The sequence below is a fragment of the Nonomuraea gerenzanensis genome, assembly GCF_020215645.1.
In the GTDB taxonomy this organism is placed as follows: Bacteria; Actinomycetota; Actinomycetes; order Streptosporangiales; family Streptosporangiaceae; genus Nonomuraea; species Nonomuraea gerenzanensis.
Window position 1 is genome coordinate 9000493 of sequence record NZ_CP084058.1, and the last position, 227845, is coordinate 9228337.

Here is a 227845-nt window from a genome sequence, read left to right on the forward strand (position 1 = left end):
TTGCGCTGCACGCCTTTGGGGAAGCCGGTGGTGCCGGAGGTGTACCACATGACGGCCCCGGAGGTCCGGTCGGCGGGCGCGTCCGTCGGCTGCCCCTCGGCCAGCCCGGCCGTGCCGGTCTCCGCGCCGGGCACGGCCTGGCCGGGCTCGGTGACGACGACCTTGGCGTCGCAGTCGCCCAGGATGTACGCGATCTCCGACTCGGTGAGATGCCAGTTGATCGGGACGTAGTACAGGCCGATCTGCCCGGTCGCCATGACCATGATCAGCGCGTCCACGCCGTTGGGCAGCACGCCCGCCACCACGTCGCCGGTGCCGAGCCCGCGGGCGCGCAGCCCGTGGGACACCTGGTTGACGCGGGCGAGCAGGTCGCCGTAGGTGACACGGGTGTCGTCGGTGTCGATCACCGCGAGGCGGCCGGGGTCGGCGGCGGCGATGGCGTAGAAACCCGGTAGCCGGCTGACGTCCATTACAGCTCCAGCAGTTGTCCGAGACGGGCGCGGTGGATCCGGGGCGGGCCCAGCAGCACCTCGTCCGCCTTGGCCCGCTTGTAGAACAGATGAGCGTCGTGCTCCCAGGTGTAGCCGATGCCGCCGTGCAGCAGCAGGTGGTCGCGGGCGACCTCGAAGCAGGCGCGGCCGACGTAGGCCTGGGCCAGCGCGGCGGCTCCCGGCAGCTCGTCGGGCGACTCGTCGGCGGCCCAGGCGGCGTACCTGACGATGGACTCGGCCTGCTCCAGCTTGCAGTGCATGTCGGCCAGCTTGTGCTTGACGCCCTGGTAGGAGCCGATGTAGCGGCCGAACGCCACCCGGATCTTGGCGTAGGCCACGATGGCGTCGAGCGCCGCCCGCATCACGCCGAGCTGCTCGGCCGCCAGCGCCACGCACAGCCGGTCGAAGACTCCGGTCTCCGGCGCCGGGCCGAGCACGCGGGCGGGCGCGCCGTCCAGCACGATCCTGGCCTGGCCGCGGGTGAGGTCGAGCGGCTCCAGCGCGGTACGGGTGACGCCGGGCCCGGCCAGCTCGACGACCACCATGACGAGGTCGCCGCCGTCGCGGGCGGGCGCCACCAGCACGTCGGCGTCGCCGCCGGAGAGCACCTGCGCGAGCGTGCCGCTCGCCTTGCCGCCGTCGTACGCCAGCTCGGTGTGGTCGAGCGTGGCCGCGATCCGGCCTTCGGCGATGCCGCTCTGCAGCTCCTTGTCGGGCACCTGGGTCAGCCCCAGCGCCGCGAACGCGGTGGCCAGGAACGGTCCCGGCAGCAGCGCCGCGCCCGTCTCCTCCAGCGCGACGGCCAGCTCCGCCATGCCGGCGCCCGCGCCGCCGTACTCCTCGGGCACGACCAGCCCCGACAGGCCCAGCTCGCCGTTGAGGCGGGCGTACACCTGCGGGTCGTAGCCGTCGCGGACCTTGGGCAGCGGCGAGGCGGTGCGCAGGAAGTCGCGCACGGCCGAGCGCAGCTCCTGCTGTTCCTGACTGAGTACGAGCTTCACGCCTGCGTCCCCACCTTCAGGTCCTTGAACGGCACATTCTTGTCCACTCGCGGCTCCGGCGGGAGACCCAGCACGCGGTCGCCGACGATGTTGCGCATGATCTCGTTCGTGCCGCCGCCCAGCGCCATGCCCGGGGCCATCGAGATCGCGCGGGCGAGCGGGTGGTCGGCCAGCGCGGCCTCGGGCCCGACCAGCCGCGTGGCCAGGTCGGCCTGGAACAGGGTCAGCTCGGCCAGCAGCAGTTTGGCGGCGCTGCCGCGTGCGCCGGGGAAGACGCCGGCCTTGGTCTCCTGGGCCAGCCGCTGGTTGAACAGCGCCAGCGCGCGGCTGCGGATGTGCAGCTCGACCAGCTCGTCGCGGACCAGCGGGTCGCTGGTGTCGAGGGCCTGGCGCAGCGCCGACAGCGAGGCCGGGTTGTCCTTCTGCCCGCCCATGCCGACGCCCGCCGAGATCGACAACCGCTCGTGCAGCAGCGTCGTGACGGCCACGCTCCAGCCGTCGTCGACCTCGCCGACGCGGTGCTCGTCCGGGATGGGGACGTTGTCGAAGAAGATCTCGTTGAAGTTGGCCCTGCCGGACATGTCCTTCAGCGGCCTGACGGTCACGCCGGGGTGGTGCATGTCGATGACGAACATGGTCAGGCCCTTGTGCTTGGGCACGTTCACGTCCGTACGGGCGAGCAGCAGCCCCCAGTCGGCGTAGTGGGCGACCGAGGTCCACACCTTCTGGCCGTTGACGATCCAGTGGTCGCCGTCGCGTTCGGCCTTGGTCTGCAGGCTGGCCACGTCGCTGCCGGCGCCCGGCTCGGAGAAGAGCTGGCACCAGACCTCCTCGCCGCGCAGCAGCGGGCGCACGAAGCGCTCGCGCTGGGCGTCGGTGCCCCGGTCGACGAGGGTGGGCCCGGTCATGCCCAGGCCGATCGAGAAGATGTAGGTGGGCAGGGTGTAGTCGCGGGCCTCCTCGGCGAACACGCGGTCCTCCGCCTGGGTCAGGCCCTGGCCGCCCCACTGTTTCGGCCAGGTGATGCCGGAATATCCGGCGTCGTAGAGCTTGGCCATGAACTCCTTGGCCCGGGTGATCCCGTCGGCCTCCGGGTAGTCGTCGGTCGGAGCGTTCTCCCGCAGCCACTCGCCGGCCGCACGCCGATACTCAGCAAGGTTCACATCGACTCCTCGGCATCAGTGCTCACTTACTCTAGTCAGCCCGTCCGGGGACGTACAGAGCATTGCTCTGGGACAACCGCGTCCGTTTCGCCCGGCAGATGCCGGTAAGGGGTCACTGAGGCGGGTTTGTAGGACCCCGGCCGAAGCACGTTCTGGAATACGTGGTTACCATGATCAACGTGACTGTCGGTGAACGGGAAACCCGGACGGTACCCGGGTTCCTCATACCAGAACAGATCACGCCCGGTTTGTCCTATAAATACTAATGATCAGAAGTTAGAGTTACTCGCTGTGACAACAGGTTTCAGCCGATTACGGCGCGAGGATTTGCTGAAAACGGCCTGCGAGGTGATCGCGGAGCAGGGATTCGGGCACACCAGGACCCTGGACATCGCCAGGGCCGCGGGAGTCAGTCAGGCGCTGCTCTTCTACCACTTCGAGACCAAGGAGCGGCTGTTCGCCCAGGCCTTCAGCTACGCCGCCCGGCAGCATCTGAACGCGCTGACCGACGTCGAGGAGTCGGCCGGCACGCCGATCGACCGCCTGCGCTCCCTGCTGCGGCTCTGCTCCCCCGCGATCCCGACCGAGGGCTGGCGCCTGTGGATCGACGCCTGGTCCGAGGCCATGCGCAGCGCGGAGCTGGAGGAGACCTCGCGGCGGATCGACGCCAGGGGCCGCACGCTGATGCGCGGCATCATCGAGGCCGGCGTGGCCTGCGGCGAGTTCGAGTGCGCCGATCCCGACGCGACGACGTGGCGGCTGTTCGCGCTCATCGACGGGCTGGCGGTGCAGACGCACGCGCATCCCAAGGTGTTGTCACGGCGCCGGGTCAACGTGCTGATCCGCTCGGCGGCGGCGAGCGAGCTGGGGGTGCCCGCGGACAAGCTCTGAAAGCTGTGGTCCTCACCCTTCCCAGGCTTATTGGATTCTCCGTACAATTACTGGGCGAGGAGAGGAGTGCACGCGATGACATCCGCACCGAGCTCTACCGCCGCCAGGGAACGCGACGAGCGGGTCGCGAGCCGCGACGCGTACCGCGCGGTCATCGAACGCCTCTCGAAGGCGTCGGTGGACAAGCACTGGGAGCCGTACCGCGACATCCCGTGGGACGACCCCGAGTTCCAGGTGGACCAGACCGATCCGCGCTGGGAGCTGCCAGGGGTGGACCGGCTGGGCGGGCACCCCTGGTACCTCAGCCGCTCCCCCGAGGTGCGCGCCCGGATCGGCCTGTGGCGGGTCGCCACCGCCATGAAGGTCGGGCTGCAGTTCGAGAACCTGCTCAAGCGCGGGCTGCTCAACTACGCCTACCGGCTGCCGAACGGATCCCCCGAGTTCCGGTACGTCTACCACGAGACCACCGAAGAGGCGCATCACGGGATGATGTTCCAGGAGTTCGTGAACCGGACCGGGCTCCCCATCCGCGGCATGCCGGGGCCGCTGTCGGTGGTCGCCCAGGTGGCGCCCTGGATCCCGCTGATCTCGACCGAGCTGTTCTTCGTGTTCGTGCTGGGCGGCGAGGACCCGATCGACCACGTGCAGCGCAGGCTCCTCCGGGACGGCCGGGTGCACCACCCGCTGGAGGAGACGATCATGCGCATCCACATCGCGGAGGAGGCCAGGCACATCTCCTTCGCCCGGCACTACCTGCGCAACCGGGTGCCGCGCATGCCCGCCTACCGCAGGCTGCTGCTGGGCATCGCCTCGCCGATCATCCTCGGCGTCATGGCCCGCATCATGCTGGCGCCGCCCGGGCCGATGATCCGGCGCTTCAGGATCCCCGCGAGCGTGGTGGCCGAGGTCTACCTGCGCAACCCCGCCGCCAAGCAGGAGATCCGCGACTCGGTGAGCAAGACCCGCGAGCTGTGCGCGGAGCTCGGCCTGATCAACCCGCTCACCCGGCGCATCTGGCAGGTCATGGGGATCTGGGAGGACGCCGCGCCGTCAGCACCTCGGTGACCGTCTCCAGCTCCCACCTGCCCGACGGGTTCGCCGCGAGCAGCTGCCGCCTGGCCTCCCGTTCGAAGGCCGCCAGCCGGTCGCCGAGGCGGGCCGGGGCCGAGTAGGAGTACGACAGCTGCAGGCCGATCACCGACTGCAGGTCGTACACCCGGAGCTGCTCGTAGTGCGCCCGGTCGAGCACGTTGAACGGGGAGGCGGCCAGCACGTCGTCGTGGTGCTCGCCGGTGGCCTGGAAGGAGCTGGACGCGCTGAAGGTGTTCACGCCGAACTGGTCGCGCACCCGGCGGGTGACCGCCTCCCAGGGCTCCTCGCGTGGCTCGCGGGGCGGGCCGACGAGGGCCACGACACCGTGCGGTGGCAGCAGCTCGTCCAGCTCCGTCAGCACCGCGCGGCGGTCCATCCAGTGGAACGACCTGCCCATGACGACGTGGTCGAACGCGGGCAGCTCGCGCAACTTCGTCGAGTCGCCCCTGATCCACCGGATGTTCGCGGCGCGCGGGGCCAGGCGCCTGCCCTCGGCGAGCATCTCCTCGTCGGGATCGACCGCGAGCACCTCACGGACCCGCCTGCTCAGCGGGATCGCGATCGTGCCGGGGCCGCAGCCCAGATCCAGGACGGTGCTGCCGTCGCCGAACGTCATGGCCAGGTGCTCGATGGCCGGCTCGCCCGGTGTGGTGCGGTACTTGGCGTAATAGGGTGCCGCGCCGCCGAACAGGTCTTCCATGGGTGGGACCATATACGGGTCCGCAACGTGTTTTATGGAAGGTTCTGATCTGTGAGGCGGCTACTCACGGTCCTGCTGCTCGCGTTCGTCACCGTGGGAGTCACGTACTCCCCGGCCCAGGCGCACAACGTGCTGATCAGCAGCGACCCGGAGGACGGGGCCACGCTTACGGCCTCGCCCTCGCAGGTGACGCTGGTGTTCGACCAGGTGGTGCGACAGGGGTACGCGCAGGTGGGCGTGACGGGGGCCGACGGGTCGTCGTGGGCCGACGGGAGTGCCGTGGTGGCGGCCGAGCGGGTGTCCGTGAAGGTCAAGCCGCTGCCTGCCGGGGGGGCGTACGTGGTGGGGTACCGCATCCTGTCGGCCGATGGGCATCCGGTCACCGGGAAGGTGAGCTTCACGCTGGCGGCGGATGCTTCGGGGGTGGCGGCCGGGGGCACGGCGGGTGGTTCCAGTGCCGACGCGGCCGAGGCCGCGGCCAACGGTGGGGCCGGGATGGCCGTGGTGTGGATCGTGGGGGCGCTGCTGGTGCTGGCCGCGGGCACGGCGGTCGCCCTGCGCCGCGCCGCCCCCGCCGGCCGCGCCGACTCCGGCTCTGACGCCGCGTCCGGTGCGAACGCCGTGTCGGACGCGAACGCCGCATCCAGCCCGCACGGCGCGTCCGGCCCGCACGGCGCGTCCGGCCCGCACGGCGCGTCCGGCCCACACGGCGCGTCCGGCCCACACGGCGCGTCCGGCTCTCGGGTCGCGTCTGGCGATGGTGCGGCGACGGGTCGTGGTGAGGGGGCGGGGGCGTGACCGCCGTCGCTCCTCCCCTGGCCCGCGAGCGCGTCGGCGGCCGGTTGGTGGCCGGTGCGTTCGGCGTGTGCGCGGTCGTCGCCGCCGTGGCGGCCAGTTCGTTGACCGCGCAGGAGTCCGTGCCGGGCATCCCCATGCCGGGCCCGGTGGTGTCGGTCGGGCTGCCGATCGTGCGGGTGCTGCTCGACGTGGCCGCCGTGGCCGTGGTCGGGCTGAGCCTGCTGCCCAAGCTGCTCGGGTTCAAGGCGCCGGAGCGTACGGAGCCCGTCCTGCTCAGGGTGCGCCCGCTGGCCGTGACGGCCGCCTGGGCGTGGGCGATCTGCGCGCTGGTCACCATCGTCTTCCAGACCGCCGAGCTGAACCCCGGCGCCGTCCCGACGTTCGGCATGATCGCCGGATATATCGGGAGTGTCGGCACGGGCCAGGGGCTGCTGTTCAGCGCGGCGTGCGCGCTGGCGGCGGCCGGCATCGGGTTGATGGCGGTGCGGTTCGGCGAGAAGGTGCCGGCCGAGCTGCGGATCATCGTGGCGCTGTTCGGGCTGCTGCCCATCCCCGTCACCGGGCATGCGGTGAACTCGATCTGGCACGACCCGATCATGATCTCGATGGAGATCCACGTCATGGGCGCGGCGGCGTGGACGGGCGGCCTGGTGGCCACGGCCGTGTTCGTGGCGCCGCACCGCGACCTGCTGGCCGTGGTGCTGCCGAAGTTCTCCCGGATGGCCACCGTGTGCCTGCTGCTGGTGGCGCTGTCCGGGCTGGTCACGGGGCTGGGCACGATGGCGCTCACGCCCGGCGTGACGCTGCCTGACGCCATCGTGACCAGCCACTACGGGGTGCTGGTGGTGGTCAAGACGGCGCTGGTCGCGCTGCTGGTGCCGCTCGCCGCGCACATCCGCTTCCGGCTGCTGCCGGTCATCCGCCGTGGCGGGGCCACCGCCCTGGTGGGGTGGGCGGCGGCCGAGGTGGGGGTGATGGGGCTGGCGTACGGGGTGGCGGTGGCGATCACCCGCGCCTCCATCGCCTGAGCACCACGGCTCCCTCACCTGACCTCCGGTGCGCCTGCGCCGCCCGACACGCCCCGCCCCGCACGACCAGCACCGCCGCGCATGCGGTTGGCCGGCCGTCTTGTACATACGTGGTTGACGCGGGCCAGGCGGCCGGGCACCGGCGGTTGACGCGGGCCGGGCGGCCGGGCACCGGCCCGTTACGGTGTGACGGGCGCGACCACCGGGCGCGGCGTGGCCTCGATCGGCTGGAGCCTGCGCTTGCCGGCGATCCACTCGATGGCCAGCCAGGCGACGAGCAGGCCCAGCCCCGCCCACACCGCGGACGGCGTGGCCAGCGGGGGCGCTCCCAGCAGCCCCTCCTGTCCCGTGATCGCGCTGTACACGGGCCCCATGACCGCGCTCTGCACCACCAGCGCGCCGTACGCGACCGCCGTCACCCCGGCCGCCCCGAGCACCGCCCGCACGACCGGCATCCGCACCAGGAACGCCACGTCCACCAGCACCCCGGCGACGACCATGAAGAACGGCACCGCCGACGGCGGGAAGCCGGTGAAGGTGAGCAGCGGCCAGATCAGCGTCCTGAACAGCACGTAGCTGCCCGCGACGAGCGTGGCGGCGCCGAACCTGCCGACCATCGCCCGGGCCACCACCAGCACCGTCAGCACCCCCACCACGGCGTACACCGGGTAGAGGAAGTCGGGCACGGGCAGCGTGAACCCGGCCATCATGGTGCGATCGATCGGCCGCCCCATCTGGTCGGCCGCGAACTGCAGCAGGATCGGCTCGGCGTAGGTGGCGTTGTTGTCCCACGCGCCGAGCGACAGGATGCCGTACTCCTGGTGCTGCTCGGGGAAGTGCATATTCTCCAGGAAGAACGCGAAGAAGGCGCCGAGCACGACCACCCGCTCCCGCCCCTGCCGCGCCCCCATGAACCAGCCGCGGATCACGCCCGCGATCATGAAGAACGTTCCAACGTAGAGCAGGATGTGCGACGGGCTCCACGAGGTGATGTCGAGGCCGTTGACGCGGTGGTTGATCAGGTCGAGCGGCACCGCGACGAGGAAGACGCCGGTGCCCCACTGGATGAGCCTGAGCGCGAGCTTGTCGACGCCGTACCCCGTGTAGCCGTGGATGATGGTCAGGGCGACGACGATGGCCGTGCCGGCGGAGTTGAGCAGGTGCGGCGGGGCCAGGTCGTCACGCAGCCACTTGAAGTGCCACGAGACGTCCCAGGCCGAGCCGAGCACCTTGAGCGTGAACGCCGCCAGCCAGCCGAAATAGAGCACCCTGAACAGGTCTTGCGGGGTCTCGCGGCCCGCCTCGCCGCGAGTCCAGTAGGGCAGGGCCCAGGCGGCGGCCCTCTTGAACGATGCTGGAGACTTCACGGCAGAGAATCTTACGGTCATCTGCCCCGTACGGTCCGATCGCGGTGCCCTACTCGGCCGAGGCACGCAGGGAGGTGCATGGGCGGGATCCTCACGGCGCCCTCCGGCAGGCGGTGGGCGCCGTCCTTCTCGACCAGGCCGGTGACGCGGCGGAAGAGCGTGTGGTCGTGCTCGTGCAGGAAGTCACGCGCAAGCCGGCGGCGGCGATCGCGCTGACGACGTCGCCGAGGTCGTGGTCGGACCGCACGGAGGTCTGCCGGGGTGATCGTAGGACACGCCCTCCGGCTTCAGCTCCGGCGGCGCAGGCGTACCGGCAGGTGCTTGAGCCCGTTCTGGAAGTTGGAGGTGAGCCGGCGGGGGCTGCCGGACAGCTCGACGTCCCAGGCGAGCAGTTCCCTGAAGAGGGAGCGGAACTGGGCGCGGGCCAGGTGGGCGCCGAGGCAGAAGTGCGGGCCGAAGCCGAAGCTGACGTGGTCGTTGGGGGTGCGGGCGAGGTCGAAGCGGTCGGGGTCGGCGAAGACGGACGGGTCGCGGTTGGCGGAGGCGTGGTAGACCACGACCTTGTCGCCCGCGCGGACGGGCCGGCCGGCGAGGGTCAGGTCGCGCGTGGCCGTCCGCCTGAAGTGCATGACCGGGGGCCAGTAACGCAGCATCTCCTCGATCGCGGAGTCCAGCAGGGCCGGGTCGGCCCGCAGGCGGGCCAGCTCGGCGGGGTGCTGCAGGAGAGTGAGCAGGCCGCCGGGGATGCCGTTGCGCAGGGTCTCGTTGCCGGCGACGGCGAAGAGGAAGAACATGTTCTCGAACTCGGCCTCGGTCAGGCCGCCCTCGCGCATCGCCGCCATGACGGACTCGCCGTCCACGGGCGTCCGCGCCAGGGCGTGGGCGTAGGCGAACATGTCGGACAGCGCGGCCCGCGAGCGCGGGTTGACGCCCGGTCCCAGCTCGGGTCTGGCGGCCAGCGCCAGGCGGCCGATGGGGGTGAGGGACTCGACGTCCGCCGTGGACAGGTGCGCGTAGTCGTCGTCCTGGTAGCCGATCACGCGTGACGCCCAGTCGTACAGCAGCCGCTTGTCCTGCGCGGGGACGCCCATGACGTGGGCCAGCGTCCACACGGGCAGATCGGCGGCCACCTCCACGAAGTCGCACTCGCCCTGCTCGAACAGCGCCGCCGCCCGCTCCGCGATCGTGCGCTCCAGCGCCCGTACGGCGCGCGGGGTGAACGCCGCCGCCACGATCCTGCGCAGCCTGGAGTGGGCCGGTGGGTCCATGTTGAGCATCTGGGATTGGACGAAGCGCAGGTCGGCGGGGGTGTCGGGGTCGCGGATCTGGGTGGCGCCGAGGTGGGAGGAGAAGTCCTCGGGGGTACGGAGGACGTGCTTGACGTCGGCGTGCCGGAACACCGCCCAGAAGCCTGGGCCCTCGCGCCAGGGGCCGATGGGGGGCTCGGGGATCCAGCAGACGGGGGATTCCCGCCTGAGGTGGGCGAACAGGTCGTAGGGGACGGCGGTGTCGTAGGTGGAGGGGGTGAAGATCTCGACCGCGGACCGTGCCGCGAGGTGATCAGCGCCCGTCGCCTGGGCCGAGGTGTGACCACCGTCTGACGCCGACATGCCGTTCTCCCGTCTCCCGCATCCGTGGCCCGCATCCCGTCTCCGGGGCGGTTCTCCACAACCGGATCCGGGGCCGTGGCAGCTTGTCCACAGGCTCCATGCTGGGCCTCTCCACCACCTCGTCCAGCGTGCATGATGAGCGCGTGACTCCAGAAGACGCAGAGGCGATTCTCCAGGAATACTTCGCCCCCTGGATCAAGCAGCTCGGCCTCCGGGTGGAGGAGGTGGGCGATCGTCACGCGATCGTCCGCCTCCCCTGGTCCGACGACCTGGCCAGGGAGGGCGGCGGGCTGTGCGGGCAGGCCATGATGGCGGCGGCCGACACCGCCACGGTGCTCGCCGTGTCGTCGGCGCGGGGCGGGTTCGTGCCGATGACCACGGTGCAGCAGTCCACGACGTTCCAGCGGCCGGTGATGGGCAAGGACGTCCTGCTCGACGTACGCATCACGAAGCTGGGGCGCACGCTGGCGTTCACCGAGATCACGCTCACGGCCGAGGGCGACTCGGCCACGGCCGCCCACGCCACCACGGTCTACGCAATCCTGGGCTGATCGCGTAGGCGCCCGCCTTACCCGTCAGGTAATCGCCAAGCCGCACCGACTCGAGGAGACTACAAGTGCACCAACCACGAAGACGGACTTTAAGGGTGAATCATGGCGACTTTGGACACCGTTCAGGAACTGCTGCGCCGCCTCGGTGAGGGTGACGCCGAGCGGGCCGCCGAGTTGTTCGCCGAGAAGTGCGACTGGCGCTACAACTGGCCCGCCGAGGGTCACCCGTCGGTGCCGTGGATCCGTCCCCGTTCGAGCCGCAGCGACGCGGCGGACCTCTTCCGCGCCCTGCGGACGTATCACGTGCCGGAGCTGAACAGCACGTCCATCGAGCGGATCCTGGTCGACGGCGACGACGCGGTCGTGCTCGGCAGCTTCGCCCAGACCGTGGCGGCCACGGGCCGGTCCTACACCTCGGCGTTCGCCCTGCACCTCACGGTCACCGACGGCCAGATCGCCCGCTACCACATCTACGAGGACAGCCTCGCCGTGGCCAGGGCGCTGTCCGACACCACCGCGACGGACCAGCAGGCCCCATGACCGGCGCCCCCAGCCGGCACCGGCGCTGCCACGATCCGCCGCTCCACCTCGACGAGCACCTTTCAGCAGGTGCCGGGACGAACACCGTCTCAGCGATCTCTCAGGTGCGGAAAGTAGGCTCGCCGCATGAAGCGTGTGGCCGCCCTGGTTGCGGCACTCGCCCTCATCGGGGTGACGACGTGGCTCGTGTGGCCGTCGGCTCCGGAGGTGCGGGGCCAGGACCAGCGAATAACCGTCGTCGACGGACCAGCCGACGACCAACGGGTCGAGCTCGATACGACGTTCTTCCCGCCTCCTGACGGCGGGAAGGCTCCTGTCGTGCTGCTCGCCCACGGGTTCGGCGGCAGCAAGCAGAGCATGCGCGACCAGGCCGTCCGCCTCGCCCAGCAGGGCTACGCCGTACTGACCTGGTCGGCGCGCGGCTTCGGCCGCTCGACCGGGCAGATCGCGCTCAACTCGCCCGACTACGAGGTCAAGGACGTCAAGCAGCTCATCGACTGGCTGGCCAAGCGGCCCGAGGTCCAGCTCGACGCCGCCGGCGACCCGCGCGTGGGCATCGCGGGCGGCTCGTACGGCGGCGCCATCGCGCTCATGACGGCGGCCCACGACCAGCGGGTCGACGCGATCGTCCCGCAGATCACCTGGTCCGACCTGGCCGACGCGCTCTTCCCGAACGCCGCCGCGCAGCCCGCCGATGCGGGCGCCGGGCCCGGCGAGGGCGGTTCCGCCCTGGCCGGCGAGGGCGGTTCCGCGCCGGCCGGCGACGCCGAGGCCGCCGAGGGCGGCGTCTTCAAGCGCATGTGGGCCGGGATCTTCTTCGGCCAGGGCGTCTCGCTGGACGCCACGTCGCTGCTGGGCCGCAGGGAGGCGGCGGCCGGGCCGCTGACGGAGGAGCAGGCGCGGTGCGGCAGGTTCCTGCCCGAGATCTGCGCCGTCTACCAGCAGGTCGCCGAGACCGGCCGAGCCACGCCCGAGGCCGTCGAGCTGCTGCGCCGGTCCAGCCCGATCACCGTGGCTGGGCGGATCAAGGCCCCCACCCTGCTCATCCAGGGCCAGCGCGACTCGCTCTTCCCGCTCGGCCACGCCGACGCCAACGCCAAGGCCATCGCCGCCGGGGGCACCCCGGTGAGCCTGGCCTGGTTCGACGGCGGGCACGACGGCGGCAACGGCGAGGTGGACTGGCTCTTCGACCAGTCGGCCGCGTGGTTCGCGCGCTACCTCAAGGGCGAGGGCTCCGGAGAGGCCGCGCCGCCGGTGAGCGCGTTCACGGTGACGCGTGACGGCGGGCGCGACCCCGGCACCCGCCAGCGCATCCGCCTGCACCCGGAGGCCGCCTCCTACCCCGGCCTCGCGGGCACCGGCACCACCGCCGTCGCACTGAACGGCCCCGAGCAGAACATCGTCAACCCGCCCGGCGGCTCCCCCGCCTCGATCTCGACCGTGCCGGGCATCGGCGGCCTGCTGGGCGGCCAGAGCTCCGGCGCCGGCGTCTCGATCGACATGCCGGGCCAGAGCGCCACCTTCGAATCGGCGCCGCTGAGCGCCCCGCTGCAGCTCACCGGCAGCCCCACCGTCAGGATCAGGGTGACGGGCGAGGGCGAGGCGACGCTGTTCGCCAAGCTGTACGACGTGGCCGACGACACCCAGCTGCCCACGCTGCCCGCCGGGCTGGTGGCGCCCATCCGGGTGACGATCCCCGAGGAGGCTGGCAGCGCGGAGGCCACGGTCAGCCTGCCCGCCGTCGATCACCGCTTCGCCGCGGGGCACCGGCTCCGGCTCGTCGTGACCACCACCGACATGGGGTTCGCCACGCCCGCCCAGCCCGCCGCGTACCAGGTCACGCTGGCCTCTCCCGCCGTCAACCTGCCCACCGTGGGCACGCTGGCCGCCGCTCCCACGGGGGTGGCCTGGTGGGTGTGGGCGATGCCGCTGGCCGCCGTGGTGATCGCCGGCGTGCTGCTGGCGACGGGGCGCACCACGACGCGCTCCCGCCTCCGGACCGCCACCGTCAGTGGCTCGGCGTCCGACACCACTGACGCCACCGTCGCTACGGCGAACGGCACGGCACCTGACTCCGCCGCCGCTGAGGTGAACGGCTCGGCGCCCGCCGTCGCTGACACCACCGTCGCTGCGGTGAACGGCGCGGCGCCCGACGCCGCCGCCACGGCCGCCATGGGCAACGGCACCGATGACGGCGGTGAGGGCGGCAGCACCGGTGTGGCGGCCGGCAGTGAGGGCGCCGATGCCGCAGCCGGGAGCGGTGGAGACGGCGCCGGCAGCGGGGCGGAGGTGCCGCTGGAGATCAGCGGGCTGACGAAGGCGTACCGGAACGGTGAGCTGGCCGTCAACGACCTGTCGTTCCGGGTCGAGCGCGGCCAGGTCCTGGGCCTGCTCGGTCCCAACGGCGCGGGCAAGACCACGACGATGCGGATGATGATGGGCCTCATCCAGCCGGACGCCGGCGAGATCCGCATCTTCGGCGAGCGCGTCACCCCGGGCGCCCCCGTCCTGTCCAGGCTCGGCTCGTTCGTCGAGGGGCCGGGCTTCCTGCCGCACCTGTCCGGACGCGACAACATCGAGCTGTACTGGGCCGCCACAGGCCGCCCCAGGGCTGACGCGCACTTCGACGAGGCGCTGGAGATCGCGAACCTGGGCAAGGCGCTCGAACGAGCGGTGCGTACGTACTCGCAGGGCATGCGCCAGCGGCTGGCCATCGCGCAGGCCATGCTCGGGCTCCCGGACCTGCTCGTCCTGGACGAGCCCACGAACGGGCTCGACCCACCCCAGATCAGGGAGATGCGGGAGGTGCTCAAGCGGTACGCGCGCCACGGCCGTACCGTGATCGTGTCCAGCCACATGCTGGCCGAGGTGGAGCAGACCTGCAGCCATGTCGTGGTCATGCAGCGCGGGCGGCTGGTCTCGGCCGGTCCCGTGTCGCGGCTGCTCGGCTCGGCTGTCACCGTCGCCAACGGGCACGGGCCGCGCCTGGAAGACGTGTTCCTCGACCTCATCGGAGACAAGTCATGACCACCGCGACCGGCTACGCGCCGAACCGCACGCTGCCGTTGCGGGTGGAGATCGTCAGGCAGTTCAAGCGGCGGCGCACGCTGGGCATGTTCGCCCTGCTGCTGGCCCTGCCGTGGGTGCTGGTGATCGCGTTCGAGATCGGGCCGCAGTCCAGCTCGCAGGGGCAGTCGGCGCTGCGCATGTCGGATCTGGCGACGCAGAGCGGGCTGAACTTCGCCGCCTTCGTCCTGTCGGTGTCGGCCAGTTTCCTGCTCGTGGTGGCGGTAGCGCTGTTCTGCGGCGACACGGTGGCCAGCGAGGCGAACTGGTCGTCACTGCGCTACCTGCTGGCGGCGCCGGTCCCGCGTGACAGGCTGCTGCGGCAGAAGCTCATCGTGGCGCTCGGCTACTCGGCGGCGGCGGTGATCTGCCTGCCGTTGATGGGGCTGCTGGCGGGCACGCTGGCGTTCGGCTGGGACGACATCACGGTGCCCGGCACGGGCGAGACCATCCCGGCGTTCGACGTGCTGCCGCGCTTCGGGATCGTGATCGGGTACGCGCTGGTCAGCCAGCTCGTGGTGGCCGCGCTGGCGTTCCTCCTGTCCACCATGACCGACTCCCCGCTCGGCGCCGTGGGCGGGGCGGTCGGGTTGTGGATCGTGTGCACGATTCTGCAGGCGGTGGAGGCGCTCGGGGTGCTGCGCGAGTTCCTGCCGACGTTCTGGAACAACGCCTGGACCGATGCGCTGGTGCCGGAGCTGGACTGGAGCGGGATGGTGCGGGGGGCGTCCGTGTCGATCACGTATGCGGCGATCCTGATCGCGGTGGCGTTCCGGCGGTTCCGGCGCAAGGACGTCGTGAGCTAGCGGCGCGAAGGCCGGCGCGAAGGCCGGCGGGAAGGCCGGCGCGAACCACAAGCCTCGCACGCGGCGCCGAGCCGGCCGCAGCCTCGCGCGAAGGCCGCAGCGGGCCGTCACCTCGCGAGGGTCAGTCGTCCGTCCAGTCGAGGGCCTTGGTGACGGCCTTCTTCCAGCCCGCGTACGCCTTCTCGCGCCGCTCCTCGTCCCACGTCGGGTTCCACCGGTGCGACTCCGCCCAGTGGGCACGCAGCTCGGCGGTGTCCTTCCAGTAGCCGACGGCCAGCCCGGCGGCGTAGGCGGCGCCGAGCGCGGTGGTCTCGGCGACGGTGGGGCGGCTGACGGGCACGCCGAGGATGTCGGACTGGAGCTGCATGCACAGGTCGTTGGCGGTGACGCCGCCGTCGACCCGGAGCACGTCGAGCACGACCCCGGAGTCGCGCTGCATGGCCTCGACCACGTCGCGGCTCTGGAAGCAGATGGCCTCCAGGGTGGCGCGGGCGAGGTGGGCGTCGTTGTTGAAGCGGGACAGGCCGACGATGGCGCCGCGGGCGTCGGCGCGCCAGTACGGGGCGAACAGGCCGGAGAAGGCGGGCACGAAGTACACGCCGCCGGAGTCGGCCACCTGCCGGGCCAGTGTCTCGCTCTGGCTCGCGGAGGTGATGAGGTGGAGCTGGTCGCGCAGCCACTGCACGGCGGAGCCGGTGACCGCGATCGAGCCTTCCAGCGCGAAGACGGCGGGCTGGTCGCCGAACTTGTAGGCCACGGTGGTGAGCAGCCCGCTCCGGGAGCGTACGCGGTCGGTGCCGGTGTTGAGCAGCAGGAAGTTGCCGGTGCCGTAGGTGTTCTTGGCCTCGCCGGGCGAGAAGCAGACCTGGCCGACGGTGGCGGCCTGCTGGTCGCCGAGGGTGGCGGTGATCGGCACCTCGCCGCCGAAGGGCCCGTACCGGAAGGTGACGCCGTAGCCGGAGGGGTCGGCGGAGGGGCGGATCTCGGGGAGCATGGCGCGGGGGATGCCGAAGTACGACAGCAGCTCCTCGTCCCAGTCGAGCGTGTCGAGGTCCATCAGCATGGTGCGGCTGGCGTTGGTGACGTCGGTGATGTGCACGCCGCCGTTGACGCCGCCGGTGAGGTTCCACAGGGTCCAGGTGTCGGTGGTGCCGAAGACGGCCTCGCCGCGGTCCGCGGCCTCGCGGACGCCCGGCACGTTCTCGAGGATCCACTGGATCTTGCCGCCGGAGAAGTAGGCGTCGGGCCGCAGGCCGGTCCTGTCGCGGATGACCTGGCCGCGCTCGTCCTGGTCGAGCGCGGCGGCGATGCGGTCGGTGCGGGTGTCCTGCCAGACGATGGCGTTGCCGTACGGGCGGCCGGTGCGCGGGTTCCACACCACCGTGGTCTCGCGCTGGTTGGTGACGCCGACGGCGGCCAGGTCGGTGTCGTGCAGGCCGGTGCGTTGCAGCGTGGTCTGGATGACGGCGGCGGTCCTGGTCCAGATCTCGATCGGGTTGTGCTCGACCCAGCCGGCCCTGGGCAGGATCTGCTCGTGTTCGAGCTGGTACTTGGCGACCTCGGCACCGTCGTGGTCGAAGATCATGAAGCGGGTGCTGGTGGTGCCCTGGTCGACGGCGCCGACGAAGTCCGGCATGGTGCTCTGCTCCTTCAGGTGCTCAGTCGGACGGCTTCACGGTGTCGCGGTCCTCGCCCTGCGGGAGGAAGCGGGCGATGCACGCCTGGTACAGGCCGGCGCCGAGCGCGCCGCCGACCAGCGGGCCGACGATCGGGACCCAGAAGTACAGGTCCCCGTACTGGTCGCGCCACGCGCCGCCGTAGCCGGTGAGGAAGCTGGCCAGGCGCGGCCCGAAGTCGCGCGCCGGATTGATGGCGTAGCCGGCGTCGGTACCGAAGGACATGCCGATGCCGACGACGAGCAGGCCGATGACGAACGGCCCCAGGTTCGCGCTCGGCGCCATGTTGGCCGTGTCGGACAGGGCGAAGACGACGAAGAGCAGGATCGCGGTGCCGAGGATCTGGTCGCGCAGCGCGCCCCACATGTCCACCGGCAGGGTGCCGTTGCCGGGCAGGGTGGAGAAGACGATCTGCGTCTTGAGGGTGTGGCCGGGGTCGGCCATGGCCAGCACCTCGGAGTAGTTCCAGCGCACGAGGAGGGCGGCGACGAAGGCTCCGGCGGTCTGGGCGAGGACGTACGGGACGACCTTGGGCCAGGGGAAGCCCCTGAAGACGGCGAAGCCCAGCGTGACGGCGGGGTTGAGGTGCGCGCCCGTGGTGCGGCCGGCGACGTAGATGCCGAGCGTCACGCCGATGCCCCACGCCCAGGCGATGCTGTCGTGATCGCCGAGCTGGGCCGCCACCACCTGGGCGACCACGCCGGCGCCGAACAGGATGAGCACCATCGTGCCCGCGAACTCGGCGACGAGCTCCCCTGTCAGCCCCCGGCGGGCGAGACCTCCGGCCACGGTCACCTCCTTGTAGCGGCGTTGTGTGCCATTCCCCGATCCGGAGAATGGACACGCAACGTGCTGCAAGGGTTGCGGAAAGTGACCGAGCGACCCTACAAGGGACGGCTGAACGTCACCAGGCTCGTGCCGGGCCCGTTGTAGCCGGGTATCGGCTCGCTCGTCTCGAACCCCATCCGGCGATGGAAGGCGAGGGAAGCGGCGTTGACCGGCGCCGTGATGGCCTTGACGACGCGCCGCCCGTCGGCACGGGCCAGCTCGAAGAACCGCTCGTACAGCAGGCGCCCCAGCCCGCCCTGCCGCGCCCCTGGCGCGACCCCGACGAAGTGGATGTACGCCTCATCCGGCAGCGAAGGAGACAGGATCCCGATCAGGAAACCCGCCGGCTCGCCGGAGGCCCCCTCGGCGATCAGGCTCGTCCGGTGGAAGTGGTCGAGGAAGAGCCTCGGCAGGGCGCCCTGGATCGGGCGGCCCCACCAGTCGTCGATCACGGCGGCGATGGCGTCGTAGTCGGCGGGCACGGCCGGGCGCAGCGCGTACACGAAAGAGCTGCTAGTCCCAGTGAGGGGGACGGTTGTCGAGGTAGAAGGCGTCGCCGTCGGGCTCGCGCCACTCGCCCCAGCCGAGATCGGTGTCGTCGGCGGTCTGCTCAGGTAGAAAATCCTTCACGAGGACATGCTACCCAGGCGTACAAACCGGCACCGAGCGTGTCCGCTGGACCAAGGACAGGCTGCGACCACGGCGGTACGATGCGAAGGCAGGTGTCGCCTACCCCCCGTGAGGCTGCTCATGGCCACCCCGACAGGCTGGCGGCGTGAAGGCAATCTGCCGGCGGAGCTGACCAGCTTCATCGGCCGGACCCGCCTCCTCGCCAACCTCAAACGACACCTCGGCGAGTCGCGGCTGGTGACCGTCACCGGCATCGGCGGCGTGGGCAAGTCGCGCACGGTGCTGCGGCTGGCGCACCAGGTGCGTTCCCACTATCCCGACGGCGTCTGGTTCGCCGACCTGGCCAGGCTGCAGGACGCGGGCATGGTCAGGCACACCATCGCCTCGGCCCTCGGCATCGCCGACCAGTCGTCGCGGGCGGAGTCGGAGTCGCTGTCGGAGTGGGTGGGCGAGCGCGACATGCTGCTCATCATCGACACCTGCGAGCACCTCGTGCAGGGCTGCGCCGAGCTGGTGCACGAGCTGCTGGAAGCGGCCCCCAACCTGAAGGTGCTGGCCACCAGCCGCCAGTCGCTGCACCTGCCCTACGAGCACGTCGTGCCGGTGCCGCCGCTGCAGGTGCCCGGCGACGACCCGGCAGAGAGCCTGTTCACCAACGAGTCGGTGCAGCTCTTCGCGGCCAGGGCGGGCGCGAGCGTGCCCGACTTCGTGCTGGACGAGGACAACATCGCCCCGGTGGCCGAGCTGTGCCGCAGGCTCGACGGCATCCCCCTGGCCATCGAGCTGGCCGCGGTGCGGCTGCGGGCGCTGTCGGTGGAGCAGATCCTGGGGCTGCTGGCCGACCGGTTCAGCCTGCTGGCCGGCGCGAGCCGCACGGCCCTGCCGCGCCACCAGACGCTGCGCGCGGCCATCGGCTGGAGTCACGAGCTGTGCGAGCCGGCCGAGCGGCTGCTGTGGGCGCGGCTGTCGGTGTTCGCGGGCGACTTCGAGCTCGACGCGGCCCGGTTCGTCTGCTCCGACGGGCGCCTGCCGTCCGAGGACATCACCGACCTGGTCACCGGGCTGGTGGAGAAGTCGATCCTGCTGATCAGGAGCAACCACGCCGGCGTACGGTACAAACTGATCGACACCCTGGCCGAGTACGGCGAGGAGTGGCTCGACAAGCTCGGCCAGAAGGAGCAGATGGCCCAGCGGCACCTGGAGTACTACCTGAGCCTGGCCCAGCGCAGCGAGGACGCCTGGTCGGGGCCGCGGCAGATCTACTGGTTCGTCCGCATGCGCCAGGAGCACGACAACGTCCGCGTCGCGCTGGAGCACGCGCTCAAGTCGCCCGGCAAGTCGGTCCTCGCGCTGACCCTGCTGTCGTCGTTGTGGTTCATGTGGGTGTGCTGCGGTTTCGCCCGCGAGGGCCGCCTGTATCTGGAGCGGGCGCTGGAGGCCAACCCGACGTTCAGCAAGGAGCGCTGCAAGGCGCTGTGGGTGCTGTCCTATGTCAAGAGCGCGCAGGGCGACAGCGCGGGCGCGCTGGCGGCGGCCGAGACGTGCAGCACCGAGGCGGTCCGGGTGGGCGACTCGCGGGCGGTCATCCTGGCCTCCAAGATGCAGGGCACGGCGGCGCTGCTGCAGGGCGACCTGCAGAAGGCCAGCGCGCTGCTCGGCGTGGCGATCGAGTTCAACACCGAGAACAGGGAGCTCAACCCCGGCCTGCTGCCCGCCATCGTCGAGCTGTCGATCGTCCTGACGACGCAGGGCGAGCTGTACGAGGCCGAGTCGCTGCTGCAGGACTGCCTTCAGGTGTGCAAGGAGCGCGGCGAGCTGTGGGTCAGCTCGCACGCGCAGTGGGCGCTGGCCAGCACCCGCATCGCGACCGGCAGGATCGACGACGCGCTGCAGAATGCCAGGGAGGCGCTGCGGATCAAGCGGCACTTCCACGACACGCTGGGCACGCTGATGGCGCTGGAGACGGCGGCGCGGATCTTCGTGCTGTCCGACCGGCTCTCGCTGGCCGCCCAGTTGCTGGGGGCGCTGCAGCAGAACTGGAAGACGGCCGGGCTGCCGCAGCTCGGCGCGCCCTGGATGACCGAGGAGCACAACGCGTGCATGCGGAGCTGCCGGCAGCGGATGGGCGAGCTGGCCTACAAGGACGCCTTCGAGGAGGGCGCCCGGCTCGATCTCGATGAGGCGTCCGCGCTCGCGCTGGACGACCCGGACGCCCCCGACGAGAGCTGAGGTTGCGGGACCGTTAGACGGCCTGCGGCCACTGGGTGCCGTCAGGCCAGGCGTGCACGTAACGCGCACTGCCGAGGGAGAACTCTATGTGGCCTCGCACCCAGTGCTCGAGACCTCGTACGTACTTGCGGACCGGGAGAGGGGCCCACTGTTCGAGTGCCGCGCGCCTGTCGATGAAGGCGGCGATGGCGTCGTTGTGCATCTGCGCGACCTCGCGCAGCGCGTCCTGGAGGTTGAGGCACTTGTGCGTGGCCAGCACCGTGACCAGGTTGTGCCTGGCCTTGTCGTTGCCGCGTTCCTTGGCGTACGACAGCAGGTCGTTGTCCCAGCCGATGAGGTCGCACGCCAGGTCGGAGAGTGTGCGGACGTCGGGGTGGTGCCATTCCTCGGCCTCCAGCCGGTAGCCGCCGCCCGCGTCGATGAGGGCGAAGCAGGTGTAGGTGGCTCCGGTGATGCGGCGCATGAGGACGTAGTCCTCGGGTGTCGGGATGAGATCGACTTCGCGATTGGCTGCCTCCCAGATCTGGGCGAACAGGTATTCCTTCACCGTGATGCGCCACCGGTCCACCTGGGCGGGGGTGGCGTACTCCGAGATGCGGCGCAGCAGCTCGTTGAGTGCGAGGCCGAAGGGGTCGTCGGCGTCGGGGTGCCGGCGTCCGTCGAGGATCTCGAGGAGCGGCGGGAGGGCGCGGGCGAGTGCGGAGGCCCGGTGCCCCATGAGCTCGCCCTCGCAGAACGCGTCGTCGAAGGCGAACAGCCAGTTGTACCAGTCGTTGATCAGCCGGAGGCTGTCACGTGACACGGTGGGGTTGGTCCGTGCCGCGAGCAGGCCGATCTTGGAGCGCCGGAAGTGCTCGATGGTGTCGGCGCCTTTGAGCATGTTGGAGGCGGCCAGCCATGCGTGGCTCTCCGCGTCGACCTCCGAGGCATGATCGTTGACCTCACTCGGGAACGGACATGGCAACGGAGGGATGTGGAGCGGTCGCCTACTGAAGGAGTGCGCAGAAGTAGCCACGCCCCCAGCATGACTATCGAGTGTTCGAAAGGCCACACTCGGCAACTTCGAGCCCTTTAATGCTTATTTCATACTATGAATCTCTTTGCTCGAACCATTGGATAAACTGGTCATTCGCGAACATTCGCGCGGTCTCCACCGCGGAAGGCCGACCTCCGTCCGGATCGGCTCCGGCGTCCAGCAGCGCTCTGACCACGGCAGACTCCTTCTTGAAGACCGCGCCGTCGAGCGGCGTATGCCCACGGTCGTTGGCACGATCCGGATCAGCGCCGCTTGTTACAAGCATGCGTACGGTCTCGGCGTGACCGTAATAAGCCGCCGGCATCAGCAAAGTGTCACCTTTGCCGTTGGTCAGACCGACCGGCACCGCGGCTCCCACGTGGGCCGGCAGCGCCTCCGTCCCTCCCGCTCCGGCCAGGCCGAACAGCTTCGTGGCGGACTCCTCGAACTCCGCCTCCCCGTCCATGTTGCCCATTGTGCCCTCGATAGGGTGCCGTGCACGGAATCGATCCGACCCGCCGTAGGTTCTGGTGAAGAGTACCTAGGGAAAGGCTGTTCAACCGTGTTCGACCCGAAGGATCTCTACGAGCTCGCAGACGACGCGCCCGAGCTTGCCGATCCGGTGTTGCTGTACCACTTCGACGGCTTCGTCGACGCGGGCTCGGCCGGACGGCTCGCGGTGGGCCACCTGCTGGCCGAGCTGGAGCACCGGGTCGTGGCGACGTTCGACGTGGACCGGCTGCTGGACTACCGGTCGCGGCGACCCATCATGACGTTCGACACCGACCGGTGGGTGGAGTGCGAGAGCCCCGAGCTGGCCGTCCATGTCGCCAAGGACGCCACGGGGACGCAGTTCCTGGTGATGAGCGGGCCCGAGCCCGACCGTGAGTGGGAGTTGTTCACCAAGGCGGTGGCCGCGCTGGTGACGGAGCTGAAGGTGAGCAAGCTGGTGACACTGCACGGCATCCCGATGGCGGTGCCGCACACCCGCCCGCTCGGCATCACGATGCACGCCAGCAGGCCGGAGCTGATGAACGCGCAGACCAGCGCGTTCGGGCGGGTCCAGGTCCCCGGCAGCGTCGCCGCGCTGCTGGAGCTGCGCCTCGGCGCGCAGGGCCACGACGCGCTGGGCTACGCGGTGCACGTGCCGCACTACCTGTCGCAGGCGGAGTACCCGACCGCCGCGGTGAGCGGGCTGGAGGCCGTGACGCGGGGCACGGGGCTGGTGTTCCCGATGGACGCGCTGCGTGAGGCTGCCCGGCGGACGACGACGGAGATCGAGGAGCAGATCCGCGCCTCCAGCGAGCTGTCCACCGCGATCAGCGGGCTGGAGCAGCAGTACGACGCGTTCGCCGGGGGCGCGGAGCGCGAGAACCTGATGGCCGAGACCACCCCCATGCCCACAGGCGACGAGCTCGCCGCCCAGTTCGAGCGCTTCCTGGCCGAGCGCGACGACGAGTAGCCCGGCACCCCCCGATACGCTGGGCCGATGAGTGAGATCCGCGTCGGCCTCGTCGGTTACGGCACCGCTGGGGCGTACTTCCACGCCCCGCTGATCCACGCCACGCCCGGCCTGTCCCTGGTGGCCGTCGTCACCGGGAATCCCGATCGCCAGGCCGAGGTGGCCGGCCGCTACGGCGCGGCGGCGGTGACCGACGTGCGGGAGCTGTTCGAGCGGTGCGACCTCGTCGTGGTCGCCTCGCCCAACAGGACGCACGTGGCCACGGCCACCGCCGCCCTGACCGCCGGCCTGCCCGTCGTCGTCGACAAGCCGCTGGCCAGGACCGCCGAGGAGGGCCGCGAGCTGGTCCGGCTGGCCAAGGAGCGCGGGGTCCTGCTCACCGTGTTCCAGAACCGGCGCTGGGACGGCGACTTCCGCACCGTGCGGCGGCTGGCCGGCGAGGGCCGGCTGGGCGAGGTGCTGCGCCTGGAGTCGAGGTTCGAGCGGTGGCGCCCGGTGCCGAAGGGCGGCTGGCGGGAGAGCGGCGGCCCCGAGGAGGTCGGCGGCCTGCTCTACGACCTGGGCAGTCACCTCGTCGACCAGGCGATGCAGCTGCTCGGGCCGGTGCGCGAGGTCTACTGCGAGAGCGACGTCAGGCGGGCGGGCGTCTCGGCCGACGACGACACCTTCATCGCGCTCACCCACGCGGGCGGCGCCCGGTCGCACCTGTGGGCCAGCTCGATGGCCGCGCGGCTCGGCCCCCGCTTCCGGGTGCTGGGCTCGGCCGCCGCGTTCGTGAAGTACGGGATGGACGTGCAGGAGGAGCGGCTCAGGGCGGGGATGACGCCCGACTCGCCCGGGTTCGGCGACGACGAGGAGGAGCGCTGGGGCGTGCTCGGCACGGAGGACGACCGGGAGATCGTCCGCACCGAGCCGGGGGCCTACCTCGACTTCTACCGGGGCGTGGCGGCGGCGCTGCGCGAGGGCGCGGCGCCGCCGGTGGCCCCGGAGAGCGCGGTGGACGCGCTGGCGGTCATCGAGGCGGCCCGCCTGTCCGCGACCGAGCGGATCGTCGTCCGCCTGGACGCGTAGCGATCCCGGGGCGGTCAGCCGCGCAGGCGGGCGCGCATCGCGGCCGTGTCCTCCTCCGTCCAGCCGTTCTGGCGCAGCCAGCCCAGCGGCCCGCCGAAGCGGTCGTCGAGCACACCGAGGAACTGCTCGATGTAACGCGCCCTGGGCAAGTGGTCGTCGGCCGGGCGCGAGTCGAGGTCGCCCCGGTAGGTCTCGCTGGAGCGCAGCCGCTTGAGAATCAGCTCCAGCCGCTCCCCCGTGGCCACGTAGTCCTCGACGATCGCCTCCCGGGTCACCCCGGCCAGCTCCAGCGCCATCGCCGACAGCACCCCGGTGCGGTCCTTGCCCGCCGCGCAGTGCACCAGCGAGGCGCCGTCGCTCAGCGCCATCGCCCGCAGCGCCGCCACCACGGAGTCGGGCCGGTCACGCAGGTAGCCGAAGTAGAAGCCGGTCACCCGCAGCTCCTCGTCCACCACCCGCTCGGCCCAGGGCAGCACCCGGTCGCCGTCGATGGTGTCGGCCTCCACGTCGGTGTGCCGGCCGCCCTCCGCGAACAGCGTCAGGTGGTGGTGGCGCACCTCGGGCACCCGGGTCAGCGGCCCCGGCCCCTCCAGCGACACCTCCGCGGTGGAGCGCAGGTCCACCACGTGCCGCAGCCTCAGCTCGCCCACCAGCAGCTCCACGTCGGCGGGCGTGAGCCCCTGCAGGTTGTCGGCGCGGAAGATCTGCCCATGACGGGTGCGGCCACCGTCACGAGTAGGCAGTCCGCCCAGGTCACGCGCGTTGACCGCGCCTTCCAGATCGATCCACCTCGTCATCTCGCTCATTATTACGACCCTATATGTCCCTCAAATATGAGCGGATCCGTGGTTCATAACGCAGCATGAACGTATGGATCCACGAGCTCTGCCTCCACGGCTGGTGATCGATCCATCGCTGCACCCGGAGATCTCGGTCGAGCTGCGGTCGAGTCCGCACATTCTCCGCATGGCTCGGTCGGGCGCGCGAATGGACACGACACGCAACCCCGCCCTGCTCTTCGTCCTGCCGGCCTTCCTGATGCTCATCATGTTCATGGGTGGCCCGGAGTACGTCTTCGTCGCGAGCATGGGAGTCGGCCTCATCGTCCTGATCAGGTGGATGGCGATGGACAGCACCTATCGATCCACCAAGCGAAGACTCCGCCTGGCCAAGGAGCACGCCAACCAGTACATCCTCCCTGAGGACCTCGACTACCCCTGCCAGCAGCTCCTGCGCCGCGCGCAGAACGCGGTCGAGGCGATCATGGGCTCGGCGGTGCACAAGGCGGGCCTGATCGACAGCATCGAGAACCAGGTGTCGCTGCCGGAGGAGATCTGGCAGATCGCCACCCGGCTGCGCAAACTGTCGTCGATGCACGCCGAGCACGGGAAGATCATCCCCCGGGAGCTGCCGCCGGGCATGGAGGACGCGTTCAAGCCGTACACCAGCGCGCTCGACGCCGCCTGGACGTCGCTGTCCCAGCGCGTACGTTACCTGGAGAAGTACGCCAAACAGGTGCTCAAGGCGGACAAGGTCTACCACGCCCACACCCGGCTGGAGAAGCTGGCCGCCAAGACGCCGGAGTACCAGCAGCTCATCGCCGAGACCGTGCGCGACGAGCTGGCCCACGAGCGCATCAGGGAGCTGTCCGACCAGGCCGCGCACGTGCGCAAGCTGTTCGAGGAGAGCATTCTCCAGGCCAGGCAGGCGGCCGGGGAGCTGTTGCGCTCGCCGCTCACGTAGAGGGGGCCGCGCGCCGCAGGAGCTCCAGCGTCCTGCGCATGCCGGCCTCGTTCCCGAGGCTGCGGTAGATGTCCCTGGCCTGCTCCAGCGGCTCCACCGCCGCCCCGCGCCCGCCCGCGTCCAGGTGCGCCTCGCCGAGGTAGCGCAGGCTCCTGGCCATCCACCACCGGTCCTCCAGCTCCGCGAACTCGTGCACCGCCCGCCGCAGCTCCTGCTCGGACTCCTCGATCCGGCCGAGCCTGGCCAGCGCCCGCCCTGCGGACACCGCGGTCCTGGCCACCCCCCACGAGTCGCCCAGCGCGAGGAGGATCTCCTCGCAGCGCCGCACGTGATCCAGCTCGCGCAGCCCGTTGTCGGGGTCGCCCACCTCGCCGGCGGCCCGCAGGCAGCGCGCCTCCTCCCACAGCTCCCCGCGCTGCTTGAACATCTCGCCGGCCCGGTCGAGGCTGAAGCCGGCCCTGGTGAACAGGTTCGCGGCCAGCCGGCGGTCGCCGTCGCGGTACTCGCCGCGGGCCTGGGCCGCCAGCACCTCGCCGTAGACGCGCAGGGTCTGCGCCTCGGAGTAGCGGTTGCCCTCCCGCTTGAAGATCTCCAGGGCGTCCTCCAGCAGCTCCCTGGCCTCCTCAGGCCGCCGCTCCGCCATCCGCATCTCGGCCAGGTTGCGCTGGGTGCGGGCCATCCACCACAGGTCGTCCTCGCCCTTGAACGCGGTGATGGCCCCGATCAGGTAGTCCTGCGCCCGGTCCAGGTTGCCGTCGCTGAACAGCGTCATGCCGATCGTGCGCATGGCCCTGGCCGCCCACCAGGACTCGCCCAGCTCTTCGAAGATCGCTAACGCTTGTTCCGACTCGGCCAGCCCGCGCTCGCGCAGGCCCAGCCCGCCGTGCACGGCCGCGGCGTCGAGCAGCGCGATGGCCAGCGAGCGGCGGTCGCCGCTCTGCTCCGCGGCCTGGCAGCCCAGCTCCGCCACGGCCACCCAGTCGGCCCAGTACGCGCGCAGCGAGTGGCACAGCGAGCAGAACGCCCTGGCCAGCCCCCACGTCAGCTCCCAGAGCCGGAGCTGGTGGGCCAGGTGGACCATGGCGATGAGCGAGAGCCGCTCGGCGTTGAGCCAGTCGCCCGCCCCGTGCTGCCCCTCGGCGCTGGCCCGCCGGCCGCCCCTGCTCCAGTCCTGCGGCCAGCGGTTCTGGGCGGCCTCCTCGGCGCGGCGGCGGTAGCCGTAGAGCACCCGCTCGATGGCGGCCCTGCGCCGCTCCTCCTCGTCCTGGCCGGCCAGCTCGGCGGCGAACACCCGGACCAGGTCGTGCAGGCGGTAGCGCATCGTGCCGGTCTGGTCGGTGCCCGAGCACTCGGCGAGCTGGGCGTCCATCAGCGCCTCCAGCTGGTCGGCGCCGTCGAGGCCGGAGCTGTCGAGCAGCTCGCCGGCCACCCAGCCGGGCACGTCGGGCGAGGTCAGCGCGCTGAGCAGGCGCAGCAGGCGGCGCTGCATGCCGGTGCAGTCGTCGTAGCTGAGCTGTACGGAGGCGCGCACGCTCTTGTCCACCGTGGGCGCCACTTCCAGCAGGTCGAGGATGCGCCGCGTGTCCGCGAGGCGGTTGGCCATCTCGCGCATCGTCCACTGCTCGCGGGTGGCCAGCCGGCCGCCGCAGATGTTGATCGCCAGCGGCAGGTAGTCGCACAGCCGCACGACCTCCTTGGCGGCCTCCAGGTCGTCCACGACCCTGGCCCCGCCGGCCAGCCTGGCCAGCAGCTCCACCCCGTGCGCCTCGCTGAACTCGCCGAGCCGCGTGTCGTGCGTGCCGTTCAGGAAGAGCGGGGCGCGGGAGGTGACCAGCACCGCGCAGCCGGGCTCGGCCGGGATCAGCGGCTTGACCTGCTCGGCGGCGTGCGCGTTGTCCAGGCCGATGAGGATCCTGCGGCCCTTGGTCCAGGTCAGCCAGAGCTTGCGCAGCTCCTCCAGCCCGCCGGGATCGGTGGTCAGGCGCACGTCCAGCGCCCGCAGGAACCCGATCAGCACCTCGTCGGGCCGCACCGGGGCGTCCACGCCGCCGCGCAGGTCGGCGTAGAGCCGGCCGTCGGGGAACCAGCCGGCCACCTCCTGCCCGAACCTGGTCATCAGCGCCGACTTGCCGACGCCGCCGCGCCCGTACACGGAGACGACCAGGGGCGGCGAGAGGTCGGCGGACCCGCGCCGGGCGGAGAACACCTCGCGCAGCTCCGCCAGCGCCTCGGTGCGGCCGGTGAAGTGCTCGGGCACGGGCGGCCACTGGTCGGGGGCCGGCGGGCCGGGCTCCGACCGGGGCCGGGCCCTGCCGGCGCCGCCGCGCGACTCGGTGGTGGCCCAGGTGGTCAGGCCGACGAGCAGGGCCGCGGCCACGGTGACGCCGATCTTGGCGGCGGGCGGGATCTCCCACTCCACGGACGCGGCCAGCACACTCGCGGCGGCGGCGGCCAGACCGGCGGAGACGGGAGCCGCCCAGGGCATCCTTCTGCGTCGTGGTTCATCCGGAAGGTTGTCCCCTGTCAACGAACACCCCCTTTGGGGGTGATTCAAGCCGATGGGGTACGGCTCGCGCCAGCCGTACCCCACCGTTCACTCAGATTCCGATCACATGGCAGGTGGCCGTCATGGTCTTGCTCGGGTCGCTCTCCGAGGTGGCGGTGAGCTTGACCTTGGCCAGCCGGTCGCCGCCCGACTCGCGCACGGCGTTGACGGTCACGAGCGACTGCTTGCCGAAGGCGACGGAGGCCAGCGCGTTGGGCACCTGGGTGGTCCAGCCCTTGCCCTGGACCTCGGCCTTGAGGCGGTAGAGGTCGGACTTCAGGTACGTGCTGACGTCCTCCGGGTGCTGCCCCGGCGCCGGGGCCGCCTTGCCGGTGTTGAACAGCGGGAATTTGCAGGTGGAGACGTTCCTGGCGGTGGGGATGCCCGCGGCGGGCAGCAGCTTGAGCCCGCGCCGCTGCGGTCCGGCGCCGTCGAGCGAGCGGATCGCGACGGTGTAGGAGAGCTCACCCTCGCGGTTGCGGTGCACGTCGGTGATGTAGAAGTGCAGGCGGTTGGCCTCGTCGACGTACTCGTACTCGCTGCCGGAGTCGGTGCCCGCGTGGAAGAGGGCGTCGGAGAGCTGCCGGTAGTCGCCGATCGTGATCGGCACCTTGGTCCCGTCGGGCAGCACGTAGTCGGTCATGCCGATGTCCTGCGGGTTGGCGTCGATCACCCACTCGAACGCCGGGAGCTTCCAGCCGGGCCCGCGGTCCTCGTTCTTGGTCTTGGCCAGCAGCACGCCAGAGTCGGGGGTGAAGGAGTCGCTGCCCATGCGGTCCACGACCTCGACGGTGTAGTTCTCCCAGCCGCCGCCGTCGCACAGCGGGTCGGTGGTGACGTCGCAGGCGGGGCTCTTGTCACCGGTGTCGAAGGAGATGTTGACACCCGACAGCCCGTTCTCGCCCGGCTGCACGGACCGGGCCGTGACCCGCGCCGTGACCAGCCCCGACTCGTCGAGGGCCTCGCGCGAGAGCCGCAGCACGTTCTGCTCGTCCACCATGCCGAGCTTGATCTTGTTACGCAGCATGTGGTGGGCGCCCATGGACGCGCCGCCGGTGGGCGGGATCAGCCAGCGGGAGTGCGGGCCGCCTGGGCCGTTGAAGCTGCCGCGGCTGAGCATCTCCCAGATGCCGGTGTAGGCCCTGTTCACCGGGACGGCGTAGGGATTGTTGTAGTTGTCGGCGATGCCCATGATGTGGCTCAGCTCGTGGGCGTAGACCGCCATGCCCGAGCTCTCGGCCTGCACCGAGTCGATGCCGAAGCGGGCGTTGGGCCAGAAGCTGGAGCCGGCCTGCCAGGACGTCCACTCCACGTAGCGGGTCGGCGACCAGTTGGGCAGCGCGGGATCGGGCGGACCCCACTCGTCGGTGACGTCCTCCTTGGTGGGGAACTTCATCATGCCGAACTCCTGCCAGGTGGACGATTCGTCCTGGCCGGCGCTCAGGTAGAAGACGAAGTCGAACTGGGCGGCCACCTCGGGGCCGACGGCGGCGAGCCAGGCGGCGTTCCCGTCGGTACGCAGGTTCTTGGTGCAGGAGTCGCCCGCCGGACACGCCGACCGCTGGTACTCCATCGCGTACTCGTGGTCCTTGCCGGGCATCGTGTACGGGCCGAACCCGGTCAGCTCCACGCCGATCCGCCCGCCGGAGTCCTCCATCCAGTACTCGTGGATGGTGTGCCCCTTGTTGAGGTCGTTCGGGGTGTTGAGGAAGTCCTGGTAGAACGTGGCGACCTGCTCGCGCGGGATGTCGTGGGCCTCGGCGCTCGGGTTGCCGAAGACCGTCGAGCCCTTGGGCTGGGTCACCACGAACTGCTGGTTGGGGTAGTCGAGCAGGACGAGCGCGCCCTTGAAGGTGCGCTGCGAGCCCTTGACCGAGGGGTCGCTCCAGTTGGTGCCGGGCGGCTTCTTGTAGTCCGCCCACGTCATGTTGTCGGGGTTCTCCCAGTTCTGCGGGTCGATGGGCTTGAGGTTGCCCGGTAAGGGGCGGGTACGCAGGGCCTGGGCGTCGTCGAGGGGTGTGTCCGACTGCCAGGGCTGCGTCTGCGGCCAGTGGTCCAGCCGCCACGGGTGCTCAGGATCTTCGGGGGGTGCTGCGGAAGCAGGGGTCGCCATCAGGCTCACCGGGATCAGCACGATGGCCGCCAGCAAACCCTTCAGCAGCTTCTTCGGGGCGTTCACGGATTGACGGTATAGACGTTATTGACGGAGATCACCGAGCAGTTGTAGGGAAGACACGTAGTGGCGTTTCCGTCATTTGATGAAAAATCCACGTAGAGGCGGGACTGTGGCGGATCTTCAGCGGACCGTTGACGAGCTCGCCGCCCGGCTCGACCGCCCCGCCCTGCTGGAGGACCGCGTCCAGCGCGTGGTGGCGTACAGCGAGCAGAGCGGCGCCATGGACGACGTGCGCCGCGACTCGATCCTGCGCCGGCACACCGTGCCCGAGGTGCGGCAGTGGTTACGGGACGCGGGCATCCACGAGGCCACCGGGCCGCTGCGCACGCCCGGCGCCCCGCACCTGGGGCTGCTGCCGCGCGTCTGCGTGCCGATCAGGCACGCGGACGGGCTGCTCGGGTTCCTGTGGCTGATCGACGCGGAGCCGCCCATGTCGGACGCCGGCGTCGCCGAGGCGGCCGCCGCGGCACCCGGGCTGGCGCTGGCCCTGTTCCATGAGAGCCTGGCCAGCGGGCTGGCCTCGCACCGGGAGCTGGAGGCGGTCACCGGGCTGTTGCTCGGCGGGCGGGAGGCGGCCAAGGACGCCGCCGAGCAGCTCATCGAGGCCGGCGCGTTCCCGCAGGCGCAGCCGGTGAGCGTGCAGGTGGCCAGGCCGCGCGCGGCCGAGCCGGACGACGCGCTGCGGCTGGCGCTGGAGCAGGGGCTGCTCGCGCTGCGGCGGCGGCTGAGCGGGCACCACCCGCTGCATCTGGTGCGCTACGACCACGCCGTGCTGCTCACCGCCGGTCCGCCGGTCCCGGCCGACGACCTGCACGCGGCCATGCCGGTGCCGGTGGTCGTGGGGGTCGGCCGGCCGAGGCCGGCGCTGGTGCAGGCGGCCGGGTCGTACCGGGAGGCCAGGCACGCGGCCGAGGTGGGCGCGCGGGTGCCCGGTCTGGGGCGGACGGCGGAGTGGGCGCGGCTGGGCGTGTACCGGATGCTCACCCAGGTGCCGGACCAGGAGCTGCATCCGGGGCTCGAAGGGCTGCTCGCCGACGCGCAGTACCTGCCGCTGCTGGAGACGCTGGAGACGTACCTGGACCTGGCGGGCAGCGCGGTGGCGACCTCGCGCGCGCTGCGGCTGCACCGCACCTCGCTGTACTACCGGCTACAGCGGGTGGAGGAGCTGGCGCGGACGGATCTGAAGGACGGCGGCGAGCGGCTGGCGCTGCACCTCAGCCTCAAGCTCGCGCGACTGTCGGGGCGCTACCTACCTAGGGATTCACATAGTTCGCCCTGATTGCGGTGATGTCTCGGATTCACGTTTAATGCTCTGAGGGCCAATTCTGACGGGGAGTAGGAATGCCGTCCGCGAAGCGTGCCAGGCAGCCGTTGGGCCGGCGCGCGCCCGCGCCGGTCGTGATCCACTCCGCGCCGCTCGTGCTGCCCATGAGCGCCGAGCCCGTGCGCGGCGGCGCGGTGGCCACCAGGGGCGGGCGGGTGCTCGCCGTGGGCCCGCGCGTGGAGCTGCGGACGTCCTACCCGGCCGCCGAGGAGGTGCGCTGGCGCGGCATGATCGTGGCGGGACTGGTGGACGCGTGCTCCCCCGTGCCCTGCACCGCCCCCGGAGTGACGGCGCGCGCCCGGGTGGTGTCGGACCTGGCCGATCCCGGCGGCTTCCCCGGCATCTCCTACGTCAGGGTGACGAGCCGGAGCGAGGAGGAGTGGGAGGGCAGCGAGCGCGACGCCGTCATCACCGCCATCCGCGAGATCGACCGGCCGTGCGCGGTCGGGATCGCCGTGCACACCCGCGACTTCCAGGTGCTGGAGGACGTCGCCGTGCTGGCCAGGACCTTCGGGCTGCGGCTGCTGGTCGATCTGGCCCGGCACTCCCCCGCGACGCTGGACGAGGCCGGGGTGCTGGGGCCGCTGTGCCACGTGGTGTGCGCCAGGCCGCTGGACCCGGGCGAGCGCAAGCTGCTGCGGCTGCGCAGGACCGTGGTGGCCCTGTGCCCGGCGGCGGAGGACGCGCTGGCCCTGCTGGAGGAGGGCAACGTCGTCGCCTTCTGCGACACCGGCGACGTCGGGCCGCTCGGGTCGGCCGCGGCCGTGCGGCGGCGCGTGCGCGCGCTCGGCCTGCGGCCCCGCGGGCTGGACCGCCGGCTGGTGGAGGCCGCCACCCTGGGCGGGGCCAGGGCGCTGGGCATGGACCGGGGCAAGGACCGGATCGGGGCGCTGGCTCCCGGCGCCCGCGCCGACTTCGCCGTCTACGACGCCCGGGGGCGGTATCCGTACTCGGCGCTGCTGGCCGAGCCGCCGTGCCTGGGCACCGTCGTCGGCGGCACCCTGGCCAGAACGGCCTGACCCCGGGCCGCTTCACCGGAACTGGGCGTCCACCAGCACCAGCAGCTCGCGCAGCTGCTCACGCTGCTCCTCCGACAGCACGGCGAACAGGTCCTCCCCCGCCTGCCTGCGCGCGTCGCGGGCCCGCTCCGCCAGCTCCCGCCCCTCAGGGGTGATCACGAGCAGCGTCGAGCGGCGGTTGGCCGGATCGACCTCCCGGCGCACCAGCCCGGCCTCCTCCAGCGCGTCCACGACGGGGGTCAGCGAGCGCGGCACGATGCGCAGCTCGTCGGCGAGCGCGACCATGCGCAGGGGCCGCCCGGCGTCGGCGAGCGCCCGCAGCGCCCGCGCCTGGCCGGGGTTGAGCCCCAGCGGCACGAGCTGATGACTGTAACCGTGCCGCAACCGCTTGCCGACCAGGAACAAGAGCTCGGCGAGCTCCTTCTCTGCCATGCCGATCAGTTTAGCGGAACAATTATGAGTTAACCTCTGTTTGAGTGGACATCTGAAAGGAGGCCCCACTTGGCGGAGGAACCCCGTGCGCCGCTCGGGCGCATCGTCAAGCTGTTCGGCGCCTACCGCGGCCGCCTGAGTGTGGTGGCCTCGCTCATCGTGCTGTCGTCGCTGGTCTCGCTGGCCTCGCCGTTCCTGCTGCGCGAGGTGCTGGACGTGGCGATCCCGGCCAGGGACGCCGGGCTGCTCACGCTGCTGGCGCTGGGCATGGTCGCCGTGGCGGTCACGACGAGCGTGTTCGACACACTGCAGACGCTCGTCTCCACCACCGTCGGCCAGCGGGTGATGCACGACCTGCGGATCGCGGTCTACACCCACCTCCAGCGGATGTCCCTGGCCTTCTTCACCAGGACCAGGACGGGCGAGGTGCAGTCGCGCATCGCCAACGACATCGGCGGCATGCAGTCGGTCGTCACCTCGACGGCCGCCTCCTTCGTCTCCAACCTGACCGGCGTGATCGCCACGATCGTCGCCATGGCCGCGCTCGACTGGCGGCTGACCCTGGTCTCGCTCGTGCTGCTGCCGCTGTTCGTGTGGATCAGCCGCAGGGTCGGCGCCGAGCGCAGGCGCATCACCGCCGAGCGCCAGCGCAAGCTGGCCGGCCTGGCCACCATGGTGCAGGAGTCGCTGTCGATCAGCGGCATCCTGCTGGGCCGCACGATGGGCCGCTCCACCGAGCTGACCGAGCGCTTCGGCAAGGCGTCGGACGAGCTGGCCGAGCTGGGGGTGCGGACCAGCATGGCGGGGCGGTGGCGGCAGTCGCTCATCCAGATCGTGATGGCGGCGATGCCCGCCACGATCTACTGGGCGGCCGGCCACACCAGCGCGATCTCGGTGGGCACGCTGGTGGCCTTCACCACGCTGCAGACCGGCCTGTTCAGGCCGGCCGTGTCGCTGCTGCGGCTCGGGGTCGAGGTGCAGACCTCGCTGGCGCTGTTCGGGCGCATCTTCGAGTATCTGGACCTGCCCGTGGACATCCGTCCCGGCACGCGCCGGCTCGACGGCGTACGCGGCGAGGTGCGTTTCGAGCACGTCGGCTTCTCCTACGGCGAGGAGCCCACGCTGACGGACGTGGACATCACCGTCCCCGCCGGCACGAGCGTGGCGATCGTCGGCGAGACCGGGTCGGGCAAGACCACGCTGAGCTACCTGCTCCCCCGGCTCTACGACGTCACCGGCGGCCGCGTCACGATCGACGGGGTGGACGTGCGGGAGCTGACGTTCGAGACGCTGAGCGACGCCGTGGGCGTGGTGTCGCAGGAGACGTACCTCTTCCACGCCTCGATCGCCGACAACCTACGCTTCGCCCGCCCCTCGGCCACCGACGAGGAGCTGGAGGCGGCGGCGCGGGCGGCGCGCATCCACGACCACCTCGCCGCGCTGCCCGACGGCTACGACACGCTGGTGGGCGAGCGCGGCTACCGGTTCTCCGGCGGGGAGAAGCAGCGCCTGGCCATCGCCCGCACGCTGCTGCGCGACCCGCCGGTGCTGATCCTCGACGAGGCCACCAGCTCGCTCGACACGCAGACGGAGCTGGCCGTGCAGCAGGCGCTCGACGCGCTGGCGCGGGGCCGTACGACGATCACGATCGCCCACCGCCTGTCCACGATCCGCGACGCGGACCAGATCGTGGTGCTCGACCAGGGGCGCGTCGTGGAACGCGGCACCCACGACGAGCTGATGGCCCGCCGGGGCCACTACGCGGCGCTGGTGAGCCGCGATCAGCCCCTAGAACTCGTCTAATTCCATTTTAAACGTGTCATGCCTCACATTCCGGCTAGACCGGAATCCGCCCGTTGGAACGGTGCGTTTGTTCCCCCGGTGCATCCCCAAGGCAAGGACCCGTTTTGTCTCCCACATCCTCCACGTTCAGAGCCCTGCGTCATCACAATTACCGGCTCTGGGCGGGAGCTGATCTCGTCTCCGTCACCGGCACCTGGATGCAGGTGCTGGGCGTCAACTGGCTCATCCTCACCCTGACCGGCTCGGCGACCAGCGTCGGCCTGAGCCTGGTCATGCAGGCGCTGCCGACGCTGCTGCTGGGCATGTGGGGCGGCGCGCTGGCCGACCGGCTGCCCAGCCGGCCGGTGGTGGTCGCCGCCCAGCTCGCGCAGGCCGCGCTCGCCGCGGTGCTGGCGGTGCTGGCGTTCGCGGACGTGCGCTCCGTGCTGCCCCTCTACGGCGTCGCGCTGGCCGGAGGGCTGGTCTCCGCGCTGGGCGGCCCCGCGCTCGGCCGGTTCGGCGCCGAGGTGGTGCCGCCCGTCGACCTGCCGAACGCGATGGCGCTCGGCTCGATACTCAACTCCGCCGGCCGCATCCTGGGCATGAGCCTGGCCGGCGTGCTGCTGCCGCTCACCGGCATGGGCGGGCTCTTCGTCATCAACGCCGCCAGCTTCTTCGTGGTGATCGCGGCCGTGGCGGCCATGCGGCGCGCGGAGTTCCACGTGCTGGCCGCCGCCGAGCGGCAGCCGGGCGCCGTGGCGGACGGGCTGCGGTACGTGCTGCGCACGCCGTGGCTGCTGGCCGTCCTGGCACTCTGGTTCGTCTCGGGCAGCGTCGGGCGCAACTACCAGGTCACCATGGCGGCCATGAGCGCCGGCCCCCTCGACTCGGGCGCCGGTGGGTACGGCCTGCTGTCCACGGTCTTCGCCGTCGGCACCGTGCTGGGCGGTTTCCTGGCCGCCACCAGGGCGCACCTGACGTTCAGGCTGCTGCTGATCACCACGTTCGTCACGGGCGTGGCGCAGTCGCTGAGCGGGCTGATGCCCTCGTTGTGGACGTTCGCGCTCATGATGGTGCCGATCGCGGCCGGCGCGGTGGCGCTCGACACCACCGTCTCCGCCAGGGCGCAGCTCGACAGCCCCGAGGAGATGCGCGGCCGGGTCATCGCGGCCCTGTCCATCGTCAGCGCGGGGGCGGGCGCGGCCGGCGGGCCGCTGCTCGGCTGGCTCAGCGACACGCTCGGCCCGCGGGTCGCACTGGAGATCGGCGGCGTGTCCTGCGTGGCGGCGGCCCTGCTCACGGCCGTGGCGCTGGCCCGGCTGTCCGGGCGCACCTTCAGGCAGGCCGTCACGGTACGGCCGAGCCTCGAGAACGCCTGACCCCCCGGGAATTTTTGCCTTACCCCTCTTGGCTGGATCTCTGTGAGCAGGTAACCTACAACTGAAGTTAGAGGTTAACTGCAACCGAGATCCCAGCGAGGAGGGTGGACCATGTTGTTGACCTCGATCGACCCGTTCTTCCAGGAGTTCGAGCGGCAGTTCAACCGGCTGGCCCGGCAGACCTTCGACAACAGCGGCGGCGCCGTGATGCCGATGGACGGGCTGCGCCGCGCGGACGACGTGCTCCTGCGCTTCGACCTGCCCGGCATCGACCCCGACTCCATCGAGGTGACGGTGGACCGCGGCGTCCTCAGCGTCAGCGCCCGCCGCGAGGAGGAGGTCGCCGAGGACGAGCGGCTGTTCGTCAGGGAGCGCACCATGGGCACGTTCACCCGGCGGGTCTACCTGTCGGAGCACCTCGACAGCGACAAGATCGACGCCGGGTACGCCAACGGCGTGCTCACCGTCCGCATCCCGGTCCTGGAGCGGGCCAAGCCGCGTAAGGTGGCGATCCAGCGCGGCGAGGCCAAGGCCATCAAGGCCTGATGCGCGCGGTCCGGGGGCGGGGGTTCGACCCGCCCCCGCGCCACGAGGAGAATGGGAGCATGCCGGACCTGCCCTTCGACGACGAACACGCGCCGCTCTACTCCCTCGGGCAGGTCGCGGAGATGCTCCAGGTCCAGCAGGCGTTCCTGCGGCGGCTCGACCAGCACGACGTCATCAGGCCGAGCCGGTCGAGCGGCGGGCAGCGGCGTTACTCGCGCCGCGACATCATCGTCGTGCAACACGTGACGCGCATGACCCAGGAGGGCATGACGCTCATCGCCATCCGCCGCATCCTGGAGCTGGAGCGCGAGGTCGCGGTGCTGCGCCGCGAGCTCAAGGAGGCCCGCGCCCGGCTGCGCGAGCAGGCTGGGCCCGACGCGCGGTGAGCGCGAAGGACGGGCGCGAGAGGTGGTGAGCGCCCGGCCGGGTGTGCCGGGCGCGTACCCTCGTGACGTGCACAACACCCGATACGCGCCCTCCGGCATGGTGTGCAGCGTCGACCACCTGGCCTCGGCGGCCGGGCTGACGATGCTGGAGCGCGGCGGATCCGCCGCGGACGCGGCCATCGCCGTCAACGCCGTGCTCGCCGTCGTCGCCCCGCACCTGTGCGGTCTCGGCGGCGACCTGTTCGCCCTGGTGCACGAGCCGGGCCGCAGGGGCGAGGTGAGCGCGCTCAACGCCTCCGGACGGGCGGGGTCCGGTGCGGATCCCGCCCGGCTGCGTGCCGAGGGCCACACGCGCATGCCGCACCTGCACGACATCAGGTCCGTTCCGGTGCCCGGCTGCGTGGACGGCTGGGCGGCGCTGCACGAGCGGCACGGCCGCCTGCCGCTGGCGGAGCTGCTCGCGCCCGCGATCCGGCTGGCCGATCACGGGTTCCCCGCCTCGCCGCTGATGGTGGCCGGCGCCCCGGGCGCGGCCCGGCGGCCCGGGGGCGCCGACTTCGCCGCCGTACGCGCCGCGGGCGACCGCATGACCAGGCCGGGCGTGGCCCGCGCGCTGCGTGCCGTGGCCGAGCGCGGCAGGGACGGCTTCTACCTGGGCGAGTTCGGCCAGGGGCTGATCGGGCTGGGCGCCGGCGAGTACACCGAGGCGGATCTGGCCGCGCCGGGCGCCGACTGGGTGGAGCCGCTGAAGGTGCGCGTGTACGGCCACGACGTCTGGTCGATGCCGCCCAACTCGCAGGGCTACCTGCTGCTGCGCTCGCTGGCCATCGCCGAGGGCCTCGACCTGCCCGCCTCGCCCCGTCATCCCGGCTGGGCCCACCTGCTGGCCGAGTCCGCCAGGGTGGCCGGGTACGACCGGCTCGACGTGCTGCACGAGGCCGCCAAGGACCTGCTCGACCCGGCCGAGACGGCCAGGCGGCGGGCCCTGGTCGATCCGCGCTCCCGGCTGCGGCTGCGGGCCCCGGCCGAGGCGGGCGACACGACGTACCTGTGCGTGGTCGACTCCGACGGCATGGGCGTGTCGCTGATCCAGTCGAACGCCTCCGGGTTCGGCAGCATGCTCTTCGAACCCCGTACCGGCATCAACCTGCACAACCGCGGCATCGGCTTCTCCCTCAAGCCCGGCCACCCCGCCGAGTACGGGCCAGGCAGGCGCCCGCCGCACACCCTGACGCCCGCGCTGATCACCCGCCGCGACGGCACGCTGCGCTCGGTCGTCGGCACGATGGGCGGCGACGCGCAACCGCAGATCCTGCTGCAGGTCATCACCCGCCTGCTGCTGCACGGCGAGGAGCCGGGGCAGGCGATCGCGGCCCCGCGCTGGCGGCTGGGCACCGGCGGCACCGGCTTCGACACCTGGGACGCGCCCGACGACGCCGTGCTCGACCTGGAGGAGGGCGCGAGCTGGGGCGACGGGCTGGCCGCGATCGGGCACCGGGTGGCGGCGCTGCCGTACGGGAGCTCGTTCGGCCACGCCCACCTGATCGACGTGCGCGCCGACGGCATGCTGGCAGGCGCCGCGGACCCCCGTTCACTGGTCGGTTCCGCGATTGGACGGTGACCGTCCGGGTAGCGAGCCACACCATGGCTACGGACGTCATCACTCTCATCACGCAGGACCACAGGGTCGTGGAAGGCATCTTCGACAAGCTCAAGAAGGGGCAGGGTGACCAGAAGGCCCTCGTCTCCGAGCTGCACGCCCTCCTGATCGCGCACGCGCGCGCCGAGGAGGACCGCGTCTATCCCGGCATCGACGCCCACCACAGCGTCGAGGAGCACAAGGAGGCGGAGGTCCTGCTCGACTCGCTCGTCCGCGCGCAGCCGGGCACGGCCGAGTTCGCCAAGGCTCTCGACGAGCTCGTCGAATCCATCAACCACCACGTCGAGGAGGAGGAGACCAAGCTCCTGCCCTCACTGAAGAAGTCGGCCGACGCCAAGGAGCTGGAGCGGCTCGGCAAGGCGTTCCAGCAGCGCAGGGCCGAGGAGCTGGCGGCACTGGGCTCCCCCTCCGCCTCCGCCTCGCCGGACGAGCCCACCAAGGCCGAGCTGTACGAGCAGGCGAAGCAGGCCGACATCCCCGGCCGCTCCCAGATGGACAAGGAAGAGTTGGCGCAGGCCATACAGCAGGGCAAGTCCTAGGATTTCGGTCCGCACTGTGGGTAGGAGGCGCGTATGACCGAAACACCTCCGAACCGGCACGGCATGGCGGACGAGCAGGAGATCGAAGTCACCGAGTGGACTGACGATCTCGGCCTCCACCACGAGGTCGTCGAGGATGACCCGCAGCGCCGGGACACCCTGGACGAACGCCTGCGCCGGGAGGCGCCCGAGCGCCTGCGCGAGCCCCGGCCCAAGCACCGGCTCACCCAGCCGGACGAAGGGCTGGAGCCGGACCGGGACGACGAGGAGATCGGCGTGGACTACCTCGACGACAACGACGACATGTCCGCCGAGGAACGCGCGGTCCGCATCGATCCCGACGAGAACCTCACGTGAGGCGTTCCAGCGCGGGCACCAGCGCATGCAGGTCGTCGACGATCACGTCGGCGGCCTGCGCCGCTGGGCGGTCGGCGTGCAGGTAGCCCCACGGGCCTCGGCGCAGCAGCGCCGTGCGCATGCCCGCCGCGGCCGCCGGGAGCACGTCGTTGTCGAGCCGGTCGCCCACGTAGAGGATCTCGGCCGGCTCCCGGCCCGCGACCGCGGCCACCTTGGCGAAGAAGCCCGCCTCCGGCTTGGACACCCCCCACCCCTCCGAGGTGTGCACCGAGTCGGCCGGCAGGTCCATCGCGACGAGCGCGTCATAGGCCCGGCGAGGCTGGTTGCCGGCGATGATCACCTGGTAGCCGGCCGCTCCGATGGCGGACAGGGCCTCGCGCACGTCCGGATAGAGGTCGTCGGCGTCGAAGTGGTTGCGCAGGCCGTCAGGCTCGTCCCGCTCCCAGGCGGCCTCCTCGCTGTCCAGGTCGAACCCCGGGCGGATGAGCCGGAAGGCGTCACCGTGCGGGCGGTCGAGCGCGGCCATCCCGCCGAGCAGGCCCATCAGCAGGAAGTGGCTGACGCCCAGCCGCTCGGCCCACCGCGACCAGATGCGCGTCTCGCTGATCAGCGTCTCGCCGACGTCGAACACCACTGCCTTGATCATCGATCCCCCTGCACGCACGTTTCACCTCAGTTGTCCGGCCACTAGGCGACACCGGACGAAGTATCTGCAAGGGGGATTTTTCCATGCATTCATCGCGTGACGCGAAGGACCGCCAGCTCGACGAGCACCGCGTCCCTCTCGACGACCTCAACATGACCACCGACCAGGGCATCCGGGTCGACGACACGGACAACTCGCTCAAGGCCGGCACTCGCGGGCCGACCCTCATGGAGGACTTCCACTTCCGCGAGAAGATCACCCGCTTCGACCACGAGCGCATCCCCGAGCGGGTGGTGCACGCCAGGGGCTCGGGCGCGTACGGGATCTTCGAGCTGTACGAGCCGCTCGGCGACCTCACCTCCGCCGAGTTCCTCAACGACACCTCGGTCAAGACCCCCACCTTCGTGCGCTTCTCGACCGTGGCCGGCTTCCGCGGCTCCGCCGACACCGTACGCGACGTGCGCGGCTTCGCCACGAAGTTCTACACCACCCAGGGCAACTTCGACCTGGTCGGCAACAACATCCCCGTCTTCTTCATCCAGGACGGCATCAAGTTCCCCGACTTCGTGCACGCCGTCAAGCCCGAGCCGCACAACGAGATCCCGCAGGCGCAGTCGGCGCACGACACGTTCTGGGACTTCATCCAGCTCCAGCCCGAGTCGCTGCACATGATCATGTGGGTGATGTCCGACCGGGCCATCCCGCGCAGCTACCGGATGATGCAGGGGTTCGGGGTGCACACGTTCCGGCTGGTGAACGCCTCGGGGAAGGGCACGTTCGTCAAGTGGCACTGGCGGCCGAAGCTGGGGACGTACTCGCTGGTGTGGGACGAGGTGCTGCGCATCCAGGGCAACGACCCCGACTTCAACCGCCGCGACCTGTGGGAGGCGATCGAGCGCGGTGTGTACCCGGAGTTCGAGCTGTGCGTGCAGCTCGTGCCCGAGGAGCGCGAGCACGACTTCGACTTCGACCTGCTCGACCCCACGAAGATCATCCCTGAGGAGCAGGTGCCGTTGCGGGCCATCGGCAAGATGACCCTCAACCGCAACCCGCAGAACTTCCACGCCGAGACCGAGCAGGTCGCCTTCCACACGGCCAACGTCGTGCCCGGCATCGACTTCACCAACGACCCGCTGCTCCAGGCCAGGAACTTCTCCTACCTCGACACCCAGCTCCTGCGCCTCGGCGGGCCCAACTTCCCGCAGATCCCGATCAACCGCCCGATCGCCCCCGTCCGCAACGACCAGCGCGACGGCTTCCACCAGCACCTCATCCACGAGTCGCGCACCAGCTACGCCCCCAACTCCATCAGCGGCGGCTGCCCCGCGGCCGTGGACGGCTACCGGCACTACCAGGAGAAGGTGGAAGGCTCCAAGATCCGTAAGCGCAGCCCCAGCTTCGAGGACCACTACAGCCAGGCCACGCTGTTCTGGAACAGCATGGCCGACTGGGAGAAGCGGCACATCGTCTCGGCGTTCCTGTTCGAGCTGGGGCACGTGGAGCGCAAGCACATCAAGGAGGCCATGGTCGTGCACTGCGGCAAGATCCACCCGGACCTCGGCGCCGCGGTCGCCCAGGGCCTCGGCCTGCCCACGCCGGGCGGCGGCCAGGTGCACTCCCACACCTCCCCCGCGCTCAGCATGACCGACCAGCCCCGCGGCGTCGCCACCCGTAAGATCGCCATCCTGATGGCCAACGGGACGGACGCCGCCGCCGTCACCGCCTTCCGCCAGGCCCTGGAGGGCCAGGGGGCCATCTGCGAGATCGTGGCGCCGCGCGAGGGAGAGATCGGCGGCCTGCCGGTGGACCGGCAGCTCACCGCGGCCAGCTCGGTCCTCTACGACGCCGTGGTGGCGGCGGACGGCGCCGCGCTGGCCTCCTCCGCCCGGGCCGTCTTCTTCGTGCTGGAGGCCTTCCGGCACGGCAAGGCCGTCGGGGGCGTGGGGTCCGGGCGGCAGCTCGTGGAGGCGGCGCGGCTGCCGAACGACGTGGGGGTGATCGTGGGCGACGACATCGCGACCGCCTTCGCGGAGGCGGTGGCGGGGCATCGCTTCTACGACCGGGACGTGTCGGGGGTGCCCGCCTGAGGCTCGCGCCGGGCCGCTTCCGCTGCTAGCGGAGGCGGCCCCTGGATCGGCTCCGGGCTCGACACCTCCATGATCAGGGCGTGAGCTTCTCCAGCGCCTTGGCGATCCGCTTCTCCGACACAGGCGTGGGAGTGCCGAGCGTCTGGGCGAAGAAGCTCACCCGCAGCTCCTCGATCATCCACCGGATCTCCACCACGTCCGGATCCCCGCGCCGCGCCGGATGCAGCCGCTCCAGCACGTCGTGATAGTCGTCCTCGACCTTGTGCACCCGGTCCATCCACTCCTGATCCCGCCACGGCTCCTCGGGCAGCTTGGTGAGCCGGCGGTCGATCGCCCGGATGTATCGCAGGATGTCCGACAGCCGCCGATAGCCGGTGGCCGTCACGAAGCCCGCGTACACGAGCTTGCCGAGCTGGTCCCGTACGTCCCGCGTGGCCGCACCGGCCCGCAGGGTGTCCAGGCGCACGTTCGACTCGTGCCAGACGCTGAGGATCTGCTCCACCTTCGCCAGCACGTCCTGCGCCGTGTCGTACAGGTGGGCCCGCACGTGCTGGTAGAGGCGGTCGAAGCCGACCGGGTCCCAGGCCGGGCCGCCGGCGTCGAGCATGAGCTTGTCGACGGCGGCGTTGACCACGTCGTCGAACAGGGCCACCGCGCCGCCGTGGGGGCTGCGTGACAGGGCCAGCTTGGCCTGGTTGGACAGGCCGCCGAGCAGCGACTTGGCCGGGTTGGTGACGTTGAGCAGGAGCAGGCGGCGCACGCCGGGCCAGTGGGAGCGGCGCTGCTCGGCCTGGGTCTCGAAGATCTTGATGGAGACGGAGTCGCCCGCGTCCACCAGGGCCGGGTAGCCCTTCATGCGGCCCTGCTCGAAGACCTTGGGCAGGGTGCCGAAGCTCCAGGTGTGCAGGCCGGTCTGCTCCAGGTCGTCGCCCGCCTGGGAGAGGGTCTGGCGCAGGCGGGGCGCCAGGCGGCGCTTGAGCGCGTCGAGGTCCTTGTCCTCGGCCACCGTGCGCCTGCGCTCGTCGATCACCCGGTAGGTGATACGCAGGTGGTCGGGCACCTGGTCGAGCTGCCAGGCGTCGCGCGGCACCCGGATGCCCGTCAGGCGCAGCAGCTCGCGTTCGACGGCCTCCAGCAGCGGCTCGGCACCCTGCTTGACGCCGGCGAGCACCTGCTTGGCGTAGTTGGGGGCGGGCACGAAGTTGCGGCGCAGGTTCTTCGGCAGGGAGCGGATCAGCGCGGTGATCAGCTCCTCGCGCAGGCCGGGGATCTGCCAGTCGAAGCCGTCGGAGCTGACCTGGTTGAGCACCTGGAGCGGCACGTGCACGGTGACGCCGTCGGCGTCGGCGCCCGGCTCGAACTGGTAGGTCAGCTTCATCCGCTGGCCGAGCTGTTTCCAGGTGTCGGGGTAGTCGCGGGCGCTGATGTCGGCACCCTCGTTGACCAGCATCTCCGGCGAGAACGTGAGCAGGTCCGGCTGCTCCTGCCTGGCCTGCTTCCACCAGGAGTCGAAGTGGCGGGCCGAGACCACCTCGGCCGGCACCCGCTGGTCGTAGAAGTCGAACAGGGCCTCGTCGTCGACCATGATGTCGCGGCGGCGGGCGCGGTTCTCCAGCTCCTCGACCTCGCCGAGCAGCCGGCGGTTGTCCTTGAGGAACTTGTGGTGGGTGTCCCAGTCGCCCTCGACCAGCGCGTGCCTGATGAACAGCTCGCGCGACAGGTCGGGGTCGATGCGGCCGTAGTTGACCTTGCGGCCGGTCACCAGCGGCACGCCGTACAGCGTGACCTTCTCCAGGGCGATCACGGCGCCCTGGTTCTTCTCCCAGTGCGGCTCGGAGTAGGTGCGCTTGACGAGGTGCTGGGCGAGCGGCTCGACCCAGTCGGGCTCGATCTTGGCGTTGACCCTGGCCCACAGGCGGGAGGTCTCGACGAGCTCGGCCGACATGATCCACTGCGGCTGCTTCTTGGCCAGCGCCGAGCCGGGGAAGATGGCGAAGCGGGCGTTGCGGGCGCCGAGGTACTCCTGGATCGGCCTGCGCCCGTCGGCGCCACGCTTCTCGATCACGTCCTTGACGCCGATGTGCGACAGCAGGCCGACCAGCAGCGAGGTGTGCACGTGGTGCGGGTCGGCCGGGCTGCTGTTGGGGTGGGCGCCGAGCGACTGGCGGATCTGGCTGTAGATGTCCTGCCACTCGCGTACGCGCAGGTAGTTGAGGAACTCGGCCTTGCACAGCCGGCGGAACGCGCTGGAGGACAGCTCCTGCTGCTTCTCGCGCAGGTAGTTCCACAGGTTGAGGTAGGCCAGGAAGTCGGACTCGGGGTCGGCGAAGCGGCGGTGCTTCTCGTCGGCCTGCTGCTGCTTGTCGGAGGGGCGCTCGCGCGGGTCCTGGATGGACAGGGCGGCGGCGATCACCATGACCTCGCGCAGGCAGCCGTTCTTCTCGGCCTCCAGGACCATGCGGCCCAGGCGCGGGTCCACCGGGAGCTGCGCGAGCTTGCGGCCGACGCCGGTCAGCTTGTTCTGGGCGTCGAACGCGCCCAGCTCGTGCAGCAGGCTGACGCCGTCCTTGACCTGGCGGCGGTCGGGCGGCTCGACGAACGGGAACGCCTCGATGTCGCCGAGCCCGATCGAGGTCATCTGGAGGATGACGGAGGCCAGGTTGGTCCGCAGGATCTCGGGGTCGGTGAACTCCGGCCGGCTGAGGAAGTCCTCCTCCTCGTACAGGCGGATGCAGATGCCGTCGGACGTCCGCCCGGAGCGGCCCTTGCGCTGGTTGGCGCTGGCCTGCGAGATGGGCTCGATCGGCAGGCGCTGGACCTTGGTGCGGTGGCTGTAGCGGGAGATGCGGGCGAAGCCGGGGTCCACGACGTACTTGATGCCGGGGACGGTGAGCGAGGTCTCGGCGACGTTGGTGGCCAGCACGACGCGGCGGCCGGTGTGGCGCTGGAAGACGCGGTGCTGCTCGGCGGCGCTGAGCCGGGCGTAGAGCGGCAGGATCTCGGTGTTGCGGAACTCCGCCTTGGCCAGGGCGTCGGCGGCGTCGCGGATCTCCCGCTCGCCCGACAGGAACACCAGGATGTCGCCGGGGCCCTCGCCGATCAGCTCCCTGCAGGCGTCGACGATGCCCTGCGTCTGGTCGTCGTCCTCCTCCAGCGGCCGGTAGCGCACCTCGACGGGGTAGGTGCGGCCGGAGACCTCGATGATCGGCGCGTCGTCGAAGTGGCGGGAGAACCGCTCGGGGTCGATGGTGGCGCTGGTGATGACGACCTTGAGGTCGGGGCGCTTGGGCAGGAGCTGTTTCAGGTAGCCGAGGATGAAGTCGATGTTGAGGCTGCGCTCGTGGGCCTCGTCGATGATCAGCGTGTCGTACTGGTCGAGCAGGCGGTCGTTCTGCAGCTCGGCCAGCAGGATGCCGTCGGTCATGAGCTTGACCAGGGTGCGGTCGCTGGCCTGGTCGGTGAAGCGGACCTTGTAGCCGACCACCTCGCCGAGGCCGGTGCCGAGCTCCTCGGCGATGCGCTCGGCGACCGTGCGGGCGGCGATGCGGCGGGGCTGGGTGTGGCCGATCAGCCCGCGTACGCCCCGGCCCAGCTCCAGGCAGATCTTGGGGATCTGGGTGGTCTTGCCGGAGCCGGTCTCGCCCGCGACGATGACGACCTGGTGGTCACGGATGGCCTCCAGGATGTCGTCCTTGCGCTGCGATACAGGCAGATTTTCCGGATATTTCACTACTGGTACGGCTTCGCGGCGCCGGACCAGCCGCTGCTCGGCGCGTTCCAGGTCGGCGAGGATCTCCGCGACGATCTTGTCGCGCGTGTCGCGGGAGCGCACGCGGCGCATGCCGTCGAGCCTGCGCCGCAACCGCCGCTGGTCGCGCGGCATGAGGTCGGGCAGGCGGGACTGGAGCTCGGCGAGTGGAGAGGACAACGAAGGCGTTCCCATACTGCTTTCAGGATATTTGAGCCCCGCGTCCCCGGAGCCAACCGCCCATGGTGCCTGACGCGCCCGCCTCGCGCATCCCAATATCGCCCGTGTCTAGCGATCGTGGATCGTGACCACGTACCCGTCGGGGTCGGCGAAGCTGAACGTCCGCCCGAAGGGGCCGTCCACCGGCGGGGTCACGATCGGCACGCCCGCCGCCTGGAGCTCGTCGTGCAGCCGCTGGGCGTCGCCTGCCTTGAGCCAGAGCGCGACGCCGGTCCCGGGGCGCTCGGGCAGCTCCACGCCGGGCAGCGGCTCGCGTACGGCGAAGGCGATGGGCTCGGTGGCGAACACGATCGCGTGCGGCGGGCTCACCGGGCTGCGTTCGAGCCCGAGGCGGGTCTCGTAGAAGGCGGCAGCCTGGTCGAGGTCGCGGACCTGCAGGGCGACGAAGTCGATTCCGGTGACGGTCATGGCACTCTCTTTCCATGTCAGAGTTTTGACATTAGCGAGCATATGTCAGAATTCTGACATGACGCAAGACGATGCCACCCGGACCGTCGGCTACCAGCTCAAGCGCGTGCAGGCCGCCCTCAGGGCCGTCATGGACGCCGCCCTGCGCGCCCACGGGCTCACCACACCGCAGTACGTGTGCCTGGAGCTGCTCGGACGGCAGCCCCAGCTGTCGAACGCGGAGCTGGCGCGCGGGGCGTTCGTGACGCGGCAGTCGATGAACGTGGTGCTGCGCAACCTGGAGGAGGCGGGGCTGGTCACGCGGCCCGCCACGGCTCCCTCGGGGCGCGCGCTGCCCACGCGGCTGACGGAGGCGGGGGAACGGGTGCTGGAGGCGGCCAGGGCCGACGTGCTGGCGATCGAGCGGCGGATGACGTCGGGGCTGGGCCGGGCTGAGACGGAGGTGCTGCTGCGGCAGCTCGACGGCATGGCCGAGGCGCTGTCCGGCCCGGAGTGACCGCCTGGGTGCGCCACGCCACACCCAGGCGCGCCGGAGATCGGGTGCCGTCAGGCGTCAGTGGACGCGTTGCATGCGGCCCGCCGCCGCGCGGGCGGCCCCGATGATCCCCGCCTGGTTCTGCAGCGCGGCGGGCACCACCGGGGTGTCCAGCCGGACGTGCGGCAGGAACTTGTCCGCCTTCTTGCTGACACCCCCGCCGATGACGATCAGCGACGGGGAGAACAACATCTCGACGTGGCGCAGGTAGTCCTCCACCCGCTCGGCCCACTTCTCCCAGCTCAGGTCGTGCTTCTCCCTGGCCCGGTCGGAGGCGTGGTGCTCGGCCTCCTTGCCGTTCAGCTCCAGGTGCCCCAGCTCGGTGTTGGGCACCAGCGTGCCGTCCACGAACAGGGCGCTGCCGATCCCGGTGCCGAAGGTCAGCATCAGGATCGTCCCCCGCCGCTCCCGCCCCACGCCGAAGCGCATCTCGGCCAGCCCGGCGGCGTCGGCGTCGTTGAGCACGGTGGCCCCGCCGAACAGCTGCGCCGCGTCCACCCCCACCCAGGAGCGGTCCACGTTGGCGGCCGTCTTGATCACCCCGTTCACCACGACCCCGGGGAAGGTCACCCCGACCGGACCGGTCCATCCGAAATGGCGGGAGATCGTCTCGACCACCGCGGCCACCTCGTCGGGAGCCGACGGCTGCGGTGTGGGAATGCGGAGCCGCTCTTCGAGCAGCTCACCGGCCTCTGTGTCGACGGGCGCGCCCTTGATCCCGGAGCCGCCGATGTCGATGCCCAGCACGTTCATGACTGTCTATCTTCCCCGCAGACGCAAATAACTCTATTTCTGGACCGGCTGAACCCCGACTCTTCCCTCCGCGTATCTCGCGTCACAAGCGCTAACTAGGAGGCAACGGATGCGGCCACGCATCATCACACTCTGCGCTGTTGCGGTCGTCTTGGGAGCGACTCTCACCTCTCCCGCACACGCCACCACCAGGACGCGATTCGACGTCATCAACCTTGTGTCGGACGTTCAGGGCAAAGCCCCGGTCACCGACCCCAAGGTCGTCAACCCGTGGGGCCTGGCCATGGGCAAGACACTGTGGGTCTCGAACACCGGCACCGGTAGTGCCACCGTCTACTCCGGCACGGGCAAGAAGGAGCAGACGGAGGTGGCCATCCCGGGCGGAGCCCCGACCGGCCAGGTGTTCAACCCCGGTGAGGGCTTCACCGTCAAGGGCAAGCCCGCCACGTTCATCTTCTCCAGCCCGAGCGGCGCTATCAGCGGCTGGAACGCCGAGGCCGACCCGGCCAACGCGATCATCGCGGCCTTCACCCGCGGCGCCGACTACAAGGGGCTGGAGCTCGTCCAGACCGAGGACGAGGCGTTCCTGCTGGCCGCGGACTTCGCCAGCGGGCGCATCCACGCCTTCGACGAGGACTTCCGGCGCATCCCGCTGGGCCGGTCGCAGTTCAGGGACCGGGCACTGCCGAAGGGCTACCACGCCTACAACGTGGCGGTGGCCAACGGCAACATCTGGGTCGCCTACGCCCTGCGTGACCCGAGCACCGGCAAGCCGGTCTTCGGCAACGGCAAGGGCTTCGTCAGCCGCTTCAACGCCAGCGGGCGCCTGACGGGCCGCATCTCCCGCGTCGGGCTGAACGCCCCCTGGGGCATCACCGCCGCGCCCAAGGGCTGGAGCCAGTACAGGAACGCGCTGCTGGTCGGCAACTTCGGCGACGGCACCGTCCACGCCTACCGCAGCGGCCGGCACCTGGGCGCGCTGCGCACCTCCGACGGCAAGCCGGTCGTGCTGCCCGGCCTCTGGGACCTCGAGCCCGGCACCGCCGCCACCGGCGGCGAGAGCGCGCTGTGGTTCTCCGCCGGCATCGACGGCACCAAGCACGGCCTGATCGGGGTCATCGCCCCGCAGGGCACGAAGGTGAGCTCCAACGGGGCGGCGAGCACGCCGTCGAGCAGCCCGTCGCACCCCGCGGGCCACCAGTCGAGCGCTCCCAATACCCAGCCGTCCTCCCAGAATCCGTACGGCGGGTACTGACCGGCGCTCAGTCGCCGCCGCCCCCTGGCCTGGCGAGAAGCGCAGCTCGCCCAGCACGGCGAGGGGGCGGCGGTCCGTCCAGCCCGGTGGCCTCTACGTTGGAGGCCATGGATGAGCAGACGTTCAGCGAGTGGCTGAGGCAGCAGTGCGAGCCGGAGTGGACGGCGGTGGTGACCCACCCGTTCGCGATGGCGATCAACGAGGGAACGGCGGCCGGCGATGCGATGCGGCGCTACCTGGAGCAGGACTTCCAGTTCGTGGACTCCTTCACGGCACTGCTCGGCGCGGCCGTGGCCGCCGCCGACACCTTCGAGGCGCGGGTGCCGTACGGCACGTTCCTCGGGCAGGTGGCGACCACCGAGGAGAAGACGTACTTCCACCGGGCGCTGGCCGAGCTGGGCGGCCGGACCGAGGTGCCGCTGGAGCCGGTGACGGCGGCGTTCAGGGGGCTCATGGACGAGGTGCGCCGCTCGCAGGACTACCTGCTGATCGCCGCCGTGCTGTGCGTGGCCGAGTGGTGTTACCTCGGCTGGGCCTCGCGGGCCGGCGAGCCGCTGCCGGAGAGCTTCGTCCACCGGGAGTGGATCGAGCTGCACGAGGGCGAGGAGTTCCGCGCCTGGGTGGCCTTCCTGCGCGGCGAGCTGGACCGCCTGGGCGCCGGGCTGGGCGAGGAGCGGCGCCAGGAGGTGCTGGGCGTGTTCCGGCGGGCCGTGGAGCTGGAGCGGGCCTTCTTCGACATGGCCGCCGGCTAGCTCAGGACGTCGGCCAGGTCCTGGATCGTCCGGTAGTGGACGCCGGTCATGCCCAGCGCCCTGGCGGCCTCGACGTTCGGCAGCCGGTCGTCCACGAACAGGCAGCGCCCGGGCGCGACGCCGGCCCGCTCGGCCGCGATCTCGTAGATGCGCGGGTCGGGCTTGGCCACGCCGACCCGGGCGCTGCTCACCACGTCGTCGGCGAAGTACGTCAGCCCGAGCCGGTCGATGTGCTCCTCCAGCGTGTCCATGGCGTTGGTCACGATGATCACCGGCACCCGCTCCTGCGCCCTGGCGAGCAGCGCCTTGACCTCCTCGTCCACCCAGAACTCGATGGCGATGAACTCGGCCACGGCCTGCCGCGCGCGCTCGTCGCCGCCGAGCGCCGTCACGATCGACTCGGCCCACTGCGCCTCGGTCAGGTGGCCGAGCGTCGGAGGCAGGATCAGCCCCGGGTCGAAGGCCGTCTTGCGCAGGGGCAGGCCGTAACGGGCCTCGATGTCGGCCTGGGCGGCGTGGTCGAAGTGGCGCAGCACGCCGTCGAAGTCGGTGAGAACCGCGTCAAAGGGGAGCACGGAACAGCATTCTGCCCCACCCCGGCACGACAGGGGTCCCCCGCCACAGGCTGCGACCCGACCGGCGGCACTACCATCTCCGAGACAGGATTCGGTATCGGAACGGTAGGGCATGAGCGATCATCGGCTGCCACGCGAGCTGGGCGCCCTGTTCGCCGACGGCGGCAGGGGGCGCAGGCTGCCCGTGGCGCTGCCTCCCGGTGACGTGGTCTGGCCGGATCCCGGCTACACCGGGCAGGGGGACGCGCCGCGGCCGGCGTTCTGGATGAGCGAGGAGCCGGTGTCCGGGGCGGCCTGGACACTGCTGCGCGAATGGCACCCCCACAGCGGCCTGTGGCCGCTGCTGCTGGACGAGTCGGCACAGCCCTGGGGCGTCGGGCAGGTCGTGCCGGACGATCCGCGCCTGATCGACCACTTCACCGCCGAGGGGTTCATGGCGGAGGTATGGCAGGAGTGGGTGGTGCAGATGCCGACGGACGCGCTGGACGAGCTGGAGCCGTACGGCGCGATCTGCCCGGGCCCGGCCGCGCCGGGCGTGCTCAAGGCCGTCCCCGGGGCAGTCGCCGACTGGCTGGCGGGCGAGCTCGCCGTCAAGGGCATGCCGCTCGGCCTGGTCGCCGCCGACCGGGGCTCCGACGCGCTGGCGGTGATGGGCTGGCAGGGCGCGCTGCACCACAACGAGTGGATGGTGCCGATGGCGGCGGTGGTGCGCAGCTGGGAGGACCGGTTCGGGGTGCGGGTGGTGAGCGTCGGGTTCAACACGCTGGAGCTGAGCGTGGCCGCGCCGCCGGTCGACTTCGAGCACGCCTTACACGTGGCGGCCGAGCACTGGACGTTCTGCCCGGACAACGTCGTGCAGGGGCCGGGGGACCTCCAGGGGTACGCCGCCCAGATCATGGGCGGACACGCTTGGTCATTCTGGTGGGATTGAAAGACCCCTTTTACGCTACCTTTAACTTTCGTGCCTTGGGGTGATCTGACGCCGGAGTTGCTGCACTCCTCCGTCTGGGCCGACGGGCTGGTGGAGTCGGCCGGCATTCCCGTCTTCGACATGCCGCTGGTCTCGGTGGGCGGCGGTATCGGCTCGTTCACGCTGCTCGACGTGCTGCGCATCCGCGGGGTGCCCACCACCGCCATGCGGGTGCTGTCGACCAGCGACTCGCCCTGGCAGACCTGGGAGTACCTGACGCGGGTCTCGCAGCTGCCCGCGCACGAGCGCATCCGCTCCGACTCGGGCGCGCGGCCCGACAACATCTGGGGCTTCCCGTCGTACGCGTTGCAGGAGGCGTGGCAGGAACGTTCCGCCGAGCCGCTGCTCCAGGTGCTCACCGAGCCGATCGGCACCGACTTCTACAGCCCGCGGGCCGCGCTCGTCATGCGCGGCGTGCAGCGCGAGGCCGACCGCATCGGCTACTGGGAGATGCTGGCCAAGGGGCAGGTCCGCATGGTCAGGAAGCGGATGGGCGGCGGCTACTTCACGGTCTTGACGCCGCCGGCGGGCAGCGGGCCGACCAAGCGGGTGGCGCTGCGCTCGCGGTACGTGCACCTGGCCGTCGGGTATCCGGGGCTGAAGTTCCTGGACGACCTTCAGGAGTTCCGGCAGCGGCAGGGTGAGCGTTACCGGGTGGTGAACGCGTACGAGCCGCACGAGCACGTCTACGACCAGCTCCGCAAGCGCCCCGGCGTGGTGGTGGTGCGCGGCGCGGGCATCGTGGCCTCGCGGGTGCTGCAGCGCCTGATGGACGACAGGGAGCGGTACGGCCTGCAGACGACGATCGTGCACCTGTTCCGCACGTACGTGACGGGCTCGCACGGGCCGCACGCGTTCATGCGGCGCAAGGGCGGCGACGGGTGGGCCTACCAGGCGTTCACGATGCCCAAGTCGGCGTTCGGCGGCCAGCTCAAGGCGCAGTTCCGCAGGGCGACGCCGGAGCGGCGGGCACAACTGGCGAAGCTGGTGGCCGGCACCACCACGCCGAAGCTGGCCCGCTGGCAGGAGCAGCTCCGCCGCGCCAGGCAGGGCAGCTGGTACCACGCGGTGCACGCGGAGGTGGAGCTCATCGACCGCACGCCCGACGGCCGGCTGGTCACCCACACCCGCAGCACCAGCGCGGCGCCCATGCAGTACGTCTCCGACTTCATCATCGACTGCACCGGCCTGGAGGCCGACATGCCGGAGCACCGGGTGCTGGCGGACCTGCTGCGGCACGGCGGCGCCCGCACCAACCGGGCGGGCAGGCTGCAGGTCGGCCGGAGCTTCGAGGTGCTCGGCACGGAGAACGGCGACGGCAGGCTGTACGCCTCGGGCGCGGCGACCGCGGGCAATCACTTCCTGGCGGTGGACAGCTTCCTCGGCATGCAGACGGCGGCTCTCGACATCGCCGACGACCTGGCCGGGCGCGGGTTCTGCAAGGGGCTGGGGCCGATCAGGTCGGTGTCCCAGTGGGTGAAGTGGGCGGCGAACAGGAGACCGGCTTGATCCCGACACTGGCCGGGCGGGTGCAGACCCGGCTGTTCGTGCTGGCCACGGTGGGCGTGGTGCTGACGGCGCTGCTCGCGCTCGTGCTGCCGATGTCCTTCGGCGAGGCGTTCCTGGTGCTGCTGGCCGTCGCCGTGGTCGGCGTCGGCTGGGAGCTGGTGTACCACCTGCTGATGCAGTTCCGCTGGGACAAGGACTGGCCGACGCTGTTCGGGCTGCTCACGGCCGTGCCCGAAGGGCTGCTCATGTGGCTGCTCCTCGATGCCGGGCTGGTGCCGGGGGTCGAGGGGCCGGTGCCGTTCTGGGCGTTCGCCGTCATGTTCGGGGTCGTCTGGATCGGCCAGTGGCTGTTCGCGAACGGGCCCATGCGGGTGCTGTTCGTGCAGTGGCGGCTGCGGGGCGGCCGCCTGCTGTGAGCAGGAGCCGCTCCTGCCGGCCCGTCGGGCCGGGCGCGGGGCCCGGCCGGCGTGACGGCGCGGCAGGCGTCAGGGGATCCGGGCCACGGCGCCGTAGTTCCCGGATGCGCTGGGCTGGTCCACGCAGGCGGTGTCTCGGTCGTCGGGCCGCCATTCCGGAACCCACACCAGCCCCGGCTCGACCAGCACCAGACCTTCGAGCAACGCCTCGACCTCCTCCCTCGTGCGGATCGCGTGGCCCGGCAGGGTCATCGCCAGCAGGTCGTGAATGGCCGGCAACAGCTCCGCCGGAATGGCGTCGAACGTGGTCTGCATCACCGACAGGTAGCTCCGCTCGGGGACGACCTGGCGGATCCGCTTGATCACGTAATGGAAGTACTCGTCGTCGTTCAGGCTGTGGGTGGACAGCAGCAACACGGCCATCGGCCGGTCCCAGTCGAGGAAGGTCTGCAGCACCCGGTCGTCGAGGATGTCGTCGATCTCGCGCACGTCGCCCTCTACGACGCGGACGAGGTCGGTGACAGGCTCGATGGTCGCCCGTGCCGAGGCCAGCACCATGGGATCGCTCTCCACGTAGACCACGCGCGGCACCGAGGCGCACAGGGCGGCCGCGGCCACGTCGTGCAACTGCCTGCCGGGTGGCAGGCCACTCGGGACACCACTCCCGACGATCACGAACTGGTCCACGCCTTCGCTCGCCAGATGACGGACCACACGGCGTAAATATTCAAGCACGGCCCTGGCGGCCGTCGTCGTGATGGGTGCGGCCTGGTCATAACGGCGGATGACATCGCGGTCCGCCACGAAGTTGTTCTTCCCACCCGCGGCGGCGTCGAGAATGCGAGTGATCCGAGCGTGGGTCATCTCCAGCTTCGCCAGGTTTCGGATGGCACGCTGACGCATTGAGTGTTACCCCTTTCCCCTCGCCCACTACCTCGGGAAAAAGCTGATCCTTTCGGACCCCACTCGATGACCCAGACCATATGATCCTCGCCCCACGGCGAAAGACAACCGCAAAAGCCATTGATTATGGATATACCTACGTTACCAATGGTTGGTACAAACCAGCGCTGTGATCAAATACCCAGAGATCGCGAAAGCCTTTCGCGATGGTAATTGAGCATCTCGACCGTCTCGTCGCGGGTGGTCGTCGTCACCGACAGCTTCGTGAACGCCTGGTGAAAGGCCTCCACGGCGGCCGAGTCGGTGATCAGCGCGTCGGAGTCGATGCCGTGGGCGCAGGCGATGTCGGGCTCGAAGGCCTCGGTGAAGCGCCAGAGCGTGAAGGGGCCGGTGCGCGGCACGTACGCCGGGTCCTCCATCGGCACCACGTGCAGTGAGACGTTGGGCCGCTTGGCGTGCTCGACCAGCACGTCGAGCTGGCGGAGCTGGACGTGCTGGCCGACGATCGAGCGCGTCAGCACACTCTCGTCGATCACGGCCCACAACACCACGCCGTTGTCGCGCGGCACCGCCTCCTGGCGGGCCAGGACCAGCGCGAGCGCCTCCTCCACCGTCTGCTGGCCGAGGGTCGCGGGCCCGGCCACGGTGATGGCGGCCCTGGCGTACTCCTCGGTCTGCAGCAGCGGCGGCACGAACTGGTTGTGGTACGTGCGGATCACCGTGGCCCGCCCCTCCAGGGCGTAGCCGGTGGCCAGCCAGACGGGCACCGACTGCGCGTCGTACCAGGCGGCCTCGCGCTCGCCCCTGGCCAGGGAGAGCACGTACTCGCGGATGGGGGCCACGGAGACACCGTAGACGGTCAGCAGGCGCTCGACGGTGATGGGGGCCGGCGCGATGCGGCCCTCCTCGATGGCGGGGATGGCCGCGGCGCCCTTGCCGATCGCGGTCTCGACCTGCTCGACGGACAGCTGCGCGGCCAGGCGCAGGCCGTGCAGCCGCTTGCCCAGCGCGCGGCGCTGCGGGCCGCTCAGCGGCGCGACCGCTTCGGGGATGTCGGACGTCGGCTCAGGCTCCTCGGGCAGCCCTTCGGCCTTGCGGGCCAGCTCGACCACGCCGCGCAGCACGGCCAGCGAGCTCTCCGACAGGCCGGAGGCTGACAGGCCGATGGTGGCCGCGCGCAGCTGCAGGTCCTCCACCGAGCCGGACTCGAGGTAGTCGTCGCCGACCAGCCAGCCGACGCTCACCTGCAGGCAGGTCGCCAGCGCCCTGAGCACCTGGAGCGTGGGGTTGGTCTGCTTGCCGGTGCGCAGCTGGCTGACGTAGGCACGGGTGATGGGGATGCCGGCCTCCGTCAGGGCGGAGGCGACCTGCGCGCCGGTGAAGCCGCGCTTGGTCAGCGCGAGATCGAGCCGCTCGGCGAAGTTCGCCACGGCACACCTCCTAGCCGCCCGTGAACATGGTCCAGCGTAAGGGACGCGGGCCCCACTGTCCCCTGCCATGCGGGCAAGCTCTGCCCCGCAGGGTGGTATCAACTTAATCGCAAACTGTCAGTTGACATAGCCCCCTGGAGAAGCGGAGTATCGGAGCACGTGGTAACTGGGGCTTAACAGCCTCAGGGTTCTGGAGAGATCCCCCTGCGAGGAGGTGGCCGGACGTGACCATGGATTCGACCTTCCTGGACGGCCCGGCCGTCCCTGGTCAGGAGCTGGTGGTCCAGCGGATCTGCGCCCGTGTGGCGGGGCCGGTGGCGGGGGCGGGCGTGCATGTCGCCGGCCTGCCGCTCGGCGGCGTACAGGTCTGGCTGGACAGCCCCGGTCACCGCTGGCGCTTCTACCACCGGATGGCCCGCGAGCTGCGGCTGGCGGGCTGGCACACCGAGACGGGCCCCGACCGGCTGCTGTTGCTCGGGTGGAGTGCGGTCTGCCTGAGCCACCGCGTCAGGATGCTCGGCGCGGCCCTCACGGGCCGGCTGGCGGACTTCGACAAGACGGCGTTCACCGCCGTCATGGTCGCCACCCGGCTGTGTCACGAGGGGTTCCCCGCCGCGGAGGTGCCCGCCGAGGTCGAGGCCCACTGCGCCGACGAGCTGCGCTGGCCGGCCAGGCTGGCCGACCTCGACGGTCTCGAACGGCGCTCGTCGCTGGAGCCCATGAGGCTGCGGCTGGCCCAGGTGGCCGGCCTGGAGGCCAAGGTGGGCCGGCGGTGCGGCGAGCATCTCGCGCTCGCCTCCAAGGTCGCGCGCATGGTGGCCGGCGGTGCGGGACCGGCCCACAGGCGCGCGGCGGGACCGAGAGCCGGGCTGACGGAGCGCATGGTCTGCGTCAGCGTGCCGAACGTGGCCGAGAGCGACGTCACCGGAAGCGCGGTGACGGCTCGATGAACCTCCCGGCCCCCACCTGCCAGGACGCGACGGCGGTCATCCCGTCCGCGTCCCGGCGACCGCTGCCACCCCGCGGCGCACGGCCGCCTGCCGCTCGCGGCGGGCGCGTACCGTACGCGGCCCGCGTGGCAGCCCTCCTGGCGCTGGCCCCGGCGCTTCCCCACCCCCCCGGCACCGTGCGGCACGTGCCCGACCTAGTCGGCGCGGTGCTGTCGGCCAGCGCGGTAGCGGCTGGCGTGCTGGCCGTCTCGAGGGGTGGCGCGCGGGGCTGGCTTGCTTACCGCCTGCCGGGTCGCGTGGGCACGCCCGCCGCCCTGCCGCTGAACACGTGGCGGCGGCGTACCCGCGACCCGCGGCGGTATCGCGGCTCCTCAGCAGCCGCCACGATGGCGGCGGCGCCGGCCGTACCGGTCGTCCGCCGCGTCGGGCTCGGCAGGGTCGTCTACGGCGGTGACTCCGGCCCGGACGGCACCATCGGTACCAGAGCGATGCCCGGTGAGGCGATCGCCGTGACGGGCGCCACCGTGCCGATCGGCCGGTCACCCCTGCGGGGGCCGGCACCCGGGCACGTCTGTGTGCTCATGGCCGTTCTGCCGGCCACCGTTCTGCTCGCCGCCACGGCGCTGGTGCGGGTCGCCGGGGCGTCGGAACGTCAGACCGGACCTCGATCCCGACGCGCGGCACAGGAGGGGCCGGCGGCGACGCGCCGCCGGCTCCTCGCCGAGCCGCGCGCCAGTCTCGACCAGGTACGCGGCGCGGCCGGGGAACGACCGGCCCGCCTTGGAGAGCCACCCCGTGTCACCCACCCGCTGTAAATAGGAGCGATCATGCTCACCGACGAGTTGCACAGGCCGCAACCACACGAGGTTCACGCGCGGGGCGTACGGCCCGGCGCGCCGCCCCCCTCCTGGGGCGGGGAGACCCGAGGCAAGGAACAGGGATCGGCGCGCACCGTGCACCGGCTGCGCCGCATCCGGCAGGTGTCCGTCGAGGCGATCACCGAGATCGACCAGGCCCTTCAGCACGGCACTTCCTGACCCGCTTCCGCCTTCCCGCACAGGAGGAACCAGACCATGCGCACCGTCCGGGGCCCCCGATGAGCCGCCGCAGGGTCGGCGTGCTCGTGGCGCCCGCGAACCCGTCGGCGGAGCCCGAGCTGACCCGGCTGCTCGGCTCGCGGGCCGACATGCACGTCGCCCGGCTCCCTGCCTGTCCGGGGCCGTCTCTGCTCGACCGGCTGGAGAGCTACAACGCCGCCGTGCCCGCCATGATCGGCTCGTTCGACGGCCTGCGCCTGGACGCGATGGTCATGGCCTGCAGCGAGCCCCGTTACCTGCTCGGCCCCGAGGAGGACCGCGAGCAGTGCGCCGAGCTGACGGCCGCGACGGGGATCCCGTTCGCCACGGCCACGCTGGCCACGCGCGAGGCGCTGGAGCACGTGATGGTCAGCGACATCGTGCTGGTCTCGCCGTACCAGCCGTGGGTGACGGACCTGGCCGAGCGGTTCTGGAAGACGGCCGGGCTGAACGTCACCCAGGTCGTCCAGGTGCGCGCGCCGGACGGCTACGCGCCCTACGGGCACACGCCCGCCTCGCTGATCGACCAGGTCGAGCTGGCGGAGCTGCCGGGTGACGCCGTGCTGGTCTTCACCGGCACCGGGCTGCCCACGCTGCCCGTCCTCAGGCCGCTGACCAGCGGAAACGACCGTACCCTGCTCACCTCGAACCTCTGCGTCGCCTGGTGGGCCCTGTCCAAGGCCGTCGGCCGGCACGTGACGCTCAGCCGCGTGCCGTACCGCAGGCACATGGCGGCCGCGGCGCGGGCGGGGAGCAGGCCATGAGCGGCGTCGTGGTCGTCGGAGCCGGGCCCGCCGGGCTGACCGCCGCGCTCTGCCTGGCCAGGGCCGGGATCCCGGTCACCGTGCTGGAGCGGGAGAGCGAGCTGCCCCGGCAGGCGCGCGCCTGCACCTTCCACCCCGCCACGCTGGACCTGCTGGCCGACCTCGGCGTGGCGGCCAGGCTGGTGAGCGCGGGCCGGGTGGTGGACCGGGTGCAGTGGCGCGACCGGTCGGGGATCGTGCTGGCCGAGATGGGCATGAACCGGCTCGACGGCCTGACCAAGCACCCGTTCAGGATCCACGCCGACCAGGCCTCTCTGACCCCGCTGCTGCTCGCCGCGCTCAGCGTCTACCCGGACGTGGACGTGCGGTTCGGCACCCACGTGGACGGTGTGGCGGAGGGCGGCACAGGGATCCGGGTCCGCGTCGGCCACACCTGGACGCGGGCCCGGTACATGATCGCCGCCGACGGCGCGCACAGCACCGTACGCGGCTCGCTCGGGCTGCCCTTCCCCAGGTCCGCCTGCCCGGCGCAGGCGCTGCGGGTGTTCACCGACTCGCCGCTCGACCGGCTGCTGCCGAGCCTGGCGCCGCTGACGTACGTGCGGGACGTGCAGCAGTCGTGCACCCTGCTCGCGCTGCCCGACCACTGGCGGATCATCTTCAAGATCCCCTGCGACACGCACGAGCCGCTGTCCCCGTCGAACCTGTCCCTGCTGGTCCGCAAGGCCCTGCCCGGGGCGGCCGAGCCGATCCGGATCACCGGCGCCGACCGGTTCGGGCTGTCGAGGGGGGTGCTGACCTCCTACCGGTGCGGGCGGGTGCTGTTCGTCGGCGACGCCGCGCACCTGACCTCCACGGTCGGCGGGCTCAACATGAACGCCGGCATCCACGACGCCGCCGAGGCGGGCCAGGTCATCGCGGCCGTGCTCGGCGGCCACGCCCGGCCCGCCGCGTTGGAGGCGTGGGCCTGGCGGCGCCGCTCCGTGCTGCTGCACCGCGTGATCCCGCGCGGCGAGACCCGGCTGGCCGGTGTGCGCGAGCGCGACAGCGCCCGGCTCGCGGCGGCCATGGCGGGGCTGCGGGCCATCGCCGGCGATCCCGACGCCACGCGTGCCTACCTGGCGCAGGCGTCGCTGCTCGACACGCCCGGAGGGACCTGAACGACGAACCCGCGTCCGCGTACCGATGAGGAGGAGGTGACACCGGATGTGGCGAACCCTGTCCGACGACGCGCGCCAGGCCATCCGTGACCTGTGCGACAAGCACGGAGCCCGCCTCTACGACTACTGCCGCACCGAGCTCGCCGCGGGCGACGCCGAGCAGGCGGTCGCCGGCGCCGCGATGACGGTGCACCTGTACGCGGACCGCGTGGTCGATCCTGCCCTGCGGCGGCCCTGGCTGTACGCGGTGGCCAGAGCGCATCGGGCGGTCGTGGCCAAGCCCGCGAGCATCGGCTCGTGGTCACGGCCCGGCCGCATGTCGGAGCTGCTGCCCGAGGCGCTGCTGTCGCTGGAGCGCCCGCAGCGGGAGCTGCTCGACCTGTCCGTACGCCACGGGCTGGCGGACCGGGAGATCTCCGCGATCTTCGAGCTGCCCGAGCCCGAGGTGCGGGCCGTCGTCTCCCGGGCCGCGGCGGCCCTGGAGGAATGGTTCGCCGCGATCATCGCCGCCCGCACCCGCGACGGCTGCCCCGACCTGACGGCGCGCATGGCCGAGTGGGTCGCGGCCCCCGGCCGGCGGGCCAGGGCCAGGATCGGCCGGCACATCCAGTCCTGCGCGACCTGCCGGGCCGCGCCCAGGACCATGACGGCGGCGGCACTGCTGCGCCGCCTGCCGATCGCGGCACCGCCCGGCACACTTCCCAACCGGCTGGCGTCGGCGCAGCCGTTGCCCGGCGAGGGGCCACTCTGGCGGGCGGACGGCTTTCCTGTGCAGTCACGCACACTGGTCGAGACCGGCTCCTCGTCGCCGGCTCCACCGGCCGCCGATGCCACGCCGCCCGCCCCGGTCGCCGGCCCCACGACGGCGACTCCGGGAAAGCCCTGGTCGGCGGCGGGCGCGGCTGCCGCCGACCAGGAGCACCCGGGCGGGGAGCCACAACGTCCCGGCGCCGGCCCGGAGCGCCCCGGTAACGGTCCCGTGCGTCCCGGCGCCGACCTGGAGCGTCCGGGTGGCGGTCTGGTGCATCCTGGTGCGCCGGCCGCACGTGGCAGGCATCCGTTCACGCCGCCGAGCCGTACGCGGCCCTTCCGCGGCGGCGCGTACGGCGACAAGCTGGTCTTCACCGCCGCCACCAAGGGCGAGAGCAACGGCACCCACCACAACGGCGCCGTCATCCGCTACGGCGGCATCACCCTGTCCGCCCTGGAGCAGCAGCCGAACGGGGCCGGCGCCCAGTGGCAGGAATACTGGCGGCTCCCGGCCGACGATGACGACGACCCCGAGCCGGGCACCCCGATCAGGGCCGTGGCCAGGCTCGCCCTCATCCTGGGCGTGGGCCTGCTGGCGGCCGGCCTCATCTGGGCCGTGCTGAACGCCCAGGCGCACCCGGCCACGCTCACCAAGGCGGCCGCGCAGACGAGCGTGCTGCTGGAGGAGCCCTCGCGCTGGGTCGCCGAGGTCACCACCCACAGCGCGGCCGGGTCGGGGCTGCAGGCCCTGCCCAGGAAGGCCGCGCTGCCGCGCCCCGAGCCGCCCGTGGCCCGCCTGTCGCCGTCGTCGATGTGGCTGGGGCGGGAGCGGAGCGGGACGTTCTCCCTGGCGTGCACGGGCCGGTGCGCGATCACCTCGGCCTCCGGGACCGGCGGCATCGCCGTCACCGGGAACCGGTTCCGCGTCCGGTCGCCCCAGGACGCGTGCGGCGTGGAGCCGGGCGTGCGCCGAGGGAAGATCACCGTCCGGTGGAGCGGCAGCACCACCGGCGACGGCCGCACCACCGGCGGCGTCACGACCGGCGGCGGGACGCTGACCATGAACGTGGCGTGGACGGCCGGGCACTCCTCCGACGACCGCGTGCTGACGGTGGACGCCGGCGAGCTGCTGCGCCGCTGCGACTGACCTTCTCGGAAGGACCTCTCACGTCGGACGACCCCCGCCGCACGCACGGCGGGGGTCGTCAGGCCGGCCGATCCTAGAAGAACTGGAACTCGGGCTCGGGCTGCGGCAGCTCCACCCGCTCAGGCCCGCGGAACGTGGCCGCGTCCTTGGGCACCTCGGCCAGCGGCGTCCCCAGCACGAACGGCACGCTCACACTGCTGCGCACCAGGTCGAGGGTGACGTTGGCCCCCGTCCCCGCCTCATCGGTGTAGGTGGCGTCGGTCCCCGCGACCACCAGGCCGATCCGGTGGCCCTTCTTGAACGTGTAGTCCTGCGGCAGCGTCAGCCACCGCACCGTCCCGTACGTGCCCACGGGCAACGGCGCGGGCCGGCTCAGCGACTGCCGGTTCTGCACGTCGATCCAGCCGCGCGCGACGATCTCCAGCGGCCGGTTCGCGACGTTCGTGACGACCTTGCGGTAGCAGGCGTCGTCGGCCGCCGTGCTCTCCCCGTGGCAGTCCTCCTCGGCGAGCGTGGTGATGCCCTGCCCGCGACGCCAGTCCACGCGGGTCTCGTCGCCGAAGTCCACCAGCAGCGCCGTCAGGTTGGCGGTGGGCTGGTCGAGCTTGACCCGCAGGTCGGCGGTGGGCGTGCCGGACAGGCGCAGGTCGAGTGGGAGCGCCCCGGTGGTGAACGCCACCCGTCCCGGGTTCGGGGTGCCGACGTCGGCCACCATGTCGTTCTCGCTCATGGCGACGTCGGTGAAGGAGGCGGTGCTGTTCCTGGCGGCGGGCCTGAGGCCGAGCGAGCCGTCGGCCGCCGGGCGCAGCGACGCCTTGATCGCGAACGGGGCCGGCCAGTCGCGCTGCGTGATCCACCGCACCGGGCCGATCTCGACGTCCGCGCGCGGCTCGTTCATGATCCCGTTGCGTACGCCGAGCAGCCAGTGGTCGAACCACCGGTGCAGCGTGTCCACCCACAGCCCCCGGCGGCCCTCGAAGTCGAACGGGTCCACGTGCTGGGTCTGGCCCACCCAGATCTTGCGCGGCACGTGCCGGTCGGCCAGCGCCTTCCACCACACGGAGAAGTTGTCGGGCTTGACGTTGAGGTCGTTGACCGTGTGCACGACGAAGACGCTCGCCCGGACCTTGGAGACGTCCGCGAGCAGGCCCTCGATGTAGTCGCGCTCGGCCCAGAACGCGTTGTAGTCGCCCGTGGCGTCGCCGTCCTCGGCGTCCATCCTGGCGCGCACGGCCTGGCACTTGGCCTCGGGGTCGGTGTCGACGTAATTGGCCAGCCAGGAGGCGTAGTCGTAGTTGTAGATCACGCCGTTCGAGCGCTGGTACTTGTACCAGGAGCTGATCGCCGAGATGGGCACGATGGTCTTCAGGCCCTCGACGCCGGTCGCGGCGACGGCGTTGGCCAGGGTGCCGTCGTAGGACTTGCCGATCATCGCCGACTTCCCGGTCGTCCAGTCGGCCACGGCCGGGGTGCCGTCCGCTCTGAAGGCCTTGGCGCGGCCGTTCAGCCAGTCGATGACGGCCTTGCCGCCCAGCACGTCCGCCTTGCCGCCGACGTCGGGGCAGCCGTCGGACCTGGTGGTGCCGAGCATGTCGACGTTCAGGACGGCGTAGCCGCGCGGGACGAAGTAGTTGTCATAGAAGAGCGGAAATTTCGTGACATTGCCGGCAGCGTCATAGACCTTGCGCTCCGACTCGTTGCCACGGCCCGAGTTGTCGTAGTACGGGCTCTCGTCAATGATCACCGGCACTCTGAGCGAGGGGCCGGACTCCTTGGGCCGGATGATGTCCACCCTGACCTTGTCGAGCGCCCCGTCGAGGTCACTGTCGACGGTGGACTCGACGTACACGTGCTCGCGGATCGCGTCCGCGTACGAGAAGGCGGGCTGCGTGCGGCCGTTCTGGACGGTGATCTCAGGAGCGGCGGCGGCCTGGGCAGGGGTCGCGATCGCAAGGGTGAGGGCGACTGCGAAGAGGGCTGGGCGTAATTGTGACACGCGTGACCTCCGGGACGGTTGGCCGAAACAAGCGCAATCTTTCAGACGGCCGGAGAGGTGGCAATATCCAGGGCATGGAAGTGTTGGATCGGATACGGGGCTGCCTCCTGGGCGGCGCGATCGGTGACGCGCTGGGCGCGCCGATCGAGTTCCAGTCGCTGCGGGAGATCCGCAAGCATCACGGTACGGGTGGCGTCACGGGATATGTCACGACCTGGCGCGGCAGGACCGGCCTGGTCACCGACGACACCCAGATGACCCTCTTCACCGTCGAGGGCCTGCTGGACGCCCGCGTCACCGCAGCTCACGCTAGCGGAGCGGGGGGCGAGAAGGGTGGCGGCGCGCGGGAGCACCTCGTCGCCGCCGTCCGCCGGGCCTACCTGCGCTGGCTCGACACCCAGCAGCACACCTCTCCCCCACCGCCCGGCCTCCCCCACCAGACGGGCGGGCTGCGCGAGGAGTCCTGGCTGTACTCGCGGCGCGCCCCGGGCAACGCCTGCCTGTCGGGCCTGCAGCGCCCGTTCCCCGGCCCGTCCCCGTGGGGCCTGCCCGGCCCGGTGAACCCCGATTCCAAGGGCTGCGGCACGGTGATGCGCTCAGCCCCGTTCGGCCTGGTCAACCGCCTGCCACGGGAGGCGTTCGAGCTGGCGGCGGCCTGCGCGCAGATCACCCACGGCCACCCGACCGGCTACCTCGCCGCCGGCGCGTTCGCCGCCATCATCACGCACCTCATGGCCGGCCGGGCACTGGAGCCCGCCGTCCACCAGGCGATGGAGCTGCTGGCCGAATACCCGGGCCACGAGGAGACCACCGGCGCCCTGCGCGCCGCCGTGCACCTGGCGGGCAGCGGCGGGTACTCACCCGAGGCCGTCGAGTCGCTGGGCGGCGCCTGGGTGGCGGAGGAGGCGCTGGCCATCGGCGTCTACTGCGCCCTGGTGGAGCCCGCCGTGGACAAGGCGCTGCTGCTGTCGGTCAACCATTCGGGCGACAGCGACTCGACCGGCTCGGTGTGCGGCAACCTCCTGGGCGCCCTGCACGGCACCGCCCCGCTGCCCGCCGCCTGGCTGGCCCCGCTGGAGGGCAGGGACACGATCGAGCGGCTGGCCGCCGGCCTCATCTAAGGTGGATGTCCTTCAGCCGTTGAGGAGTGGGTGCATGCGTAACGTCGCCAGGACGTCGCTCGTGGACGCCGCCATCGCCGAGCTCCGCCGGGAGATCGCCGCGGGGGTGTGGCCGGTCGGCACCAAGATCCCGTCAGAGAGCCGGCTCGCCGAGAGCCTGGGCATGAGCAGGCTCTCGGTGCGGGAGGCGGTGCGGGTCCTGGCGCACGCGGGGCTGCTGCACACCCGGCAGGGCGACGGCACGTACGTGACCGCGACCGACGAGTCCAAGGTCGCGCTGCGGCGGCGGCTCGACACGGCCGCCGCGATGGACATCATCGACGTACGCCGCGGCCTCGACCTCGTCGCCGCCAGGCTGGCCGCGGGCCGCCGCACCGAGGAGGACCTGGCCGCCATGCGCGAGAGCCTGGCCAGGCGCGACGCGGCGGGCCGGGCCGGCGACCTCGACGGCTTCGCCGACGCGGACGTGGACTTCCACCTGCTGGTGGCCGACGCCGCGCACAACGCGCTGCTGGGCGATCTGTACCGGAGCATGAGCGACGCGCTGCGCGACAGCGTCAGGGACCAGGAGGAGGCGGCGCTGGTCCCGGACAGCTCGCACGAGGAGCTGCTGCGCGCGATCGAGGAACGCGACCCTGCCCAGGCCGTCGCCGTCTCGGTCGCCATCCTCGACCAGCAGGAACGCGAGCTCTGACCCGCCCGGGGCGGGCGCCGGCGGTCATCGCATCCTGACGATCAGCCGCCGGATCCTGCGCAGGTCACGCAGCCGGTGCTCGTACGTGGCGCCGGTGAACAGCAACGACGCCCCCGCCACCGCGATCGGCAGCCAGCGCGGCCCCTGCCCCACCAGCTCGGCCAGCGCGGGCGCGAACTCGTGCGCCGCCGTCACCACCAGCACCGCCCCACCGAGGATCAGCGGTGCCTGAAGCCGCGCCCAGGCGCCCGTCAGCGTGGCGGCCAGCGCGGCCACCCCCAGGAGCAGCGGTCTCACCAGGCCCGGGTCGTGCCAGGCGGCGTACGCGCTGGGCAGGAACGTCAGCGCCAGCGCCACCCCGTACCCGGTCCAGGAGGAGATCGCGGGATCGCGCCGCCCAGCCAGCCACGCCGCGATCAGCCCGGCCACCGACAGGGGGACGGTGTACGCCTCGGGAGCGGCGACACCCAGCAACGCGAGCCGCAGCCACAGCGCCACCTGCAGCAGCCCCAGCCCGGGCCAGACGGCGGGGCGCCGATCGGGCCGCAGCGCCACGACGAGCGCCAGCCCACCGGCACAGCCCAGCGCCGCATCCAGCAGCCCACGATCGTTGCCCGCCATCATCACCCCGACCACGGCCAGCCCCCACCCAGCCACCTCAGCCCCCATCCCCGCCCACCCGGCCCGCCCCTCACCCACCGACACTCGAACCACCGCTTGCCCATCCCCGCCCCGCTGACGTGACGCAAGCCCCGACGCGGCAAGCACAGCCAGCGCGGCAACCCCGAGCACCGCGAACCCCGCCGCCTCCACCCGCACCCCCACCGCCAACGCCCAGGCCACGGCCAGCCCACCGGCCGCGAGGGTGCCACAAGCCGCCGACCACGCCTGCGCGACCTCACTGCGCGCGACCCCCGAGACCACCACCCCCAGCACCGCCACCCCACCCAGCACCACCAGCGTGTACACCTGCACATCCATCGCCCATGCCACCAGATGAGCCCCGCCCGCCAGCGCCATCACCCCGGCCGCCCCGGCCCGCACCCCCAAGGCCGCCTGCACGGTCAGCGCCACCAGCACCACCCCGTGGAACACCAGCACCCACGCATGACTCAGCCCAGCCACAGCCGGCACGACCCCCAGGCACAACGGCACCACCACGGTCGCCACGGACCGCGCGACCACGGCCCCGCCCAGCCTCCGCGCCATGATCACCACAGTGGCCACCACGAACACCCCGACCCCGAGCGCGGTCACCGCCTCCCCCCGCTCGAACCCGAAGCTCGCGGTCAACCCCTGCCCGGAGTCCCACACCTCCGGATGCGGCGCCCACCCCGCGAACCGTTCCGCCCAGGGACGCCCGATCCCCTCGAACGGGAACCCCAGCACCTCCACCCACACCACCACATGCGGCAGTACCGCCACCCCGGAGGCCACCCCGGCCAGCGCGTACGCGGCCGGCCTGACCCCACCCTGCAACCGCCAGGCGGACGCGGCCAGCGCCAGCGCACCCACGGCCAGCACCAGCGACAGCCGCGCCACATCCTCCGCCAGCCCGATGGCCACCGGCCACAACACCACCGCCGCCACCCCGAGCGCCCCGGCCACAGTCCGGGGCAGCACCGGCAACACGGCGGCCCGCGACATCAGCACGATCACCAGCAGCAGAACCAGGGCCGCGTCCGACTCGCCGAGCCCGCCGCCGAGCGCGGCGGCCACGGTCTCCGCCCCGACGGCCAGCCCGGTCACCGTGGCGGCCACGCTCGTCACCGGCGAGCCCTTGCCCCGCACCGCGCACAGCAGCCCGGTCACCACGATCGCCGCCAGCACCGCGAGCGTCGCCGTACGATCGGCCAGCGACCAGGACACGGCCAGCGTCGCCGTCCACAGACTCGCGCCACCGGCCGCCGACCGGCTCACCGCCGACCAGAGCGCCAGCCCGGCGGTGAGCGCGACGAGGAAGGCCAGCGCCGCCCAGTACGGCAGATCGGCCACCACCGGCAACGTCGCCGCCGCCATCGGGAACACGATCCCGGCCACCCCCATGGCGGCCTGCTTCCCCCAGCGCGCCCGGACCGCGAGCGCGGCGGCCACCCCGGCCAGCACCAGCACGGGCATCGACATCGGCCGCACCTGCCAAGGCCCCGCCGGGCTGAGCGCCTCCCGCGCCCCCTCCGCCGCACCGGCCCAGGCATGCGTCAGCCATCCGTACGGGCCGACCAGCGCCGGCACGACGGCCCCGCTCAGCGGCAACGGCGCCAGCCCGGCCAGCACACACGCCTCGACCGCCGCCACCGTCCGCCACGCACCCCGGGGCCGCCGCCACGCCGAGGCCGCCGCCAGCACCGCCCCGACCGCCAGCAGCAGCGCCAGCCCTTCCTGCCCCCCACCGGAACCCGCCACGACCTCGATCGGCCCCAGCACCACGCCCGGCACCTCCTGCGGCCCCAGCCCCGCACCCGGCACCTCCTGCGGCACCAGCCCCGCACCCGAGCTCACCACGTACTGCAGCAGGGCCAGCAGTCCCACCACCATGGCCGCCGCCTCGACCGCCGTAGTGCCACCCGGCCGCACCAGCCCGGTCAGCCGATCCAGCAACCCGAGCGCGAGGGTGGCACTCGTCCCCCTGGCACGCACGACCGCGGCGGCCAGCTTGCGCGACGGCCTGGTCACGAGGAGCGTGCCGGCCCGCACGCCGAGCATCCCCAGCGCCGCCATCCCGCCCCCGGACGACACCCACGCCATCGCCCCACTTCCAGAGGACGGCCACGCCATCGCCCCGCTCCCGAACCACGCCCACACCAGCACCCCCGCCACCAGCGTGGCCCCGGCACCACCCACCGCCTGCACAGCCCTCGACGCACCACCCACGGCACATCCGCCCAGCACAGCCAGCAGCCCAGCCGCCACCGCAACACTCGCGTCACGATCGGCCAGCGCCCAGCACATCACCAGCCCGGCCAGATACGCCCCGAGCCACAACGGCACCGCGTGCCCGACAACCCGCCCACCCACCGCCACCCACAGAAGCGCCCCGGCCGAAGCCACCACCACCCCCAGAGCCACCTCATACGGCAGCCCCGCCGCCACCGGCACCGTGACCACGGCCAGACAACCCGTGACCAGGCAGAACACCCGCCGCAACGCGGACGTCCACAGCTCACCCCGTGGCGGCACGAGCGCCATCCCCACCGCCACGGCCCCCATCACCACGGGCACCGCCCCACTGTCGTCCCACCGAATCCCGGGGCCGATCAGATCAGCCGCCCGGCCGCCCCGCTCCCCCCACGCGTCCGTGACCCAGCCAAGCGGTCCGACAGCGACCGCGATCACCGCGTACACCTTCCAGCAGGCGGCCACCACCAGCACAAGCCCGGCCCCGACACGCACACCGTCCCGCAGCCGCACGGGCACCCGCAGCGCGGCGACCAGCACCAGCACCGCAGCACCGGCGAGCACACCGGCCTGCCAGGAGAAGGGCACCACCCAGGCGGGCACGGCAGAGCAAGCCCCGACGGCGGCGAGGGCCGCACAGGCGGCGACCCACAAGCGCCCGGCCCTACCCCGAATCGCAGCCGCCCACAGAATCGCCACCCCCGCCGCACTCCCCAGCACGGCAGTCATCGCCGGCATCAGGCTCACGGCCACCAGGACAGGCTGGGGGTCGGTGACGGGGACGGCGATGGGCGGCAACCCGCCAGTCACCATCACCGTCACGAACGCCGCCAGCCCCACCCCACCAACCCACGCCACCGACCCGGCCACGGCAGTGGTCACATACTCGGCGGCGGCCCGAACCCTTCGCGCCACCCGCCACAGAACCAGATCGAACGCAGCAGTGACCACCAGCGCCCCGCTGACCCACCCCACCCGGGACAGCCCGCCCGCCGTCGCCGGCTCCACGGCCGATGCGGCCAGCGGCAACGGAATCTGGGCCAGAACGATCGCGACCGGGGTGGGCAACCGCAGCGGGGCCTGCCAGGCATACAGGGCCCACACCACGCTCAACGCGGCGGCGCCCACCGCGTAACCCCACAGCGGATCCACCCCCGGGCCGCCGCCTGCGCCACCGTCACCGAGAACCTGCATGACGGCAACCCCGTCCAGGGGGATCAGCACGAGCCCGAGCAGCGCCACGGTCTCCGCAGTCGCCACCAGCCGCCGACGCACCAGCAGCCACGGCGCGGCCAGCACCGCCAGCGTGAACACGATCAGAAGGAGCGCCCGCAGCGTCGGCACCTGCCAGCTCACCAGCGTGAACACCACGGCGGCGATGGACAGCAGGGTGCCACCGAGCAGAAGCAGCAGGTTCTGCACGGCCCGATGCGACAGATCCCGCCGCGGCCCCCGCCCACCCTCCAGCCCCATGACCCCTCCGGACGGCACCCCGTCCGAGGGCTCACCAGCAGCGGGCACCCCACCGGTCGGCACAGCCTCAGCGCAAGCAGCCCCAGCCGGAACAACCGCACCGGACGCAGCCTCAGCCGACGCAACGGGCGCCGGCACAGCACCCGGGACCGGCGCGTCCACAGCCGAAACGGCGACGACCATCACGGGCTGCGCGGCCGTGGCCGCCCGCATGCCCGCAAGCGCCTCCTCCCTCCGCCGCAACAACTCAGCACGACGCCGCTCAAGCGCGCCGAGCGCGTCCGAGACCTCCCGATAGTCATCGGCAGCGGCACCGCGCAACAGCAGCCGACACCCGGGACAGACCTCCACCGGGGCGGACAGGACGGCACCACAACCAGGACAGTGCGGCCAATCCATACGTGAACCTCATGAAAGATCGACGATGCCCACGACCCTGCCGCACAATCCACGGATTTGTCTGGAAAACACGCAATCCGCATCCCACCGCCCCCGGAGGGAGCCGGGGTGAACTCCGACGCGCGCCGCTCGGGAAAGAGGGCGTCGGAAGCACACCCCGGCAGTCCGCCCCCGCCTCTACCCAGAAATCACGATGGTGTCCGCCGAAGCCTGATCCGGCTCCTCCTCCATCCGCCGCCGCCTCACCGCCGGCAGCCCCAGCACAACCCAGACCAGCACCGCACCACCACCAGCAGCCAGAAGCAGCGTGTACGCGGGCACCCCACCCCCGCCACCCTCCCGAGCCGCCGGAGAGACCGCGACCGAGGACGACCCTGCAGCGGACACGCCGGACGACGCCGGCACGGACGGACCGGGCGAGGCCGGCAAGGCAGGCGCGAGCGAGCCAGGCGCGAGCGACGCGGGCGCGGACGCAGCGGACGCGGACGCAGCGGACGCGGACGAGCCCGGAGAGGCGCCCGCCACCGGAACGTCACCGGCAGCGAACCCGGGCGGCCGCACCTGGCCCCAGTATTCGTGACCACCCTGCGCGATCGCCTCCTCCAGCTCGGGCGCCAGGGGTTCGAGCCGCAAGCCTCCGGGCACGGTGAGCGTCCCGATCTCGTACGGCTGGAACGGCCCCTGAACGCCCTCCACCTTCCACACGCCCTTGGGCACCACCACGGACGCCAGATAATGCGCCGCCTCCGGCAACGCCGTCCCCGAGAACTGCAGGCTCCGGCCGTCCTCCCCGGTGAGCCGGAGCCCGACGGGCCACATCTTCCCCTCGAAGGGATGCGTGCCGTGCTGCAGCACCCAGAACCCCAGCGCGTACGACTCCCCCGCCTCGAACCGGGACGGCACGGGATCCAGGTACGTCACCGCCCACCCGCCGGCCGCCCCGGCCGGGCCTCCCCCCGCCACCAGCGCCATCGCCGCGACGAGCACGGCCAGCACCTTCTTCATGGGACCACCTCCGGAGTGGATACACCGGAGGCCGGCCCGAGGTTCCGGCACCGGACCGACGATCGGGTATGAGCCCGAGGTTCCGGCACCGGACCGACGATCGAGTGCGAGGCCGAGGTTCCCGCACCGGAGGAGCCGGCGTGAGGGCCCAGCTCGGGCTGAGGGGCGGTGTGAGGATCGCTTTTCGACAAAGGTGTGCGACATTTCCCGAAGCGGCGCGCACAATGGAGGGCAAGGGCGAGAATTCGGCGAGGAGCGAGGAGGCTTGCGCCGTTGTCCGCCGCCGGTCGCGAATATCTGACCGCCATGCTCGACGTGCTCGTCTACGAGAACGTATTGGTCGCGTGGCGGCGAATGCCGCTGGGCGGGTACATGGTCGTCTCGCATGAGGGCGAGGAGATCAGGATGACCGCGCAACAGGCGGAGATGTGGGCACGGGGGGCCTTCGCCGTCTACCTCGCCCTGGTGGATCAGCGCCGCATCAACCCCCGGATCCCCGGCGACCCGGCCCCGAATTAGGCGACATATCCGAAGGCGGTGCTTATTTCTGGATTTGTCGCCGTCTAACCGTGCAATATACGGCTAGTTACGGGCGAGGTTTCCCGCCTCGATGCCCGAAAGGCGCCATCTGGGCCAAGGCGGCGGTCGATCCTCCGATCCGCCGCCGACCCCGCTCCCCGTTTCGGGGCCGCTCAGAACTCAGGCGCGCTCAGGCCCGGCCCCGGACCAAGGCCCAAGCGCGACGATTCAGGAAGCCTTGTTGTTCATGAACTGCGAGATCTTCCACTCATCGCCGTCCTTGGTGAGCACGAACAGCTCCCGATAGTTGTCGTTCCCCTGCTTACTCGTAGACCGGACGATCGCATCCGCGTCCCCCGCCGTACGCGACTCGTCGATGGTGTGCGTGGCCTGCTTCATGCCGTTGCCCTGGAGCTGCTTCTCGAACAGCGTGCGGATGGCCTGGCTGCCCTCGGCAGTGGCCTGGCCGTTGACGGCCGCCACCGCGTCGTCGGAGAAGGAGTTGACGACCTGGTCGACGTTGCCCGACTTGACCGCGTTGAAGAAGCCCTGGACGGCCGACTGTGCCTGGCCGCCACCGCCGGCGGTGTCCGTCGGGGAGGCTTCGGCCGTGTCCGTGGCCTCGGGGGACTCTTCCGGCGACATGGAGTCCATGTCGGTGGGCGTGCCCGGGCTGGCCGCGCCCTTCATCGCCTGGGTGTTGTTCCCCGCGGAGCAGCCCCCGACCAGGAGGGCGGGCACGATCGCGGCCAGCAGGAGTGCCCTGCGCTGAGAAATCTTGCTCATGGCCGCTTTGATGCCCCGGCGGATCGGCGGCGAATGCGCGGTTTAGGCACTTCGCACGGCCCCTTTACCTGGTTCGGGTATTACTCACGGTAACTCTTCACGCTCATGGGCGAGACCGGTCAGAGCCGCGATCGTTGCCGCCCCGATACCAGCGCGCCCGATACCGCCTATAGCGTCCATTCAGTGCCGCACATCAAGGCGAACCCTTCCCCCCTTCCGCAGCGTGAGGACGCCGAGCGCTGTGACAGCCTCGACTCCGGACGGCGCTGCGTCCTCCCAGCGGCCCACCACGGCGCACACGTCTACCCACCCACCGAGGTGGGCACCGTCGCCTGACCGGCCCCGCCCCATCGAGCCGGCCGCCGCCTGACCGGCCCCACCGCCCACCGAGGCGACCGCCGCCTGATCGGAAAGCCAGCAGGGACCGCACCCAGGCCGACGGCCCGGGCCGGTCCCACCGCACAAGGAAGCCCTAGACGCCGACCTCCACCCGCTGTTCGAGGCTGACCTCCACGAGCCCGCCATTCCCCACCCGCACCCCGTACACCGGCACCGACAACGTCTCGTCGTCCAGGCACCGCCCGCTCACCAGCGAATACACCTGCTTGTGCAACGGCGAGGCCACCGTCGGCTCCCCCTTCCTGGTGCCGACGATGCCGCGCGAGAGCACGTAAGCCTCGCTGTACGGATCGAAGTTCGACAACGCGTGCAGCTCACCGTCGTAGGTCATGAAGACGGCCACCTGAACGCCGTCCACCAGCGCGCAGACACCGCTCTCCGGCCGCAGGGCCTCGACGGAGCAGATCGTGGTCCAGCTCATCGGGCCATCACCGGCTTGATCTGGCCGCGCTCGCTGGCGAAGACGATCGACGGGTCGGGCACCCCGGGGGCGTTGACGAAGCTCACGAACCGGCTCAGCTTCTCCGGGTCGTCCAGCGTGGCGGCCCACTCGTCGGCGTACGTGGCGATGTGCCGCTCCATCTGCGCGTCCAGGTCGGCGCAGATGCCCAGCGTGTCTTCCATGATCACCTCACGGAGGTAGTCGAGCCCGCCGTCGAGCGACTCGAGCCAGGTGGACGTGCGTTGCAGCCTGTCGGCCGTGCGGATGTAGAACATCAGGAACCGGTCGATGGTCCTGATCAGCTCGTCGGTGCTCAGGTCGTTGGCCAGCAGGTCGGCGTGGCGCGGCTTGAAGCCGCCGTTGCCGCCGACGTACAGGTTCCAGCCCTGCTCGGTGGCGATGATGCCGAAGTCCTTGGAACGGGCCTCGGCACACTCGCGGGCGCAGCCGGAGACGGCCGACTTGAGCTTGTGCGGCGAGCGCAGGCCCCGGTAGCGCAGCTCCAGCGCGATGGCCATGCCCACCGAGTCCTGCACGCCGTAGCGGCACCAGGTGGAGCCCACGCACGACTTCACCGTGCGCAGCGCCTTGCCGTACGCGTGGCCCGACTCGAACCCGGCGTCCACCAGCCGCCGCCAGATGGCCGGGAGCTGGTCGACGGTGGCGCCGAACAGGTCGATGCGCTGACCGCCGGTGATCTTGGTGTAGAGGCCGAAGTCGCGGGCCACCTCACCGATCACGATCAGCTTCTCGGGCGTGATCTCGCCGCCGGGGATGCGCGGGACGACCGAGTACGTGCCGTTCTTCTGCATGTTGGCCAGGAACTTGTCGTTGGTGTCCTGAAGGGTGGCCCGCTCGCCCTCCAGCACGTGCCCGTTGTGCAGCGAGGCCAGGATCGAGGCCACGGCCGGCTTGCAGATGTCGCAGCCCCGTCCGGTGCCGTGCTGGGTGATGAGCTCGGAGAACGTCGTGATGCCGCGCACCCGTACGATGTCGAACAGCTCGGCCCGCGAGTACGTGAAGTGCTCGCACAGAGCCTTGCTGACCTCGACGCCCGACTTCTCCAGCAGCTGCTTGAGCATCGGCACGCAGCTCCCGCAGGTCGTGCCGGCCCGGGTGCACGCCTTCAGGCCGGGCACGTCGGTCACGCCCTTGTCGGCGATGGCCGTGCGGACGTCGCCCGCGCACACGTTGTTGCAGGAGCACACCTGCGCCTCGTCCGGCAGGTCGAGCTGCGCCCCCGCCCCGCTGAAGAGCAGGTCGGACGGCGAGGCGGGCAGCTCCTTGCCCACGAAAGGCCGCAGCTGCGTGTACGGCGAGGCGTCGCCCACGCAGATGCCGCCGAGCAGCGTCCGCGCGTCGTCGCTGATGAACAGCTTCTTGTAGACGCCGCCCACCGGGTCCATGTAGGTGACGTCCAGCGCGCCCTCCATGGCGCCGAACTGGGCCACCTCCACGCCCAGCAGCTTGAGCTTGGTGGACAGGTCGGCGCCCTCGAACGCCGAGGAGCCGCCCATGATCCGGTCGGCCGCCACCTCGGCCATCGTGTTGCACGGCCCGACCAGCCCGTACACCATGCCGCCCGCCAGCGCGCACTCGCCGATCGCGTAGATGGCGGGGTCGGAGGTCAGCATGCCCTCGTCCACCACGATGCCGCCCCGCGCGCCGACCTCCAGCCCGGCCGACCTGGCCAGCTCGTCCCGCGGCCTGATGCCCGCCGAGAAGACCACGACCTGGGCGTCCAGCACGGTCCCGTCGGGCTTGCGCAGCCCGGTGACCTGGCCGGAGCCGTCGGTCACGATCTCCTGGACGCCCGCGCCGGCGTGCACGCCCAGCCCGAGCCCCTCGATGTGCGACTTCAGCACCGAGCCGCCGCCCTCGTCCACCTGGCGCGGCATCAGCCAGGGGCTCATCTCGACGATGTGCGCCCTGAGCCCGAGCGCCCGCAGCGCGTCGGCCGCCTCCAGGCCGAGCAGGCCGCCGCCGACCACGACGCCCTCCACGGCGTCCTTGGCGGCCACCCTGATCGCGTCGAGGTCCTCGATCGTGCGGTAGACGTAGGCGTGCTCGGCGCCGGGCACCGGCGGCACGAAGGGCGCGGAGCCGGTGGCCAGCACGAGCACGTCGTAGGGCTCGGTGCCGCCGTCGGCCAGCGTGACCGTCCTCGCCTCGCGGTCGATGCCGGTGACGCGGGTGTTCAGCCTGGTCACGATCCCGGCGGGGACCTCGTAGGTGAGGTCCTCGGCGCTGGTGCCGGACAGGTACGAGGTCAGGTGCACCCGGTCGTAGGCCGGGCGCGGCTCCTCACCGATCACGGTGACGGTGCCGCCGAAGCCCTTGCTCGTGAGGGTCTCGACGAGCCGGTGGGCCGTCGGGCCGTACCCTACGACGACGATCCTGTTCATACGGAAACCCCTTCTTGCTCGCACAGCCAGCCGACGATGCCCTCCACGGCGTCGCGGCAGGTACCGCATCCGGTCGTGGCCCTGGTGGCGCTCGCCACCGCGGCCACGTCCCTGGCCCCGGCCTCCCAGCACGCCCTGATCTGGCCCTTGGTCACGTTGTTGCACTGGCAGACCTTGGCCGCGTCCGGCATCAGCGTCGGGCTGTCGGCCACGGGGGCCGAGGCCAGCCCGGGGAAGAGCAGCCCGGCCCGGTCGCCGGGCACCGGCCCGCCGCGGTCGAAGAGCTGGGTGAGCGTGCCGACGGCGTCGCTCTCGCCCAGCACGATCGCGCCGATCAGGCGGCCGTCCTGGATGACGAGCTTGCGGTAGGTGCCGCGGGCCCGGTGGCTGAAGCGCACGACCTCGGCGTGCTCCTCGCCGAGCTGGGTCTCGCCCATGGCGGCCAGCTCGACGCTCTTGGCCTTGAGCCGGGTGACCAGGCGGGAGCCGTGGTAGAGGGCCTTGCCGCCGGTGATGACGTCGGCGGCCACGGTGGCCTGCTCCCAGGCGGGGGCGACCAGGCCGTAGACGGTGCCGTCGTGCTCGGCGCACTCGCCGATGGCGAAGATGGACGGGTCGTCGGTACGCAGCTCGTCGTCCACGACGACGCCGCGCCGCACCTCCAGCCCGGCCTCGGCGGCCAGGCCGGTGACGGGGCGCACGCCGCAGGCCAGGATGACCAGGTCGGCCTCGACCAGTTCGCCGTCGTCGAGGCGGACGCCGTGCTCCTCGACGCCGGAGGCGGAGACGCCGGTGCGGATCTCGACGCCGAGCCCGTTCAGCGTCTCACCCAGGACGAGACCGGCCTCGACGTCGAGCTGGCGCTCCATGAGGTGGCCCGCCAGGTGCAGCAGGGTGACCGGGAGGCCGCGCCCGGCCAGGCCGCGGGCGGCCTCGATGCCGAGCAGGCCGCCGCCGATGACGACGGCCTTGCGGGCGCTCGCGGCCGACTCGATGATCCGCTCGCAGTCGTCGAGGGTGCGGAACGGGATGGCCCGCTCGACGCCGGGGATCGGCGGCACGATGGCGTCGCTGCCGGTGGCCAGCACCAGCAGGTCGTACGGCTCGCGCCGGCCGTCCTCGGTGACGACGTGCCGGGTGTCCCTGTCGAGGTGCGCGACCGCGCTGCCGAAGGCGGCCTCCACGTCGTGCGCGTCGTACCAGGAGGGGTCGAGCAGCCGCACCTGTTCGGGACGGGAGCTGCCGGCCAGCACGTTCGACAGCAGCACCCGGTTGTACGGCTGGCGCGACTCCGCGCCGAACACCGTGATCTTCATGTGCGGGTCACGGGCGCGCACCTCGCTGACCAGCCGCGATCCGGCCATCCCGTTGCCCACGACGACGAGCCTCATGAGTCCCTCTCCACCCTGACAGCGCAGACCTTGAACTCCGGCATCCTCGACGTCGGGTCGAGTGCCGGGTTGGTGAGCCGGTTGGCGCCCTCCCAGTGGAAGGGCATGAACACGGTGTCGCGCCTGATCGCGTCGCTGATCCTGGCCACGGCCTTGCTCTGGCCTCTTCTGCTGCTGACGCGCACGATGTCCCCGGCGGTGATGCCGAGCTGCTCGGCCAGGTCCGGGTGCAGCTCGACGAACGGCTCGGGGGCGGCCTGGACGAGCGGCGCGATCCTGCGGGTCTGCGCGCCGCTCTGGTAGTGGGCGAGCACCCGGCCGGTGCTCAGGTAGACGGGGTAGTCCTCGTCGGGCTCCTCGGCGGCGGGCCGGTGCTGGACGGGCACGAACCTGGCGCGGCCGTCGGGGTGGGCGAACCGGTCGAGGAACGGGCGGGGTGTGCCTGGGTGCTCGGCGGAAGGGCCCAGATCAGGGCAGGGCCAGAACACGCCGGTCTCGTTCGCGATGCGGTCGTAGGTGATGCCGGAGTAGTCGGCGGGCCCGCCGGCGCTGGCGCGGCGCAGCTCGTCGAAGACCTTGACCGGCTCGGTCTCGAAGGTGTGGCCGAGGCGCGCGGCCAGCCCGGCCAGGACGTCGAGGTCGCTCCTGACGCCTTCGGGCGGCGTGGTGGCCTGGCGGCGGAGCAGGACGCGGCCTTCGAGGTTCGTCATGGTGCCGCTCTCCTCGGCCCACTGGGTGACGGGGAAGACCACGTCGGCCAGGGCGGCGGTCTCGGACATGACGAAGTCGCAGGTGACGAGCAGGTCGAGGGCGCCGATGCGCTGGGCGACGTGCTCGGCGGCGGGCGCGGAGATGACGGGGTTGGAGCCGAACAGCAGCAGCGCCTTCGGCCCTTCGGGGGTCCCGAGCGCGTCCAGCAGCTCGTACGCCGACCGCCCCGGCCCGGGGATGTCCTCGGCCGGGATGCCCCAGACGGCAGCCAGGTGCTCGCGGGCCGCCGGGTCGTCGATCTTGCGGTAGCCGGGGAGCTGGTCGGCCTTCTGGCCGTGCTCCCTGCCGCCCTGGCCGTTGCCCTGCCCGGTCACGCAGCCGTACCCGGAGCCCTGCCTGCCGGGCAGGCCGAGCGCGAGGGCGAGGTTGATGAACGCGGTGACGGTGTCGGTGCCCTTGGCGTGCTGCTCGGCGCCGCGGCCGGTCAGGATGTACGCCTTGTCCACGGCCGCCAGGGCCCTGACGGCCTGCCGCATGTGGTGGACGGGCACCCCGGTGACGCGCTCGACCCGCTCGGGCCACCAGGCCGACAGCGAGGTGCGTACCTCGTCGAACCCGGTGGTCCTGGCGGCCACGTACTCCTCGTCGACCAGCTCGTCGGCGATGGCCAGGTGCAGCAGCCCGAGCGCGAGCGCCAGGTCGGTGCCGGGCGTGGGCTGCAGGTGCAGCCAGGCCAGCTTGGCGGTCTGGGTACGCCGCGGGTCGATGACGATCAGGCGGGGCCCGTCCAGGTGGCGGACGAACGGGGGCATGGTCTCGGCGACGTTGCCGCCCGCGATCAGCACGACGTCGGCGTCGTCCAGGTCGGTGATCGGGAAGGGCATGCCCCGGTCCAGGCCGAACGCCTTGATGGAGGCGGCGGCGGCCGAGGACATGCAGAAGCGGCCGTTGTAGTCGATCTGGCTGGTGCCGAGGGCGACGCGGGCGAACTTGCCGAGCGTGTACGCCTTCTCGTTGGTCAGCCCACCCCCGCCGAACACGGCCACGGCGTCGGGGCCGTGCTCGGCGCGGATGGCGGACAGCCGGTAGGCCACGTAGTCCAGCGCGACGTCCCACTCCACGGGCTCGCCGTGCAGGAGGGGGGTGGTCAGGCGCTCGCCGTTGGTGAGCAGCTCGCCCGCCGTCCACCCCTTCTGGCACAGCGCGCCCGAGGCGTTGGCCGGGATGTCGGTCCTGGGGGTGATGGCCAGCCCGGGGCCGATCTCCATGCCGCACTGCAGGGCGCAGTACGGGCAGTGGGTCTTGGCGGGCACGTCAGATCCGGGCATAGGAGAGACTCGCGATCACCTTGACGCCGACCGTCCTGGTGTAGCACCACCAGGTCAGGGCCAGGCAGGCGACGTAGAAGACGCCGAAGGCGAGGAAGGCGGGGGCCGGGGTGCCGGCGGCGGCGAACGCCATGCCGAACGCCCGGTTGATGAGGAAGCCGCCGAGCGCGCCCACCGCCGAGATGATGCCGATGGCGGCGGAGGCCTGGCGCTTGCCGTGCAGCAGGGTCTCCTCGGTCTCGTCGCCGCGCTCGGCGATGGCCTTGGCCTGGAAGATGGCCGGGATCATCCGGTAGGTGGAGCCGTTGCCGATGCCGGCGGTGAGGAAGAGGAGCTGGAAGGACAGGAAGAACATCCAGAAGTTGCCGGAGGTGCTGGCCCACCAGACGAGCAGGACGCCGCCGCCCATGGCGGCGAAGTTCCACAGCGTGACGGGGGCGCCGCCGAGCCTGTCGGCCAGCCAGCCGCCGACGGGCCTGATCAGCGAGCCGACCAGCGGCCCGGCGAAGGCGACCGCGGCGTACGGAGCGTCGGGGAAGAGGCTCTGGCTCAGCAGGGGGAAGGCGGTGGAGTAGCCGATGAACGAGCCGAACGTGCCGATGTAGAGGAAGGACATGATCCAGGTCTGCGCCTTGCCGGCCACCGCGAGCTGCTGGCGGGGGTTGGCCTTGGCGCTGGTCAGGTTGTCCATGAAGAAGAAGGCGCAGGCGGCGGCCACGACGATGAACGGGATCCAGAACCAGCCGGCCGCGGCCAGCCCGAGCGAGCCGATCACCAGCGGCATGACGAGCTGGACGGAGCTGACGCCGATGTTGCCGCCCGCGGCGTTCAGGCCGAGCGCGACGCCCTGCTTGCTGCGCGGGTAGAAGTAGGTGATGTTGGCCATGCTGGAGGCGAAGTTGCCGCCGCCGAAGCCGGCCAGCGCCGCGATGACCAGGAAGAGCCAGTACGGCGTCTGCGGGTTGTTCACCGCCACGCCGAGCAGCACCGCCGGGATGAGCAGCAACAGGGCGCTCAGCACGGTGAAGTTGCGCCCGCCGAACTTGGCGGGCCCGAAGGTGTAGGGCACCCGCAGCACCGAGCCGATCAGGTTCGGCAGGGCGACCAGCCAGAACAGCTCATCGGTGGTGAACTCGTACGACCCCATCTTCGTCGCCACGATGCTCCACAGCGTCCACACCGTGAAGCCGAGGTGCTCGGCGACGATCGAGAAGATCAGGTTGCGGCGGGCGACCCGCTTGCCTGAACTCTCCCAGAATGCTGGGTCATCGGGATGCCACTCGGCGATCCAGCGCGCCATCGACCTCTCCTACGTTCGGCGTCCGGGGATCTCCAAGGTAGGAAGGGCTCGTTACGCACTCTGACCCTGCGTGGCTGTGCGCCGGTTACGTGTGATTCACCTCGGTAACAAGCCGCGCACAAGCGTCACCGCGGAAACACGCCCGTAATGATCGGTTACCTGCCCTGCCCTGGGGTAACTGCACATGAGCAAGGGGGGAAACATGATCAAAAAGCTGCATGACATGGGCATCAAGTCCGGTCACATGTACACCGCTGGGCTCTGCTCGATCGGCCTGGCCTTCGGAAGCTGGCTGCTGTCCACCAAGGCCGAGGCGGCAGGGCTGGACCGGGCCGACCGCTGGGGCATCTTCATCGGGGAGTGGGCGCCCACATTCTTCGCCGTGGGTGTGGCACTGCGGATGGAGGAGACCCACCGCGATCTCGATGAGTCGTCAGTGGGGATGTTCGAGCAGGAGAGCACCCGGTCCCGCTCGCACGCCGGCGTTTAACCGGAGATGTCACGCAGGTCACGTCACCGTACGTGACCTGCGTGACGCGTGCGCGGCTCAGTCGCGCCGGGCGGCCAGGCGGGCGAGCGGCTCGTCGGTGAGCCGGTAGCGGTACCACTCGTCCTGGTTGACCGCGCCGAGCTTCTCATAGAAGTCGATGCTCGGCCGGTTCCAGTCGAGGACCGCCCATTCGAGGCGCTGGTAGCCGCGCTCGGCGCAGATCTCCGCCAGCTTGCGCATCAGGCTGACGCCGTGGCCGCCGCCGCGGTGCTGCGGGCGGACGTACAGGTCCTCCATGTAGATGCCGTGCGTGCCGCGCCAGGTGGAGTAGGTGAGGAACCAGAGCGTGAAGCCCACCACCGCGCCGTCCTGCTCGGCGATGTGCGCGAAGGCGGCGGGGTGGTCGCGGAAGAGGGTGTCGTGGAGCTGCTCCTCGGTCACGCGCACCTCGTGGGCGGCCTTCTCGTACGTGGCGAGCTCGCGGATCATGCTGACGATCTCGGGCACGTCAGCGGGGGTGGCAGGACGAATCATGGCATTGAGGCTACGCGTGGTCGAACCCCGCTCCGTACCCATACGCGCTTTGCCTAGAACGGTATTCGGACCGGCGTGGGGACGCTCATTCCGGATGACCGACAGGGGAGCGGGAATCGTGAGCGTTGCACAAGGGCTGGGCGCGGGCCCGCCGTCATGCCCGGACCTCGAGGCGGCCCTCGTCCGCGGCGAGCGCGCGCTGTTCGAGGAGGGCGACTTGCAGCGCGCCAGGCGCTGGTTCGACACGGCCTACTCACAGGCGGAGGCGTGCGGCGATCGGGCCGGCCTCGCACAGGCGGCGCTGGGGCTGGGCGGGATCTGGGTGCACGAGCACCGCACGGCGGTCGAGTGGGAGAAGGTACGAGTCCGCCAGCGGCACGCCCTGTCCCAGGTGGACCCCGGCTCCGCGCTCGCGCTGCGGCTGCGGCTGCGCATCCAGGGCGAAGAGGACTACCGCGCCGGCACCCACGAGGGCATCCTGCGGCTGCTGGACCTGGCCAGGCGCTCGGGCGACCCGCTGGCGCTGGCGGAGGCGCTGAGCCTGGCGCACCACTGCGTGCTCGGTCCCGAGCACGGGGCGCTGCGGATGGAGCTGGCCGGCGAGCTGATCGGCCAGGCGGCGGTGACCGGCCGCCGGAGCGACCTGATCATGGGCCTGATGTGGCGCACGGTGGACCTCTACCTGGCCGCCGACCCGCACGCGGAGCGCTGCATGCAGGAGCTGCGCACCCTCCTGGACGCTCACCCGCACCTCGCGATCGACTTCGTGGCCCGCGCGATCGAGGTCATGCTGGCCATCCGCGCGGGCCGGCTCGACGAGGCCGAGCGCAGGGCCGCCGCGTGCTTCGAGCGGGGCGTGGCGGCCGGCGACGTCGACGCGATCGGCTGGTACGGCGGCCAGCTCGGCGCCATCCGCTGGTACCAGGGCCGCGCCCCCGAGCTGCTGCCGGCCCTGGCCGACCTGGTCAACTCCCCCACGCTCAGCCCCATCGACAACTCCTACGTGGCGGCCCTGGCGCTGGCCGCGGCCGTCGCGGGGGACCGACGGCTGGCGGCCGGGCACCTGGCCCGGTTACGCGGCCGGGACCTGGCGGAGCTGCCCAGCTCCAGCTCCTGGATGATCGCGATGTACTGCCTGGTGGAGGCCGCGCACCTGCTGCAGGACGCCGACACCGCCGCCGGCGCGTACGCGTTGCTGAGCCCGTACGCGCACCTGCCGGTGATCGCCAGCCTCGGCGTGGCCTGCTTCGGCTCCGTGCGGCACCCGCTGGGCATGGCCGCGCTCACCACCGGCGACCTCGACCTGGCCATCGGGCACCTGCGCGCCGCCGTGCACGACAACCTGGCGCTGGGCCACTGGCCGGCCGCCACGCTGTCGCGCTGCCGGCTCGGCCAGGCGCTGGCGCTGCGCGACGGCCCCGCCGACGAGGCGGCCCGCGCGGAGCTGGCCACCGCCGCCCGCGACGCCGCGGACCTGGGCATGGTGCTGCCCGCCGTGGTCGGGCGGCCCCCGGAGGCGGACGGCGCGTGCCGCTTCCGCCGCGACGGGCGGCACTGGCACGTCGAGCTGAACGGCCGGGTGGCGCTGGTCGACCACAGCGTCGGCATGGCGCACCTGGCCATGCTGGCCGCCAACCCCGGCCACGAGATCCCGGCCGCGGACCTGGCGGCGGGCACCGGCCGGCGCGAGGGCCCGCGCGAGTCGGTGCAGCCGCTGCTGGACGACCTGGCCAGGGACTCCTACCGGCGGCGGCTGACCCGGCTGCAGGCCGAGATCGACGAGCACGAGTCGATGCACGACCTGGAACGGGCGGCGGCGCTGCGGATGGAACGCGAATGGCTGATCGCGGAGCTGGCCGCCGCGACCGGCATGAACGGCCGGGCCCGGCCGTTCGCGGGCAGCGAGGAGCGGGCCAGGATCGCGGTCGGCAAGGCGATCAGGCGGGCACTGGCCCGCATCTCGGCCGTGGACCGGACGATCGGCGACGAACTGCGCGCCACCGTGCACACCGGGGTGCGCTGCTCCTACCGCCCCCGATGACCCGCCCCTGATGACCCGCCCCGATGACGCTGGCACGGCGTGGAACGGGATGTCACGCCTCCTACTACGGGGGCCTGTTTCCGTACGTCGACTGGGGGACCATCCATGCGCCATCCGCAAAGGCTCAGCGTACCCATCCATCTTGAGCGTGACCTGCCCGAGCCGCTGCAGGATCAGCTCACCGCCCAGCTCAGGAGGGCCATCGTGCGGGGGCAACTGGCTCCCCGCAGCCGGATGCCGTCCACCCGCACGCTGTCTCGCGTGCTGGGGATCTCGCGGGGGGTGGCGCTGGCCGCGTACGAGCGGCTGCTGGCCGAAGGCTACATCGCCGGGCGGCACGGCTCCGGCACGTACGTGTGCGCGCCGGCGGGCCCGGCACCCCGCTCGGCCGACTCCGGCGAGCCGCTCATCGACCTGTGCCTGGACCGGCCCAGCACGCAGGGTTTCCCGCTGGCCGCGTGGCGCGCGGCCTGGCGGCGCGCCGGCCTGCACCGCCCGCCGCTCGGCGGGCTGCCGCCCACGGGCCTACCCGCGCTGCGGGCCGCCGTCGCCTCCCACCTCCGGGAGGCGCGCGGCCTGGATCTCGACGGCCACGAGGTGATCGTCACACCGGCGCCCGTGGACGCGCTGCGGCTGATCCTGCGCGCGCAGGGCGGCCCCGACCCGGTGATCGCGCTGGAGGATCCGGCGCCACCGAAGCTCAGGGCGGCGCTCTCCCGGCTCGGCACCGTGCTGCCGCTGCCCGTGGACGGCTCGGGCGCGCGTACCGACCGCATCCCCGCCGCCTGCGACATCGTGGTGGTGCTGCCGGAGCGGGGCGACCCGCTCGGCACGCGGATGCCGCTCGAACGGCGCCTGGCGCTGACCCAGTGGGCGCGCGACAGCGGCGGCCTGGTGCTGGAGCCGGCCTTCGACGGCCTGTTCGCGGCGGCGCCCGACCGGCTGCCCGGCGTGCCGGCGCTCGGCGACACCTGGTCCACGGCCATGGTGGGCTCGTTCGCCGAGGTGCTGACGCCGACGCTGCGGCTGGCGTTCGCGGTGGTGCCGCGGCGGCTGGCCGGGGAGATCGAGCAGTTCATGCCGGCGGGGCCGTCGATCACCTCCCAGCTCGCGGTGACGGACCTGCTCAGGTCCGGCTGCGTGGCCGCGCGGGTGGCCGAGCTGTCCGCCCAGTACGAGCCCAAGCGGGCGCTCGTCCGCCAGGCCCTGGAGGCGTACCCGCACACCAGGCTGCTCGGCGCGCGCACCGGAGCGAGTGCCACGCTGCTGCTCCCGGTGTCGGTCCCGGCCCCGTCGGTGGCCGCGGCGCTGCAAGCCCGCCGCGTCCAGGTCTGCGAACTGGCCGCCTACCACCACCCCGACGCGCAGCCCGGCAACGGGATCGTGCTCGGCTTCGGCCACCTGGACGGGGTGTCGCTGCGCCGGGCGCTGCACGCGCTCACCCGCACGCTGGACGAGCACCGCCTGGCCCGCCGAACAGCCGCATGACCGGCCGGGGTAGTGGCGGGAGCGGCGCGTGAGGCGCATCTTTCAGTGATCGGCTCCGCACCGCGGAAGGGGATCTCATGAACAGGCTCGTCGCGCTGCTGCTCCTCGCCCCGCTCACCCCGCCGGCCGCCACCGCCGCCGACGTGGACCCGGTACGGGCGTGGAACGAGCAGGCCCTGCGGGTCGTCCGTGCCGAGCGGGCCTCCGACGCGGACGCCGCCAGGACGTACGCGATGGTCAACCTCGGCATGTACGACGCCGTCAACGGCATCGCCACCGCCCGCGGCGACCACCGGGCCAGGACGCCCGCGCTGCGCGACCCGCAGGGCGCGCCCGCCCGCGGCGACCAGCAGGCCGCGGCGGTGGCGGCGGCCCACGCCGTGCTCACCCGGCTGTACCCGGGCCAGGAGGTCACGCTCACCGAGCGGCTCGACGCGGACCTGGCCCGATTGGGGGCGGGGTCGCGCGTCGCCGACGGCCGCGCGTGGGGCGAGCGCGTCGGCGGGGACGTGCACGCGGCCAGGCAGGGCGACGGCTCGTCACCGGTGGAGACGCAGCCCGCGGGCACGGGGCCGGGCGTGTTCGGGCAGGCGTGGACGGGCGTGCAATACCGGAACATGAAGCCGTTCGGCATCGCCGACGCCGCCCCGTACGTCGGCGACGGCCCGCCCGCGCTCGCGAGCCTCGACTACGCGGCGGCCTTCGCCGAGGTCAGGCTGCTCGGCGACGCCGCGATCGCCGACCCGGACAAGTCGGCCCTCTACCAATACTGGTCGCTGCCCGCCGGCACGGCCCAGCCGCCCGGCGAGTGGGTCAAGATCGCGCTCGCCGTGGACCGGCCGCTGCCGCTGGCCGAGGAGTCCCGGCTGTTCGCGCTGCTCGGCATGGCCCTGGCCGACACCTCGATCCCGACGGCCGGCACGAAGTTCGCCTTCCGCCACTGGCGGCCCACGGCGGCCATCCAGCAGGCGGACACCGACGGCAACCCCTACACCGAGCCGGTGGCGGGCTGGCGGGCGCGGGCCGGCAGCGCGGGCGGCTCCCCCGAGTACATCTCGGGCCACAGCTCCTTCAGCGGCGCGGGCGCGGCCGTCCTGGCGGGCTTCTTCTGCGCCGACCGGATCCCGTTCGCGCTGGTCAGCGACAGCGCGCCGGTCGATCCGGCGACCGGGCAGCCGTGGCGCAGGCAGTTCGCCGGCTTCTCGGCCGCGGCGGCGGACGCGGGCCGCTCGCGCGTGGTCGGCGGGCTGCACTTCTCCTTCAGCAACCTCGACGGGCTCGCGATGGGCGCGGACGTGGCGGCGGAGATCCTCGCCAAGCGCCTGCTCCTGAAATCCGGCCCCACCCACACGGGCGCCTGCCCCCGCTGACCCCCGCCCCTCTCGATCGTGCACCCCGCTCCTCCCACCACCCGGGGGCGGGGTGTGCCCCGTTCCTCCACATCCGGGACACTGGTGCTGGTCAGGCACTCATCTGTGAGGTGGACATATGGAACAGCGCGTGTTGGGACGCACCGGGCGCCGGGTCGGCGTGGTCGGGCTCGGCGCCTGGCAGCTCGGCGCCGACTGGGGCGAGGTCTCGAAGGACGAGGCCGTCGCCACCCTGAGCGCGGCGGTCGAGTCGGGCGTGACCTTCATCGACACCGCCGACGTGTACGGCGACGGGCGCAGCGAGCAGATCGTCGGCCGCTTCGCCAAGGACCATCCCGAGGTCACCGTGGCCACCAAGATGGGCCGCCGGATGGAGCAGGTCCCGGCCAACTACGTGATGGCCAACTTCCGCGCCTGGAACGAGCGCTCGCGCCGGAACCTGGGCGTGGACACCATCGACCTGGTCCAGCTGCACTGCCCGCCGACGCCGGTCTACTCGACGGACGCCGTGTTCGACGCGCTGGACACGCTGGTGTCGGAGAAGAAGCTGGCCGCGTACGGGGTGAGCGTGGAGACGTGCGAGGAGGCCCTGACGGCCATCGCGCGGCCCGGAGTGGCGTCGGTGCAGATCATTCTCAACGCGTTCCGGCTCAAGCCGCTGGAGGAGGTGCTGCCCGCGGCCCGCGCGGCCGGGGTGGGCATCATCGCGCGGGTCCCGCTGGCCAGCGGGCTGCTGTCGGGCAAGTACGACGAGCACACGACCTTCTCGGCCGACGACCACCGCAGCTACAACAGGCACGGGGAGGCGTTCGACGTCGGCGAGACGTTCTCCGGCGTGGACTTCGGCACCGGCCTGGAGGCGGTGCGCCGCCTGGCGCCCCTGGTGCCCGAGGGCGTCACCATGGCGCAGTTCGCGCTGCGCTGGGTGCTGGACCAGGAGGGCGTGTCGGTGGTCATCCCGGGCGCCCGCAACCCGGCCCAGGCCCGCGCCAACGCCGCCGCCGACGCGGTGCCGCCGCTGGACGCCGCCACGCTGGCCGCCGTCCGCGACGTCTACGACGAGCTGATCCGCCCGCAGGTCCACCACCGCTGGTAGGTACGGCCAAGCGTCCCGCCCGGCCCAGCAGAGGCACCGTCAAGCGGCGGCAGGTCTGGTGACCTCAACGGCCACCGCCACCCATCTCGCTGTCCGGGCGGGACAACCCGCCGGAGAATCCACTCCGGGCGGTCTCATGACTCATGCGCGGATGAGTACCTCCACCATCTGCCCCTGAACGTGCTCAGGCAAGGGCCCCCCGCGCATGGTGTTCAGCAGGTGACGGTCTTGTCGTACGACCCCATCTCGAACGTCCACTCGCGGGACTTGCCGTTGGCCAGCGCCACGCAGGGCCCGTCGAACCCGCCGCGGATGATGACCTTGACCCGCATGGTCCTGCCGCACCCGTTGCGCAGCCAGACGATCAGCCCGTGCGGCTGCTCGTCGGCCACCCGGGCGATGCAGTCGGGAGCGGTCCCGGCCCGCGCGGCCGCCGTCACGGGGCCGCCCGTCACGGACACCAGCACGGGACTCGCCAGGAGGGCGAGCAGGGACATGGCGCCACTTGTTCTTTGCACACGCCGGACGCTACTACGCTGTGCTATTGACCGATAACCCTGAGTCAGCGACTTGTCGCCCCGCAGGAAGGCGGTGGCCCCCCGGATCTACCCATCCGAGGGGCCTGAGAACGACCGCCACATGTGAGCGCCAGCGGCATTTAAGGGCACGGATCAGCTCTTACGACGCGCGCTCTGCCATTGAGCCACCGCCGCATGGTGAAGAGCGGCGGGCCGGATTCGAACCGGCATCTCAACATCCACAGCCCGTCCCGATCGATCTGGCACTCGACGATCAATGCTGAATCTAGAGCGAGAATCTGAAATTAAGACGGCCGCCTCTGCCAGTTGGGCCACCGGGGCGCGGGTGCCCCGGGAAGGACTCGAACCTTCACTGTCACCGCCATGTCAGCCTCAGGCCTCAGCCTCAGCTTGCGCTCCTTGCGCACCCTCGCACGAGGCGAGGGAGTCTTCAGCGTAATTCACTCGAAGCCCGGACAAGCCCGGCTCAGGCGAAGAGGTAGGCGAACACCCTCTCGCCGACCTTCCTGTCGACGACCTCGGTGCCGTTCGCCTCCTCGCGGGCGTACTTCACCGCGTCCTGCAGCTTCTGCACGCGCGCCAGCAGCTCGTTGACCCGCCGCTGCGGCAGCGCGCCGGAGAAGTTCACCTTCGTCCAGTAACCGACGACGATGTCCTCGTTGTAGACCTGCACCTGCGCGGGGTGCTTGTCGGTCGCCTCCGCCAGCACGTGGTTGCGCGGCACCTTCTTGGTGCGCGTCGTCTTGACCGGATCGGTCCGCCACGTGTCGGTGGCCTCGTCCCGCGACCACGTCTCGGCCGGGTCGAGCGTCGGCAGCTTGGAGACCAGCGTGTAGACGTCGGTGAGCTGCTTCTCCAGGAAGAGCAGGTACGTCACCGGCACGTCCGCCAGCAGCACCGCGCCGTCGATCATGACGTCGGCCCTGGCCTCGCAGTTGGCCCAGTCCTTGGTGGCGGTCACGTCGAACAGCCGCGTCAGAGCGGCTCCGACGCCCTTGAGCACCTCGTCGGCCTGCACCTGCACGCGGGTGGACTCGGGCGGCAACTGCTCGCCTTCGTCGTCGATCGGCTGGTAGGTGCGGGAGATGCCGGAGAGCAGCGGCGCCTTCTGGATCTGGTGGTAGGCGTCCGTCACCTTGCGCTGGACGTCCGACTTCACACCCTTCTCGACCGCGAGGATCTGGTTGAGCTTGGTCACGTCCAAACCCTAGAGCCATCGCGGACCACCCCACACCCGATTATTTCGCCGCAACTCGCCTTGGTAGCGTGCTGGTCGCCTACGACTGGCGCGGCGGCAAGCTGACCTCGCCGGGCGTCCCACACGCTGCTCATTCTGGGCCTCGGATGCTGCTTGTCCGGTGCCGCGCTGATGCTCTGGGCCTACGTACGCACGCCTACCGCCACAGATAGTCGTAGCGGGACGAGGCCGCCCCGATGATGACATCACCATCGCGGACCTGCCACTCCTCCTGACCGCTTCCCTCGCGATAGGCGAAGAACAGGCCGCAGACACGATCGCCGTCCTCGTCCACGGCCGGCAACGCGGCGATCCGCCGGAGCGGAACAAGAACCTCATCGGCATCGCGCACCCCACGCGCATAACAGGCCGCGTCGAGCCAGCCACCTTCGGGAAAGGCCCACCCCTCCGGCTCCCCCCGCCGGATGATGTCCATCGCCTCAGCGCGCTGCCCGGCGAACTCCAGCCATCCGCGTACGTAGACCCAGGCACCCATACCCACACGATCCCGTCACGCGCTCATCGCCTCAGCGCTGCTTCAGCCGCTGCGCCTCCTTGCGCGCCTCAGCCTGCACGGCCCGCTCATGCTCCAGCCACTGCGGGTTCTCCGCCTTCAACGCGTCGATCTCGGCCGTGGTGAGCGGCTCGGTGATCCCGGCCCTGGCCAGCCCGGAGATGGAGACGCCGAGCTTCGCGGCGACGACCTGCTTGGGGTGCGGGCCGTTGCGGCGCAGCTCGACGAGCCAGGCGGGCGGCTTGGCCTGCAACGCGTTCAGCTCGTCCCTGGAGACGACGCCCGCCTGGAACTCGGCGGGAGTGGCCGAGCAGAGCACACCCAGCTTCTTGGCCGCGGTCTCGGGCTTCATCGTCTGGACGCTCTTCGGTTTGGACGAGGTCATGTCGCCAAGGGTAGCCAGTCGGGACGGGTTTTCTGACATCGGTACCCTGTGGAAGTGACTGATGGTGAGACCGGCAAGGTGTTCCGGCTGGCGTACGTGCCCGGGGTGACACCCGCCAAGTGGGTCAACGTCTGGACCGAGCGGATGCCCGACATACCGATCACCCTGGTCTCCTCCCCCGCCGCCGAGGTGGTGGGGCTGCTGCGCGAGGGCGGCGCCGACGCCGCGTTCGTCAGGCTCCCGGTCGACCGCGACGGCCTCAGCGTGATCCCGCTGTACGTGGAGACCACGGTGGTCGTGGTGCCCAAGGACCACGCGGTGGCCGCAGTCGACGAGCTGACCACCGCCGACCTGGCCGACGACGAGGTGTTCCACCCTCTGGACGACACCATCGAGTGGCCGGCACGCCCGGGGCTGCCCGCGTTCACCCATCCGGCCACGACCGCGGACGCCGTGCAGCTGGTGGCGTCCGGCACGGGGCTCCTGCTGGTCCCGCAGTCGCTCGCCCGCCTCCACCACCGCCGCGACCTCACCTACCGGCCGGTGACGGACGCGCCGCAGTCGCAGGTCGCGCTGGCCTGGCTCGCGGACGCCACCACCGACCTGGTGGAGGACTTCATCGGCATCGTCCGCGGCCGGACGGTGAACAGCTCCCGCGGCCGTACCGCTCCCGCGCCCGCGCAGAAGCCAGCCCAGCGCAAGGCCAGGAAGCCCGCACAGAACGGCTCCGCCCGCAGGGGCCGGGGTTCCCGCCCCCGGTAACCACACGCCGGGCCCAGGCGGTGGGAGTGAGCCGCTTGGAGCCCGTTCCACGGATCAGACCTCCCAGCGCTGGGCATTCTGATCGTTCAGCAGGCCCGGAGGCTGCGGAATGACGCAGAAGGGGAGGCCCGCGGGGTCCTCCATGACCCACCAGTAATCGTTCACCAGCTGTAGACGCCGGGCACCGAGGAGCTCAAGACGCGCGGTCTCCGCCTCTAGGTCGTCGGTGTGGATGTCGAGATGCACCCGCGCGGGCCCTGCCCCGAGTCGCTGCATGAGCAGGGCGAAGGAGTCGCCATGGAGGCGGGCGCCGTGGTACTCCGGATACCGCTCGTTCCGAGCCAGCGTCCGACCGAGCGCCTCCTGCCAGAACGTCAGTTCCTGGTCGTGGTCGCCCTCCGGTACATCGATCACGACCTTGTAGAGCCTGCTGTAGTGCGCCATTCCTACTCTTCCGTCTGCATCCATGGCGGCGGGTGATCGTCGGGCTGCCTGGGGCGGCGAGCTCCGTCACCCACACCGTCCCACCTCACGTTAGAGGGGGTGAGTCCGATCTTGGGTGGAGTGTCAGAGAAAGTGAAGGCCCGATCGGCGGCGCTTGTGCGTTCACCGAGAGTCACGGCCGGTGCTCGTCGCGCCGATGAGGGCCGTCACCGCCCGGGCCGTGGTCAAGCTGTCACGGAGACCAGAACGTCACCCGGGAGCACGCTGAAGCCCCTGACCGGGATCCTTCCCGGTCAGGGGCACGACTCAGCTGATCAGCGCACGAACCCGTTGACGACGAGCGGCAGCGACGCATCCAGCCCCGCCACGTTCAGCACACCTTCGTCCTTCGTGTCCCCGATCGAGTACCCGGCCGCGGTCATCGCGGCGACGACCACCCGCGCGTCCGGATTGACGCCGCGCCGGTAGGCGTCGAGCGCCTGCGTCGGGTGCGACCGGCCGGCCCACGTCTCGTTGTCGGTGAACACCACGATGCCGTCCACCTCCATCCGCTGCTCACGCGCCCACGTGAACGGCAGCGAAAGGTCGGTGCCGCCGCCGGACGGCCGCCAGGAGGCGAGCTCGCGCAGGTTCGTACGCGGCGTCACCTTCGAGGCGTGGACGGAGGTGTCGACGTCGATGACGTGCACGTTGCCCCGCTCGATGCGGGCGAGCATGACGGCCATCGCGTTGCCGACCTCGTACGGCGAGCCGATCGGCGACCCGCCCACCCGGACGCCTCCGCCCCACGACATCGACCCGGACGAGTCCACCGCGACGAGCAGCCGCTTACCCGAAGGCTCGACGGTGCCGAACGCGGCCTCGTACGTCCCCTCCAGCGCGTCCAGGATCTCCGGGACCGGGTGCCAGGTCTGCCGGGCGGCCCGCGGGTTCGGCTGCGCCACGCCCGACTTGTAGACGCGCATGGCCAGCCACGCGTCCATCGGGTGGATGCGGGCGCGCACGATCGCCTCCCGGTTCGTGAGCCGCCGCACCGCCCGCGAGGTGGCAGCCCCCATCGGCTTGAGGGTGCCCAGCCGGGTCATGCGGGCCAGGTTGCGGATGAGGGCGGTCATGCCGATCGTCTCGATCAGCGCCTCCCACACGGACGGGTCCTTGAGCACCGAGTCCGGCAGGAACTCCCACGGCACCTTCGCCGTGGTCACGACCTCGATCGCCTCGGCCGGCGTGGTGACGGCCTTCGCGGTCAGGAAGCGGTCCACGGCGGGCAGAACCTCCCGTGCCCGGTCGTCGCCGACGTTCCCGGCGATCCAGCCGAACAGGGTCCTGCGCTGCTCGTCGTCCGCGGCAGGGTGGGCGATGCGCAACGCGTCCCGCAGGTCGAAGCTCTCGCCCAGCGGTGTCTTGCGCTGGCGGGCCTTGCACGCCTTGAACGCGACGTCGTCCGCCGTCCCGGTCAGGAACCACGAGCCGAGCGCCGTACGCAGCGAGCGCCCGGCCGTGGGAGCGATACCGCGAGCGGTCGGCTTGCCTCCCAGGTTCTTGTAGTAGCCGAAGAACTGGGCGAGATGATCCGTGGTGCGGGCCACCTTCGCGAGCGCCACCTTCGCCGCCTGCCGGGTGTCGGCGTCGCCCTCCGCGTACGCCGCGGCGAGCGCGAACAGGGCCGGCCGCTGCTTCGGCGCCCGCGGCGGACGGGCCGTCGAGATCTCGGTCAGCAGCCGGACGACGCGCGGGCCGTCCTCGGCGATGGCCTGGAACAGCACGCCGGCGTTCTGAGCGGTCAGCTTGTCCTCTCCGACGTAATAGGTGCCGCCCGTCGTGCCCAGGATGAGGAAGTCCTCCAGCCTGGTCCACAGGTCCTTGGCGAACACGTAACCGCCGGCGGCGTTCCGCATCTGGCCGGTACGGCCGGGGATCGGCTGGGACTGCGGGGTCGCGATCGCCGATACCGCGGCGAGAGGGTCGCGTGCCATGGTGGCGTTCCTTTCGTTTCGACCCGCCGGAGGGAGCGGATATGCGAAAGGGAGCGGATGCCGATGACCGATGAGCTTCGACCCGCTCCCCCGTACGGCGCTCGTCAGCCTTGCCAGGGGCACGGATGTGGCGGGACCCTACCGGCCGTTGAGGCGTCCTGGGCCGCTGGACGACAGGCCGGTGGTGGCCGGCCTGGCAGGATTCGAACCTGCGTCACCCGCTCCTGAGGCGATAACCGATAGAGATTCGACCCGTGACCCTGGCAGAACTGACGAGCGATCAGGTAGGGAACCGGCACGGATATGGGGACGCCCACCGGCGTTTAGGTGCTCTATCCAGCTGAGCTACCGGAGCCGGAACTCCGGGCAGGACTCGAACCTGCGACCACCCCATTATCAGTGGATAACCGACAGGACTTCGACCCGTGCCGGCACCACACCTGACCAGCTCACTTGGCCCGTGGGGGCGCGGATGTGGGAAGCGGGCACCGGATTATTCTTCCCACAAGATAACCGACACCCATTCGACCCGCGCTTTTCCGGGCTTCGTAAGCTGTCTTCAACGTTAGCGATCTGCGTGGCGCGCCACATCTGATTATTCGCCGGGTTAGGAAATGCCAGGGCATGGCTGCGGCAGGGATGGAGCTCCCCACTGGAACAACGGCCCTCGGCCCGCGGTCTTTGGTCCGCTGGGCTCTGCCTGGGATGAGGCAGACGCGAAGACCGAACCTACGCCAGTCACTGACCACCTGGGCTTGTCGCGATCATCCCGGAGCCGAGGCCCCCGCCGGAGGCATCAGACCTTGACCAGCCCCGCACCTGCGGACACTGTGATCTGAGCGATCGCGGCTGAAGGGCGGATGCATGCTGGGCTTGGGCTGGTACGAAGCGCTGCTCATCGCGGTCCTGGTGATGGCTGTCGTAGTCGCCATCATGCTGCTACGGCGTCGGCGCCATTAGCGTCAGGCGAGGGGCGCGGCGCTGAGGTCGGCGGGTCACTTGGTACGGCGCGCACGGCGGTCGGCGTGGCGGCCCGGCGCTGCCGCCGGCCGGGACCAGCCCCCGGGCCGCACGCCCGGGCGGGAGCCCGTACGGTCGCCATGCCAGCAGCGATCATCCCGGCGCTCCGCGATCACCTCGACCAGTTCACCGACCCGGCAGCCGACGCACTAGGAAGATCGGCTTCCCGGGCCTGCACTCCCACGATCTCCGGCACACCGGCGACACAAACGCCGCCGGCTCCGGCGCAAGTCTCGAAGATCTCATGCAACGGATGGGACACGACTTCGTCCGCGCCGCGCTGATCTATCGACACAGCACAGCAGAAGCCGATCGCAAGATCGCCGATCCCATGAGCGACGAGATCAACCAGAGCAACCCGGACGACGAAGATGGATCTTCAGGAGTGCTCGCCCGCGTGACCTGATGGCACGTTGATGGCGCGACAACCCCTAGCATGATCGCTGTGGGGCTTCTTGATGCAGGTGGGCGGTACTGGGTTCGAACCAGTGACCCCTCGCTTGTAAGGCGAGTGCTCTACCGCTGAGCTAACCGCCCCTGATCGGCACTACACCTTACGACACCAACGGCCCCGATCGCACATCCAAAGCCCACCCAGGCCCCAGCTCAGGCCGCCCCGCCGCACGCCAGCCCAGCAATGACGCACCCAGCATGCCGGCGTCCACGCCGAGCGCGGCCGGGACCAGCGGGGGTGCCTCGCGGAAGGCCAGGCGCTTGATCAGGCGGGTGCGGACCGGGTCGAACAGGGCCGGGCCGGCTTCCGCCAGGCCGCCGCCGAGGACGATGACCGAGGGGTCGAGCAGCAGCGTGTACGTGGCTAGGGCCAGCGAGAGCGCCTCCACGGCCTCGTCCCAGACCTCGATGGCGATCGGGTCGTCCGAGGAGACCACCTGCTCGGCCTTGACGCCCTCCACGCCGGCTCGCTGGCTGTAGCGGCGGCCGACCGAGGCGGCCGAGGCGTACGTCTCCAGGCAGCCGAACTGGCCGCATGCGCACTGCTCGCCGTCCGGGAAGACCGGGGTGTGGCCGATCTCGCCGGCCCAGCCGGAGGAGCCGCCGTACGGTTCGCCGCGGATGATCGAGGCGCCGGCGATGCCGGTGCCGATGGGGAGGAAGAGGAAGTCCGTCAGGCCGCGGCCGGCGCCGAGGATGCTCTCGGCCAGGCCGCCCGTGCGGACGTCGTGGCCCAGCATGACCGGGATGTCCAGGGTGGTGAAGCTGGAGGCCGGGACGTCGCGCCAGCCGAGGTTCGCCGCGTACACGGCCGAGCTGTCCGTCACCAGTCCCGGCACGGCCAGGCCGACGCCGGCCGGGTTGCCGTCGCCCGAGGCGGCCAGGTGGCTGATGAAGTCGGAGATGGCCGTTACGACCGCCTCCGGGCCCTCGGTTCGGGGGGTCGGGCGCCGCTCGCTCAGCAGCACCGCGCCGGACTCGCTGACCAGGCCGCCCTTCATGGACGTGCCACCGACGTCGAGCGCGACGACGAACGAACTCATAGCGGACACGAAAGGAGACGATAGCGCAGCTCAGTAAATGTCTGGAAAGGGTGTGGTGGTCTGGAGCGCCGCATCGGGGGTTGGGTCGGTGGTGTTCGCCCGACGGTGGGGTGGTCCTCCACGTCTGGTCCAGGACTGATCCAGGGCCGATCCAGGGCCGATCCAGGGCTGGTCGAGGTGGCCCGCGGCGTGCCGGGCGCTCACACGTTCCCCAGCTCCTGCGTGAGACGGCTCAGGGCGGGATGGGGACATGACGGGCATGCGCAGAGACCCCTGGGCCCCAGGCCGGGCTCACAGGGCTGCTCAGGCCCGTCCCAGCACCCGGTTGAGTGCCGCCTCGACCTCAGCCGACAGCCCGGGTGGCGGTGCCACGGGGGCTGGGTCCAGGGCCTCGGACGAGCGGGCCAGCCACACCGCCCCGCAGGACCTGCACTCGACCTCGCCCAGCCGGCAGATCAGTGCCGTGGAGGCGCAGGTGGTGCAGGAGTCGAGATCGAGGTCGTGCAGCCGTTGACAGTCCGGGCAGATCAGCACCTGGGACTCGTTGCGCACCCCGCGCTGCCACGGGCTGGCGCCACGCACCGGGTCCGTCTGCCGGGCCCCGCAGCGGTAGCAGGGCATCCTTCCCTCCGTAAGTCACGAGGTCACCGTGAGGTCACGAAATATCGGCGAGTGCCTTGATGTAGTCGGCGACGTCGCGTGCGGAGGAGATCGGATTGACCACCGACCACCGGATCACGCCCTCACCGTCGATGATGAAGGTCCCCCGTCGAGCGAGCCCCTTCTCATCATCGAACACACCGTACGCCTGCGCGACCTGTCCGTGTGGCCAGAAATCGGAGAGCAGGGAGAACGTGTAACCCTCACGATCCGCCCACGCACGATGCGTGAAGACGGAGTCGACGGAGACGGTGAGCAGCCGCGCGCCCTCGATCGGTTGATCGCGCAGCGCGGACAGCTCGCTGGAACAGGTCCCGCTGAACGCCAGCGGGTAGAAGACCAGCACGACCTTCTCGCCCCGGAACTGAGCCAAGCTCACCGGGGTGCCGTGCTGGTCCTGCAGCTCGAAATCCGGAGCCAGGGCGCCGACCTCGGCAGGATGTGCGTTCACAGCCATCATCCTGCCGTACGGCAGGCGCTCAAGCTTCCTACCTCTTGCCCTTCGGCGGGACGAGCCTGGTCCCGGACCAGTCGGGTGCGGCCGAGATGCTGCTCGTCTGCGAGAGACCCGCGGTGGCGGCATCCTCCCCGATGTCGCTCGGCTCCACGTGGCCCTCGCGCCCCGCTTTGGGAGTCAGCAGCCAGATCTGGCCGCCATCGGCGAGTGATCGCATGGCGTTGGTGAGAGCGTCGAAGAGGTCCCCGTCGCCGTCGCGCCACCACAGCAGCACGACGTCCACGACGTCGTAACTGTCCTCGTCCAGCAGCTCGTTGCCGGTCAGGTCTTCGATGGACCCACGAAGCTCGTCGTCGACGTCCTCGTCCCAACCGATCTCCTGCACCACCTGACCCGACTTGAGGCCGAGTCGTTCGGCCAGGCCGCGCTCGCCCTGCGCCTGACCCGCGGTCGCGCTCACGTTTATCCCTCCTGCTTGAGTGGCCCCGCTTATGCGGTTTATCGCTTCGGCACAGTCCACACGCTGTGACCCTCAGTCGTCAACGGTCGCCACGGGTACGGCCGTAGTCGGTCAGAATCAATCAGACAAAAACGACAGGCGAACCTGGCGTTGCGGGTTGTCGACGTTCAGATCGATCAAGGCGACCGACTGCCACGTACCCAGCGCCATTCGCTTGCCCAGCACGGGGATCGTCGCGTACGGCGGGATCAGCGCGGGCATCACGTGGGACCTGCCATGTCCCTCGGACCCGTGGGCATGACGCCAGCGGTCGTCGGCCGGCAGCAGGTCACGCAGCGCCGCCAGCAGGTCGTCGTCACTGCCCGACCCCAGCTCGAGCAGTGCCACGCCCGCCGTCGCATGCGGCACGAAGACGTGCAGCAGGCCGTCTTCACCCTGGGCACGTACGAAATCGGCGCATTCGGCCGTGATGTCGTGCACCGTCTCGCGTGAACCCGTGGCCACAGAGATGATTTCAGATCTCACACGGAAATCCTACTTAGGCACGACCACGGCATCGGGGCCCGGAAACACCAGCCCGGTGTGCCCGTCGTCGAACCGGACCATGTACGGAGGCCCGCCGTCGGTGCCCTGCACCTCCGTGATTACGCCGCCCCGGTCCCTTTCGCCAACGGTATTCCCGTGCATCAGGAGCCGGTCGCCAACCGTCGCATTCATACCTCCCAGATTGGTACGCGGATAGCCGGACGAAAAGAGCGATTCCGAAGTTTTGCCGTGGGGGGTGGGGGAGATCAAATGATGGCCGAATTGTTACCAGCCACGGGGGCGGTGGCGTGTGTCCGGAGGGGGCTCGGGTGCTTCCAGGGCGGGCCATGGCGGGGTGGTGGAGCGGCGGGGTTGTGCGGTGTGTGGGGTGGTGGGTGGCCGAGGGATCGGCTGAGGGATGGTTCGGGACCGCTCCAGCGGGGCGCACAGTTCGGCGGGTGAGCGAGTGAGCGGCGCGCCGGCGGCTGGGCGTGCCGGCGGGCGCCCCGTGCGGGCGGGCGGGCCGGTGGGCACATGCCGGTGCCATGTCTCGGCTTGCGGCGCCATGTCACGCGGCGCATCGCACACCGGCATATAAGAGAGGTGCGAACGCACGGAACAGCGCCCGCAGCCAGCCGGCACAGAGGGACGACGACGCGCCCGGGAACGCCGCCTCATGCCGCACGAAACGGCACCCGCCCCCGCGAAACTGCGCCCGCCCCGCGCCAGCGCCGACCAGTGCATAGGCTCGAACCCCAGCCACCGAGCGAGCACCCCTCATACCACCCCCGCACCCACCCACCGCCCGAGGGGCACACAGCCACCCCTCCCCCACGACGGCTAGACTCGCCCGCCGCGAGTAACCACCTCCCTCCCGGGGAGGCTAGGAGCTACGAAGGAGGCATCCCGGGCGCATCCTGGATTCGAGCGAAATTTCGTCCGTTTTCCTGTCTTGTTAAATTGCTCCCGCGATGTAACCTTTGGTGGCGATTCGTCCTACCATCGGTGGTCTAGGCCATCGTAGATGGCCCTGCCAGCAGGGACACTCTGGTTACCGGCCAGTAGAGATGCGTTTTCTACGGCTAGCGACCAGGATGGAAGGCGACCCAGACCAGACATCAGTCCATCTCGGAAGGCGAGACCCAGTGGCTTCCGGACGCCAGCGATTCTCGATCATCAGCGACGGCCTACCCAGCCAGCTGCCTGATGTCGACCCCAGCGAGACCAACGAGTGGCTCGAGTCTCTCGACAACGTCGTCAAGACCGAAGGACGCACCAGAGCCCGCTACCTCATGCTCCGCATGCTGGAGCGCGCCCGCGAGCACCAGGTCGGCGTGCCGGGCCTGCGCAGCACCGACTACATCAACACGATCCCGCCGGAGCGCGAGCCCTGGTTCCCGGGTGATGAGCACGTCGAGCGCCGCATCCGCGCCTATATCCGCTGGAATGCGGCCGTCATGGTGTCCAGGGCCAACGCCCGCACCAACGTGGGCGGCCACATCGCCACCTACGCCTCCGCCGCCTCCCTGTACGAGGTGGGCTTCAACCACTTCTTCCGCGGCAAGGACCACGGCGAGTCGGGCGACCAGGTCTTCTTCCAGGGCCACGCGGCGCCCGGCATCTACGCCCGCGCCTTCCTCGAAGGACGGCTCAACGAGTCGCAGCTCGACGCGTTCCGCCAGGAGCTGTCGCACGGCTTCCACGGCCTGCCCTCCTACCCGCACCCGCGCCTGATGCCGGACTTCTGGGAGTTCCCGACGGTCTCCATGGGCCTGGGCCCGATCGGCGCGATCTACCAGGCGCGGTTCAACCGCTACCTGCTCAACCGGCAGATCAAGGACACCAGCCGCAGCCACGTGTGGGCGTTCCTCGGCGACGGCGAGATGGACGAGCCCGAGTCGCTCGGCGCGATCGGCCTGGCCGCGCGTGAGGAGCTCGACAACCTCACGTTCGTGATCAACTGCAACCTGCAGCGGCTCGACGGCCCGGTACGCGGCAACGGCAAGATCATCCAGGAGCTGGAGTCCTACTTCCGCGGCGCCGGCTGGAACGTCATCAAGGTCGTGTGGGGCCGCGACTGGGACCCGCTGCTGGCCGCCGACGTCGACGGCGTGCTGGTCAACCAGATGAACACCACCCCCGACGGCCAGTTCCAGACCTATTCGGTCGAGTCGGGCGCCTACATCCGCGACAACTTCTTCGGCTCCGACCCGCGCCTGCGCAAGATGGTCGAGCACCTGACCGACGACGACATCCGCAAGCTGTCGCGCGGCGGCCACGACTACCGCAAGGTGTACGCGGCGTTCAAGGCGGCCCGCGAGCACGTCGGCCAGCCGACGGTGATCCTCGCCCAGACCATCAAGGGCTGGACGCTCGGCAAGGACTTCGAGGCCCGCAACGCCACCCACCAGATGAAGAAGCTCACCAAGGCCGAGCTGAAGGAGTTCAGGGACCGGCTCTACCTGCCGATCCCCGACTCGGCCCTGGAGGGCGACCTGCCCCCGTACTTCCACCCGGGCGAGAACGACCCCGAGATCCAGTACATGAAGGAGCGCCGCGCGGCGCTCGGCGGCGTGCTGCCCAAGCGGGTCGTGCGCGCCAAGCCGCTGCAGCTGCCCGGTGACGAGGTCTACAAGCAGTTCTCCAAGGGCTCGGGCAAGCAGCAGGTGGCCACCACCATGGCCTTCGTCCGGCTGCTGAAGGACCTCATGCGCGACAAGGAGATCGGCAAGCGGTTCGTGCCGATCATCCCCGACGAGGCCCGCACGTTCGGCATGGACGCCATGTTCCCGAGCGCGAAGATCTACTCGCCGCACGGCCAGACGTACGAGGCCGTCGACCGCGAGCTGCTGCTGTCGTACAAGGAGTCGACCGTCGGTCAGATCCTGCACGAGGGCATCAACGAGGCCGGGTCGATGGCCTCCACGACCGCGGCCGGCACGTCGTACGCCACGCACGGCGAGCACATGATCCCGATCTACATCTTCTACTCGATGTTCGGCTGGCAGCGCACCGGCGACCAGATGTGGCAGATGGCCGACCAGATGACGCGCGGCTTCCTGCTGGGCGCCACGGCGGGCCGCACCACGCTGAACGGCGAGGGCCTGCAGCACGAGGACGGCCACACGCCGCTCATCGCCTCGACGAACCCGGCGGCCGTCTCCTACGACCCGTCCTGGGCCTACGAGACCGCCTACATCGTCAAGGACGGCCTGCGCCGCATGTACGGCGAGGCGCAGGAGAACGTCTTCTACTACCTCACCGTCTACAACGAGCCCTACGTCCAGCCCGCCGAGCCGGCGAACCTCGACGTGCAGGGCCTGCTCAAGGGCCTGTACAAGTTCGCCGAGGCGCCGCAGACGCAGGGCCCGAAGGCCAACATCCTGGCCTCCGGAGTGGCGGGCCCGTGGGCGATGGAGGCCCAGCGCCTGCTGGCGGAAGACTGGGGCGTGTCGGCCGACGTGTGGTCGGCGACGTCGTGGTCGGAGCTGCGCCGCGACGCGCTGGCGTGCGACGAGCACAACCTGCTCAACCCGGACGCCGAGCCCCGCGTCCCCTACGTCACCCAGGTGCTCTCGCAGGCCCAGGGCCCGTTCGTGGGGGTCAGCGACTACATGAAGGCCGTCCAGGACCAGATCGCGCAGTGGGTGCCGGGTGACTGGTCCTCGCTGGGCACCGACGGGTTCGGCCTGTCCGACACCCGCTCGGCGCTGCGCCGCCACTTCCACGTGGACGCCGCCTCGATCACGCTGGCCGTGCTGACCAGCCTGGTCAAGCGGGGCGAGCTCGACGGCGAGGTGCTGCGCGAGGCCATCGCCAAGTACCACCTCAAGAACGGCGTCACCGAGGCCGGCGGCGCGGAGAGCAACGACACCCAGTCCATGGGCGTCTGAGTCATCCAGCAGGGGCGCTCCCGCGAACATTCATCGCGGGAGCGCCGTCATATTCGGCCGTCCGCGCCGTTTGGCCCAGTGAGGCGGCACGTTCAGGAGGGGTACGTGCCGCCTCACCCTGGTTGAATGCGGGGCACGTTCAGGAGGGGTACGTGCCGCCTCACCCTGGTTTGGTGCACGGTCACGTATTGTGGGCACTACTTCCCCCTGAGAGATGTGAGGGGAAGTTTCGAATGCGTCGCGTTTCAGCCGCCGCCCTGCTCCTGGCGGCCGCCGCCGGTTGCTCCACGGTTCCCGCGGAGCCGGCCTCAGGGCCTTCATCCGACTCGACCGCCGCCTCCGACAAGATCGCCTGGGGTGCGTGCACGGACATCAAGCGCCCGGACGGCGAGCCGCCCGCCCGCCAGGACGCCTCGGTACGCTGCGGCAAGCTCGCGGTGCCCCTCGACTACGCCAAGCCCGACGGCGAGAAGCTGGACCTGGCGCTGATCAAGCTGCCGGCCACGGGCCGCGACAAGCTGGGCTCGGTGGTGTTCAACTTCGGCGGCCCCGGCGCGTCCGGCGTCGACACGCTCGACCAGGCCGCCAAGGCGCTGACGGCGCTGCGTGCCCGCTACGACCTGATCAGCTTCGACCCGCGCGGCGTGGAGCGCAGCTCGGGCGTGCGCTGCGGCGACGGCAGGGAGATGGACACGTTCGTCGCGCTGGACACGCTGCCGCCTGACGACGAGACCGACAGGGAGGTCGCGGCGGCCAACAAGCGCTTCGCCGCGCTCTGCCAGCAGAACTCCGGCAAGGTCCTGCCCTACGTCGGCACCGCGAACGCCGCCCGCGACATGGACCGCATCCGCGACGCCGTGGGCGACGCCAAGCTCAACTACGTCGGCATGTCGTACGGCACGCAGCTCGGCGGCGTCTACGCCACCCTGTTCCCCAAGAACGTGGGCCGCATGGTGCTCGACGCGCCGCTGGACCCGACGGTCACCTTCGAGCAGCGCACGCTGGCCCAGACGCGCGGCTTCCAGAAGGCGTACGAGAGCTTCCTGCGCGCCTGCGTGAAGGAGACCTGCGCGCTCGGCAAGGACCAGGCCACCGCCAACACGAACGTGGAGAACCTGCTCAACCAGCTCACCGCCCAGCCGCTGAAGGTGGGCAACCGCCAGCTCACCCAGGGCCTGGCCTCCACGGGCGTGGCCGCCGCGCTGTACTCGGAGCTGACCTGGCCGTTCCTGGAGGAGGCGCTGAGCGCGGCGCTCAAGGGCGACGGCGAGGCGCTGCTGTACCTGGCCGACTCCTACACCGGGCGCAGCCCCGACGGCAGCTTCTCCACGCAGATGACCAGCTTCCCTGCCATCACCTGCGTGGACACCGCCGAGCGGCCGGACGAGGCGACGCTGCGGCGCACCGAGCAGGCCGCGCTGAAGATCTCGCCGCTGTTCGGCAGCGAGGGCTCCGGCGGGCTGTGCCGGGTGTGGCCGGCCAAGGGCAGCGACGAGGCCAGGCACGTGAACGCCACCGGCTCGGCGCCGATCGTGGTGGTGGGCGGCAAGGGCGACCCCGCCACGCCGTACGAGTGGGCGCCCAAGCTGACGGCCCAGCTGAGGACCGCGACGCTGGTCACCTACGAGGGCGAGGGCCATGGGGCGTACCTGTCGGGCAGCAAGTGCATTCAGGGCCTCGTGGACGCCTACCTGATCGACGGCAAGGTGCCCGCCAAGGGCGCGAGCTGCCCGGCGGCCTAGTCTGGGCGGGGTGACGAACTACCACTCCCAGATCGTTCAGATCGAGACGGAGGCCGCCCGCCTGGCGGCCCTGGCCGGCGACCTGTCCGTCCCGGTGCCGACGTGCCCGGGATGGACGCTCGCCGAGCTGGTCACCCACGTCGGCCAGACGCACCGCTGGACCACGCACATGCTGCGCGACCGCGTCCAGGAGCGGGTCTGGTCGCGGCAGGTGCCCAGCGGGCTGGCCGAGGGGCAGCACGGCGACGCGGCCTGGCTGACGGAGGGCGCCGCTGAGATGGTGCGGGTCCTGCGCGAGACCGACCCGGCCATGCCGGTGTGGACGTGGGGCCCGGACGGGCGGGCGTCGTGGTGGCCGCGCCGGATGCTCTTCGAGCTGGTGGTGCACCGGGTCGACGCCGAGCTGGCGCTGGGCGTCGACCCGGAGATCCCGGCGGCGACCGCGATCGACGGGGTGGAGGAGCTCCTGCACAACCTGCCGTCGGCCGTGTGGGTCACCAAGTCCCTGGCGGAGCTCGGCGCGGAGGGGGCCACGATCCACCTCCACGCGAGCGACGCCGACGGCGAGTGGACCATCACGCAGGCAGCCGCCGGGAGGATCGAGTGGGCGCGCGGGCACGCCAAGGGGGATGTGGCGGTGCAGGGGGCGGTGCGTGACCTGCTGCTTCTGCTGTACGGGCGGCGGACGGCGGACGGGCTCGCCGTCCACGGGGATCGGGCGCTGCTGGACCGGTGGCTGTCGGCCGCCGCCTTCTGAGCCTCATCGGTCCGTGCCCGATGCGCCGGAGGGCCCTGGACGCGCCGCCGCTCGGCGATCGGCGGCGGGTCCAGGGCGAGGGGTGAACCGCTCCCTGACCGGGACGCGGTCCGCTCGCCTGCCGGGTTGTCGCGGGGAAGGCGCAGCCCCGGCGTACGAGCGGATCATCACCTGCGGTGGAAGACCCCGAAGACGCTCCCGGACGTGTCGCGCAGATAGGCGAAGTCGGTGCCGGCGCCGTCGTCGATCACCTTGGTCAGCACCTTGCCGCCCAGCGCCTCGCTCTTGGCGCAGGTCTGCTCCACGTCGGCCACCTGCACATGGAAGATCGCATGGGCGGGGAACTCGCCCTTGGTGTTGTACAGCCCGCCCGCCGGCTGCCCGCCGCCCGGATAGCCGATCAGCCGGTAGTCGAGAGGGCCCTCGTCGGCGGCGAACGACCAGCCGAACAGCCCGCCGTAGAACCGTTCGGCGCCTTCGGGGTCGTCGGTCGCGACCTCGAACCAGGTCACCGTGTTGTCCATCGTCATCTCCTCGATTTCTCGAACAAGACAACGATCTAACGTGTCGGCGACAACCCTATGTCGGTGTTTTTGAATCATCAATCGAGCACCGTGCCGTGCACGACCATCTCGGGCACGTCGGTGGCGAAGCCTTCGAGCGGCCGGTCGGGGCAGCGCTCGGCGGTGACGGTGGCGGTGGCGATGCGGTCGAGGCGGAAGACGCGCACGTCGTCGCGCAGGCGGCACCACGCCACGAGATACCAGAACCCGCCGCGCCCGCCCAGGAACACCCCCGGCTCGACGTCGCGCGAGGTGAGCGCGCCCTTGGCGTCGGCGTAGTCGAGCCGCAGCACCCGCCGCCGCAGCAGCGCCTCCTCGATGGCCCGCGAGATGCCCTCGGCGCCGAGCGGCTGGATCTCGCCCTGCTCGGCCGGCAGGTGGACGAGCTGCACGCGCCGCGCCAGCTCTCTGGCCAGGTCGCCCTCGGAGCCCGGCATCGCCGCCACCACCTTGCGTAAGGCGCTGCGGGCCTGCCGGCCGAACGGCTGGTCGCCGGCCTGGCTGAGCGCCACGGCGATGGCCACGGCCTCGGCGGGGGTGAAGTTGAGCGGGGGCAGCGACATCTTCTTGTCGATGGCGTAACCGCCCTTGCGGCCCGGCTCCGCGTAGATCGGCACGCCTGACTCCTGCAGCGCCGTGATGTCGCGCTCGATCGTGCGCACGCTCACCTCGAACCGCTTGGCGAGCTCGCGGGCGGAGCGGCGGCGGGGGGCGATGGCGCGCAGGTCTTCGACGAGCGCGTAGAGCCGGTCGGTACGGTTCACAGCGGGAACGCTACGCGCCGCCACCGACAATCGCGGGGCGCTCGGCAGCCACGGGCACACTCTCGTAACCGCCGGGCCACAGGGGTCTCACGCCTGGGCCACTGTCCCAGGCTCCCCTCCGAGGAGGGTACGCCGGGACCCGGCTTTCCCGCCACGCAACGACGCGCCGTTTTTTCGTGACCCGGCCGGGATCACCCAGTGTCGCCGCGGGCCCAGTCGAGCAGCCGGTCGAGCGGCCAGGTGTTGACGATCCGCTCCGCCTCGATCCCGCATCGCGCCGCGCGCTCGCAACCGTACCGCTGCCAGTCGAGCTGCCCGGGCGCGTGCGCGTCGGAGTCGATCGAGAACACGCACCCCATCTCGTACGCCAGCCGCATCAGCCGCTTCGGCGGGTCGAGCCGGTCCGGCCTGGAGTTGATCTCGACCGCCACCCCGAACCGGCGGCACGCCTCGAACACCAGCTCCGCCTCGAACTCCGACTCGGGCCGCTTCACCCCGCGCTTCCCGCCGGCCTGCACCACCCGCCCCGTGCAGTGCCCGAGCACGTCCACAAGGGGATCGGCGATGGCGGTGACCATGCGGCGGGTCATCTCCTCGCCACCCATCCGCAGCTTGGAGTGCACGCTGGCGACCACCACGTCGAGCCGCTCCAGCAGCTCGGGCTGCTGGTCGAGCGAGCCGTCGAGGTTGATGTCCACCTCGATGCCGGTCAGGATCCTGAAGGGGGCCAGCCGCTCGTTCAGCTTGGCCACCACGTCGAGCTGCCGCTCCAGCCGCTCGGCCGACAGCCCCTTGGCCACGGTCAGGCGCGGCGAGTGGTCGGTCAGCGCCCAGTACTCGTGCCCGAGCGCGAGCGCCGCCTCGGCCATCTCCTCGATCGGCGAGCCGCCGTCGGACCAGTCGGAGTGGCTGTGCAGATCGCCCTTGAGCGCGGCGCGCAGCTCGGCCATCTCGTCGTCGAGCTCGACCCCGGCGGTCGCCCGCATCCTGCGCAAGTAGGTCGGAACCTGCCCATCGAGGCTTTCGTTTATCACCAGTGCGGTGACTTTCCCGATCCCGGGCAAGTCGCCGAGCGCGCCGCTGTGGGCCAGATGAGCGAGCTCGTCGGGGGACAGCTCGTCCACGACCGCGGCGGCGCGGCGGAAGGCACGCACGCGGTACGTGGGCTCGCCCGCGCGCTCAAGGAGAAAGGCGATCTCGCGCAGGGCCTCGACCGGATCCATGCGTCCATTCATACCCAAGTGAACGACAAGCACAGGGCACTACACGTTGTACGGGGACAAGGGCCGCCGCTAGGCTGATCGGCCCAGGAAAGCAGGAGTTTGATGGCAACACCGCAGGCGCCCAAGACACCGCCGCGCAAATCGTCCAAAGTCGTTCCCTTAGTGGTTCTCGGGGTCCTGTCGGTGATGGTCGTCGGCTACTGCGCCGCCGTCACCGACGACGAGGAGGTCACCGCCGACTGCGTCGTCCAGCTTGAGGACGGCACGTACGAGGTGGTCGACGACGACTACTGCGACGACGACGGCGGCAGCGGGGGCAGCCACTACTACGCGGGCTCGCGCGGCGCGTACCTGTGGTACTACGGCGGCCGCAGGGTGGGCAACCGCGTCCAGGGCGGCACCACGCTCAAGCCCGTCGACGTGAGCATCACCAGCCGCAGCGGCAAGGAGATCCAGCGCGGCGGCTTCGGCCGGAGCTGGACCGGCGGGAGCTGATCATGCGTCGCGAGCACGCCGCGCCCAGGGACGGCTGGGAGAAGGCGATCGAGAGTCACGGCCTGGCCTACCACCGGGCCGCGCACCCGTCCGGGCTGAGCAGGCCGTACTGGGACGAGTCCGTCCACTACGTCTTCTCGATGGAGGAGGTCGAGGAGCTGGAGCGGCAGGTCGAGGAGCTGCACCAGATGTGCCTGCGTGCCGTCGAGCACGTGGTCTCCACCGGCCGCTTCGCCGACTTCGCCATCCCCGAGTGGGCCTGGGAGGAGGTCGCGCGCTCGTGGGAGCGCCGCGACGCCTACGTCTACGGCCGCTTCGACCTGCGCTACGACGGCACGGGCCCGGCCAAGCTGCTGGAGTACAACGCCGACACGCCGACCTCGCTGCTGGAGTCGTCGGTGGTGCAGTGGTTCTGGCTGCAGGACGTCTTCCCCGGCGACGACCAGTGGAACTCCATCCACGAGCGGCTCATCGACCGCTGGCGGGAGCTGCGGCTGCCGCCGGGCCCCACGCACTTCGCGTTCACCAACGCCGACGAGACCGGCGAGGAGGCCATGACCGTGGCCTACCTGCAGGAGACCGCCGAGCAGGCGGGCCTGCACACCGTGGCCGTGGCCATGGAGGACATCGGCTGGGACTCGCTCGACCGCCGCTTCGTGGACGTCGAGGAGCGCGTCATCCGCTCGGTGTTCAAGCTCTACCCGTGGGAGTGGATGCTGGCGGACGACTTCGGCAGGCACGCCGTACGGCACGCCACCTGGTTCGAGCCGCTGTGGAAGGCGCTGCTGTCGAACAAGGCGTTGCTGGCGGTGTTGTGGGAGCTCGACCCGGGCCACCCCAACCTGCTGCCCGCCTACCTCGACGGCCCCCGCGACCTGACCTCCTACATCGCCAAGCCGCTGCTCGGCAGGGAGGGCGCGTCGATGCGGATCGTCACGCCCGAGGGCACCCAGGAGACACCGGGGAGCTACGGCCGCGAGGGGTACGTCTACCAGGGCTTCGAGGCCCTGCCCGTCTTCGAGGGGCAGCGGCCGGTCCTCGGCGCCTGGATGGTCGCAGCCGAGTCCGCCGGCCTCGGCATCAGGGAGACCACGGGCCTCATCACCGACGACACCTCCTCGTTCGTCCCGCACCGCATCGCTGTTTGACCCTTTGACACGCACGCCCCTGCACGAATGGAACTGAAGTGACCCTGCTCGAAACCCTCGCCCGCGGCGCGGGAGCCATCGCCGCCTACGCCGCCGTCGGCGTGATCCTCATGATCATCGGCTTCTACGTGATCGACTGGGCCACCCCCGGGAAGCTGAGCGAGGTGATCCGCAGCGAACGGAACCCGAACGCCACCCTGCTGGCCACCTCCGCCCTGGCCGCCGTCGGCCTGATCGTGGCCGCCTCCATCTGGGCCTCCGGCGGCCGGCTCGCCGAAGGGCTGGCGGGCACGGCGGTGTTCGGCCTGGTCGGCATCGTGGTGCAGACGGTGGCGATGCTGGTCTTCGACCGGATCGTCGGGATCTCCGTCCGGGACCTGGTCAAGGAGCAGGAGCTGCAGCCCGGCGCGCGGCTGCTCGCCGTGACCCACGTGGCGATCGGCCTGATCACCGCGGTCGCCGTGATCTAGCACAGGCGCGAACCACCGTTACGGACATCCGGAGGGACCTGGCACTCTAGGAGACGTGACAGACCGGACCCGGGAGGACACCACGCGCAGGCTCGAGCGGGCCATGGGCTCGCTCGGCACCGCGGCCATGGCCCGCATGGACGAGCAGCTCCCGTGGTTCCGCGCGCTCAGCGCCGAGGACCGGTCGTGGGTGGGGCTCGTCGCCCAGGCCGGCATCGCCGCGTTCGTGGAGTGGTTCCAGCACGCGGGCAAGGACCGGCCCACGCCCAGCATCGAGTTCTTCGGCACCGCGCCGCGCGAGCTCAAGCGCTCCATCTCGCTGCAGCAGACCGTGGACATCGTCCGCGTCGTGGTCGAGGTGGTCGAGGCCCAGACCGACGAGCTGGCCGCGCCCGGCGGGGAGGACCAGCTCCAGCAGGCCATGCTGCGCTACACGCGCGACGTGGCCTTCGCCGCCGCGCACGTCTACGCCCGCGAGGCCGAGGCCAGGGGCTCGTGGGACGCCCGGCTGGAGGCGCTGATCGTCGACGCCCTCGTACGCGGCGAGGTGGACGACGGCCTGCACTCCTGGGCCGCCGCGCTCGGCTGGACCTCCTCCCCCGTGGTCGTCATCGCCGGCCACGCCCCCGACGACGACCCGCGGGCCGTCATCGACGGGCTGCGCGAGAAGGGCCGCCGCATCGGCATGGACCTGCTGGCCGGGGTGCAGGCCGACCGGCTGATCGTGATCGTCGGCGGGGCGGGCAGCGTGGACGACGCGGCCAAGCAGGTGGTGGCCCGCTTCGGCGTGGGCCCCATCGTCATCGGGCCGGAGGTGCCCGACCTGCACGCCGCCGCCCGGTCCGCCAGGGCCGCGCTGGCGGGGCTGAAGGCGTCCTGCGGGTGGCCCGACGCGCCCAGGCCGGTGCACGCCGAGGACCTGCTGGCCGAGCGGGCGCTCGACGGCGACACCGACGCCAGGGAGCAGCTCATCGAGAACGTGTACCTGCCGCTCGCGGGCACCCCGCTGCTCGACACCCTCGCGACGTACCTGGAGCAGGGCACGTCGCTGGAGGCGACGGCGCGGCTGCTGTTCGTGCACCCCAACACGGTGCGCTACCGGCTGAAGAAAATCACCGAGCTGACCGGCTACCAGCCCACCGAAGGCAGGTCCGCCTTCACGCTTCAAGTGGGCCTGATCCTGGGCAGGTTGTCGGAGAGTGCTGTGACCTGGCGGGCCCTAACGTAACAGGGCCGAAATCCCCACTGTAGGGTTCCTACAAATCACCCAGGACAAAGTTCGTACGGATCTCCATCCGCGTGTCGAAGTTCTACAGGGCAAGGTGGTTTTTGTGCTTGTACTCGTCGCTCCGGGCCAAGGTGCCCAAACTCCGGGGTTCCTGACCCCATGGCTTGAGCTGCCCGGTCTGGCCGACAGACTGGGGGCCTGGTCCGAGGTCGCCGGGATCGACCTGGTCGCCTACGGCACCACCGCCGGGGCCGACGAGATCCGCGACACCGCCGTCGCGCAACCCCTGCTCGTAGCCGCCGCGCTGGCCGCCGCCGAGGCGCTCGGCGCGACCCCTGACGTGCTGGCCGGTCACAGCGTCGGCGAGTTCGCCGCCGCCGCGCTGGCCGGGGTGCTCACCCCCGAGCAGGCGCTCCACCTGGTCCGCGAGCGGGCCCAGGCCATGGCCAAGGCCGCCGCCGTCACCGAGACCGGCATGACCGCCGTGCTCGGCGGCGTGCCGGAGGAGGTGCTGGCCGGCATCGAGAAGCACGGGCTGACCCCCGCCAACATCAACGGCGCCGGCCAGATCGTGGCCGGCGGCACGCTGGAGCAGCTGGCCGCGTTCAAGGACGACGCGCCGGCCCGCGCCCGCCTCATCCCGCTCTCCGTCGCCGGGGCCTTCCACACACGGCACATGGCCCCGGCCGTCGAGAGCCTGCGTGAGGCCGCCAGGAACGTCGTACCGTCCGACCCCGGCATCACCCTGCTGTCCAACTCCGACGGGCAGGCGGTCGCCACCGGCGCCGAGTTCCTCCAGAGACTGGTCGACCAGGTCAGTAACCCCGTCAGGTGGGACGCCTGCATGGAGACCATGGCCGGGCTCGGCGTCACCAAGATGATCGAGCTGCTGCCCGGCGGCACGCTGACCGGCCTCGCCAAGCGCGGCCTGCGCGGCGTGCAGACCGTGGCGCTGAAAACCCCAGACGACCTTGACGCGGCCAGGGAGCTGATCAAGTGAGGATCCCCGACATCGCCCCGGGCGGCAGGGTGCTGGCCCTCGGCCACTACCAGCCGTCCAACGTCGTCACCAACGACGACTTGGCCAAGACCATGGACACCAACGACGAGTGGATCCAGTCCCGGGTCGGCATCAAGGAGCGCAGGGTCGCCCCGGCCGAGGAGTCGGTCGAGGACATGGCCACCATCGCCGGCGGCAAGGCGCTGGCCGCCAGCGGCCTGTCCCCCGACGACGTCGACCTGGTCATCGTGGCCACCTGCACGCTCGAGAGCCAGATCCCCAACGCCTCCGCCGTCGTGGCGCACCGCCTCGGCATCAAGGCGCCCGGCGCGTTCGACGTCAACGCCGCCTGCGCCGGCTTCTGCTACGCGCTGGGCACCGCCAGCGCCGCCGTCCGCGCGGGATCGGCACGCAACGTGCTGGTCATCGGCGCGGAGAAGCTGTCGCAGTGGGTCGACTGGACCGACAGGTCCACCGCGGTGATCTTCGCCGACGGAGCCGGCGCGGCCGTGGTCGGCCCGTCCGACACGCCCGGCATCGGCCCCGTGGTGTGGGGCAGCGCCGGCGACAAGGCCGACGCGATCGCCATCGCGGACCGCGATCACTTCCTCCATCAGGAGGGCCAGACGGTCTTCCGCTGGGCCACCACCGCCCTGGCCCCGGTGGCGCTCGAAGCCTGCTCCCGGGCGGGCGTCGACCCCTCGGAGCTGGCCGCGTTCGTGCCGCACCAGGCCAACCTGCGCATCATCGAGGCCATCGCTCGCAAGCTGGGCGCCGAGAAGGCCGTCATCGCCCGCGACATCGTCAACGCCGGCAACACCTCTGCCGCCTCGATCCCGCTGGCGCTCTCGCGCATGCTGGAGCGCGGCGAGGTCCGCTCGGGGGGCCTGGCGCTGATGCTCGGCTTCGGCGCGGGGCTGACGTACGCGGGCCAAGTGATCGAGATCCCTTAAGCTCCGATCGGTCCTGGTGGTGGCCCCGCGACGGGCACACCGTAGGATCCGATCGTCCTACAGGCTTGTGCGGCACCGTTCGCACAGAAACCCGGAAACACCAAAGGAGAACAAGCGACATGGCTGCCACCGAGCAGGACATCCTCCAGGGCCTCGGCAAGATCATCAACGAGATCACGGGCATCCCGGCGTCCGAGGTCACCCCGGAGAAGAGCTTCGTGGACGACCTCGACATCGACTCCCTGTCCATGGTCGAGATCGCCGTGGCCGCCCAGGACGAGTTCGGCGTCGAGATCCCCGACGACCAGCTCAAGAACCTGAAGACGGTCAAGGACGTCCTCAACTTCATCCAGAACTAAGCAGCGAACCACACCCGCACTGATCAGTTAGGAGCGAGAAACGTGAGTGCGAACCGGGTACGTGTCGTCGTCACCGGGCTTGGCGCGACGACGCCCGTCGGTGGAGACGTCACCTCGACCTGGACGGCGCTCCTCGCCGGTCAGTCGGGTGTCCAGACGCTGACCACCGACTGGATCGACGCGGTCCCCGTGAAGTTCGCGGGGACGGCCGCCGTCGATCCGGCCGACGTCCTGCCGCGGCCGGAGTCGCGCCGCCTCGACCGCAGCGAGCAGTTCGCCCTGGTCGCCGCGAGGGAGGCCTGGCAGGACGCGGGCACCCCCGAGGTGGCGCCCGAGCGGCTCGGCGTGGTCGTCTCCAGCGGCATCGGCGGCATCTCGACGACGCTCAGCGCGTACGACACGTGGAAGGAGCGCGGCTGGAACCGGCTGTCGCCCTTCACCGTGCCGATGCTCATGCCCAACGGCCCTGCCGCCTGGATCGGCCTCGATCTGGGTGCGCAGGCGGGCGTGCACGCCACGGTGTCGGCCTGCGCGTCCGGCGCCGAGGCCATCGGCTACGCGATGGACATGATCAGGGCCGGCCGCGCCGACGTGGTGGTGGCGGGGGGCACCGAGGCCGCGATCCACGGCCTCAACATGGCCGCCTTCGCCGCCGCGCGGGCCATGTCCCAGCGCAACGACGACCCGCAGGGCGCCTCCCGCCCCTGGGACCGCGACCGCGACGGGTTCGTGCTCGGCGAGGGCGCCGGCGTCGTCGTGCTGGAGTCGGAGGAGCACGCCAGGGCGCGCGGCGCGCGGATCTACGCCTACTGCGCCGGCATCGGCTACTCCGCCGACGCCCACCACATCACCCAGCCCGAGCCCGAGGGCCGGGGCCAGATCATGGCGATGACGCAGGCGCTCACCGACGCCGGCATCACCGGCCTGGACGTCAAGCACGTCAACGCGCACGCCACCTCGACCCCGTCGGGTGACGTCGGCGAGGTGGCGGCGGTGGCCAAGGCCATCGGCACCCACCCGCTGGTGACCTCGACCAAGTCCATGACCGGCCACCTGCTCGGCGGCGCCGGCGGCATCGAGTCGGTCTTCACGATCAAGGCGCTCCAGGAGCGCGTCGTGCCCCGCACGATCAACCTCGACAACGTCGACGACGGCATCGAGGTGGACCTCGTCTACGGCGAGAACCGCACGCTGCCGACCGGCGACATCGCCGCGGTCAACAACTCCTTCGGCTTCGGCGGCCACAACGTGACGGTCGTGTTCACGGGCGCCTGAACGACCCCGCCCGGCGGGGGCTCCGGCCAGGAGCTTCCCGCCGGCTCGCGCGAGCCTTCACCCTGCCGGGGTGAGGGCTCGCCGCGCATCTGACGGCGGCCTCCCTGCCGCCATGGGCACGCGCCGAGGGCGTGCCCGTCCATGAGCGGGTGCCGGTCATGCGGCACTCCGGTGGTGCGCGACTCGCCAACGGCGTCGAGTCGCCGCACGCCGCCGGTCAACGCCCTACGGCTCTCCCCCTTCCACGGTCACGCCGTCCGGTGTCTCACGGGCGCCCCCCGCACCGCTCAGACGGCCGCGTGCAGCCACCGCACCGGCGCGCCGTCACCGGCGTACCTGAACGGCTCCAGCTCCTCGTCCCACGGCTTGCCGAGCAGCTTGTCCAGCTCCTCCTCCAGCACGCACCGCCCCTGGGCGGCCATCATCATCGCGGCGCGCAGCCGGTCCTCGGGGATCATGATGTCGCCGGCGGCGCCGATCACCGCCGTGTACGCGCCGAGCGTCGGCGTGTAGGCATGCCGGGAGCCGTCCACCCCGGGTGAGGCGTCCTCGGTGATCTCGAACCTGAGGCGCTGCCATCCCATGAGCGAGGAGGCGATGGCCGCCGCGATGCCCGCGCGGCCCTCCCACTCCGCCTGCGCCCGCACGACGTTGGGCGCGGCGGGTTGCGGAGTCCACGTCAGGTCTACGGGCACGCCAAGGACACCCGCGACTGCCCATTCGATGTGTGGGCACAGCGCGGGCTGAGCCGAGTGGACGTAAAGGACGCCACGAGCAGACACCGGACCTCCCGTTTCGGTACGAGGTGCGCCTTCCCCAACGGCCTCGACCCGGGATGATCACAAGTGACTAGGGAGAGACTACCGTCGGTCGCTACCCGGCACCAGAGGGGGGCCATACCAAGTTGGTGCGCGTGTGGCGGGTGACAGCGGTCCCTCAGGGGATACATACCCGCCCATGGAAATCCAATCTGTCGGCGAGGCGTACATCCGGCCAGGTCAGATACTGATCGACCGGACCGCCCTGACCGCCGCGGCGCGCTGGACCCAGGCGGTCTCCGAGGCCGACGGTGTCTGCGTCGTCCACCTGACGCCCGGCGTCGACCCCTGCGAGATCACCGCCGACCTGCGCGACCAGGGCCTGCGCGCCTCGCCGAACCACGTGCTGCGCGGCCAGCCCCTGTTCTTCGGCGGCCCCGCCTCCAGGCCCTTCCCCGCCCCGTCCATCCCCCACAAGGCGGGCCGGGCCCGCTCCGGCGTGGTGGTGGGCCTGCTCGACACCGGCATCGCCAAGCACCCCTGGTGGTCGGGCAGCGACTGGTACGCCGGGCTCGGCCCGGACGAGGCCGACGCGACGGAGGGCTCGCAGGCGGGCCACGGCACGTTCATCGCGGGCCTGCTGACGCGGCGGGCGCCCGGCGTGCGGCTGCGGGTGCGGCGGGTGCTCGACGGAGACGGCCTGGCCGACGAGGCGTCCGTCGTGCGGACGCTGCATCGCCTGCGGGATCAGCCCCCGCAGGTGCTCAACCTGTCCTTCGGCTGCCACACCTTCGACGACAGGCCGCCGCCCCTGCTCTCGGACGCCCTGCGCGCCCTGGGCGAGACCGTGACCGTCGCCTGCGCCGGCAACACCGGCTCCGACCGGCCGTTCTGGCCTGCCGCGCTGCCCTGGGTCGTCGGCGTGGCGGCGGTGGACTCCACCCAGCAGCGCAGGGCGCCCTACTCCGGCTACGGCACCTGGGTCGACGCGTGCGCCCGCGGCGACTGGCTGACCAGCAGTTATCTGGACACGGGCGAGTACGGCGGATACGCGGCGTGGAGCGGCACGTCGTTCGCCACGGCGCTGGTGTCCGGCGCCATCGCCGACGCGGCCAGGCACGAGCCGGTCAAGGAGTGGATCAGGAACCTCCTTGACTCCGAGGAGACCCCGCAAATTCCCGATCTGGGGGTTCTCTTCCCGGCGAGTCTGTAGAGTTTACGCTCAGTCCCCGGACAATCACGAGGAGGAATGATCTCCTCCTCGTGCCGGTGAAAGGAGGCCGCATGCGGGATCCGTCGGAGCTGCTCGCCGCCGCCGACGACGGCGACCGGTCGGCCTGGGACGAGCTCGAATCGAGATACGGGCCGCGCATGTGGGCCGTGGCCCGCGCGTGCGGCCTGAGCCCGGCCGACGCGGCCGACGCCGTCCAGGGCGCCTGGCTGCGGCTGCTGCAGAACCTGCGCGGCATCAGAGACCCGGCCGCGGTGGGGGGCTGGCTCATGACGACCGTGCGCCGCGAGGCCCTCCTGCTGGGCCGCAAGGACCTGCCGGTGGTCTCCTCCATGGAGGCGATCACCGACCTCGACCCGGCGACGGTCGTCCTGGAGGCCGACGACCGTCACCTGCTCTGGAAGACGGTCTCCACCCTGCACGAGCCCTGCCGCACGCTGCTCCAGCTGGTCGCGAACGATCTCGGCAACCAGCAGCTGGCCTCGCGGCTGGGAATGCCCGCGGGCAGTGTCGGCCCTACCAAGGCGCGCTGTCTGGAAAAACTGCGCACTCTGATCTCGGTACAGGAGACAGCGCAATGATCAACGACGAATACTTCCTGGCGGCACTCCGGCTCGCCTCCGGGAACGATCCCATCCCCACCCAGGTGTCCGCCGCCGCGCGTGACGCCTGGCGGCTGCGGATCCCCCAAGCGGTGACCGCCGCCCACGAGGCCGCCACGATCCGGAGCGTGCGCGCCGACGACAGCTCGCACCTGGTGCGCTTCGTCGCAGCGGGCCTCACCTTCGACCTGGAGGTGACGGAGGGCGACGGGCTCATCGACGTGGCGGGGCACATCTCCCCCTACCCGGGAGAGGGCGCCCTCGTCGACGTGAGATCCCCGCACCTGACCTTGACCAGGCGCATCGCGCACACCGGCCACTTCGTCGCCACCGGGCTGCCGCCCGGCTGGCTGAGCGTGGTGTGCCACCGGCCCGGCCACGCACCCATCCAGACCACCTGGGTGCGCATCCGCCCCTGACCCGCCACTGACCCGGCCGGGAGGGCGCTGCCCCCGGCCGACTTCGAACGAGGCCGGCCATTGAGCGCAACACCTGACGGGCAGCACCCGTCAGCCGACCTGAGCCCGCTGGTCAGAGCGGCCGAGGCCGCCTTGATGCGCGCCCTGGTCGATCCCGGGCAGGCGCTGCGCGCCGGCCGCCTGATCATCGAGTCCGCGCGCCGCAACGGCTGCCCGGAGGCCGAGGTGATGGGGCTGCGGACGATGGCGCTGGCCGCCCGCGAGCTCGGCGACCTCCAGCAGGCCGAGTTCCACCTGCGTGAGGCCCTCGCCGTCCGGGGCGCCCCGGCCGAGCGGATCGCCCAGGCCCGCCTCTCCCTGGTCACCGTGCGCACCGAGCGCGGCCACCCGCTGCAGGCCCTGCGCGTGGCGGCGCTGGCCTGGGCGTACCTGTGCCCGCTCGACCGCGCCAAGCTCGACACCCAGCGGGCGGTCGCCCTGGCCCACCTCGGCCGCCACCAGGAGGCCATCGCCTCCTGCGACCGCGCGCTGATGGCCCTGGTGACCGCGCCGGGCAACATCGACGACCGCAGGTTCCTGGCCGGGGGCCTGCTCAACCGCGGGCTCATCCACGCCTACCGGGGCGACTGGGACGCCTCGATGCGCGACCTCACCGCCTGCCTGCAGATCTCCCAGTACGCGGGGCTGTGGCACCTGGCCCGCCTGGCTGCCGCCAACCTGCCCTTCCTGGCCGTGCGCCGTGGCGACATCGCCGGGGCGTTCCGGCACTACCGGGAGGCGGAGGAGACCCTGTTCGGCTTCCCCGAGCGGCTGGCCGCGATGCGGGCCGACTTCGCCGGTGCCCTGCTGGCCGCGCACCTGCCGGGTGAGGCGGGGGCCATGTTGCGGATGGCCGTACCGGATCTGGAGGCGTCGGCCGCCCACGCCGCGCTGGCCGAGGCGCGGCTGAAGCTGGCCCAGGTGGAGCTGCTGACCGGGGACCCGCACCGCGCCAGGCAGGTGGCCGAGCAGGCGTGCGCCGAGCTGGCCGCGCAGGACAGGATCTCGTGGCTGCCGCTGGCCAGGGAGGTCATCCTGCGCTCGCGGCTGGCGCTCGAACCCGCCACCCCCGAGCTGGTCGCCGAGCTGATCGCGTGCGCCGACGAGCTGGAGGACGGCTTCGCCCACCGGGCGGGGGCGGCGGCGCTGCGGCTGGCGGCGGCCGAGGCCGCGCTGGTCGTGGACGACCACCCGACCGCCTCGGCCCAGCTCGCCAGGCTCACCCGCCACGCCGAGCGGCGCGAGCGGTGGGTGCCCGCCGGCACCCGGCTGACCTCGCTGGCCTCCGAACCGCAGGCCAGGCAGCTCGCGCAGGCGTCGCAGATCCCGGTGCCGGTCCGGCAGCACGCGCTGGCCCTGCAGGCGGCGCTGCAGGAGGACGTCCCGGCGGCCTTCCGCGCGGTGCGCGACGGCCTGGCGGAGGTGAGCGGGCGGGTGGAGGCGTTCGAGGACCCGTCGCTGCGCGCCCACGCGGCCAGGGCCGGGGAGCGGCTGGCGGCCTACGGGCTGGAGCTGGCGGTGCGCGACGGGTGCCCCAGGGAGGTGTTCGAGTGGGCGGAGCGCTGGCGGGCCGTGGCGGCGCCCGCGCACGCGTGCGCGCTGGTGGACCCCGAGCGCATCCGTGCCGAGCTGGGGCGGGGCATCCTGATCGAGTACGTGGCCGACCGCGACGCGCTGCTGGCCGTGCTGCTGAGCGAGGACCGGGTGCTGCTGCGGCGGCTGGGCAGCCTCCGGCAGGTCACGGACGCCATCGTGCGCCTGCGTTACGCGCTGCGCCGCCTCAGCCGGCGGCACGACGTCGAGCCCGCCGCCGCCGAGCTCGAACGGCTGGTGCTGCGGCCGATGGCCGCCGACCTGGGCGACCGGCCGCTCGTCGTGGTGCCGGCGGGGTCGCTGCACACGGTGCCGTGGGGGGCGCTGCCGTCCCTGCGGGAGCGTCCGGTCAGCGTGGCGCCCGGCGCCGCCGCCTGGCTGCGCGCCCGCACCTCCCGGGGGCCGCGCTCCACCGGCAAGCCGCAGGTGGCGGCGGCGGCCGGCCCGTCGCTGACGCACGCGCCGGCGGAGGTCGCGCACGTGCTGGCCTGCCATCCGGGCGGGCGTCAGGTGCCCGCACGCGTCGAGCCGGTGCTGGAGGCGCTGGGCACGGCCGACGTCGTGCATCTGGCCGCGCACGGGACGTTCCACGCGCGCAGCCCGCTGGTGTCGGGGATCACGCTGGAGGACGGGCAGCTCATGGCCTACGACCTGCTGGACGTGTCCCGCTCGGCGGGGCTGGTGGTCCTCTCCGCGTGCAACGCCGGGATGTCGCGCACGCCGATGGAGGGCGCGCCGCTGGGGCTGCCGGGGACGTTCCTGGCCAAGGGGTCGGCGTGCGTGGTGGCGGGGATGGTGCCGGTGGAGGACGAGACGGCGCGGGCGGTGATGAGCACGTTCCACGAGCTGCTGGCGGCGGGGCAGCCGCCGGACGCGGCGCTGGCCGGCGCGGCGGCCAAGACCGGCGAAACGGGCTTCGTCTGCTTCGGCGCGGGTGACCAGCCCGTTTGCTGAGCTTTTGCTGGTTACGGCAGGCCAAGGTCACCGCCACCCGCCGCACGGGGCTGAGGGCCTCCAGGAACACGCCCGCTGAACCCGCACGGGGCCGGGCGCCGTCACGTGCGCCCGGCTGACCGGCGAAGTGGTTCTCGCCTGCCGTTCAGGCGCCGGTCGAGACGGGCCGGGTCGGATCGGACACCCAGTCCGACCACGAGCCGACGTACAGCGACGCCGGCAGGCCCGCCACCTCCAGCGCCAGCACCTCGTGCGCGGCCGTCACCCCTGAGCCGCAGTACGCGCCCGTCTCGGCCCCTTCGCGCACGCCCAGCTCGGCGAAACGGGCGCGGAGCGCCTCGGGGGCGAGGAAGCGGCCGTCCTGGCCCACGTTCTCCGTCGTGGGGGCGCTCACCGCGCTGGGCACGTGGCCTGCCACGGGGTCGATCGGCTCCACCTCGCCCCGGTACCGCTCCGCCGCCCGGGCGTCGAGCAGCACGCCCCGCTTGGCCAGCGCCGCCGCCTCGTCGGCCGTCAGTGCGGGCATCCCGCCTGGGCGTGCGGTGAAGTCGCCCTCCGTGGGGTGCGGGGTTTCCTTCGTGGTCGGTAGGCCGGCCTGGATCCAGGCGGGGAGGCCGCCGTCGAGCACGCGTACGTTGTGGTGGCCGAAGTAGCGCAGCGCCCACCAGGCGCGGGCCGCGACCGTGGCGGCGGCGTCGTCGTAGACCACCACGGGGCGGCCGTCCGAGACGCCGAGGCGGCGCATGGCGCGCTGGAACGCGGCCGCATCCGGCAGCGGATGCCGCCCCCCGTTGCCGCCTTGCCCGCTCTGGGCGCCTTGCCCGCCTTGCTCCCCTTGCGCGTGCTGGCCGGGTGGGGCGGCGAGGTCGGTGTCGAGGTCGCAGTAGACGGCGCCCTCGATGTGGCCTTCGCGGTAGAAGTCGATCCCGGGCGGGCCGCCGAGCCGCCAGCGCACGTCGAGCACGGTGACGCCGTCGAGGGCGGCCAGCTCGGCAGGGGTGATCAACGGGCTGGTCACGACCGTACCTCCAGGAGCGGGACGTGCTGTTCGGCCGCCGTGAGCGAGCCGTGGTAACCGGTGAAGAGCGCCTCGATGCGGTGGGTCGCCGGGGCGGTGATGGCCAGGTCGGTGTACGGCACGGCCACGACGTCGCCGATGCGCGGGATCCAGGCGTCGCGCACCTGCGGGCCGAACCAGCCGGACTCGACCGCCTCCTGCCTGGACACCACCCATGCCTTGCCGCGCAGGGTCTCGCGCCACGACTCCAGCACCTGCCCGGCGGCTCCCGGGCGGGCGTACACGTGCCTGGCCCTGGCCTCGCCGCCGAGCAGCGCCACCCCTTCCGTCAGCTCGGGGACGCTCTCCGCGTCGAGCTTCTCGGTGGCGTTGACCATGCCGTGGTCGGCGGTGACGTACAGGGCGGAGCCGGGCGGCAGCCCCTCGGCCAGCCGCTGGGCCATGTCGTCGACGATGCCGAGCTGGCGCAGCCACTCCTCGGTGCCCCAGCCCACCATGTGGCCGGTGGCGTCGAGGTCGCCGTAGTAGACGGTGACGTACGCGGGCCCCCGCTCCCGCAGCACCTCGTGGACGCGGGCCACCCGGTCGTCGATGGAGTCGGCGGCCACGTAGCGGACGCCGCGATAGACGGCCCTGGTCAGGCCGGTGCCCTCGAACTCCGCCGGCGCCACGTAGACGGGCTCGACCCCGGCCTCGGCGGCGCGCTGGTAGACGGTCGCGGCGGGCTGCCACTCCTCGGGGTCCATCGTCAGGCCGTCGGGCAGCGTCCAGCGCAGGCAGTTGAACAGGTGGCCGGTGCCCGGCACGGCCAGCATCAGGCCGACCATGCCGTGCTCGCCCGGAGTCAGCCCGGTGCCCAGCGTGCACAGGCTCGTGACGGTGGTGGCGGGGAAGCCGGCGGTGAGCGTCCTTGCGGTCATGGCGGACAGGAACGGCGCCGCCTCCGGGTGGGCGCGCAGCAGCTCGGCGCCGAGGCCGTCCACCACGAACAGGCAGACGCGGTCGGATCGGGGCAGGCCGAGCGCGTTGGGCTCGCGCAGGCCCAGGGCGGCCAGCAGCGATCGCGGCACGTCGGCCAGCGACTCGCCGCCGTATCCCGGCACCAGCATGCCCCTCAGTGTAGTCCCAGGAGTGATCTCCACCCGTGGTGCTGCTCGTCGGTATCGAACGCGCTGACAGAGCCGTGTCTGCGCCGTGTCTGTGCCGCGTCCGCGCCGCGTCCATCCCGTGTCAGCGGCGCACGACATCGTTCCTGCCATGAACAACACCACGCAGACGAACCCCCGCCCCCGCCCCGTCACCATCGCCGCCGCCCTGCAGCTCGTGTTCGCCGCGGGCTTCCTCATCGCCCCGCTCGCCGGCCTCGCCTACGGCGCCGACGTCCAGGCCGCCGCCGAGGCCGAGCTGATCAGGCAGGGGATGTCGCCCGGCATCCTGGCCGCCAACAACGTGCACTTCGACGAGGGCGGTTACGCGCTCGTCCTGCCCGTCACCACCGCCGTGACCGCCGCGCTCCTCGCGCTGCTGAACCTGGGCGGCAGACGGGCGGGCCGGATCCTGACCCTCATCATCCAGCCGATCTTCCTCCTGCTGGACGTCTTCATCTTCACCAGCCAGGCGTCGAAGACCCAGTACCTGCAGAACATCCTCGGCCCAGGCGCCGAAGCGCAGGCCGTCCTCGACGCGAGCGAGAGCGTCTACCCCGGCTGGCTGCTGGCCGCCACCGACGTCCGCATGCTCACCACCCCGCTGATCTCGCTGGCCGTCATCGTCCTGCTCCTGCTGCCGGCGGCCCGCGCCTACTTCCGCAAGCGCCCGGCGAGCACGCCCTCGATCTCGATGGCGCACGCCTGAAGCGAGCCCCCGCCCCGCCCGCGGCCATCCGGCCACGGACGGGGCTCTGTGAGGTTTGAGACACTTGAGGGGTGCGAATTGTGCTGCTTGGCCCGGTTGAGGTCTTCGCCGGTGACGGTGTCCCGGTGAACATCCCGGGTGTCCGGCTCCGCATGCTGCTGACCAGGCTCGCGCTGGCGGCCGGCCGGCCGGTGAGCGCGGACGCGCTCGTGACCGACCTGTGGGGCGACGAGCCGCCGGCGGGCGCCACGGGGGCCCTGCAGGGCCTGGTGTCCCGGCTGCGCAGGGCGCTGAAGGGCGTCGGGGCGGTCGAGCTGGTGGCGGGCGGCTACCGGCTGCCGGTGAGCGGCGAGGACGTGGACGCGCACCGGTTCGAAGAACTGGTCGCCCGGGGGCGGCGCGAGCTGGCCGAGGGCAGGCCCGCGGAGGCCGCCGCCCTGCTGAGGGCCGCGCTCGAGCTGTGGCGGGGGCCCGCGCTGGCGGACGTGCAGGAGGCCCCGTTCGCCTACGGCAACGCCACGCGGCTGCACGACGTGCGGGCCGCGGCGGCCGAGGACCGCTTCGACGCCGAGTTACGGCTCGGCCGGCACACGGAGGTGCTGGCCGGCCTCGGCGCGGCGGCGGCCGAGCATCCGCTGAGCGAACGCCTGGCCGAGCTGCGCATGCGCGCCCTGTCGGCGGCCGGGCGCCAGGCGGACGCGCTGGCGGTCTACGAGGAGATCCGCGCCAAGCTGGGCGACGAGCTGGGCGTGGACCCGTCCCAAGGGCTGCGCGAGGTTCATCTCGCCCTGCTGCGCGGGGAGCTGGACCGGCCGCCGGCGCGGGAGGAGTCCGGCCAGAACCGCCTGCCCGCCCGGCTGACCACGTTCTTCGGCCGGGAGGCCGAGCTGCGGCAACTGTCCGGGCTGCTGGGCTCCGGCCGGCTGGTCACCATCGTCGGCCCCGGCGGCGCGGGCAAGACCAGGCTGTCGCTGGAGGCGGCGGCGCGCCTGGACCAGCGCGTGTGGTTCGTGCCGCTGGCCGGCGTGAGCGAGCCCGGCCGCCTCGCCGACGCCGTGCTCGGCGTGCTCAGCTCGTCCGACAGCCGACTGTACGACAGCGGGCAGCTCCAGCAGGCCACCCCGGTGGACCGCATCGTGAGCCTGCTCGACGTCGGCGACGGCGTGCTCCTGCTCGACAACTGCGAGCACCTGATCGAGGCTGCGGCCGAGCTGGCCGAGCAGCTCCTGCTCCGGCTGCCGCGGCTGCGGATCCTGGCCACCAGCAGGGAGGCGCTCGCGATCAACGGAGAGACGCTGTGCCCCCTGGGCTCGCTCGACCTGCCGCCGGGCGACCCCGAGCCGGCCGAGGCCGGGCGGGCGGCGGCGGTGCGGCTCTTCGTCGACCGCGCCGCCGGCGTGCGGCCAGGCTTCACGCTCGACGAGAGCACCGCGGACGACGTCGTGGAGATCTGCCGCCGGCTCGACGGCATCCCGCTGGCACTCGAACTGGCCGCCGCGAAACTGCGGGCGATGAGCGCCAGGGAGATCGTCCGGCGCCTGGACGACCGGTTCAGGCTGCTGAACTCGGGCAGCAGGACCGCCCTCCCCCGCCAGCGCACCCTGCTCGCGATGGTCGAGTGGAGCTGGGACCTGCTGGACGAGCAGGAGCGGGTGCTGGCGCGCAGGCTGTCGGCGCTGCCGGGCGGGGGGAGCCTGCCGGCGCTGGAGGCGATCTGCGCCGACGAGTCGCTGCCCGCCGACGACGTGCTCGGCGTCGTCGGCTCGCTGGTGGACAAGTCCCTCGTCCAGGAGAACGCGGACCGCTACCGCATGCTGGAGACCGTACGCGCCTACGCGGCCGACCGCCTCGCGGAATCGGGCGACGACATCACCGCCCGCCTGTCCCGATATTTCCTGATGTTCGCCGAGGAGCACGAGCCGCTGCTGCGGACCAGGGACCAGCTCCGCGCGATAGCCGCGTTCGACGCCGAGCACGACAACCTCATCTACGCGCTGCGGTCCGCCGTCGCCGCCCGCGACGTGACCACGGCGTCCAGGTTCGTGCGCTCGCTGTTCTGGTACTGGGGCATCAGGGGCATGAGCCACCAGTTCGAGACGTCCCTCTCCGAGGTGCTCGCGTTCGGCGACGAACTGCCCGCTGACGTGCGAGCCGCCTTCCAGGTGGTCCAGGGGGTCGCGGCGGGATCGCGGACCGAGCTGCAACCGCCCAGCCTGGACAGGCGGGCGCTCAGCTTCCACCCGGCGGTGCCCCTGTTCCGGCTGTCCCAGCTCGCCACCGCCTCCGGCGGCTCCGGTCCCGGCCAGGACGAGCTGGAGCACGCGCTGAACTCCGCCGACCCCTGGGTACGGGCCAGCGCCCTGTGGGCCCAGGACTTCGTCCGCACCCAGCAAGGCGACATGACCACCGGGGCGCAAGCGCGGCGAGAGGCGCTGCAGGCGTTCGAGCAGGCCGGTGACCGGTGGGGCATGGTGATGGCGCTGCTGGCCATCAGCATGGACGACGACATACGCGGCAACCACCAGGAGGCCGTCTCGGCCGCCGAGCGAGCCGTCGCCATCAGCTCCGAACTCGGCACCGAGGAGCACCTGGCCTGGTCCAAGGGGCGGCTCGCGGCGGCGCGGGCCCGCAGCGGCGACCTCTCCGGCGCCCTGCGCGACCTCGACGCCGGACAGCGCCAGGCCAGGGAACGAGGACTGCGGCGCCTCGAGACCACCCTCCTCAACCATCGGGCGGCGGTCCTGCGCCGGTCGGGCGAGTACCTGCAGGCCCATGAGGCGCTGGATCGGCTGGAGACGCTCGTGCACCGGGTGCCCATGCCTGAGGACGTCGTCCGGGGGCTGGTCGCGGGTGAGCGGGTCTCGCTGCTGCTCGCCGAGGGGGACGCCGTGCGGGCGCGGGCGTTGTTCCCCCATGCCCTGTGGGGGGCGTTCGCCTACGGGAACCCCGGGCATCTCGCCAGCGCGTGTGAGTGGCTGGGGCGGCTGCTCGCGCTGGAGGGGGATCCTGAGGGGGCTGCCCGCTCGCTGGGGATGAGCGAGAGGATCAAGGGGGTGCTTGATCAGGGGGATCCCGAGATTCGGGCCTTGATCCGGGAGCTGGTCGGGTGCTTGGGGGAGGATCGGTATCGGGCGGCCTATCGGGAGGGGGCCGCGATGCCCAGGCAGCAGGCGATCGATCGGCTGGCGGGGATGGCGGGGCGGCCGGGGGTGGCCTGAGCGCAGGGGCGCTTCAGTGGCGCGCGCACGCCGCCACGCCGCCCTGCCGCAACGCCGCCCTGCCGCCCTGCTGCCACGTCGCCGTGCGCGCCCTGCTGCCACATCGCCCTGCCGCCACGCGCGGTGGCGCCATGCGGTGCGCGTCGTCGTGCCGTGCCGTGCCACTGCGCCGCCGTGTGCGCCCCCGCAGTGGCGCGTCGTCATGCGTGCCGACGAAGCCGTGCCGACGGGGCCGTGCCGACGCGGCGGGGCCGACGGGGCCGTGCCGACGCGGCCGTGCCGACGGGGCCGTGACTTCGCGACCGTGCTGGTGCGGGCCCTGAGCGTGGGCCGATGGGGCGGGTCAGGCCGTGGCGCGGGCGGTCGCTTCGGAGAGGGCCTTGGCGAAGGCGAGGACGTGGGTGACCGCCTCCGGGCCGTCGGCGGCCTCGCTGACCCGCAGCGACAGGTCGTCGGCCGTGATGGCCCCCGTGTAGCCGTGGTCGGCCTCGCAGTTCTCGTCGCCGCACGTCGCCGGCTCCAGGTCGACGTGGGAGATGGCGCCCCAGCCGATCGTGAGCGTGACCTCCGTGGGAGGGACGCCCGGCACGTACGAGGCCGGGTCGGGCACGACGCGGGTGACGGCCACCGACTGGACGCGGCTCAGCCGGACCGCCTCGGTGGTGGTGGAGGCGTGGGACGCCGAGACGCCCTCGACCGCCGGGTGCTCATCGGTGTGGCAGACCAGCAGCCTCGTCGCCGACAGCACCAGGACGGTGACGTGACGGCGCACCTCCATCGCGGGATCGAAGGTCGCCTCGTGGTGGACCACGAACGCGGTCACGGCCTCCTTGCCCAGCGCGGATTCGACCGCATCGGTGACGAGGTCGGGGTAGTAGCCGCTGCGCTCGATCGCTTCACGCAGGCCCGCGGCTGAGACTCGGGTTTCCCTCATGGCTCCATCCTGCCAGGGCCGGGCAGTGCACTCACCCGCCGGATATAACGCTCTATAACGTCTTTTGTCTGGGCAACAAGCGGCACTTGGGTCACGTCATTCGCTGTGGGCGGATCCGCTCTGAGCAGAGCCGGGAGCCGCCCCGCGAAGCGTTCAGGACAGGCGGCGGGGGCCGACGTCGAGGCGGGGGCCCGCCGGGGTGCGCAGGATGGCGCGGGCGCCGAGGATCATCGCGTCGGACTCCCCCACGAGCACCTGGTCGAGATCGAGGCGGGCCACCTCCGGCAGGTCGTGGGCCAGCCGGCCGACGCGTACGAGCAGCTCCTCCAGGGCGTCCACCGCCACGGGCGGGTAACCGTACTCGCCGAACAGCAGCGGCGCCGCCCGTACGGAGCGCACGAGGGCGGAGGCGTCCTCGCGGGTCAGCGGCGCCACGCGGAAGCCCTGGTCCTGGAGCAGGCGCGCGGTCACCTCGCCCAGCCCGAACGAGACGACCGGCCCGAACGCCGGGTCCTCGATGACGCCGACGACGGTGGGCACGGCGGGTTGCGGCGCCATGCGCTGGACGGCCAGCTCCACCCCCTCGCCGAACAGCTCGGCGAACTCGGTGTAGGCGTTGCGCACCGTCTCGGGCCCCGTGAGGCCCAGGCGGACCGTCCCCGCGCGGCGGGAGGCGCCGGGGTCGGCCACCTTGACCACCACCGGCCAGCCGAGGCGCCCGGCGGCGGCCACGGCCTCGTCGGCGGAGCGCACGACCTCGGCGGGCCAGACGGTCAGGCCGTAGCAGGACAGCAGCTCGGCGGCGTCGATCTCGACCGGCGGCCCGGCCTGCGCGAACCCGGCCGGCGCGGCCTCCGCGTCGGGCTCGCTGCTCGACAGCGTCTCCTGGACGAGGGTCCTGGCGCGCACGGTGTCGATGCCGTCGAGCTCCTGCGGCGGCGTCGAGGGCTGCGCCCGCCACGTGGCGTAGCGGACCACGAGGGCCAGCGCCCGCACGGCCTCCTCCGGCGCCGCGTACGACGGGATGGAGCCGCGCGAGGGCGCGGACGGGCCGGGCACGCGCAGGGCAGGATGCATGCCCAGATGCCCGCGGAACGTCGCCACCACCGGCTTGCCGGAGTCCTTCGAGACCCGCAGCAGCTCGTCGGCGACCTCCTCGGCGCGACCGGGGATGGGCGGCATGTAGATCACGACGGCCGCGTCCACGTCGGGCGAGGCCAGCTCGCCGGCGAGGGCGGGGCCGTACTCGGCGGCGCCCGCGGCGGGGCCGAGGTTGACCGGGGCGCGCGGCTCCAGGCCGGCGGCCCGGCAGGCGTGCGCGGCCAGCAGGCCGAGCGCGTCGGAGTTCGTCACGAGGGCGACGCGGGGACCGGCGGGCAACGGCTGGTAGGCGAGCAGCTGCCCCACGTCGAAGAGCTGGATGAGGTCGTCGACCCTGATCAGGCCCGCCTGCTCGAACAGCGAGCTGATCGCCGAGTCGGGCAGCCCCAGCTCCTCGGCCGAGTGCCCGGAGGGGGTGCCGCCGCTCTTGACCACCACGACGGGCTTGCTGCGCGCGATGCGCCTGGCCAGCCGGGTGAACTTGCGCGGGTTTCCGAGCGACTCCAGGTAGAGCAGGATGACCTCGGTGGAGTCGTCCTCCTCCCAGTACTGCAGCAGGTCGTTGCCCGAGACGTCGGCCCTGTTGCCCGCGGAGACGAACGACGAGATGCCCATGCCGCGCTGCGCGACCCGCTGCAGGAGGGCGGTGCCGAGCGCGCCGGACTGGCTGAAGAAGCCCACCTTCCCCCTGCCCGGCACGGTGGCGGCGAGGGTGGCGTTGAGCTTGACGGCCGGGTCGGTGTTGGCGATGCCGAGGCAGTTGGGGCCGACGACGCGCAGGCCGTAGGAGCGGGCGATGCGGGCCAGCTCGTCCTGCCTGGCGCGGCCCTGCTCGCCCGTCTCGCCGAACCCGGAGGAGACCACGACCAGCCCGTGCACCCCCTTCTCCGCGCACTCCTTGACCACGTCGAGCACGCCCTCGGCCGGCACGGCGACCACGGCCAGATCGACGTCGCCGTCGATCTCGCTCACGCTCGGGTACGCGCGCACGCCCGCCACCGCCCGCACCTCGCGGTGCACGGGGTAGACGGGGCCGGTGAAGTCGGCGGCCAGCAGGTTGCGCAGCACGGTCTGGCCCACGCCGCCCGGCTCGCGCGAGGCGCCGATGACGGCGACGGAGCCGGGGGTGAGCAGCCGGGCGATGGAGCGGGACTCGGCCCGGTGCTCGCGGGCGATCGTCACCTCGGTGGAGGTGTCGGTCGGGGTGAGGTCGAGCGTCATGCGGACGACGCCGTCCTCGAACTGGCTCTGGGCCGTGTAACCGGCCTGGCGCAGCAGCCCGGTCATGCGCATGTTGGCGGGCAGCACGTCGGCGACGAACCGCTCGATGCCGCGCTCGCGCGCCGTGGCCGCCAGGTGCTCCAGCAGCACGGAGGCCACCCCCCTGCCCTGGTGCGCGTCCTCGACGAGGAAGGCGACCTCGGCCTCGCCGGGGCCCGTGCGGTCGTAGCGGATGACGGCCACCATCTCGGTGCCGATGGTGGCGATCAGCGCGACGCGGTTGACGTAGTCGACGTTCGTGAACCGCTCGACCTCCCTGTCGGACAGGCGGGGCCGCGGCCCGAAGAAGCGGAAGTAGATCGACTCGTCGGACAGCCGTGAGTAGAAGGAACGGAGGCGGTCGGCGTCGGCGGGCCGGATCGGGCGGACGTGCGCGGTGCCGCCGTCGGCCAGGACGACATCGGCCTCCCAGTGAGCCGGATATTGTGCCTCCACAGTCTCGACTGTAAACCCGCATCCCAGATGCCAAGACCAGGGGCCCTGTTGGGCAACGCTTGTGCATCGACTCCTGCCCGGTCTCCGGGGTACGCCCCACGGGCTGCCCGCAACCTGTTACTTTTGCGGTGGCGTTTCGCCGTGGCCAGGCTCGATCTGAAGGCAGCAAGGTGGTGACATCATGACGCGGGTCGTCGTGGTGGGCGATCTCATGACCGACGCGGTCGCTCGCGCCCGTTATGCGCTCGCCCGGGCGAGCGACACCCCGGCGATCGTCACCATGCACGGCGGCGGCTCAGGGGCCAACATCTCCTCCTGGCTGGCCGTCGAGGGCGCCGAGGTGGCCTTCATCGGCCGCAGGGGCGCCGACATCACCGGGCGTAACCGCGACATGGAGCTGATGGGCTACGGCGTGGACGCCCGGCTCGTCATGGACCCCGAGCGGCCGACCGGCACCTGCGTCGTGCTGGTCACCCACAAGGGCGAGCGCACCATGCTCTCCGACCCCGGGGCCAACGCCGCCCTGTCCCCTGAGGACCTGCCGCGCGACCTGTTCACCCAGGGCGCGCACCTGCACCTGTCGGGCTACACCCTGATCAACGAGGGCTCGCGCGACGCCGGGCTCGCGGCGCTCGACATGGCCAGGCGCGCCGGGATGTCGATCTCGGTCGACTGCGCCTCCTCCGCGCCGCTGGAGCGCACCGGCGCCGAGCCGTTCCTGGAGTGGACCAACGGCGCCAAGCTGCTGTTCGCCAACATCGACCAGGCCAAGGTGCTGACCGGCCGCGACGAGGCCGAGGCCGCCGCCAAGGTGCTGACCGCGTGGTTCCCGCAGGTCGTGATCAAGATGAACGCCGAGGGCGCGCTGTGGTTCAGCAACGGCCGCCCCGACCCCGTGCGGGTGGCCGCCGACCCGGTCGACAAGATCGTTGACGGTACGGGCGCGGGCGACGCGTTCTGCGCCGGCTTCCTGCCCGCCTGGCTGGAGGGCAAGCCGCCGGCCGAGGCGCTGTCCTCCGGTAACCGGCTGGCGGCCAAGGCGATCATGCATCTGGGTGCGCGCCCGCCGTTCTAGGCGTCTTCGACGGCGTTGGGGCGAGGCGTCCGGATTCAGCGCCCAGTTGAGGAGCCCGATGCCCGGCGTGCGCCCGTCGCGTTCCGGTGATCCGACTTCCGACTGGCCCCGACACCTTGCGGGTGGCCGAGGAGGCGGTGCTGGTGCCGACGCCGTGGCGCGCACGTTGCTGCTGCGCGGCGCCACGGCGACGGACCTGCACGTCAGCTCGTGACGGCCAGGGCCAGGGGCAGGACGGCCGGGGCGCCCGCGTGGCGGATCTGGGCGGCGGCGAGCGTCATCGTCCAGCCGGTGTCCACGCGGTCGTCGACCAGCAGCACGGGCCCGCCGCACTGGGCGATGGCGGCGCCCAGGTCCTTGGGCATGGCCAGGGTGCCCCTGATCGCCTGCACCCGCTTGGCGCTGTTGAACTGCTTGCCCGGCGTACCGGCGCGGTAGCCCAGCTCCCCCAGGTAGGTCAGCCGCCCGACCTGGGCCAGCCGCTCGGCGAAGCCGCGCACCAGCGCGGGCCGCGACGCGGACGGCACGTTGACCACGGCGACCGGCCGCTCGCGCCAGTCCCAGGCGGCCAGCACCTTGATCACGGCCGCGAACATGTCGTCCGGCATCGGCCCGTCCTCCGCCGCGAACAGCTCCCGCAGCCGGTTGCCCCACCCGATGTCGGTCAGCCGCCCGAGCGCCCTGCCGGGCTCGGCGCCCAGCTCGGGCTTGATCCGCCCGGACAGGTCGGGCATGCCGGTCGGCCACTGCTTGCGGGCCTCGATCTCGACGCCGGGCCTGCTCAGCCGCTCGCGGGCGGTCTCGACGGCCTGCGCGGCGATCTCCGGTGAGCGGTGCCGCCCCGTGCAGTTGTCGCAGCGCCCGCACGGCGTGGCGGTGTCGTCGTCGAGGTGCCTGCGCAGGAACTGCTCGCGGCACTCGGTCGTGGTCAGGTAGGCCAGCATGGCCTCCTGCTCGGCCCGGCGCTCGGCGGCGATGCGCTGGTAGCGCTCGGTGTCGTAGGCCCACGGCTCGCCGGTGGCCTCCCAACCGCCCTTGACCCGGCGGACGGCGCCGTCCACGTCGAGGACCTTGAGCATCATCTCCAGGCGGCTGCGGCTCAGGTCGACGGCGGTCTCCAGGGCGGGGGTGGACATGACGCCCCGTTCCTCCAGCGTCTGGATCACGGTGCGCACGACGGGCTCGGGCGGGAAGGCCAGCGAGGCGAAGTACGCCCAGATGTCGCGGTCCTCGGTGCCGGGCAGCAGGATGACCTCGGCCCGCTCGACGCCGCGCCCGGCCCGGCCGACCTGCTGGTAGTAGGCGACCGGCGACTGCGGCGCCCCGACGTGCACCACGAAACCCAGATCGGGCTTGTCGAAGCCCATGCCCAGCGCGCTCGTCGCCACCAGCGCCTTGATCTTGTTGTTGAGCAGCGCCTCCTCGGCCGCCAGCCGCTCGGCCGGCTCGGTCTGGCCGGAGTAGGCGGCCACCTCCAGGCCCTGCTCGCGCAGGTAGCCGGCGATCTCGTGGGCGGCGGCGACGGTGAGGGTGTAGACGATGCCGGAGCCGGGCAGCTCGCGCAGCGTCTGGGCCAGCCAGGCCAGGCGCTGCTCGGCGCCGGGCAGCCGGACGACGCTCAGGTGCAGGCTCTCGCGCTCCAGCGGCCCGCGCAGCACCATCGTGTCGTCGCCCTCGGAACGCAGCTCGGGGGGCAGCCGCATCTGCTCGGCCACGTCGCGGGTGACACGCGCGTTGGCCGTGGCGGTGGTGGCCAGCACGGGGATGCCGGGCGGCAGCTCCGCGAACAGCGTGGACAGCCTGCGGTAGTCGGGCCGGAAGTCGTGGCCCCAGTCGGAGATGCAGTGGGCCTCGTCGACCACCACCAGCCCGGCGCTCTCGGCCAGCTCGGGCAGCACGTTGTCGCGGAAGTCGGGGTTGTTCAGCCGCTCGGGGCTGACCAGCAGCACGTCCACCATGCCCTCGGCGACCTGGCCGTAGATCTCCTCCCACGCCTCGGGGTTGGCGGAGTTGATCGTGACGGCTCTGATGCCGGCGCGCTCGGCGGCGGCGATCTGGTTGCGCATGAGCGCGAGCAGCGGCGAGACGATGACGGTGGGGCCCTCGCCCAGCTCGCGCAGCAGGGCGGTGGCCACGAAGTAGACGGCCGACTTGCCCCACCCGGTCCGCTGCACGACGAGGACCCTGCGCCGGTCGAGCACCAGCGCCTCGATGGCGGCCCACTGGTCGTCACGGAGCCGGGCGTGCTCGCCGGCGAGTGCCCGCAGGCGCTCTTCGGCCTCTTCCCGCAGCATCGCGGCATCGGGGGCATCAATCATGCCTCCTTTGTTACCAGCTTCACCCGACGGATCGCGCCCGTCGCGGCCAGGCAGGTCCGCGATCGCGGGAACCGGGCGCCGCACCCGTACCGCGAGCCGTGGGAGCTATTTGTCCGCATGCTCCGGGAACGCGTTGATCGTGACGCGGTGCATGCGGCGGCGTTCGGTGTAGTCGGCGACGGCGTAGTGCTGGGTCGGGCGGTTGTCCCAGAAGGCCAGGGTGCCCGGCCGCCAGCGCAGCCGCAGCTGGAACTCGGGAGAGCGGATGTGGTCGATCAGGAACGGCAGCAGCGCCTCGTTCTCCCGGTCGCTCAGCCCCACCAGCCGCGTGGTGGAGGCCCGGTTGACGAACAGCGCCTTGCGGCCGGTCTCGGCGTGCACCCGCACCACGGGCCGCTCCACCGGCGGCCACTTGGCCTGGATCTCCGCCAGGTCGAACGGGTGCCCCTTGGAGATCGCCTTCTTCATCGACATCGTGATGTCGTGCTCGGCCTTCAGCTCGTCGCACAGCCGCTGGATCGGCTTGGACAGCGTCTCGTAGGCCAGGTACGTGTTCGCCCAGCACGTGTCGCCGCCGACGCTGGGCAGTTGCACACAGCGCAGCAGGGAGCCCATGGGCGGGGTCGGCTCGAAGGTGTTGTCGCTGTGCCACTCGTCGCCGCCCTCCCCCTTGGGCGAGGTCTGGTCGAGGACGTGGATGGGGCTGCTGGAGTCCTTCTTGAACGCGGGGTGGTTGAGCGTGCCGAAGTTCAGGGCGAACTGCAGGTGCTGGTCGTCGTCGATGGGCTGGTCGCGGAAGAACAGCACGAGGTGCTCGAGCCACCCCGCCCGCAGGGTCGCGACCTCTTCCTCCGACAGCGGCTTGCGCAGATCGACCCCGGTGACCTCGGCGCCGATGTGCTTGGTCACGGGATGGAACTCGATCATGACGCCTCCGGTGAACAGGTGGGATCCCTCGTCCAGAACGTACGACCCAAGCAATTGCTTGGTCAAGACGCGGGAAGCGGCCGGCTCGCCGCTCGAACACATCTGCGAAAATTCGAGTACGATGCCGACGAAGACGTTCTCCTCGCACCTGTCGACCGCATGCGGAAAGATCGTTACCGTTGCGTGAGCGTCGCCCTGGATATGCCACGCAAGACCCGGCTCGTGCCATCATCTCCAGGGGCACACACGTCGGATCCCCGCGACGGGGGCAGGTTACGTCGACGCCTCGCACGCCGATCTGACGCTTCGCAAGCGGGCTGACGGCTACGGTTACAGCACGAGAACAGAAGGAGGATGCGCTTCCCCTCGGCGCGACGGCCGAGGCAGCCGCGCAGCACAAGATGGCCCGACGCACGACTGCACCCCCGCCTGAGGACTTCGAGGAGCGGATCGTCGACATCGACGTCTCCGCCGAGATGCGCGCGAGCTACCTCGAGTACGCGTACTCAGTGATCTATCAGCGCGCCCTGCCCGATGCGCGCGACGGCCTCAAGCCCGTGCAGCGGCGCATCCTGTACTCGATGAGCGAGATGGGCCTGCGCCCCGACCGCGGCCACGTCAAGTCGTCCCGAGTGGTCGGTGACGTCATGGGCAAGCTGCACCCGCACGGCGACAGCGCCATCTACGACGCGCTGGTCCGCCTGGCGCAGCCGTTCTCGATGCGGCTGCCGCTGGTCGACGGCCACGGCAACTTCGGCTCGCCCGACGACCTGCCCGCCGCCATGCGTTACACCGAGGCCAGGCTGGCCCCGGCGGCCATGCTCATGGTCGAGTCGCTCGACGAGGACACCGTCGACTTCAAGCCCAACTACGACGGCCAGGAGACCGAGCCCACGGTCATGCCGTCGGCGTTCCCCAACCTCCTGGTCAACGGCACCAGCGGCATCGCGGTGGGCATGGCCACCAACATGGCGCCGCACAACCTCGTCGAGGTCGTGGCCGCCGCCCGCCACCTCATCAAGAAGCCCGACGCGACGCTCGACGACCTGATGCGGTTCGTGCCCGGGCCCGACCTGCCGACCGGCGGCTCGATCATCGGGCTGCAGGGCGTGCGCGACGCGTACGAGACGGGCCGCGGCACCTTCCGCATGCGGGCCAAGTGCACGGTCGAGCAGATCACGCCGCGGCGCAAGGGCATCATCGTCACCGAGCTGCCCTACAACGTCGGCCCCGAGCGCGTGGTCACCAAGATCAAGGAGCTGGTGACCAGCAAGAAGCTCCAGGGCATCGCCGACCTGAAGGACCTCACCGACCGGCACAAGGGCCTGCGGCTGGTCATCGAGATCAAGAACGGCTTCATCCCCGAGGCCGTGCTGGAGGAGCTCTACCGGCTGACGCCGATGGAGGAGACCTTCGGCATCAACAACGTCGCCCTGGTCGACGGCGAGCCGCGCACCCTCGGGCTGCGCGAGATGCTGCAGGTCTACGTCGACCACCGCCTGGAGGTCGTGCGCCGCAGGTCGGAGTTCAGGCGGCGCAAGCGCGAGGAGCGCCTGCACCTGGTCGACGGCCTGATCGTCGCGCTGCTCAACATCGACGAGGTCATCCAGGTCATCCGTTCCTCCGACGACTCGGCGCAGGCGCGCACCCGCCTGATGGACGTCTTCGACCTGACCGACATCCAGGCCGCCTACATCCTCGACACGCCGCTGCGCCGCCTGACCCGCTACGACAAGCTGGAGCTCGACCGCGAGAAGGAGACGCTGAGCGAGGAGATCGCCCAGCTCACCGAGATCCTCTCCTCCGAGGCCAAGCTGCGCCAGGTGGTCTCGGGCGAGCTGGCCGACGTGGCCAAGAAGTACGGCACGCCGCGCCGCACGGTGCTGCTGGAGGCGCCCGGCGTCACCCGCACGCCCGTGGTCGACCTGCAGGTGGCCGACGACCCGTGCCTGGCCATGCTCTCCTCCACCGGCCTGCTGGCCCGCACCTCCGAGGCCGCGCCGCTGCCCGCCGAGGGCGAGCGCGCCGCACACGACGTGCTGCTCAGCGTCGTACGGACCTCCGTGCGCGGCGAGGTCGGCGTGATCACCTCGCTGGGCCGGCTGATCCGCGTCCAGGTCGTCGATCTGCCCACCCTGCCACCCTCGGCCAACCCGCCGTCGCTGTCGGGCGGCCACCCGGTGTCGGAGTACGTGTCGCTGCAGCCCGACGAGAAGGTGGTCGGCCTCGGCTCCCTCGACCCCGACGGCCCCGGCCTGGCGCTGGGCACGGCGCAGGGCGTGGTCAAGCGGGTGGTGCCCGACTACCCGGCCAACCGCGACGACTTCGAAGTGATCACCTTGAAGGACGGCGACACCGTGGTGGGCGCGGTCGAGCTGGAGTCGGAGTCCCACGATCTGGTGTTCATCTCCTCCGACGCGCAGCTGCTGCGTTACTCCGCCTCGCTCGTCCGGCCCCAGGGGCGCCCGGCGGGCGGCATGGCGGGCATCCGGCTCGACGACGGCTCCCGGGTGATCTGGTTCGGCGTGGTCGATCCCGAGCGTCCGGCGCAGGTGGTCACCGTCGCCGGCTCCTCCACGGCGCTGCCCGGCACGCAGGTGGGCGGCGGCAAGGTTTCCGACTACGCCGAGTTCCCCGCCAAGGGGCGGGCGACCGGCGGGGTGCGGGCGCAGCGCTTCCTGAAGGGCGAGGACGAGCTGCTGCTGGCCTGGGCCGGTCCGGCGCCCGCCAAGGCGGTCTCGGCGGTGGGCAAGCCGGTGCCGCTGCCCGAGGAGGTCGGCCGCAGGGACGGGTCGGGCGTGCGGCTCACGCACACGATCGGCGCCGTCGGCGGCGCCCTCGGCTCCGGCCCCGAACCGGCGCGGGGCGACTCTGCTCCTTCGACGGACGAGTGAGCCCCGCGCCGCTGGATGAGCAGACGCCGCACGACGCCGCACGACCAGGCGCCGCACGACCAGGCGCCGCACGACCAGGCGCCGTACGAGCACGCATGCACAAGCCGCCCGAGGCACTCGCCTGGGGCGGCTTGCCGCACTTCGGCCACAGTTGCCCTGTTATGAATCGCGGCCCTCCGGCGATCTCCCCTGAGAGAGCGCTCTCCCTTCTGGAGGTACCGTGTCCCGACCCAGACGCGCGTTATGGGTGGCGGCCGTCGCCCTGCTGGCCCCCCTGCTCACGACCACCCCCGCCCCCGCGGCGGCAGCACCGCTCACGATCACCGACTTCGAGTCGGACGGCGTGCCCGCCGGCGTCTACGCCTGGGGCAACGACGCGGCCTCGACCCCCGCACTCACGATCGAGCCCGACCCCGCCCGCCCGGACGCCCCCGCGACGAACCGGGTGCTCAAATCCGTCTACGCCATCAGCCAGTGGGGCGGCTGGTCCCACGACCTGCCGGCCACGCAGGACTGGTCCCCGTACGAGGGCTTCTCCTTCTGGGTGAACGGCACCGGATCAGGACAGAAGATCTTCTTCGAGCTCAAGGACGGCGGCGGCAACGCGGGCGCCGCGGAGCTGTTCGAGTCCTCCTTCACCGACGACACGGCGGGCTGGCGGCAGATCAAGGTGCCGTTCGCGGACTTCACCCGCCGCACCGACTACCAGCCGGGCGGCGCGCCGACGGACGGCGAGCTGGACCTGGTGGCCATGTGGGGCTACGGCATGCGCCTGCCCACCGCCCAGGGCACGCTGATCTGGGACGAGGTCCAGCTCTACGGCACCGCGCCGCCGCGCCCCGTACGGCTGTCGGCGAGCCGGCCGGTCCACCCGGTGAACGAGAACGGCCAGGCCGAGATCGCCGTCACGATCACCACGTCCGGCGGCACGCCGCTCGCCACCGACCTGGCCGTGGACTACCGGACCGGCACCGGCACCGCGACCCCGGGCACCGACTACACCCCGGTGCGGGGCACGCTGACGTTCCCCGCGGGCACGGCCTCCGGCGCGACCAGGACGATCACGGTCAGGGCTCTGCGCGACAGCCAGGGCGAGGTGGCGGAGACCGTCCCGATCGAGCTGTCGGGCGCGGGCACCAGGCCGCCGGCCGAGCCGCCGGTCGTGGTGATCAACGCGCACGGCCTGCCGTACCTGGACGCCCGACTGCCTGTCCGCAAGCGCGTCGCCGACCTGCTGGGCCGCATGACGCCGGAGGAGAAGATCGGCCAGATGACGCAGGCCGAGCGCGCGGCGCTGGCCAAGCAGAGCGACATCGCCACGTACCTGCTGGGCTCCCTGCTGTCGGGCGGCGGCTCGGCGCCCGCGCAGAACACCCCGCGGGCCTGGGCCGACATGGTCGACGCCTACCAGCTGCAGACCCGGCGGACCCGCCTGCAGGTGCCGCTGATCTACGGCGTGGACGCGGTGCACGGCCACAACAACGTGGTCGGCGCGACGATCTTCCCGCACAACGTCGGCCTCGGCGCGGCCCGTGACCCCGAGCTGGTCGAGCGGGCCGGCATGATCACGGCCAGGGAGGTCAAGGCCACCGGCATCCCGTGGAACTTCGCGCCGTGCCTGTGCGTGTCGCGCGACGACCGCTGGGGCCGGGCGTACGAGTCGTTCGGCGAGGACCCGGCGCTGGTGAGCCGGATGGCCACGGTCATCGACGGGCTGCAGGACAACGGGGTGCTGGCCACCGCCAAGCACTACGTCGGCGACGGCGGCACCGCCTACGGCTCCTCGACCACCGGCGACTACACGATCGACCAGGGTGTCACCCGGGTCGGCAGGCAGGAGCTGGAGCGCGTCCACCTGGCGCCGTTCGAGGAGGCGGTGCGGCGCGGCGTGGCCACCGTGATGCCGTCGTTCTCCAGCGTGGACCTCGGCGATGGGCCGCTGAAGATGCACGCGCACGACGAGCTGATCAACGGCACGCTGAAGGGGCGGCTCGGGTTCGCGGGGTTCGTGATCAGCGACTGGCAGGCGATCGACCAGATCCCCGGCGACTACCCGTCCGACGTGCGCACCTCGGTCGGCGCGGGCCTGGACATGATCATGGTGCCGTACGCGTACCCGCAGTTCACGACCACGCTGAAGGCCGAGATCGAGGCCGGGCGGGTGGCGATGGCGCGGGTGGACGACGCGGTGGCCAGGATCCTGACGCAGAAGTTCCTGCTGGGGCTGTTCGAGCGCCCCTACGCCGACCGCTCGCGCATCGACGCCGTGGGCTCGGCGGCGCACCGCGCGGTCGCCCGCGAGGCCGCCGCCAGGTCGCAGGTGCTGCTGAAGAACGACGGCGGGCTGCTGCCGCTGCGCCGCGACGCCAAGGTGTACGTGGCGGGGTCGAACGCCGACGACATCGGCAACCAGTCCGGCGGCTGGACGATCTCCTGGCAGGGCTCGTCCGGGCCGATCACGCCCGGCACCACGATCCTTCAGGCCGTCCGCTCCCGTGCCGCGTCCGTGACCTACTCGCGTGACGCCTCGGCCGATCTGGCCGGGCACGACGTGGGCGTCGTGGTCGTGGGCGAGACGCCGTACGCCGAGGGGCAGGGCGACGTGGGCCGCGCCGGGCGCACGCTGGAGCTGTCGGCGGCCGACCGGGCCGCCGTGGACCGGGTGTGCGGGGCCATGAGGTGCGCCGTGCTGGTGGTGTCCGGGCGGCCGATGTCGCTGGGCGACCTGTCGGGTGTGGAGGCCGTGGTGGCCTCGTGGCTGCCGGGCACCGAGGGCGACGGGGTGGCCGATCCGCTCTTCGGGGCCGTGCCGTACACCGGGCGGCTGCCGTTCACCTGGTTCCGCTCGGTGGAGCAGGTGCCGATCAACGTGGGTGACGCCTCCTACGATCCGCTGTTCCCGTACGGGTGGGGGCTGCGCACCGACCGGGCCCGCGACCGGCTCAAGGCCGCGCGGGACGAGCTGGCCCGGGGTGACGGCCCGTCCAGGGCCGCCGCCGCGACGCTGACGCTCGCCCTGGCGGGGCGCAACTGGCGCGCCGACGGCTCGGTCCGCGACACGCGGGCGGTCCTGGGCGCGGTGGGCGTGGCGGCGGCGCTGCTCGAACGCTCGAAGAGCGACGCCTACGCGGTGGGCGACGCCGTCGTCTCGGTGGCCAGGGACCTCGCGCAGAGCGCGGGCAAGCGGCCCGACCTGCAGGCCGCGGCCGACCACGAGCTGGCCTCCGGCGACCTCACCCGGGCGGTGGAGCTCCTGGTGCAGGCCGGCCGCTGAGGCCGTGACCCCGTTGCGGCGCCCCGCCCGGGAGCAGTCCCCTATCGCCCGGCCCGGGGCGCCGCAACGGGAGCCTCACACGTCCCGGCAGAGGCAGAACGGGTGCCCCGCCGGGTCGAGGAACACCCGGAAGTCGTCGTCCTCGCTGGGCTGGTGGTCATGCTTGGTCGCGCCGATCTTCAGCACCTGCCGTTCGGCCTCGTCCAGGTCGGTGACCGTGACGTCGAGGTGGATCTGCTGCGGCCGGTCGGCGCTCGGCCAGGCGGGCGGCTGGTGGTCCGGCGCGAGCTGGAAGGCGAGCCGCTTGGGCGAGCCCCCGTCACTGACCACCACCCAGTCGTCCTCCACCGAGGTGACCGGCCAGCCCAGCAGGCGGGAGTAGAACTCCCCCAGGCCCTGAGGATCAGGGCAATCCAGCACTACGGTCCTGAACTCGGCGATGCCGCCCATCGCTGTCCGCCTCTCTCACGCGACAATGGATGCCATGGCTGCCAACTCGTTCATGGTTCCGCTCGGCACTCCCGCGCCCTCGTTCGACCTGACCGCCATCAACGGCGGCAGCGTCTCGCTGGAAGACCTCAAGGGCTCTCCCGCCACTCTCATCGTCTTCCTCTCGAACCACTGCCCGTACGTGCGGCACATCGAATCCGGTCTCGGCGCCCTGGCGAGGGACTACGGCGCGAGGTTGTCGATCGTCGCCATCTGCAGCAACGACAGCGTGAACTACCCGGATGACGACCCGACACACCTGGCGGAGCAGGCCGCGCGGGCCGGGTTCGCCTTCCCGTACCTGCTGGACGACACCCAGGAGGTGGCCAAGGCCTATCGCGCCGCCTGCACCCCCGACTTCTTCCTGTACGACGCGCAGTTCCAGCTCGCCTACCGGGGCGAGTTCGACGGCTCGCGGCCGGGCAACGACGTGCCCGTGACCGGCTCGTCGCTGCGGCCGGCCATCGACGCCCTGCTGGACGGCCGGCCGGTGCCGGAGGAGCAGCACCCGTCGCTCGGCTGCGGCATCAAGTGGAAGCCGGGCAACGAGCCCGTCTGACTGATCGCGAGTCTCCGGCCGCCGCGTCGTCCTATGATCGCCAGCAGTCCCGGGCGAGTCACCGACGACGCGAATGGAGAGCGCGATGGTCGCACCACGGGCCGCCTTACCCACCCTGACACTGGTCGCCCTGCTCGCGGCCGGCTGCGTCGATCCCGGTACGCAGCCCGCCGCCACCACCCCCGCCGGCGGCGGGGCCGAGCGGATCGGCTTCTTCGGCTTCGCCAAGGCCAACTCCTTCTCCGCGGCCACGTTCGCCGGGGTCGAGGAGCACGCCAGGGCCCACGGCGCCACGGCCGAGTTCCTCGACCCGAACTTCGACGCCCAGGCCCAGGTCCAGCAGCTCCAGGACGCGGTGACGGCCAAACGGTTCGACGTGTTCGTGGTGCAGGCCAACGACGGGGCGGCCGTGGTGCCGGCGATCCGGGCGGCGGTGCAAGCGGGGATCACCGTCGTCGTGCAGTTCACCCCTGTCGGCACCCGGTACGACACCGCGGAGCCGCAGGTGGACGGCACGATCACGCTGATCGACGTGCCCACGCGCAACGGCGAGGGCCTCGGCGAGCTGGCCGTCCAGGCCTGCCGGAGCAGGAAGCTGGACCCCTGCGAGGTCGCCTACCTGGAAGGCTTGAAGGCGCTGCCCCTGGACAACGCCCGCACCCGGGCGGCCGTCGGCGTGCTGGAGGCCGCCCCAGAGGTCCGGGTCAAGGCCCAGGCCGAGGGCGGCTACACGCAGGAGAGCGGGCGCAAGGCGATGCAGGACATCCTGCAGAAGGAGCCCGGCATCGACGTGGTCGTCGGCTCCTCGCAGGCCCTGCTCGGCGCCGAGGCCGTGGCCCGGGGCAAGGACATCCTGTACGTCGCCAACGGCGCCTCCCGCCAGACCGTGGAGGCGGTCCAGCAGGGCCGCTGGTTCGGCGCGTACTACCTGCCGGTCAAGACCCTCGGCGCCAAGGCCGCCGAGCTGGGCCTGGCCAAGGCGCTCGGCAAAAGCGTGCCCGCCACGAACGTGATGACGGACGTCGCGCCCGCCACCAGCATGGGCACCAGGGACGCGCTGGCCCAGGTGCGCGGCGAATACGACGAATGACCCGCGACCACGGCATCCTCGCCGGGGTCGCGGCCCTGGTCCTGCTGCTCTCGCTGGCCACGGACACGTTCCTGACCCCGGGGAACCTGGTCAACCTGCTCGACCAGACCGTGGTGGTGGGGCTGCTGGCGTGCGGCATGACGCTGTGCGTGATCTGCGGCGTGTTCGACCTGTCGGCCGGCGCGGTGCTCGCCGTCAGCGCCATCGTCGCGGTCGTCGTCACCCGGCACGCCGGCGTCCCGGCGGGCTACGCGGCGGCCGTGGCGGCGGGGGCGCTGCTCGGCACGGTGAACGGCCTGGTCGTGGTGTGGTCGGGGGTGCACTCGTTCATCGTCACGCTCGCGCTCGGCCTGGTGCACCGGGGCCTGGCGCTGGTCATCACCGGCGGCGCGATCGTCTACCCCGGCCCGGCTCAGCTCGCCTCCTTCCAGTCGCTGAGCTGGCCGACCGTGCTGGGCGGCGTCACCGCCGCCTCGCTGCTGCTGGTCGCGGCGGCCGTGGCCGGCTCGGTGCTGCTGTCGCGCACCACGTTCGGCCGCCGGGTGTACGCGGTCGGCGGCAACTCCGAGGCGGCCCGGCTGTCGGGCATCGGGGTGCGCGCGGTCCGCGTGGGGGTCTTCGCGATCAGCGGCACCTGCGCGGCCCTGGCCGGGCTGGTGCTGGCCGCGCGGGGCGGCTCGGCCCAGTCGGACATGGGGACGCTGCTGGAGCTGACGGCCATCGCGGCGGTCGTGATCGGCGGGACGAGCATCCTCGGCGGGCGGGGCGCGGTCTGGCGGGGGCTGGTGGGCGTGCTGATCCTGACGCTCATCGGCAACGGCTTCAACCTGCTGGGCTGGGACACCACCTACCGGCCGATCGTCGAGGGGCTGCTGATCCTGGGGGCCGTGAGCCTTGATCACCGGCTCAGGATCCGCCGCGTTTGACAGGAAAGATCCACAAACTTGTCACGACGGCGTTACGATCTGTTCCATTCGTTCCGCGGATCCCGAAGGGCCCAGATGACCAACCCCCCGCGCGTACCGAAGGGCATCAATCCCCGCGTCCCCAACGCCGCGCGCATGTACGACTACTATCTCGGCGGCAAGGACAACTTCGCGGCCGACCGCGAGGCCGCCGAGAAGATCATGGCGCTGGGGCCCAGCCGGGAGATCTGCCTGGCCAACCGGCGGTTCCTGGGCAGGGCCGTCCGGCAGGTGGCGAGCCTCGGCATCGACCAGTTCATCGACCTCGGCACCGGCCTGCCCAACCAGGACAACGTGCACGAGGTGGCCCGCGAGGTGCACCCGGACGCGCACGTCGTCTACGTCGACTACGACCCCGTGGTGATCGTGCACGCCCGCGCCCTGCTGGCCGGCGCCGATGCGAACATCACGATCGTGCACGCCGACGTCCGCGAGCCCGCCTCGATCCTGGACGCGCCGGAGACCACGAAGCTGATCGACTTCAGCCGGCCGGTGGGCGTGGTCTTCCTCGGCGTGCTGCATTGCCTGACCGACGCGGAGGACCCGTGGGGGGTGGTGGCCGCCTTCCGCGAGCGGATGGCGCCCGGCAGCGCGCTCATCGTCTCCCACCTCACCGACGACGCCCATCCCGAGGTGGGCAAGGCGGCGCGCGAGGTGTATGACGAGGCCGACGCGCCCCTCATCCACCGCGGCCACGAGGCGGTCACCCGCCTGTTCGAGGGCTTCGAGGTGCTGGAGCCGGGCGTGACACACGTGGACGCGTGGCGGCCGGACGAGGCCTGGGAGCGCGGGCTGGCGGGCGGCGAGTGGTGGTACGTCGGCGTCGGGCTCAAACCCTGACACCCCCCGCCGCCCGGCACGGCTTCAGGTCGCGGCGGCGGCGATGGCGGCGGGCAGCGCGATCAGCAACTCGTGCGGCTCACCGCCCTCCCAGTGCCGGATCAGCTTGGTGCCCGCCTCCCCCGGATCGAACCCCTCGCAGCCCAGCGGCCCGAAACAGCCCGCCTGGTCCAGCATGAGGATCAGCGGGTCGTCCTCGGGGAGGCTGCCCGCATAGGCGGCGGCGTCGAGCAGAGCCAGGGCACACCTGGCGTTGCGGCCGTCGTCCCTGGTCTCCACCCGGTCAAGACGGCGCCGGGCCTGGGCGCGGAGATACACGGCGAGCGATTCTGACCTACTCACGACAAACCTTCTTGGAGTACGTACGTACGGCTACGACATCATCACCCACGGTGAACGCGTTTCGTGGGAGGTTTGCCAACTCCGGCCTGTCGCCACCCCGCCCTCACGAGATCTGAGGCATGAGGGATTATTTGTGGCATGAGTGCGTTCGACGACCTGTATGCCGCCAACGAGAAGTTCGCCGAGACGTTCGGCAACTCCGGCCTCACGGGCCGGGCCGCGCGCGGTCTCGCCGTTGTGACCTGCATGGACTCCCGGATCGACCCGCTGGGGCTCCTCGGATTGAAGCCCGGCGACGCCAAGATCCTGCGCAACGCCGGCGCCCGCGTGACGGACGACGTGCTGCGGACGCTGGTGCTGGCCGTCGTCCTGCTGGGGGTGGATCGGATTCTGGTCATGCCGCATACGGACTGCGGGATGGCCAAGGTCACGGACGCGGACGTGCATGCGCTGGCGAAGGAGCGCGGGGTGGACACGCGGAGCCTGGAGTTCCACACGGTTCCTGATCAGAATGAGGCGCTCAAGCATGATCTGACCCGGATCAGGACGTTTCCGTTCCTGCCTACGGGGATGCCGGTGACGGGGGCGATCTACGACGTGCACACGGGGAAGCTGAGCCCGTCGGATCACTGAGCCGCCTTGGCCCCGAGCCGTACTGGCGACCGCTTCGCGCTGCGGACGGCGGTCGGCGCGTCATGCCGTGGACGGTGGGCGGCACCCCACTCCGTGGACGGCGCCCAGCGCTCCACGCATCGACGGAGGCCAGCGCTTCCTGCCGTGGTCGGCGGCCGGCGCTCCTGCGGGCCGTAGCGCGCGCCAGAAGGGCCCAGCACGGGGCAGGGGCCCGGACAGGCACGGAGGGGCAGGAGAAGCTCAGGAGCCTCTACAGGCCCGCAGAGACCCCAGAACGCCGCTGTGACACTGCGGCGCTGGCGTGCCGTAACGCTGGGAGGCCATAACGCTCGCGGGCCGTGGCGCTCGCAGGCCGCGGTGCTAGGGCACCAAGGCGTCGGCCCGGAACCCGGAACGGAGGAGCCGGCCGCAGGCATGAGCCTCGGCCGGCCCTGATCACGCAATCTCGGGGATTCCCCCGATCACGCGATCTCGGAGACTCCCCAGGGTCAGGCGTCGATGTGGTCGCGATCCACCTCAGCCGCGCTGCTCACGATGAACTCCCGTCGAGGCGCGACCTCACTCCCCATCAGCAGGTTGAAGATCCCCTCAGCCCCCTCGGCATCCTCGATGCGCACCCGGCGCAGAATCCGGTGGCGCGGATCCATCGTGGTCTCCGCGAGCTGGTCGGCGTCCATCTCACCCAGACCCTTGTAACGCTGCACCGGGTCCTTCCACCGCTTGCCGCGCCGCTCCAGGTCGCGCAGCACCTTCTGCAGCTCGGCGTCGGAGTAGCAGTAGATGTACTTGTCCTTGCCCCGCCCCGGGTTGGTCAGCTCGATGCGGTGCAGCGGCGGCACGGCGGCGAACACGCGCCCGGCCTCCACCATCGGCCGCATGTAGCGGTGGAACAGGGTCAGCAGCAGGCAGCGGATGTGGGCGCCGTCGACGTCGGCGTCGGCCATGAGGATGACCTTGCCGTAGCGGGCGGCGTCGAGGTCGAACGAGCGCCCGGAGCCGGCGCCGACCACCTGGATGATGGCGGCGCACTCGGCGTTCTTGAGCATGTCGCTCACGGACGCCTTCTGGACGTTGAGGATCTTGCCCCGGATCGGCAGCAGCGCCTGGAACTCGGAGTCGCGGGCCAGCTTGGCGGTGCCGAGGGCGGAGTCACCCTCGACGATGAACAGCTCGCTGCGGTCGAGGTCGTCGCTGCGGCAGTCGACCAGCTTGGCCGGGAGCGCCGAGCTCTCCAGGGCGCTCTTGCGGCGCTGGTTGTCGCGGTGCTCGCGGGCCGCGATGCGGGCCTTGGCGGCGGCCACGATCTTCTCCAGCACCGCCCGCAGCGGCTGCTTGTAGCCGCGCGGCGGGTTGGTGAACAGCTCCTTCAGCTCGCGCGAGACCACGTGCGAGACGATGCGGGTGGCCGCGGAGGTGCCGAGCACCTCCTTGGTCTGCCCCTCGAACTGCGGCTCCGGCACCCTGACCGTGACCACGCCGGTCAGGCCCTCGGAGATGTCGTCCTTGGTGACGGGGTCGTCGCCGTTCTTCAGCAGGCGGGTCTCGCGCAGCAGCTCGTTGATCGTACGCACGAGGCCGCGCTCGAACCCGGTCAGGTGCGTGCCGCCCTTGGGCGTGGCGATCACGTTGACGAACGAGCGCACGGTGGACTCGTAGCCCTTGCCCCAGCGGATCGCCACGTCCACGCTCAGCTCGCGCTGCACCTCGGTGGGCGTCATGTGGCCCTGGTCGTCGAGGACCGGCACGGTCTCGTGGAAGTGGCCCACGCCCTGCAGGCGCAGCACGTCGCAGACGGCCTCGTCGCGGGCCAGGAACTCGGCGAACTCGGAGATGCCGCCCTCGAAGCGGAACTCCTCCTCGATGCGCTCCTCGTGCCTGCTGTCGACCAGGGCCAGGGTCAGGCCGGGAACCAGGAAAGCGGTCTGCCGCAGGCGCACGTGGATCTCGTCGACCGAGACCTCGGCGTCGGGCAGGAAGATCTGCTTGTCGGCCCAGAAGCGCACCCGGGTGCCCGTGGGATTCCTCGGGGTCTTGGCGCCGGTGCGCAGGCCGGACTTCTTCTTGAACTTGGCCGTCGGGCCCTCGCCGTCGAAGACGCCGGGCACGCCACGGCGAAAGCTGATCTCGTGCACGAGCCCGTCGCGGTCCACCTCCACGTCCACGCGCGAGGACAGGGCGTTGACCACCGAAGCGCCCACGCCGTGCAGACCGCCGGAGGCGCCGTAGGAGCCGCCGCCGAACTTGCCGCCCGCGTGCAGCTTGGTGTAGACGAGCTCGACGCCGGCCAGGCCGGTCTTCGGCTCGATGTCCACCGGGATGCCCCGGCCGTTGTCGCGGACCTCGATCGACCCGTCGGCGTAGAGCTCCACCTCGATCCGGTCGCAGTGCCCTGCCAGCGCCTCGTCGACGCCGTTGTCCACGATCTCCCAGAGGCAGTGCATGAGCCCGCGACTGTCGGTGGACCCGATGTACATGCCCGGGCGTTTCCGCACGGCCTCCAGGCCCTCAAGCACCGAGAGGTGACGAGCCGTGTAACCCGCCTCCACAAGCGTCACTCCAGCTCCCCTGGTCTAGGCATCGAACACGTGTGCGTAGCCTACCGTTCTTCCCCTACGCGCGCGTACAAGCTTGCCATGGCGTCACGTTTGCCGTTACCAACCGGCTGATCGTCATTACTTTGGGACACATTCCGCTCTGGGCGTAGAGAGGGGGCGGTTGGGAACGTCCAGGTCCGGTTAGATGTTGTTCCAAGTGACTGACGCCAGATCCTCGCTTCGGCGGGGGTGACCCGAAAGGCGATACGTGACTGGAGCTCTCGCCCCCGTTAAGCCGCTGACGGCCCTCGACCGCTGCGACCGCTGCGGTGCCCAGGCCTACATTCGCGCGACCCTGCCTGTGGGTGGGGAGCTGCTGTTCTGCGCCCACCATGGGCGTCAGCACATCGCAGCGTTGCGTGAAAAGGGCGCCGACATCCTGGACGAGTCGGCTCGACTCAGCGAAACCCCAACCATTGCCCCCAACGACGAGCGCTGATCCGCGCTGGTCGTTATGAGATAACCACATATTGCATGACCAGTACGGCGACCCTGGGGCACCCCGGGGTCGCCGTTCTGCACTCCAGGGCCGGTTGATCCGGCATCCCGCTACTGGCTGATCCGGCACGTGGTGGCCGGTTGAGCCGGCGCTCCCTGGCCGGCTCCCGCTCGCGCTGCGGCACTCGGCGTGCCGTGGTCACGTGCGGGAATGTCGGCGCGGCCTGGCGTGTCGCCTGCACGACAAAAGCCGCGCCTGACACACAACCGGGGCGCAGCGTACGGCCGCATCCGGCGGACGCCCGGGCGTGGCGAACGGCCCCGCGCGGCGTGCGGCCGGGCGTGGCGTGCGGCCGGGCGTGGCGTGCGGCCGGGCGTGGCGTGCGGCCGGGCGTGGCGTGCGGCCGGGCGTGGCGTGCGGCCGGGCGTGGCGTGCGGCCGGGCGTGGCGTGCGGCCGGGCGTGGCGTGCGGCCGGGCGTGGCGTGCGGCCGGGCGTGGCCAGCGGTCGAGCGTGGGCCTTGCCGGGTTACCGCACCCGATAGTGATACCGCCCCGCGACCTCGAACCCCTCCCCCCGATACAGCGCCTGAGCCCCCGCGTTCGCAGCCGTCACCACCAGGTACGCGGACCCGGCCCCATCCCCCGCCCGCGCCACCAGGGCCCGCAGCACCACCCGCGCCAGCCCCCGACGCCGCGCCCCGGGCAGCGTCGCCATGCAGTAGATCCCGAGCGTGTCGCCCTGCGGCACGCCCCGCCCGACGGCCAGCACCACCCCGTCCTCCTCGTACGCCGCATACCAGGCAGGCACCCCGGCGCAGATGCGCTCAGCCTCCTCCAGCCCGCTGCCGTAGCGGCCGTCCACCGCCCACCAGGCCGCCAGCCACCCCGGCCACGGCCGGTCATCGACGCGCACCCCCGGCCGCCCCGCCTCACCGACGGGTTCGCCGGTCATGAGCAGGGTGGGGTCGGCCAGCGCATAACCCCGGCGCTCCAGCTCCTCGTCCAGCGCGGGCGGGGTGCCGGGGCCGATCGAGAAGACGCAGCGCTGCCCGCGGGCGGCGTAGAACGCCTCCGCCGCGCGGATCGCGCCGTCCAGGTCGGCGGGCAGGCTCGTGGCGAGCACGGAGTTGGCGCGCTTGGTGACGCCGCCGGCGTGGCGGAGCACCCATCCGTCATGGGCGTGCTGCTCGTAGGCGGGCCAGGCCTCATGCACAAGACGGTCGAAATCCATCCCGGCACCCTAACCGCCCCGGTGCCCGGCAGGGTCCAGGGGGTAGGGCGCTGGCCTGGGCCAATAGGGTATGGGGCTGTGTTGATTCTGTTGCCGCCGTCCGAAGGCAAGTCCTCGCAGGGCAGCGGGCCGCCCGTGGGCGAGCTGTCGTTCCCGGCCCTCGACAAGCACCGCACGCGGGTGCTGAACGCGCTCATCCGCGCCTCCAAGCGCCGCGACGCCCTCGACGTGCTCGGGCTGACGCCGGGGCTGGCGGGCGAGCTGGACAAGAACGCGGCACTGAAGAGCGCGCCCACCCTGCCCGCCGCCGCGCTCTACACCGGCGTGCTCTACGACAATCTCGGCCTGGAGAGCCTCGACGAGGAGTCCAGGAGGCGGGCCGAGGAGTCGTTGCTGATCTTCTCCGGGCTGTGGGGTGTGGTGAAGATCACAGACCGGATCCCGCCGTACCGGCTCTCGATGGGCGTGAATCTGCCGCAGCTCGGCGGGCTGGCGGCGTTCTGGCGGCCCAAGGTGACCAAGGAGCTGGACCGGATTCCCGGGCTGGTGGTGGATCTGCGCTCGGCCACGTACGCGGGGGCCTGGCAGCCCGGCTCGCGCTCGGTGACAGTGAGGGTCTTCCGCGACGGCAAGGTCGTCAGCCACATGGCCAAGGCCACCCGGGGGGAGATCGCCCGCGCGCTGCTGCGCCAGGAGGTGGCCCCGGCGAGCCCGGACGAGCTGGTCAAGGCCCTCGACGCCCTCGGCTACACCGTGGAGCTCGCCGAGCCTGCCCGCCCCAACCGCCCCTGGGTGCTGGACGTGCACGTCACCGACCCCACCTGACCGGCGTCCCGGGCCCCGCGAGCGGGAGCCCAGGCCCGGAAAACGCCACGCGCCCCGCCGGAAACTCCCGGCGGGGCGCGTGGATCGAGCGATGACGCGTGCCGTCTCAGTCCAGGTAGTCGCGCAGGACCTGGGACCGGGACGGGTGGCGCAGCTTGGACATGGTCTTCGACTCGATCTGGCGGATGCGCTCACGGGTGACCCCGTAAACCTTGCCGATCTCGTCCAGCGTCTTCGGCTGACCGTCGGTGAGGCCGAACCGCATCGACACGACGCCCGCCTCGCGTTCCGACAGCGTGTCGAGAACGGAGTGCAGCTGCTCCTGCAGCAGCGTGAAGCTGACGGCGTCGGCCGGCACGATGGCCTCGGAGTCCTCGATGAGGTCACCGAACTCGCTGTCGCCCTCCTCACCCAGCGGGGTGTGCAGGGAGATGGGCTCGCGGCCGTACTTCTGGACCTCGACGACCTTCTCGGGCGTCATGTCCAGCTCGCGGGCCAGCTCTTCCGGCGTGGGCTCGCGGCCGAGGTCCTGCAGCATCTGCCGCTGGACTCGGGCCAGCTTGTTGATCACTTCGACCATGTGGACCGGGATGCGGATGGTCCGCGCCTGGTCGGCCATGGCACGCGTGATCGCCTGCCGGATCCACCACGTGGCGTAGGTGGAGAACTTGTAGCCCTTGGTGTAGTCGAACTTCTCCACGGCCCTGATCAGGCCGAGGTTGCCTTCCTGGATCAGGTCGAGGAAGAGCATGCCGCGGCCGGTGTAGCGCTTGGCCAGCGAGACCACGAGCCGGAGGTTGGCCTCCAGCAGGTGGTTCTTGGCGCGGCGGCCGTCCTCGGCGATCCACTCCAGCTCGGCCTTGACGTCGACCGGCAGCCCGTCGGTCTCGCCGCCGCCCAGCTGCTCCTCGGCGAACAGGCCCGCCTCGATGCGCTTGGCCAGCTCGACCTCCTGCTCGGCGTTGAGCAGGGGGACCTTGCCGATCTGCTTGAGGTAGTCCTTCACCGGGTCGGCGGTGGCGCCGGCGGCGGCCACCTGGGCCACCGGAGCGTCATCGTCGTCGTCGGAGAGGATGAGGACCTCTTCCTCGGTCTTCTGCACGGCGGCGACGTCGGCGGCCTTGGGCTCCTCGTCGGAGTCGTCGTCGTCGGAGTCGCCCTCGGAGTCGGCGTCGTCTTCCGCGACGATCTCGTCGACGTCGATGTCCTCGAGGTCCTCCAGCTCCACGTCGCCGTCGAGCTCGATGTCCTCGTCGTCGTCCGTCTCGCCCCGCGGGGCCTCGGGCGCCTTCGGCTTGGTCTCGGCAGGCCCAGCGTTCTTCTGCTCGGCCTTCTTGGCGGCGGCGGGTGCCGCGGCCTTCTTCGCCGCCGGGGCGGCCTTCTTGGCAGGGGCCGCCTTCTTGGCGGCCGGCTCGGCTTCAGCGGTGCCCACGACCGCGGTCACGGTCTCGGGCTGCTGCTCTTTGGCGGCCGCCGCCGTCTTGGTCTTGACGGGGGCGGCGGTGCGGCGCTTTGCTGGACCACGAGACTTCTTCGGCGCAGCCGAATCCGCGGCGGTCACCACCACGGTCACGCCCTCTTTGCTGAGGTTCCGCAAGAACGCGGCGGCGTGCGACATGGGGATGTCCGCCTCCTCGAAGGCCTGACGGACATCCTCAGACTCGAGGAAACCCTGCGAGCGCCCACGCTCGAGCAGTCGCTGAATGACGGGCTCGTTCAGCTCTTGTGGCTTCGAGCGAGTCGAACTTGCAGGCGACACGAACACCTCTCGAACGAACGCGTGGCGACAATGGACCCAGATGCCCGCTGGGGGGCTGTTGCCTCTCTCGGAGATCGGTGAGGCCGTGCGGACCGCGACGGACCTGCACAGCATTGTGGCACGACCCCGCACTCCATACGGCCACCTCCCGGCGGTTGACCTCCACCCTAGGCCGACCGAGACAGTAGTGCGTACGTAAGCGGGGCACTGATACCCGAAAGCAACCGTTATGACTGTTTCATTCAGTCACTCTTCGTGGCTGGTGGGACGTGAATTGCGAGCGCGGTAACGTCATCATCCTGTTCATATCCAGACAACATCCGGTCAACCAGGAAGTCCAGCAGCATGTGAGGACTACTCACCACCTCAGGCGGCGCTTCGGTCACAACACTGCAAAGCTCTGCGAGCCCGGCGTCCAGCCCCCGCTTCCTGTTCTCGACGAGACCGTCGGAGTAGAGCACGGCGGTATGGCCGGGCGGCACCACGAACCGGAACTGCCGTCGGCTGGTCGGCCAGCCTAGCGGAGTGCCCGGCTCGGCGTCGCACAGGATCGCCGTGCCCTGCGGCGAGACCAGCACGGGTGGCGGGTGACCGGCCAGGGCCAGCGTGCCCTCGCCGGTGACGGGCTCGACCACCATGTACGCCAGCGTGGTGACCTGCTCTTCCTCCTCCGTGGCCTCGAAGACCCGGTCGAGACCGGTGAGCACGGCAGCGGGCGGCGGGTTGGTCAGCGCCAGCGCGCGCATGGCGTTGCGGATGTGGCCCATCCCGGCCGCCGCCTTGACGCCCTTGCCCATGACGTCGCCGACCACGGCCGCCACGCGCCCGTCCTGCAGCACGAACGCGTCGTACCAGTCGCCGCCGACCTGCACGTGGCGGCTGCCCGAGCGGAAGCGCTGGGCCAGCACCAGGCCCTTGACCACCGGCAGGCGGTCGGGCAGCAGGCTGCGCTGCAGCGTCTCGGCGGTGCGGTGCTCACGCTCGAAGAGCGTGGCCCGCTCCACGGCCAGCGCGCACTGACCGGCCAGCGCCTCCAGGAAGACGCCGTCCTCCTGGGAGATCTTCTGTGGCCGGGTGAAGGAGAATCGGAGCGCTCCCAGGGCGCGGCCCGCGGCCAGCAGCGGCAGGCCCACCCAGGCCCGCTCGTCGCCGTGCGCCAGGAACCCGGCCAGCACCTCCTCGTCGCCGCCCGCCTCCAGGAGCTGGGCCTTCAGCGACTCGGGCGACTCGGCGAACACGGGCCGGCGGCTGTTGACGGCCATGGTCATCACGTTGGAGTGGGACAGCGGGATCTCGTCGCCCGTCGCCCCGGAGGCCTCCAGGATGCCCTCGCCGTTGATCAGCTTCAGCGCGGCGCGGTCGGTGTCGAGCAGCGCGACCGCCGAGCGGTCGGCGGCCAGGGCCGTGCGGCCCACGTCGATGATGACCTGCACGACCTGCTCGACCGTGAGCGCCTCCGCGAGCATGGCGGTGGCGCCCTGCAGCCGGGCGGTGCGCAGGGCGGCGGCGCCGAGCTGGTCGGTCAGCCTGCCGCGCATCTCCTCGGCCTCGCGCTGCGGGGTGACGTCGGTGTTGGCGCCGACCCACTCGACCACCCTGCCGTGGCGGATGATCGGCACGGCCCGCACCTCGAAGTGGCGGTAACCGCTGGCGCGGGTGCGCACGCGGTAGTTCCACTCGAACATGGTGCGCCCGCGCAGGGCCTCGCGCCACGCCTCCTCGGTCTGCTGGCGCTCCTCGGGGTGCACGACCTCCAGCCAGCCGTTGGCGAGGTACTCCTCCAGGCCCTGGCCGGTGATGGCGCGCCACTGCGGCGCGTCCTCGACCACCGCGCCGGTGGGCGAGGTGATCCAGACGAGCTGGGACTGCGCCTCGACCAGCGAGCGGTAGCGCTCCTCGCTGCGGCGCAGCGCCTCCTCGGTCTGGCGGCTCTCGGTCACGTCGAGGCCGACCAGCGCGATCGCGCGCAGCTCGCCCGCGTCGTCGTGGACCGGCGAGAACGACAGCGACCAGTGCCGGGTGTCGCCCTCCGCGGACCGCACCCGCACGCGGCCCTCGGTCACCGGGGCGTCGGTCTCGATGACGGCCTGCACGGCGTGGGTGATGATCTGGCTCAGGTCGGCGGCCAGCACCTCGACGGGCTGCCGGCCCGCCATGCGCTCCGCGGGCACGTTGACGACATCGCAGAACACGTCGTTGACCCGCTGGATGCGGCTGTCGGCGTCGAAGAACGCGAAGGCGAACTCTGCCTCCGACAACATGCCCTTGAAGAGGGCGGAGTCTGAGATGTCCACATCCGACTCCCGGGGACGGGGAACGGAGGTCTCGGCGCTCATGGTCCGCACCTCCGTCGCGTGCCAGGGTCTCCCACGCGGCACATCTCCATAACTGTGTATCGGCGTAGCGCAGCTCCGGGCGACCGGATCCTGCAGTACATCATCGACGATGGGCATGTACGGACGGAAGCCCCCGCCGCGGCCCGGTCGCCTCTAGGGTCTACGCATCCTGTCAAAGTCGCTCCACATTGCGCAGCAAGATCAGGTTACAGCGTCAGATCGCCGGGGCCGGATCGCCGTGGCGGATGCCCGTCAGGCTACTGCCCCTCCTGGCCCTTCGCCGCCCGCTTGGCCTCCTGCTTGGTGGCCCGCACGCGGGTCAGGCTGTCGGCGTCGACCACGTCGGCGACCGATCGGTGTGACCCCTCCTCGCCATAGAGTCCGGCTGCCTCACGCCAGCCTGAAGGCTGGACCCCCAACTGCTTGCCCAGCAATGCCAAAAAGATCTGGGCCTTCTGCTTGCCGTATCCCGGCAGGGCCATGAGTCGTTTCAGCAACTCTTTGCCGTCGGCGGCGTCGGCCCAGATCTTCTCCGGCTGCCCGTCGTAGTGCTCGACGAGATAGGCCGCGAGCTGCTGCACCCGGGCCGCCATGGACTTGGGATAGCGGTGCACGGCCGGCTTCTCCGCCAGCAGGGCCACGAACGCCTCGGGGTCGTAGGAGGCGATCTCCTCGGCGGTCAGGTCGTGCCCGAGCCGCTGGGAGATCGTGTACGGCCCCGTGAACGCCCACTCCATGGGGATCTGCTGGTCGAGCAGCATGCCGACGAGCAGGGCGAGCGGGCTGCGGCCGAGGAGCTCGTCTGCCTCGCTCCGCTGGGCGAGCTGGATGCGCATGGAGACAGCTTCGCACGAAAGCTCGGCGGGTGAAGTGAACACAGACGCCGCGGAGCCTTGACACGGGCCCGAGAAAAGGTGAAATGAGAGCGCAAGTCGCCCTGCAGACATTCCTGGGGGTTTGCCCCTGGGCTCCCAGAGGAATCTCATTCCTATGCTCGCTCTGGCCACACGGTTCCTGCGGGAGCCGGTCAGTCTCAGGCTGGCCGAAGAGTTCCTGACCGTACCCGTGGACACGATCGACCGCTGCGTGGCCGACGTGTGCGCGTGTGCACAGCATCTGGGCATCTCCGCCACGCCCGAGATCGTGGAGCGCATCGCCCGCGAGCACCTGCTCGCGATCGTGAACTCCGCTCCGCCTCCCCGGGGCCTGCGCTAGCACGGCCGAGGGGAACCGGGCCGGCGTGCCCGCCGGAAACGGCCTCCCCGATAACATCGGGGTCACCGGGCCGTGTTCTCCGCACCGTTCGCGCCTGGAATACGAGAGAGTGAGGGTGTGCGCCGACACCGACGAGATCCCCGGGAGAGCACCCCGCCAGACGACGTGTTCAAGGAGATGGTGCAGGCGGCTCGCGAGCTGCTGGCCGTACGCACCCCTCTCGACGCGGAGCTGATGGTCTCCGACATGATCGGAGCCTGGTGGGGCAGGCGGGTCAGGGGCGGCGACGTCGAGCAGGTGCTAGGTGAGGGGCTGGTCGACTACGCGGCCAAGGCCGGCACCCCGGCCTCGCTGACGTTGCTGATCTGCCTGGCCTATCTCGGCACGGCGCGGCAGGGCGCCAAGGCCGAGGGCGCGGCGCTGGCGATGATGGAGTCGGGCGTGGCCAGGCCGGGCTGGGCCGACCGGGTGGGCGCGGTCAAGCCGGCCGGCTGCTACGTCTCGCGCGACGCGTACGGCGACCAGGACACCGTCATCTGCACCTTCGCCTACCGCTGGAACGACAGCGACCAGCCGATCGACCGCCACGCGCTGGTCATGGTGGTCGACCACAACATGAGCGGCATGGCCCGCGACGCCTGGGTGTCCTCCCAGGTCGACACGCTGCTGGAGCAGGCCAGGGCCGAGGCGGCGGGCAACCCGCTGCTGCTGTTCGAGGAGATCCAGCCCGAGCAGGCCAGGGCGCTGCTGGAGTCGGCGATGAAGGCCACCAGGGAGCCCAAGACGCCGCCGCCGGTGAGCGACAGCTACAGCGCCTACCACGCCTTCGCCCGCGCCAGGCTCAAGGCGCTGCCGCCCGGGCGCAAGCGGCCGGCGCCGCTGCACATCGAGGCCCCGTACAGCAGGGAGCGGCGGGCCATGCTGGCGGCGGAGTTCCTGGCCTCCGACGCGGCCGAGCACCTGTCCGACCCGTCGGCCGCCTCGCGCTGCGCCGACCACATCATCGACTACGGCTGCGAGCAGGACTTCAACCGGCCGCTGCGGGTGAGCCCGACCAAGTGCGAGACGTTCCTGCTCGACTGGCTGCCGCGCAAGGTGATGCTGAGCGTGGCGGAGCAGGAGGCGATGCCGCACGTGCTGTCGGCGTGGGTGCGCTTCGCCGCGCACCGCACGGGGCTGCCCGAGCAGGGGCTGAAGGCCACGCTCGACGCGGTGTGGGAGGCGACGGGCAAGTTCCCCGAGGCCTACCGCGATCCGACGTCGTTCGGCCTCGACCGGCCGCTGCTGGAGCGGCTGCTGCCCGACGGCGACCTGTCGGCGCTGGCCAGGCGGGCCTTCGCGTTCCCCTATCTGCAGGGCACGCACAACGGCATCGAGCTCGACAAGCTCGACCCCGCCGACCAGGCGGACCGGCGTACGTTACTCGAGATCGACCACGGCGGCGCGATCGACCAGGAGCACCTGGCCTGGCACGAGGAGATCGCGACGAGACTGTGGGACGGCGATCCGCCGCAGCTCTGGGAGGCGGCGCAGCGCCTGCTCGACCTGGGGCACGACCGCCACGACGTGCTGCACGTACTGATCGAGATCGCCGAGCGGATCGGCGGCGACCCGGAGGAGCTGGCCGCGGCCCTCGACGACATCGCCGACATCCCGGACGAGTTCTGAGCATGGCGATGTACGAACGGCTGAGCGAGGGCCGTTACCTGGCCTCGGAGCACACCCAGGGCCCGTGGGACCCGCGCACCCAGCACCTGGGCCCGGTCACCGCGCTCATCGCGCACGAGCTGGCGCGCACCGCGCCGCGGCCGGGGCTGGAGCTGTCCAGGCTGGTGGTGGACGTGTTCGCGCCGGTGCCGGTGGCCGAGCTGGAGGTGGCGGCGGAGGTCGTCCGCGACGGCAAGCGGGTGCAGTGCCTGTCGGCGAGCGTGTCCTCGGGCGGCCGCGAGTTCGTCAGGGCCACCGCGTGGCGCATCCGCGAGGCCGACACGCCGCCCACGCCGGTCCGGCAGCCCCCGCCGATCCCGCCGCGCGAGGAGGGGCACGCGCGGTCGTGGCTGCAGTCGGGGTTCGGCTACGGCAAGGCGCTCGACTGGCGTTTCGTCACCGGCGGCCCCCTGGAGCCGGGCCCGGCCACGGTCTGGGGCAGGCTCACGATGCCGCTGGTGCGGGGCGAGGAGCCGACGCCGGTGGAGCGGGTGGCGGTCTTCGCCGACAGCGGCAACGGCGTCAGCCTCGCCCTCGACTTCGACACCCACCTCTTCGTCAACGTGGACCTGACGATCTCGCTGTTCCGCGCTCCGGCGGGCGAATGGGTCTGCATGGACGCCGAGACCGTCATCGGCCCGTCGGGCCGCGGGCTGACCCGTTCCACCCTGTTCGACGTGGCGGGTGAGATCGGCACGGCCACACAGACGCTGTTCGTCGCGCCGAGGCAGGGGTAACCGCCATGATGGACGCATGGTGATCGACCTCAACGCGGACCTGGGCGAGGGTTTCGGCATCTGGAAGCTGGGCGACGACCTCGCCCTGCTCGACATCGTCACGAGCGCGAACGTGGCGTGCGGCTTCCACGCCGGCGACCCCGTCACGATCAGACGCACGTGCGCGGCGGCCGTCGACCGGGGCGTGGCGATCGGGGCGCAGGTGTCCTACCGGGACCTGGCGCACTTCGGCCGCAGGGAGATGGACGTCGAGCCGGAGGAGCTGTGCGCCGAGGTGCTCTACCAGCTCGCCGCCGTCGACGGCATCGCCAGGGCGATGGGCGGCCGGGTGTCGTACGTCAAGCCGCACGGCGCGCTGTACAACCGGATCTGCCGCGACGAGGCCCAGGCGACGGCGGTGATCGAGGCGGTGGCCGACTACGATCCGGCGCTGCCGGTGCTCACGCTGCCCGGCTCCGTCGTGCACAAGGTGGCGGCGGCCGAGGGCGTGCCGACGGTGAGCGAGGCGTTCGCCGACCGCGCGTACACGCCGGCGGGGATGCTGGTGCCGCGCCGCGAGCAGGGCGCGGTGATCCACGACCCCGCCGCGGTGTCCGCGCGGGCCCGCCAGATGGCCGTGGAAGGCTCTGTGACGGCCGCTGACGGAAGTTCGGTGCCGATCGCGGCGCGTTCCATCTGCGTCCACGGTGACACGCCTGACGCCGTCAGGCTGGCGCAGGGCGTGCGTGACGAGCTGCTGGCGGCCGGAGTGGTCCTGCAGGCGTTCGCGTGATCCGGACGGCCGGGGAGCACGGGCTGCTCGTGGAGACCGGCTCGCTGGAGCTGTCGCACCGGCTGGACGCGGCGCTGCGGGCGGAGCGGCCCGAGGGGGTCGTGGAGATCGTCCCGGGCCCTGAGACGGTGCTCGTGGTGGCGCCGGGGGCGGATCAGAGCAGGTTGCGGGCGCGGCTGGAGGACGTCGCGCGCAGGGCGCGGGAGCGGGCCGGCGCGGGGGCGGGCGAGGAGCAGCCGCTGGTGACGATTCCCGTGGTCTATGACGGGGCGGATCTCGATTCCGTGGCGGAGCTGGCTGGGATCTCCGCCGATGAGGTGGTCACGCGGCACACCGGGCGGGAGCTGGTGGTGGGGTGGCTGGGGTTCGCCCCGGGGTTCGCCTATCTGACCGGGCTCGATCCGGTGCTGCACGCGCCGCGGCTGGACACGCCGCGCACGTCGGTGCCCGCCGGATCGGTGGCGGTGGCGGGGCCGTACTCGGCGGTGTACCCGTCGGCGTCCCCCGGCGGCTGGCGGCTGATCGGGCGCACGGCGGTGCGGGTGTGGGACGTGGCGGGCGATCCGCCGTCGTTGTTCCGGCCGGGCATGCGGGTGCGGTTCGAGGTCGCATGATCGAGGTGGTGAGCCCCGGGCCGTACGCGACCGTCCAGGATCTGGGGCGGCCGGGGTACGCCCATCTGGGGGTGCCGAGGTCGGGTGCGGCCGACGCGCCGAGCCTGCGGCTGGCCAACCGGCTGGTGGGCAACGCCGAGTCGCTGGCCGGGATCGAGCTGACGTTCGGCGGGGCGCGGCTGCGCTTCCTCGACGGCGCGTGGGCGGCGCTGACCGGCGCACCCCTTACAGGGACAGCGGGCATGGGGGCGCCGTTCTGGGTGCCGGCGGGCGGTGAGCTGCGGCTGGGGGTGCCCCGGTGGGGGTTGCGCACGTATCTGGCGGTGCGCGGCGGCATCGCGGTCGAGCCCGTGCTCGGCAGCCGCTCCACCGACTCGCTGTCCGGGCTCGGGCCCGAGCCGCTGCGGGCGGGCACGCTGCTGCCGGTGGGGCGGCCCGAGGGGGAGATCTCCGTGGACCTGGCGCCGCTGCCCGGACCGCGGGCGGCCGTCGTGGGAGTGTCGCCGGGGCCGCGGGACGACTGGTTCGTGCCGGAGGCGCTGGCGGAGCTGTGTGCGCGGCCGTACACGGTGACGCCGGACAGCAACCGCGTCGGCGCGCGCCTGCGCGGTGCGCGGCTGGAGCGGGCCAAGGAGGGCGAGCTGCCCAGTGAGGGCATGGTGGCAGGGGCGGTGCAGGTGCCGCCGAGCGGGCAGCCGATCGTGTTCCTGGCCGACCACCCGCCCACCGGGGGGTATCCGGTCATCGCCGTGGTCCGCCCCGCCGACCTGCCGGTCGTCGCGCAGCTGCGCCCCGGGGACGACGTCCGCTTCGAGATCTTCCATCAGCGCCCCGGCGACCGCTGACAGACGGGGGCGCCTCAGGATCCGGCGAGCACCACCTCGGCCGTACGCCGCGCGCCCTGCCGCTCGTACGTCATGCTGACCCGCGCCCCCGGACGGCGGGCGCGCACGGCGGCGACGAGGCCGGCCGCCGAGGTGACGGCCGTGTCACCGAGCGCCGTGATCACGTCGTTGGCGCGCAGCCCGGCCTCGTCCGCGGGGCCGCCCCTGGTCACCTCGCCGACCAGCGCGCCCGGCCGGCCCTGGGAGTCGAGCACCGAGACGCCGAGCCGGGCGTGCTCGACCCGGCCCGTGGCCAGCAGCCCGTCGGCGACCCGCTTGGCCTCGTTCACGGGGACGGCGAAGCCGACGCCCACGCTGCCGGTCCCGGCGCCCGCGATGGCGGTGTTGATGCCGATCACCTCCCCGTCCATGTCGACGAGCGCACCGCCCGAGTTGCCCGGGTTGATGGCGGCGTCGGTCTGGATGGCGTCGGCGAGCGCCGGCTCGCCGGCCTCGCCCGACAGCGTACGGTGCAGGGCGCTGACGATCCCGGCGGTGACGGTGCCCGCCAGGCCGAAGGGGCTGCCGACGGCCAGCACCTCCTCACCGACCCTGAGGTCGTCGCTGTCGCCCAGCCTGGCCGGCCGCAGCACCGCCGCGTCGCGGGCCTTGAGCACCGCGATGTCGGAGACGGGGTCGGCGCCCACGACGGTCGCCTGGAGCGTGGCACCGTCCCCCAGGCGCAGCGTGACCTCGCCGCCCGCCGTCTCCGCGACCACGTGGGCGTTGGTGAGCACGGTGCCCTCGGCGTCGTACACCACGCCGGAGCCCGCGCCGCCCGGCGCGGTCACCGAGACGACGCTGGGCAGCACGGCCCCGGCGATGCCGGCGAGGTCGTCACCCCGCCGGGGCGCGGGCGTGGTGGTGGCGGCGGGGACGGGCGCCGGGGCGATCAGGGCCGAGGCGCGTTCGCGCTCGCCGGGGCGCCCCAGCAGCGGGACGCCGATCAGCCAGGCCAGCAGCGAGCCCACGGCGACCCCCGCGACCGCCGCCGTGAGCCGGCTGCGGCGGGGCGGCGGGGGTGGCGGAGGCGGCTGCTCCACCTGCCACGATCCTTCTCCGGGATAGTACGTGTACACGATGCCGCCCTCGCGGCCCTGCTCCCTGGTCGACAATGCGGCCTCCCGTGACATGGCGTGTAGTGCCACAGTCGGGCCGCTACCTGCCACCGCGCTGACGTCTGGCTGACTGATTCCTGTGACAACCGTCGCCGTCACCTGTCAGAGGCGCGCAGCACCGCCGCCGCGTTGAAGCCGCCGATCCCCCGCGCCACGACGAGCACCGTGCGCAGCCCGGGCATCGGCCTGGCCTCCGTGACCAGGTCGAGGTCGTGGGCCGGGTCGCCGGTATTGATCGTGGGCGGCAGCACGCCGTGGTGCAGCGCGAGCGCCGCCCAGGCCACGTCGAGGGCGGCGGCACCGGAGTTCAGCCGCCCGGTCATGGTCTTGGGGACGGTGACGGGAACCTTCCGCCCGCCGAAGACCTCGCCCAGCGCCTGCGCCTCGGCCCGGTCGCCCTCCGGGGTGCCCGCGCCGTCGGCGAAGACCGCGTCCACGTCGGCGGGGACGCAGCCGGCCCGCTCCAGCGCCAGGCGCATGGCCCGGGCGAGCTGCACGCCGTCGGCCGGTGGCGCGGCGGGGTGGCGGGCGTCGTGGGTGGCGGCGGTACCGATGATCTCGGCGTAGACGTTGGCGGCCGGGCGCAGGTGGGCCCGCTGCCATTCCTCGACCACCAGCATCGCGCCGCCCTCACCGGGCACGAAGCCGTTCGCCTGCCGGCTGAAGGGCCGGTAGGCGAGCGCGGGGTCGGCCTCGCCGCTGAACGAGCCCTGCCCGGCCTGGCAGACCAGCGCGTACGGCGACAGCGGCGCCTCGGTCCCGCCCACCAGCACCGCCTGGACGCCCCGGCGGATGTGCCGCCCGGCCTGGGCGAGCGCGTCGATCCCGCCCGCCCCGTCGGACACGATCACCCCGCAGGGCCCCTTGACCCGGTGCCGGATGGAGATCTGGCCACTGCTGGCGGCGTAGAACCAGCCGATCGACTGGTACGCGCTGACCGCCCGCGGCCCCGACCGGTAGAGCGCCTCGATCTCCCGCTGGCCGAACGCGTTCCCGCCGGAGGAGCTGGCGGTGACCACCGACAGGTGGAACGGGAACTCCCCCGTGGGGTCGAGCGCCGCGTCCGCCAGCGCGAACTCGGTCGCGGCCAGCGCCATCCACGACCACCTGTCGGTCTGGACCCGCAGCCGCGGCTCGATCAGCTCGTCCTCGTCGAAGCCCGTCAGCCGCCCGCCCACCTTCATGGGCAGGGCGGCGGAGTCGGGCAGCGGGCGCAGCCCGGACCGCCCGGCCAGGCTGTTCTCCCAGTGCTCGGCCGCGCCCAGCCCGGTCGGCGCGAGCACGCCGATGCCGGTGATCGCCATCCTGCGGCTCACGCGGCCTCCAGGCGGGAGAAGATCATCGCCGACTGGAACCCGCCGAACCCGCTGCCCGCCGACAGCGCGTGGTCCACGGTGACTTCCCTGGCGGTGACCGGGATGTAGTCCAGGTCGCATTCGGGGTCGGGGGTGGTCAGGTTGGCCGTGGGCGGGACCACGCCGCGCTGGATCGCCAGCGCGCACGCCGCCATCTCGATCGAGCCGATGGCCCCGAGCGAGTGCCCGATGACCGACTTGATGGAGCTGATCGGGACGTGCCGGGCGGCCTCGCCCAGCGCCCGCTTGTAGGCGGCCGTCTCATGCCGGTCGTTCTGCTTGGTCCCGGAGCCGTGGGCGCTGATGTAGCCGAGGTCGTCCGGCGTGACCCGGGCCCGGTCCATCGCCTCCGTGATCGCCTCGCCCAGCTCGAACCCGTCCGGGCGCAGGCCGGTCATGTGGAAGGCGTTGGCGCGCGCGCCGAAGCCGGTGATCTCGCAGTACACCCGCGCACCCCTGGCCAGGGCGTGCTGGAGCTCCTCCACGATCAGCACGGCCGCGCCCTCGCCGAGCACGAAGCCCTGCCGGTCGGCGTCGAAGGGCCGCGACGCCTGCTCCGGGTCGGCGTTGCGCGGGCTGGTCGCCCTGATCGCGTCGAAGCAGGCCACGGTGATCGGGGAGATCGGCGCGTCGGAGGCGCCGGCGATGACGACGTCGGCCTCGCCGTCCTGGATCAGCGTGTGGGCGTGGCCGACCGCGTCGATGCCGGAGGTGCAGCCGGTCGAGATCACCGCGGCGGGGCCCTGGGCATGGAAGCGGACGGCCAGCTCGGCGGCCGCGCTGGAGGGCACCAGCGCCTGGTAGAGGAACGGGGCGACGTGGGTCGGGTCGACCACCCAGTCCCTGCCGCCGTTGCTGGCGACGACGTACTCCTCCTCCAGGCGGATGGTCGAGCCGACGGCCGTGCCGAGCGAGACGCCCGTCCGTTCGGGGTCGGGCGAGCTCAGCCCGCTGTCGGCGTACGCCTCCTGCGCGCAGGCCAGCGCCATCAGCACGAACCGGTCCAGCCGCCTGACCTCCTGGGGGGTGAGGCCGTGGGCGGCGGGGTCGAAGTCGCACTCGGCGGCGATCTGGGAGCGGAACGGCCCGGGGTCGAACGTCGTGATCCGCCGGATGGCGGGCTTGCCTCCCGTGATGCGCTGCCAGAACTCCTCACGGTTGCCGCCGCCGGGGGCGATCACCCCGATCCCGGTGACGACGCTGCGCCGCGGCCCGGCCATCACGTGGCCGCCTCGGTGTCGACGTGGCCCAGCTCGGGCCGGGGGGCCAGCGGGCTGAGCTGGAAGACCGCCAGGGCCTCGCCCTCGCCGACGTTCGTCAGGCGGTGGCGGACGTTCCTGGGCACGAGCAGCGACTGCTCGGCGCTCAGGGCGACCGGCTCGCCGTCGAGGTCCACGCGCAGCTCGCCCTTGGCCAGGAAGACGAACTCCTCGGAATAGGGGTGGTAGTGCTCGGCGATCTTCTCGCCGGGGGCCAGGCGGACCGCGCCGAGGAAGCCGGAGCTGGCGCCCACGGTCGCCGGGGAGACTAGGGTGCGCAGGTCGCCGCCGCGGCGGGTGTTGGACGGCACGTCGGTGAAACCGATCACCGCTCGCCTGCGCTGCTCCACCCGCTCCTTGATGACCTCCATCTGGACGCGGGTGTTGCGGTTGATGTGCTCGGTCATCCCCGCGGTGTCCACGGGGGCGTCGGGCTTCATGTGGAAGTCCTGGACCCAGCGCATGCGGGTGCGGTCGGCGGCGAGCTCCTCGTAGGTCCAGGTGATGTTCATGAACTCGAACGGGCCGGTCTCGACCCGGCGGGCGCGCACGGTCCAGGTGTCGCGGTCCCAGCTCCGCTCGGACACCCACGACCACTCGCGGCCCTGCTCGTCGGGGTGCATGGTGAGCCGGAAGACGACGGAGCCGGCCGTCTCCTCCAGCACCTCCACCTTCGCGTACTCGGTGAACAGCTCGGGCCAGGTGCGCACGTCGTTCGTCTGCGCCCAGACGAAGCCGATGGGGGCGTCGACGTCGATGGCGTTGTCCGTGTGGCCGATCATGACGCGGCTCCCGCCAGGCGCTGGTTGACGAGCGCGGCCACCTGCGCCGGGGTGTGGTCGGCGTCGATCTCCAGGGCGAGGCCGAAGCGGTCCTCGATCCTCGTGGCGATCTCGACCCTGGCCAGCGAGTCCAGCGCGAGCTGCTCGAAGGTCAGGGTGTAGTCGTCCTGCGCGGGCCCCAGGCCCACGGCCTGGAGCAGGGTCTTCAGGTCTGCCGGGGTGAAGGTGTTGGCTGACATGCGGCTCACGCTAGGAGCGGGGGGCCCGGCGGGTCTTCCGCCACCGTGATGAATGTCCCGGCGAGCCTCCGGGAGGAGGTCCCCCTCCCGGAGGTGGGGGTCAGGTCGTACCGAGGGCGACCGTCGGGGAGAGCCGGGCCGCCCGCACGGCGGGATAGAGGCCGGCCACGCAGCCGATGACCACCACCGCGGCCAGCCCGCCGCCGATCGCCCACGGCGGCACCACGGTGGGCAGGCCGTTGGACAGCGCGTAACCGAAGGTGACGAGCGCGCCGAGGACCAGCCCTGCCGCGCCGCCGAGCCCGGACAGCAGCAGCGACTCGGCCAGGAACTGGGCCCTGATGTGGCCCCTGGTGGCGCCGAGAGCCCGGCGCAGGCCGATCTCCTTGCGCCGCTCCAGCACCGAGACGACCATCGTGTTGGCCACTCCCACGCCGCCGACCAGCAGCGCGACCGCTCCCAGGCCGAGCAGCAGGTTGGTGAAGGCGCCCGCCGTGGCCGCGCGGGCGGCCAGCGCGTCCGAGGGGCGGCTGACGGTGACCTCCTCCGGGTACTCCGGGTTCACCGTCCGCGGCAGGACGCTCCTGACCGTCTCGACGGCCTCGGGGGTGGAGCGTTCGTACAGGGTGGTGGGATGGCCGTCGAAGCCCAGCAGCTCCTTGGCACCGTTCCAGCCGACGAGCGCCGCGCGGTCGATGCCGGGCGCCAGCGGCACCGGATCCAGCACGCCGAGCACGGTGTACCAGCGCCCGCCCAGCCAGACCTGCCGGCCCGGGGCGGTCACGCCCAGCCGGCGCGCGGCCAGGTCGCCGAGGATCACGGTGGGGTAGCGCTCGCTGGCCTCGGTGAACCAGGAGCCGGTGCGCACCCGGCCCTGGACGGTGTCCAGCAGGCCGAGCGTGGCCGCGCGGACGGAGATGCCGCCGGTGCGCTCGTCCGGGATCCGGTCGGTGCGGTAGACGCTCGCCTCCAGGTCGCCGGTGGCCGCCACCGCGTAGACGTCGTCGATCCTGCCGACCATGGCCACCGACTGCTCGGGCAGCTTGGCGTCGCCGCCCATCAGGGTCTGCCCGGCCTTGACGGTCAGCATGTTGGTGCCCAGCTCGTCGAGCCTGCGCAGCAGGTCCGCCTGGCTGGAGGAGGAGATGCCGACCACGGCGACCATGGTGGCGATGCCGATCGCGATGCCGAGCGAGGCGAGCACGACGCGCGTGCGCCGGACCCGCAGGCCGGCCAGCCCGACTCTGAGCAGGTCGCGCGCGCTCAGCCGGGCCGGCCGCACGGTGGCCGCCGGGCCTTCGCCGGGCCGCGCGGTGGGCGCGCGATCTTCACCGGGCCGCACCGTGGGCGCGCGGTCTTCGCCGGCCCGCACCGTGGGCGCGCCGTCCTCGCCCGGTCGCGGGCCGTTCATGCGGCGCTCCTGACGTCCGAGACGACACGGCCGTCGCGCATCCCGACCTGCCGGCCCGCCGCGGCGGCGACCTCGTGGTCATGCGTGATGATGGCGATGGTGGTGCCGTCGGCGTTCAGCGACCGCAGCACGTTCAGCACCTCGGCGCCGGAGGCGGTGTCGAGGTTGCCGGTGGGCTCGTCCGCGTAAAGGATGGCAGGCTCGCGCACGACGGCCCTGGCCACGGCGACGCGCTGCTGCTCGCCGCCGGACAGCTCGTGCGGGCGGTGCCTCATCCGGGCGCCCAGCCCGACGCGCTCCAGCGCCTCGGCGGCGCGCCTGCGCCGCTCGGGCAGCGGGACGCCCGAGTACAGCATGCCGTCGGCCACGTTGTCGAGCGCCGGGACCCCGGCGGCCAGGTGGAACTGCTGGAAGACGAAGCCGAGCAGCGAGGCGCGCAGGCCCGACAGCTCGCGGTCCGGCAGGCGGCCGGCGTCGTGACCGGCGATGACCACCCGGCCCGAGGTCGGGCGGTCGAGCACGCCCATCATGTGCAGCAGCGTCGACTTGCCCGAGCCGGACGGGCCGACGATGGCGAGCAGCTCCCCGGGGTGGATGTCCAGGTCGACGCCGCGCAGCGCGGCCACCCCGCCGTCGTAGGTCTTCACCACGTTCTCCAGGCTGACGATGGGCGTCATGTCGCCGGCACTCCCACCCGCATGCCCTCGGTCAGGCCGGCGCCCGACACCTCGACGCGTCCGCCGGCGAAGATCCCGGCCTTGACGGGCACGACCCGCACGGCCGAGCCCTCGACGACCTCGACGCCGTAACCGCCCTCGCGCAGCGCGAGCAGCGCCTCGACGGGCACCGACAGCACGTCGCGGCGGGTCTCGCTCCGCAGCTCGACACTGACCGGCGCCTGGTCGAGCGTGCCGGCCTTGGCCGGGTCGTCCAGGGTGACGCGGACCTCCACCGTGGACGCGCCGTCCTCGGCCGGCTTGGCCACGGTGCCGACCGCCGCGATCCTGCCGGGCAGCTCCACCGCGCCGGGGAGCTGCACCTGGACGGGGGCGCCCTTCTCGGCCAGGCTCTGGCGGCCCGCGTCGAGCTGCACGGTCACGACCTTCCCGACACCCGTGACCGTGAGCAGCGTCTGCCCGGGGCGGATCGTCGCCCCGGTGGCCGCGCGCAGCGACTGGACGCGGACCTCGCCGGGCAGGAACACGGCCTGGGCCTTGGTGACCTCGCCGGTCACCGGCAGGCCGGCGTCCTTCTGCCAGGCGCACACGGCCTCCACGGTGGACCAGTCGAAGTGGTCGTCGACCTTGAGGTCGTGGCCGAGCGCCTTGAGGTTGCGCTCCAGGTGGCGCACGTCGGCCCCGTCGGTCACGCCCAGCTCCAGGGTGCGGTGCATGGGCTTGGGGCCGTACATCAGGGTCACGGGGTCGCGATTCACCTCGTAGAGCTCGCCGCCGCGGCGGACGACCGCGCCCTCCGCGGGCAGCGCGGTGAGCGTGCCGCCCGCGGAGTTGACCACCGGCTGCTCGGCGCCGTGGCCGAGGACGCCGCTGACGGTCAGGGTGTCCACCATGTCGCCGCGCTGCACCGTCGCGGTGGCGGCAGGCAGCGGCGAGGCGCCTCCTCCCGCCACCGCGCCCTCGCCCGGCGCGAGCAGGGCCACCGCGGCGGCCCCGCCGCCGACCAGCAGCACGGCGGCGGCGGATGCGATGAGGCCGCGCCTGCTCACCGCGCGCCGCCTGGACCGCCGCCGGGCAGCTTGCTCTCACAGGCCTTGTTGGCCTTGACGTACTGCGGCGAGTCGGTGGCCGTCCGCGAGTCCATCACGATCTCGCCGTTGGCGTCGGCCTTGGGGTCGGGCATGTCGACGCCGTTCTCGCGCATGCAGACGGCATAGGCGAGGTACTTGTCCATCACGCTCGGGTCGTTGGCGTTGGGCCGGTCGCCCGCGGCCGGCTGGACGTACTGGCGGCAGGCCTCCTGGGCCTTCTCCAGGGTCTCCTGGCTGACGCCGGTGTCGGCGGCGCTGAGCCGGCCGCTCTCCCGGGGGTCCTCCACCGGCACGCCGTTCTCCTGCATGCAGGTCATCCAGCGGGCCAGGCTGTCCTCGGTGCCGCCGGTCGATGACGCCGACGCCGACGCCTGTGCCGACCCTGGCGCCGAGGATGCGGGCTGGGCCGCGGGCTGCTCCCCCGGCGGGCTGGAACAGGCGGTGAGGGCCAGCACGGCGGCGGCGCAGATAAGGAGCATGGACCAACGTGGTCTCATCTTCGATCACCTCCGAGCACAATCTCGCGGCCGAAGCTGACCGGGCCCTGCCCATTCGCCAGAAAACAACCTGACTCTTCAGTGGTGCCCGCCGGGCTCGTGCGGGTGGAGTTTCAGCACTTCAGGGGGCATCACCACGTACGGGCGCATCATGTGCATCTCGTGCTCCAGGATGTGGCAGTGGTAGACGTAGCGGCCCACCTGGTCGAACTTGCCGAGTACGGTGGCCAGCTCGACGCCCTGCGCCCGCACCACGTCCTTCCAGCCCTGTTCGTGGCCTTCGAGCGGCCCCTGGCGGACGAACGTGATCGGCTTGGTGGTGCCGCGCACGTCGTCGCTCCATCCGGCGCGGTCGTAGACGTCCCTGCTGAGGGTCTGGAAGCGGATCATGTGCACGTGCATCGGGTGCGGCTGTCGGGTCAGGATCAGGAAGTTCCAGACCTCCCACTGGTCGCGGGGGATGACGAAGTCGCTGCGGTCGGCGTACTCGCCCGCCACGCGCCGGAGGGTCCTGACCTTGCCGTCGGGGCCCTGGATCTGCACGATCCCGGCGCTGGGGATCGTCACGGTGTCCGGGTCGACCTCGACCATCTCCCACATGCCCAGCTCGTTGGGCTGGCCGGTGAAGGTCGCGGCGGGCGGGACGACGATCCACCGGTGCCCGTGGGTCTCGGGAACGTCGTCGTGGGTCAGCCGCTGGAACGACGGCGAGATCACGGCCGGCAGCGTGAACCCGCCGCCGGGCTGCCCGCCCGACACGTTGATCTTCATGATGTCGGGCTCGGGGATGCCGTTGCGCGGGTTCGGCCGGCCGGGGGTGATGCCCGGGTAGGTGTCGACCAGCTTGAGCGTCCGGCCGGCCAGCGCGGAGAAGTCCACCAGCACGTCGGCCCGCTCGGCGGGCGCGAGCGTGAGCGCGCCGGTGACCGGCGCGGGCGCGCCGAGCAGGCCCGAGTCCGAGCCGATCACCTTCATGGCTCCTGACAGCGGTTGCCCGTCCTGGTCCAGCAGCATCAGCCGGTACGTGCGCGCGTTGGAGGCGTTCAGCACCCGGAAGCGGTACCAGCGCGGCTCCACGTCCAGGTACGGCCACACGACCCCGTTGACCAGGTTGTACGGCCCCAGGAAGAAGCCCGGCGAGGGCGGCTCCACGCGTTCCAGGATGACCTTGTGCAGCAGCCGCCCGTCGGGCTCGCCGTCGGCGCCGAGGTCGAAGTTGCGGTCGCAGAGCACCAGCGGGATCTCGTGCCTGCCACGCGGCAGCCCGAGCGCCGCCTCCTCCTTGTCCCGGACGAGGTACATGCCGACCAGCCCGGAGAAGACGGTGAACCTCGTCAGGTGCATGGCGTGGTCGTGGTACCAGAGCGTGGTCGCCGGCTGGTCGTTGGGGTACTCGGAGAGCTGGGCGTCGCCGGGGTGGACCGCGTTCTCGGCCCAGCCGTCGTTGCCCCCGCCGGTGCGCGAGCCGTGCAGGTGCACCGCCGCCCAGGCGGGTAACGCGCCGACCTCGGGGACCGGCGCGACGCCGTCGCGGCCGGGGTAGTTCGCCGGTGGCTTGTCCGCCGGCAGCCCCTCGTCGGAGACCTGGACCGCTTCGAGCGGGATGGGCGCGGCCAGCTGGTTGGCCCAGGTGACCCTGACCCGCTGGCCGCGCATCACCTCGATCGTCGGCCCGGGGAAGGAGCCCTCGTAGGTCCACAGCCGGGTGGGCGGCATCTCGGAGTGCAGCCGCCGCTCGGCCACCCGCATCCGGATCGTCAGCTCCCACGCCGATCCCCGCTGCACCGGCTTGACGACCGGCGGGATCGGCAACCGGTCCACGAACTTGTTCAGCACCAGTGCCGGCTCCGCGGGCGGCTCGCCCGCGCGGGTGTGCGCCCGCGCCCAGCCCCATCCGCCCGCTGCCGCTCCGATCGCCGCGCCGGCGCCGGCGAACGCCTGGCGCCGGGTCGGCCCCTGCCGGAAAACTCCCTTGTCGTCCACGGCCGCCACGCTAGGCACCCCCTGTTGCACAGGTCTTCCACCACGGTGATGAGAAGAGCCCTCATCCTTCGGACGAGACCTCATCGAATCGGTCGTGGCTGAATGCCACCTGACCGCAGGCAGACCGTTCAGTCAGCGGCGGGCAGGCGCACCCGGAAGACCGCGCCGGGCCCGGGGTCGGCCTCGGCCACGCCTCCGTGGGCGACGGCGAGCGCGGAGACGATGGCCAGGCCCAGTCCGCTGCCCCCCTCGTCGCGCGAGCGGGCCTTGTCGGCCCGGTAGAACCGCTCGAAGACCCGCTCGGCCTGCTCGCGCGACAGCCCGGGGCCCTGGTCGGCGACCTCCAGCACGACGGCCGGCGCCCCGTTCTCCAGCCGGCCCTCCAGCAGCCGGACCTCGACGGCGGTGCCCGGCGGCGTGTGCCGCACGGCGTTGCTGAGCAGGTTGCCGATGACCTGGCGCAGCCGCGACTCGTCGCCGGTCACCAGCGGCGCGTTCTCCCCCTTGACCGCGAGGTCGATCTTGCGGTCGCGAGCCAGCAGCGACCACTCCTGCACGGCCTCGGCCGCGACGGCCAGCAGGTCGACCCGGTCGGCGCGCAGCGGCCGGCGCTGGTCGAGGTGGGCCAGCAGCAGCAGGTCCTCCACCAGCAGGGTCATCCGGCCCGTCGCCCTGCCGATCCTGGAGACCAGCTCGTCCTCGCCGCGCTGGCGGGTGTAGAGGTCGGCGAAGCCGCGGATCGCGGTCAGCGGCGTGCGCAGCTCGTGCCCGGCGTCGGCGACGAAGCGGCGCATGTACGCCTCCGAGGCGGCCCTGGCCCGGAAGGCGGCCTCGATCTGGGCCAGCATGCCGTTCAGCGCCCTGGCCAGCCGCCCCACCTCGGTCCTGTCGTTCTCGCCCTCGACCCGTTGCGACAGGTTGCCCGCGGCGATGACCTCGGCCGTGCGCTCGATCTCCTCCAGCGGTTGCATGCTGCCCCGGACCACGGCCACCCCGGCGGCGGCCACGATCGCCACCACGATCAGCGCCACGACCGCGTCGATCCAGGCCATCTGGGCGACGGTCTCGTCCACGTGGGTGAGGGGCATGGCCACGACGAGCCCGCCGTCCTTGAGCACCCGCCAGCTCTCCACCGTGGACATGCCCTCGGGCAGGTCGGCGGGCAGCGCCGCCTCGAAGGCGGGGTCGGCGTTCCTGGAGCGGGCGACCACGGCGCCGTCCGGGCCGAGCTGCAGCACCGAGACGTCGCTCGGCACGTAGACCAGGAGCTGCCCCTGCGGGCTGGGGCGCTCGTCGCGCATGTCGTTGTGCAGGGTCTCGGTGACCCGTTCGAGCTGGTCGTCGACCCGGTCGAGCAGGCGGTCGCGCAGCAGCAGCACGGTGGCCGCGCTGATCACCGCCGCGGCCACCGTCACCAGCAGCACCACGGTCACAGTGAGCTTGACGCGCAGCGGCGTCCTGCTCACCCGCCTGCTCGTCTGCCCGCTGACCTGCTTGCTCACCTGCCCGCTCACTGAGGCGGCCTGAGCACGTATCCGACTCCGCGCAGCGTGTGGATGAGCCGCGGGTCGCGGTGGTCGACCTTCCTGCGCAGCGCCGAGACGTACTTCTCCACGATGCCGTCGGCGCCCCGGAAGTCGTAGTGCCAGACGTGGTCGAGGATCTGGGCCTTGGACAGCACCCGCCCGACGTTGAGCATGAAGTAGCGCAGCAGGTTGAACTCGGTCGGGGAGAGCTGGACCGGCTCGCCGCCGCGCCAGATCTGGTGGCTCTCCTCGTCCAGCTCGATGTCGGCGAAGGTGAGCCGGGACGGCGGCGCGCTCGCACCGTCGCGCAGCCGCCGTAGCACGGCCCTGATCCGGGCGACGACCTCGTCGAGGCTGAACGGCTTGCTCACGTAGTCGTCGCCGCCCAGCGTGAGCCCCTTGATCCGGTCGTCCACCGAGTCGCGGGCGGTCAGGAACAGCACCGGAGTGCGGTCGCCGCCCGAGCGCAGCCGTTTGATCACCTCGAAACCGTCGAGGTCGGGCAGCATCACGTCGAGGATGATCAGGTCAGGACGGTGCCGCAGCGCCGCCTCGATCGCGCCCACCCCCCTGGCCAGGCTCACCACCTCGAACCCGGAGAAGCGCAGGCTGGCCGCGAGCAGCTCGCGGATGTCGGGCTCGTCCTCGACGACGAGCAGCCGCGCCTCCGGCCCTCTGGCTGTCTCGGCCACGCTCCCACCCCGCTTCCCGTTGCCGGACCCGCCGGTCATCATCATCGGCGAGACTGACGAAAAGCTGAAGGCCCGCTGACCGCCGGGTCACGGTCCCGCTTCGAGCAGCTCGTGCACGAAACGCGTGGTGTGCTCGCCCGCGGCGAAGACGGGGTGCCCGATGAGCCTGCGCAGCAGCGGGATGGTGGTGACGACACCGGGCCCGGCGACGGCGAACTCCGACAGCGCCCGGTCGGCCCGCGCGATCGCCTCCGCCCGGGTGGGCGCCCAGACGATCAGCTTGGCCAGCAGCGAGTCGTAGTACGGCGGCACCGAGTCGCCGCGCACGAACCCCGAGTCCACCCGCGTCCACGGGCCGCCGGGCACGTCGAAGACCTCCAGCAGGCCCGGCGCGGGCCGGAAGTCCGCCTCGGGGTCCTCGGCGTTGATCCGGCACTCGATGGCCGCGCCGGTGGCGCGCACGTCCTCCTGCTTGACGCTGAGCGGGAGCCCGGCGGCGATCCTGATCTGCTCGCGGATCAGGTCGATGCCGGTGAGCGCCTCGGTGACCGGGTGCTCGACCTGGATGCGGGCGTTCAGCTCCATGAACGTCACGGTGCCCGCGTGGTCCACCAGGAACTCCATCGTGCCCGCGCCGGTGTACCCGACGGCCTTGGCGCCCGCGACGGCGTGCTCGCCCAGCGCGGCCCGGGTGCGGTCGTCGAGGCCGGGCGAGGGCGCCTCCTCGACCAGCTTCTGGTTGCGCCGCTGCAGCGAGCAGTCGCGCTCGCCCAGGTGGACCACGTTGCCGGCCTCGTCGCCGAGCACCTGGACCTCCACGTGGCGGGCCCGATCGACGTAGCGCTCCAGGTAGACCTCGCCGTCGCCGAAGACCGCGCGGGCCAGCGCCACGGTCTCCCGGTAGACGCGCGGCAGCTCCGCGGCGCTCCGGACGACGCCGATGCCCCGGCCGCCGCCGCCCGCGGCGGCCTTGACCACCAGCGGGTAGCCGATCTCGGCGGCCACCTGTCCGGCCTCGGCGACCGTGGGCACGGCCCCGTCGCTGCCGGGCAGCACGGGCAGGCCGGCGGCGCGCATCAGCTCGCGCACCTTGGCCTTGTCGCCGACCCCGGCCATCACCTCGGGGCGGGGGCCGATGAAGGTCAGGCCGTTGGCGGCGCAGACGGTCGCGAAGTCCGGGTCCTCCGACAGGAAGCCGTAGCCGGGGTGCACCGCGTCGGCGCCGCAGCGCAGCGCCGCCTCGATGGGCCCCGGCATGGACAGGTAGCTGCGCCGCGGCGCGGCGGGGCCGATGTGCACCGCCTCGTCGGCGAAGCGCACCACGGCGCTGTCGCGATCGGGCGTGCTGTAGACGGCCACGGTGGCGATGCCCAGCTCGCGGCAGGTCCTGGCGATGCGCAGGGCGATCTCGCCGCGGTTGGCGATGAGCACCTTGCGGAACGGCGGCGCGGTCATGCGCCCTCCACCCGCACGCGCACCAGCTCCTGCCCGAACTCGACCGGCTGGCCGTCGCTGACGAGCACCTCCACGACCTCGCCCGACCACTCCGACGCCACCTGGTTCATCAGCTTCATCGCCTCCACGATGGCGACGGTCTGGCCGGGCTCGACCCGCGCGCCGGGCCGGGTGAAGGGCTCGGCGCCCGGCTCGGGGGCCACGTAGAACGTTCCGACCAGGGGCGCGACGACCGACCTGAGCGACGGGTCGGCGCTCTCCTCCTCCCGCGCGGGCGGCGCCGGCTGCTGCTGCCCGGTCGTGGCGGGCTCCTGGGCGGCCCAGGAGATCTCCACGCTGCGGTCGCCGGCCCGGAGCACGACGCTGGACACCGTGCCGGGGATGGTCTTGACGAGGCTGCTGGCCTCGGCGCGCAGCAACCGGAACTCCTCGCTCCACTCGTGCTCAGCCATCGGCGACCGGGCCCAGGGCGCGGAACCTGTCGTGCCGGCGCCGCACCAGCTCGTCCGGGCGCACGTGCGCCAGTCTGGCCAGCGTGCCCAGGATCGCGCCCTTGAGCAGGTCGGCGGCCTGCGCGTGGTCGGCCTGGCTGCCGCCCGCAGGCTCGGGCACGATGCCGTCGATCACGTTGAGGCGCAGCAGCTCGGGCGCGGTGAGGCGGAGCGACTCGGCCATCCTGGCGGCCTGGGACGGGCCGCCGGTCAGGATCGTCGAGCAGCTCTCGGGGCTGATGACGGAGTAGCAGGCGTTGCGCGTCATCAGCACCTCGTCGGCCACGCCGAGCGCCAGCGCGCCGCCGCTGCCGCCCTCGCCGGTGACCGTCGCCACGATGGGCACCCGCAGCTCGCCCATCCCGGCGATGGCGGAGGCGATGGCCCACGCCTGGCCGCGTTCCTCCGCGCCGATGCCGGGGGCCGCGCCCTGGGTGTCGATCAGCGTGACCACCGGCAGGCCGTACGACTCGGCCATCCGCATGAGCCGCAACGCCTTGCGGTAGCCCTCGGGATGGGCCATGCCGAAGTTCCGGGAGACCAGCTCCCGCGTGTCGTGGCCCTTCTGGTGGCCGATGATCATGACGCGGACGCCGTCCATGACCGCGAGCCCGCCGACGACGGCCGGGTCGTCGCCCTGCACCCGGTCGCCGTGCAGCTCGACGAAGTCCTCGCACATGTGGCCGAGGTAGTCGAGCGTGGTGGGCCGCTGGATGTCACGGGCGACGCGGACGGTCTCCCAGGCGCTCAAGGGCGCCTGGCCGTCGCCCTCGGGCGGAGCCGCGGGCTCGTCCCGGTAGGGGGCCGTCCCGCCGTCCAGCAGGTTGAGCAGGCGGGCCAGCAGCGGCCGGACCGCCTCGCGCGGCTCGACCCGGTCGAGCATGCCGCGCGAGAACAGGTACTCGGCCGTCTGGAACCCCTCGGGCAGGCGTTCGCGGGTGGCGGCGGCGATGACGCGTGGCCCGGCGAAGCCGATCAGGCTGCCGCGCTCGGCGACCAGGATGTCGGCCAGCGTGGCGAAGGAGGCGGTGACCCCGCCGAAGGTGGGATCGGTCAGCAGGCAGATGGAGGGCACGCCCGCCCCGCGCAGGCGGCGTACCGCGGCGGCGGTCCTGGCCATCTGCATGAGCGACAGGGCGCCCTCCTGCATCCGGGCGCCGCCGCTGGCGGCCACCAGCAGCAGCGGGCTGCGGGTGGCCAGCGCCTCGTCGGCGGCCCTGCAGACCAGCTCGCCCACGGCCGAGCCCATGCTGCCGCCCATGAACGCGAAGTCCATGGCCAGCGCGATGAGCGGCCGCCCGCCGAGCAGGCCCTTGCCGTAGAGTGCGGCGTCGGCGAGCCCGGTGGCCCGCCGCCCGCTCTCCAGCCGCTCGGGGTAGGAGCGCGAGTCGGTGAAGCCGAGCGGGTCGCCGCCGCGCACGCCCGGAGCGGCCTGGAAGGTGTTGTCGTCCAGGAGCAGGCTCAGGCGTTCGCGGGCGCCCAGCCGGTGGTGGTGCCCGCAGTCGGGGCACACGTGCTTGCTGCGGGCCAGCTTGGGCAGGTAGAGCAGGGTCTCGCAACCGGCGCAGGTGGTCCAGGACACGGTGGCGTCGCTCAGCGTGAGGGTCATGAGCTGCGCTCCCACCCGTAGAACTCGCTGGCCATCGCATCGGCCGGGCTGCGCCAGGTGGCGGGGTCGAACGGCTTGACGTACCGGCCGAGGTCGGCGCTGAGCCGCTGGAAGTCGGAGCGGCCGCGGGCCTTGCCCACCTGCTCGCGGGCGTCGCCGTCGAACTCGACGTAGTGGAAGTACAGGTCGTGGTAGTGGAACAGGTGCCGGCGGATCACGCCCAGCTCGTGCGGGAGGGCGGTGGCGTCGGAGGCCCCGAAGAGGCGGGCGACGTCGGCCGCCGCCCCGGGCTCCAGGCGGGCCACGATCAGACTCCTGTCGGTCACGAGGTCTCCTCGTCGTCGGGATCTGGACAGGCGCCACGCTAGGAAGCCGCGCGCCGCGTGTCTCCCGCCGCCGACATGAACTCCCATCTCCCCTTCTCGGTGGACGAGGTCGTCCCGTCGAGGGAGTCCCATCCGCGTCCGGGCTGGACGAGGCCGTTCTCGTAGGCGTAGATCACCACCTGCACCCGATCCCGCACCCCCAGCTTCTGATACAGATGCTGCACGTGCGACTTCACCGTCGACTCCCCCAGCACCAGCAACCGCGCGATGTCCTCATTACGATGACCCCGCACCAGCAACCGGAACACATCCAGCTCCCGATCCGTCAACCCCACCAGCTCCGGCACCACCGCCGCCGACACCACCGGACGCCGCGCGAACTCCGCGATCAACCGACCCGTCACCGAAGGAGACAACAACCCCTCCCCCGACGCCACCGTCCGCACCCCCTCCACCAGCAGCTCCGGCGACGAATCCTTCAGCACGAACCCCGACGCCCCCGCCCGCAACGCCTCGAAGACATACTCGTCCTGGTCGTACATCGTCAAAATCACCACCCGCGGCCCCGACCCCTCACAGATCCGCCGCGTCGCCTCCAAACCCCCCATCCGAGGCATGTTGATATCCATCAGCACCACATCCACCTGACTCCCCCGAAGCGCATGCAGCGCCTCCACCCCATTGGCCGCCTCCCCCACGACCAGAACATCCGCCACCTCATCGAAGGTGGCACGTAAACCCCGGCGCACCAACGGCTGATCGTCCACGAGCATGATCCGGATCATCGGCGTCTCCTCCCCGTCGGACACAATGGCCACCCTGAGCGCCGTTCCTGACCGTCGCCTGACCGTCGCCTGACCGTAGGCAGACACCTGAGAAAGCCGCCGGCGGTCCGGGCGGACCACCGGCGGCTCCGGTGACGTACGAGGTCAGCGCCGTCAGCGCCGTCTGGACATGAGGCGGCGCACGCGCTCCTTCTCCTCCACGTCGAACGTGCGGGTGTCGTTGCCGCGCGGGAACGGCTCCTCGGGCACGGGCGTGCCCAGGAACGCGCACAGCGGCTCCCAGCCCTCGGAGACGTTGTAGACGAGCAGCCGCTCCGCCGGCACCTCGGCCTGGACCTCCTCGATGTGCCGGCGGAAGACCGCGATGGCGTGCTCCCGGTCGGCCACCCTGCCGTCGAAGACCCTGCGCATGATCGCCACGTCGGTCATCTTGACGAAGGCGCCCAGGTCCGGGGCGATGCGGGAGACCAGCGCGAAGCCGATCCTGGCCGTGGGGCGGCGGGCGCGCAGGGCTTTCCTGAAGATGGTCCTGGTGGCGCTCTCGTACCAGGAGTCCGGGTCGCGCACGGTGAGGATCACCTTGGCGTCCGGGTAGCGGGCCACCAGCTCCCGCCAGAACGCGGCGGCGGGGAAGTCGACGGCGCTGGCGAAGCCGCGGAAGGCGTGGTCCCAGTCGACGGGGCGGCCTTCGGCGGCGTCGATCCAGGTGCCGATCCTGGCAGGCTCCTCGACGATGTCGGACATGTGGTAGCAGGGGCCGTATCCGAGCAGTTCCAGCGCCGCCTTCAGCGAGGTGGTGCCGGTCCGGCCGAAACCGACGCCGATGGCCTTCATCGGTGGTCTCCCATCAGTGGGCTCTCATCAGTGGGCTCTCATCAGTGGGCTCTCATCAGTGGGCTCTCATCAGTGGGCTCTCATCAGTGGGCTCTCATCAGTGGGCTCCGTGTGCGCCGTGCGTGTGGCCCGCGCCGTGCCCGTACTTCATCATCTCCGTGGGCATGACGACGAACGGCCGCATCATGTGCACCTCGTGCTCCAGCGTGTGGCAGTGGTAGACGAAGCGGCCGACGGCGTTGAACTGCACCGCGATGGTGATCAGCTCGCCGGTGAAGCCCTCGCCGCCGGCGGCCCTGATGACGTCCTTGCGGCCCTGCTCGTGCGGTTCGAGCACGCCGTTGCGCAGGAACTTGATCGGCTTGGTGCTGCCGCGCACCGCCCTGCTCCAGCCGCTGACGTCGTAGATGTCGCGGCTCAGCACGTGGAAGTCGACGGCGTGCAGATGCATGGGGTGCGGCGGGCCGCCGAGGTCCAGGAAGCGCCACATCTCCCACTTGCCGCGCTCGATGAGGAAGTTCGCGGTGTCCTGGAAGTTGTTGGAGATGCGCTTGAGCGTCTTGACCTGGCCGTCGGCGGTCTGGATCTGGATGATGCCGTCCCCGGGGATCTGCACGGTCGCCGGATCGACCTCCTCCATCTCCCACTGCTCGGCCTCGGCGGGCGCGCCCGGCCGGGTGAGCACGATCCAGCGGTGGTGGTGGTCGGCGGGGATGTCGTCGTGGGTGACGCGCTTGAACGTCGGCGACACCGTGGCGGGCAGCGAGAACCGGTCGTTGTCGGGCTTGGCGGCCACCCGGAGCTGCATGACGTCCGGCTCGTTGATGTTGTTCGACAGGTCGGGCTGGCCGGGGGTGATGCCGGGGCGCGTGTCGACCAGCTTGAGCGTCCTGCCCGCCAGCTCCTTGAAGTCGATCAGCACGTCGGCCCGCTCGGCCGGGGAGAGCACCAGCGGCCCGGTCAGCGGCGCGGGCGCGCCCAGCAGGCCCTGGTCGGTGCCGATCAGCTTGAGCGCCCCCGGCACGACCTGGTTCTGCTCGTCGAGCAGGACGAGGCGGTAGACCCGGGAGTTGGACATGTTGAGCATGCGGAAGCGGTACCACCGCGCGGAGACGTCCAGGTAGGGCCACACCACGCCGTTGACCAGCGTGTACGGCCCCGCGAACGGCACCACGATCTTCATCGGGCTGGCGATCTCGACCTTGTGCAGCAGCTGGCCGTTGGGCCGCTTGGCGGCGTCGAGGTCGAAGTTGCGGTCGCAGAACATCAGCGGGATCTCGTACTTGCCGTCCGGCAGGCCGAGGGAGTCCTCCTCGTCGTCGCGCATGACGTACATGCCCGCCAGGCCGGCCATCTGGGTCCAGCGGGTCAGGTGCATGGCGTGGTCGTGGTACCAGAGCGTCGTGCCGGCCTGGTCGTTGTGGTACTCGGAGAGCTGGGCGTCACCGGGCAGGATGACGTTCTCCCCCCAGCCGTCGTTGGCCCCGCCCACGTGCGCCCCGTGCAGGTGCACCGCGGCCCACGGCGGGATGTTCTCCACCCCTTCGACCGGTTCGGTCTTCTCCCTGCCCGGCCAGTTGGTCGGCGGTTCGCCGGGGCGGCCGATGGCGTCCTCCGCGGCGCGGACGGCGATGATCGGCATCGTGCCCTGGAGCTGGTTGACCCAGGTCGTCCGGAGCCGCTGGCCGCGCCGCACCTCGATGGTCGGGCCGGGGAAGGAGCCCTCGTAGGTCCACAACGTGGAGGGCGGCAGCTCGGAGTGGAGCCGCCGCTTGATCACCTTCATCCGGACCGTCAGCTCCCACACCGAGCCGTGCCGCTGCGGCCGCATGACCGGCGGGATCGGCAGCCGGTCCACGAACTTGTTGATGACCAGGGTCGGGTCCCGCGGCGGCACCCCGCCGCGGGACGTCACCGCCGCGGTCGCCGCCTGGCTTCCGCCGCCGAGCCCGAGGCCCAGCGCGGCGAGGCCGGCGGAGCCGAGTAACATCTGGCGCCGAGTGGCACCCTGCTGGAAAACACCCGTTTCGTCCACGGCGTCACGCTAGGCACCGCCACCTCAGCCGGTCTTCCACCCGCGTAATGAGAAAGCGTCTCCTCCTTTGGACGATCGGCGCATGCCGCCGTACGAGGCCCGGGCCCGCACGGGGCTAACATCCGACGGCCAGATCGGCCTCCTGGCTCCGGCGGCCGGGCTGGACGAGTCCGTTCTCGTAGGCGTAGATCACCACCTGCACCCGATCCCGCACCCCCAGCTTCTGATACAGATGCTGCACGTGCGACTTCACCGTCGACTCCCCCAGCACCAGCAACCGCGCGATGTCCTCATTACGATGACCCCGCACCAGCAACCGGAACACATCCAGCTCCCGATCCGTCAACCCCACCAGCTCCGGCACCACCGCCGCCGACACCACCGGACGCCGCGCGAACTCCGCGATCAACCGACCCGTCACCGAAGGAGACAACAACCCCTCCCCCGACGCCACCGTCCGCACCCCCTCCACCAGCAGCTCCGGCGACGAATCCTTCAGCACGAACCCCGACGCCCCCGCCCGCAACGCCTCGAAGACATACTCGTCCTGGTCGTACATCGTCAAAATCACCACCCGCGGCCCCGACCCCTCACAGATCCGCCGCGTCGCCTCCAAACCCCCCATCCGAGGCATGTTGATATCCATCAGCACCACATCCACCTGACTCCCCCGAAGCGCATGCAGCGCCTCCACCCCATTGGCCGCCTCCCCCACGACCAGAACATCCGCCACCTCATCGAAGGTGGCACGTAAACCCCGGCGCACCAACGGCTGATCGTCAACGATCGCCAGACGCACGCGCTTCATGCATCCTCTCCTCGGTCGGCAACCAAGCACTGATGAGAAACCCCCCGTCGGTCAGCGGACCGCTCTCGAATCCACCGCCTGTCGCGACCACTCCTTCCCGCATGCCGAGCAGCCCGTAGCCGCCGAGCTGGTGCACCTGGCCGTCCAGCTCGCCGGTGCCACTGACGACGCTGACCTTCAGCCTGTCGCCGCCGAAGTCGAGATCGACGCGCACGGGCAGGCCCTTGCTGTGTTTGAAGGTGTTCGTGAGCCCTTCCTGCACGAGCCTGAGCGCCACGTCCCTGATGTGCGCGGGCACCTGGTGCTCCACTCCCCTGACAGTGAACCGCACGGCCTCCGCCTCGCTCGGCAACCCGGAGATCAGGCCGGCGACCTGCGCCGAAAGGGGCGCGGTCGAGCCGTGCACAGGGCGCTGGTGGCCGCCGCGCAGCACGCCGATGGCCGTGCGCACCTGGCCGAGGATGTCGCTGACCGTCTGGTCGATGGCCTCGGCGACGGGCCTGGTCTGCGGGGCGAGTGCGGGCAGGCGCCTGGCGTGCATGGCGATGACGAGCAGGCCGTGCCCCAGGCCGTCATGCAGCTCCCTGGCGATGCGGCGGCGCTCGTCGAGGGTGTCGGCCGAGCTGGGCCGCCGGCTCAGGGCGCGCCGCCTGACCAGCCAGATCCCCGTTGCGACCAGCAGCCCGACCGCGCAGCCGAGCAGGAACTCCGTGAGGTTGTGATCAGTTCCGAGTAAGACGTTAGGTAGGCGTGTCAGCGTAGTTACCCCCTGATCTTCCCCGATGGGCCACGCCGCCGCGAATTCCCCGTCGCCGGCGGCGCAGAAACGTACGCGTGTGACAGAGCCACGGTGATCTACGCTAAAACCACATTATGAGCTGATCGATCAGGAAACAAGAATGTAGCGAATTAACAGTGTGTTATAAATCTGACAGCCATCGCCGATTTTCGGGCATGGCAAATGCCGCCTTTATGGAAGGCGGCATTTACTATATGTCGGTTTTGTCATTGATGATGCAGGATGCGGTGCACCTCCATTCGCGCGGAGGTGCGCAGGGCGCGCAGGCCGGCCGTCGCCTCGTCCTGCTCCGGGCTGCGTTCGAAGCGGCGGAAGGACTCCTCGTCCGACCAGTCGGAGGTGATGACGTAACCGGTGTCCGTGGCGCAGAGCGTCTGGCGCAGGCAGCCCGGCTGCTCCTGGGCCAGGGTGGCGGCCCGCTTCCAGGCCAGCTCGAACTCCTGTGCGCGGGCCGCGGGCACGGCCATGGTGAGCACGGCACGCACCGGCCCGCTCATGCCCGCACCCCCAGCTTGAAGATCCGCTCCGCGTTGGCCGTCAGCGTGCCGGGGTCCAGGTCCGCGACCAGCTCCGTCATGCGCTTCAGCTCGCTCATGAGCGGCGGCGCGTCCGTGCCGAACAGAACCTGCTCCGGCCCGAAGCAGGCGAGGTTGGCGCGTAGCTGCGCCGGGTTCGGGCACGAGGTGTCCACCAGGACCCTGCGCAGCGAGCGGCTGGGCACCGGTCGGGGCCGCCCATCGGCCGCGGCGCCCGGTCTCGGCGCCACGGCTAGGTCCAGCTTCTCCGCCAGCACGCCCAGCGCGCCGCCGCCGCCCGGGGCGATGAGCCGCAGCTCCGGATGGCGTTCCAGCCGGCCCGCGCACACCACGGCCGCCACGCCGAGGGTGACGTCGTTGAACCGGGCCAGGTGCTCGACCAGGCCCGGCCCCAGGTCCAGCACCGCGTCCGTGCCCACCGGCTCCGCCGGCGGATGCAGCAGCACCGGCACGCCGGCCTCGGCCGCGAAGGCGAAGAAGTCGTCGGCACGGGGCGAGCTGAGCAACCGGCCCTCCACGCTGGTGTTGACCACCAGGCCGACGAACTCGGGCTCGGCCAGCAGCTCGGCGGCCTGCGCCAGCATCGCCTCCCCCGCGAACGGGTCGAGATAGGCGTAACAGCGCAGGTGGGCGGGGTGCCGGCGGGCCAGCTCGGCCAGCGCCTCGTTGTGCGCCCGTACGGTGGCCGCGTCCTGCCGGTAGTTGGCGGCCCCCGTGCCCGGCAGCATGGAGCCCGCTCCCACGGGGCTGCCGATGATCGTCATCCCGATCCCGAGAGCCAGCTTGGCCTCGATCATCCCCTCCGGGTCGTGCATGCCCGGCGGGCCGCCCGCCTTCTCGCCCGGCGGCGCCAGGTGCCCGTGCACGTCGATGAGCATGCGATCAGCCCGCCTTGCCCGGCGGCGGGCCGGCCAGCGCGCTGCTGAAGCCGAACTTGCCCATGACCGGGACCAGCGAGCCGTACAGCCCGTCGGCGCCCTCCCCGGTCAGGAACGCCACCACCCGCGCCACCAGGTCCGGCGTGACCGCGTGGTCGAAGTCCACGTGCGCGCGCTCCTGCCGGGCCTGCGGCGTGTCGGCCATCGTCATGATGACGGCGTTGGCGTGGATGCCGCGGTGCTTGACCTCGTGCGAGAGCGAGCGCATCCAGGCCAGCAGCGCCGCCTTGCCGGCCGCGTACCCGCCGAGCGCGGCCAGCGGCTCGCCTGCCAGCGGCGAGCCGAAGAACACCAGCCGCCCGCCGCCGTCGAGATGCGGCAGCACAGCCTGCGTCGCGCAGACGGCCGACAGGAAGTTGACCCGCAACAGCCGGTCGTACTCCTCGACCCGGGTGATGAAGACCGGGCCGGCGCTGAACCCGCCCACCATGTGGATGAGCCCGTCGAGCCGGCCCAGCCGCGACACGGCGGCCTCGGCCGCCTCGACGGCGCCCCGCTCCGTGGTCACGTCCGCGGCGAACGTCTCGATGCGGCCCGGCTCGCCGTAGGCGCGCTCCAGCTCGGCCAGGCGGTCCTCGTTGCGGCCGGTGAGCAGCAGGGCGTCTCCCCGCTTGGCCAGCAGCGCGATCGTGGCCTCGGCGACCTGCCCGGTCGCGCCGGTGATCAGGAACGTCCCGCCGTCGCTCATGCCTCGGCGCCTTCGCGCGGAGCCAGGCGGGTGGTGATGTGCTCCATGCCCATGCGCAGGAAGAACTCGCGGGCGCCCTCAGGGGTGTCGGCGGAGCGGCGGTCCTCCTCGACCACGTACTTGTCCAGCTCGCTCTCCACGTACTGGATGCTCGGGTCCTGGGCGATGTGCGCCATGAGCGACGGCACGTTCCCCTCGATCTCGATCATCCGGACCACGATGCCGTCCTTCATGAAGACGGACGTGCTGAGCATCCTGGTGCCGTCGGCCGTGACCCGCACCGGCGGCGCGTAGTTGGCCAGCAGGTCGCGCACCTTGTCCTCGGTGCCCGGCTTGATCCTGAACATGATGGCCAGTCGCTGCATGGCGATCCTCCATGGTCGCTCGGATTCAGCGCACAGCCTCGCTCCCTTCCCGCCGCGCGTCTTCCCGCCGACGTACCGATCGCGGCCTCCCCTGCGCGGGGGAGGCGACGTTCCGTGGGTGGTAGACAGCGTTGATAGGCAGGGAACATGGACATCCGACTGGACGGAAAGGCCGCTCTGGTGACGGGCGGCACCCGCGGGATCGGCCGGGCGGTGACGCTCGGGCTGGCCAGGGCCGGCGCCAGGGTGCTGGCCTGTTACCGCACCGAATCAGAGGCGGTGGAGAGCCTCGCTCGCGAGCTGAAGAACCACGGCGGCGAGCACCGCCTGGTCAAGGCCGACGTCTCCGACCCGGCCGAGGTCACCGCGCTCCTCGAGGAGTGCTCCGCCGCCTTCGGCGGCCTCGACGTCGTGGTGGGCAACGCCGGCGCGATCTCCCACGTCCCCTTCCCCGAGCTGACTCTGGACGAGTGGCGGCGGATCATCGACACCAACCTGACCGGCGCGTTCACGGTCACCCAGCAGGCGCTGCCGCTGCTGCGGCCCGGCTCTTCGATCGTCTACATCGGCTCGAAGGTGGCGATGGTCGGGCTGCCGCTGCGCGCCCACTACACCGCCTCCAAGGCGGCGCTGGTCGGTCTGGCCCGCACCCTGTGCAAGGAGCTCGGCCCGCGGGGCGTCCGGGTCAACGTCGTGGCGCCCGGCATCATCGACACGACCGACCTGCCGCCCGAGCGCACCGCGCAGTACGAGCGGATCATCAGCCTCGGCCGCCTGGGCCGGCCCGAGGAGATCGCGGGCGTGGTCACGTTCCTGGCCAGCGATCAGGCGAGCTACATCACCGGTGAGACCATCAACGTCGACGGAGGTACCTGACATGACCACGCCCGGCTTCCGCGTGATGCTCAAGATGCACATCCACAGCGGCATGGAGGACGAGTTCGAGAAGGTCTGGCGATCCGTGGGAGCCGCCGTCACGGATCATCCCGCCAACCTCGGGCACTGGCTGATGCGCAGCACCAGCGAGGAAGGCGTCTACTACATCAGCAGCGACTGGGTCGACGAGCGGCGTTTCCGGGAGTTCGAGGAGAGCTGGGAGCACGGCGAGCACCGCGCGCTGCTGCACCCCTATCGCGAGTCGGCCACGATCTCGACCATGCACGTGGTCGGCCACCTGCTCAAGTCCGGGCAGGACGCCCGATGAGCGTGCGCGTGCTGCTCTGGTACCGGGCGCCGCAGGGCGAGGAGCAGGCGGTCATCGAGGCGTTCCACCTGATCAGCGGCAAGCTGGCGGGCACGCCCGGCCTGGTGCGCAGCGAGCTGTGGCGGCCGGCCCACGATCCGGCCGACTTCGTCGTGATGAGCGAGTGGGAGAGCAGGCAGGCGTTCGAGACGTGGGAGGGCGGCAGCACGCACAAGGCCGACACCTCCCCGCTGCGCCCCTACCGCGACCCGCGCAGGGAGCGGCCGTTCATGCTGCTGGACGTGGTGGCGGCCTACTGATGAGCAGCGCCCCCGGAAAATCGGCGTCGCAGCTCGACGTGCTCGAGGCAGAGGCCATCCACATCATGCGTGAGGTGGCGGCCGAGTTCGAACGTCCCTGTCTGCTCTTCTCCGGGGGCAAGGACTCGATCGTCATGCTCCGCATCGCCGAGAAGGCGTTCTGGCCCGCCGCGATCCCGTTCCCGCTCATGCACGTGGACACCGGGCACAACTTCGACGAAGTGATCGAGTTCCGTGACCGGCGCGCCGCCGAGCTGGGCGCGCGGCTGATCGTGGCCAGCGTGCAGGACTCCATCGACGCCGGCCGGGTGGTGGAGGAGACCGGCCGGCGCGCCTCGCGTAACCGGCTGCAGACCACCACGCTGCTCGACGCGATCGAGGAGCACGAGTTCGACGCCGTCTTCGGCGGCGCCCGGCGTGATGAGGAGAAGGCGCGCGCCAAGGAGCGGGTCTTCTCCTTCCGCGACGACTTCGGCCAGTGGGATCCCAAGAACCAGCGGCCGGAGCTGTGGAACCTGTACAACGCGCGTATCCGCAAGGGTGAGCACATCCGCGTCTTCCCGCTGTCGAACTGGACCGAGCTGGATGTGTGGGACTACATCCGGCGCGAGGGCATCGAGATCCCCTCCATCTACTTCGCGCACACCCGCAAGGTGTTCGAGCGGGACGGCATGCTGCTGCCCGACGGTGATGTGGTGCAGCGCGGCCAGGACGAGCCGTTGTTCGAGGCGGTGGTGCGGTACCGCACCGTGGGCGACATGACCTGCACCGGCGCGGTGCAGTCCACGGCCGCGACGGTGGAGGAGATCATCGAGGAGATCGCCGCCACCCGGATCACCGAGCGCGGCGCGACCCGGGCCGATGACCGCTCGTCGGAGGCCGCGATGGAAGATCGCAAGCGAGAGGGCTACTTCTAACGATGGACATTCTGCGCTTTGCCACGGCGGGAAGCGTCGATGACGGCAAGTCCACGCTCATCGGCCGGTTGCTCTTCGACTCCAAGGCGATCTTCGAGGACCAGCTCGAGGCGGTCGAGCGTACCTCGCGTGATCGCGGCACCGACTACACCGACCTGTCGCTGCTGACCGACGGGCTGCGGGCGGAGCGGGAGCAGGGCATCACGATCGATGTGGCCTACCGTTACTTCGCCACGCCGCGCCGCAAGTTCATCATCGCCGACACTCCCGGGCACATCCAGTACACGCGCAACATGGTCACCGGCGCCTCGACGGCGGATCTGGCCATCGTGCTGATCGACGCGCGCAAGGGGGTGCTGGAGCAGTCGCGCCGGCACGCGTTCCTGACCTCGTTGCTGCGGGTGCCGCATCTGGTGCTGGCGGTCAACAAGATGGATCTGGTCGACTACGCGCAGGAGCGGTTCGAGGAGATCAGGGACGAGTTCACGGCGTTCGCGTCCAAGCTGAACATCGCCGATCTGACGTTCATCCCGATCTCGGCGCTGAACGGCGACAACGTGGTGTCCCGCTCGGAGAACATGCCGTGGTATCTGGGCACGTCGCTGTTGCATCATCTGGAGAACGTGCACATCGCCTCCGACCGTAACCTGACCGATGTGCGGTTTCCGGTGCAGTACGTGATCCGGCCGCAGCGGGCCACCGATCCGGCCTTGCATGATTATCGGGGGTATGCGGGGCAGGTGGCCGGCGGGGTGCTCAAGCCGGGGGATGAGGTGGTGCATCTGCCGTCGGGGCTGTGCACGCGGATCGCCTCGATCGACACCTTCGACGGGCCGGTGGAGGAGGCGTTCGCGCCGATGTCGGTGACGTTGCGGTTCGAGGACGACATCGACGTCTCGCGCGGTGACATGATCGCCCGGCCGAACAACCAGCCCGCGGTCGCGCAGGAGCTGGAGGCGATGGTGTGCTGGATGGCTGATGGGGTCAGGCTCGGGCCGCGCTCGAAGCTGATGATCAAGCACACCACCCGCACCGCCCGGGCGCTGGTGCGTGACCTGCACTACCGGCTGGACGTCAACACGCTGCACCGTGACGAGGAGGCGACCGCGCTGGGCCTGAACGAGATCGGCCGGGTGTCGCTGCGTGTCACCCAGCCGTTGTTCGTCGACGACTACGCGCGCAACCGGGCCACCGGCGGCTTCATCCTGGTGGACGAGTCGACCAACGCCACGGTCGGCGCCGGCATGGTCATCGACGCCAGGTAGCTCGATCAAGGCGCCTACAGCTCGACCTGACCCGTGACGCAGGTGATCACCTCGCCGCCCACCCAGACGGCGCCGTCGGAGCCGGTGGACACGTGCACGCGGCCCTCGCGGCCGATCGCGGTGCCCTGCGCGGCCACGTACGGGGCCTTGGTCCGGCCCGTGCGCAGCAGCCACTGTGCCAGGGAGGCGTTCAGGCTGCCCGTCACGGGGTCCTCGACCGTGGCGCCCTGGGAGGGGAAGAACGCCCGCACCTCGAACGCGCACGGCGAGCCCTCGGGGTGCGGCCCGACCACGCCGATGTCGTGCGGCACCGTGCCAGGGCGCAGCGCGAGCACGGCTTCGGCGTCCTTGAGCAGCAGGCCGACCCAGCCGGGGCCGTTGTCGGCCCACTCGGCGTCCACGACGTCGGCACGCGTGATCCCGAGCGACTCCACGATCCGGTCGAGGAACTCCTCCTCCACGGGCCCCGAGCGGATCAGCGGCGGCGCCTGGAACGCCGGCCCCGCTTCCGTGGCGTCCACGGGCACCAGCCCCGCTCCGCACTCCTGGACGACCCGGCCTCCCTCGCGCGGCCGGCCCCCGGCCTCCAGCCAGGCGTGGCAGGAGCCCAGCGTGGGGTGACCGGCGAAGGGCAGCTCGCTGTCGGGGGTGAAGATGCGGACGCGGTAGTCGGCCTCCCCGGTGCTCGGCGGCAGCAGGAAGGTGGTCTCCGACAGGTTCGTCCAGCGGGCGAAGCGCTGCATCTCCTCGGTGCTCAGGCCGTCGCCGTCGATCACGACCGCGAGTGCGTTTCCCGTGTACGGCCGCGCGGAGGCGAACACGTCGACTTGCGTGAATCTGCGCAACATACTCCGGAGTCTCCCAGACGGGTCTTTCCCCGTTAACACGCCGCCCGCAGACTGGACGGTGTGGCGGACTTTGATGTTGTGGTCCTCGGCTCGGGGCCAGGTGGGCAGAAGGCCGCGATAGCGGCGGCGAAACTCGGCAAGAGAGTCGCGGTGGTCGAGAAGAAACACATGATCGGCGGCGTGTGCATCAACACGGGCACGATCCCCTCCAAGACCCTGCGCGAGGCCGTCCTGTACCTCACAGGGCTCAACCAGCGGGAGCTGTACGGCGCCAGCTACCGCGTCAAGGACGAGATCACGGTCGCCGACCTGGGCATGCGCACCCAGCACGTGATCGGCCGCGAGATCCAGGTGATCCGCAGCCAGCTCGCCCGCAACCACGTGACGGTGCTGCACGGCACCGGCCGCTTCCTCGACGAGCACACCATCGGGATCACCGGCGAGGAGGAGAAGAAGGTCACCGCCGACAGGATCGTGATCGCCACGGGCACCTCCCCCGCCCGGCCGTCCAGCGTCGAGTTCGACGACAGGACGGTGATCGACTCCGACGCCATCCTGCACCTCGACAAGGTGCCGGAGACGCTGGTCGTGGTGGGGGCCGGGGTGATCGGCATCGAGTACGCCTCGATGTTCGCCGCGCTCGGCACCAAGGTGACGGTGGTGGAGCGGCGCGAGCGCATGCTGGAGTTCTGCGACCTGGAGATCGTCGAGGCGCTCAAGTACCACCTGCGCGACCTGGCGGTGACCTTCAGGTTCGGCGAGAACGTGGCGGCCGTCGAGCGCCGCCCGCGCGGCGCGCTGACCCTGCTGGAGAGCGGCAAGAAGATCCCCGCCGACTGCGTCATGTACTCGGCGGGCCGCCAGGGCAAGACCGCCGAGCTGAACCTGGAGGCCGCCGGCCTGGCCGCCGACGACCGGGGCCGGATCAGGGTGGACGAGAACTACGCCACCGAGGTGCCGCACATCTACGCCGTGGGCGACGTGATCGGCTTCCCCGCGCTGGCGGCCACGTCGATGGAGCAGGGGCGGCTGGCCGCGCAGCACGCGTGCGGCGAGCCGGCCGGCGACCTGCACGAGCTGCCGCCGATCGGCATCTACACCATCCCCGAGATCAGCTTCGTCGGGAAGTCGGAGGACGAGCTGACCCGCGACAAGGTGCCGTTCGAGGTCGGCATCTCGCGCTACCGGGAGCTGGCCAGGGGGCAGATCATCGGCGACTCGTACGGGATGCTCAAGCTGCTGGTCTCCTCGGAGGACCGGCGGCTGCTGGGCGTGCACGTGTTCGGCACGCAGGCCACCGAGCTGGTGCACATCGGGCAGACCGTCATGGGCTGCGGCGGCACCGTGGACTACCTGGTCAACGCGGTGTTCAACTATCCGACGCTGGCGGAGTCGTACAAGGTGGCGGCGCTGGACGCGATGAACAAGATGCGGACGGTGGCCCGGCTCACCTCGGAGATGTGAGCCGGGCCCCCTTTCGTCAGGACAGGGTCCACTTCTGGTTGGCGGCGCCCGTGCAGGTCCACAGCTGCAGGCGGGTGCCGTCGGCGCTGCTGTTGCCGGTGACGTCGGCGCACTTGTTCGCCGCCGGGTTCACCAGGTCGCGGGCCGAGGTGTGCGTCCACTGCTGGTTGGCGGCGCCCGTACAGGACCAGAGCTGGAGCTGGCTGCCGTCGGCGGTGCCGTGGTCGCGGACGTCCAGGCACTTGCCGAGCGCGCGCAGCGTGCCGTCGCCGGGGCGGGTCCACTGCTGGGCGGCGGTGCCGTTGCAGGTGTAGAGCTGTACGGCGGCGCCGTCGGCGCTGCTGCCGCCCGCCACGTCCACGCACTTGCCCGCCGGCCCGGTGATCTGCGCGCCTGAGGACGTCGTTCCCGACCAGGTGAACGTCGCCGTGGTCCGCGCGGGCAGCGTGTAGACGAAGGACTGGCCGCCCCAGTCGATCCGGACGGACTGGGCCGAGGTGCCGCCGTTGTGCGCGATCAGCGCCTTGGACCCGTCGGGGTTGCGGTAGGCCACGTTCTGGATCGTCGCGCTGGCCGTGGAGTCGATGCGGCGGGCGCCGGGCCTGACGAACTTGGTCAGGTGGCCGGTCGTGTAGTACTCGATCGTGTAGTCGACCTGGCCGGCGCGGGAGCCGCCCTCCTGGACGGTGATCAGGCCGGTGCAGGTGCCGCAGCCGCCGTTGTGCGGGCCCATGTTCTGGTTGAGCGCCAGGCTCCACTTGACCAGGCTGCCGCTCCAGTTGCGGGCGTAGGTGACGATGTCGGCCATGTCCTCGTTGTGCTGGTTGCCGATCCAGGTGCCGCCCGAGTGCTCGGTGCTGAACTGCTTGACCGACGGGTACTGGTTGTGCACCTGGGTGCCGACGGCGGGGTCGCCGAAGTAGCCGTGCCAGGCGATGCCGCCGAACAACGGGTCGTTCCTGAGCGCGGCGTCAGCCAGGATGGGCTGGCCGATCTGGGCGTAGTCGCCGTAGTTCCAGTCGTGCACGAGGACCTTGGTGCTGAGCCCCGCGGCGCGCAGGGCCGGGTAGAGGAAGTTCTTGGTCAGCTCGATGAGGCCGGAGGCGTTCCAGGACATGCCGGGGTAGTTCATCGCGGTCGGGTTGCCCGCCTGGCAGCAGTTGGGCTCGTTCTGGACGGAGAGGTAGTCCACGGGGACCCCGGCGGCCTGGTAGCTCTGCACGTACTTGACCAGGTACTGGGCGTAGGTGGCGTAGTGCTCCCACTTGAGCCAGCCCATCTGGTCCATCCGGCCGTTGTCCTTCATCCAGCCGGGCGCGCTCCACGGCACCCCCTTGACCCGCAGCGCCGGGTTGAGCTGCTTGGCCTGGACGGTGAGCAGGCGCACGGCCGTGTCGTAGCCGTTGGCGCCGAAGTCGTTCAGGTCGCAGCAGGTGTCGTCGAGCGAGACCATGCCGGGGCGCGACAGGTCGGAGGCGCCGATCGGGTTGCGCACGAACGACAGGCCGATCCCGTCCGTGGGGTGGAACAGCCTGCGCATCACCGCGTCGCGCGTGGCGGCGCTGACAGGGCCGCCGCGCAGCAGGTACGCGGTGGTGTCGGTGATCGACGCGCCACCGCCTTCGAACTGCTGGTACGTCACGCCCTCGTTGACGGTGATCGTGTGGCCGGCGGTGCCGCCTGCGGGGCCGAAGGCGATGGGGGCCTGCTGGGCCAGGCCGCGGGTGACGGTGCGCCCGCCGGAGTCGGAGGTGGTGGTGAGCCAGACGTTCACCGGCTCGTTCGCGGCGGCGGCCGGCAGGGGCGCGGCGGCCACCAGGGCGAGCGCGCAGGCGAGCGCCAGAAGGATTCTGGACACGGCAGAGGTCCTCTCAGGGCCGGGGGGTGATGCCCTTGTAACAAATGAAACAAAGGTGAAACACTGCCTTGCACTGAGCAGAAGAGCATGAGTCAACCGGGCGAGTCAACCGATGTAACAAATGAAACGGTCAGCGCGGGGCGGGGCCCGTGGAGCTGCGGACGACCAGCTCGGTGCCGAGGGAGACGTGCAGCGCCTCCAGCGTGTGCCTGCTGAGCAGCCGCATCAGCAGGGTGACCGCCATCCGGCCCATCTCCTCCAGCGGCTGGCGCACGGTGGTGAGCGCGGGCGAGGCCGCCCGGCTGATGTCGATGTCGTCGAAGCCCGCCACCGACAGGTCGCCCGGCACGCTCAGCCCGCGTTCGGCCGCCGCGCGCAGCGCGCCGACCGCCATCTTGTCGTTGAACGCCACCAGGGCCGTCGGCCGGTCAGGCAGGGCGAGCAACTCCCTGGCCGCCAGGTAGCCGTGCTCGATGTTCGGCTCGGGCACGTGGCGCAGCAGCTCGGGGACGGGCAGCACCCCCGCGTCGGCCAGCGAGGCGGTGTAGCCGGCCAGCCTGGCCAAGCTGGGCAGCCACTTCACCGGGCCGCCGATGATGCCGACCCGCCGGTGGCCCAGCTCCACCACGTGCGCCATCAGCTTGCGGCCGCCCGCGAAGTGCGCGGCCGACACGGCCACGATGTCCTTCGGCGGCGGCGTGCGGGGGTCGATCACGACGAAGGGGAAGCCGCGGTCGCGCAGGCGGACCAGCTCCTCGCCCGGCTCGGGCGGCAGGATGAGGATCGCACCCGCGACACCCGGCCGGTCGGGCAGCCCCGGCAGCACCGCGCTGCGCTGCGCCGCCTCCCCCGCCCCGAGGATCATCTGCCTGCCGTGCAGCTCGATCGTCTCGCCCACCGAGGAGACGATCAGCCCGAAGTAGTCGGTCAGCACGTACGGGCAGCGCACGTACACCGCGCCACCCGTGGCGTCCGGCGTGGCACGCGGCCTGGGCGCCTGGTCACCGAGCCGGCCGACCGCCCGCAGCACCAGCTCACGGGTGTGCGGGGCGACGTTGGACTGGCCGTTGAGCACCCGGGAGACGGTCGCGATGGACAGCCCCGTCTCGGCCGCGACGTCACGCACCGTCGCCCGCGCCCTGCCCGTCATCGCTGCTCCATGCTCGGCTGTGCCGTCAGGATATTCACCGGGTGAAGCTGATCTCCACCCTGCGGTTCTTGGCCCGGCCCTCGGGGTTGTCGCCGCCGTCCGGCAGGGCGTTGGGTGCCACCGGATCGGCCTCGCCGTGGCCGGCGACCGTGAACCGGGCGCCGGGGACCAGCTCGGCCAGCGCGGCGCGTACGGCCTGCGCGCGCCGCCGCGACAGCTCCAGGTTGTAGGAGCCGGAGCCCTTGGCGTCGGTGTAGCCGTCGATGGCGACCGGCTTGCCCGCGGCCTCGGCCTTCAGCGACTCGGCCGCCAGCTCCAGCCGGCTCCTGGCCTTGCCGGTCAGCGTGGCCTTGTCGAAGGCGAACAGCACGTCGGCGGCGAAGATGATCTTCCGCTGGGTGCCGCGCGTCTCGTCGGTGACCGACTCGTCCAGGTTGGAGATGCGCTCGCCGATGTCCAGGACCTTGCCGCCGAGGTCCAGGACCGGCGCGGTCACCGGCTCCCCTCCCTCCAGCGGCGGCTGCGTCGGGCTGAGCAGGCCGGCCAGGAGGGCCGCCGTACTAAGAGATCGGTACATTCGCCAGCGTCCCCACGTTCGGGATGTGCACGTCCACCGAGCCCACGTCGGCGGGCGGGGCGGCGAACGTGGCCGAGAAGACGGCCTTCTGGTCCTGCTTCAGGAACAGCGACTCGATGCGGCTGCACACGCACTTGCCCTCGCTGTCCAGGGCCACGAGGTGCTTCTTGGCGTTCCGCACGTCCACCAGGAAGACGCCGTCCACGGTCGGGCTCTGCGAGGGCACGGCGGCGAAGGCGTTGTGCACCTGCCAGCCGAGGCCGCCGCCCTCCTTGGTCACGGTGGCGGTGAAGGTCAGGTTGACGAACCGCTCCCTGCGCAGGAGCTGGACGATCTCCACGTTGAACGTGTGACCCTCGATCGTCCCCTCCCTGGCGGCCAGGACCTTGTCCGGCGGGACGGTGGCTGCGCTCAAGGAGGGTGCGGCCGTGCTCGCCCGCACGACCGGCTCGGACCGGGACGGCGCCTGCTCGGCGGCCGGGGCCGGACCGGCGAGCTGGCACCCCGTGGCCAACGCGGCGAGGATCACGACCGTCGAAGCTCTCGTCAGCGTCATGGGTCGTGGAGTGTAGCGAGGGATCGGGGCGAGATCCGGGGATTCGCCCCGATCCGTGCTAGTCGGTCTCCGTGCTCGTCGCGGTGCGGCGCGTCCGGGCCTGCGGCTTCTTCCTGCCCGCCACCAGCGTGTCACCGGGAGCGGGCGCGGGAGCCTCGGCCGGCTTGGACTCGGCCGGTTTCGCCTCGGCCGGCTGCGTCCTGGGCCGCGGGTGCGGTGTCGTGTCCTCCGTGGGGGAGATCTCCGGCTCCGGCTTGGCGGCCTCGGGTTTGTCCGGCTCCCTGAGCGAGGCGATGACCTGGTCGGCCTCGGTGTCGGCGGCGAACTCGCTGGCCGCCTCCGACTCCCTGCGCCGGATCACCACCATGTGGTCCACCGAGATGCGTCCGGCGCCGACCACGGCGAGCAGGAGCGAGGCGGCGCCGAGCAGGATGAGCTCGTTCATGGTGATGGGGTTGAGCGGCGGGGCGACCAGGAAGACGGCCATCGCCTCGGCGAAGAGGATCAGCCCCGTCGTGGAGACGGCGAGGCCGGCGATGAGCAGCGCGCCGCCGATCAGCTCGGTGAGCATGGTGACGGTGGCCCAGGCGCCGGGCGCGGGGGCGCCCTGCTCCAGGAACTTCGCGCCGGTGATCTTCAGCCCGTCCTCGAGCTTGGTCCACCCGTTGGCGAAGAAGATACCGCCCACCCCGAGGCGGGCGACTAAAGCGGCAAGATCACGGAGGACCTGTTTCACGGTAGTTGTCTGCCCTAATCGGGACATGGCACACCTCAATCACGGCTGAGCAGCACGGCCACCACGGCGGCGGTCAGGCTGAGCAGGACGACGCTCACGACCACGGTCGTGTGCAGGGCGTTGACGAAGGCCCATCGGGCGGCGTCGAGCAGCGCGCCGCCGGTGGTGCCGCCGACCTCGTCCGCCACGTGCGCGGCGGCGGCCAGCGACTGCCTGGCCTTGTCCATGCCGCCCTCGGGGACGCCGGGCACGGACGGCAGGCCGGGGGCGTACACGATCGCGGTGATCGTGCCGAGCACGGCCACGCCCAGGCCGGCCCCCAGCTCGTACGCGGTCTCCTCGATGGCCGCGGCCCCGCCCGCCTGGGACTCGGGGGCGGCGGCCATGATGGTGTCGGAGGCGGCGAGCAGCGCCACCTGCACCCCGAACCCGATGCCCACGAAGCAGACCGCGAGCATCACAGGATGCCCCTCGACGCCCCACGTCAGGGTGGGGGTCAGGGCCAGCGCGACCAGGCCGAGGCCGCCGCTCATGGTGGCCCGCATGCCGATCCTGGGCAGGATGTGCGCGGCGGCGAGCCCGCCGGTGATGGCCGACAGGACCAGGGGCAACATCCGCAGCGCCGCGCGCACGGGGCTGTCGCCCAGCACGAGCTGCAGGTACTGGGCGAGCATGAGCTGCAGGCCGACCAGCGCGAACACGCCGAGCAGCACGCCCACGACCCCGGTCGTGAACTCGCGCCGCCTGAACAGCCCGATCTCCAGGAACGGCGCGGGCAGCCGGGTCTGCCGCCGCGCGAACGCCACCAGCAGCGCCAGCCCGGCCAGGAACACCACGGCCGACGCCCAGAACGGCATCAGGCTGCCCGAGCCCGCCTCCTTGAGCCCGAACGCCAGCGCCAGGATGCCGGTCACCGACAGGACGGCGCTGACCGCGTCCCACGGCCGGTCGCGGCGCTCGCGCGACTCGGGCAGCAGCCGGATCGCGGCAGGCAGCAGGAGCAGCAGGATCGGCACGTTGATCAGGAAGACCGCGCCCCACCAGAAGCCGACGAGCACGCCACCGATGAGCGGCCCCACCGCGGCGCCGGCCGCCGCCACGGCGCTCCAGACGCCCAGGGCGATGGCCCGCTCGCGCCGGTCGGTGAAGACCTGGCGGATCAGCGACAGGGTGGCCGGCATGATCATCGCGCCGCCCACGCCGAGCAGCGCTCTGGCCAGGATCAACGTCAGCGGGGTCGGGGCGAACGCGGCCCCGGCCGAGGCCAGGCCGAACAGCACGAAGCCCCACAGGACCAGCCGCTTGCGGCCGTACTTGTCGCCGAGCGTGCCGAACATGATCAGCAGCGGCGCGACCACCAGCGAGTAGACGTCGATGATCCACAGCAGTTGCACGGCGGAGGGTTCGAGCGCGGCCGTGAGCGCGGGCACCGCGATGTGCAGGACGGTGGCGTCGACCGTGATGAGCAGCAGGCTCAGGCAGAGCAGCACCAGGATGGACCAGCGATGGTCCTTGGGGTCGCGGTCGGCAGTGCGTACGAAGGATGCGGCCTGTGTGACGGTCATGGGCCTCCTCGCAGGCCGATCCGCTTCACAGGGCCCGCACGTGCTGGTGGTCGGCGGCGCCGGACCCACGGCTCGTCACGCGCTCCCTTCGAGCTCCGCGGCCTGGCTCAGGCGCTCCCGGCTTGCGTGGCAGCTTAGGCCATGCCGGGTGGTTGTGATAGCGGTATCGGCCGATCCACGGTCACCGCACACCTCTCTAGAGAGATACAGCCATATGTCGGTATCTATCCAACAATCGCCCGCCAGCCGATCATGGGACTCGTGGGGACCGATGAAAGTGGCAGAAAAGGCAACCTTTCCGACCGGTCCTCACGTGAATGGTGCGAGGAGGCCCTGACCAGGCTGGACGCCGGCCGCCCCGAGTCCGCGCTGGACGCCGCCCGCCGCGCCGCCGACCTGGACCCGGGCTCGGAGTGGGCGCATCGGCTGATCAGCCTGGCGCACGAGCGGCTGGGCCGCGACGCCGAGGCCGTGCCCGCCGCCGAGCGGGCCGTGGAGCTGGCTCGCGGCTCGTGGCAGGCCCGGCTGCGCCTGGCCGCGGTGCTGCGCCGTACGCCGGGACGCTGGGCGGAGGCGGTCGAGCAGGCGGAGCTGGCCAGGAAGTTCGCGCCCGAGGAGGCGGGGCCCGAGGTGATGCTCGGCGACCTGGCGCTGCTGCGCGGCGACCACGCCGGCGCCGAGCGCCGCTACCGGGCCGCACTCGCCATCGACCCCGGCGACCCGCAGGCCCGTGTGAACCTGGGCCTGGCGCTGCTGCGCTGGGACCGGCCCCGCCCGCACCACGACCCGGCCTGGCCGGTCGATCCACGCGAGACGGGCCGGGCCAGGCGCGCGCTGGAGGTCTGGTCCCGGCAGGTGCGCCTGTTGCTCGCGGCGGCCACGCTCGGGATCGCCGGGGCCGCGCTGCTGCTCGACCGGGGCGCCGAGGCGCTGCTGGGCGGCTGTGCCGTGCTCCTGCTGCTGGTGCCGCTCACCGTGCGGCAGGCGCGGCGGGTCGGCGGCCGGCCGTACGTGGGGGCGATGTTCGGGCGGGATCCGTGGTTCGGGGTCTCGGTGGTGTCGGCCGCTCTCTCCGTGGTCGCGTTCGCCGCGTGGCTGCTGCTCGGCGCCGTACGGGTGCTGCCGTCCCTGCTCGATCCGGTCTGGGCGGGGCTGGCGGGCATCCTGGTGCTCGGCTGGCCTGCGCTGGCCTGCGTACGGGTGCTGGCCGAGTCGTGGCGCGGGCATCCGCTGCGGGCGCTGGCCGCTACGGAGCCGGCGCGGGAAGGCGAGCGGACCGCCAGGCGCAACGCCGGGGTGGCACTGTGGATCGTGCTCGGCAGGACGTGGTCGGTGCTGGTGACGCTGGTCGCCGGGGCGCTGGTGGTGGAGCCGGGGGCGGCGGTGGTCGCCGTGGCGGTGCCGTATCCCATGGTGCGCGGCTACCTGCGCGCCCGCCGGTGGAGCGATCCGTGGCTGGCCGCCGCGACCTGGCTGGTGGTGCCGGCGGCCGTGGCGTGCGCGGCGGGCGGGCTCCTCGCCGTGACAGGCGGGACGGCGGGTGGCGGCGCGGACACGGCGGCGGGCGCGGCGGCGGGCGCGGCGGCGGTGGGGGTGCCGGCGGCGGCGTGGGCGTGGCGGATCGGGCTCGGCGCGCTGGCCGCGGCGGCGCTCGTGCTCGCGCTGCGGGGCCTGCACGCCTGGTGGCGGGGCGGGCCGGGGCCGTGGCGCTCCTCTCTGCTGATGTGCGACCTGCCGGTGGGCGCGGGGCCGTCGGTCGCGCTCGACCCCGAGGTGCGGCAGACCTTCTCCTACGCCCGCAGCATCGTCCTGTCCTACGGCGACGCGCTCGGCCCCCGGGTGGCGGGCGCGGTGGCGTCCGTCACCTCCTCGGGTGAGCTGCGCCTGATCGCCGAGACGGCGGCGTGGGAGGCGATAGAGCAGGACCCTAGGGTGGCGGTGTTCGCCACCGACCCGTTGCAGCGGCGCTTCTGGGTCGAGGTCCGCGGCATCGCCAGGGCCGACTCCGACGTCCTGCGCGTGACGCCCAAGCAGGTGCTGTTCGGCGAGTTCCCCGGACGGCACCAGCGCCGCTGACGCGGGAGTGGTCGGCGGGCACCGGCGCCGCTGACGCGGGAGCGGTCGGCGGACACCGGCGCCGCTGAGCTCAAGAACGGCCGGCCCTCTGGCGCGGCGCGGCGGCAGCGAGTAGAACGTTGTTCTATGCGGATCCTGCGCACGCCGGACGATCGGTTCGCGACCCTGCCCGACTTCCCCCACGAGCCCCGCTACGCCGAGGTCGGCGACGGCCTGCGCATGGCCTACGTCGAGACGGGCCCCGCCGGCGGCGAGCCCGTCGTGCTCCTGCACGGCGAGCCGAGCTGGTCCTTCCTCTACCGCCACGTCATGACCGAGCTGGCCGCGGCCGGGCTGCGCGCGATCGCGCCGGACCTGATCGGGTTCGGCCGCTCCGACAAGCCCGCCGACCTGGCCGACCACACCTACGCCCGGCACGTCGAGTGGACCCGCGCCCTGCTGCTCGACGCGCTCGGCCTGGGCGGCATGACCGTCGTCGGCCAGGACTGGGGCGGTCTGATCGGGCTGCGGCTGGCCGCCGAGCACCCCGAGCGGGTGGCCAGGATCGTGGCCGCCAACACGGGCTTGCCGACAGGTGACATTCCCATGCCCGAGGTGTGGCACCGTTTCAGGGACGCGGTGCTCAAGGCCCCCGTGCTGGACATCGCCAGGTTCGTCCAGTCCGGTTGCCGCAGCGAGCTGCCGCAGGAGGTGCGGGCGGCCTACGACGCGCCGTTCCCGGACGAGTCGTACAAGGCGGGGCCGCGCGCGATGCCCGGGCTGGTGCCGATCACGCCCGACGACCCCGCCGCGCCCGCCAACCGCGCTGCCTGGCAGATTCTCACGACGCTCGACAGGCCGTTCCTGGTGGCGTTCTCCGACGGGGATCCCATCACGGGGGGCATGGCTCCCATATTGCGCAAATCGCTGCGCGGCGCGGCTGGCCTGCGACATCCTGTGATCAAGGGCGCCGGGCACTTCCTCCAAGAGGACGCGGGGCCCGAACTCGGCCGTCAGATAGCCCTTTTCGTGACCTCCACCTAGCGTGTCAGGACCGCCCAATAGTCGGTCCGGTGCGGTATAACCGGGGGCGGACCGGGGAGGCGTGATGCGTGAGTCCGACAGGGCCCAGGCCGCGGGGCGGGCCGCGGCGCGGGATCTGTTCGAGAAGGTTCGGCTGCGTTATTTCCAGATTCCCCCGGCCGTCCGCCGGGTGCTCTACGTGGTCGTGCTCGTGGCCACGATGGGCGTGGGCGCCGCACTCGGGTGGGACCTGCTCAAGACCTTCCCCCTGGTGCTCCTGCTGCTCGCGTTCGTCGCGCTGACCATGCGCTATCCCAGGGCCGCCGCCACCGCGCTGGTGGTGGCGGGCTGGATGGCGCTGGCGGTGCAGGTGTTCGGGCGGCTGTTCCCCGAGGGCGCCGCCACCGTGCACGTGATGGTCTTCCTCGCCCTGCCCGTGGCCGGTGCCGCGCACCTCATCCGCTGGGTGACGCCGTGGGTGAGCACGCTGATGGCGCTGGCCCTCGCGGGCGTGCCGGCCGCCGCGATCTCCCCCGTCTCCGACGGCACGGCCGTCTGGGTGGCCGTCGCCGCCGCCGCTGCCGTGCTCGGCTACCGGTTCATGCTGGCCAGGCAGGTCCGCGCGCGGCAGGCCGCCGCCGAGGAGCAGCAGGTGCGTGTCAGGGTGCGCGAGGGCAGGCCGGAGGCGCCGGGCGACAAGACGGGCGCCCCGCCGCAGATCTCCGTCGAGGAGGCGCTCGCCGAGCTGGAGAGCATGATCGGGCTGGCTCCGGTCAAGGAGCAGGTGCGCTCGATCGCCGCCTCCATCGAGGCCTCCCGCCTGCGGGCCGAGGCCGGATACACGGCGGAGCGGCCCACCAGGCACTTCGTGTTCGTCGGCCCGCCCGGCACCGGCAAGACCACGGTCGCCCGCGCGCTGGCCAAGATCTTCTACGCGTTCGGCCTGCTGGAGACGCCGTACGTGGTCGAGGCGCAGCGGGCCGACCTGGTGGGCGAGTTCCTCGGCGCGACCGCGATCAAGACCAACGAGCTGGTCGACAGGGCGCTGGGCGGCGTGCTGTTCATCGATGAGGCGTACGGGCTGGTCAACTCCGCCGACGGGCAGCCCGACCGGTTCGGTGCCGAGGCGGTGCAGACGCTGCTCAAGCGAGCCGAGGACGACCGCGAGCGGCTGATCATCATCCTGGCCGGCTACGAGCAGGAGATGGGCTCGTTCCTGACCAGCAACCCCGGCCTGGCCAGCAGGTTCGCCACGCGCGTGCGCTTCCCCGGCTACTCCCCCGCCGAGCTGGTCGAGGTCACCGAGCTGTTGCAGCGGCGCAGGGGTGACCAGATGGACGACGCCACCAAGCGGGTGCTGCTCGGCCTCTACGACGACGTGCACCGCCGCGGCCTGATCGACGAGCTGGGCAACGCCCGGTTCGCGCGCAGCCTGGTGGAGGCCGCCGCGCAGGCCCGCGACGTGCGCGTGGTGGGCGCCGGCGGCACGCCGACCACCCAGGACCTGGTCACCACGACCACGCCCGACGTGACCAAGGCGTTCGACGAGCTGACCGCCCGCTTCCGCGGCTACGTGGCCACGCCCACGCTGGAGGAGGCGCTGGCCGACCTCGACAGGATGGCCGGGCTGGCCCCGGTCAAGCGGCAGGTGCACGCGATCGCGGCGCAGCTCCAGGTGGCCAGGATGCGCCAGGAGCGCGGGCTGCCCACGCCGCAGCAGATGCGGCACTTCGTCTTCGTGGGCCCGCCCGGCACCGGCAAGACCACGGTCGCCCGGGTGCTGGGCCGCGTCTTCGCCGCGCTCGGCCTGCTGGCCAGGCCCGACGTGGTGGAGGCGCACCGGGCCGACCTGGTCGGCCAGCACCTCGGGGCCACCGCGATCAAGACCAACGAGCTGGTCGACAGGGCGCTGGGCGGCGTGCTGTTCATCGACGAGGCCTACAGCCTGGTCAACCCCGGCTACCAGGGCGGCGACGCGTTCGGCGCGGAGGCCGTGCAGACGCTGCTCAAGCGGGCCGAGGACGACCGCGACCGGCTCGTGGTCGTGCTGGCGGGCTACGAGCGGGAGATGGACGCCTTCCTGGCCACCAACCCCGGCCTGGCCAGCCGCTTCAACCAGCGGGTGGCCTTCCCCAGCTACTCGCCGCGCGAGCTGTCGCAGATCGCGGTGCTGCTGGCGGAGAAAGCGGGCGACACCTTCGACGAGGAGGCGCTGCACCGGCTGGACGAGGTGTTCACCTGGGTGTGCGAGGACCGGCTGATCGACGGGCTGGGCAACGGCCGCTTCGCCAGGTCCCTGTTCGAGCGGGCGGCCATGCGGCGCGACGTACGGCTGGCCGCCCACGCCTCGCGCGGCGGCTCCGCCAGCGCGGCCGACCTGACCACCATCACCAGCGAGGACGTGCGCACCGCCGTGGACGAGCTCTCCGGACGCTGACCTTCTTCGCGAGTTCCGTGCGGCGCGATGCTCGCATGGTGTAGCAATGTGACTACGATAAGCCACGTCCAGTGGCTCGGTCGTGAGTGCTGCGCGCGCAGGAGGGGGAGCGATGGCGGGGTTCCTGGCCCGCAGGCTGCTCAGCTACACCGTGCTCGTGATCGTGGCCGCCAGCCTGGCCTACCTGCTCGCCGCCACCGCCCTCGACCCTCGCTCCAACTACGCCGACCGCACCCCCAAGCCGCCGCCGGCCGTGGTCGACGCCCAGCTCACCGCCCTCAACCTCAACGACAGGACCCCGCTGCTGCAGCGCTACGCCGTCTGGGCGGGCGGCGTGCTGCGCGGCGACCTCGGCAGGACGGTCGCGGGCGCGCCGGTCAACGACGACATCAAGCGCCGCGCGGGCGTCACGTTCCGGCTGGTCATCCTGGGGCTGGTGTGCGGCAGCCTGCTGGGCGTGCTGGTGGGCGCGCTGGCGGCCGTCCGGCAGTACGGCTGGTTCGACCGGCTCTCCACCGGGCTGTCGTTCGTGGTGCTCGCGGTGCCGGTGGTGGTGCTGGCCAACATGCTGATCCTGGTGGCGGCGTGGGCCAACCAGCACCTGTTCGGCCGCCAGGTGCTGCTGGTCAGCGGCGAGTACAGCGCCGACGTCGAGGGCTTCTGGGATCAGGTGGTCGACCGGCTCCAGCACCTGATCCTGCCGACGGTCTCGCTCTCGGTGGGGCTGATCGCGGTCTTCAGCCGCTACCAGCGCAACATGATGCTCGACGTGATCGGCGCCGACTTCGTCCGCACGGCCAGGGCCAAGGGGCTGAGCAGGCGCCGGGCGCTGACCCGGCACGCGCTGCGCACCGCGATGATCCCGGTGGTGACCTACTTCGCGTTCACGTTCGGCGCGCTGCTGACGGGGGCCACGTTCACGGAGAAGATCTTCGGCTGGCACGGCCTGGGCGAGCAGCTGATCAACTCGATCTTCAGCAACGACGTCAACACCGTGGCCGCCATCTCCCTGCTGGCCGCCGTCGCCGTGCTGTTCGCCTCGCTGGCCGCCGACCTGCTGCACGCCGCGCTCGACCCGAGGGTGCGGGCCTGATGACGCTCTCGGAGGAGGAGGCCGCCGAGGAGTTGACCGACGGCACGCTGACCAGGGCGCCGTCCAGGGCCCGCATGGTCGCCGGGCGGTTCTTCCGCTCCACGCAGGGGCTGATCGGGTTCGCGGTGCTGGCGCTGATGTTCCTGCTGGCCTTCGTGGGGCCGCTGTTCAGCCCGTGGACGTACACCGACAAGGACTTCACCGCGTTCATGCAGCCGCCGTCGGCCCGCCACTGGTTCGGAACGCTCCAGACCGGCTCCGACGTGTTCGCCGTGACGTTGCGCGGCATGCAGAAGTCGCTGGTCGTGGGGCTGCTGGCGGCGCTGGTCTCGACGGCGCTGGCGGCCGTCGTGGGCGCGTTCGCGGGCTACTTCCTCGGGTGGACCGACCGGGTGCTGAGCTGGGTGACCGACCTGCTGCTGGTGCTGCCCGCGTTCCTGATCCTGGCGATCCTGTCGCCGCTGTTCGGGTCGGGGCAGTGGCCACTGTTCGTGATCATGCTGGCGCTGTTCCTGTGGATGGTGACCTCGAAGATCGTGCGCGGCATGGCGGTCTCGGTGAAGCAGCGCGAGTTCGTCCAGGCCGCCCGCTACATGGGCGTGCCGCCGGTGCGGATCATCTTCCGCCACGTGATCCCCAACCTGTCGTCGCTGCTCATCGTGGACGCCACGCTGAACGTCAGCAGCGCGATCCTCACCGAGACGTCGCTGTCGTACTTCGGCTTCGGCATCCAGCCGCCCGACGTGTCGTTCGGGACTCTCATCGCCGACGGCTCGCGGACGGCGGTGTACGCGCCGTGGACGTTCTGGTTCGTGGCCGGGCTGCTGGTGATCACCGTGCTGGCGGTCAACCTCGTCGGCGACGCGCTGCGTGACGCGTTCGACCCCTCCTCGGGGAGGCCGTGATGGAGGAGCCGGTGCTTGAGGTCAGCGACCTCGACGTCTCGTTCGGCGACGTACGCGCCGTGCGCGGGGTGAGCTACTCCGTACGCCGGGGCGAGGTGCTCGGCATCGTCGGCGAGTCGGGCTCGGGCAAGTCGGTCACCTCGGCCGCGGTGATGGGCCTGCTGCCGCCGGGGGCCCGCGTCAGCGGCTCCGTGCGCCTGCACGGCAGGGAGCTGATCGGCGCCTCCGAACGCACCCTGAACTCCTTGCGCGGCAGGTCCGTGTCCATGGTCTTCCAGGACCCGCTGTCGGCGCTCACCCCGGTCTACCCGGTGGGCGACCAGATCGCCGAGGCCGTGCGCGTGCACCAGCGGGTGAGCAGGGAGACGGCCATGGTCAAGGCCGTCGAGCTGCTGGACCTGGTGGGCATCCCGCGCCCGGCCGAGCGGGCGCTGGCCTTCCCGCACGAGTTCTCCGGCGGCATGCGGCAGCGCGTGGTGATCGCGATGGCCATCGCCAACGACCCCGACGTGATCATCTGCGACGAGCCGACCACGGCGCTCGACGTCACCATCCAGGCGCAGGTGCTGGAGGTGCTCAAGCGGGCGCAGGCCAAGACCGGCGCGGCCATCGTCATGATCACCCACGATCTCGGGGTGGTGGCCGGGTTCGCCGACCGGGTGCTGGTCATGTACGCCGGGCGGCCGGTCGAGGTGGGCGCCGTGGACGACATCTACTACCGCTCGCGCATGCCGTACACCGCGGGCCTGCTCGGCTCCGTCCCGAGGGTGGACCGGCGCGGGCGGCAGCCGCTGACGCCCATCGAGGGCAACCCGCCCTCGCCCGCCGCGCTGCCGCCGGGCTGCCCGTTCGCGCCGCGCTGCCCGATGCGGATCGCGGCCTGCGACGAGGAGGAGCCGCCGCTGTTCGAGGTGGGCCCGGGGCACCGGGCCGCGTGCATCCGGTGGGAGGAGGCGCACCCGCGCGGGCCCGGCCGGCACGCGGCGCCGTCCGACGGCCCGCGGCTGCGCGTACGCGGGGAGCGCAGCGTGCTGGAGGTGCACCGCCTGGTCAAGGACTACCCGCTGATGAAGGGGGCGGTGTTCAAGCGCCGGGTCGGCACCGTGCAGGCGGTCGCCGGGGTCAGCTTCGACATCCGGCAGGGCGAGACGCTGGGGCTGGTCGGCGAGTCGGGCAGCGGCAAGACGACCGCGCTGACGCAGATCCTCGAGCTGACCGCGCCCCAGGAGGGCCGCGTCGTCGTGCTCGGGCACGACACCGCCAAGCTCGGCCGGGCGCAGCGCACGGAGATCCGCCGCGACATGCAGGTCGTCTTCCAGGATCCGCTGGCCTCGCTCGACCCGCGCATGACCGTGCACGACATCCTGGCCGAGCCGCTGCGTACGCACGGGCGGCCGGGCGTGGGGCGGCGCGTGCGCGAGCTGCTCGCCCTGGTCGGCCTCGACCCGACCCACGCCGCCCGCTACCCGCAGGACTTCTCGGGCGGGCAGCGGCAGCGCATCGGCATCGCCAGGGCGCTGGCGCTGGAGCCCCGGCTGCTCGTGCTCGACGAGCCGGTCTCCGCGCTCGACGTGTCGATCCAGGCCGGCGTGATCAACCTGCTCGGCTCGCTCAGGGCCAGGCTCGGGCTGTCCTACCTGTTCGTGGCGCACGACCTGGCCGTGGTGCGCTACATCGCCGACCGGGTGGCGGTGATGTACCTGGGCAGGATCGCCGAGCTCGGCCAGGTCGACGCGGTCTACGACCACCCGGCCCACCCGTACACCCAGGCGCTGCTCTCGGCGATCCCGCTGCCCGACCCGGTACGCGAGCGCGCCCGCGAGCGGATCCTGCTCGAAGGCGACCTGCCCAGCCCGGCCAACCCTCCGACGGGCTGTCGATTCCGCACCAGGTGCCCCAAGTTCCGCGCGCAGCTCACCGACGCGGAGCGCCGGCTCTGCGTCGGCGTGGAGCCCGAGGTGGAGCCGGTGGGTGAGGACCAGGGTGCGGCCTGCCACTACGCAGAGAGACGCGAAGTCGTATAGACCTCGCTCGATCCAGGAGGAATTTCGCGCGATGAACTCATCACCTCTCACCGTGGCCGCGGCCATGGCCGTGGCGATCCCGCTGCTGCTCGCGGGCTGCGGCGCAGGCCGGAGCGGCGGTCCGGGAGGCCAGGACAGCGCCGGGGACGAGCGGGCGATCAAGGCGTCCGACCTCAATCCGCAGCCGCGCGAGAAGGTCAAGGACGGCGGGACACTGCGCTGGGGCATCAACGAGTTCCCCACCCAGTGGAACCGCAACCACGTCGACGGCAACCTCGCGATGGCCGCCGTGATCAGCAACGCGCTGCTGCCCTCGCCGTTCACCTCCGACGAGAAGGCGGAGATCTCCGTCGACACCGACTACGTGCTCGACGCCGAGGTGACCGCGCAGCGGCCCAGGCAGGTGGTGACGTACACGCTGAACCCGAAGGCCCGGTGGTCCGACGGCAAGCCGATCACCTGGGCCGACTACCAGGCGCAGTGGCAGGCGCTCAACGGGCGTGACCCGGCCTTCCACATCGTCTCCTCTACCGGTTACCAGGACATCGAGAAGGTGGCGCGGGGCAAGGACGACCATGAGGTGGTGGTGACGTTCCGCAAGCCGTTCGCCGACTGGCAGGCGTTGTTCGGGCCGCTGCTGCCGCCGGCCACCAACCGCAGCGCGCAGGCGTTCAACAACGCCTGGGTGAACAGGATCCCGGTGACGGCGGGGCCGTTCAAGTTCGGCGGGTTCGACCAGACGGCCAAGACGATCACGATCGTGCGCGACGACTCGTGGTGGGGCGAGCGGGCCAAGCTGGACAAGATCATCTACCGGTCGTCCGAGCAGGACTCGCTGATCGGCGCGTTCAACAACGGCGAGCTGGACATCATCGACGTCGGCACCTCCGCGCCCGACTACGCGCGCGCCAAGGCCACGACGGGCGCCCAGGTGCGCAGGGCGGCCGGCCCCGACTTCCGGCACCTGACCTTCAACGGCTCCAGCGAGCTGCTCAAGGACGTCACCGTCCGGCAGGCGATCCAGCTCGGCATCAACCGCCAGGCCATCGCCCAGTCGGACCTTCAGGGGCTCGACTGGCCGATCGCGCTGCTGAACAACCACTTCTTCATGAACACGCAGGAGGGCTACCAGGACAACGCGGGAGCGCTCGGCGCCTACGACCCAGGCAAGGCCAAGCAGCTGCTGGATGCGGCCGGGTGGAAGCTGAACGGGACGGTCAGGCAGAAGAACGGCAAGCCGCTGGACCTGCGGTTCGTGGTGCCGTCCGGGGTGCAGACCAGCAAGGCGGAGGGCGAGCTGGTGCAGAGCATGCTCGGCCAGATCGGCGTCAAGGTCACGATCAAGGCCGTGCCCAGCGACGACTTCTTCACCAAGTACGTGATCCCCGGCAATTTCGACCTCACCCCGTTCGCCTACATCGGCACGCCGTTCCCGGTGTCCAGCAGCTACGGCACCTACGCCAACGCCTCCAACGGACAGAACTGGAACGCCAACTTCGGGCGCACCGGCTCGGCGGCCATCGACGAGGCCATGAACAGGGCTGCGCAGAGCCTCGACCCCGTCCGCGCCCGCACCGCCACGAACGCGGCCGACAAGCTCATCTGGCAGCAGGTGAACGTGCTGCCGCTCTACCAGCGGCCCCAGATGGTGGCCGTGCGGCAGGAGCTGGCCAACATCGGGGCGCGCGGCTTCGACGACCTGCGCTACGAGGACATCGGTTTCACGGACTGATCCTGTCCGCGATGGACGGTAGAAAGGTCGGGTGAACGTGACGTGGTCCCAGATTCTCTCCTGGCGGTTGAGCAGGCAGTTCGTGAGCGCGGCCGGCGGCGCCGACGCGGTGGCGGTCGCGCGGCGGCTGTGCGGGGTGCAGGCGCAGGTCGCCTCCTCGGCCCGGCTCGCCGTGGCGGTCAGGAGCGCCCGCCCGGACGCCGAGGAGGTCGACCGGGCGTTGCAGGCCGAGCGCACGCTCGTCAAGACCTGGCTGATGCGGGGTGGCACCCTGCACCTGGTGCCGTCCGACCAGCTCGCCGACTACTGCGCGGCGCTGAGCACACTGCGCTTCTGGGAGAAGGGCTCCTGGCAGCGCGGCCACGGTGTCACGGCCGCCGAGATCGCGGCGATCATGGAAGCGGTGCCGGCGGCGCTCGGCGAGCGGGCCCTGACCAGGGAGGAGCTCGTCGAGGCCGTGGTGGCGCGGACGGGTGACGCGCATCTGCGGGAGGCGCTGACCTCCGGCTGGGGCGCGCTGCTCAAGCCGCTGAGCCGGCTGGGCGAGCTGTGCTACGGGCCGCCGCGCGAGGGCAAGGTGACCTTCACCACGCCGCGTTCCTGGGTGCCGGGGTGGCCCGCCGCGCTCCCGCCGGCCGAGGAGGCGGGGGTGCGCCTGGTGCGGGCCTTCCTGGGCGCGCACGGACCGGCCACGCCGGAGATGTTCGACGCCTGGCTGTTCGGCGGGGTGGCACGCAAGGCGGTGCTGAAGGGGTGGTTCAGGGAGCTGGCGCCCGAGCTGACGGAGGTGCGCGCGGACGACGGCGCCACGCTGCTGGCGCTGACCGAGCACCTCGACGAGCTGGCGCAGACCGCGCCGTCGGCGGAGGTGCACCTGCTGCCCGGCTTCGACCAGTACATCCTGGGCGCGCCACGTGACCTCGCGCCGCTGCTGCCGCCGGAGCTCAAGCCCAAGGTGAGCAGGCAGGCAGGGTGGATCTCCCCCGTGGTCGTCCACGAGGGGCGGATCGCCGGGGTGTGGGAGGCCAAGGACGGCGACGTCGTTCTCGACCTCGCCGCCCCCGTGCCCCGGGCGCCGCTCGACCGGGCGGTCGCGCGCATGCGTGAGCTGCTCGACGCGATGCGCGCCTAGCGGTGGGGCCCCGCGGCGATGGGGCGGTCAGGACGTGGTGCCGGCCATGACCCGGTCGACCAGGCCCTTGCTGCCCTCCTCACGCGCGCAGTGGGCGCAGCAGTACCAGTGCTCGCCCGACTGCACGCCGTGCCCGATGACCTTGGTGCCGCAGTGCTCGCAGATGGGCGCCATCGCCTCGATCGCGCACTGGAAGCAGTCGAAGGTGTGCACCGCTCCCTGCGCGTGCACCTCGAACGCCATGTCGTAGTCGTTGCCGCAGGTCTCGCAGACAGCCATGGTGATCCCCTTTTGCAGTCGATCCGCCGGGGGGATACCCGGTTCCGTGGTTCCTTCTCCCCAAGGAAACCCCATTTTCAGGCGGGACGGCGCCCGGCGGCGGCCCGGACGAGCAGCGGCAGGCCCAGGAGGCCGAGCGCGGCCAGCGCGGCGGGCAGCCCGAGCCACCCGCTCAGCCCCGCCACCAGCAGCGGGCTGATCACGAACCCCGTGTAGGAGATCGTGGACACCCCCCACACCATCGTCCCGCTGGGATCGTCGGCCGCGGCCCGGCTGAGCAGGGCGGGCACCACCGGCCCGAGCGCCAGCCCAGTGAGCCCGAACCCGGCCAGCGAGGCCGCCGCTCCCCCGCCGAGCCCCGCCAGGGCGATGCCGGCGCCGCCGCCGACCCCCGCCACCAGGTACAGCACCCTGAGCGGCACCCGGGGCAGCGCCTGCGCGAGCAGGCGGCCGGCTGTCAGCGCGGCCATGTAGATGGCCGGCGCGGCGCTGGCGAGCAGCGGGGTGGCGCCGCGGTGCTCCTCCAGGAGCAGGACCGACCACTGCTCCACGGAGTTCTCGATGATCAGGACGCAGGCGGCCAGCGCCCCCAGCACGACCGCCGCGCCCCACAGCCGCCGCCTGTCGCCTCCGGCCGGCTCCGTCAGGCCGCGGCCCAGGGGCAGCGCGAGGAGGGTGAGCGTGGTGGCCGCCACGATCAGGGCGATGATCAGGAGCACGGTGGCGACGCTCAGCCCGTATGAGCGGGCCAGGCCGGTGAGCGGGGCCGCGGCGATCACCGCCACCGGGAAGGCGGCGTGCACGGGCTGGAACAGGCGGCGGCCGGTCTCGCGCTCGGTGCGCCCGGTGGCCAGGTTCAGCGCGATGTCCAGGGCGCCGCTGGTGGCGCCGACGAGCAGCAGGGCCAGCGCGAGCTGCCAGCCGGTGGTGGCCGCCCCGATGCCGGCCACGGCCAGCGCGAACAGGATCATGGTCGTCGCCAGCGCGGCGCGCTCGCGCCCCCTGGCCAGCCGCCCGGCCAGCGCCATCGCGGGCAGGGCGCCCACCGGTACGGCGCTGAGCGCCAGCCCCAGGTCCCCGGCCGTGATGCCGAGCTCCCCCTTGATGGCGGGCAGCAGGGCCGACCACGACCCCCAGAACACGGCCCACGCAGCACATACCGCGATCAACGGCATTTACCAGAACTCCTTGAAATTTCGGTCAATACACAGTAAAGATCAGCTTTGCCCTAATACCCCTTCGAAGGGAAGCTTGTGCTCATCCGTTCGCTCATGGCGGCGACCCTGGTCGCCGCCGGTATCGCCGCTCTCCCGTCCGCCGCGTACGCCGCCTCTGCCGCGTACACCCCCGAGCGCGTCTGCGGCAAGGGCTTCCACCGCGTCAAGGACGGCCACCGCGCGATGCGGACGCGCAGCGGAGCCGTGTTCGGGCACGTGTATCTGATGTACAACAAGCGCAGCGGCAAGAACTGTGTCGCCGCGATCAAGACCCGCTTCACCGGCACGCGCACGGTCACCGGCGCCTACCTGGAGGTCCGGGGCGGCGGCCGCAGCGAGGACGCGCAGCGCTACCAGTTCTACGCCGAGACCGGGCACATCGACGGCGCCTGGAAGTGCGTGAAGTACGAGGGCTGGACCCGCGACCCCGACAACCGCGTCACGGCGTGGGGCGGGCGCAAGAGCTGGGGTAACTGCGACGGCTGATCCGGGGTAGGGGATCCGCTGAAACCTTTTTCGCCGTACGTGTCACATCCGGGCGGGCTGTCCCGTCCTGGCTGGCGTACGACGAAACCATGGAGGTTCTCATGACCCAGCGGATCAATGTCGCCCAGCAGGTGCCCCAGGCCTTCCACCACTTCCTGGCCGTGGAGAAGCTCCTGCACGAGAGCGAGCTGCCCACCAGCACGCTGGAGCTGGTCAAGCTGCGCGCCAGCCAGATCAACGGCTGCGGCTACTGCGTGGACATGCACAGCCGTGACATGAAGAAGGCCGGCGAGAGCGACGAGCGGCTCTGGATGGTGGCGGCCTGGCGTGACGCCACGGTGTTCACGCCCGAGGAGCGGGCCGCGCTGGCGCTGACCGAGGAGGCGTGCCGGCTCGCCGACCGCGAGGCGGTGCCGGACGCGGTGTGGGAGCAGGCCGCCGCGCACTACAGCGAGAAGCAGCTCGGGCTGCTCATCGTGGCCCTCGCCATGATCAACGCCTGGAACCGGCTGAACGTTGTCGCGCGAACCACGCCCGGGCAGTGACCTGGGGCACCGGCCCACTCGGTAGAAATGCATGGAGCGGGCCGCCCCGCCCGGCTTAGGGTGGCGCGCATGGCGGGTCGCACACACCCGTCGTGCCGCCGCCGCCGAGCGGGGCGGCGCATGGTCGGAGGAGAGCGGACGCGCTTCGGGAAGGGGGAGACCATGAAACGCGTCAGGATCGCCAAGCCGGTGGCCAAACGGCGCACCAGGCCGGCGGAGCTGGACCTGAGGTCCCCGGCGGGTCGCAGGCTTCCCTATTGACGTGCTCCTTACACCGAACTTACGGGGGTATCTGTAGATAACATAGGTAACGGAAACATCACGGGGGGCTCACGATGAAAAGGCTTGGGGTGGTGCCGCCACCCATCGCGCGACACAAGATCCGCGACATCCGCTCGGCCGGTCGCCGCAAGCCTCCCGCCGACCCCAAGGTGATCAACCTGCACGCCTACACCGGCAAGAACGTCATCCGGTTCCCCGGCGGGCCCACTCCGGCCGCCTGAGCAGGCGGAGCGGGCCGGGGCGTCAGCCGTACAGGCGCTTGGCGTAGGCCTCGCCGTAGTAGCTCTCCAGCTGTTCGAGGCTCTCCTCGACCGTCTGCACCTCTTTCACCAGCTTCGCGTGAGACGGCAGCGTGTCGGGGGCCCAGCCCTCGGGCTTCCACAGGGCCGAGCGCAGGAACGACTTCGCGCAGTGGAAGAAGATCTGCTCGATCTCGACGACGAGCGCGAGGTGCGGGCGGTGGCCCTTGACGATCATTTCGTCGAAGAACGGGGCCTCGCGGACGAGCCGGGCCCGGCCGTTGATGCGCAGGGTCTCGTTCCTGCGGGGGATCATAAAGATCAACCCCACATGCGGATTTTTCAGGATATTGCGGAATCCATCCGCTCTGCGGTTCCCCGGGCGGTCCGGGATCGCGATCGTCGTGTCGTCGATGACGTGCACGAAACCGGCCGGGTCGCCCTTGGGCGAGACATCGCAGTTGCCCGCCTCGTCCGAGGTGGCGATGAGGCAGAACGGGGAGGCCGCCAGCCACTCGCGGTCGCGGGCGTGCAGCCGCTGCCGCTCCTTCGTCACGGCCCTCGGCATGACCTCGCCGAGCAGCTCCCGCAGCTCAGCCTCAGACCCGATTTCGACCCAGCTCATCTGATCTATCTCCCTTCGAGGGTTACACCCGATTTTGTCAGGGAATCGGGTCGAGCATCCTGTGTGGCGTCCGAAGGGCGAGACTGACCTGGTCCTGCCGCGTGTCGCCGGCCAGCCCAGGGCCGGGCCGCATCTCGACGTCCTCCAGCCGCACGATGCCGCCGCAGGTCGGGCAGTACGACGTGGGCTCCAGCCGGCCACCGCAGGTCAGGTGGTGGAACAGGCGGTGCGGGCCGTTCACGGCGAGGTGCCGCTCGCCCCACTGCGCCAGCGCCAGCACGGGCAGCCAGAGCTCGCGCCCGACGGCGGTCAGCACGTACTCGTCGCGGGGGGGCGTCTCCTGGTAGCGGCGGCGCTCCAGGACCCCGGCCTCGGTGAGCGTGGACAGTCGCTGGGACAGCACGGCCTTCGGGATGTCGAGGTGGGCCTGGAAGTCGCCGAAGCGGCGCACGCCGTACAGGGCGTCGCGGACGATGAGCAGCGTCCAGCGCTCGCCGATCACCTCCAGCGTGCTGGCCAGCGCGCAGCTCTGGCCGTCGTAGTTCTTGCCGAGTGCCATGGAGCCCATGTTAGTTCATTCATCGAACCGTGTTACGCTGCGCCGCATGAGTTCAATCACTGAACCGACTGTGCGCCCGGGGACGCTCGCCGTCGCGGTGTCGGCGCCGCTGCTCGTCCTGACCAACTTCACGTTGCCGATGGCCACGTTGCCGCAGACCGCCGCCTCCCTGGGCGCCGGGCCGACGGGGCCGGTGTGGATCCTCGGCTCGATCGCGCTCGGGCTGGCCTCGTTGCTGCTGGTGGCCGGTGGGCTGGCCGACGACCACGGGCGCAGGCGGGTGCTCGTGGCGGGGACGTCCGTGCTGGCCGCCGCCGAGCTGGTGGCCGCGCTCAGCCCGAACGTGCCGGTGTTCGTGCTGGCCAGGCTGGTGCAGGGCGGGGCGGGGGCCGCCATGCTGGCCGCGAGCCTGGGCATCGTGGGGCACGCCTACCCGGCGGGGGCCGGGCGGCTGCGGGCCACCGCGCGGTACGGGGCGATGATCGGGCTGGGCACGGCCGTGGGGCCGCTGCTGTCCGGGGCGCTGGCGGCGGTGGCGAGCTGGCGGTCGGTGTACTGGCTGATGGCGGTGAGCGCGGTGGTGCTGGCGGTGGCGTCGGCGCGGACGCTGGAGGAGTCGCGCTCGTCGGTACCGCGCAGGTTCGACGTGCCCGGGGTGGTGCTGCTCAGCCTGGGTGTGGCGGCGCTGGTCGCCGGGGTGACCGAGGGGCGGGCCGGGTGGTCGCGGCCGGTCGTGGTCGTGGCTTTCGTGCTGGCCGTCGTGCTGGTGGGGGCCTTCGTGGCGGTCGAGCGGCGGCGGGCGGAGCCGCTGCTGGACCTGGAGCTGTTCAGGCGGCCGGTGTTCCTGGTGGCCACCGGCGGGGCGCTGGTCGTGGGGGCGGCGGTGGTGGGGCTGCTCAGCTACCTGCCGACCGTGTTGCAGGTGGCGCACGCGCTGACGCCGCTGGACACGGCGCTGCTGTTCGGCGTCTGGTCGGGGCTGTCGTTCGTGGCCTCGCTGGCGGGCGGGCTCGTGCCGCTACGCGCCGCCGCGCGGCTGGCGCTGGGGCTCGGGCTGAGCGCGCTCGGCTTCGCGGGGCTGCTGGGGGTGGGCGGCTCGTTGTCGCTGCCACTGGTCGTCGGTGGGCTGGCGGTGAGCGGGGTCGGGTCCGGGCTGATCAACTCCTCGATCACGCACCTGGCGATCGAGAGCGTGCCCGCGCATCGGGTGAGCATGGGCTCGGGGGCCAACAACACCGCCAGGTACATCGGCTCGTCGCTGGGGGCCGCCGGGGTCGCGGCCGTCGTCGGGAGCCTCGGGCCGGCGCAGGGCGCGACCGTCGCGGTGGTGGGGTGCGTGGTGCTCACGGGCGTCACGGCGCTGGCGGCGCTGCTCGTCCGCGCGTGAGCGCCGCCGCCACCTTCCCCACCTGCGAGCGCCGCCGTCACCAGCGGCGGGCGCGGGCCATCGCGCCGAGGAGCGCGTCACGTTCCAGGGCGAAGCTGCGCGGCTCCACGCCCTGCCGCTCGGCACGCAGGTGCAGCATGGTCAGCTCGGTCGCCGCCTGCTGGTAGTCACTCATGGCCTGCCCGAGCCCCGCTCCCCTGGCCCACTTGCGCGCCGACTTGCGGGCGGACAACGTGGTGAGCATCCGCACGTCGGCGTCGCTGATCAACCCCGTCTGACGGTACGCGGGCAGGTAGTACGCCATCCGGGCGATGAGGTGGCGCCGCTCGACGACGGTCACGACGATGAGCAGGATCAGTGCCGCCATGATGACCAGGTAGGCGACGCCCAGCCACTCCAGCGAGCCGGTGGTGGCGGCGCCGTTCCACAGGCCGTGCAGGAAGACCGCGCCGCAGTAGCCGAGCGGGATCGCAGCGTAGCGGGCGGAGTTGCGGCTGGTGAGCGCGTACGCGACGCCCAGGCCGATCATGGAGGTGTAGATGGGGTGACCGAGCGGGTCGATCAGCCCGCGCAGCACGAAGAGCTGGACGGCGGCGCCGGCCCCGTCCGCGTTGAACGCCAGCAGGTAGTAGCCGACGTTCTCCACGGCGGCGAAGCCCAGACCGGCCATGGAGGCGTACACGATGCCGTCGGTCAGGCCGTCGATCTCGGCCCGCCGGCGCAGGAGCAGCAGCAGGGCCGAGCCCTTGAGCGCCTCCTCGATGATCGGCGCGAGCACGACGACGCCGATGTTCTCCACGGCCGAGGAGGTGTAGCCGGCCCTGGCGAACAGCTGCTGGCCGGCGAGCGTCAGCGCGATGCCCGCCACGATGGCCACCCCCGCACCCCAGGCGAAGGCGAAGGCGAGGTGCAGCTTCGGCTCCGGTTCGAGCCTGTCGAGCGACAGCACCGCCGCGAGCAGCACCGGCAGGGGCGCCACGGCCAGCAACGCCGACAGGCCGAACCCGATGGGGCCACCGGAGAGCAGCATGACGGCCAGCACGACGAGCGCGATGACTCCGGAGACGACCAGACCGATCAGCAGGGCCTTGCTGGGGCGCTGGACGAGCGGGGGAGCAGTCATGGTGATGCCTCTCTTCCCGTTGGCTTCGCCCACTATGCGCGCCCCGCATCTACAGGCGCTTAAAGGTCGCTTGATTCGCGGTAGTACGGATCGGCCACGACGGGTTCACCGTCGGTGTACGAATACACCTCGCGTCCGTCGATGAACACCTTCAGCGCCCGGCTCATGATGTCGAGCGGGTCGCCGGACCAGATGACCACGTCGCCGTCGAGCCCGGGCCGCAGCGCGCCCACCCGGTCGTCGAGCCCCATGATGCGGGCCGGGTTGACGGTGATCGAGCGCAGCGCGGCGGCCGGGTCGAGCCCCTCCTTGACCGCGAACGTGGCCGAGTGGACCAGGAAGTGGATCGGCACCACGGGGTGGTCGGTGGTGATCGCCACCTCGACGCCCGCCCTGTCCAGGATGCCGGGGTTGCGCAGCGAGCGCTGGCGCAGCTCGACCTTCGACCGGCTGCCGAGCAGCGGGCCGATGATGACCGGCACGTTCCGCTCGGCCAGGACGTCGGCCAGCAGGTGGCCCTCGGTGCCGTGGTTGATCACCAGGCGGTAGCCGAACTCGTCGGCCAGCCGCAGCGCGGTCGCGATGTCGTCGGCCCGGTGGGTGTGCTGGCACCACGGCAGCTCGCCGTCCAGCACGCGGACCAGCGTCTCCAGCGTGCCGTCGCGGTCGAACGGCGTGCCCTCCTGCTCGGCGGCGGCCTTCCTGGCCCGGTAGTCCTGCGCCCGCATCAACGCGTCGCGGATCACCGCGGTCACGCCCTGCCTGGTGGAGGGGAGCTTCTTCTGGTCGCCGTACACCCGCTTGGGGTTCTCGCCGAGCGCGCTCTTGACGCTCACCGGCTGCTTGAGCAACATCTCGTCCACCGACCTGCCCCAGCACTTGATCGCCACGGTCTGGCCGCCGATCGGGTTGCCGGAGCCGGGCTTGATCACCGCGGTGGTGACCCCGCCGGACAGCGCGTCGCCGAAGGCCAGGTCGGCCGGGTTGATGGCGTCGAGCGCGCGCAGCCGGGCGCCGTTCGGGTCGGTCATCTCGTTGGTGTCCTGGCCGGCCCAGCCCTCGGCCTCCTCGTGCACGCCGAGGTGGCCGTGTGCCTCCACGAAACCGGGCAGCACCCACGCACCGGCGGCGTCCACGATCCGGGTCCCCTCCGGCACGGCCACGTCCCGGCCGACCGCGGTGATCTTCCCGTCCTGGATGAGCACGGTGCCGCCGTCGATGGGGTCGCCGTCGACCGGGACAACATATCCGCTGGTAATGGCAAGATTCATGACTTGTAACCTACCGGAGTGGGTAGTGGGCCCGGATGATCGCAGATCTCTACAGACGATGGTTGCTGGAGCTCTGGAACGGCGATCTCCAGCTGGCGCACGAGCTGGTCACCCCCGACTTCGTCGGCCACTGGCCCGGCATGGACGTCTCCGGCCCCGACGGGCTGGTGGAGGCGCTGCGGCAGGGGCACGCGCCGTTCGCCGAGGTCGAGGTCACGCTGGACGTCGGGCCGATCGTGGACGGGGACCTGGTGTCGGCCAGGTGGACGTTCGCGGGCACGTACCGGGGCGGGCTGCCGGGCGTGACGGCGGCCGAGGGCACCCGGATCGCGTTCAGCGGCCACGACATCCTGCGGGCCAAGGACGGGCGGTTCACCGAATACTGGGTCATCTCAGACGCGCAGTCACTCAACCGCCAGCTCGGTATAGGGTGACATTTCGCGATTGATGAGGGCTGGTGCATGACGGAGAACTACGGCCCCGGCGGGGGGCCGGATCCTCTGTCGCCGGGCGACGAGGAGCTGTCGGACCTCCTGGCCGGACAGCGCTTCGGCGCCCTGGCCACCATCCAGGCCGACGGGCGGCCGCAGCTGTCCACCGTCGCCTACACCTGGGATCCCCGCCGGCGCGTGGTGCGGATCTCCACCATCGCCGATCGTCTCAAGGTGCGGCAGCTCCAGAAGGATCCGCGCTGCTCGCTGTACGTGGCCAGCGACGACTTCCGCGTGTTCGCGGTGGCGGAGGGCGAGGCGGAGCTGTCACCGGTGAGCCTGGAGGCCGGGGACGAGGTGGGCCTGGAGCTGCTGGCGATGCGGGGGGCCGCCCTCTCGGAGCCCGAAGCGCAGCTGGCGTTCCTGCGGCAGATGGTGGCTGACCGGCGGCTGGTGATCCGGCTGCGGGTCTCGCGCCTGTACGGGACCGCGCTGCCCGTGGGCTGACCCGCCACGCGACCCTTGTCAGGAGAGCGGGGCGGGCTTACGATCCGGCTAATTGTTAGGAAACTTTCTTTAATGAAAGGTCTCCGACGTGCGCCGATTAGCCACCCCCCTGATCGCCGTCCTCCTGCTCACCACCCTGTACGCCCTCCCGGCCCAGGCCGCGAGCCGCCTGATCGCCACGTTCTCCCTGTCCGGCACCACCGGCACCTTCGTGGTGAGCAACCCGGGCACGACCGCCGTGACCGGCTGGTCGATCGTCTTCGAGCTACCTCCCGGAGTCACCGCCTCCACCCCCCAGAACGCCACCATCAGGCAGAACGGCACCAAGGTCACCCTGACGCCCGCGTTCTACATCAACACCGTGCAACCGGGCAGGACCACGGAGCCGTACAGCCCCAAGCTCGCTCTCAGCTTCCCCGTCCAGCCGGTCAGCTGCCTGATCGACGGCGCGAACTGCGACGGCAGCGGCGGCGACCCGCCCGCCAAGCCGCCGGTCAGCGCCACCTACGACGTGAACGGCACCGCCGCCAAGTTCGTGGTGGCCAACAACGGCACGGCCGCGCTCAACGGCTGGACGATCGTGTTCGACCTGCCCGCCGGGGTCACCGCGAGCAACGCCCAGCACGCCTCGCTCAGCCAGAGCGGCCGTACGGTGACGCTCACCCCCGCGCACTACAACACGACCGTGAACGCGGGCGCGACCACCGAGCCCTACAGCCCGTCCTTCACCGTCAGCGCGGCGGGCGCCGAGCCGGTGAGCTGCCGGATCAACGACCTGAACTGCGACGGCAGCCCCGACGCGCCGCCGGGCGCGCCCGGCAACCTGCGCTCCCCCGCCAGGACCACGAGGACCGTCACGCTGGCCTGGGACGCCGCCGCCCCCGGCAGCCTGCCGATCACCGGATACGAGATCTACAACGGCTCCTCGGTCGCCGCCTCCGTCACCGGCACCACGGCGATCGTGTCCGGGTTGTCGCCCTCGACCGCGTACACGTTCACGGTCAGGGCCAAGGATCGCAAGGGCACGCTGTCACCGGCGTCCGCACCCCTGGCGGTCACCACCCGGAACCCGGCCGACGACACGCAGCCGCCGACGGCGCCGGGTGAGCTGCGCAGCACCGCGCGGACGTCGTCCAGCGTCACGCTGACCTGGGCGGCCTCCTCCGACAACTCCGGCATCGCGAGCTACGACGTCTCCATCGGCTCCTCGGTGGCGGCGACCGTCTCCGGCACCACGGCAGTCGTCTCCGGGCTGTCGCCCTCGACCGAGTACGCGTTCACCGTGCGGGCCCGCGACCTGTACGACAACCTCTCCCCGGCGAGCACACCGGTGCGGGTGACCACGGCGGACATCGTCGAGACCGGCTACGCCCGCGTCGGATATTTCGTGCAATGGGGCATCTACGGCCGCCAGTACTTCGTCCGCAACCTCGACACCACCGGCGCCGCCGCCAAGCTGACCCACATCAACTACGCCTTCGCCAACATCGACCCGCAGAACCTCACCTGTCTGCAGGGCGTCACGAAGGGAACCACCACCGACCCGCAGGATCCGAACCAGGGCGACGGCGCCGGTGACGCGGAGGCCGACTACGGCCGGCCGTTCAGCGCCGCGCAGTCGGTGGACGGCGTGGCGGACACCGGCTGGGAGAAGCTGCGCGGCAACTTCAACCAGCTCAGGAAGCTCAAGCTCAAGCACCCGCACCTGAAGGTGCTGATCTCACTGGGCGGCTGGACGTACTCGAAGTACTTCTCCGACGTGGCGGCCACGGACGCGGCGCGCAAGAAGTTCGTGGCGTCCTGCATCGACATCTACATCAAGGGCGACCTGCCCGCCTACAACGGCGCTGGCGGCCCCGGCACGGCGGCGGGCATCTTCGACGGCATCGACCTGGACTGGGAGTGGCCGGGCGCCGAAGGGCATCCGGGCAACCACGTCAGCCCGGCCGACAAGGCGAACAACACGCTGCTGATCGCCGAGTTCCGCCGCCAGCTCGACGCGCTGACGGCCACGACGGGCAAGCGGTACCAGCTCACGGCGTTCACCCCGGCCGACCCGGCCAAGATCGCCGCCGGCTGGGACCTCCCTGAAGTCACGAAATCTCTGGACATCTTCAATGTCCAGGGGTACGACTTCCACGGCGCGGGCAGCGACAACTCCTGGGAGCCGAACCGCACCGGCCACCAGGGCAACCTGTACCTCGACGCCGACAGCCCGTACGACCCGGACTTCAGCGTCGAACGCGCCGTGGACGTCTACCTCCAGGCGGGCGTCCACCCCCGCAAGATCACGATCGGCCTGGCGTACTACGGCCGCGGCTGGCAACGGGTGGCCGACGGCGGCCGATACGGCGAATGGCAGCAGGCCGGCGGTGCCGCACCCGGTCAGTTCCAGGAGGAGGCGGGCACGCGCGGCTACACGAACCTGCTGGCCATGGTGCCGGGCTGCACGGTCAGGCATGACGAGCAGGCGGTGGCCACGTACTGCTTCACCGGGGACGGTGGGCAGTGGTGGACGTTCGACGACGCCTGGTCGATCGGGAAGAAGACGGCCTGGTTGCGGAGCAAGGGGTTGCTCGGGGCGATGATCTGGGAGATGTCCGGCGACTCCGGCACCCTGACCACCGCACTGGACGCGGGCCTGCGCTGACACCCGACCCCGACCCCGACCCCGACCCCGGGGCGGGGGCGTGCGCGGAGCGCCCCCGCCCCGGCCACCGGCGTGATGGCCCGAGCGCGATGGTTGGAGCGGGGTGGCCGGACCGGGGAGGCGGGAGAGTCCGCGCCTCGGCCGCCACGCCGGTCGGCCCCCCAGGTTTCCGTGTCGAATGCTCATCCGCGCGGCCCCATCGCGTTACTCTGCTCTCAACTGCAAGTCACGAGCCCTTGTCACCGTCGAGTCGTCAGCTCTCCCGAGCCGAGGAGACCCATGTTCCGGCGACTCGCCGTCCTCATCGCGACCTCCCTCTCCCTCCTCCCCCTCGCCACCCCCGCCGAAGCCGCGACCGTGCTCAACGTCGCGCACCGCGGCGCCTCCGCCTACGCCCCCGAGAACACGATCGCCGCCTTCGAGCTGGCCGCCTCACAGGGCGCCGACGTGTTCGAGCTCGACGTCCAGGAGACCAAGGACCACGAGCTGGTCCTCATGCACGACACGACGCTGTCCCGCACCACGGACGCCGAGCGGGTCTTCCCCGACCTGGCCCCGTGGAACGTCGGCGACCTCACGCTCGACCAGATCCGCGAGCTGGACGCCGGCTCGTGGCTGTCGGACAAGTACGACGGCGAGCGCGTGCCCACCCTCGGCGAGGCGCTGCGCGAGATGGGCGGCTCGGGCCTGGGCCTGCTGCTGGAGGTCAAGGCGCCGGAGTTGTACGCCGGGATCGAGGAGCGCCTGGCCGCCGAGCTGCGCCGCCATTCCTCCTGGCTGGCACCGGGCAGGCTGGTGGTGCAGTCGTTCGACTGGGAGTCGATGCGCAGGTTCGACCGGTTGCTGCCCGAAGTGCCGATCGGGCTGCTCGGCACGCCCTCGGCCGGGGAGCTGCCGGGGCTGGCCAAGTTCGCCGACCAGATCAACCCGCCGTACACCACGCTCACGGCCTCGTACGTGCGCCGCGTGCACTCCCTCGGGATGAAGCTGCTCACCTGGACCGTCGACAGCTCGGCCACCATGCGCCGCATGATCGCCTACAGGGTGGACGGCATCATCACCAACCGGCCCGACGTGCTGAGCGACGTCCTCAGCTCCTGACCTGCCCGCGACCGCCTACCGACCACCAGAGGGCGCCGCCGGGACCGGGGCCACCGTGGCCCGGTCCCACGCCGCCCGCAACGCCAGCCAGAAGATCAGCGCATACCCGGCGAACAGCCCCAGCATCGCCGCCATCAACGCCATCTCCGGCAGCCCTGTAGCGTCCATCAGATAGTCGATCACCGCGACGTAGTCCCGCTCCGCCCAGTGCCACACCGCGTACACGATGAGCTGCAGCAACGGGCTCACCACGAACGCGGTCCCGGCCAGCGTCGCCAGCACCCGGGCGGAGCCGCGCCGCGCCGCCAGCAGCCCGATCGCGGCCCAGGCGACCACCTGCGTGACGAGCACCCCGGACACGGCGACCAGTACGTTGCCCCACGGGTCCGGAGCGTTCCTGTTGTAGTCGATGCAGCAGTCCAGTCCGACGATCATGTCCTGGTTGCCGATCAGCCACGCCACGGCCACCATGGCCAGCCTGTGCACCCCGTACAGCACCGCGCCGAACACCACGGCGAGCACCGCGATTCGCCTCATAACCGGCAGCATGACGATCGCAGCGCGCCCGATCCATCCCGCTGTCCGCTACTGGACATCCCGCTCCGGACGCCGGCCGCCCCGAACCTGCCGAGGGGGATCCGGAACTCAGTCCGGCCCCCCCTCGACACCCCGCTCTCAGCGGATCAAGCCGCGACCGCCCGCTGACAGGCCACTACGCGGGTTCAGCTGCAGCCGCTGGTCGAGCCGCAGCCCTCGCACACGTAGCAGCTACCGGCCGGACGCATCTTCGTACCGCACGTCATGCACAGCGGCGCGTCGGCGGTGAAGCGCTGGTGGCTCTCCAGCGTCAGCTCCTGAGTGGCCGGCCGGTCGTCCTCCTTCGGCTGGGCGGCCTCGATCGGCGCCGACTGGGCCAGCGCCTCCCGGTCCACCGTCTCCTGCAGGGCCGCCGGGTCCTCGCCGCGCTGCTGCGCCGCCCGCTCGGCCGCCGAGAAGATGCCCAGCGCCGCCCGCTCGTCGTAGGGCAGGTGGTCCAGGGCCAGGCGGCGGAAGATGTAGTCCATCACCGAGGTGGCCATGCGGATGTCGGGGTCGTCCGTCATGCCCGCCGGCTCGAAGCGCATGTTGACGAACTTGCTCATGTACGTCTCCAGCGGCACGCCGTACTGGAGCCCGATGGAGATCGCCACCGAGAACGCGTCCATGACGCCCGCCAGCGTCGAGCCCTGCTTGGACATCTTGAGGAAGACCTCGCCGAGCCCGTCGTCGGGGTAGGACGAGGCGGTCATGTAGCCCTTGGCGCCGCCCACCGTGAAGCGGGTGGTCATGCTCGGCCGCTGGTTCGGCATGCGCCGCCGGGTCGGCCGGTTGACCTCGATGACCTTGACCTCGGGCTCCTTCGGCTGCTCCTGCTGCTTCTTGGAGCCGTCGCCGGCCGACAGCGGCTGGCCGACCTTGCAGTTGTCGCGGTAGACGGCCAGCGCCTTGAGGCCGAGCTTCCAGCCCTCCAGGTAGACCTGCTCGATGTCGTCGATCGTGGCCGACTCGGGCAGGTTGACCGTCTTGGAGATCGCGCCGGACAGGAACGGCTGCGTGGCCGCCATCATCCGGACGTGGCCCATGGGCGCGATCGCCCGCTCGCCCATCGCGCAGTCGAACACCTCGTAGTGCTCGGGGCGCAGGCCAGGCGCGTCGACGACGTGGCTGTGCTCGCCGATGTACTCGACGATGGCCTCGATCTGCTCCTGCTGGTAGCCGAGCTGCTTGAGCGCCCGCGGGATCGTCTGGTTGACGATCTGCATCGAGCCGCCGCCGACGAGCTTCTTGAACTTGACCAGCGCCAGGTCCGGCTCGATGCCGGTCGTGTCGCAGTCCATCATCAGGCCGATCGTGCCGGTGGGCGCGAGGAGGCTGGCCTGGGCGTTGCGGTAGCCGTTCTTCTCGCCCAGCTTCAGGCACTCCGACCACTGGCGCGACGCCTCGGAGTGGATCTTCGCGTCCATCGAGCCGATCGTGCGCAGGTCGTCGTTGGCCGCGGCGTGCTTGCGCATGACGCGCTTGTGCGCCTCGGCGTTCCTGGCGTAGCCGTCGTACGCGCCGACGACCCCGGCCAGCTCGGCGCTGCGCCGGTAGGACACACCGGTCATCAGGGACGTGATCGCCCCCGCCACGGCACGGCCGCCGTCGGAGTCGTAGGCGTGGCCGGTCGCCATGAGCAGCGCGCCCAGGTTGGCGTAGCCGATGCCGAGCTGACGGTAGGCGCGCGTCGTCTCGCCGATCTTCTCCGTGGGGAAGTCGGCGAACGTGATCGAGATGTCCATCGCGGTGATGATCAGCTCGGTCAGCTTGACGAAGTCGGCCACGTTGAAGGAGTTGTCGTCCTTCAGGAACTTCAGCAGGTTGATGCTGGCCAGGTTGCAGGAGGAGTTGTCGAGGTGCACGTACTCCGAGCACGGGTTGCTGGCCGTGATCCGGCCCGTCTCCGGCGTGGTGTGCCAGTCGTTGATCGTGTCGTCGTACTGCACGCCGGGGTCGGCGCACTCCCACGCCGCCTTGGCCATCTTGCGGAACAGGTCTCTCGCGTCGACCTTCTCGATGACCTCGCCGGTCAGGCGGGCCCGCAGGCCGAAGTCGCCGCCCTGCTCCACCGCGCGCATGAACTCGTCGGAGACGCGCACGGAGTTGTTGGCGTTCTGGTACTGGACGGAGACGATGTCCTTGCCGCCCAGGTCCATGTCGAAACCGGCGTCACGCAGCGCGCGGACCTTGTCCTCCTCGCGCGCCTTGGTCTCGATGAACTCCTCGATGTCGGGGTGGTCGACGTCCAGCACGACCATCTTGGCCGCCCGGCGGGTCGCGCCGCCCGACTTGATCGTCCCCGCGCTGGCGTCGGCGCCGCGCATGAAGGACACCGGCCCGCTGGCCGTGCCGCCGCTCGACAGCAGCTCCTTGGACGAGCGGATCCGCGACAGGTTCACCCCCGAACCCGAACCGCCCTTGAAGATCACACCCTCTTCCTTGTACCAATCCAGGATCGACTCCATGGTGTCGTCCACGGAGAGGATGAAACAGGCGCTCACCTGCTGCGGCGACTGCGTGCCCACGTTGAACCACACCGGCGAGTTGAACGCGAACACCTGGTGCGCCAGCGCGTGCTTCAGCTCGTGGTCGAAGATCTCGGCGTCCTCTTCGCTGGCGAAGTAGCCGTTCTCGAGACCCGTCCTGGTGTAGACGCCGACGACCCGGTCGATCAACTGCTTCAGGCTCCACTCGCGCTGCGGGGTGCCCACGGCGCCGCGGAAGTACTTGGTCGTCACGATGTTGGCCGCGTTCACCGACCAGAACTCGGGGAACTCGACGCCCCGCTGCTCAAAGTTGATGGACCCGTCGCGCCAGTTCGTCATGACGACGTCGCGGCGCTCCCACTGGATCTCGTCATACGGGTGCACGCCGGGCTTGGTGAAGATCCGCTTCATCTTCAGTCCCTTACGCGGACGCTTGCCCCCGCGCGTGACTGAACCGCTGGCCGTCTCCGTCATGACTCCCCCTTCTCCGCCTTCAACTGTTTGATCTCGGCCTCGAAGTCCGCCAGGCTCTCGAAACCGCGATACACCGATGCGAACCGCAGGTAGGCGACCTCGTCCAGCTCCCGCAGCGGGCCCAGGATGGCCAGGCCCACCTCGTTGGAGGGGATCTCGGCCGCGCCCTTCGCCCTGATGGCCTCCTCCACCCGCTGCCCGAGCTGTGCCAGCGAGTCCTCGCTGACCGGCCTGCCCTGGCACGCCCGCCGCACGCCCGCGACGACCTTGTCCCGCGAGAACGGCTCCGTCACTCCGCTGCGCTTGCTCACCATCAGCAGTACGGTCTCCTGCGTGGTGAATCTGCGCCCGCACTCGGGACAGGTGCGGCGGCGCCTGATGGCCGCGCCGTCATCCGTGGAGCGACTGTCGATGACCCTGGTGTCAGGGTGGCGACAGAACGGACAGTGCACGCTTCTCGCCTCCAAGAACCTGCGGCCACCACACGCGCCCTCACCCGCCATGACGGGACGCTCGCGCACACTCCACGGCTGTCCATGGAGCGGTCACGGAAACACAAGGTGTGGTGAACTACATCGGTGTAACTACTAGATGTTGTGGTCCAACCGTAGAAGCGCGCGACCATGAACGCAAGTTGAGCGGACCCATCCGGCCGAAGTCGCTGATCAGCCCACCATCATCATCCGCCTCCGGCGTGTCGCCCTGCGACTGCGATCTTCTTGCAGGTCGGAGCGTCACATCGGTTGCTTGCGGCCTCGATGGTGAACAAACCTCACAAAGGTACCCGAGGAAACGCCCACCATTCCCACCCCTTCGTTCTCACCCGGGAAGGCATGCTTCCACGGACCCGTGGAGGCTTGCTTCCCCGCGCCCCGGAAGGTTGCTCCAAGGCGGGCGAGCCAGGCAGGCGAGGCGACACAGGCAGGCAACGCAGGCAGGTAGGCAACGCAAGCAGGCCAGGCGACGCAGGCAGGCAGGCGACGCGGAGCATGGAAGCGAGGCACGCGGACGACGCAGGCGAGGGCGAGGCAGGCCGGCGAGGCGGCTAGGCGAGGCAGGTGGGTGCACGAGGTGTGGCGGGCGAGGCAGAGCGAGCCAGCGAGGCGAGGACATCGGTGCAACCCCGCAGCACAGCTCACCTCGGTGCGCCCGCCGCCGGGCCCCGACGCCGCCACGTACGGCGTGCCGACATGGCCCAGACCGTCGGCACGGCGAGCGCACCATGACGCGGCAGGACGATCGGCACCGCGATCAGCGTAAGGCGGCAGTGTTCTTCGGGACGTAGATGCGGGTGCCCGGCCGGATGAGCGAGTCGGACAGGCCGTTCAGCCGCTTGATCTCCGCCACCAGAGCCCCCGGGTCATCCCCCTCGGAGAGCGCGTCGGCGATCTCCCACAATGTGTCCCCCTTGTGCACCTCGACCCACGGCAGCCCGGCATGACCGGCCACCACGACCCGCACTTCCGCGTGCCCCGCCGCCCGCGTACCGAGCCAGAACCCACCCAGAGACAGCAAGGCCGCAACCACCACCAGCACGACCCGCCCCCGCCGGGTCAGCCGCACCGGAGCGGCGCTCCTCCTGGAAACACCTGACCGCCTGGCAATAACCGACCGCCCGAAGACACCAGACCGTCCTGAGACACCGGACCGCGCAGAGACACCCCGCTGCGCAGAGACACCAGACCGCACAGAGATGCCAGACCGCGCAGAGACACCCGGCCGCGCAGAGACACCTGGCTGGACAGAAGCAGCTGAGCGCCCGATGACGGCTAGCTGCCCAGAGCCCTCTGAGCGCCCATGGACGTCCGGCCCCCCAGAGGCAGCCGACCGGACGGTAACGGCCGAGCGCCCGAAGGCACGCCGCCGGCCGAAGAAGGCCTGACGTGCGAAGAGCCACAGCCGCCCGCCCACGGCACCCCGCCGCCCGCGGGCACCGCCGTCCCGCCCGAAGGCCCCGTCGTGCCGCAAGGCACCGTCATCCCGAGCGGAGACAGCACCAGCCCGAGCCGGGACGGCCCCTCGCCCGACACGACCATCACCCTGTCCGGCACGACCACCGCCCTGCCCCGCGCGACCAACACCCTGCCTTGCGCGACCGCCTCCCTGTCCAACACGACCACTCCCCTGCCCGGCACGACCACCGCCCTGCCCGGCACGGCCGCTCCCCTGCCCGGCACCACCACCGCCCTGCCCGGCACGGCCACGGCCCGTCCAGGCACGGCCACCGCTCTGCCCGGCACGGCCACCCCCTGTCCAGGCGCGCCCGCTCCCCCGCACAACACGACCATCCCCCTCCCCCACACG

At 71.6% G+C, this 227845-nt stretch carries 203 protein-coding genes and 1 tRNA gene (2 of these 204 running past the window's edge); 100 read left to right on the forward strand and 104 right to left on the reverse strand.

The features are described from left to right. The 3 genes in view from LCN96_RS41830 to LCN96_RS41840 are tightly spaced (each overlapping or abutting the next) and all read right to left on the reverse strand, a layout consistent with a single transcriptional unit that may run on beyond the window. Positions 1-470, reverse strand: the 5' end (the start) of a protein-coding gene (locus tag LCN96_RS41830; protein WP_225267945.1) for an AMP-binding protein. It extends 1033 nt beyond the left edge of the window; only the first 470 of its 1503 coding nucleotides appear in the window; the start codon lies at positions 468-470; its stop codon lies beyond the left edge, outside the window. Beyond that, the gene (locus tag LCN96_RS41835) at positions 470-1492 is read right to left on the reverse strand and encodes an acyl-CoA dehydrogenase family protein (RefSeq protein ID WP_225267946.1); all 1023 of its coding nucleotides are present in this window, start codon (positions 1490-1492) and stop codon (positions 470-472) included. The genes LCN96_RS41830 and LCN96_RS41835 overlap by 1 nt, the downstream gene beginning before the upstream one ends. Beyond that, positions 1489-2655 (reverse strand): acyl-CoA dehydrogenase family protein, encoded by a 1167-nt coding sequence (locus tag LCN96_RS41840; RefSeq protein WP_225267947.1) that lies wholly within the window; start codon positions 2653-2655, stop codon positions 1489-1491. Before LCN96_RS41840 ends, LCN96_RS41835 begins: the two co-directional genes overlap by 4 nt. Before the next feature lie 327 nt (positions 2656-2982). On the opposite strand from LCN96_RS41840, the gene LCN96_RS41845 reads away from it, so the two are divergent. Together LCN96_RS41845 and LCN96_RS41850 are read left to right on the forward strand one after the other, a co-directional pair. Continuing rightward, complete coding sequence (locus LCN96_RS41845; RefSeq protein ID WP_225267948.1) at positions 2983-3546, forward strand: TetR/AcrR family transcriptional regulator; 564 nt, start codon at positions 2983-2985, stop codon at positions 3544-3546. A 75-nt stretch (positions 3547-3621) separates the two neighbouring features. Next, the gene (locus LCN96_RS41850; RefSeq protein ID WP_225267949.1) at positions 3622-4611 is read left to right on the forward strand and encodes an AurF N-oxygenase family protein; all 990 of its coding nucleotides are present in this window, start codon (positions 3622-3624) and stop codon (positions 4609-4611) included. On the opposite strand, the gene LCN96_RS41855 is transcribed toward LCN96_RS41850, so the two are convergent. Further along, positions 4568-5338, reverse strand: coding sequence for a class I SAM-dependent methyltransferase (locus LCN96_RS41855; protein WP_225267950.1), 771 nt, complete (start codon positions 5336-5338; stop codon positions 4568-4570). The two genes, LCN96_RS41850 and LCN96_RS41855, sit on opposite strands and share 44 nt — an antisense overlap. Before the next feature lie 51 nt (positions 5339-5389). On the opposite strand from LCN96_RS41855, the gene LCN96_RS41860 reads away from it, so the two are divergent. Together LCN96_RS41860 and LCN96_RS41865 are read left to right on the forward strand one after the other, a co-directional pair. Beyond that, a complete protein-coding gene (locus LCN96_RS41860) occupies positions 5390-6136 on the forward strand; it encodes a copper resistance CopC family protein (RefSeq protein ID WP_225267951.1) in 747 nt (248 codons plus the stop codon). After that, complete coding sequence (locus tag LCN96_RS41865; protein ID WP_225267952.1) at positions 6133-7164, forward strand: copper resistance D family protein; 1032 nt, start codon at positions 6133-6135, stop codon at positions 7162-7164. The genes LCN96_RS41860 and LCN96_RS41865 overlap by 4 nt, the downstream gene beginning before the upstream one ends. A gap of 179 nt (positions 7165-7343) precedes the next feature. Here LCN96_RS41865 and LCN96_RS41870 read toward each other — a convergent pair whose 3' ends face one another. Both LCN96_RS41870 and LCN96_RS41875 read right to left on the reverse strand, forming a co-directional pair. Beyond that, the gene (locus LCN96_RS41870; protein WP_225267953.1) at positions 7344-8531 is read right to left on the reverse strand and encodes a hypothetical protein; all 1188 of its coding nucleotides are present in this window, start codon (positions 8529-8531) and stop codon (positions 7344-7346) included. Positions 8532-8818: 287 nt separating this feature from the next. After that, complete coding sequence (locus LCN96_RS41875) at positions 8819-10141, reverse strand: cytochrome P450 (protein ID WP_225267954.1); 1323 nt, start codon at positions 10139-10141, stop codon at positions 8819-8821. A 143-nt stretch (positions 10142-10284) separates the two neighbouring features. Here LCN96_RS41875 and LCN96_RS41880 point away from each other — a divergent pair, with 143 nt between their 5' ends. The 4 genes from LCN96_RS41880 (at position 10285) to LCN96_RS41895 (ending at position 15104) form a co-directional block, all read left to right on the forward strand. Continuing rightward, positions 10285-10692, forward strand: coding sequence for a PaaI family thioesterase (locus tag LCN96_RS41880; RefSeq protein ID WP_225267955.1), 408 nt, complete (start codon positions 10285-10287; stop codon positions 10690-10692). Between the two features lie 102 nt (positions 10693-10794). Then, a complete protein-coding gene (locus tag LCN96_RS41885) occupies positions 10795-11232 on the forward strand; it encodes a nuclear transport factor 2 family protein (protein ID WP_225267956.1) in 438 nt (145 codons plus the stop codon). A gap of 126 nt (positions 11233-11358) precedes the next feature. Then, a complete protein-coding gene (locus LCN96_RS41890) occupies positions 11359-14259 on the forward strand; it encodes an alpha/beta fold hydrolase (protein ID WP_225267957.1) in 2901 nt (966 codons plus the stop codon). Then, a complete protein-coding gene (locus tag LCN96_RS41895) occupies positions 14256-15104 on the forward strand; it encodes an ABC transporter permease (protein WP_225267958.1) in 849 nt (282 codons plus the stop codon). Before LCN96_RS41890 ends, LCN96_RS41895 begins: the two co-directional genes overlap by 4 nt. A 121-nt stretch (positions 15105-15225) precedes the next feature. Here the strand turns inward: LCN96_RS41895 and glpK are convergent, their stop codons facing one another. From glpK to LCN96_RS41910, 3 genes are all read right to left on the reverse strand, one after another. Continuing rightward, complete coding sequence (gene glpK / locus LCN96_RS41900) at positions 15226-16740, reverse strand: glycerol kinase GlpK (protein ID WP_225267959.1); 1515 nt, start codon at positions 16738-16740, stop codon at positions 15226-15228. Between the two features lie 22 nt (positions 16741-16762). Continuing rightward, positions 16763-17569 (reverse strand): MIP/aquaporin family protein, encoded by an 807-nt coding sequence (locus tag LCN96_RS41905; protein ID WP_225267960.1) that lies wholly within the window; start codon positions 17567-17569, stop codon positions 16763-16765. Positions 17570-17664: 95 nt separating this feature from the next. Continuing rightward, positions 17665-18111: a GNAT family N-acetyltransferase gene (locus tag LCN96_RS41910; RefSeq protein ID WP_225267961.1), complete on the reverse strand. Its 447-nt coding sequence runs from the start codon at positions 18109-18111 to the stop codon at positions 17665-17667. Positions 18112-18346: 235 nt separating this feature from the next. Between LCN96_RS41910 and LCN96_RS41915 the strand changes: the two genes are divergently transcribed. After that, positions 18347-20467: an ATP-binding protein gene (locus LCN96_RS41915; protein ID WP_225267962.1), complete on the forward strand. Its 2121-nt coding sequence runs from the start codon at positions 18347-18349 to the stop codon at positions 20465-20467. A 13-nt stretch (positions 20468-20480) separates the two neighbouring features. Here the strand turns inward: LCN96_RS41915 and LCN96_RS41920 are convergent, their stop codons facing one another. Beyond that, on the reverse strand, positions 20481-21431 hold the full coding sequence (locus LCN96_RS41920) for a terpene synthase family protein (RefSeq protein WP_225267963.1): 951 nt from the start codon (positions 21429-21431) through the stop codon (positions 20481-20483). A gap of 124 nt (positions 21432-21555) precedes the next feature. Further along, entirely contained in the window at positions 21556-21957 is a 402-nt protein-coding gene (locus tag LCN96_RS41925; RefSeq protein WP_225267964.1) for an ankyrin repeat domain-containing protein, read from the reverse strand. An 87-nt stretch (positions 21958-22044) separates the two neighbouring features. Between LCN96_RS41925 and LCN96_RS41930 the strand changes: the two genes are divergently transcribed. Together LCN96_RS41930 and LCN96_RS41935 are read left to right on the forward strand one after the other, a co-directional pair. Then, the gene (locus LCN96_RS41930; RefSeq protein WP_225267965.1) at positions 22045-22944 is read left to right on the forward strand and encodes a proteasome assembly chaperone family protein; all 900 of its coding nucleotides are present in this window, start codon (positions 22045-22047) and stop codon (positions 22942-22944) included. A 27-nt stretch (positions 22945-22971) separates the two neighbouring features. After that, the gene (locus LCN96_RS41935) at positions 22972-24015 is read left to right on the forward strand and encodes a Gfo/Idh/MocA family oxidoreductase (protein ID WP_225267966.1); all 1044 of its coding nucleotides are present in this window, start codon (positions 22972-22974) and stop codon (positions 24013-24015) included. A 14-nt stretch (positions 24016-24029) separates the two neighbouring features. On the opposite strand, the gene LCN96_RS41940 is transcribed toward LCN96_RS41935, so the two are convergent. Then, positions 24030-24812 (reverse strand): tyrosine-protein phosphatase, encoded by a 783-nt coding sequence (locus LCN96_RS41940; RefSeq protein ID WP_318528329.1) that lies wholly within the window; start codon positions 24810-24812, stop codon positions 24030-24032. Between the two features lie 190 nt (positions 24813-25002). Here LCN96_RS41940 and LCN96_RS41945 point away from each other — a divergent pair, with 190 nt between their 5' ends. After that, on the forward strand, positions 25003-25758 hold the full coding sequence (locus tag LCN96_RS41945) for a hypothetical protein (protein ID WP_225267968.1): 756 nt from the start codon (positions 25003-25005) through the stop codon (positions 25756-25758). Here LCN96_RS41945 and LCN96_RS41950 read toward each other — a convergent pair. After that, positions 25751-28243 (reverse strand): ATP-binding protein, encoded by a 2493-nt coding sequence (locus tag LCN96_RS41950; RefSeq protein ID WP_225267969.1) that lies wholly within the window; start codon positions 28241-28243, stop codon positions 25751-25753. The genes LCN96_RS41945 and LCN96_RS41950 overlap by 8 nt on opposite strands. A gap of 112 nt (positions 28244-28355) precedes the next feature. Further along, positions 28356-30482, reverse strand: a complete 2127-nt coding sequence (locus LCN96_RS41955; RefSeq protein ID WP_225267970.1) for a M6 family metalloprotease domain-containing protein — start codon at positions 30480-30482, stop codon at positions 28356-28358. Positions 30483-30588: 106 nt separating this feature from the next. Between LCN96_RS41955 and LCN96_RS41960 the strand changes: the two genes are divergently transcribed. Together LCN96_RS41960 and LCN96_RS41965 are read left to right on the forward strand one after the other, a co-directional pair. Then, positions 30589-31758 (forward strand): PucR family transcriptional regulator, encoded by a 1170-nt coding sequence (locus LCN96_RS41960; RefSeq protein WP_225267971.1) that lies wholly within the window; start codon positions 30589-30591, stop codon positions 31756-31758. A gap of 62 nt (positions 31759-31820) precedes the next feature. After that, on the forward strand, positions 31821-32822 hold the full coding sequence (locus tag LCN96_RS41965; protein WP_225267972.1) for an amidohydrolase family protein: 1002 nt from the start codon (positions 31821-31823) through the stop codon (positions 32820-32822). A 12-nt stretch (positions 32823-32834) separates the two neighbouring features. On the opposite strand, the gene LCN96_RS41970 is transcribed toward LCN96_RS41965, so the two are convergent. Continuing rightward, on the reverse strand, positions 32835-33254 hold the full coding sequence (locus tag LCN96_RS41970) for a MarR family winged helix-turn-helix transcriptional regulator (protein ID WP_225267973.1): 420 nt from the start codon (positions 33252-33254) through the stop codon (positions 32835-32837). 69 nt (positions 33255-33323) lie between these two features. Here LCN96_RS41970 and LCN96_RS41975 point away from each other — a divergent pair, with 69 nt between their 5' ends. The 7 genes from LCN96_RS41975 to LCN96_RS42005 all read left to right on the forward strand — a co-directional run bounded on the left by LCN96_RS41975 (position 33324) and on the right by LCN96_RS42005 (position 39903). Next, complete coding sequence (locus tag LCN96_RS41975; RefSeq protein WP_311132058.1) at positions 33324-35057, forward strand: ABC transporter ATP-binding protein; 1734 nt, start codon at positions 33324-33326, stop codon at positions 35055-35057. A gap of 104 nt (positions 35058-35161) precedes the next feature. After that, positions 35162-36415, forward strand: coding sequence for an MFS transporter (locus LCN96_RS41980; RefSeq protein ID WP_225267974.1), 1254 nt, complete (start codon positions 35162-35164; stop codon positions 36413-36415). A 111-nt stretch (positions 36416-36526) separates the two neighbouring features. Next, the gene (locus tag LCN96_RS41985) at positions 36527-36961 is read left to right on the forward strand and encodes an Hsp20/alpha crystallin family protein (RefSeq protein WP_225267975.1); all 435 of its coding nucleotides are present in this window, start codon (positions 36527-36529) and stop codon (positions 36959-36961) included. Between the two features lie 59 nt (positions 36962-37020). Beyond that, the gene (locus tag LCN96_RS41990) at positions 37021-37347 is read left to right on the forward strand and encodes a MerR family transcriptional regulator (protein ID WP_225267976.1); all 327 of its coding nucleotides are present in this window, start codon (positions 37021-37023) and stop codon (positions 37345-37347) included. Positions 37348-37414: 67 nt separating this feature from the next. Next, positions 37415-38968 carry a gamma-glutamyltransferase family protein gene (locus tag LCN96_RS41995; protein WP_225267977.1) on the forward strand — a complete coding sequence of 518 codons (1554 nt, stop codon included), beginning with the start codon at positions 37415-37417 and terminating at the stop codon, positions 38966-38968. A gap of 23 nt (positions 38969-38991) precedes the next feature. Further along, positions 38992-39546, forward strand: a complete 555-nt coding sequence (locus tag LCN96_RS42000; RefSeq protein ID WP_225267978.1) for a hemerythrin domain-containing protein — start codon at positions 38992-38994, stop codon at positions 39544-39546. A 33-nt stretch (positions 39547-39579) separates the two neighbouring features. After that, on the forward strand, positions 39580-39903 hold the full coding sequence (locus LCN96_RS42005; RefSeq protein ID WP_225267980.1) for a DUF5709 domain-containing protein: 324 nt from the start codon (positions 39580-39582) through the stop codon (positions 39901-39903). On the opposite strand, the gene LCN96_RS42010 is transcribed toward LCN96_RS42005, so the two are convergent. Further along, complete coding sequence (locus LCN96_RS42010) at positions 39896-40549, reverse strand: HAD family hydrolase (protein ID WP_225267981.1); 654 nt, start codon at positions 40547-40549, stop codon at positions 39896-39898. The two genes, LCN96_RS42005 and LCN96_RS42010, sit on opposite strands and share 8 nt — an antisense overlap. An 83-nt stretch (positions 40550-40632) precedes the next feature. Between LCN96_RS42010 and LCN96_RS42015 the strand changes: the two genes are divergently transcribed. Further along, positions 40633-42636 (forward strand): catalase, encoded by a 2004-nt coding sequence (locus LCN96_RS42015; RefSeq protein ID WP_225267982.1) that lies wholly within the window; start codon positions 40633-40635, stop codon positions 42634-42636. 73 nt (positions 42637-42709) lie between these two features. On the opposite strand, the gene hrpA is transcribed toward LCN96_RS42015, so the two are convergent. Together hrpA and LCN96_RS42025 are read right to left on the reverse strand one after the other, a co-directional pair. Further along, entirely contained in the window at positions 42710-46579 is a 3870-nt protein-coding gene (hrpA, locus tag LCN96_RS42020) for an ATP-dependent RNA helicase HrpA (RefSeq protein WP_225267983.1), read from the reverse strand. A gap of 93 nt (positions 46580-46672) precedes the next feature. Next, positions 46673-47032 carry a VOC family protein gene (locus LCN96_RS42025; RefSeq protein ID WP_225267984.1) on the reverse strand — a complete coding sequence of 120 codons (360 nt, stop codon included), beginning with the start codon at positions 47030-47032 and terminating at the stop codon, positions 46673-46675. A gap of 58 nt (positions 47033-47090) precedes the next feature. On the opposite strand from LCN96_RS42025, the gene LCN96_RS42030 reads away from it, so the two are divergent. After that, entirely contained in the window at positions 47091-47528 is a 438-nt protein-coding gene (locus LCN96_RS42030; RefSeq protein WP_225267985.1) for a MarR family winged helix-turn-helix transcriptional regulator, read from the forward strand. Between the two features lie 57 nt (positions 47529-47585). Here LCN96_RS42030 and ppgK read toward each other — a convergent pair whose 3' ends face one another. Then, positions 47586-48320, reverse strand: coding sequence for a polyphosphate--glucose phosphotransferase (gene ppgK / locus LCN96_RS42035; RefSeq protein ID WP_225267986.1), 735 nt, complete (start codon positions 48318-48320; stop codon positions 47586-47588). Positions 48321-48537: 217 nt separating this feature from the next. Between ppgK and LCN96_RS42040 the strand changes: the two genes are divergently transcribed. Next, entirely contained in the window at positions 48538-49575 is a 1038-nt protein-coding gene (locus tag LCN96_RS42040) for a TIGR03118 family protein (RefSeq protein WP_263657390.1), read from the forward strand. A 107-nt stretch (positions 49576-49682) separates the two neighbouring features. Then, a complete protein-coding gene (locus LCN96_RS42045; RefSeq protein ID WP_225267988.1) occupies positions 49683-50327 on the forward strand; it encodes a TenA family protein in 645 nt (214 codons plus the stop codon). Here the strand turns inward: LCN96_RS42045 and LCN96_RS42050 are convergent. Next, entirely contained in the window at positions 50324-50902 is a 579-nt protein-coding gene (locus tag LCN96_RS42050) for an HAD family hydrolase (protein ID WP_225267989.1), read from the reverse strand. The genes LCN96_RS42045 and LCN96_RS42050 overlap by 4 nt on opposite strands. Before the next feature lie 112 nt (positions 50903-51014). On the opposite strand from LCN96_RS42050, the gene LCN96_RS42055 reads away from it, so the two are divergent. The 3 genes from LCN96_RS42055 to LCN96_RS42065 are packed head-to-tail and all read left to right on the forward strand — an operon-like array spanning position 51015 to position 53797. Then, entirely contained in the window at positions 51015-51833 is an 819-nt protein-coding gene (locus tag LCN96_RS42055) for a DUF4253 domain-containing protein (RefSeq protein WP_225267990.1), read from the forward strand. Positions 51834-51863: 30 nt separating this feature from the next. Then, positions 51864-53381 carry a hypothetical protein gene (locus LCN96_RS42060; protein ID WP_225267991.1) on the forward strand — a complete coding sequence of 506 codons (1518 nt, stop codon included), beginning with the start codon at positions 51864-51866 and terminating at the stop codon, positions 53379-53381. Then, complete coding sequence (locus LCN96_RS42065; RefSeq protein WP_225267992.1) at positions 53378-53797, forward strand: hypothetical protein; 420 nt, start codon at positions 53378-53380, stop codon at positions 53795-53797. The genes LCN96_RS42060 and LCN96_RS42065 overlap by 4 nt, the downstream gene beginning before the upstream one ends. Before the next feature lie 69 nt (positions 53798-53866). Here the strand turns inward: LCN96_RS42065 and LCN96_RS42070 are convergent, their stop codons facing one another. Further along, entirely contained in the window at positions 53867-54700 is an 834-nt protein-coding gene (locus tag LCN96_RS42070) for an SAM-dependent methyltransferase (RefSeq protein ID WP_225267993.1), read from the reverse strand. 173 nt (positions 54701-54873) lie between these two features. Further along, positions 54874-56130: a helix-turn-helix domain-containing protein gene (locus LCN96_RS42075; RefSeq protein WP_225267994.1), complete on the reverse strand. Its 1257-nt coding sequence runs from the start codon at positions 56128-56130 to the stop codon at positions 54874-54876. Between the two features lie 224 nt (positions 56131-56354). Here LCN96_RS42075 and LCN96_RS42080 point away from each other — a divergent pair, with 224 nt between their 5' ends. From LCN96_RS42080 to LCN96_RS42105, 6 genes are all read left to right on the forward strand, one after another. Further along, positions 56355-57080: a hypothetical protein gene (locus LCN96_RS42080; protein WP_225267995.1), complete on the forward strand. Its 726-nt coding sequence runs from the start codon at positions 56355-56357 to the stop codon at positions 57078-57080. A gap of 185 nt (positions 57081-57265) precedes the next feature. Continuing rightward, positions 57266-57895, forward strand: coding sequence for a hypothetical protein (locus LCN96_RS42085; RefSeq protein ID WP_225267996.1), 630 nt, complete (start codon positions 57266-57268; stop codon positions 57893-57895). A 12-nt stretch (positions 57896-57907) separates the two neighbouring features. Further along, entirely contained in the window at positions 57908-58117 is a 210-nt protein-coding gene (locus LCN96_RS42090; RefSeq protein ID WP_225267997.1) for a hypothetical protein, read from the forward strand. A gap of 59 nt (positions 58118-58176) precedes the next feature. Then, positions 58177-58920, forward strand: a complete 744-nt coding sequence (locus LCN96_RS42095) for a maleate cis-trans isomerase family protein (protein ID WP_225267998.1) — start codon at positions 58177-58179, stop codon at positions 58918-58920. Continuing rightward, positions 58917-60080: an FAD-dependent oxidoreductase gene (locus LCN96_RS42100; RefSeq protein WP_225267999.1), complete on the forward strand. Its 1164-nt coding sequence runs from the start codon at positions 58917-58919 to the stop codon at positions 60078-60080. The genes LCN96_RS42095 and LCN96_RS42100 overlap by 4 nt, the downstream gene beginning before the upstream one ends. 46 nt (positions 60081-60126) lie before the next feature. Next, on the forward strand, positions 60127-61977 hold the full coding sequence (locus LCN96_RS42105) for a hypothetical protein (protein WP_225268000.1): 1851 nt from the start codon (positions 60127-60129) through the stop codon (positions 61975-61977). 73 nt (positions 61978-62050) lie between these two features. Here the strand turns inward: LCN96_RS42105 and LCN96_RS42110 are convergent, their stop codons facing one another. Next, positions 62051-63973, reverse strand: a complete 1923-nt coding sequence (locus LCN96_RS42110; RefSeq protein ID WP_225268001.1) for a Xaa-Pro dipeptidyl-peptidase — start codon at positions 63971-63973, stop codon at positions 62051-62053. A gap of 74 nt (positions 63974-64047) precedes the next feature. Between LCN96_RS42110 and LCN96_RS42115 the strand changes: the two genes are divergently transcribed. Both LCN96_RS42115 and LCN96_RS42120 read left to right on the forward strand, forming a co-directional pair. Then, positions 64048-65094 carry an ADP-ribosylglycohydrolase family protein gene (locus LCN96_RS42115; RefSeq protein ID WP_225268002.1) on the forward strand — a complete coding sequence of 349 codons (1047 nt, stop codon included), beginning with the start codon at positions 64048-64050 and terminating at the stop codon, positions 65092-65094. A 34-nt stretch (positions 65095-65128) separates the two neighbouring features. Then, positions 65129-65788: a FadR/GntR family transcriptional regulator gene (locus LCN96_RS42120; protein ID WP_225268003.1), complete on the forward strand. Its 660-nt coding sequence runs from the start codon at positions 65129-65131 to the stop codon at positions 65786-65788. 24 nt (positions 65789-65812) lie between these two features. On the opposite strand, the gene LCN96_RS56950 is transcribed toward LCN96_RS42120, so the two are convergent. Beyond that, complete coding sequence (locus tag LCN96_RS56950) at positions 65813-70156, reverse strand: SCO7613 C-terminal domain-containing membrane protein (RefSeq protein ID WP_263657391.1); 4344 nt, start codon at positions 70154-70156, stop codon at positions 65813-65815. A 576-nt stretch (positions 70157-70732) separates the two neighbouring features. Continuing rightward, positions 70733-71560 (reverse strand): hypothetical protein, encoded by an 828-nt coding sequence (locus LCN96_RS42130; RefSeq protein WP_225276288.1) that lies wholly within the window; start codon positions 71558-71560, stop codon positions 70733-70735. A 273-nt stretch (positions 71561-71833) separates the two neighbouring features. Here LCN96_RS42130 and LCN96_RS42135 point away from each other — a divergent pair, with 273 nt between their 5' ends. Further along, the gene (locus LCN96_RS42135; RefSeq protein ID WP_225268004.1) at positions 71834-72079 is read left to right on the forward strand and encodes a hypothetical protein; all 246 of its coding nucleotides are present in this window, start codon (positions 71834-71836) and stop codon (positions 72077-72079) included. Positions 72080-72307: 228 nt separating this feature from the next. Here LCN96_RS42135 and LCN96_RS42140 read toward each other — a convergent pair whose 3' ends face one another. The 6 genes from LCN96_RS42140 to LCN96_RS42165 all read right to left on the reverse strand — a co-directional run bounded on the left by LCN96_RS42140 (position 72308) and on the right by LCN96_RS42165 (position 80841). Next, complete coding sequence (locus tag LCN96_RS42140) at positions 72308-72865, reverse strand: YybH family protein (RefSeq protein WP_225268005.1); 558 nt, start codon at positions 72863-72865, stop codon at positions 72308-72310. A 472-nt stretch (positions 72866-73337) separates the two neighbouring features. Next, positions 73338-73685 carry a nitrite reductase small subunit NirD gene (nirD, locus tag LCN96_RS42145; protein ID WP_225268006.1) on the reverse strand — a complete coding sequence of 116 codons (348 nt, stop codon included), beginning with the start codon at positions 73683-73685 and terminating at the stop codon, positions 73338-73340. Next, positions 73682-76111 carry a nitrite reductase large subunit NirB gene (gene nirB / locus LCN96_RS42150; RefSeq protein WP_225268007.1) on the reverse strand — a complete coding sequence of 810 codons (2430 nt, stop codon included), beginning with the start codon at positions 76109-76111 and terminating at the stop codon, positions 73682-73684. Before nirB ends, nirD begins: the two co-directional genes overlap by 4 nt. Next, on the reverse strand, positions 76108-77502 hold the full coding sequence (locus LCN96_RS42155; protein WP_225268008.1) for an FAD-dependent oxidoreductase: 1395 nt from the start codon (positions 77500-77502) through the stop codon (positions 76108-76110). The genes nirB and LCN96_RS42155 overlap by 4 nt, the downstream gene beginning before the upstream one ends. Next, positions 77499-79541, reverse strand: coding sequence for a molybdopterin oxidoreductase family protein (locus tag LCN96_RS42160; RefSeq protein ID WP_225268009.1), 2043 nt, complete (start codon positions 79539-79541; stop codon positions 77499-77501). The genes LCN96_RS42155 and LCN96_RS42160 overlap by 4 nt, the downstream gene beginning before the upstream one ends. Next, positions 79528-80841 carry an MFS transporter gene (locus LCN96_RS42165; RefSeq protein WP_225268010.1) on the reverse strand — a complete coding sequence of 438 codons (1314 nt, stop codon included), beginning with the start codon at positions 80839-80841 and terminating at the stop codon, positions 79528-79530. The genes LCN96_RS42160 and LCN96_RS42165 overlap by 14 nt, the downstream gene beginning before the upstream one ends. A 202-nt stretch (positions 80842-81043) precedes the next feature. On the opposite strand from LCN96_RS42165, the gene LCN96_RS42170 reads away from it, so the two are divergent. Then, complete coding sequence (locus tag LCN96_RS42170; protein ID WP_225268011.1) at positions 81044-81331, forward strand: hypothetical protein; 288 nt, start codon at positions 81044-81046, stop codon at positions 81329-81331. 57 nt (positions 81332-81388) lie between these two features. Here LCN96_RS42170 and LCN96_RS42175 read toward each other — a convergent pair whose 3' ends face one another. Further along, complete coding sequence (locus LCN96_RS42175; RefSeq protein WP_225268012.1) at positions 81389-81865, reverse strand: GNAT family N-acetyltransferase; 477 nt, start codon at positions 81863-81865, stop codon at positions 81389-81391. Between the two features lie 118 nt (positions 81866-81983). Here LCN96_RS42175 and LCN96_RS42180 point away from each other — a divergent pair, with 118 nt between their 5' ends. The 4 genes from LCN96_RS42180 to LCN96_RS42195 all read left to right on the forward strand — a co-directional run bounded on the left by LCN96_RS42180 (position 81984) and on the right by LCN96_RS42195 (position 87860). Beyond that, entirely contained in the window at positions 81984-83906 is a 1923-nt protein-coding gene (locus LCN96_RS42180; protein WP_225268013.1) for a hypothetical protein, read from the forward strand. A gap of 105 nt (positions 83907-84011) precedes the next feature. Next, positions 84012-85394 (forward strand): aminotransferase-like domain-containing protein, encoded by a 1383-nt coding sequence (locus tag LCN96_RS42185; RefSeq protein ID WP_225268014.1) that lies wholly within the window; start codon positions 84012-84014, stop codon positions 85392-85394. A gap of 77 nt (positions 85395-85471) precedes the next feature. Continuing rightward, positions 85472-86764 (forward strand): vanadium-dependent haloperoxidase, encoded by a 1293-nt coding sequence (locus LCN96_RS42190; RefSeq protein ID WP_225268015.1) that lies wholly within the window; start codon positions 85472-85474, stop codon positions 86762-86764. A gap of 118 nt (positions 86765-86882) precedes the next feature. Then, positions 86883-87860 (forward strand): aldo/keto reductase, encoded by a 978-nt coding sequence (locus LCN96_RS42195; protein ID WP_225268016.1) that lies wholly within the window; start codon positions 86883-86885, stop codon positions 87858-87860. A 212-nt stretch (positions 87861-88072) separates the two neighbouring features. Here the strand turns inward: LCN96_RS42195 and LCN96_RS42200 are convergent, their stop codons facing one another. From LCN96_RS42200 to LCN96_RS42215, 4 genes are all read right to left on the reverse strand, one after another. Then, complete coding sequence (locus LCN96_RS42200; protein WP_225268017.1) at positions 88073-88357, reverse strand: hypothetical protein; 285 nt, start codon at positions 88355-88357, stop codon at positions 88073-88075. Between the two features lie 508 nt (positions 88358-88865). After that, a complete protein-coding gene (locus tag LCN96_RS42205; RefSeq protein ID WP_225268018.1) occupies positions 88866-89597 on the reverse strand; it encodes a DUF7873 family protein in 732 nt (243 codons plus the stop codon). A gap of 196 nt (positions 89598-89793) precedes the next feature. Next, positions 89794-90132 carry a hypothetical protein gene (locus tag LCN96_RS42210; RefSeq protein ID WP_225268019.1) on the reverse strand — a complete coding sequence of 113 codons (339 nt, stop codon included), beginning with the start codon at positions 90130-90132 and terminating at the stop codon, positions 89794-89796. 31 nt (positions 90133-90163) lie between these two features. Beyond that, a complete protein-coding gene (locus LCN96_RS42215) occupies positions 90164-90535 on the reverse strand; it encodes a DUF5997 family protein (protein ID WP_225268020.1) in 372 nt (123 codons plus the stop codon). Between the two features lie 54 nt (positions 90536-90589). Between LCN96_RS42215 and LCN96_RS42220 the strand changes: the two genes are divergently transcribed. Next, positions 90590-91297: a LysR family substrate-binding domain-containing protein gene (locus tag LCN96_RS42220; protein WP_225268021.1), complete on the forward strand. Its 708-nt coding sequence runs from the start codon at positions 90590-90592 to the stop codon at positions 91295-91297. A gap of 54 nt (positions 91298-91351) precedes the next feature. Here the strand turns inward: LCN96_RS42220 and LCN96_RS42225 are convergent, their stop codons facing one another. Next, positions 91352-91741 (reverse strand): VOC family protein, encoded by a 390-nt coding sequence (locus tag LCN96_RS42225; protein WP_225268022.1) that lies wholly within the window; start codon positions 91739-91741, stop codon positions 91352-91354. A 314-nt stretch (positions 91742-92055) separates the two neighbouring features. After that, a complete protein-coding gene (locus tag LCN96_RS42230) occupies positions 92056-93717 on the reverse strand; it encodes a TROVE domain-containing protein (protein WP_225268023.1) in 1662 nt (553 codons plus the stop codon). A 1273-nt stretch (positions 93718-94990) separates the two neighbouring features. On the opposite strand from LCN96_RS42230, the gene LCN96_RS42235 reads away from it, so the two are divergent. After that, positions 94991-95143 carry a hypothetical protein gene (locus tag LCN96_RS42235; RefSeq protein ID WP_225268024.1) on the forward strand — a complete coding sequence of 51 codons (153 nt, stop codon included), beginning with the start codon at positions 94991-94993 and terminating at the stop codon, positions 95141-95143. Positions 95144-95202: 59 nt separating this feature from the next. Here the strand turns inward: LCN96_RS42235 and LCN96_RS42240 are convergent. The 7 genes from LCN96_RS42240 to LCN96_RS42270 form a co-directional block, all read right to left on the reverse strand. Further along, positions 95203-95274: transfer RNA gene (locus tag LCN96_RS42240), tRNA-Val, on the reverse strand. A 17-nt stretch (positions 95275-95291) separates the two neighbouring features. Further along, entirely contained in the window at positions 95292-96233 is a 942-nt protein-coding gene (locus tag LCN96_RS42245; RefSeq protein ID WP_225268025.1) for an ROK family protein, read from the reverse strand. Between the two features lie 303 nt (positions 96234-96536). After that, positions 96537-96854 (reverse strand): hypothetical protein, encoded by a 318-nt coding sequence (locus tag LCN96_RS42250; RefSeq protein WP_225268026.1) that lies wholly within the window; start codon positions 96852-96854, stop codon positions 96537-96539. Positions 96855-96888: 34 nt separating this feature from the next. Beyond that, on the reverse strand, positions 96889-97350 hold the full coding sequence (locus LCN96_RS42255) for a peroxiredoxin (RefSeq protein WP_225276173.1): 462 nt from the start codon (positions 97348-97350) through the stop codon (positions 96889-96891). Between the two features lie 31 nt (positions 97351-97381). Continuing rightward, positions 97382-97810 carry a DUF3052 domain-containing protein gene (locus LCN96_RS42260; RefSeq protein ID WP_185102419.1) on the reverse strand — a complete coding sequence of 143 codons (429 nt, stop codon included), beginning with the start codon at positions 97808-97810 and terminating at the stop codon, positions 97382-97384. A 117-nt stretch (positions 97811-97927) separates the two neighbouring features. Next, positions 97928-98335, reverse strand: a complete 408-nt coding sequence (locus LCN96_RS42265; RefSeq protein WP_225268027.1) for a YjbQ family protein — start codon at positions 98333-98335, stop codon at positions 97928-97930. 9 nt (positions 98336-98344) lie between these two features. Further along, positions 98345-98527: a DUF1918 domain-containing protein gene (locus LCN96_RS42270; RefSeq protein WP_225268028.1), complete on the reverse strand. Its 183-nt coding sequence runs from the start codon at positions 98525-98527 to the stop codon at positions 98345-98347. Positions 98528-99480: 953 nt separating this feature from the next. On the opposite strand from LCN96_RS42270, the gene aceE reads away from it, so the two are divergent. From aceE to LCN96_RS42285, 3 genes are all read left to right on the forward strand, one after another. Further along, complete coding sequence (gene aceE, locus LCN96_RS42275) at positions 99481-102228, forward strand: pyruvate dehydrogenase (acetyl-transferring), homodimeric type (RefSeq protein WP_311132061.1); 2748 nt, start codon at positions 99481-99483, stop codon at positions 102226-102228. Positions 102229-102461: 233 nt separating this feature from the next. Beyond that, positions 102462-103970, forward strand: coding sequence for an alpha/beta hydrolase (locus LCN96_RS42280; RefSeq protein ID WP_225268029.1), 1509 nt, complete (start codon positions 102462-102464; stop codon positions 103968-103970). Positions 103971-103980: 10 nt separating this feature from the next. Further along, the gene (locus tag LCN96_RS42285) at positions 103981-104727 is read left to right on the forward strand and encodes a maleylpyruvate isomerase family mycothiol-dependent enzyme (protein WP_225268030.1); all 747 of its coding nucleotides are present in this window, start codon (positions 103981-103983) and stop codon (positions 104725-104727) included. 167 nt (positions 104728-104894) lie between these two features. Here LCN96_RS42285 and LCN96_RS42290 read toward each other — a convergent pair whose 3' ends face one another. From LCN96_RS42290 to LCN96_RS42300, 3 genes are all read right to left on the reverse strand, one after another. Next, positions 104895-105251: a VOC family protein gene (locus LCN96_RS42290; RefSeq protein ID WP_225268031.1), complete on the reverse strand. Its 357-nt coding sequence runs from the start codon at positions 105249-105251 to the stop codon at positions 104895-104897. A gap of 77 nt (positions 105252-105328) precedes the next feature. Beyond that, positions 105329-106054 carry a helix-turn-helix transcriptional regulator gene (locus LCN96_RS42295; RefSeq protein WP_225268032.1) on the reverse strand — a complete coding sequence of 242 codons (726 nt, stop codon included), beginning with the start codon at positions 106052-106054 and terminating at the stop codon, positions 105329-105331. Between the two features lie 191 nt (positions 106055-106245). After that, on the reverse strand, positions 106246-107289 hold the full coding sequence (locus LCN96_RS42300; protein WP_318528330.1) for a PHP domain-containing protein: 1044 nt from the start codon (positions 107287-107289) through the stop codon (positions 106246-106248). Positions 107290-107439: 150 nt separating this feature from the next. Here LCN96_RS42300 and LCN96_RS42305 point away from each other — a divergent pair, with 150 nt between their 5' ends. The 8 genes from LCN96_RS42305 (at position 107440) to fabF (ending at position 114205) form a co-directional block, all read left to right on the forward strand. Then, the gene (locus tag LCN96_RS42305) at positions 107440-107772 is read left to right on the forward strand and encodes a hypothetical protein (protein ID WP_225268034.1); all 333 of its coding nucleotides are present in this window, start codon (positions 107440-107442) and stop codon (positions 107770-107772) included. A 2-nt stretch (positions 107773-107774) separates the two neighbouring features. Then, complete coding sequence (locus tag LCN96_RS42310; protein ID WP_225268035.1) at positions 107775-108920, forward strand: glutathionylspermidine synthase family protein; 1146 nt, start codon at positions 107775-107777, stop codon at positions 108918-108920. Between the two features lie 38 nt (positions 108921-108958). After that, the gene (locus LCN96_RS42315) at positions 108959-109390 is read left to right on the forward strand and encodes a DUF350 domain-containing protein (protein WP_225268036.1); all 432 of its coding nucleotides are present in this window, start codon (positions 108959-108961) and stop codon (positions 109388-109390) included. A gap of 103 nt (positions 109391-109493) precedes the next feature. Continuing rightward, positions 109494-110618: a PucR family transcriptional regulator gene (locus tag LCN96_RS42320; protein WP_225276175.1), complete on the forward strand. Its 1125-nt coding sequence runs from the start codon at positions 109494-109496 to the stop codon at positions 110616-110618. 103 nt (positions 110619-110721) lie between these two features. Beyond that, on the forward strand, positions 110722-111618 hold the full coding sequence (locus LCN96_RS42325) for an ACP S-malonyltransferase (protein WP_225268037.1): 897 nt from the start codon (positions 110722-110724) through the stop codon (positions 111616-111618). Continuing rightward, positions 111615-112571 (forward strand): beta-ketoacyl-ACP synthase III, encoded by a 957-nt coding sequence (locus LCN96_RS42330; RefSeq protein ID WP_225268038.1) that lies wholly within the window; start codon positions 111615-111617, stop codon positions 112569-112571. The genes LCN96_RS42325 and LCN96_RS42330 overlap by 4 nt, the downstream gene beginning before the upstream one ends. Before the next feature lie 119 nt (positions 112572-112690). Then, entirely contained in the window at positions 112691-112930 is a 240-nt protein-coding gene (locus LCN96_RS42335) for an acyl carrier protein (RefSeq protein WP_225268039.1), read from the forward strand. Between the two features lie 42 nt (positions 112931-112972). Beyond that, the gene (gene fabF / locus LCN96_RS42340) at positions 112973-114205 is read left to right on the forward strand and encodes a beta-ketoacyl-ACP synthase II (RefSeq protein WP_225268040.1); all 1233 of its coding nucleotides are present in this window, start codon (positions 112973-112975) and stop codon (positions 114203-114205) included. A gap of 287 nt (positions 114206-114492) precedes the next feature. Here fabF and LCN96_RS42345 read toward each other — a convergent pair whose 3' ends face one another. Further along, complete coding sequence (locus LCN96_RS42345; protein ID WP_225268041.1) at positions 114493-114987, reverse strand: DUF3145 domain-containing protein; 495 nt, start codon at positions 114985-114987, stop codon at positions 114493-114495. A gap of 175 nt (positions 114988-115162) precedes the next feature. Between LCN96_RS42345 and LCN96_RS42350 the strand changes: the two genes are divergently transcribed. From LCN96_RS42350 to LCN96_RS42365, 4 genes are all read left to right on the forward strand, one after another. Next, positions 115163-116176, forward strand: coding sequence for a S8 family peptidase (locus tag LCN96_RS42350; RefSeq protein WP_225268042.1), 1014 nt, complete (start codon positions 115163-115165; stop codon positions 116174-116176). Between the two features lie 71 nt (positions 116177-116247). After that, positions 116248-116775, forward strand: coding sequence for an RNA polymerase sigma factor (locus LCN96_RS42355; protein WP_225268043.1), 528 nt, complete (start codon positions 116248-116250; stop codon positions 116773-116775). Next, positions 116772-117215 (forward strand): hypothetical protein, encoded by a 444-nt coding sequence (locus LCN96_RS42360; RefSeq protein WP_225268044.1) that lies wholly within the window; start codon positions 116772-116774, stop codon positions 117213-117215. The genes LCN96_RS42355 and LCN96_RS42360 overlap by 4 nt, the downstream gene beginning before the upstream one ends. A 60-nt stretch (positions 117216-117275) precedes the next feature. Further along, the gene (locus tag LCN96_RS42365) at positions 117276-119801 is read left to right on the forward strand and encodes a CHAT domain-containing protein (RefSeq protein ID WP_225268045.1); all 2526 of its coding nucleotides are present in this window, start codon (positions 117276-117278) and stop codon (positions 119799-119801) included. A 145-nt stretch (positions 119802-119946) separates the two neighbouring features. On the opposite strand, the gene LCN96_RS42370 is transcribed toward LCN96_RS42365, so the two are convergent. Both LCN96_RS42370 and LCN96_RS42375 read right to left on the reverse strand, forming a co-directional pair. Then, a complete protein-coding gene (locus LCN96_RS42370) occupies positions 119947-120819 on the reverse strand; it encodes a sulfurtransferase (RefSeq protein ID WP_225268046.1) in 873 nt (290 codons plus the stop codon). Continuing rightward, positions 120816-121928: an alkaline phosphatase family protein gene (locus LCN96_RS42375; protein WP_225268047.1), complete on the reverse strand. Its 1113-nt coding sequence runs from the start codon at positions 121926-121928 to the stop codon at positions 120816-120818. Before LCN96_RS42375 ends, LCN96_RS42370 begins: the two co-directional genes overlap by 4 nt. A 148-nt stretch (positions 121929-122076) precedes the next feature. On the opposite strand from LCN96_RS42375, the gene LCN96_RS42380 reads away from it, so the two are divergent. Together LCN96_RS42380 and LCN96_RS42385 are read left to right on the forward strand one after the other, a co-directional pair. Next, the gene (locus tag LCN96_RS42380; RefSeq protein WP_225268048.1) at positions 122077-122673 is read left to right on the forward strand and encodes a hypothetical protein; all 597 of its coding nucleotides are present in this window, start codon (positions 122077-122079) and stop codon (positions 122671-122673) included. Between the two features lie 71 nt (positions 122674-122744). Next, positions 122745-125891 (forward strand): BTAD domain-containing putative transcriptional regulator, encoded by a 3147-nt coding sequence (locus LCN96_RS42385; RefSeq protein ID WP_225268049.1) that lies wholly within the window; start codon positions 122745-122747, stop codon positions 125889-125891. A 343-nt stretch (positions 125892-126234) separates the two neighbouring features. On the opposite strand, the gene LCN96_RS42390 is transcribed toward LCN96_RS42385, so the two are convergent. Both LCN96_RS42390 and LCN96_RS42395 read right to left on the reverse strand, forming a co-directional pair. After that, positions 126235-126825 carry a DUF5998 family protein gene (locus LCN96_RS42390; RefSeq protein WP_052422317.1) on the reverse strand — a complete coding sequence of 197 codons (591 nt, stop codon included), beginning with the start codon at positions 126823-126825 and terminating at the stop codon, positions 126235-126237. Between the two features lie 153 nt (positions 126826-126978). Next, positions 126979-129642: a bifunctional acetate--CoA ligase family protein/GNAT family N-acetyltransferase gene (locus tag LCN96_RS42395; RefSeq protein WP_225268050.1), complete on the reverse strand. Its 2664-nt coding sequence runs from the start codon at positions 129640-129642 to the stop codon at positions 126979-126981. 181 nt (positions 129643-129823) lie between these two features. On the opposite strand from LCN96_RS42395, the gene LCN96_RS42400 reads away from it, so the two are divergent. Continuing rightward, a complete protein-coding gene (locus LCN96_RS42400) occupies positions 129824-130717 on the forward strand; it encodes a carbohydrate kinase family protein (RefSeq protein ID WP_225268051.1) in 894 nt (297 codons plus the stop codon). Between the two features lie 203 nt (positions 130718-130920). Here the strand turns inward: LCN96_RS42400 and LCN96_RS42405 are convergent, their stop codons facing one another. Both LCN96_RS42405 and LCN96_RS42410 read right to left on the reverse strand, forming a co-directional pair. Beyond that, positions 130921-133035 carry a RecQ family ATP-dependent DNA helicase gene (locus LCN96_RS42405; protein ID WP_225268052.1) on the reverse strand — a complete coding sequence of 705 codons (2115 nt, stop codon included), beginning with the start codon at positions 133033-133035 and terminating at the stop codon, positions 130921-130923. A gap of 105 nt (positions 133036-133140) precedes the next feature. After that, complete coding sequence (locus LCN96_RS42410) at positions 133141-133962, reverse strand: TauD/TfdA dioxygenase family protein (RefSeq protein ID WP_225268053.1); 822 nt, start codon at positions 133960-133962, stop codon at positions 133141-133143. Positions 133963-134363: 401 nt separating this feature from the next. On the opposite strand from LCN96_RS42410, the gene LCN96_RS42415 reads away from it, so the two are divergent. Together LCN96_RS42415 and LCN96_RS42420 are read left to right on the forward strand one after the other, a co-directional pair. Beyond that, positions 134364-136856: a DNA gyrase/topoisomerase IV subunit A gene (locus LCN96_RS42415; RefSeq protein ID WP_225268054.1), complete on the forward strand. Its 2493-nt coding sequence runs from the start codon at positions 134364-134366 to the stop codon at positions 136854-136856. Between the two features lie 220 nt (positions 136857-137076). Further along, positions 137077-140130 carry a glycoside hydrolase family 3 N-terminal domain-containing protein gene (locus LCN96_RS42420; protein ID WP_225268055.1) on the forward strand — a complete coding sequence of 1018 codons (3054 nt, stop codon included), beginning with the start codon at positions 137077-137079 and terminating at the stop codon, positions 140128-140130. A gap of 75 nt (positions 140131-140205) precedes the next feature. On the opposite strand, the gene LCN96_RS42425 is transcribed toward LCN96_RS42420, so the two are convergent. Further along, complete coding sequence (locus LCN96_RS42425; RefSeq protein WP_225268056.1) at positions 140206-140580, reverse strand: VOC family protein; 375 nt, start codon at positions 140578-140580, stop codon at positions 140206-140208. 34 nt (positions 140581-140614) lie between these two features. On the opposite strand from LCN96_RS42425, the gene LCN96_RS42430 reads away from it, so the two are divergent. The 4 genes from LCN96_RS42430 (at position 140615) to LCN96_RS42445 (ending at position 144073) form a co-directional block, all read left to right on the forward strand. After that, positions 140615-141178 carry a thioredoxin family protein gene (locus tag LCN96_RS42430; protein ID WP_225268057.1) on the forward strand — a complete coding sequence of 188 codons (564 nt, stop codon included), beginning with the start codon at positions 140615-140617 and terminating at the stop codon, positions 141176-141178. A gap of 85 nt (positions 141179-141263) precedes the next feature. Beyond that, a complete protein-coding gene (locus LCN96_RS42435; RefSeq protein ID WP_225268058.1) occupies positions 141264-142268 on the forward strand; it encodes a sugar ABC transporter substrate-binding protein in 1005 nt (334 codons plus the stop codon). Continuing rightward, the gene (locus LCN96_RS42440) at positions 142265-143194 is read left to right on the forward strand and encodes an ABC transporter permease (RefSeq protein ID WP_225268059.1); all 930 of its coding nucleotides are present in this window, start codon (positions 142265-142267) and stop codon (positions 143192-143194) included. Before LCN96_RS42435 ends, LCN96_RS42440 begins: the two co-directional genes overlap by 4 nt. A gap of 75 nt (positions 143195-143269) precedes the next feature. Continuing rightward, complete coding sequence (locus LCN96_RS42445) at positions 143270-144073, forward strand: SAM-dependent methyltransferase (protein ID WP_225268060.1); 804 nt, start codon at positions 143270-143272, stop codon at positions 144071-144073. 24 nt (positions 144074-144097) lie between these two features. Here the strand turns inward: LCN96_RS42445 and LCN96_RS42450 are convergent, their stop codons facing one another. After that, positions 144098-144415 carry a hypothetical protein gene (locus LCN96_RS42450; protein ID WP_225268061.1) on the reverse strand — a complete coding sequence of 106 codons (318 nt, stop codon included), beginning with the start codon at positions 144413-144415 and terminating at the stop codon, positions 144098-144100. Positions 144416-144553: 138 nt separating this feature from the next. Between LCN96_RS42450 and LCN96_RS42455 the strand changes: the two genes are divergently transcribed. Next, positions 144554-145048 carry a beta-class carbonic anhydrase gene (locus LCN96_RS42455; RefSeq protein ID WP_225268062.1) on the forward strand — a complete coding sequence of 165 codons (495 nt, stop codon included), beginning with the start codon at positions 144554-144556 and terminating at the stop codon, positions 145046-145048. 488 nt (positions 145049-145536) lie between these two features. Here the strand turns inward: LCN96_RS42455 and LCN96_RS42460 are convergent, their stop codons facing one another. Then, the gene (locus LCN96_RS42460; RefSeq protein ID WP_225268063.1) at positions 145537-147603 is read right to left on the reverse strand and encodes a DNA gyrase/topoisomerase IV subunit B; all 2067 of its coding nucleotides are present in this window, start codon (positions 147601-147603) and stop codon (positions 145537-145539) included. 247 nt (positions 147604-147850) lie between these two features. Between LCN96_RS42460 and LCN96_RS42465 the strand changes: the two genes are divergently transcribed. Then, positions 147851-148081, forward strand: coding sequence for a DUF7455 domain-containing protein (locus LCN96_RS42465; RefSeq protein ID WP_080046306.1), 231 nt, complete (start codon positions 147851-147853; stop codon positions 148079-148081). A gap of 526 nt (positions 148082-148607) precedes the next feature. Here LCN96_RS42465 and LCN96_RS42470 read toward each other — a convergent pair. Beyond that, positions 148608-149312: a GNAT family N-acetyltransferase gene (locus LCN96_RS42470; protein WP_225268064.1), complete on the reverse strand. Its 705-nt coding sequence runs from the start codon at positions 149310-149312 to the stop codon at positions 148608-148610. Between the two features lie 78 nt (positions 149313-149390). Here LCN96_RS42470 and LCN96_RS42475 point away from each other — a divergent pair, with 78 nt between their 5' ends. Further along, entirely contained in the window at positions 149391-150137 is a 747-nt protein-coding gene (locus tag LCN96_RS42475) for a YaaA family protein (RefSeq protein WP_225268065.1), read from the forward strand. A gap of 106 nt (positions 150138-150243) precedes the next feature. Here LCN96_RS42475 and LCN96_RS42480 read toward each other — a convergent pair whose 3' ends face one another. The 3 genes from LCN96_RS42480 to LCN96_RS42490 all read right to left on the reverse strand — a co-directional run bounded on the left by LCN96_RS42480 (position 150244) and on the right by LCN96_RS42490 (position 155068). Then, positions 150244-151896: an RNA polymerase sigma factor gene (locus tag LCN96_RS42480; protein WP_225276176.1), complete on the reverse strand. Its 1653-nt coding sequence runs from the start codon at positions 151894-151896 to the stop codon at positions 150244-150246. 242 nt (positions 151897-152138) lie between these two features. Next, positions 152139-154232 carry a SpoIIE family protein phosphatase gene (locus tag LCN96_RS42485; protein ID WP_225268066.1) on the reverse strand — a complete coding sequence of 698 codons (2094 nt, stop codon included), beginning with the start codon at positions 154230-154232 and terminating at the stop codon, positions 152139-152141. A 257-nt stretch (positions 154233-154489) separates the two neighbouring features. Continuing rightward, complete coding sequence (locus LCN96_RS42490; RefSeq protein WP_225268067.1) at positions 154490-155068, reverse strand: HhH-GPD-type base excision DNA repair protein; 579 nt, start codon at positions 155066-155068, stop codon at positions 154490-154492. Positions 155069-155222: 154 nt separating this feature from the next. Between LCN96_RS42490 and LCN96_RS42495 the strand changes: the two genes are divergently transcribed. The 6 genes from LCN96_RS42495 (at position 155223) to LCN96_RS42520 (ending at position 160122) form a co-directional block, all read left to right on the forward strand. Continuing rightward, positions 155223-155447 (forward strand): hypothetical protein, encoded by a 225-nt coding sequence (locus tag LCN96_RS42495; protein WP_148441341.1) that lies wholly within the window; start codon positions 155223-155225, stop codon positions 155445-155447. A 177-nt stretch (positions 155448-155624) separates the two neighbouring features. Further along, complete coding sequence (locus LCN96_RS42500) at positions 155625-157115, forward strand: hypothetical protein (RefSeq protein WP_225268068.1); 1491 nt, start codon at positions 155625-155627, stop codon at positions 157113-157115. Between the two features lie 2 nt (positions 157116-157117). Beyond that, the gene (locus tag LCN96_RS42505) at positions 157118-157891 is read left to right on the forward strand and encodes a thioesterase family protein (protein ID WP_225268069.1); all 774 of its coding nucleotides are present in this window, start codon (positions 157118-157120) and stop codon (positions 157889-157891) included. 16 nt (positions 157892-157907) lie between these two features. Further along, positions 157908-158663, forward strand: a complete 756-nt coding sequence (locus tag LCN96_RS42510; protein ID WP_225268070.1) for a LamB/YcsF family protein — start codon at positions 157908-157910, stop codon at positions 158661-158663. Next, positions 158660-159277, forward strand: a complete 618-nt coding sequence (locus LCN96_RS42515; protein ID WP_225268071.1) for a 5-oxoprolinase subunit B family protein — start codon at positions 158660-158662, stop codon at positions 159275-159277. Before LCN96_RS42510 ends, LCN96_RS42515 begins: the two co-directional genes overlap by 4 nt. Next, complete coding sequence (locus LCN96_RS42520) at positions 159274-160122, forward strand: 5-oxoprolinase subunit C family protein (RefSeq protein ID WP_225268072.1); 849 nt, start codon at positions 159274-159276, stop codon at positions 160120-160122. Before LCN96_RS42515 ends, LCN96_RS42520 begins: the two co-directional genes overlap by 4 nt. A 14-nt stretch (positions 160123-160136) precedes the next feature. Here LCN96_RS42520 and LCN96_RS42525 read toward each other — a convergent pair whose 3' ends face one another. The 25 genes from LCN96_RS42525 to LCN96_RS42650 all read right to left on the reverse strand — a co-directional run bounded on the left by LCN96_RS42525 (position 160137) and on the right by LCN96_RS42650 (position 184460). Next, on the reverse strand, positions 160137-161276 hold the full coding sequence (locus LCN96_RS42525; RefSeq protein WP_225268073.1) for a S1C family serine protease: 1140 nt from the start codon (positions 161274-161276) through the stop codon (positions 160137-160139). Positions 161277-161374: 98 nt separating this feature from the next. Continuing rightward, on the reverse strand, positions 161375-162595 hold the full coding sequence (locus LCN96_RS42530; protein ID WP_311132064.1) for a beta-ketoacyl synthase N-terminal-like domain-containing protein: 1221 nt from the start codon (positions 162593-162595) through the stop codon (positions 161375-161377). Continuing rightward, complete coding sequence (locus LCN96_RS42535) at positions 162592-163854, reverse strand: beta-ketoacyl-[acyl-carrier-protein] synthase family protein (protein WP_225268074.1); 1263 nt, start codon at positions 163852-163854, stop codon at positions 162592-162594. The genes LCN96_RS42530 and LCN96_RS42535 overlap by 4 nt, the downstream gene beginning before the upstream one ends. Then, complete coding sequence (locus LCN96_RS57230; RefSeq protein ID WP_311132065.1) at positions 163854-164675, reverse strand: cupin domain-containing protein; 822 nt, start codon at positions 164673-164675, stop codon at positions 163854-163856. The genes LCN96_RS42535 and LCN96_RS57230 overlap by 1 nt, the downstream gene beginning before the upstream one ends. Next, positions 164672-164914, reverse strand: coding sequence for an acyl carrier protein (locus LCN96_RS42550; protein ID WP_225268075.1), 243 nt, complete (start codon positions 164912-164914; stop codon positions 164672-164674). The genes LCN96_RS57230 and LCN96_RS42550 overlap by 4 nt, the downstream gene beginning before the upstream one ends. 100 nt (positions 164915-165014) lie before the next feature. Then, a complete protein-coding gene (locus LCN96_RS42555) occupies positions 165015-166325 on the reverse strand; it encodes an ABC transporter permease (protein ID WP_225268076.1) in 1311 nt (436 codons plus the stop codon). Beyond that, on the reverse strand, positions 166322-167002 hold the full coding sequence (locus LCN96_RS42560; RefSeq protein ID WP_225268077.1) for an ABC transporter ATP-binding protein: 681 nt from the start codon (positions 167000-167002) through the stop codon (positions 166322-166324). The genes LCN96_RS42555 and LCN96_RS42560 overlap by 4 nt, the downstream gene beginning before the upstream one ends. Beyond that, the gene (locus LCN96_RS42565) at positions 166999-168051 is read right to left on the reverse strand and encodes a peptidoglycan-binding protein (RefSeq protein WP_225268078.1); all 1053 of its coding nucleotides are present in this window, start codon (positions 168049-168051) and stop codon (positions 166999-167001) included. The genes LCN96_RS42560 and LCN96_RS42565 overlap by 4 nt, the downstream gene beginning before the upstream one ends. Further along, positions 168048-168590, reverse strand: coding sequence for a hypothetical protein (locus LCN96_RS42570; protein WP_225268079.1), 543 nt, complete (start codon positions 168588-168590; stop codon positions 168048-168050). The genes LCN96_RS42565 and LCN96_RS42570 overlap by 4 nt, the downstream gene beginning before the upstream one ends. 78 nt (positions 168591-168668) lie before the next feature. Further along, the gene (locus LCN96_RS42575) at positions 168669-170573 is read right to left on the reverse strand and encodes a multicopper oxidase domain-containing protein (protein WP_225268080.1); all 1905 of its coding nucleotides are present in this window, start codon (positions 170571-170573) and stop codon (positions 168669-168671) included. Positions 170574-170701: 128 nt separating this feature from the next. Beyond that, positions 170702-172075: a sensor histidine kinase gene (locus LCN96_RS42580; RefSeq protein ID WP_225268081.1), complete on the reverse strand. Its 1374-nt coding sequence runs from the start codon at positions 172073-172075 to the stop codon at positions 170702-170704. An 8-nt stretch (positions 172076-172083) separates the two neighbouring features. Further along, on the reverse strand, positions 172084-172791 hold the full coding sequence (locus tag LCN96_RS42585; protein ID WP_263657392.1) for a response regulator transcription factor: 708 nt from the start codon (positions 172789-172791) through the stop codon (positions 172084-172086). A gap of 87 nt (positions 172792-172878) precedes the next feature. Further along, positions 172879-174246: an acetyl-CoA carboxylase biotin carboxylase subunit gene (locus LCN96_RS42590; protein ID WP_225268082.1), complete on the reverse strand. Its 1368-nt coding sequence runs from the start codon at positions 174244-174246 to the stop codon at positions 172879-172881. Continuing rightward, the gene (gene accB / locus LCN96_RS42595) at positions 174243-174698 is read right to left on the reverse strand and encodes an acetyl-CoA carboxylase biotin carboxyl carrier protein (RefSeq protein WP_225268083.1); all 456 of its coding nucleotides are present in this window, start codon (positions 174696-174698) and stop codon (positions 174243-174245) included. The genes LCN96_RS42590 and accB overlap by 4 nt, the downstream gene beginning before the upstream one ends. Next, positions 174691-176346, reverse strand: a complete 1656-nt coding sequence (locus tag LCN96_RS42600; protein WP_225268084.1) for an acetyl-CoA carboxylase carboxyltransferase subunit alpha — start codon at positions 176344-176346, stop codon at positions 174691-174693. The genes accB and LCN96_RS42600 overlap by 8 nt, the downstream gene beginning before the upstream one ends. Beyond that, complete coding sequence (locus LCN96_RS42605) at positions 176343-176672, reverse strand: TcmI family type II polyketide cyclase (RefSeq protein ID WP_225268085.1); 330 nt, start codon at positions 176670-176672, stop codon at positions 176343-176345. The genes LCN96_RS42600 and LCN96_RS42605 overlap by 4 nt, the downstream gene beginning before the upstream one ends. A gap of 38 nt (positions 176673-176710) precedes the next feature. Then, on the reverse strand, positions 176711-177457 hold the full coding sequence (locus LCN96_RS42610) for a response regulator (protein WP_225268086.1): 747 nt from the start codon (positions 177455-177457) through the stop codon (positions 176711-176713). 153 nt (positions 177458-177610) lie between these two features. After that, on the reverse strand, positions 177611-178291 hold the full coding sequence (locus LCN96_RS42615; RefSeq protein WP_225268087.1) for a sulfotransferase family protein: 681 nt from the start codon (positions 178289-178291) through the stop codon (positions 177611-177613). A gap of 97 nt (positions 178292-178388) precedes the next feature. Continuing rightward, positions 178389-180281, reverse strand: coding sequence for a multicopper oxidase family protein (locus LCN96_RS42620; protein WP_225268088.1), 1893 nt, complete (start codon positions 180279-180281; stop codon positions 178389-178391). A 160-nt stretch (positions 180282-180441) separates the two neighbouring features. Then, a complete protein-coding gene (locus tag LCN96_RS42625; protein ID WP_225268089.1) occupies positions 180442-181134 on the reverse strand; it encodes a response regulator in 693 nt (230 codons plus the stop codon). Then, on the reverse strand, positions 181106-181918 hold the full coding sequence (locus LCN96_RS42630; protein WP_311132614.1) for a sensor histidine kinase: 813 nt from the start codon (positions 181916-181918) through the stop codon (positions 181106-181108). The genes LCN96_RS42625 and LCN96_RS42630 overlap by 29 nt, the downstream gene beginning before the upstream one ends. A gap of 221 nt (positions 181919-182139) precedes the next feature. Continuing rightward, positions 182140-182430, reverse strand: a complete 291-nt coding sequence (locus LCN96_RS42635) for an antibiotic biosynthesis monooxygenase family protein (protein ID WP_225268090.1) — start codon at positions 182428-182430, stop codon at positions 182140-182142. Beyond that, positions 182427-183347, reverse strand: a complete 921-nt coding sequence (locus LCN96_RS42640) for an amidohydrolase family protein (RefSeq protein WP_225268091.1) — start codon at positions 183345-183347, stop codon at positions 182427-182429. Before LCN96_RS42640 ends, LCN96_RS42635 begins: the two co-directional genes overlap by 4 nt. Positions 183348-183351: 4 nt before the next feature. Continuing rightward, entirely contained in the window at positions 183352-184095 is a 744-nt protein-coding gene (locus tag LCN96_RS42645; RefSeq protein WP_225268092.1) for an SDR family oxidoreductase, read from the reverse strand. Beyond that, positions 184092-184460, reverse strand: a complete 369-nt coding sequence (locus LCN96_RS42650) for a SchA/CurD-like domain-containing protein (RefSeq protein WP_225268093.1) — start codon at positions 184458-184460, stop codon at positions 184092-184094. Before LCN96_RS42650 ends, LCN96_RS42645 begins: the two co-directional genes overlap by 4 nt. A 147-nt stretch (positions 184461-184607) precedes the next feature. Between LCN96_RS42650 and LCN96_RS42655 the strand changes: the two genes are divergently transcribed. Genes LCN96_RS42655 through cysN form a run of 5 tightly spaced genes read left to right on the forward strand, consistent with a single transcriptional unit; the run spans position 184608 to position 188145 of the window. After that, complete coding sequence (locus tag LCN96_RS42655) at positions 184608-185336, forward strand: SDR family NAD(P)-dependent oxidoreductase (RefSeq protein ID WP_225268094.1); 729 nt, start codon at positions 184608-184610, stop codon at positions 185334-185336. Between the two features lies 1 nt (position 185337). Further along, complete coding sequence (locus tag LCN96_RS42660) at positions 185338-185664, forward strand: antibiotic biosynthesis monooxygenase family protein (protein ID WP_225268095.1); 327 nt, start codon at positions 185338-185340, stop codon at positions 185662-185664. After that, positions 185661-185963 carry an antibiotic biosynthesis monooxygenase family protein gene (locus LCN96_RS42665; protein ID WP_225268096.1) on the forward strand — a complete coding sequence of 101 codons (303 nt, stop codon included), beginning with the start codon at positions 185661-185663 and terminating at the stop codon, positions 185961-185963. The genes LCN96_RS42660 and LCN96_RS42665 overlap by 4 nt, the downstream gene beginning before the upstream one ends. Then, complete coding sequence (gene cysD, locus LCN96_RS42670; protein WP_225268097.1) at positions 185963-186880, forward strand: sulfate adenylyltransferase subunit CysD; 918 nt, start codon at positions 185963-185965, stop codon at positions 186878-186880. Before LCN96_RS42665 ends, cysD begins: the two co-directional genes overlap by 1 nt. A 2-nt stretch (positions 186881-186882) precedes the next feature. Then, positions 186883-188145, forward strand: a complete 1263-nt coding sequence (gene cysN / locus LCN96_RS42675; RefSeq protein ID WP_225268098.1) for a sulfate adenylyltransferase subunit CysN — start codon at positions 186883-186885, stop codon at positions 188143-188145. A gap of 14 nt (positions 188146-188159) precedes the next feature. Here the strand turns inward: cysN and LCN96_RS42680 are convergent, their stop codons facing one another. After that, positions 188160-188993, reverse strand: a complete 834-nt coding sequence (locus LCN96_RS42680) for a PhzF family phenazine biosynthesis protein (protein ID WP_225268099.1) — start codon at positions 188991-188993, stop codon at positions 188160-188162. Between the two features lie 60 nt (positions 188994-189053). On the opposite strand from LCN96_RS42680, the gene sthA reads away from it, so the two are divergent. Next, positions 189054-190457 carry a Si-specific NAD(P)(+) transhydrogenase gene (sthA, locus tag LCN96_RS42685; protein WP_263657393.1) on the forward strand — a complete coding sequence of 468 codons (1404 nt, stop codon included), beginning with the start codon at positions 189054-189056 and terminating at the stop codon, positions 190455-190457. Between the two features lie 16 nt (positions 190458-190473). On the opposite strand, the gene LCN96_RS42690 is transcribed toward sthA, so the two are convergent. From LCN96_RS42690 to LCN96_RS42715, 6 genes are all read right to left on the reverse strand, one after another. Beyond that, positions 190474-192315: a ricin-type beta-trefoil lectin domain protein gene (locus LCN96_RS42690; protein WP_225268100.1), complete on the reverse strand. Its 1842-nt coding sequence runs from the start codon at positions 192313-192315 to the stop codon at positions 190474-190476. A gap of 130 nt (positions 192316-192445) precedes the next feature. Further along, complete coding sequence (locus LCN96_RS42695; protein WP_225268101.1) at positions 192446-193465, reverse strand: LacI family DNA-binding transcriptional regulator; 1020 nt, start codon at positions 193463-193465, stop codon at positions 192446-192448. 34 nt (positions 193466-193499) lie between these two features. Continuing rightward, positions 193500-194042: an OmpA family protein gene (locus LCN96_RS42700; RefSeq protein ID WP_225268102.1), complete on the reverse strand. Its 543-nt coding sequence runs from the start codon at positions 194040-194042 to the stop codon at positions 193500-193502. Then, positions 194026-194598, reverse strand: coding sequence for a hypothetical protein (locus LCN96_RS42705; protein WP_225268103.1), 573 nt, complete (start codon positions 194596-194598; stop codon positions 194026-194028). The genes LCN96_RS42700 and LCN96_RS42705 overlap by 17 nt, the downstream gene beginning before the upstream one ends. A 58-nt stretch (positions 194599-194656) precedes the next feature. Continuing rightward, entirely contained in the window at positions 194657-195361 is a 705-nt protein-coding gene (locus tag LCN96_RS42710; RefSeq protein WP_225268104.1) for a DoxX family protein, read from the reverse strand. A gap of 8 nt (positions 195362-195369) precedes the next feature. After that, positions 195370-196899: an MFS transporter gene (locus LCN96_RS42715; protein WP_225268105.1), complete on the reverse strand. Its 1530-nt coding sequence runs from the start codon at positions 196897-196899 to the stop codon at positions 195370-195372. A gap of 252 nt (positions 196900-197151) precedes the next feature. Between LCN96_RS42715 and LCN96_RS42720 the strand changes: the two genes are divergently transcribed. The 8 genes from LCN96_RS42720 (at position 197152) to LCN96_RS42755 (ending at position 209300) form a co-directional block, all read left to right on the forward strand. Then, complete coding sequence (locus LCN96_RS42720) at positions 197152-198975, forward strand: CHAT domain-containing protein (RefSeq protein ID WP_225268106.1); 1824 nt, start codon at positions 197152-197154, stop codon at positions 198973-198975. A 126-nt stretch (positions 198976-199101) separates the two neighbouring features. Beyond that, the gene (locus LCN96_RS42725; RefSeq protein ID WP_225268107.1) at positions 199102-199998 is read left to right on the forward strand and encodes a haloalkane dehalogenase; all 897 of its coding nucleotides are present in this window, start codon (positions 199102-199104) and stop codon (positions 199996-199998) included. Between the two features lie 64 nt (positions 199999-200062). After that, a complete protein-coding gene (locus LCN96_RS42730; protein ID WP_225268108.1) occupies positions 200063-202414 on the forward strand; it encodes an AAA family ATPase in 2352 nt (783 codons plus the stop codon). A 112-nt stretch (positions 202415-202526) separates the two neighbouring features. Next, positions 202527-203507, forward strand: a complete 981-nt coding sequence (locus LCN96_RS42735) for an ABC transporter permease (RefSeq protein WP_225268109.1) — start codon at positions 202527-202529, stop codon at positions 203505-203507. Beyond that, positions 203507-204412, forward strand: coding sequence for an ABC transporter permease (locus tag LCN96_RS42740; protein ID WP_225268110.1), 906 nt, complete (start codon positions 203507-203509; stop codon positions 204410-204412). Before LCN96_RS42735 ends, LCN96_RS42740 begins: the two co-directional genes overlap by 1 nt. Beyond that, on the forward strand, positions 204412-206436 hold the full coding sequence (locus LCN96_RS42745; RefSeq protein ID WP_225268111.1) for a dipeptide ABC transporter ATP-binding protein: 2025 nt from the start codon (positions 204412-204414) through the stop codon (positions 206434-206436). Before LCN96_RS42740 ends, LCN96_RS42745 begins: the two co-directional genes overlap by 1 nt. Before the next feature lie 31 nt (positions 206437-206467). After that, the gene (locus tag LCN96_RS42750; protein ID WP_225268112.1) at positions 206468-208168 is read left to right on the forward strand and encodes an ABC transporter family substrate-binding protein; all 1701 of its coding nucleotides are present in this window, start codon (positions 206468-206470) and stop codon (positions 208166-208168) included. A 31-nt stretch (positions 208169-208199) separates the two neighbouring features. Continuing rightward, positions 208200-209300 (forward strand): winged helix DNA-binding domain-containing protein, encoded by a 1101-nt coding sequence (locus LCN96_RS42755; RefSeq protein WP_225268113.1) that lies wholly within the window; start codon positions 208200-208202, stop codon positions 209298-209300. Between the two features lie 27 nt (positions 209301-209327). Here LCN96_RS42755 and LCN96_RS42760 read toward each other — a convergent pair whose 3' ends face one another. Further along, a complete protein-coding gene (locus tag LCN96_RS42760) occupies positions 209328-209579 on the reverse strand; it encodes a hypothetical protein (RefSeq protein ID WP_225268114.1) in 252 nt (83 codons plus the stop codon). Positions 209580-209656: 77 nt separating this feature from the next. After that, positions 209657-210754: an MFS transporter gene (locus tag LCN96_RS42765; RefSeq protein ID WP_225268115.1), complete on the reverse strand. Its 1098-nt coding sequence runs from the start codon at positions 210752-210754 to the stop codon at positions 209657-209659. Positions 210755-210832: 78 nt separating this feature from the next. Here LCN96_RS42765 and LCN96_RS42770 point away from each other — a divergent pair, with 78 nt between their 5' ends. From LCN96_RS42770 to LCN96_RS42780, 3 genes are all read left to right on the forward strand, one after another. Further along, on the forward strand, positions 210833-211282 hold the full coding sequence (locus LCN96_RS42770) for a hypothetical protein (protein WP_225268116.1): 450 nt from the start codon (positions 210833-210835) through the stop codon (positions 211280-211282). A gap of 101 nt (positions 211283-211383) precedes the next feature. Continuing rightward, positions 211384-211827 (forward strand): carboxymuconolactone decarboxylase family protein, encoded by a 444-nt coding sequence (locus LCN96_RS42775; protein WP_225268117.1) that lies wholly within the window; start codon positions 211384-211386, stop codon positions 211825-211827. Positions 211828-212162: 335 nt separating this feature from the next. Then, complete coding sequence (locus LCN96_RS42780; RefSeq protein WP_225268118.1) at positions 212163-212330, forward strand: hypothetical protein; 168 nt, start codon at positions 212163-212165, stop codon at positions 212328-212330. A 22-nt stretch (positions 212331-212352) separates the two neighbouring features. Here LCN96_RS42780 and LCN96_RS42785 read toward each other — a convergent pair whose 3' ends face one another. Next, the gene (locus LCN96_RS42785; RefSeq protein WP_225268119.1) at positions 212353-212973 is read right to left on the reverse strand and encodes a pyridoxamine 5'-phosphate oxidase family protein; all 621 of its coding nucleotides are present in this window, start codon (positions 212971-212973) and stop codon (positions 212353-212355) included. A 37-nt stretch (positions 212974-213010) separates the two neighbouring features. Beyond that, complete coding sequence (locus LCN96_RS42790; protein ID WP_225268120.1) at positions 213011-213532, reverse strand: winged helix-turn-helix transcriptional regulator; 522 nt, start codon at positions 213530-213532, stop codon at positions 213011-213013. A 46-nt stretch (positions 213533-213578) separates the two neighbouring features. On the opposite strand from LCN96_RS42790, the gene LCN96_RS42795 reads away from it, so the two are divergent. Further along, positions 213579-214919: an MFS transporter gene (locus LCN96_RS42795; RefSeq protein WP_225268121.1), complete on the forward strand. Its 1341-nt coding sequence runs from the start codon at positions 213579-213581 to the stop codon at positions 214917-214919. A 37-nt stretch (positions 214920-214956) separates the two neighbouring features. Here LCN96_RS42795 and LCN96_RS42800 read toward each other — a convergent pair whose 3' ends face one another. Both LCN96_RS42800 and LCN96_RS42805 read right to left on the reverse strand, forming a co-directional pair. Beyond that, entirely contained in the window at positions 214957-216042 is a 1086-nt protein-coding gene (locus tag LCN96_RS42800) for a PrsW family intramembrane metalloprotease (RefSeq protein WP_225268122.1), read from the reverse strand. A 59-nt stretch (positions 216043-216101) separates the two neighbouring features. Next, positions 216102-217313 (reverse strand): amidohydrolase, encoded by a 1212-nt coding sequence (locus LCN96_RS42805; protein WP_225268123.1) that lies wholly within the window; start codon positions 217311-217313, stop codon positions 216102-216104. Between the two features lie 62 nt (positions 217314-217375). Between LCN96_RS42805 and LCN96_RS42810 the strand changes: the two genes are divergently transcribed. The 4 genes from LCN96_RS42810 to LCN96_RS42825 all read left to right on the forward strand — a co-directional run bounded on the left by LCN96_RS42810 (position 217376) and on the right by LCN96_RS42825 (position 222002). Beyond that, complete coding sequence (locus tag LCN96_RS42810) at positions 217376-217747, forward strand: ester cyclase (RefSeq protein WP_311132070.1); 372 nt, start codon at positions 217376-217378, stop codon at positions 217745-217747. A 27-nt stretch (positions 217748-217774) separates the two neighbouring features. Further along, a complete protein-coding gene (locus tag LCN96_RS42815) occupies positions 217775-218251 on the forward strand; it encodes a PPOX class F420-dependent oxidoreductase (protein ID WP_225268125.1) in 477 nt (158 codons plus the stop codon). 88 nt (positions 218252-218339) lie between these two features. Beyond that, entirely contained in the window at positions 218340-220901 is a 2562-nt protein-coding gene (locus LCN96_RS42820; protein ID WP_225268126.1) for a glycosyl hydrolase family 18 protein, read from the forward strand. Positions 220902-221180: 279 nt separating this feature from the next. Further along, positions 221181-222002 carry a glycerophosphodiester phosphodiesterase gene (locus tag LCN96_RS42825; RefSeq protein WP_225268127.1) on the forward strand — a complete coding sequence of 274 codons (822 nt, stop codon included), beginning with the start codon at positions 221181-221183 and terminating at the stop codon, positions 222000-222002. Between the two features lie 15 nt (positions 222003-222017). Here the strand turns inward: LCN96_RS42825 and LCN96_RS42830 are convergent, their stop codons facing one another. From LCN96_RS42830 to LCN96_RS42845, 4 genes are all read right to left on the reverse strand, one after another. After that, positions 222018-222539 carry a hypothetical protein gene (locus LCN96_RS42830; RefSeq protein WP_225268128.1) on the reverse strand — a complete coding sequence of 174 codons (522 nt, stop codon included), beginning with the start codon at positions 222537-222539 and terminating at the stop codon, positions 222018-222020. Positions 222540-222724: 185 nt separating this feature from the next. Continuing rightward, positions 222725-225541: a vitamin B12-dependent ribonucleotide reductase gene (locus LCN96_RS42835; RefSeq protein ID WP_225268129.1), complete on the reverse strand. Its 2817-nt coding sequence runs from the start codon at positions 225539-225541 to the stop codon at positions 222725-222727. Beyond that, positions 225538-225993: a transcriptional regulator NrdR gene (gene nrdR, locus LCN96_RS42840; protein ID WP_043614619.1), complete on the reverse strand. Its 456-nt coding sequence runs from the start codon at positions 225991-225993 to the stop codon at positions 225538-225540. Before nrdR ends, LCN96_RS42835 begins: the two co-directional genes overlap by 4 nt. Before the next feature lie 799 nt (positions 225994-226792). Then, positions 226793-227104, reverse strand: a complete 312-nt coding sequence (locus tag LCN96_RS42845) for a LysM peptidoglycan-binding domain-containing protein (RefSeq protein WP_225268130.1) — start codon at positions 227102-227104, stop codon at positions 226793-226795. 396 nt (positions 227105-227500) lie between these two features. Between LCN96_RS42845 and LCN96_RS42850 the strand changes: the two genes are divergently transcribed. Beyond that, positions 227501-227845, forward strand: the 5' portion of a protein-coding gene (locus LCN96_RS42850) for a hypothetical protein (RefSeq protein WP_225268131.1). 321 nt of this gene lie beyond the right edge of the window; the window shows 345 of its 666 coding nt (coding positions 1-345); the start codon lies at positions 227501-227503; its stop codon lies off the right edge, out of view.

What these genes read in the sequence shown, in the direction of transcription:
- LCN96_RS41945 (WP_225267968.1), top strand. Translation starts at nt 25,003, where the DNA reads ATGGACACGACACGCAACCCCGCCCTGCTCTTCGTCCTGCCGGCCTTC.
- LCN96_RS42415 (WP_225268054.1), top strand. Translation starts at nt 134,364, where the DNA reads ATGGCCCGACGCACGACTGCACCCCCGCCTGAGGACTTCGAGGAGCGG.
- LCN96_RS41985 (WP_225267975.1), top strand. Translation starts at nt 36,527, where the DNA reads ATGTTGTTGACCTCGATCGACCCGTTCTTCCAGGAGTTCGAGCGGCAG.
- LCN96_RS42650 (WP_225268093.1), bottom strand. Translation starts at nt 184,460, where the DNA reads ATGCAGCGACTGGCCATCATGTTCAGGATCAAGCCGGGCACCGAGGAC.
- LCN96_RS42495 (WP_148441341.1), top strand. Translation starts at nt 155,223, where the DNA reads ATGCTCGCTCTGGCCACACGGTTCCTGCGGGAGCCGGTCAGTCTCAGG.
- LCN96_RS41940 (WP_318528329.1), bottom strand. Translation starts at nt 24,812, where the DNA reads ATGACGAGGTGGATCGATCTGGAAGGCGCGGTCAACGCGCGTGACCTG.
- LCN96_RS42045 (WP_225267988.1), top strand. Translation starts at nt 49,683, where the DNA reads ATGGATGAGCAGACGTTCAGCGAGTGGCTGAGGCAGCAGTGCGAGCCG.
- LCN96_RS42225 (WP_225268022.1), bottom strand. Translation starts at nt 91,741, where the DNA reads ATGGCGCACTACAGCAGGCTCTACAAGGTCGTGATCGATGTACCGGAG.
- LCN96_RS41855 (WP_225267950.1), bottom strand. Translation starts at nt 5,338, where the DNA reads ATGGAAGACCTGTTCGGCGGCGCGGCACCCTATTACGCCAAGTACCGC.
- LCN96_RS42680 (WP_225268099.1), bottom strand. Translation starts at nt 188,993, where the DNA reads ATGTTGCGCAGATTCACGCAAGTCGACGTGTTCGCCTCCGCGCGGCCG.
- LCN96_RS42570 (WP_225268079.1), bottom strand. Translation starts at nt 168,590, where the DNA reads ATGAGACCACGTTGGTCCATGCTCCTTATCTGCGCCGCCGCCGTGCTG.
- hrpA (WP_225267983.1), bottom strand. Translation starts at nt 46,579, where the DNA reads ATGGGAACGCCTTCGTTGTCCTCTCCACTCGCCGAGCTCCAGTCCCGC.
- LCN96_RS42015 (WP_225267982.1), top strand. Translation starts at nt 40,633, where the DNA reads ATGCATTCATCGCGTGACGCGAAGGACCGCCAGCTCGACGAGCACCGC.
- LCN96_RS42425 (WP_225268056.1), bottom strand. Translation starts at nt 140,580, where the DNA reads ATGGGCGGCATCGCCGAGTTCAGGACCGTAGTGCTGGATTGCCCTGAT.
- LCN96_RS42600 (WP_225268084.1), bottom strand. Translation starts at nt 176,346, where the DNA reads ATGACCCTCACGCTGAGCGACGCCACCGTGTCCTGGACCACCTGCGCC.
- LCN96_RS42120 (WP_225268003.1), top strand. Translation starts at nt 65,129, where the DNA reads ATGCGTAACGTCGCCAGGACGTCGCTCGTGGACGCCGCCATCGCCGAG.
- LCN96_RS42445 (WP_225268060.1), top strand. Translation starts at nt 143,270, where the DNA reads ATGACCAACCCCCCGCGCGTACCGAAGGGCATCAATCCCCGCGTCCCC.
- LCN96_RS42780 (WP_225268118.1), top strand. Translation starts at nt 212,163, where the DNA reads ATGAAAAGGCTTGGGGTGGTGCCGCCACCCATCGCGCGACACAAGATC.
- LCN96_RS42235 (WP_225268024.1), top strand. Translation starts at nt 94,991, where the DNA reads ATGGGACACGACTTCGTCCGCGCCGCGCTGATCTATCGACACAGCACA.
- nirD (WP_225268006.1), bottom strand. Translation starts at nt 73,685, where the DNA reads ATGAGCTGGACCACGATCTGCTCCGTCGAGGCCCTGCGGCCGGAGAGC.
- LCN96_RS42360 (WP_225268044.1), top strand. Translation starts at nt 116,772, where the DNA reads ATGATCAACGACGAATACTTCCTGGCGGCACTCCGGCTCGCCTCCGGG.
- LCN96_RS42355 (WP_225268043.1), top strand. Translation starts at nt 116,248, where the DNA reads ATGCGGGATCCGTCGGAGCTGCTCGCCGCCGCCGACGACGGCGACCGG.
- cysN (WP_225268098.1), top strand. Translation starts at nt 186,883, where the DNA reads ATGGACATTCTGCGCTTTGCCACGGCGGGAAGCGTCGATGACGGCAAG.
- LCN96_RS42815 (WP_225268125.1), top strand. Translation starts at nt 217,775, where the DNA reads ATGACGGAGAACTACGGCCCCGGCGGGGGGCCGGATCCTCTGTCGCCG.
- LCN96_RS42830 (WP_225268128.1), bottom strand. Translation starts at nt 222,539, where the DNA reads ATGAGGCGAATCGCGGTGCTCGCCGTGGTGTTCGGCGCGGTGCTGTAC.
- LCN96_RS41895 (WP_225267958.1), top strand. Translation starts at nt 14,256, where the DNA reads ATGACCACCGCGACCGGCTACGCGCCGAACCGCACGCTGCCGTTGCGG.
- LCN96_RS42520 (WP_225268072.1), top strand. Translation starts at nt 159,274, where the DNA reads ATGATCGAGGTGGTGAGCCCCGGGCCGTACGCGACCGTCCAGGATCTG.
- LCN96_RS42390 (WP_052422317.1), bottom strand. Translation starts at nt 126,825, where the DNA reads ATGAGGGAAACCCGAGTCTCAGCCGCGGGCCTGCGTGAAGCGATCGAG.
- LCN96_RS42715 (WP_225268105.1), bottom strand. Translation starts at nt 196,899, where the DNA reads ATGACCGTCACACAGGCCGCATCCTTCGTACGCACTGCCGACCGCGAC.
- LCN96_RS42505 (WP_225268069.1), top strand. Translation starts at nt 157,118, where the DNA reads ATGGCGATGTACGAACGGCTGAGCGAGGGCCGTTACCTGGCCTCGGAG.
- LCN96_RS41850 (WP_225267949.1), top strand. Translation starts at nt 3,622, where the DNA reads ATGACATCCGCACCGAGCTCTACCGCCGCCAGGGAACGCGACGAGCGG.
- LCN96_RS42735 (WP_225268109.1), top strand. Translation starts at nt 202,527, where the DNA reads ATGGCGGGGTTCCTGGCCCGCAGGCTGCTCAGCTACACCGTGCTCGTG.
- LCN96_RS42430 (WP_225268057.1), top strand. Translation starts at nt 140,615, where the DNA reads ATGGCTGCCAACTCGTTCATGGTTCCGCTCGGCACTCCCGCGCCCTCG.
- LCN96_RS42740 (WP_225268110.1), top strand. Translation starts at nt 203,507, where the DNA reads ATGACGCTCTCGGAGGAGGAGGCCGCCGAGGAGTTGACCGACGGCACG.
- LCN96_RS42590 (WP_225268082.1), bottom strand. Translation starts at nt 174,246, where the DNA reads ATGACCGCGCCGCCGTTCCGCAAGGTGCTCATCGCCAACCGCGGCGAG.
- LCN96_RS42640 (WP_225268091.1), bottom strand. Translation starts at nt 183,347, where the DNA reads ATGCTCATCGACGTGCACGGGCACCTGGCGCCGCCGGGCGAGAAGGCG.
- LCN96_RS42105 (WP_225268000.1), top strand. Translation starts at nt 60,127, where the DNA reads ATGTGGCGAACCCTGTCCGACGACGCGCGCCAGGCCATCCGTGACCTG.
- LCN96_RS42025 (WP_225267984.1), bottom strand. Translation starts at nt 47,032, where the DNA reads ATGACCGTCACCGGAATCGACTTCGTCGCCCTGCAGGTCCGCGACCTC.
- LCN96_RS42455 (WP_225268062.1), top strand. Translation starts at nt 144,554, where the DNA reads ATGAGTGCGTTCGACGACCTGTATGCCGCCAACGAGAAGTTCGCCGAG.
- LCN96_RS42165 (WP_225268010.1), bottom strand. Translation starts at nt 80,841, where the DNA reads ATGGCGCGCTGGATCGCCGAGTGGCATCCCGATGACCCAGCATTCTGG.
- glpK (WP_225267959.1), bottom strand. Translation starts at nt 16,740, where the DNA reads ATGCCGGACTTCGTCGGCGCCGTCGACCAGGGCACCACCAGCACCCGC.
- LCN96_RS42410 (WP_225268053.1), bottom strand. Translation starts at nt 133,962, where the DNA reads ATGATCGAGTTCCATCCCGTGACCAAGCACATCGGCGCCGAGGTCACC.
- LCN96_RS42825 (WP_225268127.1), top strand. Translation starts at nt 221,181, where the DNA reads ATGTTCCGGCGACTCGCCGTCCTCATCGCGACCTCCCTCTCCCTCCTC.
- LCN96_RS42095 (WP_225267998.1), top strand. Translation starts at nt 58,177, where the DNA reads ATGAGCCGCCGCAGGGTCGGCGTGCTCGTGGCGCCCGCGAACCCGTCG.
- LCN96_RS42400 (WP_225268051.1), top strand. Translation starts at nt 129,824, where the DNA reads ATGACGCGGGTCGTCGTGGTGGGCGATCTCATGACCGACGCGGTCGCT.
- LCN96_RS41875 (WP_225267954.1), bottom strand. Translation starts at nt 10,141, where the DNA reads ATGTCGGCGTCAGACGGTGGTCACACCTCGGCCCAGGCGACGGGCGCT.
- LCN96_RS42140 (WP_225268005.1), bottom strand. Translation starts at nt 72,865, where the DNA reads ATGAGCAAGATTTCTCAGCGCAGGGCACTCCTGCTGGCCGCGATCGTG.
- LCN96_RS42645 (WP_225268092.1), bottom strand. Translation starts at nt 184,095, where the DNA reads ATGAGCGACGGCGGGACGTTCCTGATCACCGGCGCGACCGGGCAGGTC.
- LCN96_RS42215 (WP_225268020.1), bottom strand. Translation starts at nt 90,535, where the DNA reads ATGACCTCGTCCAAACCGAAGAGCGTCCAGACGATGAAGCCCGAGACC.
- LCN96_RS42750 (WP_225268112.1), top strand. Translation starts at nt 206,468, where the DNA reads ATGAACTCATCACCTCTCACCGTGGCCGCGGCCATGGCCGTGGCGATC.
- LCN96_RS42245 (WP_225268025.1), bottom strand. Translation starts at nt 96,233, where the DNA reads ATGAGTTCGTTCGTCGTCGCGCTCGACGTCGGTGGCACGTCCATGAAG.
- LCN96_RS42795 (WP_225268121.1), top strand. Translation starts at nt 213,579, where the DNA reads ATGAGTTCAATCACTGAACCGACTGTGCGCCCGGGGACGCTCGCCGTC.
- LCN96_RS42745 (WP_225268111.1), top strand. Translation starts at nt 204,412, where the DNA reads ATGGAGGAGCCGGTGCTTGAGGTCAGCGACCTCGACGTCTCGTTCGGC.
- LCN96_RS42490 (WP_225268067.1), bottom strand. Translation starts at nt 155,068, where the DNA reads ATGCGCATCCAGCTCGCCCAGCGGAGCGAGGCAGACGAGCTCCTCGGC.
- accB (WP_225268083.1), bottom strand. Translation starts at nt 174,698, where the DNA reads ATGGCTGAGCACGAGTGGAGCGAGGAGTTCCGGTTGCTGCGCGCCGAG.
- LCN96_RS42790 (WP_225268120.1), bottom strand. Translation starts at nt 213,532, where the DNA reads ATGGCACTCGGCAAGAACTACGACGGCCAGAGCTGCGCGCTGGCCAGC.
- LCN96_RS42610 (WP_225268086.1), bottom strand. Translation starts at nt 177,457, where the DNA reads ATGATCCGGATCATGCTCGTGGACGATCAGCCGTTGGTGCGCCGGGGT.
- LCN96_RS42635 (WP_225268090.1), bottom strand. Translation starts at nt 182,430, where the DNA reads ATGAGCGGGCCGGTGCGTGCCGTGCTCACCATGGCCGTGCCCGCGGCC.
- LCN96_RS42800 (WP_225268122.1), bottom strand. Translation starts at nt 216,042, where the DNA reads ATGACTGCTCCCCCGCTCGTCCAGCGCCCCAGCAAGGCCCTGCTGATC.
- LCN96_RS42310 (WP_225268035.1), top strand. Translation starts at nt 107,775, where the DNA reads ATGCGTCGCGAGCACGCCGCGCCCAGGGACGGCTGGGAGAAGGCGATC.
- LCN96_RS41965 (WP_225267972.1), top strand. Translation starts at nt 31,821, where the DNA reads ATGCCGTCCGCGAAGCGTGCCAGGCAGCCGTTGGGCCGGCGCGCGCCC.
- nirB (WP_225268007.1), bottom strand. Translation starts at nt 76,111, where the DNA reads ATGAACAGGATCGTCGTCGTAGGGTACGGCCCGACGGCCCACCGGCTC.
- LCN96_RS42175 (WP_225268012.1), bottom strand. Translation starts at nt 81,865, where the DNA reads ATGATTCGTCCTGCCACCCCCGCTGACGTGCCCGAGATCGTCAGCATG.
- LCN96_RS42660 (WP_225268095.1), top strand. Translation starts at nt 185,338, where the DNA reads ATGACCACGCCCGGCTTCCGCGTGATGCTCAAGATGCACATCCACAGC.
- LCN96_RS42730 (WP_225268108.1), top strand. Translation starts at nt 200,063, where the DNA reads ATGCGTGAGTCCGACAGGGCCCAGGCCGCGGGGCGGGCCGCGGCGCGG.
- LCN96_RS56950 (WP_263657391.1), bottom strand. Translation starts at nt 70,156, where the DNA reads ATGGGGCTGGAGGGTGGGCGGGGGCCGCGGCGGGATCTGTCGCATCGG.
- LCN96_RS42700 (WP_225268102.1), bottom strand. Translation starts at nt 194,042, where the DNA reads ATGTACCGATCTCTTAGTACGGCGGCCCTCCTGGCCGGCCTGCTCAGC.
- LCN96_RS42655 (WP_225268094.1), top strand. Translation starts at nt 184,608, where the DNA reads ATGGACATCCGACTGGACGGAAAGGCCGCTCTGGTGACGGGCGGCACC.
- LCN96_RS42620 (WP_225268088.1), bottom strand. Translation starts at nt 180,281, where the DNA reads ATGTTACTCGGCTCCGCCGGCCTCGCCGCGCTGGGCCTCGGGCTCGGC.
- LCN96_RS42185 (WP_225268014.1), top strand. Translation starts at nt 84,012, where the DNA reads ATGCGCCATCCGCAAAGGCTCAGCGTACCCATCCATCTTGAGCGTGAC.
- cysD (WP_225268097.1), top strand. Translation starts at nt 185,963, where the DNA reads ATGAGCAGCGCCCCCGGAAAATCGGCGTCGCAGCTCGACGTGCTCGAG.
- LCN96_RS42765 (WP_225268115.1), bottom strand. Translation starts at nt 210,754, where the DNA reads ATGCCGTTGATCGCGGTATGTGCTGCGTGGGCCGTGTTCTGGGGGTCG.
- LCN96_RS42170 (WP_225268011.1), top strand. Translation starts at nt 81,044, where the DNA reads ATGATCAAAAAGCTGCATGACATGGGCATCAAGTCCGGTCACATGTAC.
- LCN96_RS42350 (WP_225268042.1), top strand. Translation starts at nt 115,163, where the DNA reads ATGGAAATCCAATCTGTCGGCGAGGCGTACATCCGGCCAGGTCAGATA.
- LCN96_RS42055 (WP_225267990.1), top strand. Translation starts at nt 51,015, where the DNA reads ATGAGCGATCATCGGCTGCCACGCGAGCTGGGCGCCCTGTTCGCCGAC.
- LCN96_RS42190 (WP_225268015.1), top strand. Translation starts at nt 85,472, where the DNA reads ATGAACAGGCTCGTCGCGCTGCTGCTCCTCGCCCCGCTCACCCCGCCG.
- LCN96_RS42010 (WP_225267981.1), bottom strand. Translation starts at nt 40,549, where the DNA reads ATGATCAAGGCAGTGGTGTTCGACGTCGGCGAGACGCTGATCAGCGAG.
- LCN96_RS42270 (WP_225268028.1), bottom strand. Translation starts at nt 98,527, where the DNA reads ATGAATGCGACGGTTGGCGACCGGCTCCTGATGCACGGGAATACCGTT.
- LCN96_RS42200 (WP_225268017.1), bottom strand. Translation starts at nt 88,357, where the DNA reads ATGTCCCTGCTCGCCCTCCTGGCGAGTCCCGTGCTGGTGTCCGTGACG.
- LCN96_RS42375 (WP_225268047.1), bottom strand. Translation starts at nt 121,928, where the DNA reads ATGCTGGTGCCGGGATACGGCGGCGAGTCGCTGGCCGACGTGCCGCGA.
- LCN96_RS42710 (WP_225268104.1), bottom strand. Translation starts at nt 195,361, where the DNA reads ATGTCCCGATTAGGGCAGACAACTACCGTGAAACAGGTCCTCCGTGAT.
- LCN96_RS42250 (WP_225268026.1), bottom strand. Translation starts at nt 96,854, where the DNA reads ATGCCCTGCTACCGCTGCGGGGCCCGGCAGACGGACCCGGTGCGTGGC.
- LCN96_RS42115 (WP_225268002.1), top strand. Translation starts at nt 64,048, where the DNA reads ATGGAAGTGTTGGATCGGATACGGGGCTGCCTCCTGGGCGGCGCGATC.
- LCN96_RS42535 (WP_225268074.1), bottom strand. Translation starts at nt 163,854, where the DNA reads ATGGCCGGGCCGCGGCGCAGCGTCGTCACCGGGATCGGGGTGATCGCC.
- LCN96_RS42510 (WP_225268070.1), top strand. Translation starts at nt 157,908, where the DNA reads ATGGTGATCGACCTCAACGCGGACCTGGGCGAGGGTTTCGGCATCTGG.
- LCN96_RS42210 (WP_225268019.1), bottom strand. Translation starts at nt 90,132, where the DNA reads ATGGGTGCCTGGGTCTACGTACGCGGATGGCTGGAGTTCGCCGGGCAG.
- LCN96_RS42615 (WP_225268087.1), bottom strand. Translation starts at nt 178,291, where the DNA reads ATGAAGGCCATCGGCGTCGGTTTCGGCCGGACCGGCACCACCTCGCTG.
- LCN96_RS41890 (WP_225267957.1), top strand. Translation starts at nt 11,359, where the DNA reads ATGAAGCGTGTGGCCGCCCTGGTTGCGGCACTCGCCCTCATCGGGGTG.
- LCN96_RS42380 (WP_225268048.1), top strand. Translation starts at nt 122,077, where the DNA reads ATGAACAACACCACGCAGACGAACCCCCGCCCCCGCCCCGTCACCATC.
- LCN96_RS42005 (WP_225267980.1), top strand. Translation starts at nt 39,580, where the DNA reads ATGACCGAAACACCTCCGAACCGGCACGGCATGGCGGACGAGCAGGAG.
- LCN96_RS42030 (WP_225267985.1), top strand. Translation starts at nt 47,091, where the DNA reads ATGACGCAAGACGATGCCACCCGGACCGTCGGCTACCAGCTCAAGCGC.
- LCN96_RS41990 (WP_225267976.1), top strand. Translation starts at nt 37,021, where the DNA reads ATGCCGGACCTGCCCTTCGACGACGAACACGCGCCGCTCTACTCCCTC.
- LCN96_RS42555 (WP_225268076.1), bottom strand. Translation starts at nt 166,325, where the DNA reads ATGAACGGCCCGCGACCGGGCGAGGACGGCGCGCCCACGGTGCGGGCC.
- LCN96_RS42695 (WP_225268101.1), bottom strand. Translation starts at nt 193,465, where the DNA reads ATGACGGGCAGGGCGCGGGCGACGGTGCGTGACGTCGCGGCCGAGACG.
- LCN96_RS41970 (WP_225267973.1), bottom strand. Translation starts at nt 33,254, where the DNA reads ATGGCAGAGAAGGAGCTCGCCGAGCTCTTGTTCCTGGTCGGCAAGCGG.
- LCN96_RS42255 (WP_225276173.1), bottom strand. Translation starts at nt 97,350, where the DNA reads ATGGCTGTGAACGCACATCCTGCCGAGGTCGGCGCCCTGGCTCCGGAT.
- LCN96_RS42230 (WP_225268023.1), bottom strand. Translation starts at nt 93,717, where the DNA reads ATGGCACGCGACCCTCTCGCCGCGGTATCGGCGATCGCGACCCCGCAG.
- LCN96_RS42725 (WP_225268107.1), top strand. Translation starts at nt 199,102, where the DNA reads ATGCGGATCCTGCGCACGCCGGACGATCGGTTCGCGACCCTGCCCGAC.
- LCN96_RS42500 (WP_225268068.1), top strand. Translation starts at nt 155,625, where the DNA reads ATGGTGCAGGCGGCTCGCGAGCTGCTGGCCGTACGCACCCCTCTCGAC.
- LCN96_RS42560 (WP_225268077.1), bottom strand. Translation starts at nt 167,002, where the DNA reads ATGACGCCCATCGTCAGCCTGGAGAACGTGGTGAAGACCTACGACGGC.
- LCN96_RS42440 (WP_225268059.1), top strand. Translation starts at nt 142,265, where the DNA reads ATGACCCGCGACCACGGCATCCTCGCCGGGGTCGCGGCCCTGGTCCTG.
- LCN96_RS42720 (WP_225268106.1), top strand. Translation starts at nt 197,152, where the DNA reads ATGGGACTCGTGGGGACCGATGAAAGTGGCAGAAAAGGCAACCTTTCC.
- LCN96_RS41885 (WP_225267956.1), top strand. Translation starts at nt 10,795, where the DNA reads ATGGCGACTTTGGACACCGTTCAGGAACTGCTGCGCCGCCTCGGTGAG.
- LCN96_RS42160 (WP_225268009.1), bottom strand. Translation starts at nt 79,541, where the DNA reads ATGCCCGGATCTGACGTGCCCGCCAAGACCCACTGCCCGTACTGCGCC.
- LCN96_RS42335 (WP_225268039.1), top strand. Translation starts at nt 112,691, where the DNA reads ATGGCTGCCACCGAGCAGGACATCCTCCAGGGCCTCGGCAAGATCATC.
- LCN96_RS42100 (WP_225267999.1), top strand. Translation starts at nt 58,917, where the DNA reads ATGAGCGGCGTCGTGGTCGTCGGAGCCGGGCCCGCCGGGCTGACCGCC.
- LCN96_RS42300 (WP_318528330.1), bottom strand. Translation starts at nt 107,289, where the DNA reads ATGAATGGACGCATGGATCCGGTCGAGGCCCTGCGCGAGATCGCCTTT.
- LCN96_RS42405 (WP_225268052.1), bottom strand. Translation starts at nt 133,035, where the DNA reads ATGATTGATGCCCCCGATGCCGCGATGCTGCGGGAAGAGGCCGAAGAG.
- LCN96_RS42070 (WP_225267993.1), bottom strand. Translation starts at nt 54,700, where the DNA reads ATGCGTCAGCGTGCCATCCGAAACCTGGCGAAGCTGGAGATGACCCAC.
- LCN96_RS42775 (WP_225268117.1), top strand. Translation starts at nt 211,384, where the DNA reads ATGACCCAGCGGATCAATGTCGCCCAGCAGGTGCCCCAGGCCTTCCAC.
- LCN96_RS42705 (WP_225268103.1), bottom strand. Translation starts at nt 194,598, where the DNA reads ATGACGCTGACGAGAGCTTCGACGGTCGTGATCCTCGCCGCGTTGGCC.
- LCN96_RS42195 (WP_225268016.1), top strand. Translation starts at nt 86,883, where the DNA reads ATGGAACAGCGCGTGTTGGGACGCACCGGGCGCCGGGTCGGCGTGGTC.
- LCN96_RS41935 (WP_225267966.1), top strand. Translation starts at nt 22,972, where the DNA reads ATGAGTGAGATCCGCGTCGGCCTCGTCGGTTACGGCACCGCTGGGGCG.
- LCN96_RS42435 (WP_225268058.1), top strand. Translation starts at nt 141,264, where the DNA reads ATGGTCGCACCACGGGCCGCCTTACCCACCCTGACACTGGTCGCCCTG.
- LCN96_RS42550 (WP_225268075.1), bottom strand. Translation starts at nt 164,914, where the DNA reads ATGTCAGCCAACACCTTCACCCCGGCAGACCTGAAGACCCTGCTCCAG.
- LCN96_RS42665 (WP_225268096.1), top strand. Translation starts at nt 185,661, where the DNA reads ATGAGCGTGCGCGTGCTGCTCTGGTACCGGGCGCCGCAGGGCGAGGAG.
- LCN96_RS42280 (WP_225268029.1), top strand. Translation starts at nt 102,462, where the DNA reads ATGCGTCGCGTTTCAGCCGCCGCCCTGCTCCTGGCGGCCGCCGCCGGT.
- LCN96_RS42805 (WP_225268123.1), bottom strand. Translation starts at nt 217,313, where the DNA reads ATGAATCTTGCCATTACCAGCGGATATGTTGTCCCGGTCGACGGCGAC.
- LCN96_RS41950 (WP_225267969.1), bottom strand. Translation starts at nt 28,243, where the DNA reads ATGCCCTGGGCGGCTCCCGTCTCCGCCGGTCTGGCCGCCGCCGCCGCG.
- LCN96_RS42000 (WP_225267978.1), top strand. Translation starts at nt 38,992, where the DNA reads ATGGCTACGGACGTCATCACTCTCATCACGCAGGACCACAGGGTCGTG.
- LCN96_RS42290 (WP_225268031.1), bottom strand. Translation starts at nt 105,251, where the DNA reads ATGGACAACACGGTGACCTGGTTCGAGGTCGCGACCGACGACCCCGAA.
- LCN96_RS42785 (WP_225268119.1), bottom strand. Translation starts at nt 212,973, where the DNA reads ATGAGCTGGGTCGAAATCGGGTCTGAGGCTGAGCTGCGGGAGCTGCTC.
- LCN96_RS42320 (WP_225276175.1), top strand. Translation starts at nt 109,494, where the DNA reads ATGGGCTCGCTCGGCACCGCGGCCATGGCCCGCATGGACGAGCAGCTC.
- LCN96_RS41925 (WP_225267964.1), bottom strand. Translation starts at nt 21,957, where the DNA reads ATGGGCAACATGGACGGGGAGGCGGAGTTCGAGGAGTCCGCCACGAAG.
- LCN96_RS42485 (WP_225268066.1), bottom strand. Translation starts at nt 154,232, where the DNA reads ATGAGCGCCGAGACCTCCGTTCCCCGTCCCCGGGAGTCGGATGTGGAC.
- LCN96_RS42760 (WP_225268114.1), bottom strand. Translation starts at nt 209,579, where the DNA reads ATGGCTGTCTGCGAGACCTGCGGCAACGACTACGACATGGCGTTCGAG.
- LCN96_RS57230 (WP_311132065.1), bottom strand. Translation starts at nt 164,675, where the DNA reads ATGATCGGCCACACGGACAACGCCATCGACGTCGACGCCCCCATCGGC.
- LCN96_RS42155 (WP_225268008.1), bottom strand. Translation starts at nt 77,502, where the DNA reads ATGAGGCTCGTCGTCGTGGGCAACGGGATGGCCGGATCGCGGCTGGTC.
- ppgK (WP_225267986.1), bottom strand. Translation starts at nt 48,320, where the DNA reads ATGAACGTGCTGGGCATCGACATCGGCGGCTCCGGGATCAAGGGCGCG.
- LCN96_RS42130 (WP_225276288.1), bottom strand. Translation starts at nt 71,560, where the DNA reads ATGAAGAAGGTGCTGGCCGTGCTCGTCGCGGCGATGGCGCTGGTGGCG.
- LCN96_RS42625 (WP_225268089.1), bottom strand. Translation starts at nt 181,134, where the DNA reads ATGAAGCGCGTGCGTCTGGCGATCGTTGACGATCAGCCGTTGGTGCGC.
- LCN96_RS42835 (WP_225268129.1), bottom strand. Translation starts at nt 225,541, where the DNA reads ATGACGGAGACGGCCAGCGGTTCAGTCACGCGCGGGGGCAAGCGTCCG.
- LCN96_RS42470 (WP_225268064.1), bottom strand. Translation starts at nt 149,312, where the DNA reads ATGGATTTCGACCGTCTTGTGCATGAGGCCTGGCCCGCCTACGAGCAG.
- LCN96_RS42090 (WP_225267997.1), top strand. Translation starts at nt 57,908, where the DNA reads ATGCTCACCGACGAGTTGCACAGGCCGCAACCACACGAGGTTCACGCG.